This window comes from Arthrobacter sp. CAN_A212 (assembly GCF_015752345.1).
Lineage (GTDB): Bacteria > Actinomycetota > Actinomycetes > Actinomycetales > Micrococcaceae > Arthrobacter_D.
Genome location: NZ_JADOUT010000002.1, coordinates 115343 through 346028 on the forward strand (window position 1 = coordinate 115343; position 230686 = coordinate 346028).

The 230686-nt window shown below is 65.0% G+C and carries 218 protein-coding genes, 5 tRNA genes, 1 other RNA gene, 1 pseudogene and 1 riboswitch (2 of these 226 cut by a window edge); of the genes and pseudogenes, 138 read left to right on the forward strand and 87 right to left on the reverse strand.

Annotated features, from left to right (window positions below):
• The 7 genes from IWX64_RS03125 to IWX64_RS03155 form a co-directional block, all read left to right on the forward strand.
• On the forward strand, positions 1–133 hold the end of the coding sequence (locus IWX64_RS03125) for a type II secretion system F family protein (protein WP_196865710.1). It extends 725 nt beyond the left edge of the window; the window shows 133 of its 858 coding nt (coding positions 726–858); the start codon falls outside the window, past its left edge; its stop codon occupies positions 131–133.
• The gene (locus IWX64_RS03130) at positions 130–1071 is read left to right on the forward strand and encodes a type II secretion system F family protein (protein WP_442859024.1); all 942 of its coding nucleotides are present in this window, start codon (positions 130–132) and stop codon (positions 1069–1071) included. Before IWX64_RS03125 ends, IWX64_RS03130 begins: the two co-directional genes overlap by 4 nt.
• Positions 1072–1111: 40 nt before the next feature.
• On the forward strand, positions 1112–1354 hold the full coding sequence (locus IWX64_RS03135; RefSeq protein ID WP_196865712.1) for a hypothetical protein: 243 nt from the start codon (positions 1112–1114) through the stop codon (positions 1352–1354).
• A 21-nt stretch (positions 1355–1375) separates the two neighbouring features.
• The gene (locus tag IWX64_RS03140; RefSeq protein ID WP_196865713.1) at positions 1376–1810 is read left to right on the forward strand and encodes a TadE family protein; all 435 of its coding nucleotides are present in this window, start codon (positions 1376–1378) and stop codon (positions 1808–1810) included.
• A complete protein-coding gene (locus tag IWX64_RS03145) occupies positions 1776–2219 on the forward strand; it encodes a hypothetical protein (protein ID WP_196865714.1) in 444 nt (147 codons plus the stop codon). Before IWX64_RS03140 ends, IWX64_RS03145 begins: the two co-directional genes overlap by 35 nt.
• 62 nt (positions 2220–2281) lie before the next feature.
• Positions 2282–2692 carry a pilus assembly protein TadG-related protein gene (locus IWX64_RS03150; protein ID WP_196865715.1) on the forward strand — a complete coding sequence of 137 codons (411 nt, stop codon included), beginning with the start codon at positions 2282–2284 and terminating at the stop codon, positions 2690–2692.
• A 186-nt stretch (positions 2693–2878) separates the two neighbouring features.
• Positions 2879–4444, forward strand: a complete 1566-nt coding sequence (locus IWX64_RS03155; RefSeq protein WP_245345598.1) for an FG-GAP-like repeat-containing protein — start codon at positions 2879–2881, stop codon at positions 4442–4444.
• A gap of 15 nt (positions 4445–4459) precedes the next feature.
• Here IWX64_RS03155 and IWX64_RS03160 read toward each other — a convergent pair whose 3' ends face one another.
• Positions 4460–5524 (reverse strand): NAD(P)-binding domain-containing protein, encoded by a 1065-nt coding sequence (locus IWX64_RS03160; RefSeq protein WP_196865717.1) that lies wholly within the window; start codon positions 5522–5524, stop codon positions 4460–4462.
• 259 nt (positions 5525–5783) lie between these two features.
• Here IWX64_RS03160 and IWX64_RS03165 point away from each other — a divergent pair, with 259 nt between their 5' ends.
• The 12 genes from IWX64_RS03165 (at position 5784) to IWX64_RS03220 (ending at position 17682) form a co-directional block, all read left to right on the forward strand.
• The gene (locus IWX64_RS03165; protein WP_196865718.1) at positions 5784–6917 is read left to right on the forward strand and encodes a carboxylate-amine ligase; all 1134 of its coding nucleotides are present in this window, start codon (positions 5784–5786) and stop codon (positions 6915–6917) included.
• Between the two features lie 82 nt (positions 6918–6999).
• Positions 7000–8118, forward strand: a complete 1119-nt coding sequence (gene prfB / locus IWX64_RS03170) for a peptide chain release factor 2 (protein ID WP_196865719.1) — start codon at positions 7000–7002, stop codon at positions 8116–8118.
• A gap of 133 nt (positions 8119–8251) precedes the next feature.
• Entirely contained in the window at positions 8252–8956 is a 705-nt protein-coding gene (gene ftsE / locus IWX64_RS03175) for a cell division ATP-binding protein FtsE (protein WP_196865720.1), read from the forward strand.
• The gene (gene ftsX / locus IWX64_RS03180; protein WP_196865721.1) at positions 8953–9867 is read left to right on the forward strand and encodes a permease-like cell division protein FtsX; all 915 of its coding nucleotides are present in this window, start codon (positions 8953–8955) and stop codon (positions 9865–9867) included. Before ftsE ends, ftsX begins: the two co-directional genes overlap by 4 nt.
• 28 nt (positions 9868–9895) lie before the next feature.
• A complete protein-coding gene (locus IWX64_RS03185; RefSeq protein ID WP_196865722.1) occupies positions 9896–11407 on the forward strand; it encodes a peptidoglycan DD-metalloendopeptidase family protein in 1512 nt (503 codons plus the stop codon).
• Positions 11408–11492: 85 nt separating this feature from the next.
• The gene (gene smpB, locus IWX64_RS03190; protein ID WP_196865723.1) at positions 11493–11966 is read left to right on the forward strand and encodes an SsrA-binding protein SmpB; all 474 of its coding nucleotides are present in this window, start codon (positions 11493–11495) and stop codon (positions 11964–11966) included.
• 3 nt (positions 11967–11969) lie between these two features.
• Positions 11970–12341, forward strand: coding sequence for a hypothetical protein (locus IWX64_RS03195; protein ID WP_196865724.1), 372 nt, complete (start codon positions 11970–11972; stop codon positions 12339–12341).
• 81 nt (positions 12342–12422) lie between these two features.
• Positions 12423–12793: a transfer-messenger RNA gene (gene ssrA, locus IWX64_RS03200) on the forward strand.
• Between the two features lie 176 nt (positions 12794–12969).
• Positions 12970–13194, forward strand: a complete 225-nt coding sequence (locus tag IWX64_RS03205; RefSeq protein ID WP_196865725.1) for a hypothetical protein — start codon at positions 12970–12972, stop codon at positions 13192–13194.
• A 112-nt stretch (positions 13195–13306) separates the two neighbouring features.
• On the forward strand, positions 13307–15445 hold the full coding sequence (locus tag IWX64_RS03210; RefSeq protein WP_196865726.1) for an alpha-galactosidase: 2139 nt from the start codon (positions 13307–13309) through the stop codon (positions 15443–15445).
• Positions 15446–15458: 13 nt separating this feature from the next.
• On the forward strand, positions 15459–17168 hold the full coding sequence (locus tag IWX64_RS03215) for an alpha-glucosidase (protein WP_196865727.1): 1710 nt from the start codon (positions 15459–15461) through the stop codon (positions 17166–17168).
• Positions 17169–17190: 22 nt separating this feature from the next.
• Positions 17191–17682 (forward strand): YdeI/OmpD-associated family protein, encoded by a 492-nt coding sequence (locus IWX64_RS03220; RefSeq protein WP_196865728.1) that lies wholly within the window; start codon positions 17191–17193, stop codon positions 17680–17682.
• Here IWX64_RS03220 and IWX64_RS03225 read toward each other — a convergent pair.
• The gene (locus IWX64_RS03225; RefSeq protein WP_196865729.1) at positions 17679–18779 is read right to left on the reverse strand and encodes a carboxylate-amine ligase; all 1101 of its coding nucleotides are present in this window, start codon (positions 18777–18779) and stop codon (positions 17679–17681) included. The two genes, IWX64_RS03220 and IWX64_RS03225, sit on opposite strands and share 4 nt — an antisense overlap.
• 85 nt (positions 18780–18864) lie before the next feature.
• Positions 18865–18936: riboswitch (Fluoride riboswitch) on the forward strand.
• Between the two features lie 104 nt (positions 18937–19040).
• Here IWX64_RS03225 and IWX64_RS03230 point away from each other — a divergent pair.
• From IWX64_RS03230 to IWX64_RS03240, 3 genes are read left to right on the forward strand one after another with little or no spacing between them, the layout of a single operon-like run.
• Positions 19041–19250: a universal stress protein gene (locus IWX64_RS03230; RefSeq protein ID WP_196865730.1), complete on the forward strand. Its 210-nt coding sequence runs from the start codon at positions 19041–19043 to the stop codon at positions 19248–19250.
• A complete protein-coding gene (locus tag IWX64_RS03235; RefSeq protein WP_196865731.1) occupies positions 19250–19747 on the forward strand; it encodes a fluoride efflux transporter FluC in 498 nt (165 codons plus the stop codon). The genes IWX64_RS03230 and IWX64_RS03235 overlap by 1 nt, the downstream gene beginning before the upstream one ends.
• Complete coding sequence (locus tag IWX64_RS03240) at positions 19744–20130, forward strand: fluoride efflux transporter FluC (protein WP_196865732.1); 387 nt, start codon at positions 19744–19746, stop codon at positions 20128–20130. Before IWX64_RS03235 ends, IWX64_RS03240 begins: the two co-directional genes overlap by 4 nt.
• Before the next feature lie 15 nt (positions 20131–20145).
• Here the strand turns inward: IWX64_RS03240 and IWX64_RS03245 are convergent, their stop codons facing one another.
• The 10 genes from IWX64_RS03245 to IWX64_RS03290 form a co-directional block, all read right to left on the reverse strand.
• The gene (locus tag IWX64_RS03245) at positions 20146–20886 is read right to left on the reverse strand and encodes a metal-dependent transcriptional regulator (protein ID WP_196865733.1); all 741 of its coding nucleotides are present in this window, start codon (positions 20884–20886) and stop codon (positions 20146–20148) included.
• Between the two features lie 3 nt (positions 20887–20889).
• Complete coding sequence (locus tag IWX64_RS03250; protein ID WP_196865734.1) at positions 20890–21804, reverse strand: metal ABC transporter permease; 915 nt, start codon at positions 21802–21804, stop codon at positions 20890–20892.
• Positions 21804–22631, reverse strand: a complete 828-nt coding sequence (locus IWX64_RS03255) for a metal ABC transporter ATP-binding protein (protein ID WP_196865735.1) — start codon at positions 22629–22631, stop codon at positions 21804–21806. Before IWX64_RS03255 ends, IWX64_RS03250 begins: the two co-directional genes overlap by 1 nt.
• The gene (locus IWX64_RS03260) at positions 22628–23536 is read right to left on the reverse strand and encodes a metal ABC transporter substrate-binding protein (protein ID WP_196865736.1); all 909 of its coding nucleotides are present in this window, start codon (positions 23534–23536) and stop codon (positions 22628–22630) included. Before IWX64_RS03260 ends, IWX64_RS03255 begins: the two co-directional genes overlap by 4 nt.
• A gap of 48 nt (positions 23537–23584) precedes the next feature.
• On the reverse strand, positions 23585–24343 hold the full coding sequence (locus tag IWX64_RS03265; protein ID WP_196865737.1) for a class I SAM-dependent methyltransferase: 759 nt from the start codon (positions 24341–24343) through the stop codon (positions 23585–23587).
• A 79-nt stretch (positions 24344–24422) separates the two neighbouring features.
• Entirely contained in the window at positions 24423–25232 is an 810-nt protein-coding gene (gene hisN / locus IWX64_RS03270; RefSeq protein ID WP_196865738.1) for a histidinol-phosphatase, read from the reverse strand.
• 135 nt (positions 25233–25367) lie between these two features.
• Positions 25368–25571, reverse strand: a complete 204-nt coding sequence (locus tag IWX64_RS03275) for a cold-shock protein (protein ID WP_019483099.1) — start codon at positions 25569–25571, stop codon at positions 25368–25370.
• Positions 25572–25673: 102 nt separating this feature from the next.
• Positions 25674–26807 (reverse strand): ribosome small subunit-dependent GTPase A, encoded by a 1134-nt coding sequence (gene rsgA / locus IWX64_RS03280; protein WP_196865739.1) that lies wholly within the window; start codon positions 26805–26807, stop codon positions 25674–25676.
• A 1-nt stretch (position 26808) separates the two neighbouring features.
• Entirely contained in the window at positions 26809–28140 is a 1332-nt protein-coding gene (gene aroA, locus IWX64_RS03285) for a 3-phosphoshikimate 1-carboxyvinyltransferase (protein ID WP_196865740.1), read from the reverse strand.
• A 16-nt stretch (positions 28141–28156) separates the two neighbouring features.
• Positions 28157–28735 (reverse strand): DoxX family protein, encoded by a 579-nt coding sequence (locus IWX64_RS03290; RefSeq protein ID WP_196865741.1) that lies wholly within the window; start codon positions 28733–28735, stop codon positions 28157–28159.
• Positions 28736–29065: 330 nt separating this feature from the next.
• Between IWX64_RS03290 and IWX64_RS03295 the strand changes: the two genes are divergently transcribed.
• Together IWX64_RS03295 and rsrA are read left to right on the forward strand one after the other, a co-directional pair.
• Positions 29066–29743 (forward strand): sigma-70 family RNA polymerase sigma factor, encoded by a 678-nt coding sequence (locus IWX64_RS03295; RefSeq protein ID WP_245345599.1) that lies wholly within the window; start codon positions 29066–29068, stop codon positions 29741–29743.
• Positions 29740–30000, forward strand: coding sequence for a mycothiol system anti-sigma-R factor (rsrA, locus tag IWX64_RS03300; protein ID WP_019483104.1), 261 nt, complete (start codon positions 29740–29742; stop codon positions 29998–30000). The genes IWX64_RS03295 and rsrA overlap by 4 nt, the downstream gene beginning before the upstream one ends.
• A gap of 97 nt (positions 30001–30097) precedes the next feature.
• On the opposite strand, the gene IWX64_RS17230 is transcribed toward rsrA, so the two are convergent.
• On the reverse strand, positions 30098–30172 hold the full coding sequence (locus IWX64_RS17230) for a 50S ribosomal protein bL37 (protein WP_116778527.1): 75 nt from the start codon (positions 30170–30172) through the stop codon (positions 30098–30100).
• A gap of 140 nt (positions 30173–30312) precedes the next feature.
• On the opposite strand from IWX64_RS17230, the gene IWX64_RS03305 reads away from it, so the two are divergent.
• Positions 30313–31281 (forward strand): zinc-binding dehydrogenase, encoded by a 969-nt coding sequence (locus IWX64_RS03305; RefSeq protein WP_196865742.1) that lies wholly within the window; start codon positions 30313–30315, stop codon positions 31279–31281.
• 44 nt (positions 31282–31325) lie between these two features.
• On the opposite strand, the gene IWX64_RS03310 is transcribed toward IWX64_RS03305, so the two are convergent.
• The 3 genes from IWX64_RS03310 to IWX64_RS03320 form a co-directional block, all read right to left on the reverse strand.
• Positions 31326–31553 (reverse strand): hypothetical protein, encoded by a 228-nt coding sequence (locus tag IWX64_RS03310; RefSeq protein WP_196865743.1) that lies wholly within the window; start codon positions 31551–31553, stop codon positions 31326–31328.
• Between the two features lie 146 nt (positions 31554–31699).
• Positions 31700–32299: a GDSL-type esterase/lipase family protein gene (locus tag IWX64_RS03315; protein ID WP_196865744.1), complete on the reverse strand. Its 600-nt coding sequence runs from the start codon at positions 32297–32299 to the stop codon at positions 31700–31702.
• 145 nt (positions 32300–32444) lie between these two features.
• Positions 32445–36362, reverse strand: coding sequence for a multifunctional oxoglutarate decarboxylase/oxoglutarate dehydrogenase thiamine pyrophosphate-binding subunit/dihydrolipoyllysine-residue succinyltransferase subunit (locus tag IWX64_RS03320; RefSeq protein ID WP_196865745.1), 3918 nt, complete (start codon positions 36360–36362; stop codon positions 32445–32447).
• Between the two features lie 265 nt (positions 36363–36627).
• Here IWX64_RS03320 and IWX64_RS03325 point away from each other — a divergent pair, with 265 nt between their 5' ends.
• The 6 genes from IWX64_RS03325 (at position 36628) to IWX64_RS03350 (ending at position 43680) form a co-directional block, all read left to right on the forward strand.
• Positions 36628–38091 carry a GuaB1 family IMP dehydrogenase-related protein gene (locus tag IWX64_RS03325; RefSeq protein WP_196865746.1) on the forward strand — a complete coding sequence of 488 codons (1464 nt, stop codon included), beginning with the start codon at positions 36628–36630 and terminating at the stop codon, positions 38089–38091.
• 313 nt (positions 38092–38404) lie between these two features.
• On the forward strand, positions 38405–39751 hold the full coding sequence (locus tag IWX64_RS03330) for a hemolysin family protein (protein WP_196865747.1): 1347 nt from the start codon (positions 38405–38407) through the stop codon (positions 39749–39751).
• Positions 39748–40842, forward strand: a complete 1095-nt coding sequence (locus IWX64_RS03335; protein WP_196865748.1) for a hemolysin family protein — start codon at positions 39748–39750, stop codon at positions 40840–40842. Before IWX64_RS03330 ends, IWX64_RS03335 begins: the two co-directional genes overlap by 4 nt.
• Before the next feature lie 91 nt (positions 40843–40933).
• Positions 40934–41917 (forward strand): metal ABC transporter solute-binding protein, Zn/Mn family, encoded by a 984-nt coding sequence (locus tag IWX64_RS03340; protein WP_196865749.1) that lies wholly within the window; start codon positions 40934–40936, stop codon positions 41915–41917.
• Positions 41918–42007: 90 nt separating this feature from the next.
• Positions 42008–42790 carry a metal ABC transporter ATP-binding protein gene (locus IWX64_RS03345; protein WP_196865917.1) on the forward strand — a complete coding sequence of 261 codons (783 nt, stop codon included), beginning with the start codon at positions 42008–42010 and terminating at the stop codon, positions 42788–42790.
• 2 nt (positions 42791–42792) lie between these two features.
• Positions 42793–43680, forward strand: coding sequence for a metal ABC transporter permease (locus IWX64_RS03350; RefSeq protein WP_196865750.1), 888 nt, complete (start codon positions 42793–42795; stop codon positions 43678–43680).
• Here the strand turns inward: IWX64_RS03350 and IWX64_RS03355 are convergent.
• The gene (locus tag IWX64_RS03355) at positions 43677–44114 is read right to left on the reverse strand and encodes a Fur family transcriptional regulator (protein ID WP_196865751.1); all 438 of its coding nucleotides are present in this window, start codon (positions 44112–44114) and stop codon (positions 43677–43679) included. The two genes, IWX64_RS03350 and IWX64_RS03355, sit on opposite strands and share 4 nt — an antisense overlap.
• Before the next feature lie 110 nt (positions 44115–44224).
• On the opposite strand from IWX64_RS03355, the gene IWX64_RS03360 reads away from it, so the two are divergent.
• Positions 44225–44884, forward strand: coding sequence for an MBL fold metallo-hydrolase (locus IWX64_RS03360; RefSeq protein ID WP_196865752.1), 660 nt, complete (start codon positions 44225–44227; stop codon positions 44882–44884).
• Here IWX64_RS03360 and IWX64_RS03365 read toward each other — a convergent pair.
• Both IWX64_RS03365 and IWX64_RS03370 read right to left on the reverse strand, forming a co-directional pair.
• Positions 44881–46569 (reverse strand): alkaline phosphatase D family protein, encoded by a 1689-nt coding sequence (locus IWX64_RS03365; protein WP_196865753.1) that lies wholly within the window; start codon positions 46567–46569, stop codon positions 44881–44883. The genes IWX64_RS03360 and IWX64_RS03365 overlap by 4 nt on opposite strands.
• A gap of 46 nt (positions 46570–46615) precedes the next feature.
• Positions 46616–47698 (reverse strand): PLP-dependent cysteine synthase family protein, encoded by a 1083-nt coding sequence (locus IWX64_RS03370; RefSeq protein ID WP_196865754.1) that lies wholly within the window; start codon positions 47696–47698, stop codon positions 46616–46618.
• Positions 47699–47834: 136 nt separating this feature from the next.
• On the opposite strand from IWX64_RS03370, the gene IWX64_RS03375 reads away from it, so the two are divergent.
• Both IWX64_RS03375 and IWX64_RS03380 read left to right on the forward strand, forming a co-directional pair.
• The gene (locus tag IWX64_RS03375; protein ID WP_196865755.1) at positions 47835–48665 is read left to right on the forward strand and encodes a sulfurtransferase; all 831 of its coding nucleotides are present in this window, start codon (positions 47835–47837) and stop codon (positions 48663–48665) included.
• Between the two features lie 67 nt (positions 48666–48732).
• Positions 48733–49164: an HIT family protein gene (locus tag IWX64_RS03380; protein WP_196865756.1), complete on the forward strand. Its 432-nt coding sequence runs from the start codon at positions 48733–48735 to the stop codon at positions 49162–49164.
• 22 nt (positions 49165–49186) lie between these two features.
• On the opposite strand, the gene hrpA is transcribed toward IWX64_RS03380, so the two are convergent.
• From hrpA to IWX64_RS03400, 3 genes are all read right to left on the reverse strand, one after another.
• On the reverse strand, positions 49187–53158 hold the full coding sequence (gene hrpA, locus IWX64_RS03385; protein WP_196865757.1) for an ATP-dependent RNA helicase HrpA: 3972 nt from the start codon (positions 53156–53158) through the stop codon (positions 49187–49189).
• Positions 53159–53193: 35 nt separating this feature from the next.
• A complete protein-coding gene (locus tag IWX64_RS03390; RefSeq protein WP_196865758.1) occupies positions 53194–54150 on the reverse strand; it encodes a helix-turn-helix transcriptional regulator in 957 nt (318 codons plus the stop codon).
• A gap of 304 nt (positions 54151–54454) precedes the next feature.
• A tRNA-Arg gene (locus IWX64_RS03400) sits at positions 54455–54527 on the reverse strand.
• Positions 54528–54688: 161 nt separating this feature from the next.
• On the opposite strand from IWX64_RS03400, the gene argS reads away from it, so the two are divergent.
• The 9 genes from argS (at position 54689) to IWX64_RS03445 (ending at position 66775) form a co-directional block, all read left to right on the forward strand.
• Positions 54689–56338, forward strand: a complete 1650-nt coding sequence (gene argS / locus IWX64_RS03405) for an arginine--tRNA ligase (protein ID WP_196865759.1) — start codon at positions 54689–54691, stop codon at positions 56336–56338.
• A 2-nt stretch (positions 56339–56340) separates the two neighbouring features.
• Complete coding sequence (lysA, locus tag IWX64_RS03410; RefSeq protein ID WP_442859025.1) at positions 56341–57825, forward strand: diaminopimelate decarboxylase; 1485 nt, start codon at positions 56341–56343, stop codon at positions 57823–57825.
• 16 nt (positions 57826–57841) lie between these two features.
• Positions 57842–59194 (forward strand): homoserine dehydrogenase, encoded by a 1353-nt coding sequence (locus tag IWX64_RS03415; RefSeq protein WP_196865919.1) that lies wholly within the window; start codon positions 57842–57844, stop codon positions 59192–59194.
• Entirely contained in the window at positions 59195–60322 is a 1128-nt protein-coding gene (thrC, locus tag IWX64_RS03420) for a threonine synthase (protein WP_196865760.1), read from the forward strand. It begins immediately after the preceding gene.
• Entirely contained in the window at positions 60315–61331 is a 1017-nt protein-coding gene (gene thrB, locus IWX64_RS03425; RefSeq protein ID WP_395939816.1) for a homoserine kinase, read from the forward strand. The genes thrC and thrB overlap by 8 nt, the downstream gene beginning before the upstream one ends.
• A 308-nt stretch (positions 61332–61639) precedes the next feature.
• Positions 61640–63916 carry a transcription termination factor Rho gene (gene rho / locus IWX64_RS03430; RefSeq protein ID WP_196865761.1) on the forward strand — a complete coding sequence of 759 codons (2277 nt, stop codon included), beginning with the start codon at positions 61640–61642 and terminating at the stop codon, positions 63914–63916.
• Between the two features lie 150 nt (positions 63917–64066).
• Positions 64067–65143, forward strand: a complete 1077-nt coding sequence (gene prfA / locus IWX64_RS03435) for a peptide chain release factor 1 (RefSeq protein WP_196865762.1) — start codon at positions 64067–64069, stop codon at positions 65141–65143.
• A gap of 14 nt (positions 65144–65157) precedes the next feature.
• A complete protein-coding gene (gene prmC, locus IWX64_RS03440; protein WP_196865763.1) occupies positions 65158–66051 on the forward strand; it encodes a peptide chain release factor N(5)-glutamine methyltransferase in 894 nt (297 codons plus the stop codon).
• 4 nt (positions 66052–66055) lie between these two features.
• Entirely contained in the window at positions 66056–66775 is a 720-nt protein-coding gene (locus IWX64_RS03445; protein ID WP_196865764.1) for an L-threonylcarbamoyladenylate synthase, read from the forward strand.
• Here the strand turns inward: IWX64_RS03445 and IWX64_RS03450 are convergent.
• From IWX64_RS03450 to IWX64_RS03460, 3 genes are read right to left on the reverse strand one after another with little or no spacing between them, the layout of a single operon-like run.
• Positions 66684–67679, reverse strand: coding sequence for an NAD-dependent epimerase/dehydratase family protein (locus IWX64_RS03450; protein WP_196865765.1), 996 nt, complete (start codon positions 67677–67679; stop codon positions 66684–66686). The two genes, IWX64_RS03445 and IWX64_RS03450, sit on opposite strands and share 92 nt — an antisense overlap.
• Positions 67680–67681: 2 nt before the next feature.
• Complete coding sequence (locus IWX64_RS03455) at positions 67682–68668, reverse strand: glycosyltransferase (RefSeq protein WP_196865766.1); 987 nt, start codon at positions 68666–68668, stop codon at positions 67682–67684.
• Between the two features lies 1 nt (position 68669).
• Positions 68670–69569, reverse strand: a complete 900-nt coding sequence (locus IWX64_RS03460) for a glycosyltransferase (protein ID WP_196865767.1) — start codon at positions 69567–69569, stop codon at positions 68670–68672.
• A gap of 188 nt (positions 69570–69757) precedes the next feature.
• Between IWX64_RS03460 and IWX64_RS03465 the strand changes: the two genes are divergently transcribed.
• From IWX64_RS03465 to IWX64_RS03520, 13 genes are all read left to right on the forward strand, one after another.
• The gene (locus tag IWX64_RS03465; protein WP_196865768.1) at positions 69758–71587 is read left to right on the forward strand and encodes a polysaccharide biosynthesis protein; all 1830 of its coding nucleotides are present in this window, start codon (positions 69758–69760) and stop codon (positions 71585–71587) included.
• A complete protein-coding gene (locus tag IWX64_RS03470) occupies positions 71580–72602 on the forward strand; it encodes an MraY family glycosyltransferase (protein WP_196865769.1) in 1023 nt (340 codons plus the stop codon). Before IWX64_RS03465 ends, IWX64_RS03470 begins: the two co-directional genes overlap by 8 nt.
• Before the next feature lie 113 nt (positions 72603–72715).
• The gene (locus IWX64_RS03475; protein ID WP_196865770.1) at positions 72716–73219 is read left to right on the forward strand and encodes a hypothetical protein; all 504 of its coding nucleotides are present in this window, start codon (positions 72716–72718) and stop codon (positions 73217–73219) included.
• Entirely contained in the window at positions 73200–73541 is a 342-nt protein-coding gene (locus tag IWX64_RS16935; RefSeq protein WP_334683135.1) for a hypothetical protein, read from the forward strand. Before IWX64_RS03475 ends, IWX64_RS16935 begins: the two co-directional genes overlap by 20 nt.
• A gap of 85 nt (positions 73542–73626) precedes the next feature.
• Entirely contained in the window at positions 73627–74448 is an 822-nt protein-coding gene (gene atpB, locus IWX64_RS03480) for a F0F1 ATP synthase subunit A (RefSeq protein ID WP_196865771.1), read from the forward strand.
• Positions 74449–74534: 86 nt separating this feature from the next.
• Positions 74535–74750, forward strand: a complete 216-nt coding sequence (locus IWX64_RS03485) for an ATP synthase F0 subunit C (RefSeq protein ID WP_019481292.1) — start codon at positions 74535–74537, stop codon at positions 74748–74750.
• Between the two features lie 50 nt (positions 74751–74800).
• Positions 74801–75349, forward strand: a complete 549-nt coding sequence (locus IWX64_RS03490; protein WP_196865772.1) for a F0F1 ATP synthase subunit B — start codon at positions 74801–74803, stop codon at positions 75347–75349.
• A complete protein-coding gene (locus IWX64_RS03495; protein WP_196865773.1) occupies positions 75349–76164 on the forward strand; it encodes a F0F1 ATP synthase subunit delta in 816 nt (271 codons plus the stop codon). Before IWX64_RS03490 ends, IWX64_RS03495 begins: the two co-directional genes overlap by 1 nt.
• 100 nt (positions 76165–76264) lie before the next feature.
• The gene (gene atpA / locus IWX64_RS03500) at positions 76265–77899 is read left to right on the forward strand and encodes a F0F1 ATP synthase subunit alpha (RefSeq protein ID WP_019481289.1); all 1635 of its coding nucleotides are present in this window, start codon (positions 76265–76267) and stop codon (positions 77897–77899) included.
• Between the two features lie 89 nt (positions 77900–77988).
• Complete coding sequence (locus IWX64_RS03505) at positions 77989–78882, forward strand: F0F1 ATP synthase subunit gamma (protein WP_196865774.1); 894 nt, start codon at positions 77989–77991, stop codon at positions 78880–78882.
• A 78-nt stretch (positions 78883–78960) separates the two neighbouring features.
• The gene (gene atpD / locus IWX64_RS03510; RefSeq protein ID WP_196865775.1) at positions 78961–80424 is read left to right on the forward strand and encodes a F0F1 ATP synthase subunit beta; all 1464 of its coding nucleotides are present in this window, start codon (positions 78961–78963) and stop codon (positions 80422–80424) included.
• 5 nt (positions 80425–80429) lie between these two features.
• Positions 80430–80714, forward strand: coding sequence for a F0F1 ATP synthase subunit epsilon (locus IWX64_RS03515; RefSeq protein ID WP_196865776.1), 285 nt, complete (start codon positions 80430–80432; stop codon positions 80712–80714).
• Between the two features lie 11 nt (positions 80715–80725).
• Positions 80726–81157 (forward strand): DUF2550 domain-containing protein, encoded by a 432-nt coding sequence (locus IWX64_RS03520; RefSeq protein ID WP_196865777.1) that lies wholly within the window; start codon positions 80726–80728, stop codon positions 81155–81157.
• 88 nt (positions 81158–81245) lie between these two features.
• Here the strand turns inward: IWX64_RS03520 and IWX64_RS03525 are convergent, their stop codons facing one another.
• The 4 genes from IWX64_RS03525 to nucS all read right to left on the reverse strand — a co-directional run bounded on the left by IWX64_RS03525 (position 81246) and on the right by nucS (position 85642).
• Positions 81246–81449: a cold-shock protein gene (locus IWX64_RS03525; RefSeq protein ID WP_019481284.1), complete on the reverse strand. Its 204-nt coding sequence runs from the start codon at positions 81447–81449 to the stop codon at positions 81246–81248.
• A gap of 255 nt (positions 81450–81704) precedes the next feature.
• Positions 81705–82934: an N-acetylglucosamine-6-phosphate deacetylase gene (locus tag IWX64_RS03530; protein ID WP_196865778.1), complete on the reverse strand. Its 1230-nt coding sequence runs from the start codon at positions 82932–82934 to the stop codon at positions 81705–81707.
• An 86-nt stretch (positions 82935–83020) separates the two neighbouring features.
• Positions 83021–84793, reverse strand: coding sequence for a DUF222 domain-containing protein (locus IWX64_RS03535; protein ID WP_442859026.1), 1773 nt, complete (start codon positions 84791–84793; stop codon positions 83021–83023).
• Between the two features lie 153 nt (positions 84794–84946).
• On the reverse strand, positions 84947–85642 hold the full coding sequence (gene nucS, locus IWX64_RS03540; RefSeq protein ID WP_196865780.1) for an endonuclease NucS: 696 nt from the start codon (positions 85640–85642) through the stop codon (positions 84947–84949).
• Positions 85643–85941: 299 nt separating this feature from the next.
• Between nucS and IWX64_RS03545 the strand changes: the two genes are divergently transcribed.
• Both IWX64_RS03545 and IWX64_RS03550 read left to right on the forward strand, forming a co-directional pair.
• Complete coding sequence (locus IWX64_RS03545; protein ID WP_196865781.1) at positions 85942–86274, forward strand: hypothetical protein; 333 nt, start codon at positions 85942–85944, stop codon at positions 86272–86274.
• A gap of 66 nt (positions 86275–86340) precedes the next feature.
• On the forward strand, positions 86341–87132 hold the full coding sequence (locus IWX64_RS03550) for an alpha/beta hydrolase (RefSeq protein WP_196865782.1): 792 nt from the start codon (positions 86341–86343) through the stop codon (positions 87130–87132).
• A 24-nt stretch (positions 87133–87156) separates the two neighbouring features.
• Here the strand turns inward: IWX64_RS03550 and IWX64_RS03555 are convergent, their stop codons facing one another.
• A complete protein-coding gene (locus IWX64_RS03555; protein ID WP_442859027.1) occupies positions 87157–88470 on the reverse strand; it encodes an AI-2E family transporter in 1314 nt (437 codons plus the stop codon).
• A gap of 302 nt (positions 88471–88772) precedes the next feature.
• Between IWX64_RS03555 and IWX64_RS03560 the strand changes: the two genes are divergently transcribed.
• The 8 genes from IWX64_RS03560 (at position 88773) to IWX64_RS03595 (ending at position 98663) form a co-directional block, all read left to right on the forward strand.
• Complete coding sequence (locus tag IWX64_RS03560) at positions 88773–90551, forward strand: hypothetical protein (protein WP_196865784.1); 1779 nt, start codon at positions 88773–88775, stop codon at positions 90549–90551.
• A gap of 65 nt (positions 90552–90616) precedes the next feature.
• Positions 90617–91627: a tetratricopeptide repeat protein gene (locus IWX64_RS03565; RefSeq protein ID WP_196865785.1), complete on the forward strand. Its 1011-nt coding sequence runs from the start codon at positions 90617–90619 to the stop codon at positions 91625–91627.
• Positions 91628–91738: 111 nt separating this feature from the next.
• Positions 91739–92551 carry an ABC transporter ATP-binding protein gene (locus tag IWX64_RS03570; RefSeq protein ID WP_196865786.1) on the forward strand — a complete coding sequence of 271 codons (813 nt, stop codon included), beginning with the start codon at positions 91739–91741 and terminating at the stop codon, positions 92549–92551.
• Positions 92533–94104 carry a transporter gene (locus tag IWX64_RS03575; protein ID WP_196865787.1) on the forward strand — a complete coding sequence of 524 codons (1572 nt, stop codon included), beginning with the start codon at positions 92533–92535 and terminating at the stop codon, positions 94102–94104. Before IWX64_RS03570 ends, IWX64_RS03575 begins: the two co-directional genes overlap by 19 nt.
• A 40-nt stretch (positions 94105–94144) precedes the next feature.
• On the forward strand, positions 94145–94927 hold the full coding sequence (gene nagB / locus IWX64_RS03580; RefSeq protein WP_196865788.1) for a glucosamine-6-phosphate deaminase: 783 nt from the start codon (positions 94145–94147) through the stop codon (positions 94925–94927).
• Between the two features lie 50 nt (positions 94928–94977).
• Positions 94978–95292 carry a DUF3039 domain-containing protein gene (locus IWX64_RS03585; RefSeq protein ID WP_171584226.1) on the forward strand — a complete coding sequence of 105 codons (315 nt, stop codon included), beginning with the start codon at positions 94978–94980 and terminating at the stop codon, positions 95290–95292.
• A gap of 104 nt (positions 95293–95396) precedes the next feature.
• The gene (locus IWX64_RS03590) at positions 95397–96845 is read left to right on the forward strand and encodes an MFS transporter (protein WP_196865789.1); all 1449 of its coding nucleotides are present in this window, start codon (positions 95397–95399) and stop codon (positions 96843–96845) included.
• 36 nt (positions 96846–96881) lie between these two features.
• Positions 96882–98663 carry a DEAD/DEAH box helicase gene (locus IWX64_RS03595; protein WP_196865921.1) on the forward strand — a complete coding sequence of 594 codons (1782 nt, stop codon included), beginning with the start codon at positions 96882–96884 and terminating at the stop codon, positions 98661–98663.
• Between the two features lie 36 nt (positions 98664–98699).
• Here the strand turns inward: IWX64_RS03595 and IWX64_RS03600 are convergent, their stop codons facing one another.
• Positions 98700–99599 carry a hypothetical protein gene (locus IWX64_RS03600; protein WP_196865790.1) on the reverse strand — a complete coding sequence of 300 codons (900 nt, stop codon included), beginning with the start codon at positions 99597–99599 and terminating at the stop codon, positions 98700–98702.
• A 238-nt stretch (positions 99600–99837) separates the two neighbouring features.
• Between IWX64_RS03600 and IWX64_RS03605 the strand changes: the two genes are divergently transcribed.
• The gene (locus tag IWX64_RS03605; RefSeq protein WP_196865791.1) at positions 99838–100866 is read left to right on the forward strand and encodes a matrixin family metalloprotease; all 1029 of its coding nucleotides are present in this window, start codon (positions 99838–99840) and stop codon (positions 100864–100866) included.
• Positions 100867–100872: 6 nt separating this feature from the next.
• Here the strand turns inward: IWX64_RS03605 and IWX64_RS03610 are convergent, their stop codons facing one another.
• Together IWX64_RS03610 and IWX64_RS03615 are read right to left on the reverse strand one after the other, a co-directional pair.
• The gene (locus IWX64_RS03610; protein ID WP_196865792.1) at positions 100873–101496 is read right to left on the reverse strand and encodes a nicotinamidase; all 624 of its coding nucleotides are present in this window, start codon (positions 101494–101496) and stop codon (positions 100873–100875) included.
• Positions 101493–102809, reverse strand: a complete 1317-nt coding sequence (locus IWX64_RS03615; protein WP_196865922.1) for a nicotinate phosphoribosyltransferase — start codon at positions 102807–102809, stop codon at positions 101493–101495. Before IWX64_RS03615 ends, IWX64_RS03610 begins: the two co-directional genes overlap by 4 nt.
• 102 nt (positions 102810–102911) lie before the next feature.
• On the opposite strand from IWX64_RS03615, the gene clpS reads away from it, so the two are divergent.
• From clpS to IWX64_RS03670, 11 genes are all read left to right on the forward strand, one after another.
• Complete coding sequence (gene clpS, locus IWX64_RS03620; protein WP_196865793.1) at positions 102912–103220, forward strand: ATP-dependent Clp protease adapter ClpS; 309 nt, start codon at positions 102912–102914, stop codon at positions 103218–103220.
• 64 nt (positions 103221–103284) lie between these two features.
• Complete coding sequence (locus tag IWX64_RS03625; protein WP_196865794.1) at positions 103285–103845, forward strand: DUF2017 domain-containing protein; 561 nt, start codon at positions 103285–103287, stop codon at positions 103843–103845.
• Between the two features lie 90 nt (positions 103846–103935).
• Positions 103936–104871 (forward strand): glutamate racemase, encoded by a 936-nt coding sequence (murI, locus tag IWX64_RS03630; protein ID WP_196865795.1) that lies wholly within the window; start codon positions 103936–103938, stop codon positions 104869–104871.
• The gene (locus IWX64_RS03635; protein WP_196865796.1) at positions 104868–105671 is read left to right on the forward strand and encodes an MBL fold metallo-hydrolase; all 804 of its coding nucleotides are present in this window, start codon (positions 104868–104870) and stop codon (positions 105669–105671) included. The genes murI and IWX64_RS03635 overlap by 4 nt, the downstream gene beginning before the upstream one ends.
• A 49-nt stretch (positions 105672–105720) precedes the next feature.
• Positions 105721–106494, forward strand: a complete 774-nt coding sequence (gene rph / locus IWX64_RS03640) for a ribonuclease PH (RefSeq protein ID WP_196865797.1) — start codon at positions 105721–105723, stop codon at positions 106492–106494.
• Positions 106487–107134 carry an RdgB/HAM1 family non-canonical purine NTP pyrophosphatase gene (rdgB, locus tag IWX64_RS03645; protein WP_334683136.1) on the forward strand — a complete coding sequence of 216 codons (648 nt, stop codon included), beginning with the start codon at positions 106487–106489 and terminating at the stop codon, positions 107132–107134. Before rph ends, rdgB begins: the two co-directional genes overlap by 8 nt.
• A 47-nt stretch (positions 107135–107181) precedes the next feature.
• The gene (locus tag IWX64_RS03650; RefSeq protein WP_196865798.1) at positions 107182–107895 is read left to right on the forward strand and encodes a DedA family protein; all 714 of its coding nucleotides are present in this window, start codon (positions 107182–107184) and stop codon (positions 107893–107895) included.
• Positions 107882–108532, forward strand: coding sequence for a GNAT family N-acetyltransferase (locus tag IWX64_RS03655; protein WP_196865799.1), 651 nt, complete (start codon positions 107882–107884; stop codon positions 108530–108532). Before IWX64_RS03650 ends, IWX64_RS03655 begins: the two co-directional genes overlap by 14 nt.
• Before the next feature lie 124 nt (positions 108533–108656).
• Entirely contained in the window at positions 108657–109031 is a 375-nt protein-coding gene (locus IWX64_RS03660; RefSeq protein WP_196865800.1) for a GntR family transcriptional regulator, read from the forward strand.
• Complete coding sequence (locus IWX64_RS03665; RefSeq protein WP_196865801.1) at positions 109028–109948, forward strand: ABC transporter ATP-binding protein; 921 nt, start codon at positions 109028–109030, stop codon at positions 109946–109948. Before IWX64_RS03660 ends, IWX64_RS03665 begins: the two co-directional genes overlap by 4 nt.
• Positions 109945–110631 (forward strand): hypothetical protein, encoded by a 687-nt coding sequence (locus IWX64_RS03670; protein ID WP_196865802.1) that lies wholly within the window; start codon positions 109945–109947, stop codon positions 110629–110631. The genes IWX64_RS03665 and IWX64_RS03670 overlap by 4 nt, the downstream gene beginning before the upstream one ends.
• Here IWX64_RS03670 and IWX64_RS03675 read toward each other — a convergent pair.
• Positions 110628–111236 (reverse strand): HAD family hydrolase, encoded by a 609-nt coding sequence (locus IWX64_RS03675; protein WP_196865803.1) that lies wholly within the window; start codon positions 111234–111236, stop codon positions 110628–110630. The genes IWX64_RS03670 and IWX64_RS03675 overlap by 4 nt on opposite strands.
• 90 nt (positions 111237–111326) lie before the next feature.
• Here IWX64_RS03675 and IWX64_RS03680 point away from each other — a divergent pair, with 90 nt between their 5' ends.
• Positions 111327–112325 (forward strand): exonuclease domain-containing protein, encoded by a 999-nt coding sequence (locus IWX64_RS03680; RefSeq protein ID WP_196865804.1) that lies wholly within the window; start codon positions 111327–111329, stop codon positions 112323–112325.
• Positions 112326–112333: 8 nt separating this feature from the next.
• On the opposite strand, the gene IWX64_RS03685 is transcribed toward IWX64_RS03680, so the two are convergent.
• Both IWX64_RS03685 and IWX64_RS03690 read right to left on the reverse strand, forming a co-directional pair.
• Positions 112334–113254, reverse strand: coding sequence for an SDR family NAD(P)-dependent oxidoreductase (locus tag IWX64_RS03685; RefSeq protein WP_196865805.1), 921 nt, complete (start codon positions 113252–113254; stop codon positions 112334–112336).
• A gap of 67 nt (positions 113255–113321) precedes the next feature.
• Positions 113322–114392: an ADP-ribosylglycohydrolase family protein gene (locus IWX64_RS03690; RefSeq protein WP_196865806.1), complete on the reverse strand. Its 1071-nt coding sequence runs from the start codon at positions 114390–114392 to the stop codon at positions 113322–113324.
• A gap of 197 nt (positions 114393–114589) precedes the next feature.
• On the opposite strand from IWX64_RS03690, the gene IWX64_RS03695 reads away from it, so the two are divergent.
• The 4 genes from IWX64_RS03695 (at position 114590) to IWX64_RS03710 (ending at position 121340) form a co-directional block, all read left to right on the forward strand.
• A complete protein-coding gene (locus IWX64_RS03695) occupies positions 114590–115648 on the forward strand; it encodes an MIP/aquaporin family protein (protein ID WP_196865807.1) in 1059 nt (352 codons plus the stop codon).
• A 75-nt stretch (positions 115649–115723) separates the two neighbouring features.
• Positions 115724–116890 (forward strand): exonuclease SbcCD subunit D, encoded by a 1167-nt coding sequence (locus IWX64_RS03700; protein WP_196865808.1) that lies wholly within the window; start codon positions 115724–115726, stop codon positions 116888–116890.
• On the forward strand, positions 116887–119988 hold the full coding sequence (locus tag IWX64_RS03705) for an AAA family ATPase (protein WP_196865809.1): 3102 nt from the start codon (positions 116887–116889) through the stop codon (positions 119986–119988). The genes IWX64_RS03700 and IWX64_RS03705 overlap by 4 nt, the downstream gene beginning before the upstream one ends.
• A 77-nt stretch (positions 119989–120065) precedes the next feature.
• Positions 120066–121340, forward strand: a complete 1275-nt coding sequence (locus tag IWX64_RS03710) for an MFS transporter (protein WP_196865810.1) — start codon at positions 120066–120068, stop codon at positions 121338–121340.
• A 12-nt stretch (positions 121341–121352) separates the two neighbouring features.
• Here IWX64_RS03710 and IWX64_RS03715 read toward each other — a convergent pair whose 3' ends face one another.
• Positions 121353–122108, reverse strand: coding sequence for an IclR family transcriptional regulator (locus IWX64_RS03715; protein ID WP_196865924.1), 756 nt, complete (start codon positions 122106–122108; stop codon positions 121353–121355).
• Positions 122109–122212: 104 nt separating this feature from the next.
• Here IWX64_RS03715 and IWX64_RS03720 point away from each other — a divergent pair, with 104 nt between their 5' ends.
• The 4 genes from IWX64_RS03720 to IWX64_RS03735 all read left to right on the forward strand — a co-directional run bounded on the left by IWX64_RS03720 (position 122213) and on the right by IWX64_RS03735 (position 126747).
• Positions 122213–122764: a flavin reductase family protein gene (locus IWX64_RS03720; RefSeq protein WP_196865811.1), complete on the forward strand. Its 552-nt coding sequence runs from the start codon at positions 122213–122215 to the stop codon at positions 122762–122764.
• A gap of 54 nt (positions 122765–122818) precedes the next feature.
• A complete protein-coding gene (gene hpaB, locus IWX64_RS03725; RefSeq protein ID WP_196865812.1) occupies positions 122819–124273 on the forward strand; it encodes a 4-hydroxyphenylacetate 3-monooxygenase, oxygenase component in 1455 nt (484 codons plus the stop codon).
• Between the two features lie 152 nt (positions 124274–124425).
• Positions 124426–125757 (forward strand): MFS transporter, encoded by a 1332-nt coding sequence (locus tag IWX64_RS03730; RefSeq protein WP_196865813.1) that lies wholly within the window; start codon positions 124426–124428, stop codon positions 125755–125757.
• A gap of 93 nt (positions 125758–125850) precedes the next feature.
• The gene (locus tag IWX64_RS03735) at positions 125851–126747 is read left to right on the forward strand and encodes an Fpg/Nei family DNA glycosylase (protein ID WP_196865814.1); all 897 of its coding nucleotides are present in this window, start codon (positions 125851–125853) and stop codon (positions 126745–126747) included.
• Positions 126748–126782: 35 nt separating this feature from the next.
• On the opposite strand, the gene IWX64_RS03740 is transcribed toward IWX64_RS03735, so the two are convergent.
• On the reverse strand, positions 126783–127235 hold the full coding sequence (locus tag IWX64_RS03740) for a PGPGW domain-containing protein (protein ID WP_196865815.1): 453 nt from the start codon (positions 127233–127235) through the stop codon (positions 126783–126785).
• Positions 127236–127339: 104 nt separating this feature from the next.
• Between IWX64_RS03740 and IWX64_RS03745 the strand changes: the two genes are divergently transcribed.
• Both IWX64_RS03745 and IWX64_RS03750 read left to right on the forward strand, forming a co-directional pair.
• On the forward strand, positions 127340–127915 hold the full coding sequence (locus IWX64_RS03745; RefSeq protein WP_196865816.1) for a dihydrofolate reductase family protein: 576 nt from the start codon (positions 127340–127342) through the stop codon (positions 127913–127915).
• Positions 127916–127932: 17 nt separating this feature from the next.
• A complete protein-coding gene (locus IWX64_RS03750) occupies positions 127933–128088 on the forward strand; it encodes a hypothetical protein (RefSeq protein ID WP_196865817.1) in 156 nt (51 codons plus the stop codon).
• Here the strand turns inward: IWX64_RS03750 and IWX64_RS03755 are convergent.
• From IWX64_RS03755 to IWX64_RS03775, 5 genes are all read right to left on the reverse strand, one after another.
• Positions 128085–129107: a serine/threonine-protein kinase gene (locus tag IWX64_RS03755; protein ID WP_196865818.1), complete on the reverse strand. Its 1023-nt coding sequence runs from the start codon at positions 129105–129107 to the stop codon at positions 128085–128087. The genes IWX64_RS03750 and IWX64_RS03755 overlap by 4 nt on opposite strands.
• A gap of 170 nt (positions 129108–129277) precedes the next feature.
• Positions 129278–130078 (reverse strand): alpha/beta fold hydrolase, encoded by an 801-nt coding sequence (locus tag IWX64_RS03760; protein ID WP_196865819.1) that lies wholly within the window; start codon positions 130076–130078, stop codon positions 129278–129280.
• 26 nt (positions 130079–130104) lie between these two features.
• Complete coding sequence (locus tag IWX64_RS03765) at positions 130105–130434, reverse strand: biotin/lipoyl-containing protein (protein ID WP_196865820.1); 330 nt, start codon at positions 130432–130434, stop codon at positions 130105–130107.
• Positions 130427–131464: an alpha-ketoacid dehydrogenase subunit beta gene (locus IWX64_RS03770; RefSeq protein ID WP_196865821.1), complete on the reverse strand. Its 1038-nt coding sequence runs from the start codon at positions 131462–131464 to the stop codon at positions 130427–130429. The genes IWX64_RS03765 and IWX64_RS03770 overlap by 8 nt, the downstream gene beginning before the upstream one ends.
• Entirely contained in the window at positions 131457–132488 is a 1032-nt protein-coding gene (locus IWX64_RS03775; RefSeq protein ID WP_196865822.1) for a thiamine pyrophosphate-dependent enzyme, read from the reverse strand. The genes IWX64_RS03770 and IWX64_RS03775 overlap by 8 nt, the downstream gene beginning before the upstream one ends.
• Positions 132489–132785: 297 nt before the next feature.
• Between IWX64_RS03775 and IWX64_RS03780 the strand changes: the two genes are divergently transcribed.
• From IWX64_RS03780 to IWX64_RS03810, 7 genes are all read left to right on the forward strand, one after another.
• Positions 132786–133268 carry an Lrp/AsnC family transcriptional regulator gene (locus tag IWX64_RS03780; protein WP_196865823.1) on the forward strand — a complete coding sequence of 161 codons (483 nt, stop codon included), beginning with the start codon at positions 132786–132788 and terminating at the stop codon, positions 133266–133268.
• A 175-nt stretch (positions 133269–133443) separates the two neighbouring features.
• Positions 133444–134229, forward strand: coding sequence for an NUDIX hydrolase (locus IWX64_RS03785; RefSeq protein WP_312883959.1), 786 nt, complete (start codon positions 133444–133446; stop codon positions 134227–134229).
• Complete coding sequence (nadA, locus tag IWX64_RS03790) at positions 134226–135509, forward strand: quinolinate synthase NadA (RefSeq protein ID WP_196865825.1); 1284 nt, start codon at positions 134226–134228, stop codon at positions 135507–135509. Before IWX64_RS03785 ends, nadA begins: the two co-directional genes overlap by 4 nt.
• Positions 135506–137158 carry an L-aspartate oxidase gene (nadB, locus tag IWX64_RS03795; RefSeq protein WP_196865826.1) on the forward strand — a complete coding sequence of 551 codons (1653 nt, stop codon included), beginning with the start codon at positions 135506–135508 and terminating at the stop codon, positions 137156–137158. Before nadA ends, nadB begins: the two co-directional genes overlap by 4 nt.
• Complete coding sequence (gene nadC, locus IWX64_RS03800; RefSeq protein ID WP_196865827.1) at positions 137155–138039, forward strand: carboxylating nicotinate-nucleotide diphosphorylase; 885 nt, start codon at positions 137155–137157, stop codon at positions 138037–138039. The genes nadB and nadC overlap by 4 nt, the downstream gene beginning before the upstream one ends.
• Positions 138036–139184, forward strand: a complete 1149-nt coding sequence (locus IWX64_RS03805; protein ID WP_196865828.1) for a cysteine desulfurase family protein — start codon at positions 138036–138038, stop codon at positions 139182–139184. The genes nadC and IWX64_RS03805 overlap by 4 nt, the downstream gene beginning before the upstream one ends.
• 42 nt (positions 139185–139226) lie before the next feature.
• Entirely contained in the window at positions 139227–140201 is a 975-nt protein-coding gene (locus IWX64_RS03810; protein WP_334683137.1) for a DUF368 domain-containing protein, read from the forward strand.
• Here IWX64_RS03810 and IWX64_RS03815 read toward each other — a convergent pair.
• Positions 140198–141106 carry an alpha/beta fold hydrolase gene (locus tag IWX64_RS03815; protein ID WP_196865829.1) on the reverse strand — a complete coding sequence of 303 codons (909 nt, stop codon included), beginning with the start codon at positions 141104–141106 and terminating at the stop codon, positions 140198–140200. The two genes, IWX64_RS03810 and IWX64_RS03815, sit on opposite strands and share 4 nt — an antisense overlap.
• A gap of 120 nt (positions 141107–141226) precedes the next feature.
• Here IWX64_RS03815 and IWX64_RS03820 point away from each other — a divergent pair, with 120 nt between their 5' ends.
• Positions 141227–142012 carry a hypothetical protein gene (locus IWX64_RS03820; protein ID WP_196865830.1) on the forward strand — a complete coding sequence of 262 codons (786 nt, stop codon included), beginning with the start codon at positions 141227–141229 and terminating at the stop codon, positions 142010–142012.
• A gap of 10 nt (positions 142013–142022) precedes the next feature.
• Here IWX64_RS03820 and IWX64_RS03825 read toward each other — a convergent pair whose 3' ends face one another.
• Entirely contained in the window at positions 142023–142940 is a 918-nt protein-coding gene (locus IWX64_RS03825; protein ID WP_196865831.1) for an oxidoreductase, read from the reverse strand.
• A gap of 103 nt (positions 142941–143043) precedes the next feature.
• Here IWX64_RS03825 and IWX64_RS03830 point away from each other — a divergent pair, with 103 nt between their 5' ends.
• On the forward strand, positions 143044–143847 hold the full coding sequence (locus IWX64_RS03830) for a transglutaminase-like domain-containing protein (protein WP_196865832.1): 804 nt from the start codon (positions 143044–143046) through the stop codon (positions 143845–143847).
• On the opposite strand, the gene IWX64_RS03835 is transcribed toward IWX64_RS03830, so the two are convergent.
• From IWX64_RS03835 to bcp, 8 genes and pseudogenes are all read right to left on the reverse strand, one after another.
• On the reverse strand, positions 143841–144344 hold the full coding sequence (locus IWX64_RS03835) for a MarR family winged helix-turn-helix transcriptional regulator (RefSeq protein ID WP_312883961.1): 504 nt from the start codon (positions 144342–144344) through the stop codon (positions 143841–143843). The two genes, IWX64_RS03830 and IWX64_RS03835, sit on opposite strands and share 7 nt — an antisense overlap.
• 22 nt (positions 144345–144366) lie before the next feature.
• Positions 144367–144627, reverse strand: a pseudogene (locus tag IWX64_RS03840) (5,10-methylene tetrahydromethanopterin reductase); the annotation flags it as partial.
• 174 nt (positions 144628–144801) lie between these two features.
• Positions 144802–147954, reverse strand: a complete 3153-nt coding sequence (locus IWX64_RS03845; RefSeq protein ID WP_334683138.1) for an efflux RND transporter permease subunit — start codon at positions 147952–147954, stop codon at positions 144802–144804.
• 47 nt (positions 147955–148001) lie between these two features.
• A complete protein-coding gene (locus IWX64_RS03850; RefSeq protein WP_334683139.1) occupies positions 148002–149498 on the reverse strand; it encodes a malate:quinone oxidoreductase in 1497 nt (498 codons plus the stop codon).
• Positions 149499–149594: 96 nt separating this feature from the next.
• Complete coding sequence (locus IWX64_RS03855) at positions 149595–151319, reverse strand: ABC transporter substrate-binding protein (protein ID WP_196865834.1); 1725 nt, start codon at positions 151317–151319, stop codon at positions 149595–149597.
• Positions 151320–151513: 194 nt separating this feature from the next.
• On the reverse strand, positions 151514–152218 hold the full coding sequence (locus tag IWX64_RS03860) for a fasciclin domain-containing protein (protein ID WP_196865835.1): 705 nt from the start codon (positions 152216–152218) through the stop codon (positions 151514–151516).
• A gap of 333 nt (positions 152219–152551) precedes the next feature.
• Positions 152552–152633 (reverse strand) — tRNA-Leu (locus IWX64_RS03865).
• A gap of 56 nt (positions 152634–152689) precedes the next feature.
• Positions 152690–153160, reverse strand: a complete 471-nt coding sequence (gene bcp / locus IWX64_RS03870; protein ID WP_196865836.1) for a thioredoxin-dependent thiol peroxidase — start codon at positions 153158–153160, stop codon at positions 152690–152692.
• 176 nt (positions 153161–153336) lie between these two features.
• Here bcp and IWX64_RS03875 point away from each other — a divergent pair, with 176 nt between their 5' ends.
• The gene (locus IWX64_RS03875) at positions 153337–153852 is read left to right on the forward strand and encodes a MarR family winged helix-turn-helix transcriptional regulator (RefSeq protein ID WP_196865837.1); all 516 of its coding nucleotides are present in this window, start codon (positions 153337–153339) and stop codon (positions 153850–153852) included.
• A gap of 26 nt (positions 153853–153878) precedes the next feature.
• Here IWX64_RS03875 and IWX64_RS03880 read toward each other — a convergent pair whose 3' ends face one another.
• The 4 genes from IWX64_RS03880 to IWX64_RS03895 form a co-directional block, all read right to left on the reverse strand.
• Positions 153879–154307, reverse strand: coding sequence for a hypothetical protein (locus IWX64_RS03880; RefSeq protein ID WP_196865838.1), 429 nt, complete (start codon positions 154305–154307; stop codon positions 153879–153881).
• 118 nt (positions 154308–154425) lie between these two features.
• Positions 154426–154501 (reverse strand) — tRNA-Lys (locus IWX64_RS03885).
• Positions 154502–154583: 82 nt separating this feature from the next.
• Positions 154584–155711, reverse strand: a complete 1128-nt coding sequence (locus IWX64_RS03890; protein WP_196865839.1) for a PQQ-dependent sugar dehydrogenase — start codon at positions 155709–155711, stop codon at positions 154584–154586.
• 6 nt (positions 155712–155717) lie between these two features.
• On the reverse strand, positions 155718–156017 hold the full coding sequence (locus IWX64_RS03895) for a hypothetical protein (protein ID WP_196865840.1): 300 nt from the start codon (positions 156015–156017) through the stop codon (positions 155718–155720).
• Positions 156018–156135: 118 nt separating this feature from the next.
• Here IWX64_RS03895 and IWX64_RS03900 point away from each other — a divergent pair, with 118 nt between their 5' ends.
• Positions 156136–157086 (forward strand): 2-hydroxyacid dehydrogenase, encoded by a 951-nt coding sequence (locus tag IWX64_RS03900; RefSeq protein ID WP_196865841.1) that lies wholly within the window; start codon positions 156136–156138, stop codon positions 157084–157086.
• A gap of 69 nt (positions 157087–157155) precedes the next feature.
• Here IWX64_RS03900 and IWX64_RS03905 read toward each other — a convergent pair whose 3' ends face one another.
• Entirely contained in the window at positions 157156–157647 is a 492-nt protein-coding gene (locus tag IWX64_RS03905) for a hypothetical protein (protein WP_196865842.1), read from the reverse strand.
• A 104-nt stretch (positions 157648–157751) separates the two neighbouring features.
• Here IWX64_RS03905 and ilvD point away from each other — a divergent pair, with 104 nt between their 5' ends.
• The 6 genes from ilvD (at position 157752) to metG (ending at position 166844) form a co-directional block, all read left to right on the forward strand.
• Positions 157752–159455 (forward strand): dihydroxy-acid dehydratase, encoded by a 1704-nt coding sequence (ilvD, locus tag IWX64_RS03910; RefSeq protein ID WP_196865843.1) that lies wholly within the window; start codon positions 157752–157754, stop codon positions 159453–159455.
• A 381-nt stretch (positions 159456–159836) separates the two neighbouring features.
• The gene (locus IWX64_RS03915; RefSeq protein WP_196865844.1) at positions 159837–161726 is read left to right on the forward strand and encodes an acetolactate synthase large subunit; all 1890 of its coding nucleotides are present in this window, start codon (positions 159837–159839) and stop codon (positions 161724–161726) included.
• A gap of 1 nt (position 161727) precedes the next feature.
• A complete protein-coding gene (gene ilvN / locus IWX64_RS03920) occupies positions 161728–162240 on the forward strand; it encodes an acetolactate synthase small subunit (RefSeq protein ID WP_026553121.1) in 513 nt (170 codons plus the stop codon).
• Between the two features lie 82 nt (positions 162241–162322).
• Positions 162323–163348, forward strand: a complete 1026-nt coding sequence (gene ilvC, locus IWX64_RS03925) for a ketol-acid reductoisomerase (protein ID WP_196865845.1) — start codon at positions 162323–162325, stop codon at positions 163346–163348.
• A gap of 178 nt (positions 163349–163526) precedes the next feature.
• Entirely contained in the window at positions 163527–165119 is a 1593-nt protein-coding gene (serA, locus tag IWX64_RS03930) for a phosphoglycerate dehydrogenase (RefSeq protein WP_196865846.1), read from the forward strand.
• Positions 165120–165272: 153 nt separating this feature from the next.
• Complete coding sequence (gene metG / locus IWX64_RS03935; RefSeq protein ID WP_196865847.1) at positions 165273–166844, forward strand: methionine--tRNA ligase; 1572 nt, start codon at positions 165273–165275, stop codon at positions 166842–166844.
• Between the two features lie 14 nt (positions 166845–166858).
• Here the strand turns inward: metG and IWX64_RS03940 are convergent, their stop codons facing one another.
• From IWX64_RS03940 to IWX64_RS03960, 5 genes are all read right to left on the reverse strand, one after another.
• Entirely contained in the window at positions 166859–167392 is a 534-nt protein-coding gene (locus tag IWX64_RS03940) for a hypothetical protein (RefSeq protein ID WP_196865848.1), read from the reverse strand.
• Positions 167393–167469: 77 nt separating this feature from the next.
• Positions 167470–169989: an ABC transporter permease gene (locus IWX64_RS03945; RefSeq protein WP_196865849.1), complete on the reverse strand. Its 2520-nt coding sequence runs from the start codon at positions 169987–169989 to the stop codon at positions 167470–167472.
• A gap of 3 nt (positions 169990–169992) precedes the next feature.
• Entirely contained in the window at positions 169993–170784 is a 792-nt protein-coding gene (locus IWX64_RS03950; RefSeq protein WP_196865850.1) for an ABC transporter ATP-binding protein, read from the reverse strand.
• 138 nt (positions 170785–170922) lie between these two features.
• Positions 170923–171657: a response regulator gene (locus IWX64_RS03955; RefSeq protein WP_442859028.1), complete on the reverse strand. Its 735-nt coding sequence runs from the start codon at positions 171655–171657 to the stop codon at positions 170923–170925.
• Positions 171658–171659: 2 nt separating this feature from the next.
• Entirely contained in the window at positions 171660–172859 is a 1200-nt protein-coding gene (locus IWX64_RS03960) for a sensor histidine kinase (protein WP_196865851.1), read from the reverse strand.
• A 146-nt stretch (positions 172860–173005) separates the two neighbouring features.
• Here IWX64_RS03960 and IWX64_RS03965 point away from each other — a divergent pair, with 146 nt between their 5' ends.
• On the forward strand, positions 173006–174067 hold the full coding sequence (locus IWX64_RS03965; protein ID WP_196865852.1) for a 3-isopropylmalate dehydrogenase: 1062 nt from the start codon (positions 173006–173008) through the stop codon (positions 174065–174067).
• Between the two features lie 11 nt (positions 174068–174078).
• Positions 174079–175185: a branched-chain amino acid aminotransferase gene (locus tag IWX64_RS03970; RefSeq protein ID WP_196865853.1), complete on the forward strand. Its 1107-nt coding sequence runs from the start codon at positions 174079–174081 to the stop codon at positions 175183–175185.
• Positions 175186–175243: 58 nt separating this feature from the next.
• Here the strand turns inward: IWX64_RS03970 and IWX64_RS03975 are convergent, their stop codons facing one another.
• The 3 genes from IWX64_RS03975 to IWX64_RS03985 all read right to left on the reverse strand — a co-directional run bounded on the left by IWX64_RS03975 (position 175244) and on the right by IWX64_RS03985 (position 179528).
• Positions 175244–176782: a putative bifunctional diguanylate cyclase/phosphodiesterase gene (locus IWX64_RS03975; protein WP_196865854.1), complete on the reverse strand. Its 1539-nt coding sequence runs from the start codon at positions 176780–176782 to the stop codon at positions 175244–175246.
• Positions 176775–177122 (reverse strand): DUF7793 family protein, encoded by a 348-nt coding sequence (locus tag IWX64_RS03980; RefSeq protein WP_196865855.1) that lies wholly within the window; start codon positions 177120–177122, stop codon positions 176775–176777. The genes IWX64_RS03975 and IWX64_RS03980 overlap by 8 nt, the downstream gene beginning before the upstream one ends.
• An 81-nt stretch (positions 177123–177203) precedes the next feature.
• Entirely contained in the window at positions 177204–179528 is a 2325-nt protein-coding gene (locus IWX64_RS03985) for a glycosyltransferase family 2 protein (protein WP_196865856.1), read from the reverse strand.
• 257 nt (positions 179529–179785) lie between these two features.
• On the opposite strand from IWX64_RS03985, the gene IWX64_RS03990 reads away from it, so the two are divergent.
• The gene (locus IWX64_RS03990; protein ID WP_196865857.1) at positions 179786–181351 is read left to right on the forward strand and encodes a glycosyl hydrolase family 18; all 1566 of its coding nucleotides are present in this window, start codon (positions 179786–179788) and stop codon (positions 181349–181351) included.
• Here IWX64_RS03990 and IWX64_RS03995 read toward each other — a convergent pair.
• A complete protein-coding gene (locus IWX64_RS03995) occupies positions 181348–182412 on the reverse strand; it encodes a hypothetical protein (RefSeq protein ID WP_196865858.1) in 1065 nt (354 codons plus the stop codon). The genes IWX64_RS03990 and IWX64_RS03995 overlap by 4 nt on opposite strands.
• Before the next feature lie 525 nt (positions 182413–182937).
• Here IWX64_RS03995 and IWX64_RS04000 point away from each other — a divergent pair.
• From IWX64_RS04000 to IWX64_RS04035, 8 genes are all read left to right on the forward strand, one after another.
• Positions 182938–183711, forward strand: a complete 774-nt coding sequence (locus tag IWX64_RS04000) for a fumarylacetoacetate hydrolase family protein (RefSeq protein WP_196865859.1) — start codon at positions 182938–182940, stop codon at positions 183709–183711.
• 11 nt (positions 183712–183722) lie between these two features.
• On the forward strand, positions 183723–184010 hold the full coding sequence (locus IWX64_RS04005; protein ID WP_196865860.1) for a hypothetical protein: 288 nt from the start codon (positions 183723–183725) through the stop codon (positions 184008–184010).
• 117 nt (positions 184011–184127) lie between these two features.
• Positions 184128–185636, forward strand: coding sequence for a glutamate--tRNA ligase (gene gltX, locus IWX64_RS04010; protein WP_196865861.1), 1509 nt, complete (start codon positions 184128–184130; stop codon positions 185634–185636).
• A gap of 2 nt (positions 185637–185638) precedes the next feature.
• Positions 185639–186358: an HAD family hydrolase gene (locus tag IWX64_RS04015; RefSeq protein ID WP_196865862.1), complete on the forward strand. Its 720-nt coding sequence runs from the start codon at positions 185639–185641 to the stop codon at positions 186356–186358.
• Between the two features lie 71 nt (positions 186359–186429).
• A tRNA-Gln gene (locus tag IWX64_RS04020) sits at positions 186430–186501 on the forward strand.
• 135 nt (positions 186502–186636) lie between these two features.
• Positions 186637–186709 (forward strand) — tRNA-Glu (locus IWX64_RS04025).
• Positions 186710–186835: 126 nt separating this feature from the next.
• Positions 186836–188629 carry a dynamin family protein gene (locus IWX64_RS04030; protein WP_196865863.1) on the forward strand — a complete coding sequence of 598 codons (1794 nt, stop codon included), beginning with the start codon at positions 186836–186838 and terminating at the stop codon, positions 188627–188629.
• Positions 188626–190269 carry a GTPase gene (locus tag IWX64_RS04035; protein ID WP_196865864.1) on the forward strand — a complete coding sequence of 548 codons (1644 nt, stop codon included), beginning with the start codon at positions 188626–188628 and terminating at the stop codon, positions 190267–190269. The genes IWX64_RS04030 and IWX64_RS04035 overlap by 4 nt, the downstream gene beginning before the upstream one ends.
• A gap of 5 nt (positions 190270–190274) precedes the next feature.
• Here IWX64_RS04035 and IWX64_RS04040 read toward each other — a convergent pair whose 3' ends face one another.
• Positions 190275–190871, reverse strand: coding sequence for a DUF1697 domain-containing protein (locus IWX64_RS04040; protein WP_196865865.1), 597 nt, complete (start codon positions 190869–190871; stop codon positions 190275–190277).
• A gap of 26 nt (positions 190872–190897) precedes the next feature.
• Positions 190898–191617 (reverse strand): IclR family transcriptional regulator, encoded by a 720-nt coding sequence (locus IWX64_RS04045; protein ID WP_196865866.1) that lies wholly within the window; start codon positions 191615–191617, stop codon positions 190898–190900.
• A 77-nt stretch (positions 191618–191694) separates the two neighbouring features.
• Between IWX64_RS04045 and leuC the strand changes: the two genes are divergently transcribed.
• From leuC to IWX64_RS04075, 6 genes are all read left to right on the forward strand, one after another.
• Positions 191695–193176: a 3-isopropylmalate dehydratase large subunit gene (leuC, locus tag IWX64_RS04050; RefSeq protein WP_196865867.1), complete on the forward strand. Its 1482-nt coding sequence runs from the start codon at positions 191695–191697 to the stop codon at positions 193174–193176.
• 9 nt (positions 193177–193185) lie between these two features.
• The gene (leuD, locus tag IWX64_RS04055; RefSeq protein ID WP_196865868.1) at positions 193186–193785 is read left to right on the forward strand and encodes a 3-isopropylmalate dehydratase small subunit; all 600 of its coding nucleotides are present in this window, start codon (positions 193186–193188) and stop codon (positions 193783–193785) included.
• A gap of 220 nt (positions 193786–194005) precedes the next feature.
• Positions 194006–195358 carry a UDP-N-acetylglucosamine 1-carboxyvinyltransferase gene (murA, locus tag IWX64_RS04060; RefSeq protein ID WP_196865869.1) on the forward strand — a complete coding sequence of 451 codons (1353 nt, stop codon included), beginning with the start codon at positions 194006–194008 and terminating at the stop codon, positions 195356–195358.
• A 17-nt stretch (positions 195359–195375) separates the two neighbouring features.
• Positions 195376–196134 carry a lysophospholipid acyltransferase family protein gene (locus IWX64_RS04065; RefSeq protein WP_196865870.1) on the forward strand — a complete coding sequence of 253 codons (759 nt, stop codon included), beginning with the start codon at positions 195376–195378 and terminating at the stop codon, positions 196132–196134.
• Positions 196131–197162, forward strand: a complete 1032-nt coding sequence (locus tag IWX64_RS04070; protein ID WP_196865871.1) for an NAD(P)H-dependent glycerol-3-phosphate dehydrogenase — start codon at positions 196131–196133, stop codon at positions 197160–197162. Before IWX64_RS04065 ends, IWX64_RS04070 begins: the two co-directional genes overlap by 4 nt.
• Positions 197159–198322, forward strand: coding sequence for a D-alanine--D-alanine ligase family protein (locus IWX64_RS04075; RefSeq protein ID WP_196865872.1), 1164 nt, complete (start codon positions 197159–197161; stop codon positions 198320–198322). Before IWX64_RS04070 ends, IWX64_RS04075 begins: the two co-directional genes overlap by 4 nt.
• A 170-nt stretch (positions 198323–198492) precedes the next feature.
• On the opposite strand, the gene IWX64_RS04080 is transcribed toward IWX64_RS04075, so the two are convergent.
• From IWX64_RS04080 to IWX64_RS04100, 5 genes are all read right to left on the reverse strand, one after another.
• Positions 198493–199509, reverse strand: coding sequence for a YeiH family protein (locus tag IWX64_RS04080; protein ID WP_196865873.1), 1017 nt, complete (start codon positions 199507–199509; stop codon positions 198493–198495).
• 98 nt (positions 199510–199607) lie between these two features.
• On the reverse strand, positions 199608–200516 hold the full coding sequence (locus IWX64_RS04085; protein WP_245345608.1) for an ABC transporter substrate-binding protein: 909 nt from the start codon (positions 200514–200516) through the stop codon (positions 199608–199610).
• Positions 200517–200574: 58 nt separating this feature from the next.
• Complete coding sequence (locus IWX64_RS04090; protein WP_196865875.1) at positions 200575–201300, reverse strand: ABC transporter permease; 726 nt, start codon at positions 201298–201300, stop codon at positions 200575–200577.
• The gene (locus IWX64_RS04095; RefSeq protein ID WP_196865876.1) at positions 201300–201947 is read right to left on the reverse strand and encodes an ABC transporter permease; all 648 of its coding nucleotides are present in this window, start codon (positions 201945–201947) and stop codon (positions 201300–201302) included. Before IWX64_RS04095 ends, IWX64_RS04090 begins: the two co-directional genes overlap by 1 nt.
• Positions 201944–203005: an ABC transporter ATP-binding protein gene (locus IWX64_RS04100; RefSeq protein WP_196865877.1), complete on the reverse strand. Its 1062-nt coding sequence runs from the start codon at positions 203003–203005 to the stop codon at positions 201944–201946. The genes IWX64_RS04095 and IWX64_RS04100 overlap by 4 nt, the downstream gene beginning before the upstream one ends.
• 142 nt (positions 203006–203147) lie before the next feature.
• Here IWX64_RS04100 and IWX64_RS04105 point away from each other — a divergent pair, with 142 nt between their 5' ends.
• Complete coding sequence (locus IWX64_RS04105) at positions 203148–204653, forward strand: aromatic amino acid lyase (protein WP_196865878.1); 1506 nt, start codon at positions 203148–203150, stop codon at positions 204651–204653.
• Here IWX64_RS04105 and IWX64_RS04110 read toward each other — a convergent pair.
• The gene (locus IWX64_RS04110; protein WP_196865879.1) at positions 204628–205218 is read right to left on the reverse strand and encodes a cysteine dioxygenase; all 591 of its coding nucleotides are present in this window, start codon (positions 205216–205218) and stop codon (positions 204628–204630) included. The genes IWX64_RS04105 and IWX64_RS04110 overlap by 26 nt on opposite strands.
• Positions 205215–206108: an amidohydrolase family protein gene (locus IWX64_RS04115; protein ID WP_196865880.1), complete on the reverse strand. Its 894-nt coding sequence runs from the start codon at positions 206106–206108 to the stop codon at positions 205215–205217. Before IWX64_RS04115 ends, IWX64_RS04110 begins: the two co-directional genes overlap by 4 nt.
• Positions 206109–206295: 187 nt before the next feature.
• Between IWX64_RS04115 and IWX64_RS04120 the strand changes: the two genes are divergently transcribed.
• A complete protein-coding gene (locus IWX64_RS04120; RefSeq protein WP_196865881.1) occupies positions 206296–207315 on the forward strand; it encodes a LacI family DNA-binding transcriptional regulator in 1020 nt (339 codons plus the stop codon).
• Here the strand turns inward: IWX64_RS04120 and IWX64_RS04125 are convergent.
• Positions 207260–208879: an aromatic amino acid lyase gene (locus IWX64_RS04125; protein WP_196865882.1), complete on the reverse strand. Its 1620-nt coding sequence runs from the start codon at positions 208877–208879 to the stop codon at positions 207260–207262. The two genes, IWX64_RS04120 and IWX64_RS04125, sit on opposite strands and share 56 nt — an antisense overlap.
• A 6-nt stretch (positions 208880–208885) precedes the next feature.
• A complete protein-coding gene (locus IWX64_RS04130; RefSeq protein WP_196865883.1) occupies positions 208886–209911 on the reverse strand; it encodes an ornithine cyclodeaminase family protein in 1026 nt (341 codons plus the stop codon).
• Between the two features lie 111 nt (positions 209912–210022).
• On the opposite strand from IWX64_RS04130, the gene IWX64_RS04135 reads away from it, so the two are divergent.
• The 3 genes from IWX64_RS04135 (at position 210023) to heR (ending at position 213542) form a co-directional block, all read left to right on the forward strand.
• Entirely contained in the window at positions 210023–210874 is an 852-nt protein-coding gene (locus IWX64_RS04135; protein ID WP_196865884.1) for a MurR/RpiR family transcriptional regulator, read from the forward strand.
• Positions 210875–210969: 95 nt separating this feature from the next.
• Positions 210970–212358, forward strand: a complete 1389-nt coding sequence (locus tag IWX64_RS04140; protein WP_334683140.1) for a glycosyltransferase family 2 protein — start codon at positions 210970–210972, stop codon at positions 212356–212358.
• A 380-nt stretch (positions 212359–212738) separates the two neighbouring features.
• Positions 212739–213542 carry a heliorhodopsin HeR gene (gene heR / locus IWX64_RS04145; protein ID WP_196865886.1) on the forward strand — a complete coding sequence of 268 codons (804 nt, stop codon included), beginning with the start codon at positions 212739–212741 and terminating at the stop codon, positions 213540–213542.
• A 17-nt stretch (positions 213543–213559) separates the two neighbouring features.
• Here heR and IWX64_RS04150 read toward each other — a convergent pair whose 3' ends face one another.
• Positions 213560–213940, reverse strand: a complete 381-nt coding sequence (locus tag IWX64_RS04150; protein WP_196865887.1) for a hypothetical protein — start codon at positions 213938–213940, stop codon at positions 213560–213562.
• A gap of 295 nt (positions 213941–214235) precedes the next feature.
• Here IWX64_RS04150 and ribA point away from each other — a divergent pair, with 295 nt between their 5' ends.
• Positions 214236–215624 (forward strand): GTP cyclohydrolase II, encoded by a 1389-nt coding sequence (gene ribA / locus IWX64_RS04155; protein WP_196865888.1) that lies wholly within the window; start codon positions 214236–214238, stop codon positions 215622–215624.
• Here the strand turns inward: ribA and IWX64_RS04160 are convergent.
• The 5 genes from IWX64_RS04160 to IWX64_RS04180 form a co-directional block, all read right to left on the reverse strand.
• Positions 215526–216473 (reverse strand): lysylphosphatidylglycerol synthase transmembrane domain-containing protein, encoded by a 948-nt coding sequence (locus IWX64_RS04160; RefSeq protein ID WP_196865889.1) that lies wholly within the window; start codon positions 216471–216473, stop codon positions 215526–215528. The genes ribA and IWX64_RS04160 overlap by 99 nt on opposite strands.
• A gap of 43 nt (positions 216474–216516) precedes the next feature.
• Positions 216517–217458 (reverse strand): hypothetical protein, encoded by a 942-nt coding sequence (locus IWX64_RS04165; RefSeq protein WP_196865890.1) that lies wholly within the window; start codon positions 217456–217458, stop codon positions 216517–216519.
• Positions 217413–218510 (reverse strand): glycosyltransferase family 4 protein, encoded by a 1098-nt coding sequence (locus tag IWX64_RS04170; protein WP_196865891.1) that lies wholly within the window; start codon positions 218508–218510, stop codon positions 217413–217415. The genes IWX64_RS04165 and IWX64_RS04170 overlap by 46 nt, the downstream gene beginning before the upstream one ends.
• 5 nt (positions 218511–218515) lie before the next feature.
• On the reverse strand, positions 218516–218914 hold the full coding sequence (locus IWX64_RS04175) for a 6-pyruvoyl trahydropterin synthase family protein (protein WP_196865892.1): 399 nt from the start codon (positions 218912–218914) through the stop codon (positions 218516–218518).
• Between the two features lie 71 nt (positions 218915–218985).
• Entirely contained in the window at positions 218986–219990 is a 1005-nt protein-coding gene (locus IWX64_RS04180; protein ID WP_196865893.1) for a zinc-dependent alcohol dehydrogenase, read from the reverse strand.
• Positions 219991–220061: 71 nt separating this feature from the next.
• Between IWX64_RS04180 and IWX64_RS04185 the strand changes: the two genes are divergently transcribed.
• A complete protein-coding gene (locus tag IWX64_RS04185; protein WP_024476122.1) occupies positions 220062–220496 on the forward strand; it encodes an SRPBCC family protein in 435 nt (144 codons plus the stop codon).
• Positions 220497–220512: 16 nt separating this feature from the next.
• Complete coding sequence (locus IWX64_RS04190) at positions 220513–221232, forward strand: CDP-alcohol phosphatidyltransferase family protein (RefSeq protein WP_196865894.1); 720 nt, start codon at positions 220513–220515, stop codon at positions 221230–221232.
• A 22-nt stretch (positions 221233–221254) separates the two neighbouring features.
• On the opposite strand, the gene IWX64_RS04195 is transcribed toward IWX64_RS04190, so the two are convergent.
• The 3 genes from IWX64_RS04195 to IWX64_RS04205 form a co-directional block, all read right to left on the reverse strand.
• Positions 221255–222118 carry an SDR family oxidoreductase gene (locus IWX64_RS04195; protein WP_196865895.1) on the reverse strand — a complete coding sequence of 288 codons (864 nt, stop codon included), beginning with the start codon at positions 222116–222118 and terminating at the stop codon, positions 221255–221257.
• A 64-nt stretch (positions 222119–222182) separates the two neighbouring features.
• Positions 222183–223106 carry an aldose 1-epimerase family protein gene (locus IWX64_RS04200; protein WP_196865928.1) on the reverse strand — a complete coding sequence of 308 codons (924 nt, stop codon included), beginning with the start codon at positions 223104–223106 and terminating at the stop codon, positions 222183–222185.
• Entirely contained in the window at positions 223106–223585 is a 480-nt protein-coding gene (locus IWX64_RS04205; RefSeq protein WP_196865896.1) for a DUF3515 domain-containing protein, read from the reverse strand. The genes IWX64_RS04200 and IWX64_RS04205 overlap by 1 nt, the downstream gene beginning before the upstream one ends.
• 111 nt (positions 223586–223696) lie before the next feature.
• On the opposite strand from IWX64_RS04205, the gene IWX64_RS04210 reads away from it, so the two are divergent.
• From IWX64_RS04210 to IWX64_RS04240, 7 genes are all read left to right on the forward strand, one after another.
• Entirely contained in the window at positions 223697–224731 is a 1035-nt protein-coding gene (locus IWX64_RS04210) for an LCP family protein (protein WP_196865897.1), read from the forward strand.
• Positions 224732–224775: 44 nt separating this feature from the next.
• Positions 224776–225516: a hypothetical protein gene (locus tag IWX64_RS04215; protein ID WP_196865898.1), complete on the forward strand. Its 741-nt coding sequence runs from the start codon at positions 224776–224778 to the stop codon at positions 225514–225516.
• A 139-nt stretch (positions 225517–225655) separates the two neighbouring features.
• Positions 225656–226840 (forward strand): glycosyltransferase family 4 protein, encoded by a 1185-nt coding sequence (locus IWX64_RS04220; RefSeq protein ID WP_334683141.1) that lies wholly within the window; start codon positions 225656–225658, stop codon positions 226838–226840.
• 11 nt (positions 226841–226851) lie between these two features.
• Positions 226852–228588, forward strand: a complete 1737-nt coding sequence (locus tag IWX64_RS04225; RefSeq protein ID WP_196865900.1) for a glycosyltransferase family 4 protein — start codon at positions 226852–226854, stop codon at positions 228586–228588.
• A 35-nt stretch (positions 228589–228623) separates the two neighbouring features.
• On the forward strand, positions 228624–229472 hold the full coding sequence (locus IWX64_RS04230; protein WP_334683142.1) for an ABC transporter permease: 849 nt from the start codon (positions 228624–228626) through the stop codon (positions 229470–229472).
• Positions 229462–230343, forward strand: coding sequence for an ABC transporter ATP-binding protein (locus IWX64_RS04235; protein WP_334683143.1), 882 nt, complete (start codon positions 229462–229464; stop codon positions 230341–230343). The genes IWX64_RS04230 and IWX64_RS04235 overlap by 11 nt, the downstream gene beginning before the upstream one ends.
• Before the next feature lie 233 nt (positions 230344–230576).
• Positions 230577–230686: the 5' portion of a glycosyltransferase family protein gene (locus tag IWX64_RS04240; protein ID WP_334683144.1), read on the forward strand. 1567 nt of this gene lie beyond the right edge of the window; the window shows 110 of its 1677 coding nt (coding positions 1–110); it begins with the start codon at positions 230577–230579; its stop codon lies beyond the right edge, outside the window.

The window sequence follows — 230686 nt, forward strand, 5'->3', positions numbered from 1 at the left end:
CGAGGCGGTCATGGCCTATAACACTCCAACCGGCGCCGCCGTCCTGCTGGGAGGTCTGGTGATTTCAGTGGTGTGCTACCGGATCATGCTTCGCATTGGTGCGCTGCCCCAGGATGAGAGGGTCCTCCGGTGATGGATATTCAGGCGCTCCCAGCGCTCGCTGGTTGTGTGCTGGGCGTGGGGCTGTGGTTGGTCGTGGTGAGAGTGCCTCTGATGCGATCGACGCGGTTTGTCGACCGGGTAGCGCCCCAACTGAAGTCTGTTGATGTGCGTTCCCGGTTGTTGGATGGGTCTCCGGCGCTCTTGACTCCCTTCGGTCCTATCGAGCGCATTGCACGCCCGGTGGTGAACGACGTCGTCGGTTGGTTGGGCAGGTTCAATCCCGCATCGACCATGTTGGCCAAGCGGCTAGCCCAGGCCGGTAAGGACCAGAAGGTCGTCGACTTTCGGGCTGAACAGATTCTCTGGGCGGCGGTTGCTCTCAGCCTCTCCGCCGGGACGGCGGTGTTGATGACTTTGTCGGGCGCCATCGGCCCGTTCCCCGCTGCGCTCGCCGTCGCGGGATGTACAGCCGGCGGGTACCTGCTGAGGGACTACGTCCTGACTGCGCAGATCAAGCGGCGGGAGGCCAAGATGCTCGCCGAATTTCCGAGCCTGGCAGAGCTGATGGCCTTGGCAGTGAGCGCGGGGGAGAGTGCAACAGGGGCGCTGGAACGAATCTGCCGCACAGCTCACGGGGAGCTGGCGCTGGAGTTTGAGCGGGTCCTCGCGGAAACCCGGGCAGGGACACCTCTCATCGCGGCACTGCAGCAGTTCTCCGACCGGACCAGGCTCACGCCCCTGGTGCGGTTTGTCGATGGAGTGTCGGTAGCAGTCCAGCGGGGCACACCGCTGGCAGATGTGCTGAGGGCGCAGGCCCAGGATGTCCGCGATGTGTCTAAGCGGGAACTGATGGAGTCCGCCGGAAAGAAGGAGATCGCCATGATGATCCCCCTGGTGTTTGGCGTGCTTCCCCTGACGGTGCTATTTGCCGTTTACCCGGGCATTGCCCTGATCAGCCTGGGGCTGTGACCCACAGCAAACAATTGAAGTCGACCGGAAGAGGTACAGAATGAAACCGCACCCACCCATCCAACGGATCCTTCCGGCCCTTTACCTACTCGTGGCATTCACTCTGACCCGTGTGGTTCAGGGGGCGCGCGGCACCGCTAACGATCCGTCCGAGCGCGGTGACGTGCCGGGATGGGTCATGATCACGCTGATGTCAGCCGTGCTGGTGGCGGCATTGTTGGCCCTCGCCGGCCCAGCCCTGGAGAACCTGTTCAATGACGCGATCAGTCGCGTCAGTCCCTGAAGCAACCCAGGGACACGCCGGATGGAATCCAGGCCGGACTTGCGGCGCACCAACCATAAGGGTGCGGCTGAGGATCCCGAGCGTGGCGCAGCGGTGGTGGACTTCGCGTTGGTGGGAGGTCTCTTGACCGTCATCTTTATCGCGGTCTTGCAGCTGACGCTGGTTCTCCATGTCCGCAACACACTCATTGATGCCGCGTCCGCTGGGGCGCGCTACGGCACATTGGCCGACCGCTCAGCCACTGACGCGGCCGAGCGAACGAGGACGATCCTTTCCACCGCACTGAATGGCGCATACGCAGAGAACATCTCGGTGGAGGAGATCGATCGGGACGGTCTGTCGATGTTGGTCGTAACAGTGCGGGCACCGTTGCCGGTGATCGGGCTCATTGGTCCCGCCGGGATTCTCGAGGTGACAGGACATGCGGCGCTCTCGACCACCCCAGCGGATCAATAACGAGGAATCCGGAAGTGCCGTGGTGGAGTTCGTTTTCCTTGGGCTGCTGCTCCTGGTACCTGTCGTTTATTTCGTCCTGACACTCTCCCAGCTGCAGGCCGGGTCTTTCGCCGTCGTTGGTGCGGCAGACCAGGCCGCGAAAGTCTATGTGAGTAAGGAATCAGTGCCGGATGCAGCTGCGGGTGCGCAGCGGGCGGCCCTGCTGGTGCTGAATGACTTCGGGTTCGATGCAGCTGCAGCGGAGGTTCAGATCCGATGTTCAGGCGAGTGTCTGGCTCCCGGATCGGGTGTGACCGTCGAGGTTCGGCTTGGAGTTCAGCTGCCGCTGATGCCATCGGGGGCCGGCGTGAGTGGTTCGGCGATCTCTGTAGACGCGTCAGCAACCCAGCTAGTGGAGCGTTACCGGTGAGTGGCCGCCTGCTACAGCCCAGACCTAGCCGTGCATCGTCTGCCGCTGAGGAAGGGCAAATCATGGTGATGGTGATCGGCTACGTTCTGTTGTCCCTGCTGACACTCACGGTGGTCCTGGCAGCGTCTGCGGTTTACCTTGACCGGCAGAAGCTTTTATCGGTTGCCGACGGGGCGGCTTTGAGTGCGGCGGATACGTTCGGGCTGGCGGAGCCGGCGCCGGATGCCACGGCGCCGGTGCCGGAACTGGACTCGGGCACGGTGCGCTCGTCGGTGCAGAATTATTTGGTCCTGACCGGTGCCGGAGCACGGTTCAACGGACTGTCTGTCGATCCAGCGACCGGCGCACCGGATAGCCGGACGGCTCGGGTGGTGCTCACCGCCGTCGTTCATCCGCCAATGGTGAATTTCCTCGTCCCCGAAGGTATTCCGATTGTGGTGACAGCGGATGCCAGGTCCGAGCTGACCCGCTGAGACTGTTACGGATAAAGGCTTCCGCTCGGGCGGGTGTTGCGGACCGCTGGCAGTCCCTGAGAGGGCAGTAGGGGTGGACATGGCCCGAGATTGGTGCCGCTGAGCAGGCTCTTTATTCCTTCAGCGGCGGTAAACTGGTGCCGGTTGGATGAGGTGGTCTGCGTGATGATTCGCTCGCTCCGGCGGATGGCAATAGCTCTACTGACTTCACTGGCGCTCCTGCTCGGCTTCGTGACCGTCGCACCCCCTGCCCAGGCCGCGCCGCTGTACGGCCACGACATTTCCTGGCCCCAGTGCTCGACGGCGCAGGGCGGGTTCTCTCTGCCCATGCCGCCCACCTCCACCCAGTTCGTGATTATCGGACTGACCAGGGGGCTTCCCTTCACCGAGAACCCCTGTCTGGCCAGCCAGGTCAACTGGACCAAGACCAACAACAAAAAAGCACACGGTTATGCGATGGCGGGCTACCCGACTGCCGCCCAGCTGAGCACCTACGGCTCAAGGGGGCCGTGGACCAGCAACACCCGTGCAGGGCGACTCTCCAACGTGGGCTACTCCGAAGCGCAATACGCCGTCGCAAGCATGAACAGGATTGGGTTCCGGCCGCCGGTCGTCTGGATCGACGTCGAACCCCGCCCCGCCCAGCCCTGGCCCACCAGCACGGCAGCTCAACAACGGGACAACCGGCTCATCATCGAGGGGCTGATGCGGGGCCTGCGGGACGCGGGCTTCTCCTACGGTCTCTACTCCTATGCTGCAGGCTGGACCGGGATCACCGGCTCCTGGCGGTTGCCAGGGGTGCCCGTCTGGGCGACCGCCGGCAGGCTGGACTATCCCAATGAAGCACTGGACCGCTGCCGGCAACCGAGTTTCTCCGGTGGCCGCGTCTATATTTCCCAGTGGTACGACGAAACCCGCGACTACGACCTGACGTGCGAGCCATACGCCTTCACGCCCCTCGCAATCCCTGCATCAACGCTGTCCCTATCCACTGCGGAGTTCAACGGGGACTGGAACAATGACATCCTGGCCCGCGTCACGTCAACGGGTGACCTGCGGTTGTACCGGGGGAAGGGGAACGGCACCGTTTGGTCTGGTATCCGAATTGGGGTCAATTGGGGGTCAATGAACGCCCTCGAAACGCCTGGTGACTTCAACGGCGACGGCCCCTCTGACGTGCTCGCTCGTGAGGCAGCCACTGGCTACCTCTGGCTTTACCGGGGGAACGGCACGGGGGGATGGCTTCCCCGCGTTCGGGTCGGCCACGGGTGGAACGCGATCAACTCCATCGTCGGGCCGGGCGACTTCAACGGCGACCAGTTCGTCGACGTCCTAGCCCGTGAGAGGACCACTGGCTACCTCTGGCTCTACCCGGGAAACGGGTCCGGCGGGTGGTTGCCCCGGCAGCGGGTCGGCAGCGACTGGAACGCGTTCAGCGCGATTGTCGCGCCGGGCGATTTCAACGGGGATGGCCGTTCGGACATTCTCGCCCGAGAATCAGCGACCGGGTACCTGTGGCTGTATCCGGGCAACGGCGCCGGGCGGTGGCTTCCAAGAGTGCGGGTCGGGACCAGCTGGAACTCGATGACCGCCCTGATGGGTCCGGGTGACTTCAACGGCGACCGCACCGCGGACCTCCTCGCACGGGATTCCCGGGGCTACCTGTGGCTGTACCCGGGCAACGGCTCCGGAGGCTGGCTGCCGCGGGTGCAGGTGGGGACCGGATGGAATGGGCTGAACGCCATCTTCTAGACGGAGAGCCGCCCCTCAGGTGCTGGCTGTGACCTTGTCGAGGCGCTTCACGGCCGCAACCGCGGCAGCCCTCCCGGCGCGGGTGGCTCCCAGCGTGGAAGCGGAGGCACCGTAGCCCACCAAGAGCACCCGGGGATCCTTGATGACATGGACCCCATCCATCCGGATGCCGCCGCCAGGTTCCCGCAGTTTCAAGGGAGCCAGATGATCCAGCGCCGCCCTGAACCCGGTGGCCCACAGGATGGCGTCCGCCCGGATCTCTCTTCCGCTCTCAAGGAGAACCCCCTCGGGCGTGATCGAACGCATTCCACCAGCAGAGACCAGGATCCCGGCGTCAATCCCGTCCTGATACTGGCGGGTGAGCGGCAGCCCAGTCGTCGAGACCACGCTGGCCGGTGGAAGTCCCTCCGCTGTGCGTTCGTTGACAGTCGCTTCGACCTCCCTGCCCCATTCGGCGTTGAACTCGCGCCCGGTGAACGCCGGCGGGCGGCGCGTGACCCAGGTGGTGGTGGCACCGGCCGCGGTGAGCTGGAGAAGGAACTGGGCAGCGGACGTCCCGGCACCCACCACCACCACGTGTAGTCCTTTGAACTCCTCCGCCGACCGGAAGTCATGGGTGTGGAGCTGAGAGCCGAGGAACAGTTCGCGGCCCGGATAGTAGGGCCAGTAGGGGCGGTCCCAGGTGCCGGTGCCGTTGATGATCAGCTCGGTATCCCGGCTGGCCGATCCGGTGACGACCCGCAGCGGACCGTCGGTGGAGTCGGACACGACGTCCCGGACGACCTCCGGGCGGTGTACCGGTAGCTCGAACTTCCGCTCATAAGCGCCGTAGTAGCGGCTGACCACCTCCGACGCCGGCTCGGTGGGGTCGGGGACGCCGAGCGCAAGTCCCGGCAGGTCATGAATATTGTGGGCAGTCCCGAAGGTGAGCGATGGCCAGCGGTGCCGCCACGCGCCGCCCGGGCCGGGATTGGCATCCAGCACCACGAAGTCCTTCTCGGGTACGAGGCCCTGCCGTCGCAGGTGGTAGGCGGCCGAGAGACCGGCCTGGCCGGCCCCAATCACCACAGTCTTCAGCATGCTTCCCTCTCACCCGTCCCCGATTACCGGTACCCGATCCTTGCCTACCCATGGAACGGGTGAGCGGGGGGTGCTTATTCCACCGCTGCCGGCATTCCGGCTCGGGCCTTGGCCCCCACAGGTGGGGGTGCACTGGGGTCCGCCAACCTCAAGGGTCTCCGGCGACCCTTGACACCCTTCTTGGTTCTGAGGACGCTTCTTCCTAAGCCCTGGGTTATCCGCATCCATCCCCCTGGCACGAAGAAGAGGAGGGGAGGCAGTGTCCACAGGAGACGTCACCCCCACCGGTACCCGGGCGGGCAGGACGTTCGGCGTGGAGGAAGAACTCCTCCTGCTCGATGAGCACACCGGGCGCCCGGCGGCTCTCTCGCCGCTGGTTCTTTCCGAGGTGGCGCCCGACGACGACGACACCAGCGAGTTGTCCCTGGAACTGCAGCAGCAACAGCTGGGGGTAATCAGCCAGCCCTTCGCCGACCTGAGGGACCTGGCGGCGGCAATCCACGGCGGCCGTCGCCAGGCGGACCGTGCAGCTCGCCAGTATGGTGCCAGGGTGGCAGCGCTCGCCACCAGCGTCCACCCGGCGACGCTCAGGCTCGCGCCCGAGGGCAGGTATGAACGGATGCGGGATCTCTACGGGCTGGCGCTCGCCGAGCACCTCACCTGCGGGTTCCATGTGCACGTGTCAATCGAGTCCCCCGAGGAGGGCGTCGCCGTCCTGGACCGGATCCGTGTCTGGCTGCCCATCCTGCTGGCGCTCAGCGCCAATTCACCCTACTGGAACGGTGCGGACAGCGGATATGCCAGCTACCGCTATCCCCTGAACCTCCGCTGGCCCACCTCCGGTACCTACGAGCCGTTCGGCTCGGTGCAGGCGTATCAGAAGTTGATCCAGACGCGTCTCGACGACGGCGTGATCCTCGACGAAGGCATGTTCTATACCGATGCGCGGTTGGCGCGCAAACACCCGACAGTGGAGGTCCGAATCTGCGACGTCTGCCTCTACGCGGGCGACGCCGTCCTGATCGCAGCCTTGACCCGCGCGCTGGTCGAAGACGGGGCGAGGGCATGGCGGGCAGGAGAGCCGGCACCCGTCGCCACGGCTGCGGATCTCCGGGCCGCCAGCTGGACGGCCAGCAGATACGGGCTCGGAGGACCACTCGTCAACCCGGTGGATGGAGGGCTCTGCGACGCCGCTGACGCAATCAACCTGCTGATCACACGGGTACAACCAATCCTGCGGGAGTACGACGACGAGGCCACGGTGAACGGGTTGCTGCGAAGGATCGTGCAACACGGAACGGGGGCCGATCACCAGCGGCACCTGATGCGTGAAGGCCCGGCGGCCGTCGCCGCCGATGCCATGGAGCGCACCCATCTGGGCCCCCTGAGCTAGCCACCACGCACCAAGTCACCCGACCGATTACCCGCAGGGGTCACCACGTGAGTCCGGCGCCATGACGTAGGCTGGATCAATCATGGCAAACATCGATTTTCCCGCAGAAATCCGCGCGCTCCGCACCAAGTACGCCAACATCGAACAGGTCGCTGATGTGGAGGCGATCCGCACTGACATTGCTGAACTCAGCGAACAGGCGGGGGAGCCCAACCTGTGGGACGATCCTGCTGCCGCCCAGAAAATCACCTCCCGGCTGTCCCACCGCCAGTCTGCGCTGGAGCGCCTGGAAACCCTTCACTCACGCATCGAGGACCTCGAAGTCCTGGTGGAACTGGCCCAGGACGAGGACGACGAGGCCTCCCGGGAGGAATCCGTCAAGGAACTTACCTCGCTGAGCGCCTCACTGGATCGGCTTGAGGTGGTAACCCTGCTGGCGGGGGAGTACGACGAACGGGAAGCGGTGGTCAGCATCCGTTCGGGTGCTGGTGGAGTGGACGCTGCCGATTTCGCCGAGATGCTGCTCCGCATGTACCTGCGCTGGGCCGAACGCCACGGGTATCCCACCCAGGTGCTGGACACCTCCTATGCGGAGGAAGCCGGCCTGAAGTCCGCCACCTTCGAGGTGAAAGCGCCCTACGCCTTCGGCACCCTCTCTGTGGAAGCCGGAACGCACCGGCTCGTGCGAATCAGCCCTTTCGACAACCAGGGGCGCCGCCAGACCTCCTTCGCCGCCGTCGAAGTCATCCCGCTCATCGAACAAACCGACTCTGTGGAGATTCCCGACAACGAGATCAAGGTGGACGTGTTCAGGTCCTCCGGCCCCGGCGGCCAGTCGGTCAACACCACTGACTCGGCGGTCCGCCTGACCCACATCCCCACGGGCATCGTGGTGTCGATGCAGAATGAGAAATCCCAACTGCAAAACCGTGCCGCGGCACTGAGGGTGCTCCAGTCCCGTCTGCTGCTGCAGATGCAAGAAGCGGAAAACGCTGAAAAGAAGGCGATGGCCGGCGATGTGAAGGCGTCGTGGGGTGACCAGATGCGCTCGTACGTCCTCAACCCGTATCAAATGGTCAAGGACCTCCGGACCGAGCACGAGGTGGGCAACACCTCGGCGGTGTTTGACGGTGAGATCGACGACTTCATCGATGCCGGAATCCGGTGGCGGGCCAACAACCGCAGTGCTCCCGCGGAGTAGACCGACACCAAAGCGACACACCGCCGTGATGAGCAGTCAACGCACAAGGGCGTCGCTATAGTTCAGAGGCCGGTACTTCTTTCCCCCAGCAAATGCCCGTGCACTGGCAGCTTCCTATGGGCGCAAAGTAGTCATGATTAGATTCGACACTGTCACCAAGGTCTACGACAACAAGTCACGGCCAGCTCTCGACGCCGTCAGCCTCGAAGTGGACCGTGGGGAGTTCGTTTTCCTGGTCGGGGCCTCAGGGTCCGGCAAGTCCACGTTCATCCGCCTGGTCCTCAAGGAGGACCGGGTGTCGCGTGGAGCCGTGTACGTGGCAGGCCAGAACGTCGCCAACATTCCCAGCTGGCGCGTACCCAAGCTGCGCCGCGGGATCGGCGTGGTGTTCCAGGACTTCCGGCTGCTACCCAACAAGACCGTTTTCGCCAACGTCGCGTTCGCGATGCAGGTGATCGGGAAAAGCCGCGCCGTCATCAGGGAGACAGTGCCCGACGTGCTGCAGACGGTGGGCCTTGAGGGCAAGAACAACAGGATGCCCCATGAGCTCTCCGGTGGCGAGCAGCAGCGCGTCGCGATTGCCCGGGCCATCGTGAACCGGCCAGGCATCCTGCTGGCCGATGAGCCCACGGGTAACCTCGACCCCACCACGTCCATGGGCATCATGAAAGTGCTGGACAAGATCAACTCCAACGGCACCACCGTGGTGATGGCCACCCACGACGACGACATCGTGAATACGATGCGGAAGCGGGTGGTCGAGCTCCACAATGGGTCGGTGGTACGCGACGACGCCCAGGGCATCTATATCGGCGAGACCGGGGTATCAGCGCAATGAGGTTCGCTTTCGTCCTCGGCGAGCTAGGATCCGGCCTGCGCCGGAACCTGGCGATGGTCGTCTCGATTATTCTGGTCACCTTTATCTCCCTGACCTTCGTGGGTGCGGCGGGACTGCTGCAACTGCAGATCAACCAGATGAAGGGCTACTGGTACGACCGCGTTCAGGTTGCCGTGTTCCTCTGCGTGGATAATTCCACCTCGCCGAGCTGTGCCGCAGGCCCGGTTACCGACGACCAGCGCGACGACATCGAAGCGATCCTCGAATCGGACTCCTTCAGCGCGTACGTCTCAACGGTCGAGTACGAATCCCAGGAAGAAGCGCTCGGCCATTTCCAGGATCAGTTTGCCAATTCACCGATTGTTGATTCGGTAACAGCGGACCAACTGCCCGAATCGTTCAGGGTCAACTTGGTGGACCCCGAGAAGTATGAGGTCATCAACGAAGCCTTTTCCTCGACGCCCGGGGTTGACGTGGTCAGCGACCAGAGGGAATTGCTGGAACGGCTTTTCACCTACATGAATGTTGCGTCGGCGATCGCGTTGACCATAGCCGGCGTTATGCTGCTCTGCGCGGTGTTGCTGGTGGCAACTACTATTCGACTTTCGGCGTTCAGTAGACGCCGCGAGACCGGAATTATGCGTCTGGTGGGCGCCAGTAAGGCCGTCATCCAGCTCCCGTTCGTGCTGGAAGGGGTGATTGCCGCGGTGATTGGTGGGCTGTTGGCCACCGGCACACTCTGGGCTCTCGCCCACTTCGCCCTCAACGGTGTGCTCGCAGAGATGTATCCGGAAACCGCATTTATTTCCTCATCCGAGGTGCTTCTTTTGGCCCCACTGCTCATTTTGTTGGGTGGAGTTCTTGCCGGAGTGTCGTCACTTCTCACTCTCAGACGCTATTTGAGGGTTTAGAGTGATGTCCAGCAAAGAAAGAGAGCCTATGCCTGCCCTTAAATCTTGGCCGTTCTCGCCGGCCAATCAATCAGTCGCGACCAAAGCCGTTGTCGGCACATCGGTCGCGGTGATTGTGGCGTTGGCGTTTGGCTTCAGTGCACCAGTCTTTGCTGATGAACTGGATAACCGGCAGAGCGCTCTCGAGCAGGAAATCGAAGATGTTCAGCAGTCGATCGAGTACCTCGATGCCGACATTGCTAAAACCATCGCCCAGCTCCGGGTCTTCCAGGGACAATTGCCCGCAGCCCAGCAGGCCTTGGCGGATGCGCAGGGGCGCGTCGAATCGGCAACCAGCCAGGTAACCGCGCTGACCCAGCGGGTCGACCTTGCGCAGGAAACAAGGAACAAGATCAACGAGCAGATTGACCTCGACCAGGAGGCGATGGGCGAAACCCGGGAGATGATCGGGCAAATCGCTACCCAGGCCTACAAGAACGGGGGAGTGCCCTCGAACCTGTCACTGCTATTTGGTTCGGAAGGCTCGGAAAGCCTCACCAACTCAATCGACATGGTCGACCAGGCCCTGCGCAGCCAGAACGCCGCCCTGGATCAGCTCTCCCAGCAAAACGCGATCAACCTCAGCTCAGAGGCGCGTCTGATCGCCGTCGAGGCTGAGATCCTCGACCTTAAGGCGCAGGCGGAGGAGGCACTCGCCGCGGAACAGATAGCCCGCGACGAAGCAGCAACGCAAAAGAGTAAGGTCGATGCCCTCGTGGCGGACACCTCTGAATTGTCTGAGCAGCTCCAGGAACAGAAGCCAGTGATCGAGGCCCAGCTGGCCGAGGTGGAATCCGCACATCAGAAGGTCGCCGCTGACATCGCTGCGAGGCAGGCCCGGCTGATCGAGGAGGCGCGCAAACGCGAGGAAGCCCGGCTCCGCGCCGAGGCCGAGGAGCGGGCCCGGATCGAGACCGAACGCCGCGCCCAGGCTGCGGCTGAAAAGGCTGCCGCCGAGAACGCAGCGGCAGCCGCGGCCGCTGCTGCGGCACGGCGGCCGGCACCGGCACCCGTAGAGCCCGCCGCTGTTGTTCCTGCGACGGTAGGCCCCATCGCTCCCATCGAGTCTGGCGATCCCTCCGCCTTCGGACTGCGGGCACCGGTTAGCGGTCCCGTTTCCTCTGGCTTCGGGTGGCGTGCGACACCGGTGGGCACGATCGACTTTGACGGCTCCGGCGGTTACCGGCACACCGGGATCGACTACGGCGTGGGGTGTGGCACACCGCTGTACGCGGCGGCCGCCGGCGAGGTCTGGTATGCCGACTCCAACGCAGTAACCGGTGCTGGCAACCGGGTTGTCATTAACCATGGCGTACTGCAGGGGAACGCCCTGGCGACCAATTACTACCACCTGTCCAGCTTTAACGTGTCGGTAGGGCAGAAGGTCAGTGCCGGCCAACTGATAGGCCGCACGGGTACCACCGGCAACTCCAACGGCTGCCACCTGCACTTTGAAACGCAGCTCAACGGCAGCCTCGTCGACCCGCTGGGCCTGCTGTAGGACCCGACGCACTAGACTGGAGGGACCGTTCGTTGCCCCCCGGTGGTAAGCCGTGGAGCCGCCCACCTGCAAAAGGAGTTGTACCGTGCCCAAGGAAAGTGGCCGAAAAGTAGTGGCCACCAATCGGAAGGCCCGGCATGACTACGAGGTGCTGGACACGTATGAGGCTGGCCTTGCCCTGATGGGCACCGAGGTGAAGTCACTCCGCGCCGGGCGCGCCTCCCTGGTGGACGGGTTCGCCATCTTCTACAACGATGAACTCTGGCTCGAGGGCATCCACATTCCCGAGTACACGCAGGGTAGCTGGACCAATCACGCCGCCCGACGCCGTCGCAAATTGCTGCTGCACCGTGACGAGCTCACCCGTATTTCCCAGCGGATCCGCGAGAGCGGGTTCACCCTGGTGCCGCTGCAGTTGTACTTCCTCAACGGCCGCGCGAAGGTGGAAATCGCCGTCGCCCGCGGTAAGCGGGACTACGACAAGCGACAGACCCTGCGGGAGAAGCAGGACAATCGCGAGGCTCTGCGTGACATGCGTGAGAAAAACCGGGGCACCTGAGGTATGAGCGATGTTTTCTGGGAGGCCCAGGAACCTGTCGAGGATCCAGACGAGTCCGAGTTACGGTACCGCAGGCCCTGGTGGGTCACTGTCGTCGCCCTGATCGACCTGTTGCTCCTGCTCGCGATCGTCCCGGTGGGGATCTTCGCGCTGATTCCCTTCTTCTTCCTGATCTATCTGTACCTGGCACAGCTGATCATCTGGGTGGCACCGCTACTCGTCCTGATGAACGTGGTGGTGTTCTGGTGGAGCTTCAAGCGCAAGCAGGCGGCGACGACGGCACTGGCCGCCGTCGGCCTCGCATTCGTGGCGGTGTCATTTGTGGTGGTATCGCTGTGGCAGTCCCCGATTGTGATTTTTGGGATTACCTTCTAGCCGGGAATACCTCGTCCATGATGGTGCGTTATACTTGGATATCCGGGCAACCGGGATGCACCACAATTGATAACTACACACGGGGATGACAGGTTTCGACGATGTTAGTCGCGACAGGGGAAGCGGGCCGAGGATTTACAAGGCTATCTCGTAAACGCTCCTTGTAAAAATATAAGTGCCGAACAAAAACGCACTGACTTCGCTCTCGCTGCCTAAGCAGTAAGACCAAGTCCGTCAGCCCGGGAATGCTCTCGTCCCGGATCCTGGCGTCATTTAGAGGGCCACTGCTCCTGAAACTCGTTACAGGTTTCAGGGGGACACTTATGTAACTGAGCTTGGCAGCAGTCTGTTTGCAGAACTGCTGAAGCTGAGAAAAACCGACGCAAACTGCGCCCGGAGAAGCCCTGACTACACTGCATCGGACGCGGGTTCAATTCCCGCCATCTCCACACAAAAGTGCAACCTGGATTCACGGCCAAACGTCCTTACCCTTTGGGGGAGGGACGTTTGGTCGTTAAGGCGCCAGGCTTCGGTGCGGACGACACGGTGCAGAAGACACTGACCCCAAGATACGGTGCACACGACACTGTGGCGTCAACACCTGCCTGCCAGCCGTACACTGATCTGTATGAACTGGACGGATGATCCGCCACCGTGGCTTCCTCCGCTGCCGCCGCCCAATCGCGGCCGCGCCCTGGTCACCACTGGTTTGATCCTGGTGATCGGAACCTTCATCTTCATTTTTTACATGAGTTTCATCGGTGGCACCCATACGCTATACACCCTGATCCCGCTGGCCGTCGGACTGATATTCCTCATCATGGGAATGGTCAGGCGCAACGAGGGGCGTTAACCATCGGGCCGGGGATCCCAGCTCCACCGCTGCCTACCCAGGTCTCGCTGGCTTCCGAAGAGGGAAGTAGCCTGCCTTGACCCCCCAATTACTTTTACGATAAAAATAACTAATGAATTCCGCACCCGTCCTCCACCTCACCAACGGTGGCACCAGTGTCATCATCGACACCTCGACCGCCGACCTCCCCGCCATTCTGTACTGGGGCGAGGAACTGGGAGAGCAGGGCAACCTCGAGGACTTCGCCACCGCCTCCCAGCCGCAGCGGGTCTCGGGCGGTCTCGACACGCCGGCCCAGCTGACCCTCGTGCCGCAGGAGTCGCTCGGCTGGCAGGGCACCCCCGGCCTGACCGGTACCCGCGAAGGCCGGGTGTTGTTTCCCCGGCTCACCACCACCAACGTGTCCTCCACGGGGAGCGAGTTGCGGTTCACCGCGACGGATCCCCACGCCGGCCTTCGCCTCGACGGTACTGTCACTGTCACCGGGTCGGGCCTGCTCCGGCAGCGGCTCCACCTAACGAACGAAGGCCAGACCCCCTGTGAGGTAGGCTCGCTGCTCGCGGTGTTCCCGGTCCCGTCGTCGGCAGTGGACATTCTCGACACCACCGGCCGCCACCTGCGCGAGCGCAGCCCCCAGCGACATAACCTCACCACCGGCACCTATCGACGGGAGAGCCGTCGGGGCCGCCCCGGGCTCGACGCGACCCTCCTGCTAGCCGCCGGCGAGTCGGCCTTCGGCTTCGAATCGGGCGAGGTCCACGCCGTCCACTGCGCCTGGAGCGGCAACCACCAGCTGCTGGTGGAGAAGACTCCCACGGGTGCTGCGTTCATCGCCGCTGGAGAGTTGCTCCTGCCCGGGGAGATTCTGCTTCAGCCAGGTGAAACCTACGACGCACCGGATGCGCTCGGTTCCTGGGGATACGGGCTCAACCAGCTGGCTCAGCGGTTCCACCGGGAGCAGCGTGACCGGCCCTCCCATCCACGCCGGGCACGACCGGTCACGCTGAACACCTGGGAAGCCGTCTATTTCGATCATGACCTCACCCGGCTCACCCGGCTCGCGGACAAGGCAGCCGAGGTGGGTATTGAGCGGTTTGTGCTCGACGACGGCTGGTTCCGGGGGCGGCGCGACGACACGGCCGGTCTGGGGGACTGGTTTGTCGACGACGGCGTGTGGCCCGACGGGCTGGACCCCCTCATCGACCATGTGCGCTCGCTCGGCATGGAGTTCGGGTTGTGGTTCGAACCCGAGATGATCAACCCGGACTCCGACCTGGCGCGCGCGCACCCTGACTGGATCCTGCAGGCTGCGGGGCGGCTGCCGCCGTCGGCCCGCCAGCAGCAGGTGCTCAACCTGGCCATTCCCGAGGCCTGGGACTACATCCTGGAGCGGATGGACGCCATCCTGGCGGCCCACGATATTGCCTACATCAAGTGGGACCACAACCGGGACCTGATGGAAGCGGGCACCGCCGGATCGGGTGCCGCCGCAGTTCACCGCAACGTGCGGACACTGTACCGGTTGCTGGACGAGCTCAAACGTCGCCATCCCGCGCTGGAGATCGAAAGTTGCGCCTCGGGCGGTGGTCGGGTGGACCTGGGCGTCCTGGCCCGCACCGACCGGATCTGGACGAGTGACTGTATCGACCCGCTGGAGCGGTTGGTGATCCAGAAATACACCGGGCTGCTGGTCGCACCGGAACTCATGGGAATGCACATCGGCGGTCCGGTGTCCCACTCCACCCACCGCGCCCACTCGCTGGCGTTCAGGGCGGCTACTGCGGTGTTCGGGCACTACGGGGTTGAGTGGGACATTGCCGAGCTGGCCGAGGAGGAAACCGCCGACCTCGCGTCGTGGATTGCCCTGCACAAGCGATGGCGGGAACTGCTCCACACCGGACAGGTAGTCCATGCCGACCTCCCGGACCCTGCCATGGACCTGCGCGGAATCGTCGCTCCAGACCGCACCGCTGCACTGTATGCCTACACCCTCAGCGCATCCAGCTCCTCCTACCCGCCCGGGAGGATCCGGCTGCCGGGTCTTGACCCCGCGGCGAGGTATACGCTTGCCCCAGCCGCGGGCGCGCTGGAACATCCCGACGCCGGCCATTCACCCCTGGACTGGTCCGAGGCTGCGCGGAACGGAACGCCCCTGGTCCTCTCCGGACGCCTTCTGGGTTCCACTGGAGTCCAGGCACCGGTACTGTTCCCCGAACAATCCGTCCTGATCGAGGTCCGGCAGGTCCCGTGAGAGGATCGTCCCCATGAACACCGCCCCGATCCAGGACCAGCCCGCGTGGTGGACCCACGCCGTCGTCTATCAGGTCTATCCCCGCAGCTTCGCAGATTCCGACGGCGACGGCGTCGGGGACCTCGGCGGAATCATCGGCAAGCTTGATTATCTGGCGGAACTCGGGGTGGACGTGCTGTGGCTGTCTCCCGTCTACCAGTCGCCGCAGCACGACAACGGGTATGACATCAGTGATTACCGCAGGATCGACCCCGCGTTCGGCACCCTCGAGCAGTTCAGCGAGCTCCTGGCGGGAGCGCATCACCGGGGCATGAAACTGGTGATGGATCTGGTGGTCAACCACACCTCCAACGACCACGAGTGGTTCAGGGAGGCATCCTCCTCGATCGACTCGCCCAAACGGGACTGGTACTGGTGGCGGGATCCCCGGGAGGGGTTCACCGCCGGCGAGCCGGGTGCCGAACCGACCAACTGGGGATCGGCTTTCAGCGGACCTGCCTGGACGCTCGACCCGGCCTCCGGACAGTACTACCTGCACCTGTTTGCACCCCAGCAGCCGGACCTCAACTGGGAAAACGCTGAAGTCCGGTCGGCTGTCTACGACATGATGAACTGGTGGCTTGACCTGGGCGTCGACGGTTTCCGGATGGACGTCATCAACTACATTTCCAAGGATCCTGCCCTGCCCGACGGCGTGGTGCCCGCCGGTGGGCTCTGGGGCGACGGCGCCCCACACTTCATTTCCGGACCGCGGATTCACGACTACCTCCAGGAGATGCACCGCGAAGTGTTCAGCGGCAGGACTGCCGACCTGATGACGGTGGGCGAGATGCCCGGTGCAACCCTTGAAGAGGCACGGCTCTTCACCGATCCCGCCCGCCAGGAACTGGACATGATTTTCCAGTTCGAGCATGTGGGACTGGACTTCGGGCCGGGCGGCAAATGGGATTACCGGGGGCTGGACCTTCAGGACCTGAAAACGTCCTGGAACCGCTGGCAGAAGGGCCTTGCTGACACCGGTTGGAACAGTCTGTACCTGAACAACCACGACCAGCCGCGGCTGGTGTCCAGGTTTGGCGACGACACCCGCTACCGGTACGAATCAGCCACCCTGTGGGCTACGCTGCTCCACCTCCACCGGGGGACCCCCTACATCTACCAGGGGGAGGAACTGGGGATGACCAACGTCCCGTTCACCTCGATCGGGGACTTCCGGGACCTCGAGTCCATCAACTACTACAACGAAGCCACCACCGCGCTGGGCCGCGACCCCGAGGAGGTGCTGGGGATGATCCGCATCATGAGCCGGGACAACGCCCGGACACCGATGCAGTGGACCGCCGGCCAGCAGGCGGGATTCACCACGTGCGAACCGTGGCTGGCGGTCAACCCGAACTATCCGACCATCAACGCCGATACCGATCGATCGGCCGACCGGTCCATCTACGGGTACTACCAGCGGCTGATCAAGCTGCGCCACGACAGCGCTGTCGTGCGGCTCGGCACCTTCACCCTGATTGAGGAATCCCACCGCACGCTGTACGCCTTCACCCGCACCCACGACGGCGAGACGCTCACCGTGCTCGGCAACGTGTCGGGGGAGGAGCTCGCCCTGCCGCCGGGGCTTGGCGAGGGCGAAGTGGTGCTGGGAAACTACCCGGCCCAGGATCCGCTGCGCCTCCAACCGTGGGAGGCGCGCCTGTTGCGGACGGCCATTCGGTAGACGGGTTCGCTAAGCTTCTGAAATGGCCCAATTCCGAGATCCCGGCCCCATCGAGTTCGACGCGATTATTCAGCGCTCGGCTGTCGTCGGCTCGGCAGCGTACGTTGAGTTTCCGCACAGTGTGCCCGAAACCTTTGGCGCAAGCGGGCGCGTGCCGGTGATGGCAGCGTTCGACGGTGTTGGCTACCGCGGTTCACTGGTCACCTACGGCGACGCGCATCTGTTGCTGGTGCGCTCCGATGTGCAGGAAGAAATCGGGAAGGCCGCCGGTGACACGGTGCGGGTTTCCCTCACCCTCGACACCAGTGAACGGGTGGTGGCCCTCGCCGACGACGTGGTGGATGCCCTGGTCGCCGGGGGCGAAGTGGATGCGTTCAGGGCCCTGTCCTACTCCCGCCAGCGCGAATACGGCCTGTGGATCGCGGCGGCCAAGCGCCCGGCGACCCGGGAGGCTCGCATCAAACGGACGTTGCAGCGTCTTGCGGAGGGTAAGGCCAACCAGAAGCCGGGTTAGCGTTCAGCGGTGAGGGTTTCGCTGTACAGATCCAGTAGCGCGGCCATTCCGCCGCCCTCCATCGCCCGGCGCTGCCGTTCAGCGCCCGTCCCGCGCTCCCAGACCGTCGCCAGGCCAGCGGCGATCCAGTCGGCGTCGCCCTCTTTGTCGACTGCGTCAGACGTGTAGCCCAGCAACCGGTCCATCTGCTCGCGTGCCGGAATCAGATCGCCCGTGTGAAGGTCCACCAGGTCTCCGGCCAGTCCATGCCGGGCAGCCTGCCACATGGCCGCATCGAGCAGCTCAGGGTCCGGGTCCAGGAACGGCAGTCCTGCCTCCGCCTCGCGGATGGCGGTGGATACCAGCCCCCGGACCAGGGCCGCCTGCAGCACCGAATCCTGTGCCTCCAGCTGGGCGTCGCCAGCCCGTAACTCGAGGGTGGGATACGTATCGGAGAGCCGTGCCATCCAGGTGAGCACCCCGCGGTCAATGATGACGCCGGTGGCTACCAGCCGGTCAATCCGGCGTTCGTAGTCGGCGGCGTCGGCGAAAACCGGGGGGCAGCCCTGCACCGGCCACCGGCGGTAGTGCACCACCCGCCAACTGGCGAAGCCGCTGTCCCGGTCCAGCCAGAACGGCGAGTTGGTGCTCAGGGCGGTGATGACCGGGAGCCAGGGCCGGATCCGGTTCAAGGCCTGTACCCCGGTTTCCTTGTCCGGGATGCCCACGTGCACATGCAAGCCGTTCACGAACTGGTCCGCGACGATACCGCGGGCGCTCGCACGGAGTTCGTGGTAGCGCTGCTTGTCGGTCAACGTGGGATACGCGGACTCGATCCGTGGGGCTGTCGCCGACCCGGTGGCGCGCACCCCGGCCTTCCGTGCCGCCGCGGAGATCCGTCGCCTGAAGTGCAGCAACGATTCCTCGGCCTCGGTGAGGGTGGCGCAGACCGGCGTCGCGGTTTCCAGCTGGCAGCCCAGGAGCTCACGCTGGATGTCGTCCGCCTCGATCGTCGATGACTGTTCCAGTAACGCCTGCACCTCGTTGGCCTTATAGACAGGCAATCCCGACGTCGGGTCCAGCAGGAGGTACTCTTCTTCAATCCCCAGCGTTGTCATGTAGTGATCATTGCATTTGTTGGCCGGTCGATAATACTGTGACGCGCTGCGGCCCCATCGATCCGGCTGATCAGTCCGCTATAGTCGAGGCAACGGCGATGGATCCCGCCGGGGCACTGCCCGAACCGCCACAAGGGCTGATGGTTCCTGCCTTGACACTCGACAGAGGCAGGTACACCGTGAATTCCGTTCGAGGCCCCCTGCTGGTCGGGGTGATGCCGGGTCAGGACCGGGCGGTTCTCGAGACCGCAAAGCTACCGGTTGGTCCGCGGCGAGGCAGCGCATGAGCTTGCGCAGGCAGCTGAGACGGAGGGGGCGTTCATGATCGTGGTGGGAGCGCGCCGCCTGACCGTGGCACGCCGGATGGGGAATCTCCTCACAGGTTCGGTGGCTGCCCACCTCGCGCACCACCAGCCAACGCCGGTCCTGGTGGTTCCCGCTACCCCCTCCCATACGCAGGGTGGGCGCTGATGCACTCCCGTCCGACCGTGTCCCGCGCGGAGACGCCGGCGCCGCTGGAGCGCCATCCCCATTGGCGACCGGCGCTCCTTCTCCTCGTCTTCCTCGGAGGAATGGTCGGAACCCTGTGCAGATACTGGCTGGAGGGGGTTGTCCCCAGGCCGTTGGGCCTCCCGCTGCCCACCCTGGCCATCAACCTGGTCGGCGCTTTCCTGCTGGGTCTGTTGCTCGAAGCGCTCCTGCGGTCCGGACCGGATCGTGGAAAACGCCGGTCCGCCCGTCTGCTTCTCGGCACCGGGCTGCTCGGTGGTTTCACCACCTACAGTACGTTCGCCATCGAGGCCGTCGGTTTGGGAATCGACGGGGACCTCGGGTGGGCTGCCCTGTATGTCGGAATCAGCGTGATGGGTGGGATCCTGCTGAGCTTCGCGGGGATCGCCGCAGCGTCGGCGCTGCACCGACGCCGCGCCAGCCGGCCGCGCCCCCACCAGGGCGGAGCCAGGCCATGAGCGTGCTCCTGATACTTCTGGTCGGTGCGGCAGGCGGATGTGGCGCAGTGACCCGATTCATGCTGGACGGCGTGGTGAGATCCCGGTTCCGGACAGCCATTCCGTGGGGCACCGTGGCAATTAACGTGGTCGGGTCGGGGCTGCTTGGGATCCTGGCCGGGCTGGGCCTGCGCGGTGGCATGCCGCTCGACCCAGAAATGATTGCCGGCGTCGGATTCCTGGGCGGGTTCACTACGTTCAGCACCGCCAGCGTCGAAACCGTCAGACTGCTGCAGAGCGGACGGGTGGGTCGCGGCCTGATCAATGCGATGGGCACCGCCACCCTGGCTCTTCTCGCCGCGGGGGCCGGTCTGGCCGTCGGCTCTCTACTGGCGGGCGGCTGACGCAGCACCCGGGGGCTACACCCGTGCGGGTTCGGCGAGCCGGCAGCCAGTGTGGACTCCATCCGTCTCGATCCAGAGCGCCTGGGTCAGCTCCTCGCCGAAGTCGTACGTCCTGGCATCTGCTATCCCACCCACCGCAACCACCAGCGGACCACCGAAGGGTTTACGCTCCACCACGCGTACCGGTATGTCCAGGTCGATGGATTCCGAGGCGAGAAACCGCAGCAGGTCGGGGTTCGCGTCGCTGATCCGCGTAATCCGTCCAGGGTGGCCGTCGTCGAGATCCTTCAACAGATGAGCGGTCGGCAGGGTGATCCTTCCATCAGCGGTGGGGATGGGATCCCCGTGCGGGTCGCGGGTGGGGTGGGAAAGTTTCCGGTCCAGCCGTTCGATGAAGGTGTCGGAGACTGTATGTTCCAGCAGCTCTGCTTCGTCATGCACCTCGTCCCAGCTGTATCCCAGCTCGCTGACCAGAAAGGTCTCCAGGAGCCGGTGCCGGCGTACCATCGCCAGGGCCAGCTGCCGCCCGTCACCCGTCAGCTCCACCGCACCATACGGTTCATGGCGGGCAAGGCCCAGATCCCTCAGCTTGCGCACCATCTCGGAGACGGAGGAATTCGCCACCGACAACCGGGCGGCCAGCTGCGAGGCTGTGACAGGACGATCCTGCCATTCGGTGAACGAGTAAATGACCTTCACATAGTCCTGGACGCTCGATGATCCTGCGCTCAGTGTTGCGGCAGTGCGCTTGGCCATGGGTCAGGCCCTTCCTGTCGGTTGCAGCCGGGCCGGTTCTCCGACGTCGTCCGGCGTGGTGGGACGCCGCAACCGACGACGGTTGCCTGCCTGCCAGATGATTCCCGTCCGGCGGGCGAAGAGGTAGACGAGCACAAAGACGAGCGATTGGGACAGGACCACTGCAGCGCCCGTCGAGATGTCCAGGTAGTAGCTGGCGTAGATACCGGCCACCGACGCCACGGTGGTGATGCTCGCGGCGAGGATCAGCATCCGGTCGAAGCTGCGGGTCAGGAGGAACGCCGTTGCACCGGGGGTGATGAGCATGGCCACCACCAGGATGATGCCGACGGCCTGCAGCCCGACGACGACGCTCAACGCCATCAGGCCCAGCAGGAGGGTGGACAGAGCCTTGGTGTTCAGCCCGATCACATGGGCGTGAGTGCGGTCAAAGGCGAACAACGTCAGATCCCGGCGTTTGTACAACACGATGGCGAGGGTCAGGGCGCCGAGGATGACCACCTGCCAGAGCTCACCGTCGGTCACGCCCAGGACGTTGCCGAAGAGGATGTGCATCAGGTCCACCTGGGACGGCGTGCGGGACACGATCGCCAGCCCGACGGCGAACAGCCCGGTGAAGACGACGCCGATCACCGTGTCCGACTTCAGCTTGGTCGTCGATTTCACCACACCGATCAGGGCGACGGCTCCGGCGCCGAAGACGAACGCGCCGATCGAGAAGGGGATCCCGATGATGTAGGCCAGCGCAACCCCCGGCAAGACGGCGTGCGAGACGGCGTCGCCCATCAGCGACCAGCCCATCAGGATCAGCCAGCAGGAGAGCACCGACGCCACCACCGCTGCGCATACCGTGACCACCAGGGCCCGGGTCAGGAAACCATACTGCAACGGTTCGGTCAGGAAGGACAGGAATTCCATCACGAATCCTCGTTCTTTTCGATGGTCGGTGAGGGAGGGCGGGGGCCAGACGCGGCCCCGGGAAGCGGCCCGAACGCGAGCGCCAGCTTTTCATGCGTCAGCACCTCTGCGGGCAGGCCATGGGCAAGGACCCGGTTATGCAGGAGCACCGCCTCGTCGCAGAGTTCGGGGATCCCCGCGAGGTCGTGGGTGGAGATCAGCGCCGTCCGGCCCTCGTCCCTGAGCTCCTTCAGGAGGCTGATCAAGGTGGCTTCGCTGGACTTGTCCACCCCGGCAAAGGGCTCATCCAGGAGGAGGAGCTGGGCATCCTGGGCGATGCTCCGGGCAACGAAAGCGCGCTTCTTCTGCCCGCCGGAGAGTTCCCCGATCTGCCGGCTACGCTGCGCGGTCAGGCCCACCCGGTCAAGCGCTTCGTCTACAGCCTCCCGGTCGGCACGGCCGGCCCGGCGGGACGGCCCCATCCGCCCGTACCTGCCCATCAGGACCACATCTCCCACCGAGAGCGGGAAGGTCCAGTCGACATCCTCCGATTGGGGGACATAGGCCACCATATTGGTGCGCCGTGCGGTGCGGTGGTCCTTGCCGAACAGTGTCACCGTGCCCACCGAGGGCTGCACCAGGCCCATCAGGCATTTGAAGAGTGTCGACTTGCCCGATCCGTTGACGCCGATCAGGCCGCAGATCCGTGCCCGCTCGACGGTCAGGTCAACGTCAATCAGCGCCTGCACCTCGTTGTAGCTGACGTTGAGTCCCGAGACGGACAGCGCGGCCACCGGGTGGAGGTCGGCAGGGGAGGGCGCAGGGTGTGCGGGGGCGTACCAGCTCATGGGGCGAGTCCTTCGGTGATCAGTGCAATGTCGTAGCGCAGGAGGTCGAGGAAGGTGGGTACCGGGCCGTCCGGCCCCGAAAGCGAATCGACATACAGGGGTCCCGAGAGATTCGCACCAGTGGCTAGGGCCACCTGCTCCTGCGCCGAGGGGTTGACTGTCGATTCGCAGAACACCGTGGGCACCTCGTTGGCCTCGACGAACCCGATCACTTCCTTGATCTGCCGGGGTGTGCCCTCAGCGTCCGAATTGACCGGCCAGATGAACGACTCGTCGAGACCGGCATCCCGCGCCAGGTAGGAGAAGGCGCCCTCGCAGGTGACCAGGGCCGGGGTGCCGCCGTCGGCGAAGGCAGCTTGCAGGTCGTCGAGCATTCCCTGCAGTTCGGCCTTGATCAGCGCACCGTTCGCCTCGAAGTCCCTGGCGTGGGCGGGATCGAGGTCGGTGAGCGCCGCTACGATATTGTCCACGTAGGTCTGTGCGGCACGGGGGGACATCCAGGCGTGCGGGTTGGCCAGTCCACTGTAGTTGCCGGAGCGGATGTCGACCGGTTCCACACCCTCGGAGAGAACTGCGCGCGGAGCGTCGACGGCGATCAGGAATCGCTCGAACCACCGTTCAAGACCCAGGCCGTTGTCCAGGATCAGGTCGGCGTCCTGCGCGTTCACCAGGTCTGAGGGAGTGGGATCGTAACCGTGGATCTCCGCACCGACCTTCGTGATGGACTCGACCCGGACATGCCCTCCACCGACCTGGTCGGCGAGATCGGCGAGAACGGTGAAGGTCGTCAACACCATGGGACGATCATCGTCGTCGGCGGGCCTCGCCTGGGCTGCCGGACTGGCGCCACAACCGGCGACCGCAAGCAGCATCGCCAGGACCAGCGGAAGACAATATTTCGGCATACCTAAATCTTACTCATAGGCACACCTTAACAATAGGGACTGGTCGGGTCAGTTACGGTCAGCCCGCCAGGAATGGGTGAAGTAGGGGAGGTCCACCGCAGCCTCACCGTTGAACCCCAGATGCTCGTGGAGGTACCAGTCCAGGTTGGCCTCCACCTTCACCCGGATGGCTGGGCTGGCGCGGCGATAGTAGCTGCGGGATTTAGCCAGTTCGATGATGTCCGTGGTGCGCAGCTGCTGGTTCCACCGGGCGGTCAAATGCTGCGCCACCCCGAACCCGGGGCCGATCGCCGGCTGGTACTCGGGGGTGTAGACGTCCCCGGCATGCATGATGCGGCTCAGCCGGTGAACCCAGGGGACCGACACATCAAGCTGGTTCCAGAGGAGGGCGAGCCGTCCGCCGGGAACCAGGAGGCGTGCCACTTCCGCTGAAGCCGCGACCGGATCAAGCCAGTGCCAGGCTTGTGCGATGGTCACCAGGTCGGTGGAGGCGACGGCCAGGCCGGTCGATTCGGCGGTGCCGACCACCGTGGTGACCTGGGGGAGCTTCGCACTGAGCACGCCCAGCATGTCGCTGGAGGGGTCGACGGCGGTCACCTGCAGCCCGCGCTTCACCAGCTCGGCGGTAAAGAGGCCGGTACCCGCGCCCAGATCGACGGCTGCTCGCGCACCGTGCGGCACTGACCAGTCGACACTCTCCGACGGGTAGCCAGGTCTGACCCGGTCATACTGCTCGCCGCCGTCGAGATAGCCACCCGCGAGGTGGACTCGCCGGCTCTGGTGCAGGCGCGGGCCGCCGCGGGGCATGGTGGACTCGCTTTCGCAGGCTCGGATAGCTGTCGGGATATCCCCCTAGCGTAGCCCCGACCAGTTGGATGACGGATTCCTACAGCAGGTCATCCACATCGGGGTTCAGGATCTGGAGCACATCGTTGTGGAGGGTGCTGTTGGTGGCGAGGGCGTTGCCGCCGAAGGGCCCATCGGTGCCTTCGAGGGAGGTGAAGCGCCCGCCAGCCTCGGTGATGATCGGCACCAGGGCGGCCATGTCGTAGAGGTTCAACTCGGGTTCGCAGGCGATGTCGACAGCACCCTCAGCGACCATGCAGTAGGACCAGAAGTCGCCGTAGGCCCGGCTGCGCCAGACCTTCTCGGTCAGCGACATGAACTCGGGCAGGTTCCCCCGCTCCTTCCAGCCCGAGAGGCTCGAGTACGACAAAGAGGCGTCTTCCAGCCGGGAGACGTTCGAGACCTTCAGCCGGCTCGCCGCGGCGAGCGATTTGCCCATGTAGGCACCGGTTCCGGTGGCCGCCCACCAGCGTTTCCCCAGGGCCGGTGCGCTGACCAGGCCCACCACGGGCTGTCCCTCGTCGACGAGGGCGATCAGGGTGGCCCAGACAGGGACGCCGCGCACAAAGCTCTTGGTGCCGTCGATAGGGTCGATGATCCAGCGTCGTGATCCGGCGCCGGTGCTGCCGAATTCCTCACCCAGCACCGCGTCGCGGGGGCGTGCCCGGGAGAGCTGGCCCCGGATCGACTCTTCAGCGGCCTTGTCGGCGTCGGTCACGGGGGTAAGGTCCGGCTTGGTTTCCACCACCAGATCCAAAGCCTTGAATCGCGACATGGTCTGGTCGTCAACAGAATCGGCCATCACATGGGCAAGGCGCAGATCATCGTTATAACTTTGGCGGTGGTTCATACCTTCAACCTATCGCCTTACCCCGCAGAGTGCGGGAGGCCCTGCCGTTAAACACCACAGGACACCGCCGGCTCAAAGCCGTGTCAGTGTCCTGTGGAAGAACCGCCCAGTGGGGCGGCCTACGTATCTGGGTTACTAGATAACGGTGATGTTCTCGGCCTGCGGTCCCTTGGGGCCCTGCGTGGTCTCGAAGTTGACCTTCTGGTTCTCTTCGAGCGCGCGGAATCCGCTGGAGTTGATTGCCGAGAAGTGGGCGAATACATCCGCGCCGCCGTCGTCAGGAGCAATGAATCCAAAGCCCTTTTCAGCGTTGAACCATTTGACTGTACCTGTTGCCATTTTTTTCATATTCCTTGTGTGTGAGAATCCCCCCGTGCTTCGGGGTTCTCGTTGCAGTGCTACTACGTGCGCAACGCCACAACTGGTTTAAGCCTATCAGGTCTACTGTTCGCCGAGCTCTTTGGCTTCCTGGGTATTTCCTTTTGCTTCGGGAATGCTGGAGCCGAGCAACCGTCGCAGGGACGCGAGGCGCACCGGCCCCGAGCCGCCGGCCAGCCCGTCCCGGACCCAGGGGTCCAATCCGCACTTCACGGCCGTCCGGTCGTGGCGGCAGCCTCTGGCGCAGTCGGCCGTGCCGGGTTCGAGGTCGGGGAAGGCCTGCAGGATCCGGTCGGGGTCCACATGGGCCAGTCCGAACGAACGGATCCCGGGGGTGTCGATGATCCAGGTACCCGGCAGTGCGTCCCCGGCTTTCAGCGCGATTGCCGACGACGACGTGTGCCGGCCCCGGCCGGTCACGGCGTTCACTCCTCCGGTGGCCCGGTTGGAGCCGGTCAACGCATTGACCATCGTCGATTTACCGACCCCCGAGTGGCCCAGCAGCACGCTGACCCTGCCATCCAGATGAGCGCGCAGTTGGCCGACCGCGTCACCGAGGAGACGTGCAGAGAGGCCGTCGTCGGACGTGCTTGCCACTGCGTCGTCGTCGGTGGCGGTCCGACTGATGATCACCGGGAGGTCCAGGTGTCGGTAGTTATCCAGCAACTCGCTGGGGTCCTTCAGATCGGCCTTGGTGACACAGAGGATCGGCTGGATCCCGGCGTCGTACGCCGCCACCAGCGCCCGGTCAATGAAGCCCGTGCGCGGTTCCGGATTGGCCGCGGCCACCACAATGACCAGCTGGTCGGCGTTGGCGACGACGGCGCGCTCCACCGGGTCGGTGTCGTCGGCGCTGCGCCGGAGCAGCGTGCGCCGCTCCTGTACCCGGACCAGCCTGGCAAGGGCATCGGGTCCGCCGGTGAGGTCACCCACCAGGGCCACCAGGTCACCGGCAACGACGGGAGTGCGCCGCAGCTCGCGGGCCCGGGCGGCAATGACGATCCGCTCGTCGGCGCCATCCTCGTCGACGACGGCGGTGTAGCGTCCGCGGTCGACGGTGACGATCCGTCCGGTGACCGCGTCCTCGTAGGCTGGCCGGTCCTTGGTGCGGGGACGGGTGCCCTTCTTGTTGGGGCGGACCCTGATGTCGGATTCGTCCCACGATCGCGCGCCGCCACGGTTGCCGCCGGTAGCCACGTCAGCGCCCGCTGGTGGGGAGGGGCTCGCCGGCGGAGGGGCGCCCGGTCGCCGCAAGGTCCGCCCAGAGCTCGGGGAACTGGGGCATGGTCTTGGCTGTGGTGCCGATGTTCTCAACCTCGACACCTTCGGTGGCCAACCCGATAATCGCTCCGGCGGTCGCCATCCGGTGATCCTCATAGGTCCTGAACACGCCGCCATGGAGGGGGGCCGGACTGATGGACAGCCCGTCGGCGGTCTCGGTCACTTCTCCACCCAGACGGTTGATCTCGGTCGCCAGTGCCTTGAGGCGGTCGGTCTCGTGGCCACGCAGGTGGGCGATCCCGCTCAGGGTCGACGGCGAATCGGCCAGTGCGCAGAGTGCCGCGACGGTGGGGGCGAGTTCGCTGGTGTCGGCGAGGTGTGCTCCACGGATGCGGGCACCGCCGGTCACCGAAAGGGTCCCGTCGGAGAGGACCACCTCAGCACCGAGTTGCACCAGGATCTCACGCCACTGGTCACCGACCTGGGTGGTACCCAGGGGCCAGTTGGGAATCCGCACGGTGCCGGCGGTGACCAGGGCCGCCGCGAGGAATGGGCCGGCGTTGGAGAGGTCCTGTTCGATCCGGACGTCGAAGGCTCGGATCGTGCCGGGGGAGACCCGCCACTGGTTCGGAAGTGAATCGTCGACGTCGACACCCACCTCGCGCAGTACCCGCACCGTCATGGCAATGTGGTCAAGGCTGGGCACGGGCGGACCCACGTGTTCAAGGTGCAGGCCGTCGGTGAACCGGGCGCCGACCAGGAGTAACGCGGAGATGAACTGGGAGGAGGCGCTGGCGTCCACCACCAGTTTCCCCCCGGGGACGGAGCCGGTACCGGTGACCGTGAATGGGAGCTGCCCGTCGCCGTCGTCGTCGACCGTGATCCCGAGACCGCGCAGGGCCTGGATGACTGCACCCATCGGACGCTGGCGGGCGTGTGGATCACCATCGAACGAGGCGGTTCCGTGGCGCAATGCCGCGAGGGGTGGAACGAACCGCATCACGGTGCCGGCCAGCCCGCAGTCGATGGCAGGGTCGCCGGTCGCGGCAGGATCCAGCGGGGTGACGAGGAGGTCCGGACCAAAGGCGCCGTCTCCGTCCACCTCGGTAAACCCGGCACCCAGGGCGGTGAGCGCCTTCACCATCAGCGCGGAGTCGCGGGAGATCAGTGGTGCACGCAGCCGGGACGGGCCGTCAGCCAGCGCGGCGAGGACGAGGAACCGGTTGGTGAGTGATTTGGAGCCGGGAACCTGAACTGTCGCATTGACCGGCGAGGTGGCGAAGGGTGCCGGCCAATGCGACAGTTCCATGTGGGTCACGTCTTTGCTAGCTCACCAGATCGGTGGCGGTCTTGCGGACGGACTTGTTGGCCTTCTTCAGCTGCTTCTCGGTGTCCTTGGCAATGGACTTGGCGCTCTTGCGCGTGTCGTGGCTGAGGGCCTTCGCGTTGCGCTTGGCATCGGACGCGAAGTGCTCGGCGCGCCAGGCCAGACCTGGGCGACCGTTCGTGTCCACGGAAGCCAGCAGGACTGCGCCAAGCAGCGAGACGTTCTTCAGGAGCTGGTTGCGGCGGGCCTTCCGCGCCTCGGCGGTGGACGAGTCGGCCGACTTGTAGTCAACGAGGGTGTTCAGACCGGCGGTGCCGACGAGGACCAGCGCGGCAACCCGGGAGAACCGTCCGATGCCCAGCAGCGCGGCAGCGCCGACCTGCGCGGCGCCGAGGGCCTGTGCCACTACTTTTTCGTTGGCGGTGACCGACGAGGCGGAGGGGATGGCCTTGGTGATCCGGTCAAGGGTGGGACGGAGCTGTGTGCCGGCTGCTTCGGCGTTCCGCAGCCGGTCAATACCGGCCACCACGAACGAACTCGCAAGCATCGGACGGGCTACTACGCGAACAAGGGTCATGATTGCCTCCTGGCTGTGGACTGATTGGGCACTTGCGTTCTAGTTTTGCATTTTTAAAGTGGTAAGGCGATATGGGTATCCGTAAGTGGTGCTCAGAGGGACGACGGCGGCACTCATCGCCCATCGGGGGCGACCGATCGGTGAGGAATAACCACCCGGGGGTAGCGGTTATGTCCAGCAGAGATCAGATAGGTACGGCAGAACCAACTGCAAGCTCACGAGAGGCGGATCATGACGGCACAAGCCGCAATAGTCGGACAGACGCCCGACTTCCAGTTGACGGTTAACCCCGTGCGGCCAGCGAGGCCCGGGCGCGTAGACTTTTCCTCAATGAATACAACACCCGCGGCGGGCAGCGTCCCAGCCGAAGACGCTCAATTGGATGTGTCGACCGAATCGGATGCGGATCGGAAGATTCGCTTCGAGCGAGATGCCATGCAGTATGTGGATCAGCTGTACTCAGCTGCCATGCGAATGGCACGCAATCCCGCTGATGCCGAGGATTTGGTGCAGGAGGCCTACACGAAGGCTTTTTCAGCGTTCCACCAGTACAAACCCGGCACCAATCTGAAGGCCTGGCTGTACCGCATTCTGACGAACACGTACATCAACCTGTACCGGAAGCGCCAGCGGGAACCGTTGCAGTCCCACTCGGACACGATCGAGGACTGGCAGCTGGCGAAGGCCGCCGAGCATACTCCCACGGGTCTGCGGTCTGCCGAGGTGGAGGCGCTTGACCACCTGCCAGATTCAGACGTCAAGCAGGCGCTGCAGGCCATTCCGGAGGAGTTCCGGTTAGCCGTCTACTTCTCCGATGTGGAGGGGTACGCCTACAAGGAAATATCAGAAATCATGAATACGCCCATCGGCACCGTAATGTCGCGGCTGCACCGTGGGCGCAAGCTGTTGCGTGAATTGCTTGCCGAGTACGCGCACGATCGCGGCCTGGGGGCTGCGAAGGTAGCGGCGGGCAGCGGCACGGCAAAGACACAGGAGGGTGGAAAATGAGCGATTGTCAGAGCCTTGGCGACTGCGCCGATTCCCGGATTGAGCGCTTGTACGACTACCTCGATGGGGCTCTGTCCCACGATGATCTGGTGGAGATCAAGAACCATCTGGAGGACTGCCCTGAGTGTGCGGAAGAGCACGACCTCGAGTGCGTCATCCGCTCAGTGGTCAAGAGATCCTGCACCGAGGTGGCGCCCACCACCCTCAAGACCAGCATCCTGGACCGGATCAGCCAGATCAAGACCGCAGAGCACTAGCTCACTGGAGCAGGCAGCCTGCACCGGATAAAAAAAGAGAGCCCCCGCAACCGATGATCGGTGCGGGGGGCTCTCTTTTTGGTGCTAGCCCGACTGCTCAGGCGTTGGGGCGCTTACCGTGGTTAGCGCCGCCCTTCTTGCGGTCGCGCTTCTTGCGTGCTCGCTTGCTCATGGCTGCCTCCTTGCTTCTCAAGTATTTTGAACTACCATCCAGTCTCCCACACTTCGCAGAGCCCGACCGTCCAACCGGGTGGCCTCCCCGGGGGCCGGGGGTCCTAGGATGGAATAACAGTCGATCCGAAGGAGCATCACGTGACCCGCGCCGTATACGTTGACTCATTTTCCGCTGACGACCCGCTGGCTGGATTGGTGATCGGCGACTTGCCGGTCAGTGAGGCCCCGGAGGGGTATCGGAAGGTGACCGTTCGTGCCTCCGCGCTAAACCACCATGACCTCTGGTCCCTCCGTGGGGTGGGTTTGGGTGAGGACAAACTGCCGATGATTCTCGGGTGTGACGCTGCCGGCGTTGACGATGATGGCAACGAGGTGCTGGTGCACGGGGTCATTTCCTCGCCGGGCTGGGAAGGCGACGAAACCCTCGATCCACGCCGTACCCTGCTGTCCGAGAAGTTGCCCGGCGCCATGGCCGATGTGGTGTGGGTGCCAGCACGCAATCTGGTCCCCAAGCCTGCCGAGCTGAGTTTCGAGGAGGCAGCCTGCCTGCCCACGTCATGGCTGACCGCGTACCGGATGCTGTTCACCGTGTCCCCCGCCGCGCCCGGATCCACCATTCTGGTCCAGGGGGCCGGCGGCGGCGTCGCAACAGCACTCATCGCGATGGCAAGCGCGGCCGGGTTCAGGGTTTGGGCGACCAGCCGGAGCAAGGCGAAGCAGGAGCGAGCACTCGCGCTCGGGGCAGCGGCAGTGTTTGACGACGGCGCTCGCCTTCCCGAACGCGTGGACGTCGTCTTCGATTCGGTGGGCGAGGCCACCTGGGGTCACTCGCTCAAGGCATTGAAGCCCGGCGGCGCGGTAGTGACCTGCGGTGCCACCAGCGGGCCGGCGCCCAGCGCCGACCTGAACCGGGTGTTTTTCCTGCAGCTGCAGGTTCTGGGGTCCACCATGGGCACCCGCGAGGAACTGGTCCGGCTCACCCGGTTCCTGGTCGCGACAGGCGTCCGTCCGGAGATTGACGAGGTGTTACCGCTCGACGAGGCGGAGAAGGGCTTCCGCAAAATGGCCGACGGCGACGTCTTTGGAAAAATCGTCTTCAGGCACTAATCGCCCAGCAACCAGCAATCAGCAACGGGGCCCGGCATGATGCCCTAGTCGTCGTCGCCGCCGTCTGAATCGTCGTCGCTTTCGTCGTCCGAATCGTCACCGGAGTCGCCGTCGCCTGAAGTGTTGTCATTGTTGTTGAAGCCCGATCCGCTGTCTTCCTGCTGCTGTTCCTGGTCCTGGTTGTCACCGGTGGTGTCATCGCAACCCACGAGGAAAAGCGCAGCGAGGATGAAGGCTGCTGCCGAGGCTTTTTTCGAAAGGGAGGTCTTCATGGGAGATACGTCCGTTCCTGGTGGATCTGTCGTGGGTGATCGGTCAATCAATCAGTGCCCCACCGTACACAGGGAAAATGAGAGGCCGCGTACTGCCGGACCCACTGACTGATCGACTCCTCAGGGTTCAATGATGGCCGCGGGAGCTACTGCGGCGCAGGTACATCCAGCCACTGGAACCAGCCACGGTGGAGGACGAGCCAGGCCATCAGCCCGTAGCCGGCCTGGCCGGGTCCGCCGCCGTTCGCTACGAGATCGCTCCGCCACTGCTCATGGGCCTGCAACGGGGTAAAGGTATCAACGTAGACGTGTTTCCGGCGTGTGGTCACATCCGCGTACGCCGCGGACAGATCTGCCAGCCGGCGGTTCCGTTCGGGGTCGAGCCCCGGGGGAGGACCTACCACGAGCACCTTGACGCTCATCTGGGCTGCGCCATCCAGGATGTTGGCAAGATTGAGGCGGCTGCGCGCGGTGGACAGGTCCAGGTCCAGGTCCCGGTCGGACAGGCCGATCACCAGCCGGTTCTCGAATCCGTTGTCGAACCGCCGACCGGTCTCCTGCTGCCAACGGTTGGCGAGGGCTTCGGTGCCCTCCTCGGGCGCCGCAAGGGTAAACGCCTGAAGGGAGACGCCGTTGGGAGCTGTCCGGGCCAGCACTCGGCCGAACCAGCCGAGCGCACGAGGGTCGCCCAGGCCTGCGAGCAGTTCGTCACCTACGGCTGCGAGCCGGATTCTGCGTTGTTCCACTGGTTGGTTACCTTTGTCCACTCATCGATTGCGCTACTGCGGTCCGCGTTTCGAACCCAGTGTAAAGATCCAGTCTGAAACTGGAGTTGGGTGGGGTGCCCGGCACCCCACCCAACATCATACGTACCCGGCAGCTGGTCAGCTGCTAGTTGCGTTCGAACGCCTTCTTGACCAGAATCTCCTGCTCCACGGCGTGGCGCTTGGCCGAACCTGTCGCAGTCGATGCCGAGGCCGGACGGGATGCCAGCCGCAGGGGCCGGTCCAGGTGCTCAGGCAGGTTCAGGCCGATGAACGGCCATGGCCCCTGGTTCGCTGGTTCGTCCTGGGCCCACACCAGGTCGGCATTCGGGTACTCGCCGACAGCCGCCAGGATGTCATCCACCGGGAGCGGCGCCAGCTGCTCCACCCGGATGATTGCCGTCTTCTGGTCTTCGGTCTTCTGGCGGGCGGCCAGCAGATCGTAGTACAGGCGTCCGGAGACGAGGATGACGTGGTCGACGTCGTTGGCGTTGAGTTCCTGCTTGTCCGGGATGACCGGCAGGAAACCGCCGGTGGTGAAGTCCTCCACCGAGCTCGCGGCCGCCTTCAGCCGAAGCAGTTGCTTGGGGGTGAAGATGATCAACGGTTTGCGGGGCCGGGTGTAGGCCTGACGGCGCAGGAGGTGGAAGTGCGACGCGGCGGTGGTGGGGTTGGCCACCACCATGTTGTCCTCAGCGCACATCTGCAGGAACCGTTCAATGCGGGCCGACGAGTGGTCGGGGCCTTGGCCCTCGTACCCGTGAGGCAGCATCAGTACCAGGGACGAGCGCTGGCCCCACTTCTGTTCCGCGGAGCTGATGAACTCGTCGATGATCGTCTGGGCACCGTTGACGAAGTCACCGAACTGGGCCTCCCACAGGACGAGCGCGTCGGGGCGTTCCACCGAATAGCCGTATTCGAAGCCCATCGCCGCGTATTCCGACAGCAGCGAATCGTAGATCCAGAACTTCGCCTGGGCCTCACTCAGGTCATCGAGGGGCAACCATTCCTCGCCGGTCGCCCGGTCGTGGAAAACGGCATGCCGCTGGACGAACGTCCCGCGACGGGAGTCCTGCCCAGCCAGACGGACGGGGACGCCTTCCATCAGCAACGACCCGAAGGCGGCGAGCTCGCCGAAGCCCCAGTCGATGCCACCCTCACGCGACATCTGCTCGCGCTTGTCCAGCAGCGCCTTCAGCTTCGGGTGCACAGTGAAGTTCTCGGGAATTGCCGTATGAACCTTGCCGATGTGGGCGAGGGTCTCGGCGGTGATCGCGGTGCTGGCTGGCGCCCCGACCCCGGTATCGGACTGCTGGGCGATGGGCCGTTCGATATCCGACACAGCTGCAGCATCCTTGGTCACGATGGGGATCGGTGACGTCTGGGCCGCATGGGTCTCGGCGAACACCCGTTCCAGACGCTCCTGATAGTCCTTCAGAGCCTGCTCGGCCTCATCCTGGCTGATGTCGCCACGACCGATCAGAGCCTCGGTGTAGAGCTTGCGGACCGACCGCTTGGCTTCGATGAGGTTGTACATCATGGGCTGGGTCATCGACGGGTCGTCGCCCTCGTTGTGGCCACGGCGGCGGTAGCACACCATGTCGATGACCACGTCCTTGTTGAACTTCTGGCGGAACTGGTAGGCCAGCTGGCCTACGCGGACCACCGCTTCCGGATCATCTCCGTTGACGTGGAAGATCGGCGCCTGCACCATCTTCGCCACATCCGTCGAGTAGACCGAGGAACGCGACGAGGTGGGGGAGGTGGTGAAGCCGACCTGGTTGTTCACAATGATGTGGATGGTGCCACCGGTACGGTAACCGCGGAGCTGGGACAGGTTCAGGGTTTCAGCGACGACGCCCTGGCCAGCGAAGGCCGCGTCGCCGTGGATCTGGATGGGCAGCACGGGGAACGCGTTCCCCTGGTCGAGCCGGTCTTGCTTGGCCCGAACGATCCCCTCGAGGACCGAGTCCACCGCCTCAAGGTGGGACGGGTTCGCCGCCAGGTAGATCTTGGTCTCGTTGCCGCTCTCCGAGGTGAAGGTGCCCTCCGTGCCCAGGTGGTACTTCACGTCACCGGAGCCCTGTACCGACCGTGGATCCTGGGTGCCCTCGAATTCACGGAAGACCTGGCCATAGGTCTTGCCGGCGATGTTGGTCAGGACGTTCAGCCGGCCTCGGTGTGCCATGCCGATTGCCACCTCGTCGAGGCCGTCGTCGGCGGCGTTCGAAATCACGGAGTCCAGCAGCGGAATCAGTGACTCGCCACCCTCAAGGGAGAACCGCTTCTGGCCAACGAACTTCGTCTGCAGGAAGGTCTCAAAAGCCTCGGCGGCGTTGAGCTGGTGCAGCACGCGCATCTGCTCTTCACGGCTGGGCTTGGAGTAGGAGTGTTCCAGCTCATCCTGGAACCACTGACGCTCCTCCGGGTCCTGGATGTGCATGTACTCGATGCCGGTGGTGCGGCAGTACGCATCCCGGAGGACACCGAGGATGGTCCGGAACTTGAGCATCGGCTTGCCGCCGAAGCCGCCCGTGGGCCACTCCCGGTCCAGATCCCACAGGGTCAGGCCGTGGGTGCGCACGTCGAGGTCGGCGTGCTTGCGCTGGACGTACTCCAGCGGGTTGGTGTCGGCCATCAGATGACCGCGCACCCGGTAGGCGTGAATCAGCTGCTGGATGCGGGCAACCTTATTGATTTCATCCATCGGATCAACCTGGATGTCGGCGCTCCACCGGACCGGCTCGTACGGGATCCGCAGGGCCTCGAAGATCTCGTCGTAGAAGTTCTGCTCACCGAGCAGGAGCTGGTGGATGATCCGCAGGAACTCGCCGCTGCCCGCACCCTGGATCACGCGGTGATCGTAGGTGGACGTCAGGGTGATGGTTTTGCTGATTGCGTGCCGGGCGAGGGTTTTCTCACTGGAACCCTGGAACTCGGCCGGGTACTCCAGGGCGCCGGCACCGATGATGCAGGCCTGGCCCTTGGAGAGGCGGGGCACCGAATGGACGGTGCCGATCCCGCCCGGGTTGGTCAGGGATACGGTCGTCCCCGCGTAGTCGTCTGCACCCAGCTTGCCGCCACGGGCTTTCTTGACCAGGTCCTCGTAGGCGTGCCAAAAGTCCGAGAAGTTCATCGTCTCGGCCTTCTTGATGTTGGGAACCACCAACGAGCGCGTGCCATCCGGCTTGGGCATGTCGATGGCCAGGCCGAAGTTCACGTGCGCGGGCTGCACCGCCGAGGGCTTGCCGTCAACGACGTCGTAGTACACGTTCTGGGAGGGGAACTGGGCCAGCGCACGAATGATGGCGTAGCCGATGAGGTGGGTGAAGGAAACCTTGCCGCCGCGGGCGCGGGCGAGGTGGTTGTTGATGACCACCCGGTTGTCGATGAGCAGCTTCGCCGGGATGGCGCGGACGCTCGTCGCGGTCGGAACGGTCAGGCTGGCGTCCATGTTGGTCGCGATCGCCTTGGCCGGTCCGCGGAGGACCTTGACCGTGTCCTCGTCCATGTCGGTGCTGCGATCGGTCTTCGGTAACTGGGCGGGGATCGGCGTCGTCGCCGGCTTCTCGGCCTTTGCGCTCTCGGACTGCTTGGCCACGGGCTTCTCGGCTCGTTCCTTGGCTGCCGCCTCCATAGCCTGGTCAGCCTTGTCTTCGGCCTTGATCTCGGCCTTGCTGTGCGTCTCCTTTGGAACCGGCGGCTTTGCCGACTCCTCGAAGCTCGCGGGAGACTCGCCCGATGCCTTGGGGGTGCTGCCCTCTGCGTTCACCACGGGCAGTTCGCGGGTGGCTGGGTTGTGGCCGAGTTCACCGCTGCTGTTGTTGACGCCGCTCTTGACAGCACTGTCATTCGAGCCGCTGTTGGTCGAGGCTGGGCGCCCGTTTCCGGACTTGGAGTCATCGGCGGCAAAGGAGTCGAACAGTGTCCACCACTTCTTGTCCACCGAGTTCCGGTCCTTTTGGAACTGCTCGTATAACTCGTCGACAAGCCACTCGTTTCCGCCGAATTCTTCAGGTAGACGGTGGTTGGGTTGTTCTGGCACTAGTAATACGCCTCTTCCGTAAGTTTGCCCTGAGCCCGGTGGGAACAGCCTGCAGCCTTTTCTTGCTAGATAAAACTGTATACAGACCCTGTGTCAGTCTAATGACAGTCTGAGGCAACAAGCCAATCACCTGGGCAATCCTGCGGGGATCCTTCCGTGATGCTTCCGAGCGCTCCGGCGGTGACCGCCGGAGCGCCGACGAGAGTGCGTGCCCCTGGGCGTCAACCGCCTAGACTTTCAGGGAAGCCGAGCCAGGAGCAACACCATGCGTTTTATCAATCAGCCCGCCACTGACCTCACCTATTCAGACGTCTTTTTGGTCCCGTCAGCGTCCGAAGTGGTCTCCAGATTCGATGTGGACCTATCCAGTGATGATTCCTCGGGCACCACCATCCCCCTGGTCGTCGCCAACATGACCGCAGTGACAGGGCGGCGGATGGTGGAAACAGTGGCCCGCCGCGGCGGCCTCGCGGTGCTGCCGCAGGACATCCCGTCCGAGGTGATCGCGGAGGTCACCCAGTGGGTGAAGAGCCGCGATGCTGTCTACGAGACACCGCTGCGGCTGAAGCCGAACAACACCGTCATCGACGCACTGCACCTGATCAACAAGCGCTCCCACGGGGCAGTGATGGTGGTAAACGAGCAGAACCACTGTGTCGGAGTGGTCCGGTCCGCCGACTGCGAGGGCGTCGACCGGTTCGCGTCGCTGGAATCGGTGATGCGCACCAGCTTCATCAGCTTCGAGTCCACCCGGTTCGAGGGAGATCCCCTAGCGGGCCTGCAGCGGGCATTCGAGGAACTCGACGCGTCCAGCACCAGCCTGGCCCCCGTGCTGCGCGACGGCGAACTCCTGGGCGTGCTGACCCGCAAGGGCGCGCTCCGCTCCACGATCTACCGGCCGGCGCTCGACGCGAAGGGTGCCCTCCGGGTAGCGGCCGCCGTCGGCATCAACGGCGACGTTGAGGCCAAGGCCTCGGCGCTGCTCGACGCCGGTGTGGACGTCCTGGTGGTGGATACCGCCCACGGGCATCAGCGCAAGATGCTCGACGCCCTGAAGGTGGTCCGCAGTGTTGCCAACGGACTCGCGCGCCCGGTGCCGATCGTTGCCGGAAATGTGGTGAGCGCCGGGGGCGTCCGCGACCTGGTTGAGGCTGGCGCCAACATCGTCAAGGTGGGGGTGGGGCCAGGTGCCATGTGCACCACCCGGATGATGACCGCCGTCGGGCGTCCCCAGTTTTCGGCAGTCCAGGAGTGCGCCGCGGCGGCGCGCTCGCTGGGCGCCCAGGTATGGGCCGACGGCGGCGTGCGGTACCCCCGGGACGTCGCCCTGGCCCTGGCAGCCGGTGCCAGCCAGGTGATGATCGGTTCGTGGTTCGCTGGCACCTATGAGAGCCCGGGTGACCTGCAGACCGACAGCAGCGGCCGACAGTATAAGGAGAGCTTCGGCATGGCTTCGGCGCGGGCCGTCCAGAACCGGACCCAGCGCGACGACGTGTTCGCGCGGGCACGGAAGGGCCTCTTCGAAGAGGGGATCTCGACGTCGAAAATGTACCTCGACCCGGCGCGGCCCGGTGTGGAGGACCTGTTGGACATGATCACCGCCGGGTTGCGCAGCTCGATGACCTACGCTGGCGCACGCAGCCTCGCCGAGTTCCGGGAAAACGCAGTGGTGGGTGTTCAGTCGGCGGCTGGCTATGAAGAGGGCAGGCCGCTGCCACAGAGCTGGTAGGAGGGACTGGTGTGGCCCGGTCCCTGATGTAAACTGAAACTCTTATGGACAGTTCCTCTAGGGGCCGGCCCGCGATGCGTGCGCAGCGAATCTCCGCAGCACGATCGAGAAGCGCCGGCAGCCCCCGCACTTACCCCCATCACCACCTACCGGCACTTCTGAGCCCCACTGAGAGCGAGCCCAACAGGGCCGGTTTCTCGGCGGCAAGCTCCACCGAGCCGCTATCGGAGCCCTCTAGACCGGGGCTACCCGATCATCCACAGTGTTCCCTTAGCGATCAGGGCCATACCGCCCGGGCGGCGGTGACGGCACCATGGAGATCTATTTCCTCGTAGCAGGCCTGCTGCTCATCCTCGGCACCGGGTTCTTTGTCGCCGTGGAATTCTCCCTCGTCGCACTTGATCAGACCTACGTGCAGCGAGCCGTGGATAACGGGGACAAGGGCGCCGTGCCCCTCCTCAAGTGCCTGAAGTCACTCTCGACCCAGCTGTCCAGCTGTCAGCTGGGCATCACCCTCACCACCTTGCTGACCGGGTACGTGATGGAGCCCTCGGTTGGACGACTGATTCAGGGGCCCCTGACATCGATCGGGGTCCCCGACGCGATTCTGGCCACCGTTTCCCTGGTGATCGCAATGACCCTCGCCACCCTGTTATCGATGCTGATCGGCGAGCTGGTCCCGAAGAACCTCGCGATCGCGCTTCCCTTCAAGATCGGCAAACTCCTGGCACGGCCACAGCTGATCTTCACCGGTGTCTTCAAACCTGCGATCGTTGTCCTCAACGGCTTCTCGAACCGTGTCCTCAACCTCTTTGGACTGGAGGCGAAGGAGGAGATCTCCGGTGCCCGCACCCCCTCGGAGTTGTCCTCGTTGGTCCGCCGATCCGCCGAGATGGGCACCCTTGACGCCGGTACCGCAAATTTTCTGGCGCGCACGTTCAGTTTCTCGGAACGCACCGCCGCAGACGTGATGACGCCACGGATCCGGATGGAAACCATTGACTCTGATCAAACCGTGGCCGACGTCGTCGACCTCGCCCGCCGGACCGGGTTCTCCCGGTTCCCGCTGATTGCCGACTCTCCCGATGACATCCGGGGCGTGGTACACGTCAAGAAGGCAGTGGCCGTCCCCCGCAGCAAGCGGGCAGGTCTCCCCGCCGGAACCATCATGACCGAGGTGCTGCGGGTGCCTGAGACGGTCCACCTGGATTCGCTTCTCGCCGAGCTGCGGGAGGCGAACCTCCAACTCGCCGTAGTCCTGGACGAATACGGCGGCACCGCTGGCGTGGTCACCCTGGAGGACCTGGTTGAGGAAATCGTCGGCGAGGTCGCCGATGAACACGACAAGCTCAAGCCGGGAGTCCTGCAGAGCGCCTCAGGCAACTGGTTCTTTCCCGGGCTGATGCGTCCCGACGAGGTTACTGACCAAATCCCGCACCTTGCGGTGCCGGATGAGGCAGGGTACGAGACTGTCGCTGGGTACATCATGGCCGAGCTGGGGCGGATTGCAGTCCCCGGTGACCGGGTCGACGTCCGGGGTGGGCTCCTCGAAGTGGAACGCATGGATGGGCGCCGGATCGACCGGGTCAGCTTCATCCCCCGACAACCAGCAGATGACACCAGCGGAGCGACCGCCGCAGTAACGGAAGGCCGACGATGAGCGACTGGGCCGGAATCGTATGGCTAGTTGTCCTGCTGATTGGCAATGCCTTTTTCGTCGGCGCCGAGTTCGCCGTGATGTCTGCCCGTCGCAGCCAGATCGAACCGCTCGCAGACGCGGGCTCCAAGCGGGCGAAAACCACCCTGTGGGCAATGGAACACGTCTCGCTGATGCTGGCCTGTGCGCAGCTCGGTATCACCGTGTGCTCACTGCTCATCCTGCAGGTGGCTGAACCCGCAATCCACCACCTCTTGGTGGTTCCACTGGAGACGGTGGGAATCCCTGCGGGACCGGCCGACATTATCGCGTTTGCGATCGCCCTGCTCGTGGTGACCTTCCTGCATGTGACGTTCGGTGAGATGGTTCCGAAGAACATTTCGGTGTCGGTCGCCGACAAGGCGGCCCTGCTGCTGGCCCCGCCGCTGGTGATGATCGCACGCATCGTGAACCCGATCATCGGCTCGCTGAACTGGCTGGCCAACCACATCCTGCGGGCCATGAGAGTGGAGCCGAAGGACGAGGTGACCTCGTCCTTCACCCTGGAGGAGGTGCAATCAATCGTTCAGGAGTCCACCCGGCACGGACTGGTCGACGACGGCTCAGGGCTGATCTCCGGTGCGCTCGAGTTCTCTGGTCAGACAGCCGGCACCGTCATGGTCCCCCTGGAGGAACTGGTCAGCGTGCGGACCGATTCCACCCCTGCCGAGTTTGAGAAGACGGTCGGCAGGACAGGGTTCTCCCGGTTCGTATTGATGGACGAGAACGATGTCCTCACCGGCTACATGCACCTCAAGGACATCATGTCCATCTCGGAGGAGATGTACTCGAAGCCGATTACTGAGAACAAGGTGCGCACGCTGGCGAACCTGTCCCTGGATGACGAAATCGAGACCGCGCTGAGCACCATGCAGCGCACCGGGTCACACCTGGCACGGGTCCTCGGTCCCGACGGCGCAACCCACGGGGTGTTGTTCCTTGAGGACGTGATCGAGCAGTTGATCGGTGAGATCCGCGACGCCACCCAGAACCAGGGTCATCGGCGGACGGGGGAGAGCGTCGTCGAGCTGGGGGCGGATCGACGCCCTGTGTAGTCGCTTCGATATGCGAATGATTCGCGTTTGCGTTAGACTCGAATTCACCGGGTAATCATCCGAGGACCCGCCATACGAAGATCGAGGAACAATGCGACGTCTTTCCACATCGACAACTTTCGTCGGGGTAGCAGCGGCGGCTCTTGCCCTGACCGGGTGCGGCCAGTCGGGTAACCCGGCAGCCGCGGACCCATCCACCGAGGGCATCCAGGTGGTGTCCTCCACCAACGTGTATGGCGACATCGCCGAGACCATTGGCGGGGAGTTCGTTTCGGTGACCTCGATCGTGGACTCGCTGTCACAGGACCCGCACTCCTACGAAGCCACGGTGCAGGACAAACTGGCTGTGTCCGAGGCGGAGCTGCTGATCGAGAATGGTGGAGGGTATGACCCGTTCCTCCACCAGTTGGCAGACGAAGTGGAAATGGATCACGACTACATTGTCTCGGCGGTTTCCGTGTCCGGCTACGAAGAGTCTGAGGAGGAGCACGCCGAGCACGAGGGCGAGGAAGAGCATGCCGAGGACGACCATTCGGATCACGCTCATGGATCCGTGAACGAGCATGTCTGGTACGACCTGGACGCCATGGCAGCAGTGGCCGAAGATATCGGGACGAAGCTGTCCAGCCTCGACCCGGACAACGCCGCGACCTACGAGGGCAACGTTGAGGAGTTCACCACCGGGATCAACGCATTGACCGACCGGTTGGCGGAACTGAGCAGCACTGCCGACGGCCTGACGGTCGCGATCACCGAACCCGTCCCGGTCTACCTGCTGGAGGCGGCAGGACTGCAGAACGTCACCCCCGAAGGCTACAGCGAGGCAATCGAGGAAGGCTCTGATGTGTCAGTCGCCGTCCTCAACGACATGATGAACCTGATGGAGGACGAGTCGCTGGCCTTCCTTGCCTATAATGAGCAGACGGAAAGCCCCCAGACCCAGACCGTCCGCGACGCGGCGGACGAAGCCGGGGTGCCCATCGTGAACTTCACCGAAACTGTGCCTGAGGGGGACGACTTCCTGAGTTGGATGACCGCCAACGTGGACGGCATCGAAAGCATCCTCGCCCCCTGATCTGGCGCCACCTACCTTCTACTGGAGCTGAACCCACTGGCCTTGACCCATGACCACCCCTCGACTGATCACCGCACCGCGGAACCCGTCATCCAACTGCGGTCGGCGTCCCTTTCGTTCGGTGATCGCGTGCTCTGGCGGGACCTTGACCTTGACATCCATCCCGGCGAGTTTTTCGCCGTCCTGGGCCCGAACGGGTCGGGTAAAACCAGCCTGCTGAAGGTCCTGCTGGGGTTGCAGCAGCTGGACTCCGGGTCGGCCACGGTGAACGGGTCCAGGGTACGGCGGGGAAGCCGGGACATCGGGTATATCCCGCAGCAGAAATCGTTCCCTCCCGAAACTCCGTTGCGGGCACGGGATCTGGTGGGCCTTGGCGTCGATGGCCATCGCTGGGGCCTCCGCTGGCGGGGCAAGGATTACAACGCTGCAGTGGACGCCCTGCTGGACAAGGTGGGTGCATCGGACTACGCCGAAGCACCGGTCGGCAGGCTGTCCGGCGGCGAGCAGCAGCGGCTCCGCGCAGCGCAGGCACTCGCGACCAATCCTGAGGTGTTGCTCTGCGACGAGCCGCTCCTGTCACTGGACCTGCACCACCAGCAGGCGGTCAGTGGTTTGATCAACTCCCAGTGCCGGAACAACGACTCCGCGGTGGTCTTTGTCACCCATGAAATCAACCCCATCATCGACTATGTGGACCGGGTGCTCTACCTGGCGGGCGGGCAGTTCAGGGTGGGGCCGCCGCACGAGGTGATGACCAGCGAGGTGCTCTCGGAGCTCTACAACAGCAACGTCGAGGTCCTGCACAGCAAAGGGCGGATCATCGTCGTCGGGCTCCCCGATGACACCACCCACCACCATGCGGAAGGACACTGACAGTGGATCTGCAGGAGATCTTCACCGCTATCTTCAACTTCGAGAACTACGCCGACCTGTTGCCGCTGGTGCAGAATTCGCTCTGGGCGGGGGCAGTACTGGGGCTCCTGGGCGGACTGATCGGTACCTTCGTCATGATGAGGGATCTGGCGTTCGCGGTGCACGGGATCGCGGAGCTGTCCTTTGCCGGCGCCGCGTTCGCCCTGCTCATCGGCGCCAACGTCATCTATGGCTCCCTCGTCGGATCGGTGATGGCCGCCGTGTTGCTCGGGGTCATGGGGATCAGGGCGCGGGACCGCAACTCAATTATCGGCGTCATCATGCCGTTCGGGCTTGGCCTCGGGATCCTCTTCCTGGCACTCTACGAGGGCCGGGCGGCGAATAAGTTCGGTCTGCTGACCGGCCAGATTGTCTCGGTCGACGACGTGCAGCTATCCCTCCTCGTCGGCTGCGCCCTCGCAGTGATGGTGGCGCTGCTGGCGATCTGGCGTCCGCTGACCTTCGCCAGCGCCGACGCCGATCTCGCGGAGGCTCGCGGGGTACCCGTCCGCGGGCTGTCGATCATGTTCATGTTCCTGCTCGGCGTCTCGGTGGCTCTGTCCATCCAGGTGGTCGGAGCCCTGCTGGTCCTGGCCCTCCTGATCACACCGGCGGCGGCCGCGCTGAAGGTGACTTCATCGCCACGTCTGGTGGTGCTGCTCAGCGTCGTGTTCGCCTGCCTCTCGGTGGTCGGCGGCATCCTGCTGGCGCTCGGTGGCCGGATTCCGATCAGCCCCTATGTGACGACCATTTCCTTTGTCATCTACCTCATTTGCCGCGGCATCAGCTGGCAGCGGGGCCGGCGGACCAGCGCCAGTACCCGTCAACCCTCGCAGGTGCGCTCCGCCTAGACCGGCACCTGACCGGTTGAGCACAGCGGGCACAGACCATAGATTTCCACGGTGTGGGCCACCTCGGTGTAACCATGCTCCTCGGCAATGCGGGCGGCCCACTTCTCTACCGCTGGCGCTTCGATTTCCACCGCGCGGCCGCAGTTGCGGCACAGCAGATGGTGATGATGGTGGGGGGCTGCACACCTGCGGTAAACGGCCTCGTTTTCGCCGTTACGCAGCACATCGACCAGACCGTCCTCGGACATTGACTGCAGGATGCGGTAGGTGGTGGCCAGGGAGACCGGCTGGCCCGTCTCGTGCAACAGCCGATGCAACTCCTGGGTGCTGACAAAATCGTCCAGGTCATCGAGCGCTGCGCTCACTGCCAGGCGCTGTTTAGTGACCCGTTGTTCGGTCCCCTTACGGGCTGCCGGTTCTGCTGTTGGTGGCACTCGGAAATCGCCTCCTGGCGGCTCGTACGTTACTGACCCCGCGAACAAGGTTACCAGCGCTCCGCGGACAACCCTGTTGGCGGGCAGGGCCCTGACGGTAGGCTGACGCGATGAAGCTCACCAAATTCACCCACTCCTGTGTCCGGCTGGAAAAAGAGGGTGCGGTGCTGGTCCTCGACCCGGGATCGTTCTCCGAGGTGGAGACCGCCCTCGCCGGTGCGCACGCACTCCTGATTACCCACCAGCATCCCGACCACATCGATGAGGACCGGGTGGTGGCTGCACTCCACGACGACCCGTCGCTGGTGGTGTATGCGCCGGAGGTGGTCGCGAGCGCGCTGGCCGAACGCCTCGACGGGGACGCCGCCGGTAGAGTGCACACGGCCGCGCCGGAGCAACGCTACAGCGTTGCCGGGTTCGAGGTGCAGACCTTCGGCGGCCAGCACGCGATGATTCACCCGCAGATCCCGGTAGTCGCGAACATCGGCTACGTGATTGACGGCAACCTCTACCACCCGGGAGATTCCTTCATCGTCCCCCACGGCATCGACATCACCACGCTGCTGGTCCCGGTGCATGCCCCCTGGTCAAAGATCGCGGAGGTGATCGATTTTGTCACCTCGGTGCGCGCGCCGCGGGCCTATCAGATCCACGACGCACTGCTCAATGACACGGGACTGCAGATGGTCGAGGGCCACGTCGCCCGCCTCGGCGGGCTGTACGGCACCGAGTTCCGCCATCTTGCCCCGGGCGAGAATGTGATGATCTAGTGCTGGGAGGACCCGGCCCCCGCGGCTGAGGTCCGGGGGGAGACGGTCACCGTCGAGACCTGCTCGAGCTTCGGCGAGAGGTGGTCGCCGTCGACCACGATGCCGCGCTCCCACCAGAACCGGAGCCCGTCGGGGCCGTCCTGGAGGCCCGCGAGGTTGTTGTCGAACCAGGGCCCCTTCAGGCCTGACCACCGGAACGGCGGGTTCGGGACTTTGGCTGATCTGGCCACCAGCGCCCCCACCGGGCTCGCGACGCCGTAGGACAAGATCGCCGTCGCAAACCGCATTGCCCGGGGGAGCGGGTTGCGGATGGGTGAGCACACCGCCTGGATGATCCGGCTGCCCGAGGTGCGCTCCACCTCGGAAACGTACGAGAAGTGCACGTCCCCGGAGAGGAAGGTCACTGTCTCCGGCGCCGGCCCGCGCAACCCGTCGGCCACCTCGACCGCCATTCGTGCGACAGTCCTGAAGCTCCGCTGGAAAGCGCCCCAGTGTTCCAGGTCAACGGTGCGCCGCATCTTCTCACCGATTTTCGCGCCAAACCTGCCCCAGGCGCCGTCGGCCAGCGCCTCGTTCCAGGCTTCGATGTGGTGCAGGCCTGCGGGGAGCAGGAAGGGCAGCGAGGTGGCGACCAGCAGGTGACGGAAGCCGCCCTGCATCTGCCCATCCAGCCAGTCCATCTCCTGATCGTCGAGGATGGAGCGCTTGTCGGGGTCGAGCACCCGACCCGCGCGGGAGTCGACGACCACCAGGCGCACGTCGCCGATTTCCCGGGCAAAGCTCCAGCGGTAAGTGGCGGGTTGTCGGTTCGCCCGGTCGGCGAACCGGTCCAGCACATCACTGATGTCCAGTTCGTTTTCCCCGTGATGCGCAGCGATGACCTGCCAGATTTCGTCGTCGGCACGGTTCTGCGGGGAGAGGTTGCCCAGATGCTGGTGCACCCAGTAGGACCCGAGTCCCGAGACGATGCGCCCCTGCCACCAGGACGTCTCCTCCATTGACTGCTTCCATTTCAGGGAGGTGTTCCAGTCGTCCCGGATGTCGTGGTCGTCGAAAATCATGGCGCTGGGCAGGGTCGACAGCAGCCACCGGTTGGCATCGTCCGACCACGCCAGGTTGTACAGGTGCGCGTACTCCTCGTAATCCTTCAGTTCCTCGCCGGGTTCCTCGGTGATGTCCCGCCGGGTCTTGATGAACTCCTGCATCGCGTCGCTGGTCACATCCGCGTACACCTGGTCACCGAGGAAGACCACCAGATCGGGCCACGCGACGTCGTCGACGCCGTTCGCCATGTTGAGGGCGTAGGCCCGCATCGAGTCGACGCCGTGCTTGCCGTTTCCTGCCTCGTTGTGGGGGACGCTGGTCCGGCACGAGCCGAAGGCCATCTTGATCGGCTTGCCGGGTGCCAGAGTGGCGATCTTCGAGGGCGGGTACGTGGATCCTTCCTCCGGCCACACCAGCTCACCGTCAATCGACACCGTGTACTCGGAGACGGAGCCGGGTTCCAGCCCATCGACTTCGACGAGGGCGTAGTGGTGGCCGTGGACGCCGAAAGTCCGGGCGGTCCAGGTGCGCTGCCCTGCAGCGACCGTCACCTGGGCTGCGCGGCGGGTTTCCACCCAGATGCTGGCCGACGTCAGGTCGACATACCGCATCATGGGACCAAGCACCAGGGAATCAGTCATTACTCAGTTCTACCCGGTTCGCGTGGCCGCCGCTATCTGGCTTCTCTCAGTCGTGCCACGTCCCGGTGCTGAAGAACCGCTCCAACTGAGCCGTTGCGGGTGCCGGATCCAGGCCGCGGGCGGCCAGCCAGGCGTCGTCGTCGTACGACCCGGCATACCGGGTGCCGGCGTCACACATCAGCGACACCACGCTGCCCCGCCGTCCCTCGGCGACCATTTCGGCAATCAGGCACCAGACACCCCACAGGTTGGTCCCGGTGGACGGCCCGGCGTGGAGCCCGGTGAGGTCCCTCAGGTGCCGCATCGCGGCGACGGAGGCCGCATCAGGCACCTGAATCATGTGGTCAATCACTCCCGGCACAAAGCTGGGTTCCAGCCGGGGCCGTCCGATGCCCTCGATGCGGGAGGGGCTGCCCGCCGCGGAGGTGCCCCGGTTGAGCCATGCCGGGTAAAACGCCGAGTTCTCCGGGTCGACGACGGCCAGCCGGGTCCGGTGGCGCTGGTACCTGATGTACCGGCCGATGGTGGCACTGGTGCCACCGGTTCCGGCCCCCACCACGATCCAGTCGGGGATTGGGTGTTGTTCCAGCGCGAGCTGGCCGAAGATCGATTCGGCAATGTTGTTGTTGCCACGCCAGTCGGTGGCCCGCTCCGCATAGGTGAACTGGTCCATGTAGTGGCCACCCGTGGTGGCAGCGAGTTCAGCGGCCGCGTCATACACCTCTGAGGCGTGGTCCACGAAGTGGCAGGCCCCGCCGTACTGCTCGATCAGGTCGATCTTTTCCTTGCTGGTGGTCCGGGTCATCACGGCAATGAACGGCAGGTCGAGGAGCTGTGCGAAATAGGCCTCCGAGACGGCTGTCGAACCACTCGACGCTTCGACGATGGTGGTGTTCTCAGTAATCCAGCCGTTGACCAGGCCGAACAGAAACAGGGACCGTGCCAGGCGGTGCTTGAGGCTGCCGGTGCGGTGCGTGGACTCGTCCTTGAGGAACAGATCCACTCCCCAGTGCTCCGGCAGGGGGACCGCGTACAGGTGTGTATCGGCAGACCGGTTGTTCTCGGCCTCGATGCGGCGGATCGCTTCCGCAGCCCAGGACCTTTCGGAGAGGGGCGTCAGGATAGTCACGGGTTCAGCCTACCGGCCACAGCCCCGTCCGGTCCCTGAGCCGCCAGGCAATGGATTACAAAACCAGCACGGGCTGTGGTGGACTTGTGCACATAGGCCCGGCAGTGCTGCCGGTCACATTCAAAAGGAGATCTTGATGAAGACTCTGATGGACGTGCAGGCCCTGCGGGACCGGATGACCTCCGGTCTGCAGACGGTCCTGCTGGATGTCCGCTGGACGCTGGGCGATCCCCACGGTCACGGTCATTACCAATCAGCCCACATCCCCGGCGCCGTCTACGTTGACCTGGAGTCCACGCTCAGCGCCGAACCGTCAGCCCGCGAGGGCAGGCATCCGCTGCCGACTATCGATCGCTTGCAGGAAGCTGCCCGGCAGTGGGGCATCAACGACGGCGACGTCGTCGTCGCCTATGACAATTCCGGCAACACCTCGGCCGCACGTCTCTGGTGGCTGCTGCGCTGGGCAGGGCTCGAGACTGTGCACCTGCTCGACGGCGGACTCACCGCCTGGACTGCCGCCGGCTTCGAGACCGAGGGCGGCGAGGAACAACACTGTCTCGGCGAAGTCGACCTGACGCAGGGGGCCATGCCGGTGACCCCGATCGATGCCGTCTCGGACGTCGCACGGGACGGCGTCCTGCTGGACGCGCGCGCCGGTGAACGGTTCCGCGGCGAGGTGGAACCGCTGGATCCGAAGGCGGGCCATATTCCCGGGGCGATCAGCGCACCCACCACCGAAAACCTCGCCCCCGACCTGCGGTTCAAGACGCCGCAGGACCTCCGGGAAAGGTTCGAGGCCCTCGGTGTCAGCGACACGGTCGACGTCGCCGTGTACTGCGGGTCAGGGATCACCGCCGCCCACCAGATCGCTGCCCTGGAGATTGCCGGCTACCGTGCCGCACTGTACCCGGGATCATGGTCCCAGTGGTCGTCGCGGTCCGAGTTGCCGGTGGCAACCGGAGCCTAGCCGGCCCACCCGGCCCGGCACCGGCCACCTACCCACCCACCCCGACCAAGCATCCGAGGAGTTTCGCATGAGTACCCTGTTCACCAAGATTATCGACGGTGACATTCCGGGGCGCTTCGTCTGGAAGGACGACGACGTCGTCGCTTTTCTCACGATCGCACCCCTGACCGACGGGCACACCCTGGTGCTGCCCCGGCGGGAGGTGGCGCACTGGGTGGACGCGGAACCTGAGCTTCTGGGCAAGGTGATGGCCGTGGCGCAAACCATCGGCAAGGCGCAGGTGACCGCGTTCGCACCGAAGCGGGTGGGCGTGCTGGTGGAGGGGTTCGAGGTGCCGCACCTGCATGTCCACGTCTGGCCGACGCAGAGCGCGAAGGACTTCGACGTTCACGCGGTGGACCACAATCCGGACCCGGCGCGGCTCGACGCCAACGCCGCAGCGCTGCGGGATGCGCTCCGGGAGGCGGGCCACGGAGCGAACGTGGCCGGGGACAGCTAGCAGCGGGCTGGCCAGTGGGCTGCTAGCCGGCGGTGCCCACCCCGGCCCGCTGCGCCGCCATCGCCTCGCCGATCGCGGCGCGGATCCGCTTCTCCGAGACGGTGTAGGCGGTCCCGAGTTCTTGCGCGAACAGGCTGATCCGCAGTTCCTCGAGCATCCAGCGCACCCGCAACAGTGCGGGCGGGGTTTTCCGTCCGCCCGGCACGAGGGCAGCGACGGCGTCGTCGTACTCATCTTCCAGCCGCTGCACCACCGCCGTCCCGAGGGAATCGCGCTGGACATTGCCAGCCAGCTTGGCGATCCGGGTCTCGATGCCGGTCAGGTACCGGGGCAGATGGCTGAGCTGGGTGTAGCCCGTTTTCGCGACGAAGCCGGGGTACACCAGCTGTTCCAGCTGGCTCCGCACATCATTTAGTGCAGTGATCAGGGCGAGGCTGGTGGTCCCCTTGAGCTGTTTCTCGATCCGCCGGGTGCTGGAGAGGATCTTTTCCACGGTGGCCGTGACGGTGAAGACAGTGTCGATGAGTTCGGCCCTGACAGTCTCGTAGAGGGAACTGAATTCGGCCTCGGTCCAGGGCAGGGACTCCGGGGTGAGCTTGTCGACGGCCGCCAGGGTGCAGTCCCCGATCAGTCCCGCGACGCTGCCGTGGGGGTTCTGCGTGAACGTGAGCTTCTCCGCATTGCTGAGATGCTCCAGGACGTACTTGGCCGGGCTCGGGACGCGGACCGCGAGGAGGCGGATGACCCCGTCGCGCATCGATGCATCCTGCTCCGCGGGGTTGGGGAAGACCGACACCCCGACGGCGGTGCCCTCGTCGGACAGTGCCGGGTACCCGGTCACGGTGTGGCCATTCACCAACCGGGTGACCTGCCGGGGCATGTCACCGATGGTCCAGGCGGTAAGGCCGGACCGCTCGGTGATCCCAATGTCTGTGGGTGAGCTGTCTGTCGGTGAGCCGTTTGAGGGTGAGTTGTCTGTCGGTGAGCCGTTCACGGCGGCCCGCGCCTGAACCCGCGCTGGAGCCTTCGCTGGCCGGGTGGTGGACGGCGTGGCACCCAGGGACTCGGCGATCGCGCGGCGTGTCTGTGGTGCCAACCGTTCCTGCAGCGCGGTCAGGTCGGTGCCCTCGTCGAGGATTTTGCCCTGGCCGTCCACCACCTGGAAGGTCATCAGGAGGTGCTCAGGCAGGACGGCGCGGTTCCAGGAACCGGGTGCGATGATGTGTCCCTTCAACCGCCGCAACGCAAGTTCCAGCGACTGCTCCAGATCGTCCCGGTCGGGGTCAAAGTCGGTGTTGAGTGCTGCAACGGCACTCCGTGCCACATCGGGTGCGGGAATGAAGTTCTTGCGCACCTGTTTCGGCAGTGACTTGATCAGCGCGGTAACCAGTTCCACCCGCAGCCCCGGGATCTGCCAGTGGAATGGCCTCGCCTCGAGCTGGTTCAGGAACACCACGGGGATCTGGACCGTGACGCCGTCTGAGGCGCCCTGGACACCGGGGGAGAACTCGTAGCTCAGCGGCAGGTCGAACCCTCCCTGATGCCAGGTCTTGGGGAAGGCAGACTCGTCAAGGTCATCCTCGGCGAGCACATCGCCGGGAAGGAAGTCCAGGAGTTCCGGCTGACGGTGGCGGGTGTCCTTCCACCAGGAGTCGAAGTGCCGTTCGGAGACCACCTCGGGTCCCACCCGGGAGTCGTAGAACTCGAACAGGGTCTCGTCGTCGACCATCAGGTCACGACGGCGCAGCCTGTTCTCCAGCTCCTCGATTTCCGCGAGGCGTGCCTTGTTGCGGTGGAAGAACTTATGGTGGGTTTTCCAGTCACCTTCAACCAGGGCATGCCTGATAAACATCTCGCGGGCAACCTCGCGGTCGATCCGCCCATAGTTGACCCGGCGCTGAGGGACGATCGGAACGCCGTAGAGGGTCACCTTTTCATGGGCCATCACCGCGCCCATCTTGCGGGACCAGTGTGGCTCGCTGTAACTGCGCTTGACCAGGTGAGGCGCCACCTCTTCCGCCCACAGCGGGTCGAACTTCGCGGCGACCCGGGCCCAGAGACGGGAGGTTTCAACCAGTTCGGCAGCCATCACCCAGTCCGGCGACTTCTTGAAGAGGGCGCTGCCGGGGAAGACCGCGAACCGGGTACCCCGCGCACCGGCGTACTCGCGCTTGCGCTGGTCATAGAGTCCAATGTGGCTGAGCAGCCCGGCGAGCAGGCTGATGTGAATCGGGGTGTCGTTGCCCACCGGATCCACTGGGTCAGGAGACAGCGTGATCCCCAGCGGTTTCGCCAGCTGCCGGAGCTGGGCAAACAGGTCCTGCCACTCGCGCACCCGCAGGTAATTGATGAACTCGTTGCGGCACAGCTTGCGGAACTGGGTCGAGGAGAGTTCCTTCTGCTGCTCCTGCAGGTACCGCCAGAGGTTCAGGTAGCCGGTGAAGTCGGAGTTCTCATCCAGGAACCGCTTGTGCATCGCCGTGGCGGTTTGCAGCTTGGCGCCCTGGTCGGCCTGCGGGCGTTCCCGGGGGTCCTGGATGGTCAGGGCCGCGGCGAGCACCATCACTTCCTTGGCGCACCCCCGCTCGCCGGCCTCGACGATCATCCGGCCCAGGCGCGGATCCACCGGGAGCTGCGCGAGCTTCCGGCCGACCTTCGAAATGCTGCCGGACGGTTCGAGGGCACCGAGCTCCTTGAGCAGGGTCACGCCGTCGTTGATGGCCTTGGAGTCCGGTGGTTCGACGAAGGGGAAGTCGGCGACATCTTTGGGGCCGCGGGTGACGCCCATCGCGCTCATCTGCAGGATGACGGCCGCCAGGTTGGTGCGCAGGATCTCGGGATCGGTGAACGGGCGGCGGGCGTCGAAGTCTTCCTGGGAATACAACCGGATGGCGATGCCATCCGACACCCGGCCGCAGCGCCCGGAGCGCTGGTTCGCCGAGGCCTGCGACACTCGCTCGATCGGTAGCCGCTGCACCTTGGTGCGGTGCGAGTACCGGGAGATCCGGGCGGTACCGGTATCGATGACGTACTTGATGCCCGGGACGGTCAGCGAGGTCTCCGCGACGTTCGTGGCCAGGATGATGCGGCGGCCTGGACCGGAGGGACGGAAGACCCGGTGCTGTTCCTGCAGCGACAACCTGGCGAACAATGGCAGGATATCAGTGCCCTTGAGCCTGGGGTTGACCTGCACCCGGGCGCGAAGGGCGTCGGCGGCGTCCCGGATCTCGCGTTCGCCGGAGAAGAACACCAGGATGTCCCCGGGTGCTTCCGTGGCGAGTTCGTCGACGGCGTCACACACCGCATCGAGCGGGTCGCGGTCCTCCTCCTGGTCCCCGGGGTCGGCGCTGTCGTCTGCCTCGCCGGCCGGTTGGCTGAGCGGACGGTACCTGATCTCCACCGGGTAGGTGCGGCCCGAGACCTCAATGATGGGTGCAGGCTGCTTGACGCTCACGGCTTCATCGGCGGCGAAGTGCGCGGCGAAGCGCTCCGGATCGATGGTGGCGGAGGTGATGATGAGTTTCAGGTCGGGACGCTGGGGGAGGATCCGCTTCAGATACCCGAGGATGAAGTCGATGTTCAGGCTCCGCTCGTGGGCCTCATCGATGATGATCGTGCTGTATTTCTTCAGCAGCCGGTCGTGCTGGATCTCCGCGAGCAGGATGCCGTCAGTCATCAACTTGATCTTCGTGCGGCGGCTGACCTCCCCGGTGAACCGGACCTGGAAACCGACCTCCGCTCCCACCGTGACATCGAGTTCCTCGGCAATCCGTTCGGCGACGGTGCGGGCTGCCAGCCGGCGGGGCTGGGTGTGGCCGATCAGCCCATGCTCGGCGAGCCCCAGTTCCACGCACATCTTGGGGATCTGGGTGGTCTTGCCGGAGCCGGTCTCGCCAGCGATGATCGTCACCTGGTTCGCGGCGATCGCGGCCATGATGTCGGCGCGGCGCTCGGAAACCGGGAGTTCGGGGGGATAGGAGATTTTCAGTGCCATGGTTGGTACCAATTCTAGGCCTTGGGAGAACCGGATCAGTCCCCGGCTGCCCTACTCAGCCGGGCCGCTGCCAGCCGGGCGCGCTCACGCATCTGCGGCGGATCCAGGATCTCGAAGTCCAGTTCCAGCGCTACCATGTGCATCAGGGGCCAATCGAGCGAATCGAATCCAGCCCGCATGATCGTGTGGCCGTCCCCGTCGCTCTGGAGTTCAGCCGTGTCCGGTGAGATCTTCTGCGAGACGTCGGCGATGTTCCCGGCGAGCCGGACCACGACGTCGTACTTGTAGGGTGACCGGGTAATTGATTGCTGGACGTACAGTGCGAGGTCCCGGGCAGGCAGCGGCCGGGGGGCAAAGCGGTCCCGCTGGGCGGGGACGCTCTGACAGCGGTCCACCCGGAACGTCCGCCAGTCCTCACGGGTGGCGTCCCAGGCCACCAGATACCAGCGCCGACCGGTGTCCACCAGCCGGTAGGGTTCAACGATCCGACGCGACGATTCACCGTCCTGACGGGCATACCTGAACACGACCGTGCGACGTTCGGTGATCGCCGCGGAGAGTGCCGTGAGAATCTCGGGCCGCACCGGGGTGCTGACCGCGGCCATCCGGGTGACGGCGTTGCGCAGACCGGCGAACCGGGGGCGCAGCCGGCCCGGCAGGACCTGTTCCAGTTTGGTGAGCGCACGCACGGAGGCTTCGCCGATGCCCGCCACGGGGCTTGCGGTGACGGCGCTGAGGCCGAGGGCGACGGCCAGTGCTTCGTCGTCGTCGAGCAGTAGCGGGGGCAACTGGGCACCTGCCCCGAGCTGGTAGCCACCGGCGACACCGGGGGAGGCGTGAATGGGGTAACCCAGGGTGCGGAGCTTGCCGATATCGCGGCGAACCGTACGCTCGGTGACATCCATCCTGTCGGCCAGGGCGGAGCCCGTCCATTCACGGCGCAGCTGAAGCAGAGACAGTAATTTCAGCAGCCGGGCCGAGGTTTCCAACATGCACCCAAAATACTCCCCAACCAGGTCAGAAACTGTCCTCAATCGCTTTTACCCTGAATCCATGGACATCACGATGGAACTGACAGACCAGTTGCGGTGGTATTGGGAGCATCAGGCTCGCCCCCGGCTGGATGGGTTGAGCGATGAGGAGTATTCCTGAACCGGTGCCAGCGCCGGTCACCACAATTGCCTGGCGGATGGGGCACCTGATGGTGGGGGTGCTCAGGTCGCCCTCAACCCAGGCAGCCGACCGGCGTTAAAGCAGGCAACCCCCGGATTTCACTGAAATCCGGGGGTTGTTCTGTGCCCTCGATAGGATTCGAACCTACGACCTTCTGCGCCGGAGGCAGACGCTCTATCCCCTGAGCTACGAAGGCGTGGAGCCGGTCGTACCGGCCCCGTAATTGGGACTCATTGAGCTTAGCAGGGAAGCAGCCCCTGACGAAAACCCCTCTTGCGGGGCCTCCCGTTCGAGGGGAGGGGGCAGCGGAGGCGTCACAGAAATGGCCGCAGCGTTGCGCCCCGTTATGCTGGACGGGTGACTCCTGAAGAACTCTCTGCTGCCATCTCCTCATGCCTCAAAGACGCCGTCGTTGCTGGCGAATTCGACATCGAGCTTCCCTCTGAGGTCCGGGTGGAGCGACCCAGGAGCCGCGAGCACGGGGACTGGGCCACCAACATCGCCCTCCAGCTGTCCAAGCAGGCGGGAATGAACCCCCGGGAGTTCGCCCAGATCCTGAGCGGGCGCCTGGAGCAGATTGACGGCGTCAAGACCGTCGCGATCGCAGGTCCGGGCTTTCTCAACATCACCCTCGATGCCGCCGCCGCCGGTGAACTTGCCCGGTCAATCGTCGAAGCCGGCGACACCTACGGCAACAGCGGGCTGATGGCTGACACCAGGATCAACCTGGAGTTCGTCTCGGCGAACCCCACGGGTCCCATCCACCTGGGCGGCACCCGGTGGGCGGCCGTCGGCGATGCGCTGGCCCGGCTGTTCCAGTCCCAGGGTGCAGCGGTAACCCGTGAGTACTACTTCAACGATCATGGCGCCCAGGTGGAGCGCTTCGCCCGGTCCCTGTGGGCCAGCGCCAAGGGCGAGCCATCGCCGGAGGACGGCTACGGCGGCGCCTATATCGACGACATTGCAGCCCGCGTACTGGTTCTCGACCCTGCCATCCTTGACCTGCCGCAGGACGAGTCGGTCGAGCGGTTCCGGGAGCTGGGTGTCGATCTGATGTTCGGCGACATCAAGACATCGCTCCATGACTTCGGCGTCGACTTCGACGTGTACTTCCACGAACACTCGCTCTTCGAGGAGGGGTTCGTCGAGGGTTTGCTGGAGAAGTTGAAGACCTCGGGGAACCTGTACCTCGAGGACGGCGCCTGGTGGCTGCGGTCCACCGAGTTCGGCGACGACAAGGACCGGGTGGTCATCAAGTCCGACGGCGCTCCCGCCTACATCGCCGGCGACATCGGCTACTTCGTCAACAAGCGCCGCCGGGGCTTCGACCTGAACATCATCATGCTCGGTGCAGACCACCATGGCTACGTCGCCCGCCTCAAGGCTGCAGCGGCGGCCCTCGGCGATGACCCCGACACGGTCGAGGTGCTGATCGGCCAGATGGTCAACCTGATGAAGGACGGTGTCCCGGTCCGGATGTCCAAGCGGGCAGGCACCGTTGTCACCCTCGAAGACCTGGTCGATGCCGTCGGCGTGGATGCCGCCCGGTACACCCTGGCGCGCTTCTCGGCCGACTCGAACATCGACATCGACCTTGACCTGCTCACCCGGCGGACCAACGACAACCCGGTGTTCTACGTGCAGTACGCGCACGCCCGGACCCATGCCGTGGAGCGCAACGCCGTAGCCGCCGGAGTGGACACCAGTGCTTTCGACGCCTCCGAACTCAGCCACCCCACCGAGGGCGAGCTGCTGGCGGCGCTCGGCCAGTTCCCCGGCATGGTGGCGCAGGCCGCCGCGTTCAGGGAACCGCACCGGGTGGCCCGCCACATCGAGGTCATCGCCGGCACCTATCACCGCTGGTACGACGCGTGCCGGATCGCGCCGCTGGGCGAGGAACCGGTCACCGATCTGCACCGCACCCGGCTCTGGCTGAACAACGCCACGCAGCAGGTTCTCGCCAACGGTCTGGGCCTGCTCGGCGTCTCGGCACCGGAGCGGATGTGAGCATGGGACCCGAAGAGATGCGCCTGACCGCTGCCGTCCCATCCGTGGCCTCGCCGCTGGCCCCTCCATGGCTGAGCTATCCCGACGACGTCAACCGGCTCGACCCTGCCCTCTGGGCGCAGGACGTCGCCCGCCCGGGCGAGGAACTCTCCATCGGTGGGCTCACGGTCAGCGCCCTCGCCGAAGAGTTCGGCACCCCGCTGTTCGTCCTGTCCGAGGACGACTTCCGGGCACGGGCCCGCAGCTTCAAGGACGCGTTCGACGCCGCCTTCGCAGACCTGTGCGGGGGAGTGGATGTCTACTACGCTGGCAAATCGTTCCTCTGCACCGAGATTGCGCATTGGGGAGCCGAGGAAGGGTTGCGCCTGGACACCTGCTCGGCCGGCGAGCTGGCGATCGCTATGCGGGCCGGCATTCCCGGCGAGCACCTGAGCCTGCACGGGAACAACAAGTCCGACGCAGCCCTCCGCCGGGCGCTGGACCTGAACGTGGGCCGCATCGTGGTGGACAGCCTGCCCGAGCTGGAGCAGGTTGCCGCCCTCGCTACCTCCCTCGGCACCACCGCGAACGTGATGCTCCGGCTCACCCCGGGCGTGCACGCGTCCACGCACGAATTCATTGCCACCGCTCACGAGGACCAGAAGTTTGGCTTGTCCCTCGCCGGTGGGCCCGCGGGCCCGGGCACTGGCGACGTAGCCTCCTCCCCGGCAGCGCAGGCAGTCGCGGCGGCGCTGGGTCACGAGTCGGTCAACCTGCTGGGCGTCCACTGCCATATTGGTTCGCAGATCTTCGAGCCCGAGGGCTTTGAGCTCGCCGCCCGCAGGCTGCTTGCCTTCCTCGGAAAGGTCCGCGACCTGCATGGGCGGGAACTGCCCGAGCTGGATCTGGGCGGCGGCTACGGGATCGCGTACACCGAGGTTGACGCTCCCCGCCCGCCAGCCGAGATTGCCTCGGCGATGGCCGACGTCGTGCGCTCCACCTGCGCGGAACTCGGCCTGGCCGTGCCCAGGATCTCGATTGAGCCGGGCCGGGCGATCGTCGGGTCAACCACTTTTACCCTGTACACGGCCGGTATCACCAAAACGGTCAGGGTCGACGTCGACGGCGACACCCAGCCGCGGCGTTACGTTTCGGTGGATGGAGGGATGAGCGATAACCCCCGCCCGGTCCTCTACGACGCCAATTACTCGGCGGCCCTTGCGTCGCGGACATCCGGGGCGGCCCCCGTGCTGTCACGGGTGGTCGGGATGCACTGCGAAAGCGGCGACATCGTGGTCCGTGACGTCTATCTGCCGGAGGACACCGGTGCGGGCGACCTGCTGGCCGTCCCCGGGACGGGCGCCTACTGCTGGGCGCTGTCGAGTAACTACAACTGGGTCGGGAGACCTCCCGTCGTGGCCGTCCGGGATGGGCAGGCACGGCTGATCGTGCGCGGCGAGACCGAGAACGACATCCTGGCCCGTGACATCACTCGCACCACCAACTGATTGCAGGAGCGACACAATTTCACCCGTTACAGACTCGAATTCACCCGCCCTTTCGACACTGAAGGTTGCGCTGCTGGGCTGCGGCAACGTCGGCTCGCAGGTGGCGCGGATCCTTCTTGAAGATGCCGACGCGCTGGCCGCACGGACCGGTGCACGGCTGGAGCTGACCGGCATTGCGGTCCGGAATATCGACGCCCCGCGGGACGTCGACCTGCCGCGCGAACTCTTCACCACCGATGCCGAGGCGCTGGTGGAAGGCGCCGACATCGTGATTGAACTGATGGGGGGCATCGAGCCTGCGCGGTCCCTGATCTTGCGCTCCATTGAGCACGGCGCCACGGTGGTCAGCGGCAACAAGGCGCTGCTGGCGCTCGACGGGCCCACCCTCTATGAGAAGGCCGATGCGGCCAGGGTCCAACTGTCCTACGAGGCCGCGGTGGCTGGCGCCATCCCGATCCTGCGCCCCATCCGGGACAGCCTCTCCGGCGACCGCATCACCCGGGTGCTCGGAATCGTCAACGGCACCACCAACTTCATCCTCGACCAGATGGACACTACCGGCGCGCAGTTCGACGACGCCCTGGCCGAAGCCCAACGGCTCGGTTATGCCGAAGCGGACCCCACGGCGGACGTCGAGGGGCACGACGCCGCGGCGAAGGGTGCCATCCTGGCCTCGCTGTCCTTCCACACCCGGTTCGCCCTGGAAGATGTCTACTGCGAGGGCATCACAAAGGTGACCGCCGACGATATTGCGGCCGCCAAGGATGCCGGTTTTGTGATCAAGCTGCTGGCCATCGCCGAACTCCTGCCCCGGGACGACGCCGACGGCGCCGGCTCCCAGGGCGTCAGCGTCCGGGTGCACCCCACCCTGCTGCCCCGGGATCATCCGCTGGCTGCTGTCCATGGCGCGTTCAACGCCGTCTTCATCGAAGCTGAAAACGCTGGCGAACTGATGTTTTACGGCCAGGGGGCCGGTGGCACCCCTACCGCCTCGGCGGTGCTGGGCGACGTCGTCAGCGCGGCACGACGGATGGTGCTCGGCGGCCCCGGACGCACCGAAACCACCACCGGGCATGTGCCCTCGATGACTATCGACTCCGTGAAGACCAGCTACTCGATCGGCCTCGATGTCGCGGATCAGCCAGGTGTGCTGGCCCGGATCGCCCAACTGTTCGCCGAGCAGGGCGTCTCGATCGAGACCATGCGGCAGAATATCCATCCAACAGGCACGCCGGGGGAGGCCACCGCTGAACTGCGCATTGTCACCCACCGTGCCACCGAGGCGGCCCTCGCCACGACCGTTCAACATATCCAGGACCTCGCCGTGATCAACTCGGTGACGAGCGTCCTTCGAGTGGAAGGAGCCTAAGTGGCTCACCAATGGCGCGGCGTTATCCGCGAGTACGCCGACCGTCTGCCCGTCACCGAGTCCACTGAGGTCATCACCCTCGGTGAGGGCGGGACCCCTCTGGTTCCGGCCAAGGCGCTCTCCGAACTGACGGGCTCCCAGGTCTTCCTCAAGGTCGAGGGGATGAACCCGACCGGATCCTTCAAGGACCGGGGAATGACCATGGCGATCACCGCTGCGATCGAGGCCGGTGCCAAGGCAGTGGTGTGCGCCTCGACCGGAAACACCTCAGCCTCCGCCGCGGCGTACGCCACCCAGGCGGGCATCACCTGCGCCGTTCTGGTACCGGACGGCAAGATCTCAATGGGCAAACTGAGTCAGGCCATCGCTCACGGGGCAGAACTGCTACAGGTCAACGGCAACTTCGACAACTGCCTCGACGTCGCCCGCAAGCTCGCCGAGGCGTACCCGGTTTTCCTGGTGAACTCAGTCAATCCGGCGCGGATCGAAGGCCAGAAGACCGGGGCCTTCGAAGTTGTTGATGTCCTCGGCGACGCCCCCGACTATCACCTGCTCCCGGTCGGCAATGCCGGCAATATCACTGCGTACTGGAAGGGCTACAAGGAGTACTCGGAGCCCTACTCCAACCCCCACCTCATCGGCGACAGCACGGTGCTCGCGCCCGTCTCCACCAAACGGCCCATCATGTGGGGCTTCCAGGCGGAGGGCGCCTCGCCGCTGGTCAAGGGACACCCGGTGACCGAGCCCGATACCCTTGCCACGGCCATCCGGATTGGCAACCCTGCCTCCTGGGACCAGGCGATTGCCGCCCGGGACGAGTCCGGGGGCATCATCGAAGCAGTCACCGACGAGGAAATCCTCGACGCGCACCGCTGGTTGTCCGCACGCGAAGGTGTCTTCGTGGAGCCGGCCTCCGCAGCCGGAGTTGCCGGGTTGTTGAAAAAGCATGCGGCCGGAGAGGCACCGGTCGGCAAGACCATCGTCATCACTGTGACCGGCCACGGCCTCAAGGATCCGCAGTGGGCGCTGAAAGCCGCCGACGGATCGGACGTCGAGCCCACGAAGGTTGATTTCGACGTCGTCAGCGTCGCCACCGCGCTGGGACTCGAGGACGCTGCGGGTGAGTGAGCGGGTTCCCGTGTACTCTTCCGTGATCGACCCTTCGCTGGGGTCCCCGCGGATGGTCGCTGCTGGCCAGGACGCGACCATCCGGGTACCTGCGACCAGCGCAAACCTGGGACCGGGCTTCGACACGCTGGGACTCGCGGTGTCACTCTTTGACACGGTCAGGGTGCGGACCAACACCAGCGGCACCGTGTCGGTCCGGGTTACCGGCGAGGGGGCGGACAGCCTCCCCACCGATGGCAGCCACCTGGTGGCACGGACCCTGCTGGAAACGCTTGACCGGGCGGGATACGGCTGCCCCGGCCTCGAATTGGACACCGAAAATCTGATTCCTCATGGCCGGGGGCTCGGCTCCTCGGCGGCGGCCATCGTCACAGCCGTGCTGGGAGCGAACTTCCTGCTGCCGGACAACGCCCGGATGGAACCACCCGCGCTGCTGCAGTTGTGTTCAACCCTGGAGGGCCACCCCGACAATGTTGCGCCGGCACTGGCGGGTGCGCTTGCAATCTCCTGGGAAACAGGCAGGGTCTTTCGCAGCACCCGCGTCCCGGTGCATCCGTCGATCATTCCGATAGCCGCGGTCCCGTCAAGCAGCCTTTCGACCGAGAGCGCGAGGGCACTGCTGCCGACCTCTGTGTCCCACGCAAGTGCTGCGGCCAATGCTGGCCGCGCCGCGCTGCTGATTGACTCGCTGTCACGCGAGCCGCAGTTCATTCTGGATGCCACGCAGGACGAGCTGCATCAGGACTACCGGGCACAGGCGATGATTCCCAGCGCCACCCTGATGCGTCAACTCAGGGCCCAGGGATTCCCCGCAGTGATTTCCGGTGCGGGGCCAACGGTGATGACTCTCGCCGTCGGGGAAGCGCAGGCGACGGCAGCCGAGAAGGCGATCGTGGCATTGACTGGAGAGCCAAACAACGCAGATTCAGGCGTCCAATGGCGCGTCCTCAGGCTGACCGTTGCCCCCGAGGGTGCTAAACTAGTGGTGCACCAACGGAATGAATCGTGACCTGTCGGTTCGTTGTTCATCTGAGTGCTTCTGCTGATCTGGCCGTCATTTTCTTTTGACCGCCGCAAACTGCATGGTTTTCAGCAGTCGCATCACCTCCGGTGTAACCTCCCAGGAACGTACGAGCATCACCGGTTTGAACTTGAATCGAAAGCCTACTTACTTCCGAAGGTTTTTAGCACGCACGGCCAGGCCGGACTCTTCCGGCAGGACCGAACCCTATCCGCCAGTTCGTCTAACGGTGGCAGGGCTAACCAAACGCGGTCCACATCAGAGTTGGACCGCCCGACGAGGGGGAAGGATCCTTCGTGACTGAAACCACTGACCTGTTGTCAGGTGTGGACACATCAAACGCCGGCGCAGCCGACGCTCCCGCTTCCAAAAGCTCCGGCCTTGCCGGGCTGAAGCTCGCCCAGCTCCAGGCTCTTGCGGGCCAGTTGGGCATTACTGGCGGTTCCAGGATGCGCAAGGGCGACCTGGTCTCGGCCATCTCCGATCATCAGCGCGGCTCTGCGGTTGCAGACCGCCCCAAGGACTCCGCTCCCAGTGACGCCAGCGCACCAGAGTCTGAGGCCGGCCAGTCAAATGGCTCGACCCGTTCCTCGCGCCGTGCATCCAGCCGGACCGCGAGCACAGACAGCGACAGCCAGGACAGCGATGGTGCTGCACAGGAGCCGACCGAGCGTCCGTCGCGCACCCGCAACCGCAACCGACGTGCCGGATCAGACGGCGTCGTCAGCCTGCCTGCCTCTGAGGCTCCCCAGCCGGAAGCTACTGAGGCATCCGGTGACGACGCCCAGAACAGCGGCGGCGACACGAACGGCCGTGAGAACAATGGCCGGGACAATGGCGGCGAACGTGGCCGTGGCCGCGCTCCCCGCGAGAACCGGCGTGGACGCCGCGGCGAAGAGCGTGCCGACAACTCCGCGAACGAATCCCCGGAGACGACGTCGTCGGACGATTCCTCGCGCTCCGACCGGAACAGCGCCGACCGGAACAGCGCCGACCGGAACAGTCAGGGCTCCGGCGAGTCGAACGACTCCTCCGAGCAGAGTGATTCAAACGCGCGCAATGACCGTGGCGGACGGAACCGGAATGAGAACCGGACCGATTCCGGCGACAACCGGAACAACGAAAACCGGAACAACAGCAACGACAACCGGGGTAACGACAACCGGAACAACAGCAACGACAACCGCGACGACGATAGCCGTGGCCGTAGCCGGAACCGCCGTAATCGCAACTCCCGCGATGACAACGGCGGCGGCAACGACCGTGGAAATGACCGTGGCAACGACCGTGGAAACGATCGCGGGAATGACCGGGGCAACGACCGCAGCAGCCGGTTCCGCGACCGCAACGACCGGAATGACCGCCGTCGCAACCGCAACCAGAATCCCGAGGTCGACGACGTCGAGGTAACTGACGACGACGTCCTGCTGCCCGTAGCGGGCATCCTCGACGTCCTCGAGAACTACGCGTTCGTGCGGACCTCGGGCTACCTGCCCGGCCCCAACGACGTCTACGTTTCCCTGGCCCAGGTCAAGAAGCACAACCTGCGCAAGGGCGACGCAGTAGTGGGCGCCATCCGCGCCCCCCGCGACGGCGAGAACCAGAACAACACCCGCCAAAAGTTCAATGCGCTGATCCGCGTAACCTCGGTGAACGGCAAGCCAGCCGAGGACCTCAAGGACCGGGTCGAGTTCGCCAAGCTGGTTCCGCTGTACCCGACCGAACGCCTGCGCCTCGAGACCGAAGCGAAGAAGATCGGTCCCCGCGTCATCGACCTGGTAGCGCCGATCGGCAAGGGCCAGCGTGGCCTGATCGTTTCACCCCCCAAGGCGGGCAAGACGCTCATCCTGCAGGCGATCGCCAACGCGATCACCATCAATAATCCTGAGGTCCACCTCATGATGGTGCTGGTTGACGAACGCCCCGAGGAAGTCACTGACATGCAGCGCACGGTCAAGGGTGAGGTCATTGCCTCCACCTTCGACCGTCCGGCGGATGACCACACAACTGTCGCCGAACTTTCCATCGAGCGCGCCAAGCGTCTCGTGGAAATGGGGATGGACGTGGTGGTCCTGCTCGACTCGATGACCCGTCTGGGCCGTGCCTACAACCTCGCAGCCCCGGCATCCGGACGCATTCTGTCCGGTGGCGTCGACTCGGCAGCGCTCTACCCGCCGAAGCGTTTCTTCGGTGCGGCACGCAACATCGAGAACGGTGGCTCGCTCACCATTCTGGCCACCGCGCTCGTGGAGACCGGGTCCAAGATGGACGAGGTCATCTTCGAGGAGTTCAAGGGCACCGGCAACATGGAGCTGCGCCTCTCCCGGAACCTCGCGGACAAGCGCATCTTCCCGGCAGTCGACGTCAACGCGTCGGGTACCCGTCGTGAAGAGAAGCTGCTGTCCCCGGACGAGGTCAAGATCATGTGGAAGCTGCGGCGTGTCCTTTCCGGACTTGGCGAACAGCAGTCACTTGAGCTGCTGACCAACAAGATCCGGGAAACCCAGTCGAACGTCGAGTTCCTGATGCAGGTCCAGAAGACCACCTTGGGTTCCAAGAACGACGACGACTAGCAAGCCACCCGTCGCCCACGCTCGTCCGGTCCGCCGGATCGGGCGTGGGCGGCTCTGGTTAACCAAACGAGTCAACAGAAATGACGGGTTTCCGGGCCGGTTGAGGTTATGGCTGTTGAAAAGAAATTGTTCGAAAGAGGTATTTCCCAGATGTTTGAGTCGATCCAGAACCTGCTCGACGAGCACGCCGAGCTCCAGCTCAGGCTCTCCGACCCGGCAGTGCACTCTGACCAGGTGCTGGCCCGCAAGCTCGGCCGCAGGTACGCCGAGCTGAGCAGTATCGTCGACGCGCACACCAAATGGGAGGCGCTGAAGGACGATCTCGAAGCAGCACAGGAAATGGCCGACGACCCGGAGTTCGCTGCCGAGGTGCCGGTCCTGGAGGAGCAGCTCGCTGCCGCGCAGGAGCGGCTGCGCCGGTTGCTCATCCCGCGCGACCCCAACGACAGCCGGGACGTCATCATCGAGGTCAAGGGTGGCGAGGGCGGCGACGAAGCGGCCCTGTTCGCCGGCGACCTGCTCCGCATGTACACGCGGTATGCGGAGACCCGCGGCTGGAAGACCGAGATCATCTCGGCCAACGAGTCCGACCTGGGTGGGTACAAGGACGTCCAGATGGCAATCAAGGGCTCCTCCAACGAACCGGGGGAGGGCGTCTACGCCCGCCTGAAGTTCGAGGGTGGCGTGCACCGCGTGCAGCGGGTCCCCGTGACGGAGTCCCAGGGCCGTATCCACACCTCGGCTGCCGGTGTGCTGATCCTGCCCGAGGTGGATGAGCCGGAGGAAGTGGAGATCAGCCAGAACGATCTGAAGATCGACGTGTACCGGTCGTCCGGTCCGGGAGGCCAGTCGGTGAACACCACCGACTCCGCGGTCCGCATCACCCACCTTCCCACCGGAATTGTCGTGGCGATGCAGAACGAGAAGTCCCAGCTACAGAACCGTGAGGCGGGTATGCGGGTGCTCAGGTCCCGGATCCTGGCACACCAGCAGGCGCAGATCGACGCGGCGAACTCCGACATCCGGAAGTCGCAGATCCGCACCATGGACCGCTCCGAGCGGATCCGCACCTACAACTATCCCGAGAACCGCATCGCCGACCACCGCACCGGGTACAAGGCCTACAACCTTGACGCAGTCATGAATGGTGACCTCGAGGCCGTGGTCCAGGCGGGTATCGAAATGGACGAACAGTCCCGGCTTGACGCGATCGGCGAGGACGACTGAGCACCAACTGCCCGATGACCGAACAGATCTCCTCCCGAGAGACGCTTGAGGAAGCGCTGGCGCGAGCCACCGGTATCCTGACCGACGCCGGTGTGCCCAGTCCGCGGGTCGATGCCCACCTACTGGCAGCCCACCTGCTGGGCGAACCGGTGGGGCGGGTCAAAACCATGGCGCTCCTGGGTGCGGCAGCCCCGGCAGGCTTCTTCGAGCTGGTGGCGGAGCGTGCGCTCAGGGTCCCGCTCCAGCACATCACCGGCACAGCCCACTTCCGGCGGCTGGAGCTGGCAGTCGGCCCGGGAGCTTTCATACCCCGCCCGGAGACGGAGTCCGTGGCGCAGCTCGCGATTGATCACGCGCTGACGCTGATCAGACCCCGGGTGGTTGACCTGGGAACCGGAAGCGGCGCCATCGCGGCCGCCGTCGCCGACGAGGTGCCCGGCGCCGACGTCTACGCGGTCGAATTCAGCCCCCTAGCCCATGCGTGGGCCGAACGGAATCTTCAGCCCCGGTCAGTGACACTGATTCTTGGCGACCTGCGGGATGCGCTGGGGGAGGAGGACGGGACGTTCGACGTCGTCGTGTCCAACCCGCCCTATATTCCCTCCGAAGCAGTGCCCCGGGAGCCTGAGGTGGCGGAACATGACCCACAGATCGCGCTGTACGGTGGCGGCAGGGACGGGCTCGAACTGCCCTGGGCAGCGGCGCTCAGCGCGGCGCGGTTGCTGGTGCCCGGCGGTTATTTCGTGATGGAACATGCGGAGGTGCAGGCCCCCGCGATCGCAGCGCTGCTGCGGTCTGACCCCCGCTGGGAAACTGTGCTCACTCACCAGGACCTCACCGGGCGAGACCGCTCCACCTCAGCCCTCCGCACCGAATGCGCCAATCCGGGCGCACCAGTGAAAGGATAAATTCGTGACCACCAGTTATGACTGTTCCGAGCCGGCCCAGCGCGCCGACGGGTTGGCCCACGCCCAACGCGCCGTTGCAGCCAACCAGTGTGTGGTGCTCCCCACCGACACGGTGTACGGGATCGCCGCCGATGCTTTCTCGCCCCAGGCTGTCGCCACCCTGTTGGCATCCAAGGGTCGTGGGCGGAACATGCCGCCGCCCGTCCTGATACCCCGTGTCCAGACCATGGACGGACTGGCCACCGATGTCCACCCTGATGCGAGGAAGCTTGCCGAGGCCTTCTGGCCAGGAGGCCTGACCCTCATCTTCCGGGCCCAGCCCTCCCTGACCTGGGACCTCGGCGAGACCCTGGGGACGGTTGCGCTGCGGGTGCCCGACGACGCGTTGGCGCTCGACCTGCTGACCTTGACCGGACCCATGGCTGTCTCGTCGGCCAACCGCACGGGGTCGCCGGCCGCAACCACCGGCGCCGAGGCCTATGCCCAGCTGGCCGACTCGGTGGAGGTGTACCTTGAGGGTGGACCACGGAGTGGCACCGCCTCGACAATCGTCGACGCAACGGGGGAGGACCTCGTGCTGGTGCGCGCCGGTAGTATCAGCCTGACCCAGCTGCAGGAGGTTGTCCCCGGGGTCAGGGAACCTGGCGCTCCTGACGATTCTGACGGTTCCGCCCCGCTCGACCCTGACGACGCCGGGACCCCGCAGCCTCCAGCACACCACTGACCCGGTGCTCCACCCGGATGTTGTGGGCTTCAGCCCACCCCGGGTCCTGTGCCTGACCGAACCACATCAGTTCCACCCGGCGCAGGCTGCCATGCAGTCGTTCACTGAGCAGTGCTGACATCTGGTAGCCCGCGCGGAGGATGAAACGGCACAGGGACCGCGGCAGCACCATGGGGGTGCCTCCGGCTGCCTCCAGTACGGAGCGGACCGTCATTCCTTCGCTGGGCTGCAGGATGACAGCCGGAAGAGGTCCGGCAAAAGAACCCACCTGAACCACATAATCGGCCAGGGACTCCACCGACGTGACCGGGGTGCTTGCGGTTCCGGGTGCGGCTACCGAGGCCAGGGGTGATGCTGCCAGCCGCGCGAGTGCGGCGGTCGTCGGTCGATCGGCACCCTGCACCGACGTGGCGCGGACCACCACCGGGTGCGTTCCCTCAACCCCACCCCGTCCAACGGTGAGACGGAGTGCTTCCTCGCCCAGTGCCTTGCTCCGGGAGTAGGCCGAAAACGGCGCCAGGTCGAAGGACTCGTCCAGGACCTCCCGTTGACCCTGGACCGCTGCACTGCTCAGGTGGATCAGCCGGTCCACCCGCGCTGCCGAGCAGGCGTAGGCCAGGACAGCGGGGAGCAGCGCGTTTGCTCCGCGGAGTTCAGCCGTGTCAGCGCTTCGCGGCGCGGCGACACCAGCGGCGTTGACCACCACTGAAGCACCGGACAGCGCCGCGGCGAGCCCGGCGACCGACGGGTGGCGGGCTGCCTCATCGAGGATCTGTCCAGCGGACGTGGCATCGCTCGCCAGGCGGGGTGCCGCGATACCCGTCGCCTCCACACCCGCATCCTGCGCGGCACGTAACACGGCCGATCCGACAAACCCGGTAGCGCCAACAATCACCCAGGGCATCGTCAGTTCTTCTCCCTCAGCAGCTCGGACCCCTCAGGGCGTTTGGCAGGAGGTTCCAAGGGCGGCATGGGCTGCCACGAAGGATCCGTGAGGATCGCGCGTGACTCCCGCCAGCCCCGCCAGAGCGGTGCCAGCCCGGAGAGGGAGTGCTCGACGGCGACCAGCCGGAACACTTCCTTGGCAGCGGTCAGCAGGGTGCCCAGACCAAAGCCCCAGCGGTTGAACCTGCCGTTGATCCTGAGGTAGCGCGCCTGATGGCCCCGGTTCCGCATGCCGCAGTAGCGGCCCAGATCATTTGAATCGTTCAGGTGCCGCACTCCGAGGTCAATCTGTTTCTGGGGCCGGGCTTTTTTCAGCACGTACTCGTTGATGTACACCACCGGCTCGGACTGGGAGATCAGCCAGCCGTAGGTGGTGTCGTCCCCGTTGAGGAAGAACCGGGGATCGGGGAGACCCACGCGGCGCACCACATCGGCGTGGACCAGCATTCCTTCGAAGCAGCCCACATTGGTATGGAATACGCGGCTATGGCGAAACACGTTGCCGCGGACCGGGAAGTGTACGCCGAGAAAAGCGTTGAAGTGGTGCTGCCAGAAGAACGGTTTGCCCGAGTGGTCGTACCGGCGCCCGTGAAGGCAGCGATACGTCTGCAGCTGCGGCTGGAATGCGGCGATCGCGCCGGGAAGCACCTCGACGTCGTCGTCCATCAGCCAGAGCCACTCGGCGCCCTCGGCGAGTGCCCGCTCCGCCCCGGCCGAGAAACCGCCGGATCCGCCGACATTCTTCTTCAACCGGTGATGAATCAGCGGCACCGGGAGGTTCGCCTGCGCAATGACCTCGTCCGTGGCATCGGTACTCGCGTTGTTGACCACAATGACGTTCTGCGGTGCCGGATCCAGCTGCGCAATGGTTTCGAGCAGGACCCGGAGGTAGCCTGCCCGGTTGAAGGTGGTGACAACCACCGTCACGGCGGGGTCGGAGGCGGTCATCTCAGAATCCATGGTCCGAGGGGGGCCCAAAACCGCGTCCGCGCACGCCGGTGGAGTAGGCCCTGAACCAGTCGGCGAGTCCGCGCGGGTCGCGATGCGCCAGGTAATAGAGCGGGTAGCCCACGCCGTCCGCGATGAGAGATTTCACCCGGCCATACCGGCGCGTCAAATATCCGCGGTTACGGAAGTAGTAATAACGCTTGAACGCCGTCTCGGGGACGAGCACGTGCAGCCGGTCACCGAGGACCTGGTGTGTTTCCGCCCACCCCGGAGGATGGCTCAGGGCAACGGTGGTCACCGTGCCGAACGGAATGCCGGCACGCCGGAGCCGCAGCATGAAATCCGTTTCATCTCCGCGGATGAACAGGCGGAGATCGGGAAGTCCCACCCGGAAAAACACGTCGGTGCGGATCAACGCGCCGTTGAAGAATTGGCCAACGTCTCTGATGATCCCCAGCTTCTCGACTTCGGCACGGTCGTGCACCGAACGCCCAGCCAACCGGAAAGGAAAGGACAGCCGGGTCGGCTCTCCGGGGGCCACGATCAGGGGTACGACGGCGTCGAGTCCCTCCGCTTTCGCGGCTGCCAGCAGGGTAGCGAGGGCTTCCGGATCCTCCGGGTGGGCGTCGTCGTCCATGATCCAGACCCACTCGGCGCCGCTGGCCATCGCGGACAGGATGGCAAGGGAAAACCCGCCTGCACCGCCAAGATTGCTCAGGGAGCGGATGTAGTTCACCGGTGCGTCGGATTCGACGGCGATTGCCTCGATGTCCCGGGTTCCCGAGTCAACCAGCGCGACCGAGGTGAGCGGCGTGCTCTGTTGGGACAGTGCCAGCAGGAGGGTACGCAGGTCGTCAGGGCGGTCAAAAGTCACTGCCGCAACGGCCACGGTATCCTGCAAAACAGTCCTTTCCGGTCCGCTCACAACACGCCTCAAAAGCGGTCAGGGCCGGGTAGTGCGGTTAGTATTCTCGGGTAGGGAGAGTCTATTACACCAGCACGAGCTGATACTTTGCCGTGAGGACTTACCCCTCGCCGTGAGGACTCCTCTACACGATTGCCATGACCGCCGAGCCGTTGTTAGGAACCATGAAACTCGCTGACAGCGCGGATCCAGCCCGGGAAGGGCCAGATAACCGCAGCACGACGCGGTCGGAGAAGCCGACGCTCTGGCTCTGGTCGCAGTACATTTTCGATTCGGTGGCCTGGGTGGTCGCGATTGTGTTGGCCCTGGTACTCCGGTACGAGCTACTGATCAACCAGATCAACGTGACGGGGGTGGTGGTGTTCTGCGCGGCGGCCCTCGCCGCCCAGCTCGCAGTAGGTCTGAGCTTCGCCCTCTATCGCGGCCGTTATAGTTTCGGCAGCTTCCACGAGGCACGACTACTGGTGATCGTCACGGTCATCGTCTCGGTGATCCTCCTGCTGGTCAGTGTCGCCTTCTTCTCGATCATCGAAATTCCGCGCAGCATCGGCATCATCGCGTTCCCGTTTGCCTGCATGTTCATGGCCTCCACCAGGTACCTCAAACGCATGTTTGTTGAAAGCAAGGCAAAACCCGGTGAGGATGCACAGCGGACCCTCATCTACGGAGCCGGGTTCCTCGGTGGTTCGCTGGTGGGTCGGATGCTCCAGGACCGGGACTCACCGTACTTTCCGGTGGGCCTGATCGACGATGACCCCGCCAAGAAACACCTCCGCCTTGCCACCGTTCCAGTCCTGGGCCGGCTTGAGGACCTTCCGGGGATCATCGCGCGCACCCGGGCTTCGGTGCTGGTGATCGCGTTCGCCGACGTCGAAGCAGCCCAGGTGCGCCGGGTGTCCGATCTGGTGGCCGGAATGAACATCAGGGTCCTGGTCCTGCCACCCCTGCGGGATATGCTCGCGACCGAAGGGTCTGGCGCCGGTTTCTCCGACTTTCGCGAGGTTGCGGTCGAGGACCTCATTGGTCGCCGGCCCGTGGACATCCACGCCGACGAGGTCGCCGGGTACATCACCGGAAAGAAGGTGCTGGTCACCGGCGCCGGCGGATCCATCGGATCCGAGCTGTGCCGTCAGCTGGCGCAGTTCAACCCCGCCGAGCTCATCATGCTCGACCGCGACGAAACGGGACTGCAGACCACCCAGCTCTCCATGACGGGGCGTGGACTGCTGACCGGCAAGGACACCGTCCTGGCGGACATTCGCGATGCCGACACGCTGCAGGCGATCTTTGGGGAACGCAAACCCGAGGTGGTGTTCCACGCGGCAGCCCTCAAGCACGTGTCGTTGCTCGAGCAGTACCCGGAAGAAGCCTGGAAAACCAACGTCCTGGGCACCCAGAACGTGCTCAACGCCGCCAAGGCAGCAGGCGTGACCCATTTCGTGAACATTTCCACCGACAAGGCGGCGAACCCCACCAGCGTGCTGGGTCACTCGAAACGGGTCGCCGAGAAGCTCACCGCCTGGCAGGCTACTCAGACTGCGAACAGTTACGTCTCGGTCCGGTTCGGCAACGTCATCGGAAGCCGGGGCTCGATGCTGCCCCTCTTTACCGAGCAGATCAGGGTGGGCGGACCCATCACCGTGACCGACCCTGAGGTCACCCGGTTCTTCATGACCATTCCCGAGGCCTGCCAGTTGGTGATCCAGGCCGGGGCTATTGGACGCCCGGGTGAGGTGCTGATCCTGGACATGGGCGAGGCGGTGAAAATCCTCGACGTCGCGCAACGGATGATCACGATGTCGGGTAAGGACATTGAAATAGTTTTCACCGGTCTCAGGCCGGGGGAGAAGATGCATGAGGAACTGGTCGGATTCGGCGAAGACGGTTCCCGTCCGCTGCACCCGAAAATCTCGCACACCAACGTATCGATTCTCGACCCGGGACAGCTGAACCTGCTCGACTGGAAACGCAAGGGCGGGATTCTCGATGCTTGAACTCCAGCTCGCCCTCGTGGTCGGTACCTCCCTGGTCCTCAGCGCTCTTTTGCCTTTCGTCCTCAAGCCGGTGCTGGCGAAGCTCGGGGTGCTGGACATCCCCAATGAGCGGTCCTCTCACACAACGGTGGTGATCCGCGGAGTGGGGATCACCGTGGCGGTGGGCATCGCGGCGTCGCTGGTGCTTTCCCTTGCCATCGGGCTGGTGGCCGTGGATCGGTCGTTGATCGTGATTATTCTGTCCATGCTCTCCGTCGCGGCGTTGCTGGGCTGGATCGAGGACTATCGTGGAATCTCGATTAGGGTGCGTGCAGTTCTGCAACTGATGATCGGAGCGGTAGGTACCGCGGCGCTGGCGTGGACCATCGGGCAGAGCTTCTGGTGGGTTCCGGTGGGTGCGCTAGCCGTGGCTGCGTACATCAACGCGGCAAACTTCATGGATGGCATCAACGGTATCTCCGGTATGCATGGAGTGGCGGTAGGCGCCTTCTATGCGATCGCCGGGATGCTCAGCGACCAGCTCTGGCTCGTTGTTGCAGGCCTGGTGGTGGCGGCAGCCTTTGCGGGGTTCCTGCCCTGGAATCTGGGTAGGGGATTCGTGTTCCTCGGCGATGTGGGCAGTTACCTACTGGGCGCCTCCATCGCGGCGATAGCTGTCACCGGATTGCTCGCTGGGGTGTACCTCGAGTATCTGTTCTCACCGGTGCTGATTTACCTCGCCGACACCTTCACCACCTTCCTGCGCCGCGTCCGGGCCGGTGACCGCTGGTACGCCTCCCACCGTGAGCATGTCTACCAGCGCCTGACCGACGTGGGACTGACCCACGTCCAATCGGCGCTCCTGGTCACCGGCTGTTCGGTGCTCACCGGCGCTGCCGGATTTGTCGCGGCGACTGCCTCGCCATTCGTTGCGGTCGCGTTCTCTCTGCTGGCCGCCGGGGTAGTGGTGCTCTACCTCTACTCACCTCGGCTGTTGACCGGCCGCGTCAAGGCCTCCCGCACTCTGCCCGGGTGAGCGGGTCGAACCCCGATTTCTCTTTACTGTAGAATTGATACGCAGTCCGCGGCGTTCCTCCCGTGGCCTGAGTCGGGGACTTCCCTCACATCGAATCTACGGATGGATTCCCTATGAGCACACCTGACGCCCCAGGCGTCGGTGCCCGTCGAGGCACTACCCATCCCGCCGCTGATCCGTCAGGATCCCTCTGGCTGGGAATCCTTAAAAAATGCGTTCTGGTCACTACCTCAGCCATTGCCGTGACCGCTGCGGTCGCGATTTTCGTCACCGGTCCGGGCGCTGCCTTGAGCGCGTTGTTCGGGTTCGCGGTCGTCGTCGCTTTCTTCGGGATCAGCCTTGCTGTTGGACACTTCGCTGGACGCAATAACCCATCGGGTGCCATCGGGCTCTTCGCCGTAACGTATGCGATCAAGGTTGTTGGGTTCGCGGTTGTTCTCTTCGTGCTCGGGACTCCACCATGGCTCGAGCCGAACTGGTTCTTCGCCGGCGCTGTCGGAACGGTGATTCTTTGGCAAACGGTGGAACTCTATGTCTTCTCCAAGGCGCGGCACCAGCTTTACAACGACCCGGAGCCGGTCAAGCCAGCTCCAGGAAATGAGGGAGACCGTGGCTGATTCGCGCCCACAGGACCCCCGACAGTCGTCTACGGCAAACACTGATGGTGGGGCCGATCGGGGCCCCTACGGTGAGGGCGGATACAACGCTGGTATTGCCGTCTTTAGCTACATTATTGGCGGGATACTCGTCTGGAGTTTGATAGGGTGGGGGCTGGACAACCTCCTGGGAACACGATGGATAGTGCTCGTTGGAGGTCTCTTGGGTGCAGTCGGGGGTTTCTACCTCTCCCATATGCATAACCTCACCCGCACCATACAAGCTGAGCCCGGTTCGACGCCGCGGGACAGCAGCGGGAAGGCTGGGGAGAACCCTAAGTGAATGTCGAAAACTTAATGAGTCGGAGCAGTAAATCCATGCCCGATCAGAACCTGCCCAACGATGGACACTGCAGAGAGGAAACGCGTTGATCGCGCTTGCGCTCCCGGCCACTACAACGGATGAGGGTTTCGTAGCCCCCACAATTGACGACACCCACTACCGGGATATTTTCCCGTGGGGCGGTGAATACGGCGTCTGGTTCGAGGGTGGCTTCGGCAAGCAGATGCTGATGATTATCCTGTCAGTCATCTTTATTGCCATCTTCTTCATCATTGCCTCCCGCAAGGGAAAGCTGGTCCCCGGCAAAATGCAGTTCCTGGGGGAGTCCGCCTACGGATTCGTCAGGAACTCCATCGGTAAGGACATTATCGGTGGCAAGGACTTCATGAAGTATGTGCCGTGGCTTTTCACCGCATTCTTCTTCGTCCTCGTAAACAACATTTTCGGCGCGATTCCGTTCCTTCAGTTGCCGAGCTTCTCCCATCCAGGTAGCGCCTACGCCATTGCGGGGATTTTCTACCTACTCTGGGTTGGCATTGGCATCAAGAAGCACGGACTGCGTTACTTCAAACTGGCAGTTGTCCCGTCGGGGGTTCCCTGGTACATCCTGCCGATCGTGGTCCCCATCGAGATCATCTCGAACTTCCTCGTTCGTCCGGTGACCCACTCACTCCGACTCTTCGCCACTATGCTGGCAGGCCACCTGATCATCACCCTGGCCGGTTCGGCCATTGAATACATGGTGCTGACGGGAAACATCCTGCTACAGGGTACGAGCGTGCTGGTCCTGGTTGGAGCTGTCTCCATGTACATGCTTGAGGTGCTGATCATGATCCTCCAGGCGTACGTGTTCACACTGCTGGCAGCCATCTACATCGAAGGCGCACTCCACGCCGACGCTCACTAATTTTCACGACTAACTAATACAGACTTCCCCGTCGGGGATGATCCCAAACAACCTGTCGCAGCAAGCGGCATCTTGAAAGGAACACAATGGAAGTACAGGGTAGCCTCAACCTCGTTGGATACGGTCTCTCCGCAATTGGTGGTGGCATCGGTGTAGGACTCGTCTTCGCCGCATACATCAACGGTGTAGCGCGTCAGCCAGAAGCCCAGCGGGTCCTCCAGCCCATCGCCTTCCTCGGACTGGCTTTGACTGAAGCACTCGCCATCCTCGGCTTGGTCTTCGCGTTCGTTATCGGCGCGTAATTACGCGTCCGCCACGGTCCATAGACTAGCTAAAGAAAGACGGGTGAAACATGCTTAACGCAGCGATAATGGCGGCAGAAGAGGGCACAAGTCCTCTTATCCCGAATCTGTGGGAACTGCTCGTTACGTTGGTGGGCTTCGCGGTGCTGATGTTCATCGTCATCAAGTTCGTGATGCCGGCGTTTGAGAAGACGTTTGCGGAGCGGACTGCAGCCATCGAAGGCGGCATCGCCAAGGCTGAAGCAGCGCAGGCTGAAGCAAACGCAGCGCTTGACGAATACAAGCAGCAGTTGGTGGATGCACGCACGGAAGCCAACCGCATCCGTGAGGAAGCACGCGCCGAAGGTGCGCAGATCCTCGCGGAACTGAAGGAAAAGGCCGGAGCTGAGTCAGCTCGTATCACCGAGCAGGCACACGTCCAGATTGAAGCAGAACGTCAGGCAGCTGTTGTGTCACTGCGCGCCGAAGTTGGCACGCTGGCAACCGACCTCGCCAGCCGCATCGTTGGAGAGTCGCTTTCTGATGATCAGCGGTCCGCGCGGGTCGTCGACCGCTTCCTGGCCGACCTCGAAACTCAGAGCGCAGGTGCATCGAAGTAATGGCAGGTGTATCCAGCCAGTCCCTGGCAACGGCACTCAAAGATCTAGAAACCCGTCTGCCCGGCGCAACGCTGTCGTTGGCCGAGGAACTCTTCGGGGTCCTCGACATGCTCGATAGCAACGCCGGTCTCCGTCGCGCGCTGACCGATCCTTCCCGCGAAGGCAGGGACAAAGCCGCACTGGTTTCGACCCTGGTTGCGGGCAAGGTCTCAGAGCAGACAGCGACGGTGGTCGGGGAACTGGTTTCCATGCGATGGGCCGCGGCCCGGGACCTTGGAGACGCGCTGGAAACCCTTGGTGCCACCGCAGCGATTGCGGTGGCAGAAAATCGGGGCAACGGTGCAGCAAGTCTGGAGAGTCTTGAAAACGACCTCTTCGACTTCATCAGGACCGTTGACTCGAGCCACGAATTGCAGCGTGCTCTGTCCGAGCGGCAGGCCACTGACGACGCCCGGGTTGCCCTGGCGCTGAAGCTGGTTCCCAACGCCGGACCAGAAGCGCAGCTGTTGGTGCGTCAGGCAGTACAGGCACCCCGCGGCATCAAGCCCACTCACTTGGTGAAGCGGTTCGTTGAACTCGTGGCCAAACGGCATGACCGCTGGATTGCCAACGTCAGCGTTACCCGTCCGTTGACTGATGAGCAGTACGAGCGGTTGCAGCAGGGCCTCAACTCCCTGTTTGGACGCGAGCTCAGAACCGATGTCACCGTGGAGCCGTCGCTTATTGGCGGGGTCCGCGTCCAGGTTGGCGATGAAGTGGTTGATTCCACGGTTATCGCCAGGCTGTCTGAACTGCGGCGAAAGCTTGCGGTGTAGGACGGTACGCCGTCCTGGAGCCAGACACACAACAGACTGAATTACACACCGGTCGCCGCGAAGCAGTGGTGATCACAACACAGGAGAGCAGGGACTGCAGATGGCCGAATTGACCATCAACGCCGAAGACGTCCGTAATGCGTTGAACGAGTTTGCGGCATCCTACGAGCCCGGCAACGCAGAACGCGTTGAAGTCGGCCGCGTGAGCACTGCCAGCGATGGCATCGCCAAGGTAGAAGGATTGCCTTCGGTGATGGCCAATGAATTGTTGCGTTTCGAAGATGGCACCCTGGGCCTCGCCCAGAACCTCGACACCCGTGAAATCGGCGTCGTCGTGCTTGGTGACTTCACCGGTATCGAAGAAGGCCAGGAAGTTCACCGCACAGGAGAGATCCTCTCCGTGCCAGTGGGCGACGCCTTCCTCGGCCGCGTAGTTGACCCTCTGGGTCAGCCCATCGATGACCTTGGCGAGATCAAGGCGGAAGCGCGGCGCGCACTGGAGCTTCAGGCGCCGGGCGTTACCGAGCGTAAGTCGGTCCACGAGCCCATGCAGACCGGGCTTAAGGCCATCGACGCGATGATCCCGATCGGCCGTGGCCAGCGCCAGCTGATCATTGGTGATCGTCAGACCGGCAAGACGGCCATCGCCGTCGACACCATCATCAACCAGAAGGCCAACTGGGAGTCCGGCGATGTGAAGAAGCAGGTTCGCTGCATCTACGTCGCCATTGGACAGAAGGCCTCAACTATCGCTGCCGTACGCCAGACCCTTGAGGACAAGGGCGCCCTGGAGTACACCACGATCGTTGCATCACCTGCATCCGATCCCTCAGGCTTCAAGTACCTGGCACCCTACGCAGGTTCGGCCATCGGCCAGCACTGGATGTACGCCGGCAAACACGTCCTGGTGATCTTCGATGACCTTTCCAAGCAGGCTGAAGCCTACCGAGCGGTGTCGCTGCTGCTGCGTCGTCCACCAGGACGCGAAGCCTACCCGGGCGACGTGTTCTACTTGCACTCCCGTCTGCTGGAGCGTTGTGCGAAGCTCTCCGATGAGCTCGGTGCGGGTTCGATGACCGGTCTGCCGATCGTCGAGACCAAAGCCAACGACGTCTCGGCGTTCATTCCGACCAACGTTATCTCGATCACCGATGGGCAGATCTTCCTGCAGTCGGACCTCTTCAACGCCAACCAGCGTCCAGCAGTCGATGTCGGCGTCTCGGTGTCACGCGTGGGTGGTTCAGCACAGGTCAAGGCCATGAAGAAGGTCTCGGGCACGTTGAAGCTGGACCTCGCGCAGTACCGGGACATGCAGGCGTTCGCAATGTTCGCCTCGGACCTGGATGCAGCATCGCGTCAGCAGCTGACCCGCGGTGCGCGCCTGATGGAACTGCTCAAGCAGGGCCAGTATGCACCGTTCCCCGTAGAGGATCAGGTCGTTTCGATCTGGGCCGGCACCAACGGCTACCTCGACGACGTACCGGTTGAGGACGTTCGCAAGTTCGAGGGCCAGTTCCTCGAGCACCTGCGGCACAAGTCGTCAGTCCTCACCACCCTGGCCGAGACCAACCTCCTTGAGGACTCCACCGTCGACGAGCTGAAGAAGCAGATCGACGACTTCAAGCAGGGCTTCTTCGGCGAAGGCCACGATGGACTGGTAGCCGGACACGAAGAGTACAGCGCCCTCTCCGAGGACGAGGTCGACCAGGAGAAGATCGTCAAGCAGAAGCGCTAGGGAATGAGGTACCGGGGTGACTCAGTCACCCCGGTACCACCCCGGCCTTAGCCGTAATCCCCAGGTGGACTACGAAGGAAAGGACATGTATGGGAGCCCAGATCCGGGTCTACCGCCAGAAGATCACGTCGACCACGTCGATGAGGAAGATCTTCAAGGCGATGGAGCTGATCGCGACTTCTCGCATCGGCAAGGCAAGGGCACGAGTATCCTCGTCCCTGCCCTACGCCAATGCGATCACCCGTGCCGTCTCAGCAGTGGCATCGCAGTCAGAGATCGATCACCCGCTCACCACCGAGCCGGAGCAGATTCGGCGATCGGCGGTTCTCGTGATGACCTCAGACCGCGGACTCGCGGGATCCTACTCAGCGAGCGTGCTGAAGCAGGCCGAATCACTGATCGAGCTGCTTCGGGAAGAAGGCAAGGAAGTCAAAACCTACCTTGTCGGTCGGAAGGCGCAGGCCTACTTCGACTTCCGGGACCGCGCGTTCGAGAACGTGTGGATCGGCGGGACTGACGCGCCAGATTTTGAAACCGCACGCGAGATCGGCAAAGCACTCCTGGCCGAGTTCAATACGGACTTCGAAGACGGCGGCGTCGACGAAATCCATGTTGTTTACACCCGCTTCAGGTCAATGGTGTTGCAGGAACCAACGGTAATCCGCCTGCTTCCACTCGAGGTCGTCGAAGAGGAAGCAGCATCTGAATCAGATCTGTTGCCGCTCTACGAGTATGAGCCGGAGCCCGAAATGGTTCTGGACGCACTGCTCCCCCGCTACATCGAGTCGCGGATCTTCGCGGCCCTGTTGCAGGCAGCAGCGAGCGAACTCGCCGCCCGTCAGCGGGCAATGAAGTCCGCAGGCGACAACGCAACTGATCTGATCAAGAAGTACACCCGGCTCCGCAACACTGCGCGCCAGGCGGAGATCACCCAGGAACTTTCGGAGATTGTGGCAGGTGCGGACGCGCTCAGCGCATCCTAGCTTCCCCGCAAATTCTTGAACCTGCTCCACCCTAGTTAGACTTAGCCCCACGCCATCTACGTAAGTGAAGTGAGAGAGATGACTGCCCAGACTATTGAGCACGGTAGTGACTCAGTTGCATCCGGCGGCACAGGTCGAATCGCCCGTGTCATTGGCCCGGTTGTCGACGTCGAGTTCCCGGCTGACGCCATTCCCGCAATCTACAACGCGCTGACCACTGAGATCACTCTCAATGGTGAGACGCACATGATCACCTTCGAGACCTCACAGCACCTCGGTGACAACCTGGTGCGTGCAATCTCGCTCCAGGCCACTGACGGCCTGGTCCGCGGAACCGTTGTCCACGACACCGGCAGCGCCATTTCGGTGCCCGTCGGCGACGTCGTCAAGGGTCACATCTTCAACGTCCTGGGTAAGCCCCTCGACGTCGAAGAGTCCTCGCTGGAGATCACTGAGCGGTGGCCAATCCACCGCAAGCCACCGGCATTCGCCCAGCTCGAAGGCTCCACCGAGATGCTGGAGACCGGCATCAAGAGCATCGACCTTCTCACCCCGTACATCAAGGGTGGAAAGATCGGGTTGTTCGGCGGTGCAGGCGTTGGCAAGACCGTGCTGATCCAGGAAATGATCACCCGTGTTGCCCGTAACTTCGGTGGTACCTCGGTATTCGCCGGTGTTGGCGAGCGGACCCGTGAAGGAAACGACCTCTGGGTTGAAATGGAAGAGGCGGGCGTCCTGAAGGACACCGCGTTGGTGTTCGGCCAGATGGATGAGCCACCAGGAACGCGCCTCCGGGTTGCCCTGTCGGCCCTGACCATGGCCGAGTACTTCAGGGATGTCCAGAAGCAGGACGTGCTGTTGTTCGTTGACAACATCTTCCGCTTCACCCAGGCAGGTTCCGAGGTATCGACCCTCCTCGGCCGGATGCCTTCGGCAGTGGGCTACCAGCCGAACCTTGCCGATGAGATGGGACTCCTCCAGGAGCGCATCACCTCGACCAAGGGCCACTCGATCACGTCAATGCAGGCCGTCTACGTACCTGCTGATGACTACACCGACCCGGCACCGGCAGCAACCTTCGCCCACCTTGATGCCACCACCGAGCTGTCGCGTGAAATTGCTTCACGTGGTCTGTACCCGGCGATCGACCCGCTGACTTCGACGTCGCGAATTCTCGATCCCCAGTACATCGGACACGATCACTACAACACTGCAGTGCGTGTCAAGCAGATCCTCCAGAAGAACAAGGAACTGCAGGACATCATCGCCATCCTCGGTGTTGACGAGCTCTCCGAAGAAGACAAGATTGTTGTTTCGCGGGCACGCCGTATCCAGCAGTTCCTGTCGCAGAACACCTACACGGCTAAGCAGTTCACCGGAGTCGAAGGCTCCACCGTGAGCATCAAGGACACCATCGAGGGCTTCAACGCCATCGCCAACGGCGACCTTGACCATATTGCTGAGCAGGCGTTCTTCAACATTGGCGGACTCGACGACGTCGAGCGCCAGTGGGCCAAGATCCAAGAGCAGACCGGAAAGTAACGTTCATGGCTGAACTCGAAGTAGAAATCGTCGCGGCGGACCATTTTGTCTGGTCCGGCGCGGCGACCATGGTCAGGGCTCGCACCAGCGACGGCGAAATCGGTATCCTGCCCGGGCATGCTCCGATGCTCGCCATCCTGGCTGAAGGCGAAATGGCCATTGAGCCCGTCTCCGGTGAACGGCTATTGGTAACGGTTGACGGAGGGTTCTTCTCTGTCGACAGCAACCGGGTAGTCATTGTCGCTGACAACGCGAAGATCGGCGGCAATGTGTCCGCGGAGACTCGCTGACAGCACCGGTGATGGACGGTCTAGGTATAGCCTTCATCACGCTCGCAGCGATCTTTCTGCTGCTGGTGCTTGCCATCATGGCTTTCGGTCTTCGCCGGCTTCAGCTGCGCGGAGCGCTCGGAACCTTTGACGCCTCCATCTGCTTCCCTCCCCAGGGATGGCAGATGGGGGTTTGTCGTTATACGGACCTGCATCTTGAATGGCTTCAGATGGCATCCTTGAGTCCTCGTCCCCGCTACCGTTATCTACGCAGTTCGCTGGAGCTTAAGGGATGGCGTCAGCCCACTGAGGCTGAGAAACGCCGGATCCAGCCCGGCGCGATAGTGGTCACGCTGGACTACGAGGGCCAGGAAGTGTTGCTGGCGATGAAGTTCGACGTCTACGCGGGCCTGTCCTCGTGGCTGGAGGCGGGACCGGTTGTCGGGATAGGTACCTGGCGCTGAGATCCACATATAGGTAGGGCCCCCACGGTGATCCGTGGGGGCCCTACCTATAAAGAACCGGTCGACTGCTGAGACGACCGATCGGACGCTACAGGGCGGTGACGCCGGTAGCCTGGGGGCCCTTGGCGCCCTGACCGATTTCGAACTGAACGCGCTGGTTTTCGTCAAGAGTCTTGAATCCACCGGTCTGGATCTCAGAGTAATGTACAAAAACATCGCCGTCGGAGTCGTCCGGGGTGATGAAGCCGAAGCCCTTTTCAGCGTTAAACCATTTCACAGTGCCCTGTGCCATTTGTTTCTCCTCCATAATGAAATGTTCAGTCCTACACACTGCATGTAGTCCCGGGGTCACTCCACGGAAACAACCTATCGGCACCTCTTGTATTTCGGTTCCGGTGGGAAGTCACACGCTCGCAACATCGTCTTGCGAGCATGCTTCACACGTACACAAAGACTGAAATAAGCATCACATAATGGCCTGTGCTGGTCAACGGAGATTTCGTGCAAATTCTGGGAAATTAGCAAAAGGTAACGGGTAGGCATGCTGTTAGAACGGTTCCAGCCAGACGCCTTCCCGGAGCACGGCCAGCAATGCAAGGTCGGCGGTCACCACCACGGCATCGGCGCGCAGGCCCAGCCGGAGGCTGCCGATTTCATCGGCGAGTCCGAGGACGTTGGCGGGGACCGCGGTCGCGGAGGCCACCGCATCTTTGAGGGGTACACCGGCGTCAACGGTGCGGCGCACCACATCAAGCAGAACTGCCGTACCGCCGGCGAGGGATCCGGTGCGGTCAAGGGTAGCTACGCCATTGGCGACTGTCACAGCGGAGGAGCCCAGATGGTAGTTGCCGTCGGGGAGACCCGCCGCGGCCATTGAATCGGTCACCAACGTGATGTTCTCCGACCCCACGAGGTCGAAAACAGTCAGGACCGTTTGGGGATCCAGGTGAGCGTTGTCAGCGATCAGTTCGACGACGGCAGTCCCCGCTTTCGCTGCCCTGAGGCAGGCGGCTACCGGCCCGGGGGAGCGGTGGTGCAGTGGCGGCATCCCATTGAAGAGGTGTGTGACGGTGGGTCGCATGCTGTAGCCGTCGAACCCGGATGACTCCATTTCCTCCCAGGCGAGTGACAGCGACGCTGCAGCGGTGTCGGCGTCGGCATCGGTGTGGCCGAGGGACGGGGTGATCCCGTGGGTGGTCAGGATATCGACCAGTGCATCCGCTCCAGGCAGCTCCGGCGCGTAGGTCATGGTCTTGAGCCTGCCCTGTGCCGCTTCGATCAGGTCTGCCACATAGTCGGGTTCAGGGTCGGAAATGTAGTCGGGGTTTTGGGCGCCGCAGCGTGCGACCGAGACAAACGGTCCTTCCGCGTGGATGCCCGCGATGACCCCTTCCTCTGCCAGCCCGGCCAGGACCGCAAGCGCATTGATCAAGTCTTGCCGCGGAGCGGTCATGGTGCTCGCCAGGACGGTGGTGGTGCCGCTGCGGTGGAGGAAGTCGACCGCCCGGCGCGCGGCACTTACATCAGCATTGGCGAAGTCCCCGCCGTTGGCTCCGTGACAGTGGGTGTCCACGAGTCCGGGTAGGAGGATACTGCCCGGCGGGAATTCCCGATCCGCCGGTGCGGATCCGCCATCGAATGCGGCAGCTGGGCCGGCGAACGAAATGCGATCGCCGTCGACAGCCAGCACCCCGTCATCAATGATTCCGGCCTCGGTGATGATGCGTCCACGAATGTAACGCACAGTGGAGCGTCCAGGAATCTCGTTGCTGACCATAGCCTGATTCTATGCGCAGCTCGCGGGTTGGTCGCGTGGATGACCTTGTGCTGTGGCTTTCCGAGCGCAAGGTCCTTTCTCGGTGCTTAGGGTCGCGACCTGTCCTGCTTCACAGTCCTGACCTGTTCCATAGTCCTGAAAATTTCCATAGTCCTGAAGATTCCCGCAGCCCTGACCTGTTGACGTTCGATTATCGCGTTGCCGGGTAGGGGTGGTGCGGTGGAGTGGTAGGTGTGGCCGGTGGGGGTGGTGGATTTGAGCTGATGTCTCGGTCCGGGTGCGGGGGCTACAGTCCAGCCGGGGTGTTCTTTGGTGTGGTTGCACGCTTCGCAGAGTCCAGCCCCATTCGTGATCGATGTCGGCCCGCCCCGATGCCACGGGATGATGTGGTCGATGTGGCGGATCGGTGCGTCGCAGTACGGGGTCCGGCAGGTGTCATCCCGGGCAGTAATAAACCGGCGTTGCGCTTTCGTGAAGAGCCGGGCCGTGGAATCCATCGCCACCAAATCCCCGCTCGATGGGGCCGTGTAAAGACGACGTAACCAGACGTCGAAAGCACGGTGTGCGGCGGAGTCGCTTGGATCCTTCCGGCCAGTGCCAGTGCCAGTGCCGCCAGCTGGCCCTGCCCCGGCCGAATCTGCCCGACCGATTGCTGGGCTGGTTGGACCGCCCTGGCTGATTGCTGGCTCAGCACCCGGTTCGGTTGTGGTGGGACGCTGGCCTGTTGGTGTGCCTGAGCCTTCTAGAATGCCCGGGCCTGTTGGTGTCCGTGGGCTGGTCGGTGTCTCTGCCTGAAGGAGGTTGCGTGCCCAGCTGGAGGGGACGATGCCGTAGCCGGGGATCCGTGCTGGTTCGCTGTCGCCCTGGAAGAGGGCACGGTCGGTCATGATGAGCTGCAACTCGACCCGGCTGATACCCCCGGGGACCCCGGTGACGCGTTCGACGAGGGTATCGGCCATCACCTGACCCCGGGACCTGGGGTCACCAGCACCCCGGACCGTGTCAGCGTGACGAGTCAACACGGCGTAGGTGGCGACGGCTTCCTTCACCGGGAGCAACGCTGTCAGGTAGGCCATGGTGTCTGGTGCTGGCCGGATACTCACACACCGCTCCGTCGCAGCGTGGGCGGCACGGTTCACCACCGACCGGGGATCCCGGCGGTACGCGGCTGCCTTCGCCGCGGCGACGACCGCCTTATCCCCACACCCGGTGAACCTACCCGTATCAGCTGATAGCTCTTCATCCACGGCAGCACGGTCAACACTGCTGAGGCACGCGGTCTCTTTCACTAACAGGGTGGCCCGCCACTCATTCAACTGCCCCGTGTGGAGGGCGGCTAGTGTGTGGGGCATCTCCGTCACCAGCGCCCGAGCCAAGCCGAGGAGCCGGCTGCCGCGGGACGGGGATTCACGCCGCGCCAACGCGACCTGCGCCCCCACCCCTTTGCCCTGTTCGGCGGCGGGTACCCCGGCGAGGGTTTGGGTGTCGCGTTCAGCGACGTCGATCGCAACCGTGATCCGGGCCTGTACCCCAGCAATCGCCGACTTCAGATCCTCCAACTCCCGCAACTGATCAATCAACCCCACCGCATCCACCGCCGGTTTCAGGGAGTTCAGCGCTTCGACCAGGGCCCGGGTGGAACGCTTACGGCCAGCCCCGGCAAGGGTGCTCACAGGAGTGTTGCTCGTCGGAGCAGCACCGGCAGACGTAGCAGAAGAAGAATCGACAGGAATGCCGTCCGCAGCACCAGAGAGTCGGCCGCGCTCAGGTTCACGACAAGCACCCGAGGCTCCCCGCGCAGCCGTCACCCGGGAGGGGATTCCCCTCCGTTTCGGTGATGGAGCTGCGCTGCCGTCCATACCTCTATTGTCCCAAACACCACCGACATTCCTGCGGAACAAAGGGCTATGTGGACAAACCTCTCGAACAAAGTTTCGAACGAAAGGTTGGCACCCGATATCCGGTTATCTACACCCGATCATCGGCATCTGATAGCCGCCTCAAGGGTCAGGCTAGAAGAGGCGTGACTCGACGTCGTCTACCCCACGCATCATGTCGTAATCCAACGTCAGGCAGTCGATACCCCGATCCAGGGCCAGCACGCGTGCCTGTGGTTTGATCTGCTGTGCCGCAAAGATTCCCCTGACCGGAGACATCAGGGGATCCCGATTAAGGAGTTCGAGGTACCTGGTCAGCTGTTCAACACCATCGATGTCGCCCCGGCGCTTGAGCTCAATGGCCACAGTGGCTCCTGAGGCATCACGGGCAAGGATATCCACGGGCCCGATGGCGGTCATGTACTCACGGCGAATCAGCGTAAAACCGGCGCCAGCGAGATGGATCTGCTCAGCCAGAAGGCGCTGCAGATCTGCCTCAACGCCGTCCTTGACCAGGCCGGGATCCACTCCCAGATCATGCGAAGTCTCGTGAATGAGCTCATGAATATTGATTACCAGGCGGTCGTCGGTCTTGGCATGCTGCACGTTCCACACTTCGGTGACACCCAGCTCGGTGTCCGCCTCGTCGGGAGTGACAATGCGCAGGGTGGCTGGCGGGCTCATCCAGTTGAGGGGCTTGTAAGAGCCGCCGTCGGAGTGGACCAATACTGACCCGTCGGCCTTGACCATCAGCAGTCGGGTGGCCAAGGGCAGGTGGGCCCGGAGGCGGCCGATGTAATCGACTGAGCACTGGGCTACAACTAAACGCACGTATTGCCATCCAATTCGCTGAGTGGTTTGGGGGTACCTAAATCGTCCCACAATGCGCAGAGAACCCCTGCCCCCGAAACTAAGGCAGGGAGTGCCGGAAGGTGGCTGGTGCTCGGCGGCTACTGCGGCCTGTCGGGCCGCGAGCACTATTCAGACGATGTAGGCAAGCAGCCCCAGACCCAGCCGCTCGTCGTGATGTCGGCAGTTTCGGAAGGTTCGGAGACCGTCGCGGGCGCGTCGCTGAGGTGGGTCAGAATATCTCGTCTTATTCGATCCGATTCATCGGGCAGACTAGGTCTATGCCGCGTTCCAACCGTCCCCGTCGTCCCGGGAAGCCAACAGCTCAGCCCGGGCGCAAGACCGGCCCGGTGCCCGAGATCGATCTTGAGCGGGCGCGGGCTGGCATTCCGACCCACGAAAGCGCGCCCGACGGCGAGTGGTCGGTGCGCCGGATCACCGAGCGCAACGCTGCCAAGGACTATGTATGTCCGGGCTGCCACCGGGTGATTCCATCCGGCCTCGCACACCTGGTGGTCTGGCAGGAAGACTCACTGTTCGGCGCTGCCGCGGGGCTGGCTGGCCGGCGCCACTGGCACGTGAACTGTTGGCGGACCCGAAGCTACAAGTACTGAGCCGACGACGGCGCAGGGCCGCTCCGGATACCGCGGGGCTATCCCGTGTTCCCCTAGACTGAAACGATGACTTCGACGCCTTCCAGCTATGACTTCACCGATTCTGACTCTCCGATGGACATCAGGGCATCCACGGTGCTCCCCGCAATCCGCACGGACATTGAATTGCGGACTTCCGACGGGTTGACGCTGGTGGGCGAGTTCGCCGAACCGGTGGACCGGCCGCCGCTGGCCACACTGGTGACCATGCATCCGCTGCCCACCGCTGGCGGATTCATGGACTCGCACGTGTTCCGGAAGGCATCTTTCAGGCTTCCGGCGCTGGCGGACATCGCAGTACTTCGCTTCAATACCCGCGGCACCAGTTCGCCGCGTGGCCGCAGCGAAGGCGAGTTCGATGGCGGCGCAGCGGAACAAGCAGACATTGAGGCGGCTGTCGCCTGGGCCGCCGAACGCCACCCGGAAAACATCTGGCTGGTCGGCTGGTCCTTCGGCACCGAACTGTGCCTGAAGTACGGCGCCTCCGAGCCGATAGCGTCCGCCATTCAGGGTGCAATCCTGTTGTCCCCGCCGCTCCACCGAGCTGGGAATGAGGATCTCGATGCGTGGGCCGCCTCCGGTCTGACCCTGAAGGTCCTGGTACCCGAACACGACGATTATCTTCAGCCAGCAGCGGCCACCACCCGGTTCTCCCGGGTACCCCAGGCCGAGGTCATTGGGGTGGATGGGGCCAAGCACCTCTGGGTGGGGGAGAAGTATGCGGCGCGTGTCCTCGATGAAATCGCCGACACCGTCCTGCCCGGCAGCTCCGATTCGCTGCCGACCACCTGGACCGGAGAAGCCGCCACCGCGTCCTAAAGCGGTGGCATCCAGCACACCGGGCTACTGCCCGTCCTGACGGGCGATGAACACTTCCTTGAGCAGCAACATCACGGCGGCGGCGGTCGGAATGGCGATGAGCGCCCCCAGCACGCCCAGCAGACTGCCGCCAGCAATCACGGCGATCACTGCCACCGAGCCGGGAACCGCGACCGCCCGCTGCATGATGCGGGGTGAGATGAAGTACGCCTCAACCTGCAGGTAGGCGAGGTAGAGCACGGCGAAGAGCAGTGCGGTCTGCCACCCGGCGGTCAACGCAACTAAGGTGACGATGACCGCGGCGATCAGCGCCCCCACCAGTGGAATGAAGGCCAGCAGTACCACGACGAAGGCCAGCAGAACCGAGAACGGGACCTGGGCGATGGTCATGAAGATGAAGGCAAAGATCGCGTTCAGCAGGGCGACACACGCCTGGCCGATCACGTAGTTGCCGACGCTGCTGGTGATCTCCTCGGCCAGCGACTTGACCCGTGGTCGGCGTGAGCGTGGTGCCAGGCGGTAGGCCCATTCCTTCATCGCGGGCAGCGACGCCAGGAAGTACAGGATCAGCACCAGCACGATCAGGGTGCCGAACAGGCTGTTGAGGATGACCGTTCCCACTCCCAGAACGCCACCGAAGATCCCGCCTACCGCCTCCGAGTTGTCGAAGAAGTTATTGACCTCATCGGTTACCCGCTCCCTCACCTGGAACTGCTGGTCGACCGTACGGAAGAAGTCCGAGTTCAGAAAGTCATCAACAAACCCGGGCGCCCGGTCCACGAACTGGCTCGTCTGGTTCGCGATGGTGGGGATCAGGGTGGCGAAGAAGCCTGCAATGAGGCTCGCAAGCAACAACAGCGCGACGGCGATACCGGCCGGGCGTGGTACCCCCTTTTTCTCCAGCCAGCGGACTATGGGATCCAGCCCGAGCGCAATGAACATGGCAGCGCCGATCCACAGCAGCAACTGGCCCACGTTGGTGATCATGAAATAGGCCAGCAGGGCCAGGCCGACACCCACGGTACCCATGAATCCGAAGTGGATGGGGTGGTGGCGCATGGACCGGGGCTGCGGGTTGCCGAACTTCAGGCGCTCGTCGGCGAGGGTCACCTCCTCGTCGAAGGGCACCTGATCAGGAGCGCGCTCGGGGGGGAACTCAAACCGCAGCCGGGGCTGCGCCCCGGGGATGGGCTTGCGCAACCGGTGCAGGATCGCGGCCAGCAGGCCCGGCTGGGAGGCTTCATCGGGGGAGCCCGCCGTGTGCCCGTTCGCCACGCGGGGTGGGGCAGTGGGCCGGGGGAGCGGCTCGCCGACCGGAACTTCCTGATTATCGCTCACGCTTGTTTTCTGCTTTCCCAGTGGTGCCTGCGAGGGGTGGCCGTCATCCAGGGCCATTGCACGTTAGCGAAACACTAACAGGCAAGCTGGACGGCGCCCTGCACCCTGACCGGTCCGCCGTCGTGCCCGGGACCAGCGTGGTTCCAGCCGATAGTGACGCCCTCCACAAAATCCTGCCGTGTAGGTGAAGTTAGTTACGATGGGAGGTGAGATCAAGCTTTTGCACAGACAATCGCGCCGCCGGGGACCTGTCGGCGCATGATGCGTGGCCGTGCTGCGCGCGAGCAACGATAGGTATCTGAGTGCGTTTCAAGATTGCAGTTCCCGCCCTGGTGATCGGAGTGCTGTTGATGCTCGTGGGCATCGCACAGCTCACCTTTTTGTCCCCTTCCGAGACAGTGACCGCTTCGGTGCCAGCCGGAACCGAGAGCGGGCCGGTGACTGTGATCGACGCTGGTGCCAAGGAGCCCGGAGCCGACGACGTCGACATCACGGTCCGCTCTGAGGGGACCTTCACTCTCGCTGTCGGCCGGGCCAGCGACGTCGACGCCTGGGTGGGCGACGCGGCCCACCTCCGGGTGACCGGAATTGAAGAGGACGGCCTCCAGACCACGTTCACTGACGGCGAGCAGACAGTTCCGGATCCCAGCGGATCCGATCTTTGGACCAGCGAGGAAACCGCCGAAGGTAGCGTCACCCACCGCTGGCTGGACCCGGCCGACGGCGACTGGTCCATTTTGCTTGCGTCCGACGGCGAAAACCCCGCCCCTACCAATGTCTCGATCACATGGCCCAACGACGAGACCACGGTCTGGGCTGTTCCCCTCATCGTGATCGGAGCCCTCATCGTTCTGATCGGGATCGCACTGTTCTTCCGCAAGCCCAAGCGCGAACGACGTCCGACCGTTGAGGGGTCGCGAGCCCATCAGCGCGCCCTTGAAGCCCGCAACAAGCAGGGCAGGAAGGGCGGAGCACAGTTCAGCGTGGCAGTCGTTGTCATGGGACTCACCGCTTCCGGACTCAGTGCGGCGCACGCCACGACGTCGGAGCCATCCCCCTCGCCTGCGACGTCGGAGCCATCCCCCTCGCCTGCGACGTCGGAGCCATCCCCCTCGCCTGCGACGTCGGAGCCATCCCCCTCGCCTGCGACGTCGGAGCCATCCCCCTCGCCCGCGGCGGAGGAGACCGGGGACCAGCCGCCGGTGGTGCTCGAAAGCCAGTTGGAGCGAATTCTCGCTTCGGTTGCCACCGTCGTCGCGGAGGGTGACGCGGCCGCCGACGCCGATCTGCTTGCGCCTCGGACCGCAGAGGCCGCACTGGCGCTGCGGACCGCCAATTACGCTGTGCGTGCCGACGCCTCGGAGATCCCGGAGCCCACGCCGGTGGCCGCGGAACCGATCCTGACCACCATGATCTCCTCCGATCCCAGCTGGCCCCGCACGGTGGTGGCCCTCACCCAGTCCGAGGACAACCCAGTGCCGCAGGCGCTGGTGCTGGTACAGGCAGACCCCCGGTCCAATTACCAGCTCAGCGCGGCTATCCAGATGCTGCCCGGCACGACCTTTCCCAGCTCCGAGGGCTCAGCCGGGGTGGCACAGGTCCCGCTCGACAACGCACCAGGACTCGCCTACGCGCCGCAGACGGCGATGAACGCCATTGCGGATTTCCTCTCCGAACCCGACGGCGACAACGCCGACACTTTCGAGGAGAACTCCTTTGCGGAGGCCATCACGTCTTTCCAGTCGGATGTCGTGGCGGATCCGGACAACGACTCGGCGGACATCACCTTTGTCCACGCTTCGGAGCCCGACTACACGCATGCCCTCGCCACCGGCGACGGCGGCGCGATGGTCTTCGGGTACCTGAACCACACCTACTCCAGCGTGCCCCGGGGCTCCCGTGACTCCATCGATCTCGACGGCACCGTCTACGAGTCGCTCACGGGCGAGACGTCGACCGACGAGGGCATTGACGTGCGCTACGGCGAAGCGGTCATGATGTACATACCCACCGAGGAAAGCGGCGAACGCGTCCGGGTCGTCGGCGCCGCCCAGCAATTGTTGTCCGCCGAGCTGAGATAGTTCCGGCGAGCATCACCACTTGTCTACCCACGATCAAATGACTTCCAACGAATAAAGGCGGAACCATGAGCATTCCGAACAACCGCGGGCCCCTCCCGCCGTCGTCAATGAACCTGCACGGAGCCGTTGACCTTTCGGCGCTGAAGGCTCGTGCCGAAGCAGCACGCACAGCGCCCCAGGGCGGCGCGCCGGCGGCTGGCAACGGCCAGCAGGCGGAAGCCCAACCCGCCAGCGGAGCCGGCGCCGCCGGGAGCCCCTACGTGGTCGAGGTCACCGAGCAGAGCTTCCCCCAGCTGGTACAGCTCTCCTCCCAGGTCCCCGTGGTCGTTGACCTGCGGGCCGGATGGAGCGAGGAATCCTCCCGCGTCACTGCCGTGCTGGAAGCCATCGCCGTCGAACACGATGGCAAGGTCCTGCTGGCGAAGGTCGATGTCGAAACGCAGCCGCAGATTGCCCAGGCATTTCAGGCCCAGACCGTACCGACCGTCGTCGCCGTTCTCAAGGGGCAGCCCGTGCCTCTGTTCGAGGGTGCCGTCCCCGAACAGCAGATCCGTTCCTTCATCGATGAACTGCTGAAGGTGGCAGGCGCCAACGGGGTCGCCGGATCGCTGCGGGAGGGCGCTGACGCCGAGGGTGCCGAGGCCGCGGCCGAGGAGCCACCCCTGCCCCCGCACCACCGGGCCGCCTTTGACGCGATCGAGGCGGGGGACTATCTGGCCGCCGCGGCATCCTACCGCCAGGCCCTGGCCGAACAGCCCGCGGACGCCGAGGCCAAGGCTGGACTCGCCCAGGTGGAACTGATGCAGCGGCTGAAGGACGTTGATGCGGCAACCATCCGCCAGCGCGCAGCCGACGAGCCAGACATTCTTGAAAGCCAGCTGGCCGTGGCGGACCTGGATGTGTCAGGAGGACACGTCGAGGACGGGTTCGCCCGGATCGTGGCCTTCATTTCCCGCACCGCCGGTGAACCGCGTGAAGCGGCACGGGTGCGGCTGCTGGAACTGTTCGACGTCGTCGGTATCGCCGATCCACGGGTCACCAAGGCCCGTGGAGCACTCGCCCGAGCCCTGTTCTAGAGCAGGACCCCGGTTCGGGGACACAGGTCATCCGGGTGGCGGAAGATCTTGGGCGGTAATTCGTCCCTTTGGATGACGAGGAGCAGCCTCCCACGTTGTTAGCGTTGGGGGATGAGTTCACCCACCCTTCCCCTGTCTCCCGATACTGCCGGCGAACCTACCCTTCCGGGGAGCCCTGCACTCGTCATCCGCGGGCTCGCCAAGCGGTTCGGCGAGAAGATCGCCGTCAACGGTGTCGACCTGGATGTCCCGGCCGGATCCTTCTACGGACTGGTGGGACCCAACGGGGCGGGCAAGACCACCACGCTATCGATGGCGACCGGACTCCTCCGGCCCGATCATGGGCATGCCTGGGTGCATGGCGTCGACGTCTGGGACCATCCCCTCGAAGCGAAGAAGCTGATGGGAATCCTTCCGGACGGGGTAAGGCTGTTCGACCGGTTGACCGGCGAGCAGCTGGTGACCTACGCCGGGCTGCTGCGTGGCATGGACCGGGACACCGTTGCCGAACGGGTTGCGGACCTGCTCCGGGCCCTGGACCTCACCAACGACGCGGGCACCCTGGTGGTCGACTATTCGGCCGGTATGACCAAGAAGATTGCGCTGGCGTCCGCGCTGATCCATGCGCCGTCGCTGCTGGTGCTCGACGAGCCCTTCGAATCGGTGGATCCGGTGTCAGCGGCGAACATCCGTGACATCCTCGCCAGCTATGTCGGCTCCGGTGGAACCGTCATCGTTTCCAGCCACGTGATGGACCTGGTGCAGCGGATGTGCGACCACGTGGCAGTGATCGCCGCCGGTACCGTGCTCGCTGCCGGCACCGTGGACGAGGTGCGCGGGGAATCCAGCCTGGAGGACCGGTTCGTGGAACTCGTGGGTGGCCGGAACACTGCGGAGGGCCTCACATGGTTGCGCACCTCCTAAGACTCAAACTCACCCTCCTCCGGAACTCCCTGAAGCGCAGCACTTGGGCGCTGGTTGGGGTCATCCTGGGTGGCCTGTACGGGCTCGGGATGCTGGGCCTGTTGATCGTTGGTCTGGTCTTCCTGGGGAACGCAGACCCTACAGTGATCCGCAATGTGTTGGTCATTGGCGGGTCGGTGGTGGTCCTCGGCTGGATCGTGGTGCCAATGGTTTCTTCCGGTATCGATATGACCCTCGACCCGGCCCGGTTTGTCACCTTCGCGGTACCAATGCGGCAGATGATCGCCGGGTTGGCGCTTGGAGCGGTGATCGGGATTCCCGGGATCATCACCCTGCTGGCCTCCCTGGCCCAGGTGGGCACCTGGATCCGGTACCCGGCCGCTGCTGTGGCGGCCCTCATCTGCGCGGTGCTCGCCGTGCTGCTCTGCGTGGTCGCTTCCCGGTTGGCGACCACAGCGGTCATTTCCCTCACCTCCTCCCGCCGGTTCAAGGACGTCAGCTCGATGGTGATCCTGGTGCCGCTGATCCTGGTGGGTCCGATCATCGCCGCTGTCGCGACCGGTTTTGAGCAGTCGCCGGGCTTCGCCAACGAACTCGCGGCCATCCTGGGGTGGACCCCGCTCGGGGTTTTCTGGGCGGTGCCCGCGGACGTGGCCGACGGCGCCTACCTCACCGCTACGCTCCGGTTCGTCCTCGGCGTCGTTGTGCTCGCGGTGCTTGCCTGGCTCTGGCAACTGAACCTGGCGAGGGCGCTGGTCACCCCCGCCTACAACGCGGTCACCCGGAAGGGCGCCGGCAATCTGGGATTTTTCCGCCGCTTCCCGGCCACACCCACCGGCGCGGTGGCAGCCCGGGCACTGACCTACTGGGCCCGGGACCCACGGTATCTGGGGTCGATCGTGATCGTTCCGTTGGTACCGCTGCTGATGCTGTTCTTCGCAGCACAGTCGGGGGACTACACGCTGCTGAATTTCGTGGGACCGATTATCGCTTTCCTGCTCGCGTGGTCCATTTCAGCCGACATCTCCTACGACAACACTGCTTTCTGGTTACACCTGTCCACGGGTGTGAGCGGTCGGTCCGACCGGGCCGGACGCGCCCTGGCCGTCGCGGTAATCTCGGCCCCAGCGGTGCTGGTATTCACCATTGCACCGCTGTGGATTTCCGGCAGCCTCGAGGACCTCCCGATGATGCTCGGACTGTCCATCGGCGTCCTGCTGACCGGCATTGGGTTCTCCAGCGTGGTTTCCGCACGGTATACCTACAACGTGCCGTTGCCGGGGGAGAGCCCGCTGAAGACCCCACCGGGCACCGGGTTCTCGATGTTTGCCGTCCAGATGATTGGCTGGCTGGTCCTGCTGGTGCTGGTCATCCCGGAACTGGGGCTCGCGATTGCCTATCTGGTCACCGGAAACAGTGCCTTCGGTTGGCTCACCCTGCTGGTGGGATGCGTGTTGGGTGCCGTCCTGCTTCTCGTCGGGTTGAAGCTGGGCGGACAATGGTACGACCGTAGGGCGCCGGAACTGCTGCAGGCGGTGTCAGTCAACAAGTAGGCAGGTTCTGAACAGCCTGACCACAACAGAAGGACAGTGGATGGAAGTTGTTATCCTGCCCGATCCGTCAGCCATCGCCACGCTCGCAGCGGATGCGATCGAGGCGCTGGTGCGGCGCAAACCCGACGCTGTGCTGGGTCTGGCGACCGGTTCGTCGCCGCTCGGCGTCTATGACGAACTGGCGACCCGGCACCAGCGGGACGGTCTGAGCTTCGCGGCCGCCCACGGCTTCGCGCTGGATGAGTATGTGGGACTTCCCGCCGGGCACCCCGAGTCCTACCGGGAGGTGATCCGTAGGGAGTTCACCGACCGGATCGATATCCGCCCGGAAAACGTGCACGGTCCCGACGGCGCCGCAACGGATATTCCCGCAGCCTGCGCGGCCTATGAGGAGGCCATCCGGCTGGCGGGCGGCGTTGACCTGCAGCTGTTGGGGGTGGGGACCGACGGCCACATTGGCTTCAATGAACCGGGTAGCTCACTGGTCTCACGCACCCGGATCAAGTCGCTCATCATGCAGACCCGCAAGGACAATGCCAGGTTCTTCGGCAGCGTCGACGAGGTGCCACATCACGTGGTGACCCAGGGCCTCGGGACCATCATGGACGCCCGGCACGTGGTGCTGATTGCAACGGGCGCCCAAAAGGCGCGGGCAGTTCACGATTTCGTCGAGGGCCCGGTGGCGGCGGTGTGCGCGGCATCCATTCTGCAGATGCACCCACACGCCACCATCCTCATCGATGATGCGGCGGCCTCGGGCTTGAAACTGGCAGATTATTATCGCCACACTTACGCCAACAAACCCTCCTGGCAGGGAATCTAGGTTGCTATCCGCCCGGCAGTATGGTCACGAAGCAAGGATAGGATGGACGCATGAGTACGCCTGCAGACCCTTTTGACAATGATCCCGGCAACGACCCACGCACTGATCCCCAGCGCTCAGGCTCCACCGCCACGCTGGAGCGCGAGGAGCTTCGGGAAGAGCTGGAACCAGGGGATCGCGAACGCCTCGCCCACTACGTCCGCAAAGAGAAGATCATGGAGTCCGCCCTGTCAGGCGAGCCAGTGATCGCTTTGTGCGGCAAGGTGTGGACGCCGGGCCGCGACCCGCAGAAGTTCCCGGTATGCCCGGAGTGCAAAGACATCTACAACGGCATGCGCCCTGGCAAGGACGACAAGGACAAATAGCACCACCCCTCAGAGGAAACGTCCCCGGATACGGGTTTGTCCGGGGATAGTGGTGGTCGGTATTCCTGCGTGCCCCTCCGTCGTCGTCGGTTGACTAAGGATTCATGACTGATCACTCCGCCCGGCCCACCACGGGGCCCGAAGTCGTAGGCGAAACGGCGAACCTGCGCCCGCTGACCATCGGGATCATCGCCATCATCACCTGTGCCGCCTTCGAGGCGATGGCGGTGACGACGGCGATGCCTGCGGTGGTCGCTGACCTGGACGGGGTCTCCGGGTACGGTCTGGCCTTTTCGATGTACCTCACGGCGTCGCTGCTGGGCACGGTGATCGCCGGTACCTGGTGTGACCGGGCGGGTGCGCGTCCGGCACTCGCCGTCGGCATGTTCGTCATGATCGCAGGGCTGCTGGTCTCGGGTGCCGCGGGTGAGTTCTGGATGGTCACGGCTGGTCGGGCCGTCTCGGGACTGGGCGGTGGCTTCATGGTGGTAGCCGTTTATGTGATCATCGGGGGAGCATACCCCCAGCACCGCCAACCGGTGATCTTCGGCTGGTTATCCGCGGCCTGGGTGCTGCCCTCGCTGATCGGTCCAGCGGTAGCTGGCTATCTGGCGGGAGAAGTCTCCTGGCGCCTGGTCTTCCTCGGGGTGGCACCGATCGTCCTCGCGGCCTTCGCCCTGGTCTGGCCGAGAACCGCCGCACTGGCGCCACCAGAGCCCGGCGCAGGGAACCGGCACGACGGACGACGGCGTGCCCTCACCGGGCTGGGTCTTGCCGGGGGAGTCCTGGCAGCCCAGATTGCGGTGAACCGGCTCGCAGCCCAGGGCGTGGCCGGTGACGCCGGGTCGGTGCTGCTGGTGACGCTCGCCATCGCCGGCGTGATCGTTGCGGCGGTGACCTTCCCCCGCCTCCTGCCGAAAGGGACAGTACGCCTGGCTCCCGGACTGCCCAGTATTATCGCCACCCGCGGCCTGGTGACAGCCGCGTTCTTCGGCGCGGAGGCCTTCCTGCCGCTGATGCTGGTCACCTCCCGGGGAATGGATGAGGCGACCGCCGGGCTGAGCCTCAGCGCAGGTGCCCTGGGCTGGAGCGCTGGGGCTTTTGTGCAGGCGCGGGTCACGTTCCGCAGGCAATGGTTGTTGGTGATCGGGGCGTCGGTGCTGTCGATGAGCATTGGCCTGCTGGCCCTTGCCTCGGACCCGGTAGTGCCGTTCTGGGTTCTGGTGCTGGTCTGGACGCTGGCTGGCTTTGCCATGGGAATGACCCTGTCCAGCACCTCGGTGCTGGTGCTGAAGCTCTCACCGGCCCAGGAGCGGGGAAAGAACTCGTCGTCGCTACAGCTCAGCGACCAGCTGGGCGGGGTGGTCGGAACCACTATCGCTGGCGGGCTTTTCGCCCTGCTGCGTGACCCGTCCAACCCGGGACAGGTGGGCGTGTTTGTTGCGATTTGGCTGGCTCTGTGCCTCTTCGCGGTTGCCGGTATAGTTGCCGGTTTGAGGGGGGCACTGGGGTCCTCTGATGATCCCAGCGCACTTGCACCCAGGCACCCGTAGGCATGGAAAGGTTTCTTCTTAAGCGTGAGTAATAACATGCTCTTTGGCGTTGCCCCTGCCGCAGGTGCGTCGCTGCCGCCGGCCTACCCGGAACGGGCAGCGTGGGGCACCGCCCCCAAGCTGCGCCAGTGGCAGGAACAGGCGCTCGCCAAGTACTTCAGTACTGGTCCCCAGGACTTTCTCGCCGTTGCTACCCCGGGTGCAGGTAAAACCACCTTCGCACTGCGGGTGGCCACCGAGCTGGTGGAGCGCGGCACCATCAACCGGATCACCATCGTCGCCCCGACCGACCACCTGAAGCGTCAGTGGGCTGACGCTGCCGCGCGGATCGGTCTGGCCATCGACCCCAACTTCCGGAATGCCGACGGACGCCACGGCCAGGGTTTTATCGGTGTGGCTGTGACTTACGCGCAGGTGGCCAGCAAACCGATGCTGCATCGCGCGAAGACCGAGGCCGCACGGACCCTGGTTATTCTGGACGAAATTCACCACGGCGGCGACGCCCTGTCCTGGGGCGACGGTATCCGGGAAGCATTTGAGCCCGCGACCCGGCGGCTGGCGCTGACCGGTACCCCGTTCCGTTCAGACACCGCCGCCATCCCGTTTGTGGAGTACGCAGCGGACGACGACGGCATCCGGCGTTCGAAGTCCGACTACACCTACGGGTATGGAGAAGCGCTCCGGGACCATGTGGTGCGTCCGGTCATCTTCATGGCCTACTCGGGGCAGATGCGCTGGCGCACCAGCGCCGGTGAGGAGATGGCAGCCTCACTCGGTGAGGCAGCCGTCACCAAGGACATCACCGCGCATGCCTGGCGGACCGCGCTGAACCCGACCGGCGAGTGGATCCCGGCGGTCCTCGCCGCTGCCGACAAACGACTTTCCGAGGTGCGGCGCACAGTGGCCGACGCCGGCGGAATGGTCATCGCCACCGATCACGACGACGCCCGCGCCTACGCTGGTCTCCTGAAGCGAATCACCGGTGAGTCCCCGATTGTGATTCTCTCGGATGACGCGAAGGCCTCCGAGAAGATCGAGGAATACTCGGCCGGCGAGCAACGCTGGATGGTGGCCGTCCGCATGGTGTCCGAAGGCGTGGACGTGCCACGGCTCGCCGTCGGCGTCTACGCGACGTCCACGGCGACGCCCCTGTTCTTCGCCCAGGCGGTCGGCCGCTTTGTGCGTGCGCGACGCCGGGGGGAGACCGCATCGGTCTTCCTGCCCTCGGTTCCCAACCTGATGATCCTCGCCAACCAGCTGGAACTGGAGCGGGACCACGCCCTGGACCGGCCAAAGACCGACGAGGACGGGTTTGCCCCCGAGGAAGCGCTGATGGAGGAGGCGAACCGTTCCGAGAAGGCCTCCGACGAGCTGACCAAGCAGAAGTTCGAGGCCCTCGAGTCACAGGCGTCCTTTGACCGGGTGCTTTTCGACGGCGGCGAGTTCGGTACCGGCGGGGAGATGGGGAGTGAGGATGAACAGGACTTCCTGGGCATCCCCGGACTGCTCGACGCCGACCAGGTGGGAGTGCTGCTGCGGCAACGTCAGCAGGAGCAGCAGACCCGGCGAGGACGCAAGGGCGGAGCCGTTGCGCCAGCGCCGGAGCCGCTGGTCGTGGATCACCGGATGCTGACCGAGCTGCGTGGCGAGCTCGCGAAGAACGTTTCGGCGTGGTCGGCGCGCTCCGGCATGCCGCACGGCGTGGTGCACACCGAGTTGCGGAAGGCCTGCGGTGGCCCCGCAGTGGCCCAGGCCAACGAGGATCAGTTGCAGCGTCGGTTGAAGAAGCTGCAGGACTGGTTTATCGGCCGCAAATAGGGGCCGACGTTCCCGGTGCCCGAGGCACCGAAAGTGCTAGTCGACCGAGACTATCGGCACGCCCAGGTAGTTGGCTGACCCATCGCTGAAGTTCAGCTGCGCGTGGGAGCCGCCACCCCTGGCATAGACGTACAGCGACGCGGTCACCCGCAGGTAGGCCTGGTCCGCACCGAGCAGCTGCGCGTAGTACATGGTCCGCCAGCCATCAAAACGATCATTGATATTGATGTTGTCGTCCGAAATGCTCAGCACATTTGTCGTTGCCGATGCCTTGTAATTGTATTGGTAGCCAATTGTCGTCAGGTCGATTTTGACCTTCGCTTCCTTGGAATCCCAGAACCCGTCGTCAGCCCTCACAATATGGAACCCGTTGAAGGGAACATAGACGGTGTGCGAGTAGTTGCGGTTTAGCGGTGCCAAATAGGTGAACCACCAGTCCATATACACGGTGAACGATCCCGCACCCGTGCCGAACAGACCGGATCCCGCGCCGCTGGCAAACGTCGAGGCGTCAATGGTTCCCGGGTTGTACCCCTGCCAGTACACTGCCCCGTTTGAACCGTGCAGCGTTCCATAGTAGGGATAGACCCAGCCGACGGCGCTCGCCTCAGCGGCGAGGCTGCCCCGCACCAGCCCGGGATGGGCGGCGGCCGAGACTTCGGGGGCTACCTCATAGCCGGACATTTTCTGGACGATGGACTCGGTGTCCTTGACCGTGTCGGCTGCGAGGTCCTGATGGGTCTTGTCCTGTGCGACGAGGGCCTTGGAAAGCTCGTCAGGCAGTTCCTTCTGCAACTGGCTCAGCCGGGCACCGCCGCTTTTCTCCAGCTGCTCCAGCCGGTTCGCTTCAGTTTTCTGCAGGTCGACCACCTCTTCCCGCCGTTCGGCGACGAGTTGCTCGAGTACCTGGTCCACCTCGGTGGTAATCCGTGTCATGGTGTTCATCCTCAATCAATTGTTGAAGGTCAGTTATTGGGTATTGCGTGAGAAATTAAACTGTACAAAGACTGCGTTATCCGAGTGTTATTTTTTCGCACCGTATTTGGTGCTTATGGAACAAATGAATAACACGCGAGTAACGCCCGGGATGGTGTGATCGAGTGTGCTGCTTCGGCTGGCGTGACGATCGTCCGGCCGAGAACCCAGTCGACCACCGGCGCCCAAGGAGCCAGACATGTCAGAGAATCAACCGCGACCGCACTGCAATCCCAAGCCCCGCATCCCGATCGCCCTACCCGCTGGAATTTCGGACCCGCGGATGAGGCTCATCGTGTTGCTGAGAACCAAATGGGTCAACGGCACGGTGCTGCACTATCACTTCCTGGGTGGCCCCGCGGCCCAGCAGGAGGCCGTCCGGAGTGCCTTCGTGGAGTGGAAAGCGCTCGGGATCGGACTGGATTTCGCAGAGGTTGCGGATCCTGGCGAGGCCGAAATCCGGATCGCCTTCGACCAGGGCGACGGGTCCTGGTCCTACCTGGGAAAGGATGTTCTGGGCATCGGGGCCACCGAGCCCACCATGAACTTCGGCTGGGACCTCACCACTGATTACGGCAGGACGACGGCCCTGCACGAGATCGGGCATACCCTCGGCCTGCCGCACGAACACCAGAACCCCTTCGCGGGGATTGTCTGGGACGAACAGAAGGTCTATCAGTACTTCACCGGCGCGCCCAACGGCTGGACCCGGGACCAGACCTTCCACAACGTCCTCCGGAAGATCAATACGCACGAGGTCGAAGGGTCCAACTGGGATCCGGATTCGGTGATGGAGTACTGGTTCCCTGCCGGGCTGATCACTGAGCCAGCGGAGTTCAAGGACGGGCTGACACCCCCGGGTGGGCTCTCGGCAGCGGACCAGGAGTGGGTACGGCGAACCTATCCCGGTCTCAACGGGTCCACTCCCACGCTCAAGCCATTCGAGTCCGTGGCGTTGTCACTTGTCGCCGGGGCGCAGGCCGACTTCGTGATCGACCCGCCGTCGTCCCGGTCCTACCAGCTGGGGACCTTTGGCACGGCAGATACGGTGCTCGTGTTGTTCGAGGAGATCGACGGTGAGCCCCGGTTCCTCGCCGGAGACGACGACAGTGGTGAGGACCGCAACGCCCTGTTCAGCGCGAAACTGATCCAGGGCCGGAGGTATGTGCTCAGGGTCCGGTTGTACTGGGCGGGGCAGTCGGGTCAGACGGCCGCCATGTACTGGTGAGCGGGCCTAGTCCACTAACTCGACGCCGGCGTCCTCGAGCTCCTCGAGGGCGGTCTCGACGCCGTCGGGGTGGACTCCGCGGGTATAGCTGAGCAGTACCGCGGTGGTGTAACCGGCCGCAACGGCGTCCAGTGCCGTTGCCCGGACACAGAAATCAGTGGCAAGGCCAACCACCGCAACCTCGTCGACCTCGCGCTCGCGGAGCCAGTCGTCGAGTGTGATGGGTTCGTCAGGCGTCAGGTCGTCAAGGGCGCCGAGCTTCTGCTCTCCGGTCGGCACTTCGTCTTCCGGCGCGAGGACGCCTTCGAAGCCCGAATACGCAGCCTCAAACTGGCCCTTGCGGAACACCGCCTGAATATTCTCGGTGTCCAGCTCCGGATGGAACTGGGACCCCCGGGTGTCGGCCACGCAGTGCACCGGCCAGGAGTGACGGTAGTCGGGGGTGTCCGAGAAGTGCGCGCCGGGATCGATGTGCCAGTCCTGGGTGGCGACGATGTGGTCGAACTCGCTCCCTTCCGCGTCGATGAAATCGCTCAGTCGTGCGGCGACGTCGGCGCCTCCGTCGACCGCAAGGGAACCTCCCTCACAGAAGTCATTCTGGACGTCGACAATGATCAGGGCCCGGGTCATGGCTCCTCCTCAAATTCGGTGGGAATGGCAGGTTCTCCGCGTTGCAGGCGCATGACCGAGCCAGGCAATTCGCTCATTGACGCGCTGTGGTGGGCCACGGCCCGCCGTACTCCGTCAACGCCGGTCCAGCCGGGCAGGATGTCGCCATTGCTGACGAACTGCTGCAGCAGGGGACGGTCGTTGCCGTCGTCGTGCGGGGACCGGCCAATGCCCACTACCTCGGCCGTGGCAGCGCCCGTGTCGTCGAGTCGACGGAGCGCGTACTTGCGCCCGCCCCGCGAAGCCTTGTTCAGTGCGGACTTTGCGACCGAGACGAACTCGCCGTCGTCGTCGGTCCGGCTTACCAGTTTGTAGACGAGACCCGCGGTGGGGGCTCCCGACCCGGTGACGAGGGAGGTGCCGACGCCGTAGGAATCCACGGGCGCGGAGGCGAGCGACGCGATCGCGAACTCGTCGAGGTCGGAGGTGACCACGATGCGTGTGGTGTGGTTGCCAAGGTCGTCCAGGAGCTGGCGGACCCAGCGGGCCTGGGCCACGAGGTCGCCGGAATCGAGCCTGACCGCTCCCAGCGCGGGGCCGGCCACCTCGACCGCCGTCCGGACACCCTGTTCGACGTCGTAGGTATCGACGAGCAGCGAGGTGCCGGCGCCGAGCGCGGCGACCTGCGCTGTGAAGGCGTCCCGCTCGGAGTCGTGAAGCAGGGTGAAGGAGTGGGCAGCCGTGCCAACCGTCTGCACGCCATACCGCCGGCCCGCCTCCAGGTTGGAGGTGCTGGCAAAGCCGCCGATCACCGCTGCCCGTGCGGCCGCGACCGCCGACTCTTCCTGGGTGCGGCGCGATCCCATCTCGATGCAGGGCCGTTGGCCCGCGGCGCCTGTCATCCGGGACGCAGCCGAGGCGATCGCACTGTCGTGGTTGAGGATCGAGAGCACCAGGGTTTCCAGGATGCAGGCTTCGGCGAAGGTGCCCTCGACTATCAGGATGGGGGAGTGCGGGAAGTAGGCTTCGCCCTCGGCGTAGCCCCAGATGTTTCCGCTGAAGCGGAAATCGGCCAGCCAGTCCAGCGTCAGGCTGTCCACCACTCCGGCGGAGGACAGATGGTCGAGCTCCTCGGCGCCGAAGCGGAAGTTCTCGAGGCTGTCAAGGAGCCGTCCGGTCCCGGCGACCACCCCGTAGCGGCGTCCTTCCGGGAGTCTCCTGGGGAAGGCCTCGAAAACTGACTTCCGGTGGGCTGCTCCGGAGTGCAGGGCGGCCTGCAGCATGGTCAGCTCATAGTGGTCCGTATAGAGGGCGGTACTGGCCCGGGTGCTCATGACCGGGGCGGCGTCGGTGGGGCTCACATGCAAAACTCTAGCCCCTCAGCAGTGCCGAGGACCCGGACTCCTATCGTCGGTGCCCGGTCCTACAATGGTTCTATGACAGTTGGCACCGCTCCGGACACCGAACGCCTCGAGGAAACGGACACCGAGCAGCTGACGGCCAGCGACATCCCCTGGGTGGTGATCGTCTGGAACGACCCCGTGAACCTGATGAGCTACGTCAGCTACGTGTTCCAGACCTATTTCGGCTACAGCGAGGCCAAGGCGCACAAGCTCATGATGGAAGTCCATGAGGCGGGCAGATCGGTGGTGGCCGGTGGAAGTCGTGAGGAAGCTGAACGCGACACGCTCGCCATGCACTCCTACGGGCTGTGGGCGACGTTCCAGAAGTCGGATGCACCCTAGGATCTGTCCCAGCTAGCCCGAGCGATCACTATTTTCGATGGTGACTGCGCGATAAGGAGAATTTTTGGCCAAGGCATTCAAGGCAACCCGCCGCGGAATCATCGGCACCCTGGACCCGGGGGAGCGGCAGTTGCTGCGCAAACTGTTCGAGGACATCATCGAACTGCTCGAGCCCGCCGAACCCGCCGACGCCGACCCCCTGGCGGCGATGGTGGGGGTGGACAGTGTCGCCGTCGCCCCCTCCGACAGTGCCGTCCGGCGGCTGCTGCCTGATGCGGTCCGCGACGACGACGACGAGGCGCTGGAGTTCCGCCGCCTGACCGAGCGGTCCCTGCGGGAAGACAAGATCGGCACCCTGCGCGGCAGCGCCGTGCTGCTCGAATCCAGCCCGATGACCCTGAGCGCCGACCAGGCGCGGCTCATGGCGCGTGCCCTCAACGACGTGCGGCTGGTCCTCGCGGACCGGCTGAAGATCGAATCCGACGAGGACGCCGCGCGCCTCCACGAGATTGACGACGTCGCCGACGCTGACGACGTCGAGACCTATCTGGCACTCGTCTACAACTTCACGAGCTGGCTCCAGGAGTCACTGATCCAGGCCCTGTTTGGGCTCAAGGACAAGTGAATTTCCTGCCCCCGCGCTCCATCGCTGTGACTAATTACACTGGCGGCTGGTTCGTCTAATGCCTGTCGCAGGTCTTATGGTCGGTAGATTATGACCAACGTCCCGGGTGAGATTTCATCGCTGAAACGAACCGAGGCCCCGATCGGTATCTTCGATTCGGGCGTCGGCGGGCTGACCGTCGCCCGCGCCATCATTGACCAGCTGCCGCAGGAGTCGATCCTGTACGTCGGCGACACCGCTCACGGCCCCTATGGGCCGCTCCCGATCGCCAAGGTGCGTGCCCACGCGCTCGGCGTCATGGATGAACTGGTCGATTCCGGAGTGAAACTCCTGGTCATCGCGTGCAACTCCGCCTCTGCCGCGGTGCTCCGTGACGCCCGCGAACGCTACACCGCCCGGTACGGCATCCCGGTGATCGAAGTGATCCAGCCAGCCGTCCGGCGTGCCGTTGCGTCCACCCGCAGCGGAAAGATCGGTGTCATCGGGACGTCCGCGACGGTGGGTTCCCGTGCCTACGAGGACACGTTTGCTGCCGCGCCGCACCTGTCCATCACGTCGGCCGCCTGCCCCGATTTCGTCAAGTTCGTCGAGGCGGGGATCACCTCCGGCCCCGAGCTTCTCTCCACCGCCCAGCAGTACCTGCAACCGCTCAAGCGTGCCGGGGTCGACACCCTGGTGCTGGGATGCACGCATTATCCGCTGCTGACCGGGGCAATCTCCTACGTCATGGGGGACGCGGTCACGCTGGTCTCCAGCGCCGAAGAGACCGCCAAAGATGTGTACCGGGCCCTAATCTCCCATGACCTGGAACGGGTGGGGGAATCGGCACCGAAGCACCATTTCGTGGCTACCGGCGACGCCCAGCGTTTCGGTGAACTGGCCCGTCGCTTCCTCGGCCCCGAGGTGCTCAGCGTCGAACACGTGGACCACGTGGCGGCGCAGTACCCGACGGGGAGCATGGCGCGGATCACCCCGGAGATGATCGCCACCGCCCGCGCCGATGCCATCGGGAACTCCCGCCCATGAAGTTGACCATTGTGGGTTGCAGCGGCTCCTTCCCCGGACCCCAGTCACCGGCGTCGTGCTACCTGGTCACCGCCACCGTTCCCGACGGCGACGGCACCAGGACGTGGCGAATCCTCCTGGACCTGGGCAACGGCGCCCTCGGCGCGCTGCAGCGCTACATGGACCTCCGGGACATCGACGCCGTCTTCCTCAGCCACCTCCACCCCGACCACTGTATGGACCTCTGCGGCCTTCACGTCGCGGTGCACTGGGACCCCAACGGCTGGAACCGGCCGCGCATCCCGGTGTGGGGACCCGAGGGCACCGCCGACAGGATGGCGACCGCCTATGGCCTGGAACTGGATCCGGGCATGCACGAGGACTTCGACTTCCACAAGTGGAGCCCACGCGGCTCCGTCACCCTGGGCCCGTTCACCATCACCCCGTACCCGGTCCTGCACCCGGTTGAGGAGGCCTACGCCCTGCGCGTCGAGGTGGCGGGGGAGGATCCGGGGGATCCGCCCCGGGTGCTGACGTACTCGGGTGACACCGACGCCTGCGACAACCTGATCGAGGCTGCCGCCGGATCCAACGTCTTCCTGTGTGAAGCCGCGTTTCATGAGGGCCGCGACGATGCGATCGAGGGTGTGCACCTCACTGGCAGACGCGCCGGGCAGGTGGCGGCAGCAGCGTCGTCGGACCGGTTGCTGCTGACCCACATCCCGGTCTGGAATGACGCCAACCGGACCGTCGAGGAAGCCCGGACCAGTTACCGGGGCGACCTCGCAGTGGCTGTGGCGGGCGTGTCCTACGAGATCTGAGCGTAGCTCGCCCTCAACCCCCGCGGCCATGCCCCGTAGACTTGACCCCATGAATCCCGCAAACACTTCCTCCACTACCGCTGCCCCGCTCCGGGCCGACGGTCGGACCGCAGACCAGCTCAGGCCAATCACCATCACCCGCGGGTGGTCCACCCAGGCCGAGGGCTCGGCCCTCATCGAGTTCGGTAACACCCGCGTCCTCTGTACCGCCTCGCTGACGCAGGGCGTGCCCCGCTGGCTCAAAGGTGAAGGCAAGGGCTGGGTGACTGCGGAGTACGCCATGCTGCCGCGGGCCACCAACACCAGGTCGGACCGTGAGTCCGTCAAGGGCAAGATCGGCGGCCGGACCCACGAGATTTCCCGCCTGATCGGGCGGTCCCTGCGTTCGATTATCGATACCAAGGCGCTGGGCGAGACGACCATTGTGCTGGACTGCGACGTACTCCAGGCCGACGGCGGCACCCGGACCGCTGCAATCACTGGCGCCTACGTGGCGCTGGCCGAGGCGATCCGCTATGCCAAGGAAAACAAGCTCATTGCGGCCTCTGCCCGTCCCCTCATCGACACGGTCGCAGCTGTCAGCGTCGGAATCATCGATGGCGTCCCCATGCTGGATTTGCCCTACGTCGAGGACGTCCGCGCCGAAACAGACATGAACGTGGTGGTGACCGGGAGCGGCAAGTTCGTCGAGGTGCAGGGCACCGCTGAGGGTGCACCCTTCGACCGGGACGAGTTGGACGCGCTCCTGGATCTGGCGCTGCTTGGCACCTCCCAGCTGACCCAGATCCAGCTCGACATCCTTGCTGAGGGCGCAGGTGCCTGACACCCCCGAGGTGGCTCCGTACCCGGAGGGAGCCCGACTGGTCCTGGCGACCCGCAATGCGGGCAAGCTCCGCGAGCTGAGGGAGCTGCTGCGCGGTAAGGTCCCCGGCCTCGACGTGGATACCCAGGTAATAGACGCGCAGGCAGCGGGCGCGCCCGACGTCGTCGAGAGCGGCACCACTTTCGAAGCGAACTCGCTGTTGAAGGCACGGGAGGTGGCCGCCGTGACCGGGCTTGTCGCCGTCGCCGACGATTCCGGTCTCGCGGTCGATGTGTTGGGTGGGGCGCCGGGAATCTTCTCGGCACGCTGGTCCGGGCGCCACGGCGACGACGAAGCCAACCTGCACCTGCTGCTTGCCCAGCTCGCCGATATTCCCGCTGAGCACCGTGGCGCGTCCTTTGTCTGCGCGGCAGCGGTGGCGCTGCCCGATGGCACCGCCCACGTCACCCGGGGTGCGCTGGAAGGTTCGCTCCTGACGGCGCCGCGCGGTACCGGAGGGTTTGGCTATGACCCGATCCTGCAGCCAAGCGGCATGCAGGTGAGTTGCGCTGAGCTGACTCCCGCGGAGAAGAACGCGATCAGCCATCGGGCCCAGGCCTTCGCCGCTCTGGTGCCGCACCTTGTCGATGCCCTGAGGTAGCGCGGTAGAGGTTATCGCCAGAATCGTAGGGCACACTTGATCGGGATATGACTACTCTCCTGCATCCGACGTCGCTCCCCGCGGCTTCCATCCACGCAACACTCGGCGCACCCTCCGGCGGGGGATCGTGGCTGGATTCCATTTCTGACTGGGCCGTCTCCATGATGGAAACCATTGGCGCGCCAGGCGCGGGGCTGGCGATTGCCCTGGAAAATTTGTTTCCACCTTTGCCCAGCGAGGTCATCCTGCCGCTGGCCGGCTTCACCGCGAGCCGTGGCAGCTTCACCCTGTTCGAAGCGATTTTCTGGACGACCGCTGGATCAGTCATCGGCGCCCTCGCCCTGTACCTGCTGGGCGCCTGGCTGGGACGCAACCGGATGCGGGCCATTGTTTCCCGGGTGCCGCTGGTGGACCTGCAGGACGTTGACCGGGTCGAGGCCTGGTTCAGCCGCCACGGGTACAAGGCGGTGTTCTTTGGCCGGATGATTCCCCTCTTCAGAAGCCTGGTTTCCATTCCCGCGGGCATCGAACGAATGCCGGTCTGGAAATTCCTCGGGCTGACCACCGCGGGAAGCCTCATCTGGAACTGTATTTTCGTCATGGCCGGCTTCTATTTAGGGGAGAACTGGCATGTGGTCGAAGCCTACGCGGATGTTTTCCAGAGGATCGTCATCGTGTCGGTCATCCTGCTGGTCGGCTACTTCGTCATCAGCCGGATCATGAAGATTCGCCGCAACCGTGCAACCCATGAAACGCCTTGAGGACGTCTGGCCGCTTTTCGGCCTGCAGCTCTCCACGCCCCGGCTCACGCTGAACCCTGTTCGCGACGAGCAGCTACCCGGCCTGGTCGACGCGGTCCTGGCCGGGATCCACGATCCGGCGGTGATGACCTTCAGCGTGCCCTGGACCGACGCGCCCCGCGACGAGCTCATCAAGGGAACGGTGCAGCACCAGTGGCGGCAGCGCTGCACGGTCGGGCCGGAGAATTGGACCATCAACCTGGCGGTGTGCCTCGGGGGACGGGTGATCGGCGTGCAGGATCTCTCGGCACGCAACCTAAGCATCGAACGCACGGTGCATACCGGTTCGTGGCTTACACAGGCCGAGCAGGGGAAGGGTCTGGGCACCGAGATGCGGTCGGCCGTCCTGCAGTTCGCCTTCGATCATCTGGGCGCCCAATGGGCCGTCTCCGACGCTGCCTCCTGGAACGCGGCGTCCCTGACGGTTTCCAGAAACCTCGGCTACGGCCACAACGGCGTCAGCAGGACAGAGGTACGTCCCGGCGAAGCCGCCACCATTCACCACGTCCGGCTACCCGCCGAGTCATTTAACCGGCCCGGATGGGCTATCTCGGTGACGGGTTTCGAGGCGGCGCGAGGCTCGCTGCTCGCCCGCTAGCCTTACCCCACGCGTCCGAACCTCCGGTCCGCAAAGCATTGCCGCCTCCTCCCTCGGGTTGTATGGTTAGTTACATCAGTAACTAACCAACTGGCCAAGTGTAACCGGTCAACGGAGGGCCGAAATGATCGACGACAGCAGGCCCATCTTCTTGCAGATTGCCGAGGAGATTGAAAACGAGATCGTCGAGGGGATACTCGCCGAAGAGGCGCAGGTCCCATCCACCAACGAGTTTGCCGCTTTCCACCGCATTAACCCGGCCACCGCCGCCAAAGGGGTCAACCGGCTTGTGGATGAGGGCATCCTGTACAAGCAACGGGGAATAGGAATGTTTGTAGCCACCGGAGCCCGAGCCGCGCTCCTGCAGCGCCGGCGGGACCAGTTTTTCGATCAGTATGTTCGCCCGTTGGCCGTCGAAGCCCGGAAGCTGGGAATCAGCCCCCACGAACTGGCCGAGATGGTCCGGAGCAGTGAATCAGTTACGGGAGGTACGCCATGACCAGCGTCATTGAGACCCACGATTTGATCAAGACCTATCGGAACTCCATTGCTTTGGATGGGGTGAACCTTTCCCTTGCGCCAGGGAAAATCTACGGCCTGCTCGGACGAAATGGGGCGGGCAAGACAACCCTGATGTCAATGCTGACGGCGCAGGGTTTCCAGACCTCGGGAAGTGTTGAGGTGTTCGGCGAAAGCCCCTACGAAAACGAACGTGTCCTGAGCCGGATCTGCTTCATCCGGGAATCGCAGAAGTATCCAGACGCCTTCACCCCGAAGCACGCCTTCCGTTCTGCGGCCCTGTTTTTCAGGAACTGGGACCAGACTCTCGCGGACCGGCTGGTGGATGACTTCCAATTGCCGCTCAAACGCTCGATCAAGAAACTCTCCCGGGGTCAGTTATCCGCGGTGGGTGTGATCATCGGATTGGCCTCACGGGCTGAGCTCACCTTTTTTGACGAGCCCTATCTTGGCCTGGACGCCGTCGCCCGTCAGCTGTTCTACGATCGGCTGGTCGAGGACTATGCGTTGCACCCCCGCACAATAGTGCTTTCATCGCACCTGATCGATGAGGTGGCGAATCTCCTGGAGCACGTGATCCTGATCGACAAGGGTCGGATCATCATGAACGACGATGCCGGGAGCATCAGGGGATCAGCCTTCACCGTGGTCGGATCGGCCACCGTGGTGAGGTCCTTCCTCGCGGGCCGGGAGATCCTGCACACCGACAACTTTGCCTCGCTCGCCTCGGTTACTGCCCTCGGCGTCCTGACACCAGCGGAAAAGCGTGAGGCCGTCGAGCTGGGCCTGGAGCTGGCTCCGGTCTCGCTGCAGCAACTGGTGATCCGTCGAACCCTCGCGGCAACCACCGGGGACCTGGACGCCGTGAACAACCATTCACTGGAGGTGTCACAATGAACCGCATCGTCAACGTCATGCGGATGCAGCTGATCAACCGGTGGACCTTCATCGGCATTCCCGCGGTGATCCTCGTTGCCTCGTTCGCGTTGAGCTGGGCCATCTGGTCCTTCATCCCCTACGAGGGAGCCAAGTACTCGGGTGGGTCACAGGCGATCATGTGGTATTTCCTGGCCCTGGGAATCCAGTCGCTGACCATGACCTTCCCCTTTTCGCAGGGTCTGAGTATCAGCCGCAAGGCCTTCTTCCTTGGAACCCTCGGACTGTTCTCGATCATTGCGGTCGTGACGACGGCGCTCTACTACGTGCTGGGCCTGATCGAGATAGCGACGAACGGCTGGGGACTCAATGGCCGGTTCTTCGCTCTCGAGTGGATTGCCGAAGGATCCGGACTGCCGACGATGGTCTTCTATTTCACGGCGATGATGGTGCTGTTCCTGATCGGGTTCTGGTCCGCAACCATCTACAAGCGGTGGCAGACCACGGGCCTTCTCATCACGGGGATCGGTGCCGCACTTATCCTGGTGGGCCTCGTCTTCTACATCGCCCGGGCCGAACTTTGGGGACAGGTGGGGCAGTTCCTGGGCAGCCAGTCGCAGCTGAGCGTCGCAGGATGGCTCGCCGTCGCCGGCGTCGCCCTGGCAGGAGGGTCCTACCTCACCCTGAGGCGGGCGGTACCCTAGGCGGCAGGTCGGGGGTTGGCGACCAGCTCCCGCTGCAGGTCAATACCTGGCTGGTGAAGACGGGCGTCAATGCCCAAACCCTGGGCCGCGGCAACATTGGCTGGATTGTCGTCAACGAAGGTGACCATCCCAGGCTCCACCGCAAGATCCCGCAGGACATGCTCAAAGATTTCGCGCTGCGGCTTCACCAGCGACAGGGCCGAACTGAAATACCTGCGCTGGAAGTAGCCGGTCCAGGCAGCCTGTTCGAACCGCGACACCATCGGGGCCGGCATGTTCGAGAGCAGCGCCAACCGGGCACCCTGGCCGCTGAGTTCCTCCAGCGTATCGAGCGTGTCCAGATTGAAGTGGGACCATTGGTTGGCGTCCAGGGTGTCGAGCAGGTCCGTCCGGGACGGGAGGACCTCCCTGCCGGTCACCAGCGACCAGTATTCGACAGAGGTGTGCCGGCCGGCGTCGAACTCCAGCCGGTGCTGCCAGTAGGGCGAGCCAGGATCCATGAGGGGGACGCCCGCAGCATCCTCAAGGTTCAACCAGTCCTCAGGAGTGGGGGCATTGGTGATCACCATGCCGTAGTCAAAGAGGTACCACCGTGTGTTTCCCATACCTCAGGGTAGGGGAATGTGGCAGGTATCTCCCGGCGCGCGGGTGAACGTTGGGTAAAATTCAGGGTTGCGCCCCGTAGCGTTGACCGGGTGGGAATTGAGTTCACGGCCATCGACTTCGAGACAGCAAACGGGTTCCGTGGTTCGCCCTGCGCCGTGGGCCTGAGCAAGGTCCGGGACGGCAGGATTGTTGACGAGGCGCACTGGCTGATGCGGCCTCCCGCAGGCCACGACCATTTCGACTGGCGGAACGTCCGGATCCACGGCATCTCCGAAGAGATGGTGTCTGCGCAGCCCCGCTTCGGTGACCTCTTCCCTGAAATCGGTGCGTTCATCGGCGACGACGTGCTGGTGGCCCACAACGCGGCGTTCGATATGGGCGTGATCAGGTCGGGTCAGGAAGTCTCAGGGATTGCCGGTCCCGCCTACAACTATTCCTGCACAGTGGTGCTGTCCCGGCGGAACTATTCGCTGCCGTCCTACTCGCTACCGTTCGTTGCTGAAGCCGCCGGCGTCCCGCTGGTCAACCACCACGATGCAGTGGAGGACGCCCGGGCGTGCGCCGGAATCATGATCGACATCGCCCGGATGAACAACGCTGGCAGCCTCGAGGAGTTGGCCTCGATCCAGCGGCTCCCGTTCTCCACCCAGGACGCATATGTGCCAGGCATCAATGAGGTCTCGAAGGCGACCCGTGGCGCGCTGGCCCGTGGGGCAGCCGTCGTCCGTACCGGGCCATCAGGATGGCCTGACGAGGGGCTGAACCCGCCGGCGAACGGCGCAGCCGACCCCGCCAACCCGCTGTACGGCCAGACGGTGGTCTTCACGGGAACGCTCGGCATGCCCCGCCCGCAAGCCAAGGAGCGGGCGGCATGGCTGGGGGCGCAGCCGGCGAGCACGGTCACCCAGCGCACCACCGTGCTGGTAGTGGGGGACGGGTTTGTGGCGTCCGATCTGCGGAACGGCCGGGTCACCGGGAAGGTGCGGCGGGTGCTGGACCTGCACGAGCGGGGCCAGCGGATTGAGGTACTTTCGGAGGCGGAGTTCCTGCAGATGACGGAGGGCCGCTGGCCGGTCGACAGCCCGTAGCCAGCGCCCTACAGGTTCAGCTGGACGCCGGTGAGTTCCTGGGAGGCGTCGATCAGCCGTGACGCCGTGTTGCGCTCGCGGGCGTGGGGTTGCGCCGGAACCACTGCCGGATTGCCCCGCAGCTGGAACCACCCGCGTGGTCCGCAGTAGGACCCATTGACGACGGCGGGATCGGCCACCGCGCGCACCAGGGGCCACGCCCCGGTGTCCTTTCCCTGGGAAACGGGCGCGAGGATGCGGCGTTGCGGGGCGGGCGAGGTGTTGTTCAGCCCAATGCCCGGACGCAGGGGCGTGAGCATGTCCAGAGCCAGACCCGGGTGGGCGACAATGCTCTGCACCGGGCTCCCCACCAGACGCAGCCGGGCAGCGAGTTCGAAACCGAAGGTCATGACAGCAAGTTTCGACGTCGCGTAGGCCCGGGGGTTGTTGTACCGCGCGGGCATCAAATTGGCGGTATCCAGCCGGACCCACCGGTGGCTGATGCTGCCCAGATGAACTACCCGCCCGCGTGCAGCGGTGAGGGCGGGCAACAGGCCTGCGGTCAGCGCGAAATGGCCCAGATGGTTGGTCCCGAACTGCAACTCGAACCCTTCGGCGGTGTGCTGGCGGCCAGCGGCCCCCACCACTCCGGCGTTGGCCAGCAGCGCATCGATGGGCCCCCTCGCAGACAGCAGGTCCACCGCCTGTCGGACGGACTTCAGCCGGGCCAGATCGAGTTCCTGGAACTCGACCCGTGCCTCCGGGACCTGCTGCCGGATCGCCGCAATCGCCGCCCTGGCTTTCTCCTCGTTGCGCGAGGCCATCACGACGGTCGCACCGGCGGCGGCGAGCTGCTCGCAGGCAAAATAGCCGAGGCCGGCGTTTCCGCCGGTGACAACGACCGTGCGGCCGCTCAGATCAGACAGGTCGGTGGGGTTCCAGTTATCCATTCCCCAAGACTAGGTGCTGTGACGACGAGGTACCCGGTAGCCGAAGGCGCGCATCGCTGGATCGCGCTCATCCGGTCGAAGTGGTGTCCACCAGCAGGCTGGCCATGGTGCCGACGACGTCGGCACCCTCCAGCACTGCGGACCAGCTCGCCGGTAGACCGTCCCGACCGTACAGCGCACCCAGGATGTTGCCGGTCAGCGACCCGGTGGTGTCGCTGTCGCCGTCGTGATTGATCGCCAGGGCGATCGCGGTGCGGAAATGCTGCTCTGGACCGGTGGCAGACCCAGCTGGCCCGGCGCCGGCCTCGCTGGCCAGGACCGCGTAGATGGCGATCGCCACCGCCTCGTCAGCTGTCCAACCGCCGCCGAGGGCTGCGCTCATCTGTTCAGGCGACCCGCCGTCGTCGGCCAGCTGAACCGCCGTCTCGAGGAGCTGAGCCAGTTCGGGGACACTGGAGCTGTGCGCCCGGGCGACGGCCGCGGAAACGGCCTCCCGCAGCGACATTTCGTCCCGGACGATGCCATGGATCAGGACCGCCATCACTGCCGCTCCGTGCAGGGCGGCCGGGTGGCCATGGGTGAGGGCCGCAGCGTTCATGGCCAGCCGATCGGCCACCTCAACCGGAATGTGCGGCACCAGCCCGAAGGGCGCGGAGCGCATTACCGTACCCGATCCTTTGGCCTCGGGGTTCACCGGCCGGGATTGGGTTCCCATCTCCCCACTGCGCAGGCCGCTCAGACAGGCGGTGCCGGGTCGTCGACGGTGCTGCAGCACCTCCTGGGCATCGATCCAGCGGGGTGGGGCTACGGGAGCCGACGACGGCGGTGTCTCGCCCTGCGTCGCGAGCCACCGGAGGTAGGCCAGCCAGAGGCATGCCGTCTCGTCGGCGGCAACTCCGTCGTTGGCCCACTGGATAGCATCCACCAGGCCGTCGACCGTGTAGAGCGACAGCTGGGTGTCGTCCGAGAACCGAAAGACTTCCGGCAACTGGGTGGGGGAGGTCAGCCCAGCCGGGCCGTAGGCTGCCCTGATTGCCTCAAGATCGAGATTTTCGACGGCGAAGCCGAGCGCATCGCCGAGCGCGCCGCCCAGCAGACAGCCATGGACACGGTCCGAGAAAGAGGGATTGGTCAGCACCACAACAGTCTAGTGTCGGGTAGTGTTCTACTGCCGCGACCACCTTGACGCCCGTTCTCAGCGGGCATTCAGCAACAGGTGGAAGGCTTGACAGGTTTGCCCGACCCCACACGACGGTCCCGGCAGCCAGCACGGTCCCGACCATAGCGTCGGCCACAACTTCAGCTCTTCCAACAGCTCAAAGGATTTCGTCCACCATGACGCAGACATCACTGCCCACCGCTGAACAGCACGCAAACCCGGAACCGTCCGGCCGCTCGTCCTCGATCAGCGACTTCTCCCTGGTGGCCCGGTCACTGGCCGAAGCCGCCGGCTCATTCCTCCTGGTCCTGGCCGGACTCGGGGTCACCATCCTGAACACCCAGACGGGAGTGCAGCCCACCCTTGCGTTCGGCCTGGCCCTGATCGGAGCGATTGTTGCGTTCGGTTATGTCTCTGGTGGTCACTTCAACCCGGCGGTCACGCTCGGCTCAGCCATCGCCGGCAAGACCTCATGGATCTCGGTGCTGCCCTACATCGTGGCGCAGGTTGTGGGCGGCGTTATCGCTGCAGTCTTCATCTGGTTGCTCCTGAGCGCCAACCAGCAGTTCGCAGGGAGTGTCCAGGCGCTGTTCGCCGTCTCGGCCAACGGTTACGCGGAACATTCCCCCACCCAGTTCGCGCTGAGCAGCACCTTCCTGGCCGAAGTGGTCGGGACGGCCATCTTTGTCGCGGTGGTCCTGGGTGCGATGTCCCGGACCGCCACCGGCTCGCTGCGCAACGCTGGCGGCCCCTTTGCTATCGGCCTGGTGTACGCGGCGCTGCTGACCTTCCTGCTGCCGATCAGCAACGGATCTCTGAACCCGGCCCGTTCCACTGCCGCAGCAATCTTCTCCGAAAGCTGGGCCATCGAGCAGCTCTGGCTGTTCTGGGTGGCCCCCGTTCTGGGCGCGGCAATCGCCGGACTGATCTACCGCAGCTCCGAGTTGTTCGGTGGACGCACCACGGGTGCAAAGCCTGTCCAGGTCACTGACGCGCCCGACCCCAGCGCGACGTCCAGTGGGCCGGCCACCGCCACCGCGGACACCGCCACCCAGGCCACCGCCACACCAGCTACGTCCACGACGCCCACTTCTCGGCCAGCCACGGACCGGTACCCCGCCGACCATGCGCGCACCGGCGACAACGCCGATGAGGGGCAGGTGGACCGCCCGGCCGGCACCGACGACGCACGGACGTTCTTCGACGAATCAGACGAACGCCGCGACGGAAAATAGGTCGCCCAGCGGGCAAAGTCCGCACCGCCGGGTGCGCTCCGCAGGAATGTCAGTGGGGGCCGGTAGCTTGGAAGTATGAGGCTACTGCACACATCCGATTGGCACCTGGGACGGTCGTTCCACGGTGTGGGCACCCTACAGGCGCAGCGGCTCTTCATCGATCACCTCGAGAAGTCCGTCCGCGAGTTTGAGGTGGACGTGGTACTGATCGCCGGCGACGTCTACGACCGTGCACTGCCCGGCGTGGACGTCGTCGGACTCTTTGACGAGGCGCTGGAACGCCTGACCGCTGCCGGCGCGCAAGTGGTTGTCTCCAGCGGAAACCATGACTCTGCCACCCGGCTGGGCTTCGGCGGCCGCATCCTGGAACGCGGGGGAGTGCACCTGCGCACCCGGCTCGAGGATATCGCCCGGCCGGTCTTGTTCCCTCTGGATGAGGACGGCGCCGAGCTCGCTGTGTACGGCCTGCCGTACCTCGAACCACGGTTGGTAGCGGAAACGCTCGGCGCCGAGGCCCCCACCCACACTGCTGTCACCCGGGCGGCGCTGGACCTGGTCCGGTCCGACCTGGCGCATCGCCGGACCGCGGGCACCGTCCGGTCGCTGGTGATGGCCCACACCTTTGCCAGCGGCGGCATCACCTCGGACAGCGAACGCGATCTCAGCGTGGGAGGGGTGGGAGCCGTCCCCCTGGATCTCCTTGAAACCTTCGACTATGCGGCACTGGGCCACCTGCACGGTCAGCAGCAGCTCTCCCCGAATGTGCGCTACTCCGGTTCGCCCCTGCCGTACTCCTTCTCCGAAGCACGTCAGTCGAAGGGCGCGTGGCTGGTGGAGATCGGCCCAGCGGGCCTGGGTAACGTCCGTGCCGTCGAATGGCCCGGCTATCGTGAGCTCGCCGTCCTGACCGGTGAACTGGAAGAGCTACTGTCGGATCCACGCCATGAGTGGGCCGAGACTGCCTACTGCCACATCACCCTCGTGGATCCGGACCGGCCCACCCAGGCCATGGAGCGGTTGCGTAGCCGCTTCCCCTCGACCCTCGTCCTGGTTTTCGAACCTGCGGGGGATCGTCAGCGCGCCGCCCAGACGTACAGTCAGCGGATCGCCCAGGCCACCGATGATGTGGACGTGTGCTGCGGCTTCCTTGACCACGTGCGGTCCCGACCAGCGAGCGAGAGCGAACGCACAGTGCTGACAGCTGTCCTGGAAACCGTTCGCTCGGCAGAGGTGGAACGGTGAGGATCCACCGCCTTGAACTGCAGGCCTTCGGCCCCTTTGCGCATCGCCAGGAGGTCGACTTCGACCGCCTGGGCGCCCACGGACTGTTCCTTCTGAACGGCCCAACAGGGGCGGGCAAGTCGAGCGTCCTCGATGCGATCTGCTACGCCCTGTATGGGTCGGTTACGGGTGCCCGCCAGGGCGCAAAGAGGCTCCGCAGTGACCACGCACCGGAGTCCCTCGCCCCTGAGGTGGCCTGCGAGTTCAGCGTGGGCGGCCGCCGGCTGGAAGTGATTCGCAACCCCCAGTGGAATCGCCCTGCCAAGCGGGGCACCGGCACTACGTCCGAGCCCGCGCGGACCCTGCTGAGGGAAAAAATTGACGGCGAATGGGTACAGAAATCTGCCCGCAATGATGAGGCTGGCGGTGAAATCCAGGCCCTGCTGGGCATGGACCGCGAACAGTTCACCCGCGTGGTCATGTTGCCCCAGGGCGAGTTCGCGGCCTTCCTGCGCTCTGACGCCAAATCAAGGCGGGACCTGCTACAGAAACTCTTCGCCACGGACCGGTTCGAGAAGGTGGAGCAGGTCCTCACCGAACGCGCCCGGACGATGGCGGGCCGGGTGGCGGAGGCCGAAGCGGGGCTGAGCCACATCCACCGTCGAGCGGTGGACGAGGTGCAACGCTATGAGTCGGCCGACGATGCGGTACCGGACGCGACGGGTGATGCCGGGGCTCCCCTCACCCTGACCGATCTTCGCGCACGGCTCGCAACCGTGCTGGAGAGCGCCCGGCGGACCTCGGACGCGGACTCACGGAATCGAAGCCTGCTCACGCAGCAGCAGCAGGACACCCTGGCTGCCTACACCCGTCGGCAAGCCCTGGCAGCCTTCCGTGCCGTTGAAGAGGCGCATGCGGCACAGCGGGAAGAAGCGGCGGACTTCCAGACGGCGGTCGACCGGGACCGGAAGGCACGCATCCTGGAGAGCGGACTGCGTGCCCTGGATCTGGCGGAGGATGCACTGCGGCAGACAACCGAGCGGGCGCAGTCAGCAACGCGAATGGTGGCCGGTTCGCCAGTTGCCACCTCCCTCCTCCCGGACCTCGAGAGCACCGGTCAGGAGAAGGCCCTCCCCGGGACGGCAGACACCATCGCGATGCTGGACGCAGCGTGCACCGCAGCGACGTCGGAACTCGGCGTCCTCCGCGCCGCACTGCCGGAGGAACAGCGGCTGCAGAGCCTGGAGGAACGTCTCACGGAGTCGGCGACCGAGCTGCAGCGGATTGATGCTGCCCTGCGGGAGTGTGCGGAAGCACTGGCCGAGGTTCGTGCCGAGACAGCATTGGTCGGCGGGGAGCGGGTCGAGCTGGAACGAACGGTCAACGGGACATCGGCGCTCGACGAGCGGGTGGCGGAAGGAAAACGGCTCCTGGCGACCATCGCTGCGCTGGACACCGCGCGGACGAGGATGACCAGCGAAGAAGACAGATACTCAGCTGCCGAACGGCGCTTCCTGGAGCTCAAGAGCATCTGGCTGGAGACCCTCCGGCAACGCCTGGAGCAGGCGGCAGCAGAACTGGCGGCTGGCCTCACCGAGGACAGCGACTGCCCCGTCTGCGGCAGTCGGTCCCATCCACACCCCGCGTCGGCGGACGGGGCGAGCCTGGTTACCCACGAGCAGGAGCAGGCGGCACGGCAGGACCAGCTTGCCGCGGAACAGGTCGTGGAGCGTCTACGGCGGGTGCGCGACGACGCCGTCCTCGACGCTGCACGGCTGCAGGCCCAGGGCGGGGACCGCGAGGTCGGTGCCGTCCGGGAAGCCCTTGAGGCAGATACCGCGCTCCTGGCGGAGGCCGTCGCGGCCGGTAAGGCGCTGGAGCGGGCGACCGAGCGGCTGACAGCGCTGGCCGGCCGGGAAGAGACCCTGACCGCCCAGCACAACGGGTTGGCCACGGCCCAGGCCGAGACCCGGGCCTCCATCACGGGACTGCAGGAGCAAATGGATGAGATGCAGGAGCGGCTGGCTACGCTGCGCGGCGGGTACGAAACCCTCGCCGAACGGACCGGTGACCTGGCGGCAGCCCACGAGACGATGGCCGACTGCCGGGACGCTCTCCAGGATCTGGCGCGGGCCGGTTCCAGCCGGGAACTGGCATTCGCCACCTTATCCGAGGCGCTCGTGGGTTCAGCCTTCGATCACCCCGACGAGGTGCGTTCTGCACTGTTGTCGCCGGTGGAACTCGACCATGCGGAACTTTTCCTTGCCACCCACCACCGGGCGGGAGACCGGCTGGAGGCCGACCGGGCTCTCCCCGACATTGCCGGGGCACTCAGGGACGAAGCGGCGGGCCTGCCGATCGTCACCAGTGTGCAGGTCGACGACGCCGCCGCGTCCGAGGCAGAAGCCGCTGAGCGGGCAACTGCGAGCCTGCTCAGGCTCCGGATGGTCCAGGAGTCAGTGCTGCAGCTTGACCGGTACGCGACCGAACTGACGCGTCAGGAGCAGGTGGTGCTGCCCCTGCTGCAGGAGCGTGACCTGATCAAGTCGCTCGCCGACACCGCGGCCGGGGGCGGAGAGAACTCGTTCAAGATGTCCCTGGGCACCTACGTGCTGGCCGCCCGCCTCGAGCAGGTGGCCGATGCCGCCACCGAGCGACTGCTGGCGATGTCCGACGGGCGCTACGCCCTGGTGCACAGTGATGCACTCTCCGGAAACAGGAAGTCCGGCCTGGGCCTGAACGTGATCGATGGATGGACCGGGAACCGGCGGGACACCGCGACCCTGTCGGGCGGTGAGTCCTTCATGGCCGCACTGGCGCTGGCCCTCGGCCTGGCCGACGTCGTCCAGGCCGAGTCGGGCGGCATCGAGATTGAGACCCTCTTTGTCGACGAAGGGTTCGGCAGTCTGGACGAGCAGTCGCTGGAGCAGGTCATGGACGCGCTGGAGGGGCTCCGGGACGGGGGCCGGATGGTGGGACTGGTCAGCCATGTTGCGGAGCTGAAGCAGCGAATCGGCGCCCAGTTGCAGGTGGTGAAGGAACGCGACGGCTCCACCCTGCATATTGTCGATCAGGTCCCGGCCCAGGCGGATCCCTCGGTCGTGCTGCAGACAGTGTAAATTAGGCTTGTTCACCGGGTTGGGCGCATCGGGAGGGGGGACGATGCGCACTCAGCTGTATCCGGAAAGACTCGATCATGACACCACCCCTTGTAGCCGGCAGCCGGCTGGGACGCTTTGGCCGTCTCCCCGCACTGGCCGGACCATCCTTCCTCACCATAGGTTTCTTCGCCCGGCTCCCGCTGGCCATGCTGACCGTCGGAGCCCTCACCCTGGTCACCGCGGCGAGCGGATCCGTGGCGACCGGCGGGTTCGCCGCCGGAGCGGTTGGTGTGGGCTCGGCGTTGGGCGCACCGATCCTCGGGTACCTCGCGGACCGTACCGGCCAGCGGCCCGTGCTGCTCATCTCGGCAGCACTGAACACCGCAGCCATCATCTGGGTGATCGCTGCGAGCTATCTCGTTCCGGACTTCTCCGGACCATCAACGGCAATGATCCTCGCCGCGGCATTCGGCATGGGTCTGACCTCCCCCCAGATCGGGCCCTTGGCGCGGGTGCGCTGGATCGCGCTGACCCGACGCACCCAACCCGGTGACCTGGACACGGCGCTGTCCTATGAAAGCACCGCGGATGAGCTGACCTTCGTCCTTGGACCAGCACTGGTGGGACTTCTGGCGAGCCTGATCACCCCCTGGCTGCCGTTGGCCCTCGCCGCCGTGCTCACCGTCGTGATGGTGAGCGCCTTTGCCGTTCACAGCACGGTCCAGGCGGTCGTGCCGCTCAACCGCCGGCCCCGACGCGCCGCCGCGGGGGAGGCGCCGCCCCGGCGGGGCGCCCCCGGCAGCCGACGGTTCTGGTTCCTGGTTCCCCTGCCCGTGTTCGGGATGGTCGCGATGGGGACCTTCTTCGGATCGACACAGACTGCGCTCATCGCGTTCGCGGGAGAGTTCGGTGCGGCGACCTCGGCCGGCCTGCTGTACGCGGTGATGGGTCTGAGCTCGGCGGCAGCCGCCCTGTCGGTGGCGTACTGGCCGGCACGGTTCTCGGCGTCGTGGCGCTGGATTCTCTCAGCGGGTGGAATGAGCCTGCTGACCCTGTTCCTCTTTATTCCGCAGGAGGTCCCCCTGATGCTGTTGGTTCTGTTCGTGCTCGGCATCCCGGTGGGACCCACTATGGTCACCATCTTCAGCATCGGTTCCCTGGTGGCCCCGAAGGAACTCATGGGCACCGTCATGACCCTGCTGGCCAGTGGGATTGTCGCGGGCACCGCGATCGGAGCTTCGGTAGCCGGGACCGTCGCGGAAGCTGAGGGATTCAGCGCGGCCTTCATCGTTCCCGTTGCCGCTGCCGGTGCCTTGCTCCTCCTGGGCATCGTCTCCCTCGCGGTTCCCCGGCAGCAGCCAGAGGAGTAGCTCCAAGGGAGGTCAGCGCAGCTGGTCCTCGATGGTCCGCGCGCAGTCGATCAGCTGGGCGCCGAGTTCGGAGGGGGTGTGCAGCGAGCGGATGTAGACCAGCGCCACCGCGGCCGGCAGCTGGCCTGGAATCCGCACCGGCACTGCCACCGACGAGACCCCGTCAATCACCTCATCATGGCTCACCGCATAGCCGGTGCGCTGAGCGGTGCAGGCATCGGCCCGGTACGGCTGCCCGGGGGCACGGCGCTCCCACGCCTGTTCGGTGAGGGCCGACTGGATGGCGATTCCCGGCGCCCCGGCGCTTACCGGGTGGCGGGTGCCGGGCCGCTGGGCCACGGTGGCCCCTGTGTGGCGGGGCTCCACCGCCACCAGCGTCACACAATCCTGCTGGTCCAGAACGACCACGAAGGCGGTCATGCCCAGCGTGTTGGCCAGCTGGGTCAGTTCGGGGAGGGCAGCGGACTGCAGATCACTCGCAACACCCCGGGCCAGCGCGGCCAGGCCCGGTCCGGCCTGCACCCCGCCCGCCGCATCACGGACTACCAACGAATGATCCTCCAGCGTCCGCAGGATTCGGTAGGCGATGGAGCGGTGGACGTCGAGACGCACTGCCAGCTCGGCTATCGACAGTGGCGAGCTGGCCTCGGCCAGGATCTCCAGGGCGCGGATACCACGGGAGAGGGTCTGCGAGTGGGCTGATGGCGCGATCGCAGTACCGCTCTGGGCACTTACCACGGCTGTTCCTCCTGGCTGGTCGACTGTCATCTCGGTCACTTCTGGTCACTATTTCATTATCTGAATGAAATGTTCAACTATAGAACAGCTAGGCTGGAAAGGAGCCAACAGGAACCCATCGAAGGAGTCCCGCAATGATTGCGTCACCGCAGAACCGGGATGCGGCGGGCGATGGTTTTGCCGCCCGCCGCCGCTCGCTGAACGCCCCCCGCGCGCACCACTTCAGGGGGAGCCTTGGCCGGTTCGCCACCGGGGTGGGCATTGTGACGTTCGATGGCGCCACCAAGCGCCACGGGATTACCGTCAACTCCTTCACCTCGGTGTCCATGGAACCGCCGCTGGTTCTGGTGAGTATTGCGCGCAGCACCAAGGCACACGATGAACTGGCCGGGTGCCCCTTCGCCGTCAACATTCTTGGTGCCGAGCAGCGTTCGCTGGCCATGCATTTCGCGGGCCGGCCCACCAACGAGCCGACCTGGCTCGAAGGCTCCACGGCACCTCGTCTGGCCAATGTCCTGGCCTTCTTTGAATGCACGCCGTGGGCGGCGTACGACGGCGGTGATCACACCCTGTATCTGGGTGAAGTGCAGGACTTCAACTACCGCAAGGGAGACGCCCTTGCGTACGCCAACAGTACCTTCACCACCATTCCGGAGAACCAGTTGGGAATGGAAGACCTGTTCTAGCGGGTTGCACACCAGGCAGTACAAACGACAGCCACCTCACGCGAGTGGAGCACAATGGGAATCCGATCCGGCACGCAGTACCTGGACAAACTGAACTCCATGCGGCCGCACGTGGTCATCAACGGCGAAACGGTCAGCGAGAACGTCGCCGAGCACCCGGCGTTTCGGAACGTCGCACGCACCTACGCCCGGCTCTACGACCTGCAACACGATCCCGATTACACGGACCGGCTCACCTACGTCTCGCCCACGAGCGGCGACCTGGTGAACGCCTCCTTCCTGGTGCCCCGGAGTGTTGGCGATCTGGAAAGGCGACGCGCCGCAACCTCCTGCTGGGCCGAGTACTCGCACGGGTTCCTGGGCCGGACGGGCGACTACATGAACGGCTGCCTGACGGCGCTGAGCACCGCGGAAAAGTGGTTCGCGCAGGCGGATCCGATGTTCGGCGAGAATATCCGCAGGTTTTACGAGCACTGCCGGGAGAATGATCTCCTCACCACCCACACCCTGATCCCGCCGCAGGTCAACCGCTCAGTAGCCGGGTCGGAACAGCTGGGTGGCCAGCTCTCCGCCCGGATCACTGAGGAGCGCGACGACGGAATCATTATCAATGGGGCACGGATGCTCGCCACCATCGCCCCGATCGCCGACGAACTGCTGGTGTTCCCCTCCACCCTGCTGCGGGGAACCCCCGAGGACGCTCCGTACTCCTACGCGTTTGCGCTGCCGAGCGACACCGAGGGGGTGAGGTACCTCTGCCGCACCCCGCTGTACAACGGGGGATCGACTCACGACGAGCCCCTGGCGTCCCGCTTTGAGGAGATGGACGCCGTCGTCGTCTTCGACAACGTGTTTGTGCCCAATGAGCGAATCTTCATGCTGGGCCACCCGGACCTGTGCAACAGTTTCTACTCCGACACAGGCGCCGGAGCGCTGATGACCCACCAGGTGGTCAGCCGGACCATCGCCAAGAGCGAGTTCTTCCTGGGTCTGGCATCCGAACTGTCGGAATCGATCGGCATTGATGGCTTCCAGCACATTCAGGAGGATCTGGCCGAGTTGATCCAGACGGTCGAGATCGGCAAGGCCCTGATGCGGGCGTCGGAAGTGGATGCGCAACCGAACGACGACGGCGTCATGCTGCCGAGATGGACCACCCTGAACGCCGCACGGAACTGGTATCCGAAGGTGGCGCAGCGATTCCCCGAGATCATCAGGAAGTTCGCCGCCAGTGGCCTGATGGCCCTGCCGGGGGAAGCCGACCTGGCGAGCGCGGCGTTACCGGACATCGAGCTGTATCTGCAGGCGAAGACCCTCACCGGGCCGGAGCGGGTGCGGCTGTTCAAGCTGGCGCACGACGCCTCGATCTCCGGGTTCTCCGGGCGCCAGGCCCTGTACGAGTATTTCTTTTTTGGCGACCCGGTACGGATGGCTGGAGCGCTGGTCAAAAGCTACAACACGGCGCCGGTTCAGGCACGGGTCCGCGAGTTCCTGAACCGTTCCGACTGACTCCGCCGGGCTGCGTTACCCGACGGGGATTCTGACATGTAACGACGGTTCCTGTTGGGTGCGCTGGTTAAAGTGACAAAGGGTAGTATGATCAGCGTCACAATTACCGAACGTTCTGTCAGTAAATAGCCCGTCCCACCCTGGAGTACACAATGACGTCTTCTTCAACCAGTGTTGGCCAGTCCAACCAGCGCGTGACCCGCGAGGAACGCAAGGTTCTCGCGGGGACCCTGGTCGGTACCACCATCGAGTGGTACGACTTCTTTATTTTCGCCCAGCTGACCGCAACAGTCCTGGCAGGGCTCTTCCTGACCCCCCTCGCGGAATCCAACGCGGGCCTGGCCCAGATTCTCTCCTTCGCCCTGATCGGTATCAGCTTCCTGTTCCGACCGCTGGGCGCTATCGTCGCCGGCCACCTGGGCGACCGGATCGGCCGCAAGGCGGTCCTGGTGATGACCCTGCTCCTGATGGGCGGCGCCACCGCGCTGATCGGCCTGCTGCCGACCTACGCTCAGATCGGCATCTGGGCCCCCATCCTGCTCATCCTCTTCCGCATCATCCAGGGCTTCTCGGCGGGCGGCGAGTGGGGTGGTGCCGCACTGATGGCCGTGGAGCACGCGCCAGTGCACAGGCGCGGTCTCTTCGGTGCCTACCCGCAGATCGGTGTCCCGATCGGCATGATCCTGGCGACCAGCCTCCTCCTGCTACTGCGCACGGTCCTCTCCGAAGACGAGTTCCTGGCCTGGGGCTGGCGGATTCCCTTCCTCCTCTCGGTGGTCCTCATCGTGGTGGGCTACCTGATCCGACGCTCCGTCGCAGAGAGCCCCGTGTTCAAGGAAATGGCCCAGCGCAAGGCAGAGAGCAAGGCGCCACTGCGCGAACTGTTCAAGAACCACACCAGGAACGTGCTTCTGTCCGCCGCTATCTTCATCGGCAACAACGCGGCCGGCTACCTCCTGATCGCCTTCTTCATCTCCTACGCGACCGGGCGACTGGGCCTTCCCATCACGGACGTGCTGCTCGCGACGGTGCTCGCCTCATTCGGCTGGCTCATCTTCACCATGGTGGGTGGCTGGCTCTCCGACAAGATCGGCAGGGTGCGGACCTTCCAGATTGGCTACGCCTGGGTCTTTGTCTGGATGATCCCCATGTTCCTGCTGATCGACACCGGTGACATTGTGCTCTACGGCATTGCACTGTTCGTCCTGACCATCGGGCTGGGGCTGTCCTACGGGCCGATGTCCGCCATGTACGCCGAGATGTTCCCCGCCCAGGTACGGTACTCGGGCATCTCCATCGGGTACGCTCTCGGCGCGATCCTCGGCGGTGCTTTCGCCGCGACAGTGGCGCAGGCCCTGCTTGAGGCGTACGAGTGGTCCGGCTCTGTCGCGATCTACATCATGGTGCTCTGCGTGATCTCCTTCATCGGCGTCAGCCTAGTCAAGGAGACCAAGGGCGCGCCCCTGGGAGTGTCACACCACTAGCAGGACCAGCCATCCCTCGGGAGGCCGGAGACGGCGGGAAGATTCCCGCCGTTTCCGGCCTCTTCGGTTACCGGGCAGTGTTAACCTAGGTCCATGCCAGAGATGCCTGAGGTGCAGGGGCTCGTTGATTTCCTGCGTCGGAAGTTGATTCCCGACGACGGACCGCCCGCCGTCGTCGTCGACGTTGAAGTGGCGTCCTTCTCGGTGCTGAAGACGGCGCAGGTGCCGGTGCAGGCGCTCACCGGCACGTCGGTGCAGTCAGTCCAGCGGCGCGGGAAGTTCCTGGTGCTTCAGATCGGCGGGAAGTACCTCGTGATGCATCTGGCACGCGCCGGGTGGCTCAGGTGGTCCGATAGTCTCGGCACGGTGCGGCTGAAACCCGGGAAGGGGCCAATCGCCTTGCGGGTCCGGTTCGCCCACGGTGGGAAAGACGCCGGGACGGGCGACCAGCCCGGTTTCGACCTCACCGAGGCGGGCACCCGGAAGTCGCTGGCAGCCTATCTGGTGGAGGAGCCCGACGAGGTTCCCGGGATCGCCCGTCTGGGGCCGGACGCCCTGGAGATGGACCTGGACTCCTTCGCGGGGTTACTGAAGTCCCATACCGGCCAGATCAAGGGACTCCTGCGTGATCAGTCGAAGGTCGCCGGAATCGGGAACGCGTATAGCGACGAGATTCTCCACGCCGCCCGGCTTTCACCTTTTGTCCACGCGAACAGGCTGGACGACGACGCCGTCGCCATCCTGCACGCCACCATGCGCCAGATGCTGCAGACGGCCATCACGGCGGCGTCGGGCAAGCCCGCCAAGGAGCTCAAGGACACCAAACGGGAGGCGCTCCGGGTCCATGCCCGCACCGGGGAGCCCTGTCCGGTCTGCGGGGACACGGTGCGTGAGGTCTCCTTCGCGGATTCCTCACTGCAGTATTGCCCCACCTGTCAGACCGGCGGAAAGCCCCTCGCCGACCGCAGAACCTCCAAGTTCCTGAAGTAGCTCCCCTCGCGGGCCCTGGGGCGGCACCGGACGGACTATTGCTCGACGCGGGAGGGCCTGAACCGCCGGTAGCTATAGACGATCAGAACAAGCGCAATGATTCCCGAGCCGATGAGGGTCCCGCCGGTGACCCAACCGCCAGGAAGCCACCACCGCTCTTCCAGCGGCCACCAGCCAGGAATCGGCGGCTGGATTCCCCAGATGACTCCCATGGTCATCAGACCAAAGGCGCCCAGCACGCTGCAGAGGATGCGGGGCCAGGTCAGCATACCCAACTCGGCCGCCTGCATGGCGCGTGCCATGACCGGGCGCAGCAGCCTTCCTGCCCAGGCGTAACGAAACGACAGGACTGCCAACCCCGACGCCAGCAAGAGGAGGCCGGGGCCGGGTAACACCAGCCCCGCGATGCCGAGTACCACCAGGGTCCACCCGCCGACTTCGATGGCGACCCGCCGTATCCACGGGTGAACCCGGTCCGACTTCATCATTGAATCAGCTTCCCATATTCGGCTTGCGAGCGTGGAGCCACGACCGGCACAGCCCAACCGGCCCGATGCTGGACACGGGACGGCGCGGAGCGGAAGATGACCCCATGGGCCGACTGATCTACTCCATCATGAGCTCGCTTGACGGCTATATCGCCGACGAGGCGGGCACCTTCGATTGGGCTGTGCCCGACGAGGAGGTGCTTGACTTCATTAACGACCAGGAGCTGAAGGTCGGCACCTATCTCTATGGGCGCACCATGTACGAGATGATGACGGGTTGGGAAACCGAGGACAGCTACGCCGCCCAGTCGCCGCAGTCGGCGCGTTTCGCAGGCATCTGGCAGGCGGCCGAGAAGATCGTCTACTCCACCACCCTTGCCGATGTGTCGACCAGGCACACTGGTCTGCGCCGGGCTTTCGACGCCGAGGAGATCAGGCAGCTGCTTGATGGTGCCACCGCCGATGTCAACATTGCGGGGCCCACCCTGGCCGCCCATGCGTTCACCGCTGGCCTGGTCGACGAGATCCAGGTGATCGTGGCGCCGGTGATCGTGGGCGGGGGAACTGCGTTCTATCCGAAGGCCCGCGTCCCCCTGGTGCTGCGCGACACCCGGACCTTCGGAAACTCGATGGTCTGGCTCCGCTATGGGGTCGTTAGGATGGCAGAACGAGCCGAATAGCAACCAGAAGGAGCACCATGACTGAGCAGCCTGACCACGAGGACACGAACGCCGACGAGAAGTCGAAAGGCCCCGACGGTACTATCCCGGAGTCTGAGGATGGGGTAGGCGCGGGAGTCACCAAGGAGCCGTCGAGTTTTGAGCCTGAGGAACCCGCCGACGAAGAGAACTAGCCCAGGCGTGGGGCGTGGGGCGGCGGCGCGGGGATATGCACCTTGCCGGTGATGGTATTGCCGGTAAGGACCCCACCGGTCATGATCCCATTGGTCATCACGCCGCCGGTCACCGGCTCCGGCGGGTCAGCAGGCTCGTCGGTGCCGGTGCCGGTGCCGGTGCCGTGCAGGGGCCTGAGCGCACGGCTCTCGTCCGTGTCGAGTGCGTAGTCCCGCAGCACCAGGGCCACCTCGTGGGCATCTGGACGTTGCTGGGGGTCGCGGGCAGTCATGCCGGTGAGCAGGGTGCCCCATACAGGTCCCAGCGAGTCGGGGACCTCCGGGTCGCGCAGCAGCCTGGCCACCGCGGCTTCAACCACCGCGCCAGGAAAAGCCTTCTGGCCGGTGAGGCTCTCCAGCAGGACCAGGCCGAGGGAGTAGATGTCCGAGGCGGTATCGACGACTGACCCGTGCGCCTGCTCCGGGCTGAGGTAGTTGGCGGTGCCAAGGGTGGCTCCCGTGGCGGTAGCCATGGTGGCATTGATCATCCGGGCAATCCCGAAATCGGTGAGTTTGGAATACAGCCGGGTGTCCTGCTCCCCAGTCCGGTAGAGCAGGATATTGGCGGGTTTCACGTCGCGGTGAATAACCCCCTGCGAGTGGATGTAGGCCAGCGCATCAGCCAGGTCCGCGCCCAGCTGCGCCACCTCAAGCGGTCCGAGGCGTTCGGCCTTCAACAGCTTCCGCAGGTCCCTGCCGTCCACGATTTCCATCACCAGGAAGCTGGTGGTGCGACCTGATTCATCCTCGTGCAGGCCCGCGTCATGCAGGGTGACCAGGCCCGGGTGATTCAGGGTCACCAGCAGGAGGGTTTCGGTGTGCTGGCGACGGTAGTCATCGTCATCCGAGGTGCTGGGATTGAACACCTTGACGGCTACATCTCGCCCCAGGTTCTCATCGGTCGCCCGGTACACCGAGGAGGCACCGCCCGTCCCGAGCAACTCAGCGGTCGTGTACCGCTGCCCTAACAGTTGGTTCACGGGTTCCTTAGATAACGAATGGTCGGCGGGAATCAGCACCTACAAAGCTAAGCCCGCTGACTATGCCACGCTATCGTACGCGCGGGGTGTAAAGTGCCACGCCACACGCACGCCCCCGGAACCCGGTTCTCCCGTTGCTTTTCTTGAACGGGTCGCCTCCCCGGCAGGGCCTACGCGTTGAGGAAATCGATTGCGGCCTTCTTGAAGGCGCGGGAGGTGATGGCGTTGGTGTGGGTGCGTCCCGGGAGCCACACCGTCTCCGCCTGATTGCTGAGGGCAGCGAGGTCCGGCATGGTGGCCGCCCTGTCGTCGTTTTCGCCAGCGACCAGCAGCAGCGGCATGCGCGGCACGGCCTCCGCGGCAGTGAAGGGCTCACCCTTGATGGCCTCCACCATGGTCAGCAACGCGAACACATCGTGGGACGGTACCATCCGTGCCATCCGGAGCAGGTCGGCTGTTGAGGCGTCCTCGACCGGGGTGCCGTCGGTCAGGTGCTGCTGCGCGGCGGTGAGGTCAAAGTCGGCCAGCGGATCGGCCGAACCGGGACCACCCAGCACCATGCGGTGCACCAGCTCGGGCTGGGTGGCACCGAATTCCCAGGCCAGCCGTGAGCCGAGAGAGTAGCCGATGATGTCCACCCCGCTGCCCGGCGTGGCGTCATCTAGCGGGATGACGTGCGAGTCCTGCAGGAGTTGCAGAAGATCGGCCCGGATGCGGCTCGGTGCGTAGGCGTCGCGCTCTTCGGGGGAGGCGCTGTTGCCGTGACCGGGGAGGTCGACGGTAATCACCCGGCGTCCGGCGTCGGTCAGTGCCCGAATCCAGCCCGTGTCCTGCCAGTTCAGTTTCGTTGAGGAGGCGAACCCGTGCAGCAGCAGCACCGGCCGGGTATCGGACTCCTGCGCCGGGCTGTGTTCCTCGACGAACAAATGCGGGTCGATGCCCTCTACCAAGTGGTCCCGGTGCCGTCCCATGTCAATCTCCCTCGGGTTAGATGCGTCTAGTCGTCGTCGGCAATGGGGCTCAGGCGCACCCGCCGTTTGGGTGCGTGCTCCTGCGGAACCGTTCCGACGATGCCTGCCGTGTTGTCGGGCACCTCAAACACGATGAGGGGGTCGCCGACCTTCACCACCTGGCCCGGCTCACCGTGAACCCGCACCACGACGCCGGCCTGCGGTGAGGGGAGCTCCACCGCGGACTTGGTGGTCTCCACCTCCACCAGGGGCTGGTTGCGCTCGACGGTGTCGCCGACGGCCACCAGCCATTCCAGCACCGTTGCCTCGATGAGGCCTTCACCCAGGTCGGGTAACGGGAAGGACAGTTCAGCCACGGCGGTGCTCCAATACTCGTTGAATACCGAACAGGATCCGGTCGATGTTCGGTACGTACTCGTCTTCCAGATCGCCGGAGGGGTACGGAACATCGAATCCTGTCACCCGTTCCACCGGTGCCTTGAGAACATTGAAGCACTGCTCGGTGACCAGCGCAGCAATTTCGGCGCCCAATCCACTGGTGCGGGGCGCTTCATGCACGACGACGGCTCGCTTGGTTTTGGCCACCGAGGCGGCCAGCCCCGCAGTGTCGATGGGCTTCAGCCAGCGCAGGTCGAGCACCTCAACGTCAATCCCGTCCTCGGCGGCGAGTTCGGCGACCTGCAGGCAGCGAGCCACCATGGCGCCCCACGCGATGAGCGTAACGTGCCGCCCGGGACGGGCCACCCGCGCACCCTCGAGCGTGCCGCCGTCTGCCGTGTCAACCGGATCCTTCTGCCAGTACCGTGCTTTCGGTTCCATGAAGATCACCGGGTCGGGCCTCCGGGCAGCGTGCTTGAGCAGGTGGTAGGCCTGGTGCGGATCTGCCGGTGAAAGAACCTTCAACCCGGGAACGTGCGCGAAAAGGCTCTCTAGGCTTTCCCCGTGGTGTTCGGGAGCGCGGATTCCGCCAAAGCTGGGAACGCGCAAGGTGATGGGCATTGGGAGGGTGCCGCGGCTGCGGTAGTTCATCCGGCCGATCTGGCAGACAATCTGGTTGACGGCAGGGTAGGCGAATCCATCGAACTGCACCTCGGGGATGGGGTGGAATCCCGCCATTGCCAGTCCTACGGACATGCCCAGGATGCCCGACTCGGCCAGGGGCGTGTCGAACACCCGGTCCGCGCCGAATCGCTGCTGCAGTCCGTCGGTGATCCGGAAGACGCCGCCCAGCTGACCAACGTCCTCCCCGAAGATGAGGGTTTTGGCGTTCTCTTCAAGCGATTCGGCCAGCGCCCGGTTCAGGGCCTGCTGCATGGAGAGGTGTTCCAGGTGGGGTCCAGCCTCATCCAGATCCGGCGCCGTGATTTCTGCCGTCTGCTCAGACATGCTCTGATTCCTCTCGCCAGGTGGTTTCCTGCTGCTGGAGCGCTGGGGTGGTCTCTTGGAAGACGTACTTGAACATGTCGGCGCCGGGCCGCGGTGCCAGGGATTCCACGCCTTCGCGGACGCGCTCGGTCTCCGCCTCGGCATCGGCGAAGACCGAGTCGAAGTAGTCGGTACCGGCACCGTAGGCGGTGCGCAGCAGGTCCGCGCATCGCTGCACGGGATCGAGACTGCGCGCCGTCTGCTCATCTTTGAGGGATCGGTATCGGCCTGGATCGTCGCTGGTGGAATGAGGTCCGAGGCGATACGTGTTGGCTTCGATCAGCATGGGCCCGTTGCCTGCGCGGCAATGCGCGATGGCTTGCCGGGTGGCAGCGAGGACGCTGACGACGTCGTTCCCGTCCACGGTGAGCGACGGCATCCCGTAACCCGCGGCGCGGGCGGCAACAGTGCCCCCGGCAACCTGCGCGGCGGTGGGGACGGAGATCGCCCAGCCATTGTTCTGCACGAAGAAGACCACCGGTGCCTTCATCACTGCCGCGAAGTTCATCGCCTCATGGACGTCACCCTGGGAGCTGGCGCCGTCGCCGAAGTAGGTGAGGGCGACGCCGCTCCCGTCGCCGGCAGCCTGCTCATGCTGGGCCAGGGTCTGTCCGTGGGCCCAGCCGACCGCATGCAGCACCGAGCCGGCGACGACGGCCTGGATCGGGGCCAGGCGAGTGGCGGCGGGGTCGTAGAGGCCGCCGTGCCAGGTTGCCTTGTGGGTGGCCATGTAGTGAACCATGTCGACGTTCATTGCCCGGGCGACGCCCATCTCCCGATAGGTGGGGAAGACAAAGTCACGGGTGGTGTCGACGGCGTAGCCGCTGCCCACCTGGGCAGCCTCCTGGCCAAGCAGCGGAGCGTAACCGGGAATGATTCCCTGCCGCTGCCAGCGGACGGCCGCAATGTCCAGCTGACGTACTCGGACCAGTAACTGGTAGAGCTTCGTCAGTTCCTCCTCGGGAGGGGTGGGCGTGGGATTCATTGCCGTCCTTATGATGGGGATCACTCTGCTGCAGTGACGGTACGTCCTCGGGGCCGGTACTGCAATCTGTGCAGGCGAGCCTGCGCACTGTGTAGATAATTGGTGGAATTTTCAGCTCACAACTACACAAAGTGTTCGTTAGACTGGATATTGATCGACATAAAAAAAGCGACAGGAGCGCGTGCGCCGTCGAACCCACCCCTGCCGCTTGGTCGCTAGACCAACGACTGTGACAGTAGTCACTAATTCGCTGTGACACAACATGGGCCGGTGCCCGGCGTGTCCGAGAGGTAACACATGGCCATCGACCCGCTCGATTCCCGCATCGCCGAACTGTTCACCGATGATCCGCGGATGAGCGTACTTGAGGCGTCGCGGCGCCTGTCCGTAGCCCGGGCCACCATTCAGGCGCGCCTCGACCGGATGCAGCGCGACGGCGTGATTGCCGGCTGGGGCCCGCGGATCGAGCCACGCAGTCTGGGGTACCCGGTGGTGGCGTACTGCTCCCTGATCATCCACCAGGACTCCGGGCATGACGCCGTCTCATCGGCGCTCGCGAAGATCCCCGAAATTCAGGAAGTGCACACCGTGTCGGGGGAGAGCGACCTCCTCGCCAAGGTGGCCGCGCGGTCCAATCCTGACCTCCAACGCGTGATCGATGCGATTATTGCCACCCGGACGGTGGTGCGCTCGTCGACGGTCATCGTGCTCAACACGCACTTCGAGGGGCGCACCCTGCCGCTGATGCGGGCTGCCGCGGACCACGACACCTCTGGTTAGCCACCGCGGGTGTACTCCCGCCCTGCGCCCCCAAGTCGAGGGCGGGTTGGAGAACCGGACTCCTCCCGCTAGAATTAGTTATAGTCAATCTGACATTAACTCGGATTGGACATCATTCGCTGGCACACTGTGCCACGCTCCAGGCGCGGAATCGAGGGAACGAATGTACAGAGGTGTGAGCCATCCGGAGGCGGCGAACGTCTCCGAGCGGCAGCTGCAGCCGCCCGCACTGGCCATTTCCACGGTGATTTTCGCCCTCCGCCCCAGTGCGACGTCAGGACGCCCCACCCTCTGGCTGCCGCTCGTCCGTAGGATCAGGCAGCCACACCTGGGTAAGTGGGCGCTGCCGGGCGGCCCGCTCGCCCAGATCGAGTCACTTCAGGATGCGGCGTCCCGCAATCTGAGGGAAACCACCGGGCTGGTCCCCAACTACCTGGAACAGCTGTACGCGTTTGGCGGGCTTGACCGGGCGGCCACTCAGCGCCTCGTCTCGATCGTTTATTGGGCGCTGGTCCAGCCGGACGAGGCAGCGCTGACGCAGGAGTCCGAGAACGTCAGGTGGTTCCGGGCTGACAAGCTTGAGGACCTCGCGTTCGACCACAACTCGATCGTTGACTACGCGCTCTGGCGGCTGCGCAGCAAGATGGAATACGGGTCGATCGCCTACCACTTCCTCGGCGAGACGTTCACGCTGGCGCAGGTCCGGGAGGTCTACGAGGCGGTGCTTGACCGGCAGCTGGACCCGGCGAACTTCCGCCGCCAACTCCGCACCACCCCGGACATCACACCCACGGACGAGTACCTGCAGGGCGTCCGCCACCGCCCGCCCCGGCTGTACCGGTACACGGGAACCGCAGGCACCCTCGGCGCCCACGCCACCCCGACTCCTGCCTCCACTTCCTCCAGCACCTCTTCCTCCAGCACCGCCCCCACTGACCAGATTTCCAGGAGCCTCCCATGACCAGTGTCGCCACCGCCATTGAGCTTGTGACCCGTGAACAAGCACTGACCAGGCGCGTTACCACCTGCTCGCCAGCCCTCGCCAAGGACCCGTGGACGGTTGACCGGGAGGTGGCACCCACCTATGGGCCCGGCGCCTCGATGGGTGACAGTGCTCCTGCCACGACGCCGCGGCAGGGCGAACTGCCCGAGGAGTACCGCCTCGCCTCCGACGCGGAGCTGGACGCGCGCATCCTGGCCGCCAAGGCGACGCTGGGGGACCGGGCGGTCATTCTGGGCCACTTCTACCAGCGCGACGAGGTGGTCAGGTACGCCGATTTCGTGGGCGACTCCTACCAGCTGGCGCGCGCCGCCACCGAGAAGACAGCGGCGGAAGCAATCATCTTCTGCGGTGTCCACTTCATGGCCGAGACCGCCGACATGCTCTCCCGGCCCGACCAGGCGGTGATCCTCCCCAATCTCGCTGCCGGCTGCTCGATGGCCGATATGGCCGATATCGACTCCGTGACGGACTGCTGGGAAGACCTGGCGGAACTGTTCGGGACCGAGCCCGACGACGACGGCCGGGTCCCGGTCATCCCCGTCACCTACATGAACTCCTCGGCCGCGCTCAAGGGGTTCTGCGGTGAAAATGGCGGCATTGTGTGCACCTCCTCGAACGCGGCTGCAGTCCTTGAGTGGGCCTTCCAGCGCGGGCAGCGGGTCCTGTTCTTCCCCGACCAGCACCTCGGCCGGAACACGGCCAAAGCCATGGGTGTGCCGCTGGAGCAGATGCCCCTGTGGAACCCGCGTAAGCCGCTCGGCGGCAACCAGGAAGCCACCCTGCAGGACGCGAAAGTCATCCTGTGGCACGGTTTCTGCTCGGTACACAAGCGGTTCTCGGTGAACCAGATCGAGAAGGCACGGGCCGATTTCCCGGGCGTCCGGGTGATCGTGCACCCCGAATGCCCCATGGAGGTGGTGGACGCAGCCGACGAGTCCGGCTCCACCGACTACATCCGCAAGGCGATCGACGCCGCCGCGCCCGGCAGCACCTTCGCCGTCGGTACCGAGATCAACATGGTCAACCGGCTCGCGGCCGAGCACCCCGAACACACCATCTTCTGTCTGGACCCGGTGATCTGTCCCTGCTCCACCATGTACCGGATCCACCCCGGCTATCTGGCATGGGTCCTGGAGGCGCTGGTCGACGGGACCGTCCTGAACCAGATCACCGTCGACGAGTCGGTGACGGTCCCGTCCCGGGTGGCGCTCGAGCGCATGCTCGCCGTCCAGCCATGACCGGGGCACCGCTGGGGCAGGTCCTCGTGGTGGGCAGCGGCATTGCCGGGCTGTACGCCGCGCTCTGCCTGCGCCGGTCCAGCCCCCGTACCGCGGTCATCCTTGCCACCAAGGGACGCCTGGAAAACAGCAACACCTGGCACGCGCAGGGCGGGATCGCGGCCGTACTCCCGGACCGGATAGACCCTGACACAACCGCCCCTGACACAGCAGACACTGCCACGGCAGACCCCGACACTGTTGCCCACCACGTTGCCGATACCCTGGCCGCTGGCGCAGGGGCCTGCGTGCCGGAGGCGGTTCAGGCCCTGTGCTCCGGGGCAGCCCGCCATATTGCGGCGCTTCTGGACCTCGGGACCCCCTTCGACCGCACCGCTGCCGGTGGGCTGGCCCTCGGCCGGGAGGCCGCCCATTCAGCGTCGCGGATCCTGCACGCCGGCGGTGACGCTACCGGGGCCGCTCTCGCCCGGGCGCTCATTGCGGCGGTGTTGCGCGACCCCGGAATCGAGGTGCTGGAACACTCATTCCTCGCCGACCTGCTCCTTGAGGGGGCAGTGAGGCAGTCGGTGCGTGGCGCTCTCATCCTCCGGGACGGTATACCCCACACCGTCGACGCCGACGCGGTGGTGCTTGCCACCGGGGGTGCGGGCCAGCTGTTCGCCCACAACACCAACCCCCTGGTGGCCACCGGCGATGGGCTGGCCGCTGCGTGGCGAGCCGGCGCCGTCGTCAAGGACCTTGAGTTCTTCCAGTTCCATCCCACCGCCCTTGACGTCCCGGGCAACCTGCTGATCTCGGAAGCAGTCCGCGGAGAAGGCGCAGTCCTGCGGGATGAGTCGGGGAACCGCTTCATGAGCGCCTATCACCCGGCGGGGGAACTTGCGCCGCGGGATGTCATCTCCCGGAGCATCGCCCTGCACCTGAGGGACCGCGGTGAGGACCGGGTATACCTCGACGCCACCGGGCTGGGGGCCGGCTTCCTCTCCACCCGGTTCCCGTCCCTGCACCGGCACACCGCCGCCCACGGCTTTGACTGGTCGGTTGATCCGCTGCCGGTGGTCCCTGCTGCCCACTACTGGATGGGCGGAATCCAGACCGACCTCGCCGGGAGAACCTCCCTTCCGGGGCTCTACGCCATCGGCGAGACCGCCTGTACGGGAGTCCACGGCGCCAACCGGCTGGCGTCCAACTCACTGCTGGAGGGGCTCGTCTTCGCAGGCCGGGCTGTCGACGCGATCACTTCCGGCACCGGCACCTCCCACGCCACGAACGCCCATGCCATGACCGCCCATGACCTGGCCTCTGGTTGGCCAGGGTTCGCTGCGACCGAGCTCGAGTTTCCCGACGGCGTCCGGACGGAGATCTGCGACCGCCGCACCCTGCAGCAGCTGATGAGCGACCATGCAGCGGTGACGCGCAGCGCGGCCGGCCTGCAGGTGGCCGCCAAACAACTCGACCAGTTCGCCGGTGCCTCCGGTTCCCCTGACGAGCGCGAGACCGGCAACCTGCTGACGTCCGCCCGGTTGCTGGTCCATGCCGCTGCCGCGCGGGAGGAGTCCCTCGGCGCCCACTACCGCACCGATTTCCCGGGCCGCGCCACCCCCGGTAGCGTTCCGCACTCCACTGCCTACCGAAGGTCACACCCATGAGCCAGCCGACCGGTCAGCCGGCAACGCCCGACGTCGACCGCATCGTGGCCGCGGCGCTCGCCGAAGACGCGCCCTGGGGCGACATCACGTCGGAGACCCTGATCCCCGCGTCTGCCTCCGCGGAAGCCTCGATCGTGGCCCGGGAGGCGGGAGTCTTCTGTGGCCAGCAGGTCATTGAAGCGGCGCTACGACTGACCGACCAGCGCACCAGCGTGCGGTTCCTCCTCGCGGATGGGGAGACCTTTGACGTCGGCGCCGTCCTCGCTGTCCTGTCGGGACCCGCACGGTCTCTGCTGCGGGCCGAACGGGTGGCGCTGAACCTGGCGCAGCGGCTCAGCGGGATTGCCACTCTCACCGCCCGGTTCGTCGAAGCGGTGGAAGGTACACGCGCCAGGATCGTCGATACCCGCAAAACCACGCCCGGACTGCGGGTGCTGGAACGGTATGCGGTTCGCTGCGGGGGAGGCTTCAACCACCGGTTCAGCCTGTCGGACGCCGTGATGGCCAAGGACAACCACCTGGCCCTCCTCACCCGCGGCGGCGCCCTCGGGTTGACTGAGGCGCTCACCGCAGCAAAGGCCCGGCTTCCCCACACGGTTCATTTCGAGGTGGAGGTGGACCGGATCGACCAGATCGAGCCCGTGCTCGCCGCAGGGGTGGATACGATCATGCTCGACAACTTCTCGCTGGCCGAGCTGGCCGAGGGTGTGCTGCTGGTGGCGGGGCGTGCGCTGGTCGAAGCCAGCGGGAACGTCCGGCTCGACACCGTGGGCGCGATAGCCGGCACCGGGGTGGACATCATTTCCTCCGGGGCGCTGACCCACAGCGTCCACGCCCTTGACCTGGGACTCGACCTCACCGTCCGGGGAACAGCCCGGTGATCTATCTGGATGCCGCCGCCACCGCACCGGTCCGCCAGGAGGTCCTGGAGGCAATGTGGCCGCTGTTGACCTCTGAGTTCGGTAACCCCTCCAGCCACCACGGTCCGGGCGAGACTGCTGCCGCTGCGCTGGCCACAGCGCGGAAGGGCGCCGCGCGGGTCCTGGGGTGCCGACCGGCTGAACTCACCTTCACCTCGGGTGGGACTGAAGCCAACAACCTTGCCCTGAAGGGCATTGCGCTCGCCTCGCCCCGCGACCGGCACATCATCACCAGTGCCATTGAGCATCCCGCTGTCCTGGAAGCCCTTGACTACCTGCACCGCCTCCATGGCTTCCGGATCACGGTGCTCCCGGTCTCCTCCACCGGACTCGTCGACGCCGACAGCCTGAGCGACGCACTGACACCCGGCACCACCTGCTGCTCCATCATGTACGCGAACAACGAGGTGGGCACGGTCCAGAACATCAGAGCGCTCGCCGACCGGTGCGCGGCGGCCGGCGTGCCGTTCCACACGGACGCGGTCCAGGCCGGAAGCTGGCTGCCGCTCAGCGTCGCGGACCTGGGCGTCGACGCGCTCACGCTGTCCGGTCACAAGCTGGGAGCACCCAACGGGACCGGCCTGCTGTATGTCAGGTCCCGGATTCCGTTGGAACCTCTGATTCACGGTGGCGGGCAGGAGCGCGGACGCCGGTCCGGGACCGAGAATGTCGCCGGAGCCGTGGGGTTCGCCATCGCGCTCGGCCAGGCGCAGGGGGAACGGAACGCGGCCGTCGCTGCCGCCACGACACAGCGGGACTACCTGATCAATCACGTGCTGGACACGGTGCCGGGAGCACTCCTGACGGGGGACCCGGGCCAGCGCCTGCCCAACCTCGCATCGTTCTGCTTCCCCGGGACCAGCGGGGAGTCGGTGCTCCTGGAATTGGAACGTCGAGGCGTCGTGTGTTCCAGCGGGTCGGCCTGCGCGGCGGGCAGCGACGAACCGTCGTCGGTCCTGCTGGCGCTGGGTATTGACCGGGAAACCGCCCAGACGGCGGTGCGTTTCTCCTGGACGTCCGCCACCACCGAACGCGACATCGCCCTCACTGCGCGGGCCGTGACCGCGGCCGTGACGACGGTCAGGGGCTTGGGGCGCCCGGCGTAATCTGGCACGGCCCATCAGCGCCGGCACACTACAGTTAAAAGGGTGACTTCCCCATCCCCCACCCCAGTGAAGCCCGCACCCACCGTCCGATCCAGCCTTGCCCACGTGATCCGTGGCGCGCTGATCGGGATCGTCGAACTTGTGCCGGGAGTCTCCGGCGGCACCGTCGCACTGGTCCTGGGCATCTTTGACCGGCTGATTTCCTCGGCCAACCACCTGATCAGAGGCGTCGTCCGATTCACCGTCAAGCGTCAGGGTCGCAGCGTCTCCCATCACCTCACCGGTGTGGAATGGGCGCTCGTGGTGCCGTTGGTGATCGGCATGTTCCTCGCCCTGTTTACCCTCTCCGGCCCGCTGCACGCCTTCGTCGAGGGCCAGCCGACCATTTCGAGCGCCCTGTTCCTCGGGATGGTCACGGCCAGCCTGCTGGTGCCCATTTCGATGGCCCTTGAGGCGGGACCGGTCACCCGGTCCACCCTGGTGGGCGGGCCCGTGGTGGTGCTGCTCGTGGCCGGTGCCGCGTTCCTGCTGCTGGGTCTGCCCGCCCTGCAGGTACAGGATCCCGCCTGGTGGGTGCTGGTGCTGAGCGGTGCGGCCGCGGTATGTGCCCTGGCCCTGCCGGGTCTTTCCGGCTCCTTCATCCTGCTGACCTTTGGCATGTACGAACCCACCCTGGAGGCAGTGAGCGAGCGGGACTTCGGGTACCTGGCCCTTTTCGCCGGTGGTGCCGTCCTGGGACTGGCCTCCATCGTCCAGCTCCTTGCGTACCTCCTGCGGGTGCACCGCCGGGCTGTCCTGCTGGTGGCCACCGGCCTGATCCTCGGCTCGCTCCGGGCGCTGTGGCCCTGGCAGGAGAACAGTGCACTCCTGGCGCCCGACGGCGACTGGCTGGCTCCACTGCTGGCCGCCCTCGGTGGCGCAGCGGTGGTCCTGCTCCTCTGGTCACGGGAACGCCGTGGGAACGCTGTCGCCGCGTCCCTTCAGGGACCGCGCCCCTCCAAGGGGGAGACCTTCTAGTCCCCGGCACGGGGGTCCGCGGCGCCTGACGTGTCAGCCAGGATCCGCGCCACGGCTTCCGGATCCTCGATGTGGGCGAAATGTCCGGTACCCGCCAGCACGTGGGCCTGCACGTGGGGGAGCAGCGCCGCGAGTTCGGCCAGCTCCGCGGCCGGGGTGAAAACATCCCGTTCACCCCGCAGCAGCACCTGGATTCCTCCGGCCGCCTTCCAATGAGAGAAGTCGAAGTGCTTCAAAGCGTCCGCCGCGAGCGCAAACGCGGCCGGTCGGGCGTCGACGGCGAGGGCGGTGACCACCGGCTCGGTCAGGGCTGCGGGCCTGACCACGAACGGCCGCAGCACGAGCCTGAACAGTCGAAGCCGGCGCGCCACAGCCACCAGACGCGGCCCCAGCACTCCGGTGAGGTCAAGAAACCCCATGATGGTCTTCATTCCGAGCAGCGGAAACATTCGGTGAAGGTTCCGCCAGGGGTGGCGGAAGGCTTGTGCGGCGACCACCGCGGTGGGGGAGAGCACCACCACCGCGAGTGTCCTCTCCGGCTCAACGGTCGCGATCTCCAGCGCCGGAACAGCGCCCATCGAGTGCCCGAAGAGCCGCCACTGCCGGTATCCCGCCTGGACCAGGACCTCCACCACTGCGGCGGCTTGCGCCTCGATGGTGAATCCTCCGATGCCCGGAGAGTCGCCCCACCCGGGAAGGTCGATCACCACGGTGTCGACGTCGGTGGGGAAATGATGGGCTGCCTGTAGCTCCCTGAACGTCCGCCAGGAACCTGCCGCGCCGTGCAGCAGAACCCACGGCGCCGCGCCCACGCCGGCAGACCTCGAGATTCGGACCCACACGGGACCCAGCGCGGTAGGGAAAGCTACCGAGGTAACCATGGTGTGGGACAGGTCAGGGGTCATAGGGGTAATTCTCCACGGCGGCCGGTGTGGATGACCCTGGGTGGGGTGCCTCACCCAAGTGGGACAACTGAGTAGACTCGGACCACAGGCCCTGACCTCCGACACCAAAGGACACCACAGATGAGTCGATCACGGTCAACCACGCGGGTTGTGTCAGCGGGTGCATTGCTGTTGGCCGCCTCGCTGACGGTCTCCGGCTGCACCGGTGTCGAGATCGGGGACCGGCCCGTGCAATCCGCGGCGCCGTCGTCGGACGCCAGCTCTGCTGCCCCGGAAGCGACCACCATGCAGGAGCCGGCGCCCACAGTCGCCGCCCGTCCCGCGCCCGACGACGACTGGCAGGTTTTCACCGACCCGGCAGCCCTCGTGAGCTTCGAGCTACCGCCGGACTGGACCGTCGAGCCAATCGAGGATCCCGGTGACGGGTTTGAGCCTGAATCGATCCACTTCGCCGTCGAGAACGCCGACGGCGAATCGATGGCGGAGCTGCACACGGGAATCACCCCGGTGGAGCAGGACTGTGACCCGGACAACGCCAGTCCCTACACGGTGATCCTCAGCCAGCCGGTGGACTTGCCGTCCACCGCCGAGTCCGAGCAGTCCATCGACCCGCGGCTGGTGGTCCGGCTGATCGAGGGCTACCGGTTCTTCAGCTCGTACGGGGTAACCGACGTGGTGGGAGGCGCCGACGGTGCAGCCTGCGAGTTGTACAACACCCTCCAGGGCCCCGAGCACGTTGGGCTCTACTCCTTCGGGGACGCTATCTCCTTCACGGCGTTGACGCCCGAACAGGTGGGATCCCGGACGGCGTCGTTCGACACAATCGCGGACGCCGAGGAGTTCTTCGACTCCGACCAGTTCGGGGCGGTGCGCCGGATGGTTGCGTCTCTGCAGGTGGCCCGGTAGCGCCGGGTTCTCAGGCCGCCGGCAGACGGGGGAACGTGACGCCGGTCATCGCGGCGCTCACCTCCCACAGCCTGCCCCCCACCTCGGGGTCAAGCACCTTGGGTTCCGGCGCCACGAGGACAGCGTTGCCCCTGGTTTCCCCGGGCCCATCCGGTCCCGAGTAGTCGCCGCCGCTGGCCAGTGGAGCGGTGGCTGCCCGGAGAATCGGCAACGCACCAGCAACGTCGGACTGACCGAACAGCTTGAAGAAACCGCCCAGCACATCGAGCACCGGTGTGGTTCCCATGCCGGCGGTGAGGTTGGTGTTGGAGAGGCCGGGATGCGCGGCGACCGCCAGCAGTTGCTCCCCGGTTGCCCTTACCCGGCGGTCCAGCTCCATGGTGAAGTACAGGTTGGCGATCTTGCTCTGGCTGTAGGCTGTCCACCGGCGATACCTGATGGTCGAGTTCAAATCGTCGAAATTGATGGCGCCGCGCTTGTGGGCGAGGCTGGAGACCGACACCACCCGCGGCGACTCGGCCGCCCGCAACCGCTCCAGCAGGAGCCCGGTGAGGGCAAAGTGACCCAGGTGGTTGATACCGAGTTGCTGCTCAAAGCCATCCTCGGTGACGGCCCGTGGTGTCGCCATCACTCCGGCGTTGTTGATCAGCAGATCCAGAGGCTCGGTCCAGTCCTCGGCGAAGCGGCGCACCGAGGCCAGCGATGCCAGGTCAAGGATTCTCAGTTCGGCGGCCGCCCCGGGAACCCGGGAGCGCAGCGTCTCCAGTGCCAGCGAACCACGGGACTCGCTGCGGCAGGCCAGGGTGACCCGGGCGCCACGGCGGGCCAGGGCGATGGCGGTCTGCAGGCCGAGGCCACTGTTGGCTCCAGTGATCACCACCGTGCGACCGTCGAGGTCGTGGGTCTGGAGCTGGGGAGTGGAATTCACTAAGGGGCCTTCCTTGTTCTACGGTGGTGATAGCTTTCAGCATAGAGTCCGTATCCGGCCTTCCCATGCACTGGCATCCCCACCCTTGATCAGGAGTACCCTCATGCAGCGATCCGTGACTGCCCGTTTGACCGCCCAGACCCGCTCGGCGTCCTCCCTTGTCTTCGCCCTGGCTGCGGTCCGCAACGAGGGGTACACCAGCTTTGAGGAGGACCTGTCGATCACGGTCAATGACCAGTTGGTCATCCCCGGGGAGCTTGCGGACATTCATGGGGGCCGCCTGCACACCCTCACAGTGGAGGGCGAGGCGAATATCGTGCTGGAGTACCGTTTGGCGGTCACGGGGTTGGCCACACCCGAGGAGGTCTCGGAAGCTGACCTGATTCGCTATGTCCGCCCCAGCCGCTACTGCGAGTCTGACCGGTTGCTGCCGACGTCGTACGCCGAGTTCGGATCCCTGAGCGGCACCGACCTGCTGGAGGCCGTGCGGCAATGGGTGGGCAAGGAACTGGCGTACGTCTCCGGCTCCTCACGGCCCACCGACGGCGCAGTGGAAACGCTGCTGGGCCGGCGCGGCGTGTGCCGCGACTACGCTCACCTGGTGATCTCCCTGCTGCGCGCAAAGGACGTCCCAGCGCGCCTGGCCGCCGTGTACGCACCGGGGCTCAGTCCCATGGATTTCCACGCCGTGGCGGAAGCGTGGGTGGACGGTGCGTGGCACGTGGTGGACGCGACCGGTCTGGCGCCTCGCGAATCGCTGCTGCGCATCGCCACCGGCCGGGACGCCTCGGACACGGCGTTCCTCTCCACAGTCGGCGGAAGCCTTCAACTCTCCTCGATGGAAGTGACCGCTGTGGTGGATTCCCTTCCGGTCGATCAGCCGGAGAAGCTCGTCCGGCTTCAGTAGTCGGCGCGCTCTGGATCGTCGACACCGTCGCGGATCCGCCGGGTCAGGGTCAGTAGCTGTTCCAGCTCCTCGGTCGCCAGAACCGGGCCGAGGAGCGAGTAAATCACCCTGACATGAGCCGCACCGATTTCGCGCTGCAGTTCCCTGCCCGAATCCGTCAAACCCACCATCACACCGCGCTGGTCATCGGGTGCCGGTTTCCGCTGGATCAGGCCCTTGGCCTCGAGCCGCTCCGCCATGCGGCTGAGGCTGGGCTGGGAGATGAGCAGATGGCGGTTGAGTTCGTTGAGCCGGGTCCAACCGGTGGGGCAGCGGCTGAGGTTGAACAGTACGTCATACTCACCGATGGCCAGCTTCTTGAACGACGGATCATTGCGAAGCCTCCGCATCACGGCGACCTGGGCCCGGAACAGCGACTCCCAGGCTTCGGCCGTCAGCCGGATGGCAGGTCCGGGTGTCTCGGGCACTGTGGTTTCGGGAACTGTTGCTTCGGGCACTGTGCTTTCCGTCCCGGTTGACTCAGGCACTGTGGGCCTCCGACAGCGACTGGAGCCGGTTCTGGAAGGTCGGAGGGGCGGGGATGTTCTCGGGGGTGCGCTGGGCGAACTCCTGGCGAAGGACGGGGAGCACCTCTGAACCCAGCAGGTCCAGTTGCTCCAGCACGGTTTTCAGCGGCAGCCCGGCGTGGTCCACCAGGAACAGCTGTCGCTGGTAGTCGACGAAGAACTCCCTGAACGTGAGGGTCTTTTCGATGACTTCCTGGGGACTGCCGGTGGTCACCATCGCCTTGATTCGCTCGAGCTCGGCGGGTGCCGTCCCAGTCGTGGGGTCGAGAGTCACATCTCCAACCGAGAAAATACCGATCTGCATGGTTCCTCCTCCAAGTAGATGCATGTGCATCTACTATACCGTCAACCGGGGTATCCAACCGTTTGTTCCCTCACCCGTGCCTGGCTACTGGGGGAGTGCGTGCCGCCCGGTCCGGGGAGGCTCGCTGGGCTGCTCGGGCCGCCGCGAGTGCTCGCGCGCCTCCCGACGCCCTTCCACCAGCCGGTAGATTACCGGGACCAGGATCAGCGTCAGCGCCGTTGACGAGACCAGACCGCCCACCACCACCACGGCCAGGGGCTGCGAAATGAACCCGCCCTCACCGGTGAAGCCGAGCGCCATCGGGGTCAGCGCGAAGATCGTTGCCAACGCGGTCATCAGGATCGGGCGGAGCCGTTGCCGGGCTCCCTGGATGATCGCTTCCTCAACCCCCATGCCGGGGGAGCCGTCGTGCGGGCGCCGGTACTGATTGATGAGGTCGATCAGCACGACGGCGTTGGTCACCACGATCCCCACCAGCATCAGCATGCCCACCAGGGACGGCAGGCCCAGCGGAATCTGGGTGATCACGAGCAGGGCGATGGCCCCGGTGGCGGCGAACGGCACCGAGACCAGCAGGATCAGCGGCTGGATCAGAGATTTGAAGGTAGCGACCATGATCACGTACACGATGGCGACAGCTGCCCAGAGCGCCAGGAACAGCTGGGCGAAGGACTCCGCCTGCTCGGCTGATGCGCCACCCAGGGTTGCGGTGGTCCCGGCGGGTAGTTCCACGCCGTCCAGCCGCTCGGTGACGGCCGTGGTGAGGGCCCCGAGGTTCTGTTCCGACGGTGTAATGGATACCTGGGCCGTCCGTTCGCCGTTGGCGCTGGTGATGGACAGCGGCACCTCGACCTCGACGGCGGAAGCCACCGAGGTGAGCGGGATTGGCCCCGCGGGGGTGGGCAAGACCAGATCCTGCAGCTGTTCAAGGCTGGTCACCTCGGTACCCTCGCCGATGAGAACCGGGTAGTCGGTGGTTTCCAGTCGTACCTGACCGCCGGGAATCGGGCTGATGCTCCCGCCCAGCAGTCCCGCGATCTGTCCCTCGCTGAGGCCGGCGGCGACTGCCTCAGCCCGGTCGACGCTGATCTGTACCTGCGGCTGTGCTGCGGCCAGGTTGCTGGTGACGTCCCGGGCGCCGTCGAGACCCTGCATGGCAGCCAGGACGGCGTCGCTGGCGGCCTGCAGCTCATCGGGCCCTGGAGCGGTGATGTCCACGTCAATCGTGCTTGAGGTGCCCAGGCCCCCCTGCTGGGCGGACAGGGCGAAGTCGCCGACGCCGGTCAGCGACTCCAGTTCCTCCCTGACGTCGTTCTGCAGCTGCTCCTGGTCAGCGTCCTCGGCGGTGATTACCGTGAAGGACGCCACCGAGGTGCCTCCGGACAGCCGGGCGGCGAAGCCGCTGGAGGCGTTGCCGACGGTCACCTGTACCTGTTCCACCCCGGGGAAGCCGGTCAGTACTTCCTCGGTCTGGCCAGCCGCTGCCACGGTGGTGTCGAGACTGGACCCCGGTTCGAGGGTCTGGTTGATGCTGAAGCTGTTCTGCCCGGTGTTTCCGAGCAGGTTGGTCTGCAGGAGGGGGATCATCGCGGCCGTGCCGGCCAGGACCAGCACTCCTGCCGAGAGGGTCCACACCGGGTGCCGCTGGGTGGTGCCGAGGATCGGCAGATAGCCGCGCTGCAGCCAGGATTTGCGCTCCGCCTCGTGGGCGTCCTCCCGGACCTGGTCGGGGTCCACTCCGGGGGTCGCAGCGGGCAGGAACCAGTACGCCAGCACCGGCACAATGGTCAGCGAAACCGCCAGCGAGGCCAGCAGCGCGATCGTCGTGGTGAGTGCGAAGGGCCTGAAGAGTTCACCGGCGAGGTCGCCGACAAACGCAATCGGCGCGAACACCGCGACCGTGATCAGCGTCGATGCGGTGATGGCCCCGGCGACCTCCCGCACCGCGGTCAGGATGGCCTCGCGTTTATCATCGCCGTAGCTGAGGTGCCGTTTGATGTTCTCGATGACGACGATCGAGTCGTCCACCACCCGGCCGATGGCGATGGTCAGCGCGCCCAGGGTCAGAATGTTCAGGGAGTATCCGGTCACCCACAGACCGATGAACGTGATCAAGAGGGACAGGGGAATGCTGATCGCAGTCACCAGGGTGGACCGCACTGACAGGAGGAACACCAGGATGACGACGACGGCGAAACCGAGACCGAGGATCCCCTCGGTGGTGAGGTCGCTGATCGAGCGTTCGATGAAGGGGGCCTGGTCGAAGATCACGGTGATCTCGGCGTTGTTCCCCAGCTCTGCCTCCAGCTGCGGCAGCAGTTCCTCCACGAGGTTGGAGATGGCGACGGTGTCGCCGTCGGGAATCTTCGTGACGGTCAGGGCCAGGGTCTCGGTGCCGTTGGTGCGGGTGACACTGGTGGCGTCGTCGTCGGCGACGGCTACCTCAGCGACCGAGCCGATGGTCGGTGGGGTCTGGCCCGCTTCGGGGGTCCCGCCGTCGGGCAGGAGGGGGAGAGCACGGATGTCATCCAGCGAGGCAATCGGGCTGCCGGCCTGGATGGTGAGGGAACGGTCGCCGTCCTCGAGGGTGCCGACCGGGATGAGGTCGCCGTTGTTTTCGAGCGCCGTGGTGATGTCGGCGACCGTGAGGTCGTTGGCGGCGAGGTCCCGCTGGTCGGGCAGGATCGAGATGTACTGGTTGGCCCCGCCACTGACTTCCGCCGCCCGGACGCCCTCCAGCTGTTGTAGCCGGGGCACGGTGAGCCGGGTGAGGTCACTGTTGAGTTCGCTGAGCGGTGAGTCGGATGAGACTGCCATGAAGACGATCGGCAGGTCGGCGATGCTGCCGGCCAGCGATTGTGGGGTGACGTCCTCGGGCAGCAGCGGGCTGACCGTTGAGATTGCCCGGTCCACCTGGCCGCGGGCGCGGTCAAGGTCGGTCCCGTAGGCGAACATCAGGTTGATGGTCGATACCCCGGTCCGGGAGGTGGCCGACGACGATTCCAGTCCCTCCACACCGCTCAGAGCGGTCTCGAGCGGTTCACTTACCTGGCGGTCGAGGTACTCGGGTGAGGCCCCCGGTACCGACGACAGGACGGTGATCTGCGGGAACTCGAGCGACGGTATGAGTTCCTGTTTGAGGGAGCCCATCGTGATCACACCGAACACCGAGGCCAGTATGGTGATCAGTGCAATCAGCGCACGGTTTCGCAGGGAGAGCTGAGCCAGACGGAACATGTGCCGTGCCTTCTACTTCTGCCGGCCGGTCAGGGCTCAGGCGGTGGTTACTGGAGCTTCAACACCCGGTCGGTGCGGGCCAGGATGTCTGCGGCGAGGGAGCTGTTCTCGTTGAGCTTCGCGCCGTAGCCGGGGATCATGTCCTTGAGCTTCGGTTCCCAGGCAGGCAGCTGCGCAGGGAAGCACCGTTTGAGGATTTCGAGCATGATCGGCGCCGCCGTCGAAGCCCCGGGGGAGGCCCCGAGCAGTGCGCCGACCGAACCGTCAGCAGCGGTGATGACCTCGGTGCCGAACTGCAGCACCCCGCCCTTGCCGGGTGCCTTCTTGATGATCTGCACGCGCTGCCCCGCCGTGATCAGGTCCCACTGGTCGCCGTCGGCGTCGGGGATGAACTCATTGAGGTAGGTGTTCTTGGCATCGCGGTTCTTCAACACCTCGGAGATCAGGTACTTAGTCAGCGGCACGTTGTCCTTGGCGACCGCCAGCATGGGTACCAGGTTTGAGGACCGGATGGAACCCGGCAGATCGAAGAATGAACCGCGCTTGAGGAACTTGGTCGAGAATCCGGCGTAGGGGCCGAACAACAGGGACCGCTCACCGTTGACGTACCGGGTGTCCAGGTGCGGCACGGACATGGGGGGTGCGCCGACCGACGCCTGTCCGTACACCTTGGCGTTGTGCTGATTCACGATCTCGGGGTTGCCACACTTGAGGAACTGACCGGAGACGGGGAAGCCAGCGAAGCCCTTGCCCTCAGGGATGCCGGTCCGCTGCAGCAGGTGGAGGGCGCCGCCACCGGCGCCAATGAACACGAAGCGGGCGTTGACAGTCCGTGCCTGGCCGGTGGCCCGGTTGCGGACCTTGACTTCCCAGCGGCCGTGGGAGCCACGGGACAGGTCGGCGACGTCGTGGTTGTAGTTCAGGTCGACACCGTTGGCGTCCAGGTAGCTGGTGAGTCCGCGGGTGAGGGAACCGAAATCGACATCGGTTCCGCCAGCCACCCGTGAGGCGGCAACAGGCTGGCCTTCAGCCCGTCCGCTCATCAGCAGCGGAGCCCAGTCCGCGATAGCTGACGGGTCCTCGGCGTGCTCAATCGTTTCGAAGAGGGGCTGGGACCGCAGGGCTTCGTAGCGTTTGCGCAGGTAGGAAGTGTTCTTTTCGCCCCAAACAAAGCTCATGTGGGGCACGGGGTTGATGAATCCTGAAGGATCGCCCAGGTGCCCGCTCTCCACCATGTGCGCCCAGAACTGCCGGGACACCTGGAACTGCTCGTTGATGGCGACAGCCTTGGCGGGGTCAACGGTACCGTCGGGACCGGCAGGGGTGTAGTTCAGCTCGCACAGGGCCGCATGCCCGGTTCCCGCGTTGTTCCATGGGTCGGAGCTTTCAAGGCCAGCACGGTCGAGGCGCTCGAACAGTGAAATGCTCCAGTCGGGCTGGAGTTGTTTGAGGAATGCGCCCAGCGTGGCGCTCATGATCCCTCCGCCGATCAGGACGACGTCGGTGTTCTCTGCGGGCATTCCCGCCGGGCTCTTAGCAGTCAACTTCATCTCCAGTGGCAAGGGCGCTTAGCTTTGAAGCGTAGCGTCTGGTGGGTTCCTTGGGTAATTGGCCCCGCAGGCAGGACGGGGTAGCGGTCATCAGGTGCTCCCTGTGGGTTCCAGGTCGACGTCGGCCAGATCGATCAGGTTGAACACCTCGTTCATCACGGGGCTGACCGGGTAGCTGGCGACCCGTTCCGACACTGCCAGAACCGAGATGGGGAAAGCCAGTGGGACAGCGGGCAAGCGGCGGGCGATCTGATCGCTGATGTCCTGGTAGGCGGCGACCCGGTCCTCCCCGTTGGGCAGGGTGCGGGCCCGGTCGATCTTGCTGAACAGCTGGTTGTCCTCGAAGGCGAACTCGTTGGTGGCCGCCCCGAACAGCTGGCCGACAAAGTTGTCGGGGTCCTGATAGGTTCCGCTCCAGCCCAGCAGATGGAAAGCGCGGTCGTCGTCGTTCTGCACTGTCTCGAGGTACCCGTCGGCCCAGGCGGTGGGGACCGGATCGATGGTGAATCCGGCGTCCTCCAGCTGCTCCTGCAGGACAGCGAAGACGCCCTCGGGTGCAGGAAGGTAGGGACGCGACACATCGGTGGGGTAGTGGAAGGGCAGTGGCTCGCCGTCGTAGCCTGACTCTTCGAGCAGTTCCCGGGCCAGTTCGACGTCGTAGTCGTAGGTGGTGATCTCGTCGTTCGTAACAGCCAGCTTGGGTGGCGTGAACTGGTCGGCGGGCGCGGTGCCGTCCAGGAACAGGCCGGTGATGACGGCCCGTTCGTCGATGGCGTGCGCAACTGCCTGGCGGAACAGGAGGCTGTCGACGCCGGGGAAGTCCTGGTTCATGCCGAGGTACAGGATGGAGTAGGGGTCGCGTTGCAGCAGTTGCTGACCCTCCCGGACCAGGTCTCCGGCGTTGTCGACAGTGACAAAGTCGTAGCCGTCGATCTGCCCGGAGTTCAGCGCCTCGAGCCGATCATCGGCCAGGGGGAGTGTGGTGAACACCACCGTGCCGATCTCGCCGCGGGCACCCCAGTATCCCTCGAAGGAGGTGAGGCGGACCTCACCGTCTGCCCAGCTTTCGAAGGTGTAGGGCCCGGTGCCCACCGGGTTCAGTGCATACTGCGACATGGCAGTCCCGTTGAATTCCTCGGACAGGTCATCGGCGGAGAGTTCCTCCAGCGCCTTAGGCGAGGACATCGCGAAGGACGGCATGGCCAGGGCCGGGATGAACCCGGTGAGCCGACTGTTGAGCGAAATGAGGACCTCATATTCGCCGAGCGGCTGGCACGACGAGTAGATGGATAGCTCAGGCTGGTCCGAGTAGGCGTTGAACACCGAGCCGAAGGTGATGGTGCTGTCGAAGATCCGGGTCTCCTCGGGCAACGAATACCACCGCTCGAAGTTGGCGCAGACCGCTTCGGCGTTGAACGGCTCACCGTCGTGGAACGTGACATCCTCACGGAGGCTGAACGCATGGGCCCGGCCGTCGTCCCGCTCGTCCCAGGAGGTGGCGAGGAGGGGGACGGGTTCCGACGTGAGCGGGTCGATGCCGACCAGGCCTTCCAGTACCTGCCGGGTGACCCGGTAGGACTCGGTATCGGCTACCAGTGCCGGGTCCAGGCCGGTCGGGTCGGCGGCGGTGCCGAAGGTGAAGACTGCTTCGGGATCCTCGGCGGGGACCGTGGCTGGGGGAGTGGTGGTGGGCGAGCTGGTCGGCGATGGCAATGGGGTCGCCCCGGTGCACCCGGCGAGGGTGAGGGATAGAACCAGCGCAACTGCGGCGCGGACCGGGCGGGCCCGTCGGGCGGGTTGGCCAGCAGCGGTCATTGCCGTCGTCTCCTCACGCCGTAGCCGCGCACGGCGGAAAGTTGATTAGGTTCCTCAGTCTAGGTGATGTTCCTGGGCCATCCGGTCCCGGGTCGCCACGACGAAAGGCTGGGACCCTGAGCACCGTCACGGTGTTCAGGATCCCAGCCTATTTCGCCCTGAAGCGAGGTAGAGGGTTCGCCCCAGGGAGTCGATTACTCGCTAGGAGGCATCAGAACGGTGTCAACCATGTACACGGTTGCGTTCTGGGTCATGACTCCACCACAGACCACTGCTGATCCGTCTTCCCCGACAGTGATTTCGTCGCCCATGCCCTCAACGGTCAGTTCTGCACCGTTGACGGTCGTGTGGGTTCCGGCGACCTCATCCGGGGACAGCTGGCCGGGAACCACGTGGTAGGTCAGGATGCCGCTGAGGAGGTCAGCGTCGGTTCCGAGGGTTTCGAGGGTGGCTTCGTCGATCTTGGCGAAGGCATCGTCGGTCGGAGCGAAGACGGTGAACTCGTCACCGTTCAGGGTGTCAACGAGGTCAACGTCCGGGTTCAGTTCACCGGAGACTGCCGCGGTGAGCGTGGTGAGGATCGGGTTGTTTGAGGCAGCGGTTGCTACGGGGTCCAGGGCCATGCCGGCAACTGAGCCGTCGCCTTCTGGGACCTGCTCGGCGTAGCCCTCGCAGCCTGGGCCAACCAGGTTGGCGGCTGGGTCCATGTCCTCGCCCATTTCCTCTTCCATTGCCGACTCAGTTGCTTCGGGAGCAGCTTCGGTGGTGGTCATTTCCTCGCTGGTCATCTCACCTGTGGACTCGGATGCGGTGTCGCCGCCGCCGCATGCTGCGAGGCCGAACATGGCCACAGCAGCAACACCGAGGATGGAGAGCTTACGGCTCTTGATATTTCCCATTGGATTTTCTCCTTCATTGGTGTGACCGGGCGAACTTTGCCGATCAGCTAACTAACTTGTCGAACACATCCTGTCGATGTCTCATAGGTACTTCGCTCGTGTTCGAACGGAGGATGGGTGGCAATTCCTGAAATCTTCAGATTGGTCGCAGATCAGCGTGAATCCGCGGATTTAGTGGGTCAAATGTGACCTACAACGCACCCGCGGGGACCCCTATCCGGGTAACGAAATGGTCACGTCGATGCTGTTAAACAACAACACCCCCAGCCGAAGCTGGGGGTGTTGTCTATCCCGCGACTCATATGTAGTTCATGTCGCGACCCATAACAAAGGTGCGCAAGAAGGGACTTGAACCCTCACGTCCGAAGACACTGGATCCTAAATCCAGCGCGTCTGCCAATTCCGCCACTCGCGCGTTCGACGTTCAGGACAGCCAGGCTGCCAAAACGTCAGCCTCCAGTGTACGCGAATCTATTCGACGCCCAGGTCCTTGCGGAGTTTGGCCACATGTCCTGTCGCCCGGACGTTGTACTGGGCCAACTGCACCAGACCATCGGGCCCGACGACGACGGTTGAGCGGATCAGCCCCTCATAGACCTTCCCGTAGTTCTTTTTCTCTCCCCAGGCACCCCACGCCTCGGCTACCGCGTGGTCTTCATCGGACAACAGCGGGAAGGTGAGCTCTTCGGCGTCGGCGAAGTTGCGGAGTTTGGATACGCCGTCGGGGGAAATCCCCAGTACCGTGTAGCCTGCCCCCGCAAGGGAGGCGAGGTTGTCCCGGAAATCGCAGGCCTGGGTGGTGCAGCCGGGTGTTGACGCCGCCGGGTAGAAGTACACCACTACGCTCGCATCGGCGTAATCCTTCAGGGAGACGGTGGAACCGTCAACGGAGGGCAGAGTGAACCCCGGTGCAGTGTCGCCTGACAATAGTCGTTCAGCCATTTTCGGTATTCCTTCAGCTATTCATTTCAGTTGCCGTGCACGCGGTTGCGCTGACACTTTTTCCAAATCGGTAGCTATCATAAGCAAATAGGGTCGTTACGTTCGAAACTACACCCCGTCAGCGGGACCAAGATCAACGCTATGCTGCTGCATGGCGAGAGGAAGTGCTTTCTTTTATGTCGGACCTGGAGCAATGGCCCACCGGTCGGCTGCTGACAACCGCGGCTCGCCTGGTTGAACATGCCTGGAATGAACGACTGGTAACGCTGGGCGTAACCCATGCCGGTGTGATCGCGCTGGGCGTCCTCGCCACACAGGGACCGATGACGCAGGCATCGCTCGCGCAGATCGTCAGGGTCCAGGCACAAACGATGGGCAAAACTTTGTCCCGGCTCGAGACGAGGGGCCACGTCTCACGTACGCGAAATGATCTGGACCGTCGCAGCCATATGGTTTCCATAACGGATGCTGGCCGCAGTGTCCTGGTTCAGGCAAAGGATATTGAACGCACGCTGGTGACAGGTGAGGGGCTGGTCTCGGACGAGCTGCGCGACCACCTGCAGGGCCTGATCCGTGAGCTGGGCGCACCCCGCTGGAACACCAGCCTCCCGGTGGCTCCCAACCCCGACGGCTCACTCCCCACCGTCGGTTTGTCCGACGGGCCGAACGTCGTGGTTGCGGGCGAGTTGTAGGGCAGCTTCACCACACCAGATCCAGCTCACCACACCAGGTCCAGGTCGCTGTGCGCTGCGTACGACAGGCGATCCGGATCATCAAGGACGTCGACGGGCCGGTCTCCGCCGAGATAGCCGTTCGGCGAGCAGAACCATTGCAGCAGGTGCCTGTCCTTCCATCCTCCAGCGAGGCCGATCGCGGCCACCCTCGCAACCATGGGACGGGCCTGACCAGTGACGGGATCGAACTGGAATCCCGGATAGAGGACGCGACCTGCACGGGTGACCACCCCGAGGATCTGCCGTTTCGCTGCAAGGCACCCCGCAGGAGGGGAGCCCGGGCCAACCAACTCGTCTACCTCGGACCCGGTCAGCATTCCGAATTCGGAGGCAATCGACGCCCAGCGACCGCGGGCCACCCTCCGACTGATCTCACCGGTTCGTAGGTCCCGCAAGACAGGGATGCCCTCCATGCGGCAAACGTACTGCGGTTTACGGTTCCCGGGAAGGGCCGGAAGTAACTGCAACCAAACCGGTACCGGGGCAAAAAAACCGCCTGACCGATCATGCGACGGTCAGGCGGTTTTTGTTTGGTGCACCCCCCGGGACTTGAACCCGGAACCCTCTGATTAAGAGTCAGATGCTCTGCCAATTGAGCTAGAGGTGCGTGTTGTTTTCGGCCCATCGGGCCAACCGCAACAGCATGAGACTCTACCAGCACCTTTGCGGAAACCTGAAATTGGACCTGCCTACTCAGCAGCAACGCGGAGGATTCGGGACCCCGAGCCCTCATTGGTTGCGATCCACAGCGCGCCATCCCCGCCGTCAATCACATCGCGCAGCCTCCCCTGTTCGCCGTCGAAGTGGCTGACGGGTGTGCCGGCCGTCCCGGAGTTCAGTGGCACCTGCCAAAGCCGCTCGCCGCGAAGACCGCCGAGGTAGGCGACGTCGTCGACGATCGCCATCCCGCTCGGTGAGGAGGATGCTGTGGAGGGCCACACCACCTGGGCATCGATGAAACCGTCCCTGCCCGGTGCGCCGGTGACCTCGGGCCACCCGTAGTTCCCGCCGGGAGCGATCAGGTTCAGCTCGTCGTCCACCTCTGGACCGAATTCAGTCGCCCAGAGCTGCCCGGCCGAATCCCAGGCGAGACCCTGCACGTTCCGGTGCCCCAGGCTGTAAACAGGTGTTCCCTCCACCGGATTGCCGGGGGCCGGATCGCCGTCCGCCGTGATGCGCAGGATCTTTCCGGCGAGGCTGTCTGGATCCTGAGCCAGGGGACCGTCGGCGGCGTCTCCGGTTCCCACATAGAGGTAACCGTCCGGCCCGAACTTGATGCGACCCCCGTTATGGATGTTGGCCTTCGGGAGGCCCGTGAGTACGTCCTCGGGATCACCCAATCCGTCGTCGCCGTAGCTGAGGCTGACGATCCGGTTATCGGTCGGGCTGGTCAAGTAGGCGAATACTTCCGGAGTGGTAGCGAAGTCCGGGCCGACCGCCAGGCCAAGCAACCCACCCTCGCCCGCAGCGGCAATCGAGCCAGCAAGGGAACCCACGTCCGAGACCTGGCCGTCGGCCACACGTTTGATCTCCCCGGATTCCCGCTCCGAGACCAGCACCGATCCGTCGGGCAATGCGGCCATGCCCCAGGGCACCTCGAAACCTCCGGCAAGCGTGTCAGCGGCGGATAGCGCCGGCAAGGCTGTCGCTGATGCGGAAGATGGCGGAGTGGAATTGGGTCCTGCCGTCGATCCGGCGGAAGACGTCGGACTCCCGACGACGAGCGGTGCGGGCTCGGGCCCGGCGCAGGCCGAGATCCCCGCCACCGTCAGCACCGTGACCACCGCAAGGCCCCAGCGCGCCGGGTCAGAAGACAAAACGGGCTAGTCCTCGGTCCGGCGTGCCGGCGGCTCGGGGCCATCGGCGGGCGGTGGGGTCCCGGCTGTCGGATCGTCGGTGGGATCGGGCTCGGCCGGTGGGCGGTTAAGTCCCGATTCCGGGGCTGAATTCATTACGAGCGGCGGCTGCGGCACGGCGTCGGTGAGGCCTTGGGTCATGGTGGGGGCCTCGTGCTCGAACTCGCCACGCCCGGCGGTTTCGGATGTTCCCGACCGGCGCGCCCGGAACCACCAGAGAGCTCCGATGACGACGACGATCAGCACTACCCAGAGAGCTACATCCATGACACAAACCCGCTTCCTGCTGGACAACCGGACTTCTCGACCGTACGACCAACATTCCCAGGTGTCCACCAAACCCGCCGAAGTTGTCCCGCAGAGGCAGGACGCTAGGCTTTTGAAAATGAACACCATCAGGACGGTCTCCGTGCCCAGCGAGGAAATGCTCGATGCGCTTCAACCAGCGCCGGAGGGGATCCAGCTGGTGCTGTGGGATTTCACCGGAGAGCCGGTCGGGGCGGCCCTGACCGAGATTGATGCGGCGGTCCTGCCCTACCTGTCCTCGCCAGACCAGTTCGGTGAAGCGGTGAAGAGCGCGCCGAACCTGCGGCTGTTGCAAACGCAGTCCACCGGGTACGAGGGCATTCCGGAGTTGGTGGGCGAGGACGTCGCCGTCGTGAGTGCCGCGGGTGTCCACGCCGCTGCCACTGCTGAACTCGCCCTCGGTCTCATGATCGCTTCCCTGCGCGGCATCGACGACGCCGTCCGCAGCCAGACCCTGGGCCAGTGGCAGCCGGCACGCTATCCCGGCCTCGCGGACCGCAGGGTGCTCCTCGTGGGTGTCGGGGGCATCGGCGTCGAAATCGCCCGGCGGCTCGCTCCGTTTGAGGTCGAACTGACCCGGGTGGGCAGCTCGGCCCGCGACGACGAGTGGGGACACGTCCATGGGACTGATGAACTGGTGGGGCTGGCCGCGCAGGCAGAGGTGCTGGTGATCATCACTCCGCTGACGGACTCGACGCGTTCCCTGATCAACGCCGACGTGCTGGCTGCGATGCCGGACGGCGCGCTGGTTGTCAACGTTGCCCGTGGTGCCGTGGTGGACAGCGAGGCGCTGACCTCCGAGGTGGTGTCCGGTCGCCTGAAAGCGGCCGTGGACGTGTTCGACCCCGAACCCGTCCCCGAGGGCCATCCGCTGTGGTCGGCAACCGGTGCACTGATCACCCCTCACAGCGGAGGCAACACCGGCGCGTTCTGGCCACGGATGATCAAGCTGCTGCAACGCCAGCTGGACAGCTTCGCGGCCGGCCGGGAGCCGGAGAACCTGGTGCAGCGCGGATCGCTCTTCAGCTGAGCCCACGGGCTAAGGTGCCTGGCATCAGGCAGGGCCGCGCCAGACGGTAACGCTCCAGGCAGGGCCGCGCTACGCCATGTCGACGAAGGCGGTCATGAACGCGTCAAAATCGGTGTGATCCTCCCGCTGGTCGATGACCAGCCGGGCGTGGGGTCCCGAGCTGAAGCGGGCCTCCGGCTGGACGCCGAACCGGAAGGTCTTGCCGGTGCTGGTGCCCACCTCAAAGCGGCCATTGGCGAGGCGGTAGGCGTGTGACAGGTTGGTCATGTTGATTTCCACCGGGATGCCGGTGGCGTTGAGCGTATGCGGGTCCACGGGCGCGATCATGATCTCGGTGGGTTTCCACCGGTAGCCGACCACGTAGTATCTGGGCGTCACGACACGGGCGCCGTCGGACTCCCGCTGCTGGAAGTGTTCGTTGGCCCCGAAGACCAGGTTGTAGTCGCCGTAGTTGGGGATCTGTGAATCGAAGACCCGGCGGAGGTCGTCTTTGAGCTGGTTGCTGTCGGGTGCCTTCTCAGGCGGGTCCGGCTGGGAAGTGTCCGATGGAGGCGTCGACATACCGCCAAGTTTACGTGCCGGTCGTCCTTCGGCAGGGTGAGGTTCCCGTAACAGGCCGGTCATATGGCGAACAGGTGAAACCGCTTACGCCTAGACTTTCACCCATGAGCGTGGAAAATACCCCTGATATCAAGCCGCGAAGCCGGGCCGTCACCGATGGATTTGAGCGGGCTCCGGCCCGCGGAATGCTTCGTGCCGTCGGGATGGGCGACGACGATTTTGCCAAGCCGCAGATCGGCGTCGCGAGTTCGTGGAACGAAATTACCCCCTGCAACCTGTCCCTGAACCGCCTCGCGCAGAGCGCCAAGGAAGGTGTGCACGCGGGCGGCGGGTTTCCCATGCAGTTCGGCACCATCTCCGTCTCCGACGGCATCTCGATGGGGCACTCCGGGATGCATTTCTCGCTGGTCTCGCGTGAAGTGATCGCCGATTCGGTGGAAACGGTCATGGAGGCCGAAAGGATCGACGGGTCAGTGCTGCTCGCAGGGTGCGACAAGTCGCTGCCCGGCATGCTGATGGCCGCAGCACGTTTGAACCTCGCGAGTGTCTTTCTCTACGGCGGCTCGACCATGCCGGGCTGGGTGAAGCTTGAGGATGGCACCGAACGGGAAGTCACCCTGATTGACGCCTTCGAGGCGGTGGGCGCCTGCGCCGCCGGCAAGATGAGCGAGGAAGACCTCACCCGCATCGAGAAAGCTATCTGCCCGGGTGAAGGCGCCTGTGGTGGCATGTACACGGCCAACACAATGGCCTGCATCGGCGAAGCGCTCGGCATGTCACTGCCCGGCTCCGCCGCACCGCCGTCGGCCGACCGCCGCCGCGACGAGTTCGCCCGCAAATCCGGTGAGGCGGTCGTCAACCTGCTGCGCCTGGGCATCACCGCGCGGGACATCATGACCCGCAAGGCGTTCGAGAACGCGATCGCCGTCACCATGGCCTTCGGCGGCTCGACCAACGCCGTGCTGCACCTGCTGGCGATCGCCCGCGAAGCCGAGGTGGACCTGACCCTCGACGATTTCAACCGCATCGGCGACAAGATCCCGCACCTCGGGGACCTGAAGCCCTTCGGTCGCTACGTCATGACCGACGTCGACAAGGTCGGCGGCGTGCCGGTCATCATGCGTGCACTGCTCGACGCCGGCCTGCTGCACGGCGATGTCCTGACGGTCACGGGTAAAACCCTCGCCGAGAACCTGGCCTCGATCAACCCGCCGGATCTTGACGGCAAGATCCTGCGAGCGCTGGACAACCCCATCCACGCCAGCGGCGGCATCACCATCGTCAAGGGCTCGCTGGCCCCTGAGGGCGCCGTCGTCAAGACCGCCGGCTTCGACGCCGAGGTGTTCGAAGGAACCGCCCGCGTGTTCGAGCGGGAGCAGGGAGCCCTGAAGGCGCTCGCCGACGGTGAGGTCAAGGCCGGCGACGTCGTCGTCATCCGTTACGAAGGTCCCAAGGGTGGCCCGGGGATGCGCGAGATGCTCGCCATCACGGGTGCGATCAAGGGTGCGGGCCTTGGCAGGGATGTGCTGCTGCTGACCGATGGCCGCTTCTCCGGCGGCACCACCGGCCTGTGTATTGGGCACGTGGCACCTGAAGCCGTCGACGGCGGACCGATCGCCTTCGTGAAGAACGGCGACCGGATCCGGGTCGACATCCCCAACAAGAGCTTCGACCTGCTGGTCGACGAGTCCGAGATGGAAAGCCGCAAGGTGGGTTGGGAGCCCCTGCCAGCGATCTACACCAAGGGTGTGCTGGCCAAGTACGCGAAGCTGGTGCACTCGGCCTCCGAGGGCGCGTACTGCGGCTAACCCACCGAACCATGACCTCTGGTGGGTTCAGGACCCCCGAACCCACCAGAGGTCTCTTGTCGCCGAGGCAAATCCAGGCCCTGAAGGTTCACCGCCAACATCAGTTAGTGTCCACTAACTGGACGGTGTGTCCAGATAGTGAGACGGTGGTGGGTGTCGTTTGACACCCCCTGAGGGTGAGGGGAAACTACAGATATGCATCTCGATTCCGTAGTAGTCCTTCTTACCAAGCGCGTGGCCTAAAGCCCGACTGGTAGTACTACGTCACGCGCAACCCCTCACGGAGCCAACCAGGCTGAGGGGTTTTTTTGTTCCCACCGGACACAAGGCGCACGACACCCGAAGTACACGAGCAGTACCGATTCATCAAGGAAGTCACCAATGTCCAAGGGATCGCCCTCCAGCCCCTCGCTGATGGCCAAACCAACCGCTCCGGCGGCCCCGGCGCGCAACCAGCCCCGTGACGCAGTGCAGGCCGTCCAGCCGACTGCCGTCCGTGGGCTCAACACTGTTGTTCCCCCCACTGAAATGCTCGGATCCGCTGCGATCGTGCGTTCACTCGAGGAACTCGGCGTCGACGACATCTTCGGTCTTCCAGGCGGTGCCATCCTCCCGACCTACGATCCGCTGCTGGCCTCCAAGAAGCTCAGGCACATCCTGGTGCGGCACGAACAGGGCGCAGGGCACGCAGCTCAGGGGTATGCCATGGTGACCGGCCGGCCAGGTGTCTGCATCGTCACCTCCGGCCCCGGAGCGACCAACCTCGTGACGGCGATCGCCGACGCACACATGGACTCGGTACCGATGGTGATCATCACCGGTCAGGTCAACAGCGCAGTGATCGGATCGGATGCCTTCCAGGAGGCGGACATCGTGGGCATCACCATGCCTATCACCAAGCACTCCTACCTGGTCACCAAGGCCGCCGATATCCCCCGGATCATCGCCGAGGCATTCCACATTGCGTCCACCGGCCGGCCAGGCCCGGTCCTGGTGGATATTTCCAAGGATGCCCAGCAAGCCACCACCATGTTCTCCTGGCCACCACGGATCGACCTTCCCGGCTACAAGACGGTGGTCCGTGGACACTCCAAGCAGGTCCGCGAAGCCGCACGGCTGATCGGTGAGTCCCAGCGGCCCGTGCTGTACGTCGGTGGCGGAGTCATCAAGGCCCACGCGGCCGCCGAGCTGAAGGAACTGGCCGAACTGGTGGGAGCACCGGTGGTCACCACCCTGATGGCGCGCGGCGTGTTCCCCGACTCGCATGAACAACACGTGGGCATGCCCGGAATGCACGGCTCGGTGTCAGCGGTAACGGCACTGCAGCAGTCCGATCTGCTCATCACCCTTGGCGCCCGGTTTGACGACCGCGTCACCGGTGTCCTGTCCACCTTCGCCCCCGGTGCCAAGGTGATCCACGCGGACATTGATCCTGCTGAAATCTCCAAGAACCGCACCGCCGATGTCCCCATCGTGGGGTCAGTGAAAGAGATCATACCCGAGCTCACCAACGCCCTGCGGGAGCAGTTCGCGGCCACCGGCGCCCCGAACATCGAGGCGTGGTGGACCATGATCAACCGGCTCCGTGAGACCTACCCGATGGGCTACACCCAGCCCGACGACGGCCTCTCGGCACCGCAGCACGTGATCAAGCGGATCGGCGAAATGACCGGACCCGAAGGCGTCTACGCCGCTGGCGTCGGCCAGCACCAGATGTGGGCGGCCCAGTTCATCAAGTATGAGCGCCCCCACGCCTGGCTGAACTCCGGGGGACTGGGCACCATGGGGTACGCGGTCCCCGCCGCCATGGGCGCCAAGGTGGGCAACCCTGACCGGGTGGTTTGGGCGATCGACGGCGACGGCTGCTTCCAGATGACCAACCAGGAACTGGCCACCTGCGTGATCAACAACATCCCCATCAAGGTGGCAGTCATCAACAACTCCTCCCTCGGGATGGTCCGCCAGTGGCAGACCCTGTTCTACGAGGGCCGGTACTCCAACACCGACCTGAACACCGGGCACGACACCGTCAGGGTGCCCGATTTCGTCAAGCTCGCCGACGCCTATGGGTGTGCCGGCCTGCGGTGCGAACGCGACGAGGACATCGACTCGACCATCGCGCAGGCGCTGGAGATCAACGACCGCCCCGTCGTCATCGACTTCGTGGTCAGCCGCGACTCGATGGTGTGGCCGATGGTCCCCTCAGGGGTCAGCAATGACCTCATCCAGATTGCCCGCAACATGACCCCGGACTGGGAGCAGGAGGATTAACATGGCCCGCCACACGCTTTCAGTTCTGGTCGAGGACGTCCCAGGCGTCCTGACCCGCGTCGCCAGCCTCTTTGCGCGCCGCGCTTTCAACATCAACTCTTTGGCGGTCGGCCCCACGGAGGTCCAGGGTATGTCCCGGATCACGGTGGTGGTTGAAGCCGAAGGTGACCTGCTCGAACAGGTCACCAAGCAACTGAACAAGCTCATCAACGTCATCAAGATTGTTGAGCTGATTCCCGATTCCTCCGTGCAACGTGACCACATCCTGGTCAAGGTGCGGGCGGACGCCGCAACCCGGCTGCAGGTAACCCAGGCAGCCGATTTGTTCAGGGCCTCGGTGGTGGACGTCTCGACCGACGCCCTCATCATTGAAGCCACGGGCACCGCCGAGAAGCTCACAGCGCTTCTGTCAGTGCTCGAGCCCTTCGGGATTCGCGAAATTGTTCAGTCCGGAACCCTTGCCGTGGGCCGCGGAGCGAAGTCCATGAGCGACCGCGCCCTCCGCAGCGCCTAGAAAGACAGCGCCCAGGACCACCCGGCAGTTCCACCAAGACCACAGCTGCACTCCAGCAAGAAAACACACAGGAGATAAACAAGTGACTGAGTTGTTCTACGACGACGATGCCGACCTTTCGATCATCCAGGGCCGCACCGTGGCCGTCATCGGCTACGGCAGCCAGGGCCACGCGCACGCGCTGAGCCTCCGCGATTCCGGCGTCGATGTCCGCATTGGCCTGAAGGAGGGCTCGAAGTCCCGCGCCAAGGCCGAGGCCGAGGGCCTGCGCGTCCTGAACGTCGCCGACGCCACCGCCGAGGCCGACCTCATCATGTTGCTCGCACCGGACCAGGTGCAGCGCCACGTGTACGCGGAGGACATTGCCCCGAACCTTCAGGCCGGCGACGCCCTGTTCTTCGGCCACGGCTTCAACGTCCGCTACGGCTACATCAAGGCACCCGCCGACGTCGACGTCGCCCTGGTGGCACCCAAGGGCCCGGGCCACATCGTGCGCCGCGAGTTCGAGGCAGGCCGGGGCGTTCCCGACCTGATCGCCGTCGAGCAGAACCCCTCCGGCAAGGCGCGCGAGCTTGCGCTGTCCTACGCCAAGGCGATCGGCGGCACCCGCGCCGGAGTCATCGAGACTACCTTCACCGAGGAAACCGAGACCGACCTCTTCGGCGAGCAGGCAGTCCTCTGCGGTGGCGCATCACAGCTCATCCAGTACGGCTTCGAGACCCTGACCGAAGCGGGCTACAAGCCGGAGGTTGCCTACTTCGAGGTGCTCCACGAGCTGAAGCTGATCGTCGACCTGATGGTGGAGGGTGGCATCGCCAAGCAGCGCTGGAGCGTCTCCGACACCGCCGAGTACGGCGACTACGTCTCGGGCCCCCGGGTCATCGACGCGTCAGTGAAAGAAAACATGAAGGCCGTCCTCGCGGATATCCAGAACGGTGCCTTCGCGAAGCGCTTCATCGACGACCAGGACAACGGCGGCAAGGAATTCGCCGAACTGCGCAAGAAGGGCGAGGACCACCCGATCGAGGCCACCGGCCGCGAACTGCGGAAGCTCTTCTCCTGGATCAAGACGAACGACGACTACAACGAGGGTTCGGTAGCCCGCTAGGCCACCCCCGCTGGAGACCCGGCATCAGTACTCGGCCAGGGCGCTCACGCGTCCTGGCCGAGTGCTGTCCGGGCAGAGCCGGTAACAAAAGCGGCCCAAAGGCAGTGCCCATTTAGACTTGCCACACCGCCACGAATTCCCTCATTCACACACAGCACAGCAGCGAAGGATCACACCCGTGACCAGCAAACCCGTAGTTCTCCTCGCCGAGGAGCTTTCTCCTGCCACAATCGAGGCACTCGGTCCCGATTTTGAGATCCGGCAGACCGACGGCTCGGACCGTGGCCAGCTGCTCGCCGCGATTGCCGACGTCGACGCCATCCTGGTGCGTTCCGCCACCCAGGTCGATGCTGAGGCGATCGCCGCCGCGCCGCAGCTGAAGGTCATTGCCCGCGCCGGCGTGGGCCTGGACAACGTGGACATTAAGGCCGCCACCCAGGCTGGCGTCATGGTGGTCAATGCTCCGACCTCCAACATCATCTCGGCCGCCGAACTGACCGTCGGCCACATCCTCAGCCTCGCCCGCCACATCCCGCAGGCCAGCGCCGCACTCAAGGGCGGCGAATGGAAGCGTTCCAAGTACTCGGGCATCGAACTGTACGAAAAGAAGGTCGGCATCATCGGCCTCGGCCGGATCGGAGCCCTCGTCGCCGCCCGCCTGCAGGGCTTCGACACCGAAATCCTCGCCTACGACCCGTACATCACCTCGGCACGCGCCGCCCAGCTGGGAGTCCAGCTGGTCACCCTTGATGAACTGCTCGAACAGTCTGACTTCATCACCATCCACATGCCCAAGACACCCGAAACGCTCGGCATGCTCGGCGAGGCGGCCTTCAGGAGGATGAAACCCTCTGCCTACGTGGTCAACGTGGCACGCGGGGGACTGGTCGATGAGGCGGCGCTGTTCGCAGCCCTCCAGGCGAACGAGATCGCGGGCGCCGGCGTCGACGTGTTCGTCACCGAGCCCAGCACCGATCTCCCGTTCTTCACCCTCGACAACGTGGTGGTCACCCCCCACCTCGGGGCTTCAACCGATGAGGCCCAGGAAAAGGCAGGCGTATCCGTCGCCAAATCGGTGCGCCTTGCCCTCGCCGGTGAGCTGGTGCCCGACGCCGTCAACGTCGCTGGCGGCGTCATCGATCCCCAGGTGCGCCCCGGCATCCCGCTGATCGAGAAGCTGGGTCGGATCTTCACCGCGCTGACCCACGATTCACTGACCCAGATCGAGGTGGAAGTGGCTGGCGAGATCGCGTCCCTCGACGTGAAGGCGCTGGAGCTTGCCGCTCTCAAGGGGGTCTTCACCGACATTGTCTCCGAGCAGGTGTCCTACGTGAACGCACCGGTCCTCGCCGAACAGCGCGGCATCAACACCCGGCTGGTCACCACCCCCGAATCGGAGGAGTACCGCAATGTGCTCACCATCCGCGGCGCGCTCTCGGACGGATCGCAGATCTCCGTCGCCGGTACCCTGACCGGGCCGAAGCAGATCGAAAAGCTGGTAGGCGTCAACGGGTATGACCTCGAGATCCCGATCAGCGAACACCTGCTGGTGCTGCTGTACCAGGACCGTCCCGGTGTCATTGGCACGCTGGGCCGGTTGCTCGGCGAGCGGGACATCAACATCGCGGGAATGCAGGTGGCCCGCAACACCGAGGGCGGCCAGGCCCTGTCCCTGTTGACGGTCGACAGTTCGGTGCCGCAGGAGGTCCTAGACGCCGTGAAGGAAGCGATCGGCGCCACGGTGGCCCGCGAAGTGGACCTGCAGAGCTAACCACCCAGGTGTTTCAGGGCCTCTCGCCGCGACAGCGGTGGGAGGCCCTTGTCGTTGCGCTGGCCCCTGGGCAGGGGCCAGGCCAGGGACGCTACCGGTGGGCGGCCCGGTCACGAAGCGACAAGCGGGCCGGAAACAGGGTAATTTCTTTAGGTGACATCCACAGAGCAGCTGCCCGCGTATTACCTCACCACAGCCATCTCGTACCCCAACGGGACCCCGCACATCGGCCATGCCTATGAGGCGATCGCCACCGACGCGCTGGCCCGGTTCAAGCGGCTCGATGGCTACGACGTCATGTTCCTGACCGGAACGGACGAGCACGGACTGAAGATGCAGCAGACCGCCGACAAGGAGGGCATCCCCGTCCGCGACCTGGCCACCCGCAACGCGCAGGCGTTCCAGGCCATGAACGACGACGTCGGCAGCTCCTACAACCGGTTCATCCGCACCACAGACGCGGACCACTACGAGGCTGCATCCGCCATCTGGAAGCTGATGGAAGCCCGTGGCGACATCTACCTGGATAAGTACGCCGGCTGGTACTCGGTGCGGGACGAGGCGTTCCACAGCGAGGACGACACCGACGTCCGCGAGGACGGCATCCGCTACGCCACGGAGACTGACACCGAGGTGACCTGGACCGAGGAGGAGAGCTACTTCTTCCGGCTCTCCGCCTACCAGGACAAACTCCTCGCCCTGTACTCCGACCAGCCCGAGTTTGGCGCGCCCCAGTCACGGTTCAACGAGGTGATCAGCTTCGTCAAGCGCGGCCTCGAGGACCTGTCGATCAGCCGGACCACCTTCGACTGGGGAGTGCCCGTCCCCGGCAACAAGGACCACGTGATGTATGTGTGGGTGGATGCCCTCACCAACTACCTCACCGGCGTCGGCTTCCCCGATGTTCAGTCGGAGCGCTTCAAAAAGTTCTGGCCAGCCGACGTCCATGTCATCGGCAAGGACATCTCACGGTTCCACGCCATCTACTGGCCCGCGTTCCTGATGTCAGCCGGACTCGAACTGCCACAGCGGATCATGATTCACGGTTTCCTGTTCAACAAGGGCGTCAAGATGTCCAAGTCGTTGGGCAACACGGTGGCGCCCAAGGACTGGGTGAACCAGTACGGCCTCGACCAGATCCGGTTCTTCCTGCTGCGCGAAGTGCCGTTCGGAGCCGACGGATCCTACAGCCACGAGGCAATCGTGGGCCGGATGAACTCCGACCTCGCCAACAACCTGGGCAACCTCGCCCAGCGGTCGCTGTCAATGGTGGCCAAGAACTGTGACGCGCAGGTGCCAGCGCCGTCGTCGCTCGCGCCAGCCGACGAGGCCATCCTGGCGCAGGCCAACGGACTCCTTGAGGCGTCCCGGGCCGCGTTTGACCGCCAGGAGTTCTCCCGGGCACTCGAACTCATCTGGGGCGTACTGGGCGACACCAACGCCTACTTCGCCGACCAGCAGCCCTGGGTGCTCCGGAAAACCGATACCGAGCGCATGAAAACGGTGCTGTACGTGACGCTGGAGGTGCTCCGGATCGTCTCGATCCTGGCGCAGCCGGTGATGCCTGAGGGCGCCGGACGGCTGCTCACCGCGCTGGGGCAGGGCACCGGGCCCGACGACGTCGAGCGGCAGTTCAGCGCCATCGAGACTCCGCTGGTCGCTGGGACGGCACTGCCGGCGCCGTCGCCCATCTTCCCGAAGTACGAAGAGCCAGCCGAGGGCTAGCGGTCCGCCCGGTGCTAGTGGTCGCCCGAGAGGAACCGCTCGGGTGCTGTCTGACGCATGATGTGCGTCAACTGCTCCTGCTGTTTGCGGGCCCGGTCGGTGAGGCGCCGGAGCTGTTCGGAGTCCAGCGCGGTCGACCCTGCCTCGGTTAGTGCGTCAAGGGTCTCCCACATGCATTCCTTGCCACGGACCGCGCTTTGCAGGGCCTCCAGTTCCAGCTGGGCACCGCTGCCCTTGTCTGAACGGCGGAGGTTGAGCGGGTTGACCTTGCTGAGCTGCGCGCCGATCTGGGCAATGACCATTTTGACCTTGCTCGGGGTGTAGCCGAGGGAACTGATGATCTGAGCCAATTCTTTCCGGTCGGCGGCGATCTCCTCGGTGAGTGTTGCGAAGGTTTGCTCGTGCTTGGTGCCGCGCCACGCCTCCTGGGCGGTGGAGAAGAGTTTTACTCCCGACGCGGCGGCCACCAGGTGGTCATCCAGGTACGCCGAAAGCCTGCTGGAATCCGTCGGGTTTGAGTTGCTGCGCGGCGTCGGTGGATGTTCCATTGATAAACCTTTCGAGCGGAACCTGCGAGTTGGAAAATTCCATCTTCGCAGGTTCCGCGTCGATTGTGGTCGCTAGGTTACGCCGTGGCGAGCCCCTCCACCGGCGACAGCCGGGCCGCACGTCGGGCCGGCAGCACCGACGCCAACAGGGCGGCGATAACAGCCACCGCGAGCACACCCAGCAACTGGAGCCAGGGGATTGATGGGGTGACCGGCGCGATCGCTCCCAGGGCCGACTGCACGCCAAGCCACCCGTACACCACGCCCAGCAGGCACCCGAAGGCGGCGGCGACGCCGGCAATGAGCACCGCCTCCACGGCGAGCATCCCGCGCAGTTGCGCCCGGGTGAGCCCGAGGGCCCGCAGCAGGGACGACTCCCGGGTCCGTTCAAGCACCGACAGGGAGAGCGTATTGGCCACACCGATCAACGCAATGAGCACGGCGACGGCGAGGAGAGCCGTCACCACCAGCAGGATGACGTCGATGATCTGGTTGAAGGACACCCGTTCAATGGCTGCGCCGTTGACCTGGTACTCCGAGACGCCGAGCGCCTCGACAATGTCTGACCGAAGTCCGTTCACCCCCGCAGCATCGAGCGAGTCATCGAGCTTCAGCCACAGGATGCCAGTCCCGTCGCCGAGTGCTGCGACACCGGGCAGGGGCGCCGTCCCCAGCTCTGCAGCCGTCGCGGTGGTAATCGTTGGAACGAAGATCTGGGTCTGCACCTCCTGAACCGGCAGGGTCACCGGACCGTCCGCACCCGCCAACGTCACCTCGGTGAGCCGTGAGTCCTGGGGCATGAACACCACGTCGTCCACCAGTTCGAGGTCCTCACTGCGCAGGACCGCCTCGGCCTCGTCGGGTGAGATCGCGTAGACCGGCAGGGCACCGGCTGCGTCGTCGGAGACAGCGGCGACTGACAGGGCCAGCGCCGCATCAACACCGTCGAGACGTTCAACCGTCGTCACAGCCGCGTCAGCCGCGGCTGCGCTTCCGACCTCCTGCACCGCAAGGTCCACCGGATAGTTGGCTCCCAGCTCGGCTTCGAACGCTGTCCGCGAGGTTTGCGCGCCGGCCATCATCATGGTGACCAGGGTGACTCCCACCAGCAGTGCGCTGGCAGTGGCAGTGGTCCTGGCGGGATTGCGGACTGCGTTGATCGCCGCGAGCCGACCGGGCACGCCCAGGGGGGTGGCAAGCTTCCCGACGGCGGTCACCAGCGCGGGGAGGAACAGTGACGCGCACAGGAGCACGCCCACGAAGGACAAGACTCCACCCGGCAGCGCGACCAGCAGCGCCGACGAGGCAGCGCCCACCCCGAGCAGCCCGGCCCCCAGCAGAACCAGCATCAGTCCGAGGAACAGCCGCGCCTTGCCCCTGCGGGTCTTAGTCGTGGCATCCTCAGCCGGGCGCAGCGCCTCGAGCGGTGCGACGGCGGTGGCAGCACGGGCCGGCACAAACGCGGCCACCAAAGTCATCACGACGCCGACGATGAGCCCGGCCAGGACCGACGACGGTGGAATGGCCAGGGTGGCGAACTCGGTGCCATCCTGCGCGGCGGCAAGACTGACCAGTGCCCACATCACGCCAGCGGCCAACAGCACGCCGAGGACTGACGACACCAGGCCCACAATGCCCGCCTCGATCAGGACCGAGCGACGAATCTGTGCCCGGGATGCACCGATGCAGCGCAGCAACGCCAGGTCACGGGTCCGCTGGGCCACGAGCACCGAGAAGGTGTTGGCGATGACCAGCACGGTGACCAGGATGGCGACGACGGCGAACGCCAGCAGGATGACTGTCAGCTGGTCGGTGCCTCCCGAGAGGGCCGCGACGTCGGCCGTCACCTGTTCGGCGCTGGTGCGGACCTCGGCGGACACTCCCGATGCCGAAAGGGCTGACGCCGTAGCTGTGCGGACGTCCGCCACGGTGGCTGATCCGTCGACGGCCAGTTGGGCAGTGGTGGCCTGGGGTGGAGCCTCCCCGGGGGCGAAGATGCTGAGCGACTCCACCAGGTCCGGTGCGGCGTACACCTGCGGCAACCCGGCGAGATAGGGATCGGCAGAATTCTCGGTGATCCCCGTCAGCGTGACAGTCAGGCTCTTCGGGGGCAGCGGCTCGCCGTCGGGGGAATACTGGGTCTGCTCCAGCGCGAAGCTGTCACCGACGCCCAGTCCCAGTTGGGAAGCCGCCGTCTTGTCGATGGTGATTCCAGTGCCATCGACTGGTAGGCGACCGTCAGCTAGGGTCGAGGACTGAAGCTCATCGGGGGCGGTGCTCAGGACAAAGACGTCCGCCGGCCCCGTCGGGAGACTCAGGGTAGAGATGGTTCGTTGTGCGGCATGTACGGCTGATACGCCGTCGATACCTGAGAGGAGTTGCTCGGTTTCCACCGCCGATCCGGCACCCTCCCCGAGGGAGACCACCAGGTCGGCTTTGGCGTAGGTGGCGCCGAGGCTTTGCTGAAGGGACGCCTGGGTGGTTCCTGAGACCATCAGGGTCGCTGAGAGGAATCCGACGCCGAGCATGACGGCCAGCCCCACCGCGATGAAGCGTCGGCCGTACGCCCGGACCTGGGCGAGTGCAACCTGCAGCACGGCTTACGCCCCCAGTCCGGCGAGAGCCTTGGAGATGACGTCAGGTGTGCTGCGGTCCAGCTGGCCCACCAGTTCGCCGTCGTTCATCAACAGGATACGGTCCGCATAGGACGCGGCGACGGGGTCGTGGGTCACCATGATGATGCTCTGACCCATTTCCCGGGTACTGCGCCGCAGCAGGGAAAGCACCTCCGCGCCGGAGCGCGAGTCGAGGTTACCGGTGGGCTCATCACCGAAGAGGACATCTGGGCGGGTCAGCAGCGCACGGGCCACAGCCACGCGCTGCTGCTGGCCACCGGAAAGCTCATGTGGCCGGTGGGTGAGCCGGTCCGCCAGACCGAGGGTGGTGCAGATCTGTGACAGCCAGTCGGCGTCGACAGTACCGCCGGCGAGCGCCACCGGCAGGGTGATGTTCTGCTCGGCGGTGAGTGTGGGAATCAGGTTGTAGGCCTGGAAGACGAAACCGATCCGGTCACGCCGCAGGCGGGTCAGCTCATTGTCCGATAATCCGGTGATCTCGGTCCCGCCGATCCAGACGCGGCCGGAGTCGGCGGTGTCCAGGCCTGCCAGGCAATGCATCAGGGTGGATTTGCCCGATCCGGACGGGCCCATGATGGCGGTGAACGTGGCCCGCTCGAAGGTGACGTTGACCTCCTTCAGCGCGTGCACTCGGGTATCCGCGCGCCCGTAGGTCTTGGAGAGTGAGTCGGCGGACGCCGCGGGTCCTGTTCCGGAGGGTTCAGGGGTGGCGGACGACGACGACAAGTGGTCGGCAGTGTTTGCAGAAGTTCTCATGCTTCAACGCTAGGGTTGCGGGCTCCGCAGCGAATCAGCCTAGGGGCCGGTCTTCCCGCGGGGCCTTCTCATCCCGCGGGATGAGGCAGCGGGAACGGCGGGATGAGCGCTGCTAGATCGGGGCCAGCTAAACCAGGGCTAGGGCTGCACCACTGACGTTTCGTAGGCAATCAGGACCGCCTGCACTCGGTCCCTGGCGCGGAGCTTCGCAAGGATATGGCCCACATGGGTCTTCACTGTCGCTTCAGAAAGGTAGAGGCTGCCCGCAATCTCCGGGTTGGACAGTCCCCGGGCGATCAGTTCAAAGACCTCCCGCTCCCGCGCGGTCAACGACTTCACCGCGTCGGCATTGGCCCCCGTCGCGGGGGAGGAACGGCGCAGCATCGGGGCGACATGGTCCAGCAGCCTCCGGGTGGTGGACGGCGCGATGACGGCATCCCCCCGATACACTGTGCGGATGGCCTCGAGCAGTTCCTCCGGTGGTGCGTCCTTGAGCAAAAACCCGCTGGCGCCGGCCTGGATGGCCGCCAGCGCATATTCATCCAGATCAAAGGTGGTCAGCACCACGATCTTCGGGCCGCTCCGTTCCCCGGGCCCGGGTGCGGCGGATGCCTGCGCGAGGATGCGTCGGGTTGCTTCGATGCCGTCCATTCCCGGCATCCTGACATCCATCAGCACGACGTCGGCACGGGTCGCCTGCAACGCCGCGACAGCGTCGGCGCCGTTGCCCGCCTCGCACACCACGTGCAGATCGGGCTGGGAGTTGATCAGCATGGTGAAGCCGCTGCGAACCAGCCGCTGATCATCCACGAGGGCCACCCGGATGGTGGGGCTTTCGGGAGCGGGGTTGATGGGCGCGGGGTTGATGGGCACTGTCAGGCTTCCGTGTAGGGGATGAATGCTGTAATGCGGTACCCGCCGCCGGCTTGCGCTGCGGCGGCCAGGTCCCCATCGTAAAGTCTGAGTCTCTCGCGCATCCCCTTGATGCCCTGCTCCGCCCCGGTGGAGGAGGGGTCGGCACCAGCGCCGCGGCCGTCGTCGTCGATGGTCAGGCTCAGGCCGCGGGGCGTCCATACCAGCTCGACGACGGCGCAGGCGTCCGGGCCAGCATGCTTCAGCACGTTGGTGAGGGATTCCTGCACCACCCGGTAGGCGGTGAGCTCGGCACCGGCGGGAAGCTCCCGGCGGCCGGTGCCCTTGACCGTGTAGCCGGTGCTGAGCCCGGCGTGCTGAACGGTCTCAATCAGCGTGGGGATGTCGGCGAGTACCGGGAGCGGACGGGTGGAGGCTTCCTCATCCCCGCGCAGGACGCCCAGCAGGCGGCGCATTTCGCGCAGCGATGCCCTGCCGGTTTCAGCGATCGTGCCGAGCGTCGCGGGAGCCACCGCGGCGTCGTGGGCGCTCGCGTACCTGGCGCCGTCGGCCTGGGTGATGATGACCGACAGGGAGTGGGCCACGATGTCGTGCATTTCCCGGGCGATGTGGCTGCGTTCGTCAGCGGCTGCGAGATCCCTTTCCTGTTGGCGTTCCACCTCCAAGCGCCGGGTCCGGTCTTCAAGGGCCTGGAGGGTGAGCCGACGGTTGCGGGCCAGGTCGCCAAACGTCCAGCACAACAGGATCAGAGCCTGAACCAGGACAGCGATGACAACGAACAACGGCAGCGAGGCGTCCCGCATCTCGAGCGGACTGATGCCATATTCGCGGCTGTACCTCAGCAGGCCGGCGAAACACCCAACCGAAGCGACCGCAAGCCCGCCAAGACTGGCCCACCGGGGCGCATACGCAGCCAGGGCATACAGGGCAATCAGCACCGCCACCTGGCCGGGTAACGGCCACACATAGAAAATGATTTGTAGGACGGAGACGGTTGCGATCAGTCCTGCAGCGAGAACGGTCCGTGATCGCCGCCAGGCGAGCGGAAGAATCAGCCCGACGGCCGCCAGCAGTTCAAGGGGGCCGACACCCGAGAGGGCCGTGGGGGTCACCAGCAGCAGAAACAGCACCACCATGATCACGAAGTCCACGCGGCCCGGGTGGGCACGCAGCAATCGTGCGAGGCGATGATGGAGGTCCATGAAACCCCACTCTAGGGCCGGAAAGCGGCAGGAACATCAACCCGCGGGTGGAGATCCGGGTCGGATGCAGACCACCCCATGGTGGCGTCGTCTCAAAAAGTGAGACACGTTGTCCATCATGTGGTCTCAATCCATAGCCTGTTCCTATGAGCGAATCCTCTTCACCAATCCAGCTGGCAGTCATCCCCGGGGACGGAATCGGACCGGAGGTCATCGCCGAGGCGGTGAAGGTGCTTCGCAGCGTCACCGCCAACCTTGACACCTCCTTCGCCCTGACCGAATACCAGCTCGGAGCGGAGCACTGGCTGGCCACCGGAGAGACCCTTCCCGAAGAGACCCTCGAAAAGCTCAGGCAGCATGACGCGATCCTCTTCGGGGCCGTCGGCGCAGCTCCGGGAGACACGCGCATCCCCTCGGGGCTGATCGAGCGGGAAATGCTGCTGAAGCTCCGGTTCGCGCTGGACCACTTCGTGAACCTGCGACCCTCCCGGCTGTATCCCGGCATCGCGAGTCCGCTGGCAGCCCCCGGGGACATCGACTTCATTGTGGTCCGCGAAGGCACCGAGGGGCCCTACGTCGGCAACGGCGGATCGCTGCGCACGGGTACTGTCCACGAGATTGCCACCGAGGTTTCCCTGAACACGGCGCACGGTGTGGAGCGGGTGGTTCGTGACGCTTTCCGGCGGGCCAACGACCGGCCGCGCCGGCACCTCACGCTGGTCCACAAACACAATGTACTGGTCTACGCGGGTCACCTCTGGAAGCGGACGGTCGAGGCCGTCGCCGCCGAGTTCCCCGAGGTCACCCACGACTACCTCCATGTGGACGCCGCGATGATCTTCCTGGTGACTGATCCTGCCCGATTCGACGTCATCGTCACCGACAACCTGTTCGGCGATATCATCACCGACCTCGCCGCGGCGGTCACGGGCGGGATTGGCCTCGCGGCGTCGGGCAACATCAACATGGACCGCACCGCACCCTCCATGTTCGAACCGGTCCATGGGTCAGCCCCCGACATCGCCGGGCAGCAGGTGGCCGACCCGACGGCTGCCATCCTCTCCGTCGCCTTGCTGCTGCATCACCTCGGGTTCGACGACGCAGCAGCCCGGGTGGAGCGTGCCGTGGACGACGACGTCGCCTCCCGCACCGGTGGGGGCCGGACTACAGCCCAAATCGGCGATGCGATCGCCGCCTTGGTGTCCTAAGCTGGTTAACCATGACAGCCACCGACCTGGAATTTAGCCAGCACCCCTCCGCCAACCCCACCTCCGATCAGGAACGCGCCGAGATTCTCGCCGAGCCAGGGTTCGGAAACCACTTCACTGATCACACCGTTGTGGTCGACTACAAGGCTGACAACACCGGTGCCGGCGGGTGGGGCAACGCCCGCCTCGAAGCCTACGGACCCATCGCGCTCGACCCGGCTGCAGCAGTACTGCACTACGGCCAGGAAATCTTCGAGGGCATGAAGGCCTACCGTCACGAGGACGGCTCGGTGTGGACGTTCCGTGCCGATCAGAACGCCGCCCGCCTGAACCGTTCAGCGGCACGCCTCGCGTTGCCGCAGCTGCCCGAGGCCATTTTCCTGGAGTCTCTCCGCCAGTTGGTGGCCGCGGACCAGAACTGGATCCCCACCCGCGAGGGCGAAAGCCTCTACCTGCGGCCGTTCATGATCGCCACCGAGGCGTTCCTCGGTGTGCGCCCGGCCCGCGAAGTGTCCTTCAGGGTCATCGCATCGCCAGCAGGTAACTACTTCGGTGGGGAACTGGCACCCGTGGACATCTGGGTATCCCGCAACTACGCCCGCGCCGGGCGTGGGGGTACCGGCAACGCAAAATGTGGAGGCAACTATGCCGCTTCCCTCGCCGCGCAGCTGGAGGCCGAGGCACAGGGCTGCAAGCAGGTCCTCTTCCTCGACCAGTTCAACGACAACGCCGTCGAGGAACTCGGCGGAATGAACGTCTTCTTCGTCTTCAAGGACGGGTCACTGGTGACCCCCGCCCTCTCCGGCACCATCCTGGAGGGCGTTACCCGCTCATCGGTGATTCAGCTGGGCAAGGACCGGGGCCTGACAGTCACCGAACGGAAGATCACCCTCGACGAGTGGCGTGACGGGGTGGCCTCCGGCGACATCACCGAGGTATTCGCCTGCGGCACCGCCGCGGTCATTACCCCGATCGGTCAGCTGAAGGATGGCTCCGAGGTCATCGGCGCCCCCGATTCCAAGGCGGGCGAGGTCACCATGTCCATCCGCGAACAGCTGCTCGGCATCCAGACCGGCACCTCGGAGGACACCCACGGTTGGCTGACCCGCCTGGTCTGATCAGGCGTCAACTTTCGATGACCGACGCGCCTGCAGAAATCTGTGGGCGCGCCGGTCTTTAAGAGGCGAGGGGCAGGGTGGCCGCGGAACGCAGCAGGGCCGTGGTTTCCTCGACCGGCAAGGGCCGGCTGAAGTAGTAGCCCTGGCCGCCGATGCAGCCCATCTCCTGCAGCTTCTGCACCTGGTCGTACGTTTCGATGCCTTCGAAGACGGCCTCCAGCCCCGCTGCGCGAATCAGCTGGAGGATTGCAGAAATGAAGTCGAACTGGATGGATCCGGTCGACAGTTCATTGAGTAGGGACCGGTCCACCTTCACCATGCTGACGGGTAGCTTTCGCAGGTAGCTGATGGAGGAGTACCCGGTGCCGAAATCGTCGATCTCGATGCACACGCCCAGCTGCTTCAGGCTCAGCAGCGAATAGGTTTCCACCTCGCCACCGGTCACCAGCGCGGTTTCGGTGATTTCCAGCACCAGCGCCGCCGGCGGGATATCGAACCTTCGCAGGAGTCCACGCACGTAGTCCACCAGGTCCAGCTGCTGCAGTTCCACGGCCGAGAGGTTAAGCCGAAGCTGGAAGTCGTCGTCGAGCTGCAGTTCAGTTCGCCACAGTGAATATTGGCGGATGGCTGCCGCCATTACCCATCGGTCGAGCTCAACCACTGCACCGATCTCCTCGGCCAGTGGGATGAACTCGTCGGGCATGATGAAACCCCGGGTGGGGTGATTCCAGCGGACCAGCACCTCAAGCCCGAGGACCCGCCCGTCGCGCAGGTCCACCACGGGCTGGTAGTTGAGGGAGAGCTGGTTCGTGGAGATGGCGTCCCGGAGCTCGGACGCGATCTGGCTCCGCAGCTGGCGCTGGTACAGCATGACCGGTTCGAAGACCTTGATGGTGCTGCGGCCCTCGCGTTTGGCGGCGTACATGGCGGTATCGGCGTCCAGCAGGATGCTTTCGGCTTCCTGGCGCGGATCGGCCAACCGCACACCGATGCTGGCGCGGGAGAAGACGTGAAGCTCGGCGAGCGTGATCCGGTCTCCCAGAGCGGCGAGCGCCCGGTTGGCGATCCGGAGCGCGATCTCAAGGGTGGCCTCGGGAACCAGGATTGCGAACTCGTCGCCGCCGAGCCGCGCGACGGTATCGGTGTCGCGGACCGCCCCGAGCAGGCGGCGGGCTACCTCCTGGAGCACGCGGTCGCCGGCGTCGTGCCCGAAACTGTCGTTGACGTCCTTGAAGGAATCGAGGTCCAGCAGGATGATGGCGGGCGGGGGAGTGCCCTCTTCCGTTTCCAGCTGTTCCTGAAGTTTGCCCAGTAGTGCGCTCCGGTTGTCCAGACCGGTCAGTGCGTCGGTCATGGCCATCGTCCGCATCTCCAGGTGTGCCTGGTGGAGCATCGCTGTGCGGTTTTCCACCCGCTCTTCGAAGTCGCGGTGGACCAGTTCCAGCTCTTCAGCGAGGAGGTTGAAGCCGGTGATGACGGCGTCGACGTCGTCGCGTGCCGCTGAGGGTTCCATCCGGCTGCTGAGGTCACCGCGGGAGAGCCGGACGATCCCGTCGACCAGCATGGCCAGGCGCGGGTCTGCCTCTTTCCTAGGCATCCGGGCCGCTTCCCAACCAGGCCATTGCCTCGGACTCGGTGGTGAAGAACCGGGTGGGGCACGGCGGCGGTTCGCCACCGAGTAAAAAGTTCGCGATCACGCGGTCCACCGGGGACTCGCCCAGGACGGCGATCGCCGAGGAGGTGCGTGAGGAGGCGAGGACGGCGCGGGCTTCACGGCTGATCGCGCTGACGCCCGAAATTACCAGCAGGACCGGGCGCAGATCGTCTCCAGCCAGGGCCCTCGCCCTCGCCGCGTGTGCCTCAGCAATTTCACCGGTGACCTCCACGCCCTGGGGCATGACCAGCCTGATTACCCAATCCGGCTGATCCTCCCGCACGCGATCATCTTGTGTAGTTATAGCCGACATGGTGCCTTTCACTCCGACTGCGTCTCTGCCCGGTTGTTGGCAAACCCATCCCTACCGCGAGGAGATCCTGCGACGACGGTCGTTGGAGCCCCGGAGATCACGGTTGAGCCGACGGTCACCGTGGTACAGGATCGATGACCAGTCAGCTTCTTCGGGGGTTTTCTCAATCACCCGCGACTTTGCTTCAGGCTTCTTGCGGGGCGGTACGTAGAGCCAGTTTAGGACTCCAAGAACCATGTCCACAATTGAATTGTTAACCCCAATGTAGGCGCGGATTGCCCCCGCCGCCAGTATTGCATTGAATCCTGCGAACGCGGCGTTACCCCAGTTTCCCTGAGAGACATCGCGCCACAGGGTCAGGACCGAGAAGGCGACAATCGCATACGGGATAAAGACGTACAGGGCTGGTGCCGCCGTCCGGTCCTTGACCTTGGGGGTACGCACGAAGGGAATCTTCTCGCCGGTGAAGGCCTGCTGGATGGATTTCAGCACGCCCGCCAGGTTCACCGGTAGCAGCACGATGTTGAACCCGTAGATCCTGAAAATGTCGCTGAACCGGTGTCCGCAGTCCCTCAGGTCGCTTCCCATGGCCAGGAAGTAGGGCAGCGCCGTCAGGAAGACCAGCGGACTCAGGAGCCGGCTGTCATACGGGTACATCAGCAGGAAGAGCAGCCCGAAGCTCGCCCAGGCGATCGAGGCCATGTAGTTGACCCGGAGCAGCACTTCCCGCATCAGGATCCGGTCCCGGCGGTGGCGTCGCTCGGACAGCTGGTTCCACAGCTTCGGCAGGATCAGCAGGCCACCGTTGGCCCACCGGCGGCGCTGCACCACGAGGGATCCGAAGTCAGGGGGAGTGGCGCTGTAGCTGAGCCGCTCGGGATAGTTGACCAGCGTCCACCCGTGGGCTCCGAGGTCCACGCTCGACTCGGTGTCCTCGATGACCGTCCGGTCCTGGATGTAGGTGTGGATCTCGAACCCACCAACATCCTCGACCTCGAGGATGTCCATCAGGGCCTCTTTGCGGATGACCGCGTTGGCGCCCACCCAGAAGGTGGCCCCGTAATAGGACATGCCCTGGTGCAGAATGTGCTGGATGTCGGTCGTGGCTCCGGCCACCCGCTCAATCCGGGTGGGTGCCCCACGGAAGGAGGAGTACGGCGTCTGGGTGACCGCCACCCGTTCATTGCCGGGGGATTCCAGAAGGTAGACCAGGCGAAGGCAGTAGTCGCGGAGCAGGAGCGAATCGGCGTCGAGCGTAAGCAAGTAGGTGGTGTCGGGCACATCGAGGTCCACCTGGGCTGGACCCTCGGCGGGACGCAGGATGGTGCCGTTGGGGGATTCTTCCCGGTGCCAGCGCTTCCCCATCAGGGAAATGTAGGAGTTCAGGTTCATCGCCTTGTTGGCTTCGTGTGACAGGGAAGCGAACATCTTGCGCTCGAACGTTTCCAGCCGCACCGTGAAGATGCGGCAGAGCCGCAGGTACAGCTCGTCCAGGCGGTCCGCGGCCGGTTGTCGGCCCTGGGCGCGGGCCGCGGTGAGGCCCAGCACTGTGAGCCGGAGCTCCCGGGCCAATCCCATCAGCACCAGGTCAACGAAGAACTCGTCCACGTGATCCTCGATGCTTTCCGCGGCGGCCATGTCCTCGAGCCAGGTTGCGGCGGCGACGTATTCGGTGGTGAGCAGTTCCAGCTCGTCGATGCCGTCTTCGATGGGTGCCGTGAGACGTTCGCGGAAGGCGGTGAGGGAGTCGTTGAACCGGGTGGAGGGTTCGAGCAGCTGTGCTTCGATGCCCTCCGTCAGTTCCCGGGTAATCCGGAGCCTCTCGGCTACTGCCGCGTCGGAAGGCGCGGGAGGGTCATCGAGGAGGAGAACCACTTTCAAGTCCGGGAACTCCTGAAGGGCTGCCGACCAGAGGGTGGCACGAACCACCTGGGGCTCCTCGGCGTAGGAGGGCACCAGGACGGTGATGCCGTCTTCATAGTGCGCGAAGTGCCGGTCCAGCTCACCACGGGGTACCCGTTTGTGGTCCCTGAAGCGGTACAGGGCGCCCTGCCGCGCCACCAGATACAGCAGCGCCGAGAAGGTGAGGAACGTGACCACAATGAGGTAGGAGACAGCCTCGAACTGGAACCGGAAACCCGCAGTCGGGTTCTCGATAAGCTGCCGAAGGATCGTGGTGACCACGTAGGAGGCCCAGCCGACCATGGTCGCCACGATAGCCAGCCGGCCAAGAGCAATCTTCCGGCGCGACGGCGTCGGGTGGACAATCGATAGAGGTTCGGAGCGCTTCTCGGCGCCCCATTGCCGCTTGCGGGCCGCCGGGGGTACATCCTTGTTTTTCCGGACGGGCGCTGCAGCCACTTTGTGATTCTTCATCTCGCTCCCCAGCGACTCGATTGCAGGATTAATTCCTGCCTATCCCTGCGCAGCCGGCACGCGCCGTACCACCGTGGGGGGTGGATTTTATCTGCGATCACGTCCAACACTGAGACCTGGCACATGACCGTTACAGCGGTTCGATGACGCTGTAACGATAACACTTGCGGTCAAGACTTATAGTGAGTACGTAACATTAAAGTTTAGTGTTCAAGTAACCCTGGCTCAGCAGGGGTGAATATTTCTTGGAGTACACAGTGGCAAGACATTTTCCGGGCCGGAAACTCTCGTTTGTCCGGCTCGTTCTTGTGGTGGGGGTTCTTGCCGCAGTAGTGGGCGCTTCATTTACCGGGTGGAACCGTTTCGAGGACGCCAGGGCAGCGGAAGGCACCGGATCCTGGTTCACCGGGTACGTCGACGCCACCGCTACTCCGTTCTACGCGTTCGAGCGTCCGAGGACCGACGAGGGCAGCAGCGTCATGCTGTCCTTCATCGTCGCGGACCCGGAGAATCCCTGCGAGCCGTCCTGGGGTGCGGCCTACAGCTTTGACGAAGCCGAGTCCACCATGGATCTGGATCGCCGGATCGCCAGGCTCGTTCAGGGCGGTGGCGAGGTGGCTGTGTCCTTTGGAGGTCTCCTCAACGACGAGCTCGCCACGTCCTGCGCTGACGTTGACGACTTGAAGGATGCCTACGCCTCGGTCGTGGAGCGGTACAACCTCACCACCATCGATCTGGACGTCGAGGGCGAGAACCTTCTGGACACCGAGGCCGGCGAGCGCAGGGCCGAGGCCCTGTCGCTGCTGCAGGAAGAGCGGCTGGCAGCTGACGAACCGTTGAACATCTGGCTCACGCTCCCGGTGGCGCCCTCGGGCCTGACCGAGCCGGGCACCACAGCCGTCACGCAGATGCTTGAGGGTGGGGTTGATCTTGCGGGAGTCAACATCATGACCATGGACTTTGGGGGTAGCAAGCCCCAGTCGATGAGCATGTTGGACGCGTCGATCGCCGCAGCAGAGGCCACCCATTCGCAGCTGTCCACTCTTTACAGCCGGGCCAACATGGCGCTTGGTCCGCAGGCGCTCTGGACGAAACTGGGGTTGACCCCGATGGTGGGGCAGAACGACGTCGTCAGCGAGGTGTTCTCCCTGGACGACGCCGCGGGCCTCAACGCCTTCGCCGTCGAGCACGGAGTCGGTCGGATGTCCATGTGGTCACTGAACCGGGATGTCACCTGCAGTGACAACTACGCCGATGTGTCGGTAGTCTCCGTGGGCTGCAGCGGAATTGACCAGAACGGGCTGAGCTTTGCCCAGCTTCTGGGGCAGGGGTTTGAGGGCAGCTCCGAGAGCATCCCGACGGCGTCAGCGACGCCCGAGCCCACCCCCGAGCTGGTCGAGGACAACCCCGAAACCAGCCCGTACCCCATCTGGTCGGAGGACGCCACCTACGTTGCTGAGCAGCGTGTGGTCTGGCATGGCAACGTCTATGTCGCCAAATGGTGGAACGAGGAGGCAACTCCCGACAACCCGGTACTGCAGGCCGACGAGACGCCGTGGACCCTGATCGGGCCGGTGCTGCCGGGCGAGAAACCAGTCAGCGCGCCTACCATTCCCGCTGGAGTCATCGACGAGTGGGATCCCGAAGAGGTCTACGAGAGCGGCGACCGGATCCGGCTCGATGACCACGTGTTCGTCGCCAAATGGTGGAGCCAGGGGGACAGCCCCGAGGCCGCACTTCAGGGATCGGCCGGATCGCCGTGGAACCGGCTCAGCAACGACGACGTCGTCAAACTCCTTGAGGATCTGGAGAACGACGACTAGGAAGCATCTTCCTCGGGCTGTGTTAGCGAGTCGATAAGGACGGCCACATGCTCAGCACGGTCGTGCGCTCCAGCTTGAACGAAAAGGATCCTGGACGTATCAAGGTAGTTCAGTGCTTCGATGTCGTCCCCTCGGCCCGCTAGTGCCCGCCCCAGGAGAAGATTCGCTTCACCAGCGGTTTGCGAGGCGAGAATCGTTCCCTCAGCGCAGATAGGCCTGAGCCGTTTCACCGCGGCGTTGAGCTGGCCGGTGAGGACCAGCCAGTGGGCGCGGGTCAGTGAAAGCTCCAGCTGGTCGCGCTCGTTGCCTCCGACAATCGAACTCGCGGTCTCTGCTCGTTCGATGCACTCGAGGGTCTCGGCGTCGACAACACCTGCGGCCAGCCGGAGCGCCGCTGATGCACGGTTGAACCGGGCCCATAAATCCAGATCATTGTTGGGCGACAGATTGCGCGCCGCAAGGGAATGGAATCTGGTTCCATCAGCTACCTCATGACGCATGAAGGCAACGTTTCCTATTGCCCAGTACGCTTTACCGGCGGCCTGTGTGTGAACCTCGGGCGTGATGAAGGTCGAAAGGACGAGGCACTCATCCCAGGCTTCGTCTAATTTGTCGCTGTCTGCCAGGGCCGCAATGAGAGCAAGTTGTCCGCTGATATTCAGGTCAGTGGGGCTTCCATCGGTATTCGCGATTTTCACCGCAGCCGAAGCTTCTTCGACGGCGTCGCGGAGCTGACCAAGTCCATGAAGTCCTACGGATAGCAGTGTCCGAACGCGTGCAGCGAGTGCAGGAGAGTGCTTGGTCAAGGGGTGAACTTTCAGAGAATGAGCAAGCTTGACCGATTCCTCGACCAAGCCTTCCTCCCGCAGGCACTCAGCTTGCAGAAAAGTCATATTCCACCACGCGGCGTCGTTCTCTTCAGCAAGCGCGAGCTCAACTGCCTGCCCAGAAATTATTCGTCCCTGGGTGTAGTCGCGTTGGCTCCATGCCTCCCTTGCCCGCAGCTCAAACAGTAGCTGGTCACCGGGCTGATTTGTTGCCATGGGTGGTAGCCCTTTCATGCAGATGGATGTGGACCTCGGGCAGTGCTCGCCAGGTTCTGCCAATTATCTACAGAAACCAGCACCTAGTACAGGGGGTCTTCGCACAGGGGTTCCTGAATGTTCATTCTTCCTACCGTATGGTTTTTCCAGTTTAGTTCGTATACTAATCGAACTCGTGAGGTTCGGTTCCTCACGTTTATCAAGCGATCAAAGGACTCTCGTAATGAAAAAAATAGCTGCCTCTATGCTGCTCGCTGCAGTATTCGCAATCGGTGGGGTTACCACCGCTACCGCGGCCGATGCGTCAATCGGGTTTCAAAGCCCGACCGTTGACCGAATCCTCAAAATGGGTAACTGGCCACACTAGTCACTAACCAATCTCATTCAGCACTTATTCGTGCTGAATGTTTGCTGATGGTCGTGAACTTGCCCGCTGGGGACAGGTTCACGACCATCTGCATGTTCGGGACCAAATAGATCGCCCAATTACCGGATCCTTCGAAATTACCGCGTAAGTTCGCAGGTCACGGTAACCTGAGGATCATGCGTATAGCTCGATTTGTCGTTGACAGTGACCCAGCATTCGGAGTGGTAGAGGGCGAGGAAGGCCAGGAAGAGATAGCCGTTATGGCTGGCGACCCCTTCTACTCAGGGGTGCAATTGACCGGTGTCCGCCATCAGCTAGCTGATGTCAGGCTGCTCGCGCCGGTCATTCCCCGGAGTAAGGTCGTCGGTATCGGGCGGAACTACGCCGAGCATGCCAAGGAACTTGGCAATGAGGTGCCTCCGGCACCACTGATGTTCTTCAAGCCCAACACTTCAGTCATCGGTCCTGGCGATCCGATTGTTCTTCCCGCGTTCTCCGACGAGATTTCCTTTGAGTCCGAGCTCGCCGTCGTCATCGGCCGGATCTGCAAGGACGTTCCGCTGGACCGCGTGGACGAGGTGGTCTTCGGCTACACCTGCGCGAATGACCTCACTGCCAGGGACGCCCAAAAAACCGATAACCAGTGGGCCCGGGCCAAAGGATTCGATACCTCCTGCCCCGTGGGGCCGTGGATCGAAACGGAACTCGACACCGAGAATCTCAGCATCAAGGGCCGGCTGGATGATGAATTGAAGCAGGACGGGTCCACCAGCCAGATGATCTGGGGAGTGAGGGAACTCGTCTCGTACGTGTCGCAGGCGTTCACGCTGCTTCCGGGAGACCTCATCCTCACCGGCACGCCGGCCGGCGTCGGGCTGATCAGCGAGGGCCAACGCTACGAAGTGGAAATTGAAGGCATCGGGCGGCTGTCCAACCCTGCGCGCCGCTAATCATGCGCAGGGTGCCCAGCGGACCGGTACGAAAAGGCAACCCGGGCGCTGAACGACGACGGCTCGGCCGGTTGATTGCCATTGCTGCGGTTGCGCTGCCGCTGGTGCTGGCACGGGCCGCCTCCCTGGGTGGGGCCGACCAGCTCTGGGTGTCACTTCTCGCGGCGCTGGGCTTTGGCGCTGCGGCGGTGCTGCCGGTGCGCTACTTCCGCCCGAAGACCGCCCTCGTGGCGCAGCTTGCCGTCGGAGTGGTGGTCGCGGGGCTGATTTTCGGCGCCTGGTGGCACTTCGCCGGGTAGCTCCGCTCGTCTGCCTCTGCTGCGGGTCGGGGACCAAAGCCCCGTAGCGTCTCCGGGGCTCCCAAGCCCTCGCTTCGCTCGGGGTCGGGGCCCTCGCCCCGTAGACTTAGGGCCATCATGACTATTGCTGCTGAGATACCCCTTGTCACCGCCGAGACCCCCGTCCGGGTGAGGTTCTGTCCCTCTCCCACCGGGACGCCGCACGTCGGCCTGATCCGGACCGCCCTGTTCAACTGGGCCTATGCCCGCCACACCGGCGGCACCATGGTCTTCAGGATCGAGGACACCGACGCAGCGCGCGACAGCGAGGAAAGCTATCGCCAGCTGCTCGATGCCCTCACCTGGCTCGGCATCGGCTGGGACGAGGGAGTGGAAGTGGGAGGCCCCCACGCGCCCTACCGCCAGTCGCAGCGCGGAGAGCTCTACCAGGACGTCATCGCGAAGCTCCGCGCTGCCGGCCACCTCTACGAGTCGTTTTCCACCCCCGAGGAGGTCGAGGAGCGTCACCGTGCCGCCGGTCGGGACATCAAACTGGGGTACGACAACCACGACCGGGACCTCACCGAGGACCAGCGGGAGACCTTCCGCAGCGAGGGACGCGCGGCAGTGCTGCGGCTTCGGATGCCCGACGACGACATCACCTTCACCGACCTGGTGCGCGGCGAGATCACCTTCCGGGCCGGGAGCATTCCCGACTTCGCGGTGGTCCGCGCCAACGGCGCACCGCTCTACACACTGGTCAACCCGGTCGACGACGCCCTGATGGGGATCACCCACGTGCTCCGCGGTGAAGACCTGTTGTCCTCCACCCCGCGCCAGATCGCGCTCTACCGGGCACTGATCGACATCGGGGTGGCCAGGTACATGCCACTGTTCGGCCACCTGCCCTACGTGATGGGCCAGGGAAACAAGAAGCTCTCCAAGCGTGATCCGGAGTCCAACCTCTTCCTCCACCGGGAACGCGGGTTCGTCCCCGAGGGCCTCCTCAATTACCTGTCGCTGCTCGGCTGGAGCCTTTCAGCCGACGAAGACATCTTCACTGTGGACACCCTCGTGGAGAAATTCGACATCCACGATGTGCTGGGCAACCCGGCCCGTTTCGACCTGAAGAAGGCCGAGGCAATCAACGGCACGCACGTGCGGTTGCTCGAGCCGGAGGACTTCCGCGAGCGGGTCATTCCCTACCTGCAGAGCGCAGGCCTGGTGGGCACCAGCCTGAGCGAGCGTGAAGCGCAGATCCTCACCGAGGCCGCTCCGCTGATCCAGGAGCGCATCACGCTGCTCGGTGAAGCCCCCGATATGCTCGGGTTCCTGTTCACCGACGACGCCGGCATCGAGATCGCCGACGACGCCCGGAAAGGTCTGCCCGCCAACCTCGGCGAGGTCCTCGACGCCGCGCACGCAGCCTTGCTGCCGATCGCCGAGTGGACCACCGAGAACATCCAGGACGCCCTCCGCAAAGCACTCGTCGAGGACCTGGGAATGAAACCCCGCCTTGCATTCGGCCCCGTCCGCACCGCCGTCTCAGGGAAGAGGATCTCCCCACCCTTGTTCGAGTCGATGGTGATTCTGGGGAAGGAGTCCTCGCTGGCGAGGATCAGCGCTTTCCGCAGCACGGCCAGCTGACCGTGGGTGCGCTACCGGAAATCGCCGGGGTCCTGTTCGACATCGACGACACCCTGGTTGACCTGGAGACAGCGATGGGCCGGACCCTGCATCATGTGGGCGCCGATACCCTGGCGCACCTCAGCGAAGCCGACTGGACCGAGTACAAGCGGTTGTACGTTCATGATCCGCTGGGTTCCTATGACCGGTTCCTGGCGGGGGAGCTGACGTTCACCGAGCAAAGGCTGCACCGGGCCGGACACGCCCAGGCCGCCTTCGTCGAGGAACCGCTTGAGGGTGAGGCCGCCCACCGTTGGAACACGGCCTACGAGGCGACCCTGCCGTTGCATTTCGCGCCGTACGACGACGTCGTGCCCCTGCTCGACGCGCTCGATGCCGCAGGGGTGCCCTACGGGGCCGTGAGCAACAATGTGCATGATTATCAGCGTGCCAAACTCGACCGCTCAGGACTCTCCCGGTTTGGCGTGCTCGTCGGAATCGACACGGTCTCAGCGGCGAAACCGGACCCCGCCATCTACCGTGAGGGCGCGCGGCTGCTCGGCACCGATCCGGCGTGCACCCTCTATGTGGGGGACAACCGAATCATCGATGCCGAGGGTGCCGACGCAGCCGGACTGATCGGGGTGTGGCTGGATCGACGCAACGCCGGACCGGCGGACTTCCGGGGCCATCGGATCACCTCCCTGGCGGGCGTTTTGCAGTTCCTGCCGAATGTCCGGTAAAGTGATCTCTCGGCGCAGAGCGGTTTGAAGCGGCCCGGAAGCTCTTTACAGAGCGCTTCGGGATGTGCCATTGGGGTATGGTGTAATTGGCAACACACTGGTTTCTGGTACCAACATTCTAGGTTCGAGTCCTGGTACCCCAGCGTTAGATGCAGCCTTGATCAGGCGGTTTGGTTGAAAGACTTCGGTCCGGATGTGAGCCGACAGATTTGGTAGCAACTAGCAGATGTGAAACAATCATCTAGCTCGTTTGGTCCAACCAGACAGCACACAGTACTGGCCCCATCGTATAGCGGCCTAGTACGCTGCCCTCTCACGGCGGTAACGCGGGTTCGAATCCCGCTGGGGTCACAACTGCCCCCGGAACCTTTCGGTTCCGGGGGCTTTTTCTTGCCCTCAACCAGTCCACCACCGGCATTTCCTGCCGCGGCGGCACCCTTCCGGCCGGGATCCGGGGGTGTACGGCACAATGGGGTGGTGACTGACACCCTTCCCACCGCCGGCGCGCAGCCGTTGCTCGCGACGCTGCACCACACCGGCGAAGCCCTGCGGGCCTTGACCTTCCCCCTGGCGGTGCATGGCGCCGAGGGCGCCCGAAGCAACGCCGCCACGGCCGCAGCCCAACTCGATGACTACGTGGTTCCCCGCGTCCGTAGCCTGGATGCGCCGCTGCTCGCCGTCGTCGGCGGATCCACCGGGGCCGGGAAGTCGACTCTGGTCAATGCGATTGTCGGGCACCCCGTGACCCGGTCGGGTGCCATCCGCCCCACCACCCGGCAACCGGTCCTGCTGCATCATCCCGCCGACGACCGGTGGTTCTCCGACCAACGGATCCTCCCCACCCTCAGCCGGGTACGCGCCGCCGACCCCGGCAGCCCGGTCCCCGCGGTGGACGCTTCTCACACCGCGGAGCCTGGTGCGGGCACGCTGTTGCTGCGCCCCGACCCGATGATTCCCCTGGGCCTCGCCCTGCTTGATGCCCCCGACCTTGACTCGATCGCCGACGAGAACCGTCGCCTGTCCAACCAACTCCTCGCCGCCGCCGATCTCTGGGTCTTTGTCACAACAGCCAACCGGTACGCGGATGCGGTGCCCTGGAAACTCCTCGCGGACGCTGCGGCCCGGGACATCCTGCTCGCCGTCGTGCTGGACCGGGTTCCACCGGGCGTAGAGGAGGAGATCCGCGGGGACCTGCACACGCTGCTCGCCGCCGCCGAGCTGGGCCATGCGCCAATCTTCACCGTCCCCGAACTGCCGTTGGACCCGCAGGGGATGCTCCCCGCGGACGCGGTGGACCCCATCCGGCGCTGGCTGCAGGCGCTGGCCGCCGACGCCGCCGGGCGGCAGGAGATCGCCCGTCGCACCCTGTACGGGGCGGTGAAGTCCCTGGCCGGACGGATTCACGCCGCAGCCGACGCGCAGGATGATCAGCTGGCGGAGCAGCGGCGCCTCCAGGCAATGGCGACCGGGGCCTACGACGACGCTCTCGCCGGCATCCTCGACTCCACGCAGGACGGCACCCTGCTCCGCGGTGAGGTCCTCGCCCGCTGGCAGGACTTCGTGGGGACGGGGGAGTTCATGAGGGGCCTCGAATCCCGGGTGGGCCGGGCCCGCGATGCCCTTGGTTCGTTCTTCACCGGCCGCCCCACCCGGGCAGTCACGGTGGAGTCGGCCATCGAAACCGGTCTGCATGCCGTCATCGTGGAACAGGCGGCGCAGGCGGCCGAGAAAGCCGAGCGCGCCTGGCGGGACGCGGACGCCGGCCGGGACCTGCTGGCCGGGCTGCCGCCGCGTGAGGGCGACTTCTCCGCTGAGGTGGCCCGGGAAATCCGGGCCTGGCAGAAGGACCTTCTCGACCTGGTGAGTGCTGAGGGCGCCAACAAGCGGTTCACCGCCCGGATGCTGTCCTTCGGGGTGAACGGCGTGGCGGTGGCCCTGATGGTCGTGGTGTTCGCATCCACCGCTGGCCTCAGTGGACTGGAGATCGGTGTCGCCGGCGGGTCCGCCGTCGTCGGGCAGAAGCTGCTCGAAGCGGTATTCGGAGAAGACGCGGTGCGGCGGCTGGCCAAAACGGCACGCGATAATCTGCGGCGCCGGTGTGTTGCACTCCTCCTCGCGGAGCAGCAGCGATACCTGGTTTTGTTTGAGCCGCTCACCCGGCAACCCGAGCCGGCAAACCTGCGCACCCTAGCCAGCGAACTGGTGTCGCATCGGGCCGAACAGGACCACGCCGACGACGGCGCCCCCGCCGCAGGCCGGCAGGAGCGGTGAGCCGGCATCAGGGCAAGGCCGCCGATTCGGCCGTGCAGAACCAGCTCGTCGCCCTGGCCACCGCCCATGACCTGGCGTCCGGACGCCTCCCCGACGAGGAGCTGCAGGCGGCCCACGACGTGCTCGACCGGGCCAGCACCCGCCGGTCCCTGTCCGCAGCCCACACGGTGGTGGGCATCTTCGGTCCTACCGGCAGCGGTAAATCCTCGCTGCTGAATGCGCTTACCGGCACCGGGGTGGCGCGGGTAGCGGCCCGCCGCCCCACCACTTCCGAGCCGCTGGCGGTGCTCTGGAAGACCGAGGGCAGCGGGCCGCTGCTCGACTGGCTCCAGGTGGACCAGCGCCACGAGCTGCCCGCCCACTCGCGGCTGGCCGCCGAGGGACGCACATCCCAGGACGCCCTCGGCGGGCTAATCCTGCTGGATCTCCCGGACTTCGACTCGACGGCAGCCAGCCACCGCGCCGTCGTGGAGCGGCTGGCGGGGCAGGTCGACGTCCTGCTCTGGGCGGTCGACCCCCAGAAGTACGCCGACGCCGCCCTCCACCACGGCTTCCTCCAACGGATGTCTGCCCACGGCGCCGTCACCCTGGTAGCGCTCAACCAGATCGACCGGCTGGTGGGGGACGAACCCGCCCAGGTGGCAGCGTCTCTGCGTGGCATCCTGGCCAGCGACGGTCTCGGGTCGGTGGCGGTGCATCAGGTGTCGGCTGCGACCGGCGCCGGGCTGGACGGGCTGGTGAAGGACATCGGGGCGATCGTCAAACGCCAGAGCGCCGTAACGGCGCGACTTACCGCCGACGTGAGGGCGGCAGCCGCCCACCTCGCCGGGCATGCCGGGTCTACCGATGCCGCCCCACCCGCCAAGGCCGACCGGTCGCGGCTGGTGGACCGATTGGCCGGGGCAGCGGGCACCGAGACGGTGGTCGCCGCGGTGGTCGGGTCCTATCGGCGGGACGCCCACGCGGCCACCGGCTGGCCGGTGACCCGCTGGCTCGGGAAGCTCCGACCCGATCCGCTCCGTCGCCTGAACCTGCGCCGCCCCGACGTCGACGCCGCAGTCAACCGGACGTCGCTGCCCACCCCCGGGCCGGCACAACGTGCCGCCATGGACGGTGCCCTGCGGGAGTATGCCGACGCGGCCGCCACGTCGGTAGAGGGTCCATGGCGGGAGCAGCTCCGCAGCGCCGCCCAGGCCACCGGGGGCCCGCTGGCTGACGGTCTGGACCAGGCCATCGCCCGGACGGACCTGCGGTGGGGCCGCCGGTCGTGGTGGTGGCCGGTGGTGGGAGTTCTCCAATGGCTCCTGTTCGCTGCCGCGGTGGCTGGCCTGGCCTGGTTGGGAGTACTCGCGGCGCTGGGCTTCCTGCAGATCCCGGCACCGGCGACCCCGCTCATCGAGGGGTTCCCGCTCCCGACCCTGCTGGCACTCGGGGGAGCGGTCCTCGGCATTGCCGTGTCGATCCTCGCCGCGCTTGCCGCACGGATCTCGGCCGGATCGCGGGGCCGCCGCGCCCGACGACGCCTGCACGCGGCGGTCGCCGAGGTTGCGATGCGCGACGTCGTCGCACCCGTCGATGCGGAGATTGACCGGTACAACGGGTTCAGGAAAGCCATCATGGCAGCGCGTGGGGGTAGCTAGGCAGGCTACTGTTCGAGCACTCCCAGCACCTTGTGCAGGGTTCGCAGATTCCGGGTGGTGCTCGAGTTCTTGAAGTGGGGCTTGCCTAAAATCTTGTTCAACGGTGAGTCAAGGGTGCCCCCACGTGGGGCCAACCAGGCTGCAGCGTCAGGTCCAAGTACGCGGAAGTCGCCGAATGCTGCGGTGGATTCACTATCACTCGAACCTGCCTTGTTACTGGCCACCGCCTTACTACTCGTTACTGTCTTGTCGATCGCCTCGACCAGGTCGGTGAGCGCTGCGGGGTTGGAAAACAGTGTGATGTAGGTGTGGGTGGTGGGGTCATCCGCGGGAAACGGGCAGGCGTCCACCAGTTCGCGCAGCCGGCCCGCGTCGAGGATCACCACCCAGGCGTCATAGCCGAAGGCGGAACGCAGGAGCGTTTCCACCGCGTCCTTGAGGTCCTGGGTGGTCAGGTCCGAGCTGCACGTGAGGTTACCGGACGCCAGCTGGGTGGCCACCCGGGTGACGGGAAGCGTTCCGATGGCTGTCCGCAGCTCAGCCATCTTCAGGGTGATACCGCCGACGTTGACGCCCCGGAGGAACACCGCATAGTCAGTCATGGCGCCACCTCAGTCATGGTGAGACCCTAGTCCGTGCTCTTGCTGACCGCGAGAGTCAGCTGCTGGGCGGCGTTGAGCACCACTTCGGCGTGGATGCGTCCCGGCTGGCGGGTCAGCCGCTCCATCGGGCCGGAGATCGAGACCGCGGCAATCACGCGGCCGGACGGCCCCCGCACCGGCGCGGACACCGAGGCGACGCCCGCTTCCCGTTCGCCCAGGCTTTGGGCCCAGCCCCGGCGTCGGACCCCGGCGAGCACGGTCGGGGTGAAGCGTGCCTCCTGCAGGCCCTTCAGGAGGCGGTCGTGGTCCTCCCACGCCAGGAGGCACTGTGCCGCGGACCCTGCTTTCATGGAGAGCTGGGTTCCGACGGGAATGGTGTCGCGCAACCCGATCGGGCGCTCCGCCGACGCCACGCAGACCCGCCACTCGCCTTGCCGGCGGAACAGCTGTGCGCTCTCCCCGGTGGCGTCCCGGAGATTTAGCAGGACCGGGGACGCCGAGGCGATCAACCGGTCTTCGCCAGCAGCCGCGGCCAGCTCCACCAGCCGGCTGCCCAGCACAAAGCGGCCCTGGATGTCCTTGCTGACCAGGCGGTGGTGGACCAGCGCCTGCGCGAGGCGGTGCACGGTGGGACGGGACAGCCCGGTGGCAGCCACCAGCTGCGCCAGCGTGGTGGGGCCCGCCTCCAGCGCGTCCAGTACCGTCGCCGCTTTGTCTATGACCCCTACACCGCTAATATTGTCCATAGGATGATATTGCCGTCTCAGCATTTGAGATGCAACTACTTGAGATGTACCACGAACAGCACCGAAGGGAACCGGTCATGGGCAACACGCTCGCAGAGAAGGTCTGGGACGCACACGTTGTGCGCAAAGGAGAGGTCCAGGGTGCCGAATCGCAGCCCGATCTGCTCTACATCGACCTTCACCTGGTCCATGAAGTCACCTCGCCGCAGGCCTTCGAGGGGCTCAGGCTGGCCGGCCGGCCGCTGCGCCGACCGGACCTCACCATCGCCACCGAGGACCACAACACCCCCACCTGGGACATCGACAAGCCGATCGCCGATCTCACCAGCCGTACCCAGATCGAGACCCTCCGCGCGAACTGCAAGGAGTTCGGCGTGCGGTTGCACTCGCTGGGGGACGCCGAACAGGGGATTGTCCACATCATCGGCCCACAGCTGGGTCTGACCCAGCCCGGCCTGACCGTGGTCTGCGGCGACTCGCACACGTCGACCCACGGCGCGTTCGGCGCCCTCGCGCTCGGCATCGGGACCTCGGAGGTGGAGCACGTCATGGCCACCCAGACCCTCTCGCTGAAGCCCTTCAAGACCATGGCGATCACCGTCGAGGGCACCTTAAAGCCCGGTGTGACGTCGAAGGACATCATCCTGGCGGTCATCGCCAAGATCGGCACCGGCGGTGGCCAGGGCTACGTGCTGGAATACCGCGGATCGGCGATCCGTGCGCTGTCGATGGAAGCGCGGATGACCATCTGCAACATGTCCATCGAGGCCGGAGCCCGTGCAGGGATGGTGGCACCCGACGAGACCACCTTCGAGTATCTCAAGGACAAGCCCCACGCACCGCAGGGCGAGGACTGGGACGCCGCCGTCGAGAACTGGAAGACCCTGATCACCGACGACGACGCCGTCTTCGACGCAGAGGTATTCCTGGACGCCAACGAGCTGGAGCCCTTCGTCACCTGGGGCACCAACCCTGGGCAGGGTGTCTCCCTGTCGCAAGCGGTGCCGTCTCCCGACGACTTCGCCGACGAGAATGACAAGGCTGCCTGCGAGAGGGCCCTGGAGTACATGGCCCTCGGCGCCGGGACTCCGATGAAGGAGATCCGGGTGGACACCGTGTTCCTGGGCTCCTGCACGAATAGCCGGATCGAGGACCTGCGCATCGCCGCCGATATCATCCGCGGCCGGGTCAAGGATCCGGACATCCGCATGATGGTGGTTCCCGGCTCGGCGAGGGTCCGCCTCGAGGCGGAGGCGGAGGGCCTGGACCAGGTGTTCAAGGACTTCGGCGCGGAGTGGCGGTTCGCCGGCTGCTCGATGTGCCTGGGCATGAACCCGGACCAGCTGGCGCCGGGGGAGCGCTGCGCGTCCACCTCGAACCGCAACTTCGAGGGCCGCCAGGGCAAGGGTGGCCGCACCCACCTGGTATCGCCCGTGGTTGCCGCGGCGACCGCCGTCCGCGGGACGCTCAGTTCGCCGTCGGACCTTGAGCCCCTGCCGCCCGCCGCCACCGGCCAGCACGACGACGTCGTCGTCCCCTCCGCTTCGAACGCCGCCTAGGAGAACCTCATGGAGAAGATCATCACGCACACCGGCATTGGAGTGCCGCTGCGCCAGAGCAACATCGACACCGACCAGATCATCCCGGCGGTGTTCCTGAAGCGCATCACCCGGACGGGATTCGAGGACGCCCTGTTTTCCGAGTGGCGCAGGGACCCGAACTTCATCCTGAACCAGTCGCCGTTCAACGCCGGCTCCGTCCTGGTGGCGGGTCCCGATTTCGGCACCGGCTCATCCCGTGAACACGCGGTCTGGGCGCTGAAGGACTACGGGTTCAAGGCCGTGCTCGCGTCGCGGTTCGCGGATATCTTCCGCGGCAACTCCGGCAAGCAAGGCCTGGTCGCGGCGCAGGTGGCGCAGGACGACATCGAGCTGATCTGGAAGGTGCTGGAGAACCACCCGGGCACCGAGGTGACTGTTGACCTGGTGGAGCGCACAGTGGTCTGCGGAAGCGTCACGGCGCCCTTCCAGATCGACGACTACACCCGCTGGCGTCTGCTGGAAGGGCTGGACGACATCGCGCTGACCCTCACCCACGAGGAGTCGATTACCGAGTACGAACGCTCCCGCCCCAGTTTCAAGCCGAAGACTCTTCCCGCCCGGACCTGAGACGGCTACGCCGGGGGAAACCCCTGGGGTGGGCAAACTCATTCGGCCCGCGTGGTTTCCGCGCTCCAGCAGGGAATGAATCGGGGTTCACGGCAGTTTTCGCCAGTATCCCCGGGGAGCCTATTTCAGTCTTGTTGGACATGCTCCTATGCTTAGCGGGAGGCAAAAGCTGCTCTGGGGGCAATCTCTGTTGTGTGCAAATCGTAGAAAATAGGTGTTCATGGGAAGCGTGCTGACCATTCGTGGTGGAGTCCCTCTGACCGGCAAGGTCTTCGTTCGCGGAGCCAAAAACTTGGTGCCCAAAGCGATGGTCGCCACACTGTTGGGCAATGCCCCCTCAATCCTGCGGAATGTCCCCGAGATCAAGGACGTCGAGGTTGTCACCAGCCTCCTGAAGCTCCACGGCGTAGAGGTGACCAAGGACCCCGTCACCGGGGACCTGAGCATGGACCCCAAGGGTGCAAAGATGGCCCAGTCCAAGGACATTGATGCGCACGCCGGTGATTCGCGGATTCCCATCCTCTTCTGCGGCCCCCTGATGCACAGCATCGGCGAAGCCTTCATCCCCGACCTCGGTGGCTGCAAGATCGGTGACCGGCCGATCGACTACCACATGCAGGTACTGCGCAACTTCGGCGCCGTCGTCGACAAGCGTCCCGGCGGAATCTCCATTTCCGCGCCCAAGGGACTGCACGGCGCGAAGCTGGAGCTGCCCTACCCTAGCGTCGGAGCCACCGAGCAGGTACTCCTGACTGCCACCCGGGCGGAGGGCATCACCGAGCTCAAGGGTGCCGCCGTCGAGCCCGAAATCATGGACCTGATCGCCGTCCTGCAGAAAATGGGCGCGATTATCGCGGTGCAGACCGACCGGACCATCCGGATCGAGGGCGTGCAGGAGCTCACGGGCTTCAACCACAAGGCCATCTCGGACCGCAACGAGACAGCATCCTGGGCGTCGGCCGCACTGGTCACCCAGGGGGACATCTACGTCGAGGGCGCACGCCAGCTGGACCTGACCGCCTTCCTGAACACGTACCGGAAGATCGGTGGTGCTTTCGACGTCGACGACGACGGCATCCGTTTCTATCACCCGGGCGGCAAGCTCTCCCCCCTGGTGCTCGAAACCGATGTGCACCCCGGCTTCATGACCGACTGGCAGCAGCCCCTCGTCGTCGCGCTGACGCAGGCCGAGGGAGTGTCGATCGTGCACGAGACCGTGTACGAGAACCGGTTCGGCTTCACCGACGCCCTCATCCGGATGGGCGCCAACATCCAGGTTCACCGCGAATGCCTGGGCAGTGTCCCCTGCCGCTTCGGCCAGCGGAACTTCCTGCACTCGGCAGTCATCTCGGGACCGGCGCAGCTGCACGGCGCCGATATCGACATCCCGGACCTGCGGGGCGGCTTCAGCCACCTGATCGCGGCCCTCGCCGCGAAGGGCACCTCCCGGGTGACCGGCATCGAGCTGATCAACCGCGGATACGAGCGGTTCCAGGACAAGCTCGAGGGGCTCGGGGCGGACTTCGACGTCACCCCCGCTGCCGAGGCGACGCCCGAGGGGGTTAGCCGCTAGCTCTGCGGCACTCACTGATGGCTGAATCGAGGAAATCCCGGGTGACGTTTGGCGTGCTCGCCATCACCGTGCGTCCGATCATGAACGCGCTGATGGCGAAGCGGTGGTCGGGGTCGGAGAAACTGCCGAAGGACACCGGCTTCATCGTCTGCCCCAACCACATCACCGAGATTGACCCCGTGGTGATCGGCCATTTCCTGTTCAACCACCAGGTGACACCGCATTTCCTCGCGAAGGCGTCTCTGTTCAACGTGCCCATCATGGGGTGGATCCTCAAGGCCACGGGCCAGGTGCCGGTGGACCGGACCACTGCTGGCGCCAACCGCTCCCTCGAGGCCGCCCGGGACGCGATCAGCGCCGGTGGCGGCATCGTAGTGTACCCAGAGGGCACCCTGACCAGGGATCCCGATCTGTGGCCCATGAAGGGCCGCACGGGCGCCGCGCGTCTGGCCCTCCAGACCGGAGCGCCAGTGGTTCCGATCGCGCACTGGGGTGCCCATGAGGTGTTTCCGCGCTATGCCAAGCGGCTCTACCTCTTCCCCCGGAAAACCTCGAGGGTAGTGGTCGGCGACCCGATCGACTTCGCCGACCTCGCCGGGAAACCCATCACCAAAACCGTCCTGGACACGGCCACCGAACGGATCCTCGATGCGCTGACGGCGCTCGTGGCGGACCTGCGCCAGGAAACCCCACCCGCTGAACGCTGGAACCCGGCCGACAAACACCAGAAGAGCAGCGGCAGGGACTACGACAACCCGCCGGAAGGAACCCCGTGACGCGCACCCCACCCGCCGTGGTCGCCGTCCTGGGCGCTGGCAGCTGGGGAACCACGTTTGCGAAGATCCTCGCCGATGCCGGCGCCGCCCACGGTACCCGGGTGAAACTGTGGGCCCGACGGGACGACGTGGCCACGGAGATCAACACCACCCGGCGTAACAGCAGGTACCTCCCGGACACGGTGCTGCCCGGGAACATTGAGTGTTCCAGCGACATAGCCGAGGTGCTCGACGGCGCCGAACTCGTCGCCGTCGCCGTCCCCGCGCAGTCCCTCCGGCCCCAGCTGGCTAGCTGGAAGCAGTTCCTCAGCGAGGACGCAGTGGTGGTCTCGCTCATGAAGGGCCTTGAGGTTGGCTCCGATGCGCGGATGAGCCAGGTGATCGCGGCCGAACTGGACCTCCCCGCGGATCGCATTGCGGTGGTGTCCGGGCCCAACCTGGCGCTTGAGATCGCCCGCCAGGAACCCACCGCCTCGGTGGTGGCGTGCCCGGACGAGGACGTGGCCGCGTGGATTGCCGCCGCCTGCACCGCGAAGTACTTCAGGCCCTATACCAACCCCGATGTGGTGGGCGTCGAAATCGGCGGGATCGTCAAGAACGTCATCGCCCTCGCCGTCGGGATCTGCGAGGGGAAGCAGATGGGCGACAACACCAAGGCCTCGGTCATTACCCGTGGCCTTGCGGAGACCACCCGGCTTGCCGTTGCCCTGGGCGGGGAAGCCGAAACCATGGCCGGCCTCGCGGGGATGGGCGACCTGATCGCCACCTGCTCGTCGGCGCTGTCCCGCAACCACACGGCAGGCAGGTTGCTGGGCCAGGGGCTGACACTTGACGAGGTCACCGGGAAGATGAACCAGACCGCCGAGGGCATCAAGTCTGCCCAGGCTGTCCTGGACCTGGCCGGACAATTGGGCGTTGATATGCCCATCACCGAGAACGTGGTGGCAGTGCTTCAGGGCACCGTCTCCGTCCATGATCTGGGGCCGCGACTGTTGTCCCGCGACCTGAAATCCGAAGGCAAACTGTGACTGTAGTTCCACCCGAGACGCCCGACCCAGACCGTACGCCCAAGCCGCGGGTGCTGGTCCTCTTCGGCGGACGGTCCAGCGAGCACGCGGTCAGCTGCATCACCGCGGCTGGCGTGCTTGAGGCAATCGACCGGGACAAGTACGAGGTCATCCCCGTCGGGATCGCGAAAAACGGCCAATGGGTGCAGGTCCCGGGGGATCCGTCCCAGTGGTCGCTGCGCTCCGCCACCCTTCCAGAGGTCCCGGCGTCGGACGAGTCGCTGGTCCTCGCCGCGGCCGGCGTAGGGATGGATCTCGCGGCCACCGAACTCATGGTGACAGCCGCGGAACAGATGCCGCGCAGCCTGGGCGGGGTCGACGTCGTCGTGCCGCTGCTGCACGGCCCGTTCGGCGAGGACGGCACGCTGCAGGGGCTGCTGGAGATGGCCGACATCCGGTACGTCGGCGCCGGGGTGCTGGCGTCGGCCGTGGGCATGGACAAGCACTACATGAAGGTGGTCTTTGCCGCCGCCGGTCTCACGGTGGGGCCGTACGAGGTCATTACCGACCGCCAATGGGCCAACGACCGCGACGGGTGCCTTGCCCGCGCGGCCGCCCTGGGATTCCCCTCCTTCGTGAAGCCTGCCCGCGCCGGCTCGTCGATGGGGATCACCCGGGTGGCGTCGCAGGCGGACCTGGCTGCCGCCGTCGAGGTGGCCCGGGAATTTGATCCAAAGGTGTTGGTCGAGGCGGGCATCGTTGGCCGGGAGATTGAGGTGGCCGTTCTGCAGGGCCGTGGCACCAACGAACCGCGGGCCTCTCTGCCCGGTGAGATCGCCGTTCAGCCGGGCGACCATGACTGGTACGACTTCGAAGCCAAGTACGTCGACGGCGCCGCCGCCGAGCTGAGCTGCCCGGCCGACCTGCCGCCCACGGTCAGCGACCGGGTACGTGCCCTCGCGGCCGAGGCGTTCGACGCTGTTGGCGCGGAGGGCCTGTCCCGGGTCGACTTCTTCTACACCCCGGCGGGCGGGCTGATCATCAACGAGATCAACACCATGCCTGGGTTCACCCCGATCAGCATGTACCCGCAAATGTGGGCCAAGTCCGGACTCACCTACACGGAGCTCATCGATGAGCTGATCAGCCTGGCACTGAACCGGAAGACCGGCCTCCGCTAGCTCGCATTGCTCCGGGTGGGCGTGGCCTGTGCAGCTTTCCCCGCCTTCAGGGTGTCGACCGCGTGTTGGACCGCGACACGCCGCCCATTCACGAAAGCGCCGGTCAGTACCAGGGGAAACCTGCACAGCATGGGTCCCGCGGCGACGCCAGACCGGGACGGGCCGGGGCGCTAGGCGGTGACCAGCACCGCTCCGGCGAGGGTGATCCCGCCGAGGAACACCGTCGAGATACCGCCGAGCACCAGGTTCTTCCCACCGGTGCGGGCCAGATGCGGGATGTCGATCCCGGTACCCAGGCCAAACATCGCCGCAGCCAGCAGCAGCGTGGCGGTGAGGGAGGCGGCAGCCAGGACGGGCTCGGGGACCACTCCGGTGGACCGGAGCAGCACCAGTGCCAGGAAACCGACCACGAACAGCGGCACAATCGGCGCCACCCGCCCGGAAACGGACCGTTGGGCACCCTCGGTGCGACGGATACCGACGGAGACGAACGCCGCCACGGGGGCCAGAAGCACCACGCGGCCCAGTTTCACCACGGTCGCCACCGCGAGGGCGACGGCGCCAGCGGTACTTGCGGTCGCCACCACCTGCGCCACCTCGTGGACGGCAAGCCCGGACCAGATGCCAAAGGTTTCGGGGGAAAGCCCGAGCAGGTTCCCGATCAGCGGCAGCCCCAGAATCACCGCCGAACCGTACAGGGTCACCATGGCAATGGCGCTGGCGACCTCGTCGTCGTCGGCGTTGACGATGCTCTGCATGCCGGCGATGGCTGAGGCGCCGCAGATCGAGAACCCGGCAGCCATCAGGGTCGACGCCGCACGGCTGAGGCCCAGCCGCTCGCCGACGTAGCGGGTGAACAGGAAGCTGACGAAGACCGAGACGATGATCAGGGCCAGCACGGGGTAGCCGAGGCCGAGGATCTCGGGAAGGGAAAGCTGCAGGCCCAGGACGACGACGCCGAGCCGCAGGAAGCGTTTGGTGGCCCGCTGGATGCCGGGCCGGATGCGGGGGTGGAACAATCCCGTGTTACGGACCAGGAGGCCGAGAGCGAGTGCCACGACCAGGGCTCCGACAAATCCCTGGAGGCTGGCAACGAAGAGTGAGATGGCGACGGCGGCTGCCATGACCAGTACTCCGGGGAGCAGGTTGATGACTACCGCGGTGGCGGCCGAGCGCTGTGTGGTCACTGGGTTTCTTTCAGGGCGCTCAGGTGAAACGGGTGCCGGGGTGGGGGAATGGGCGTTGTCCATCCCGACGGCGGACCGTCGGGATGGGCAGGGTGCGCTTAGAGGAGGTCGTATTCCTCAAGGAACGCGGTGGCCACGGTGGCGCTGGACTCTTTGTCCACCTGCACGCGTGCGAGGTACTCGGTGAGGTTCTCGGTGGTCAGAGCCGCCGAGACTGCGTTGAGTGACTCGGTGACGGTGTCGTCCACCTTGGATTCGCGGATGATCGGCACGATGTTCTCCGACAGGAACAGGTTCTGGGTGTCCTCAAGGACCACCAGAGACTCGGTTTCAATCGTCGAGTCGGTGCTGAAGATGTTGGCAACATCGACCTCGCCGCTGAGCAGTGCTTCGCGGGTCAGCGGTCCTCCAGCGTCCAGGGGACGGAACTCGGAGAACACAATTCCGTACACCTCTTCGAGCCCGATCAGGCCCTGGAAACGCTCGACAAACTCGGGGCCCGCCGCCAGGGTGAGCTCACCGGCGATGTCGGTCAGGTCATCCATGGTTTCGAGGTTGTACTCTTCGGCTGTTTCAGGCAGGACGGCAAGCGTGTCCTTGTCTTCGGCCTCAGACTGCTCAAGGGCAACGATGCCCTCGGGGAGCACCTCGACCATTGCGTCATATACCTCGTCGGGTTCGGTGACGCCTTCAGGGGCACCACCCTCCACGAGCGAGGAGTAGAGTGCTCCGTTGTATTCAGGCAGCAGGTCGATTGACCCGTCCTCGAGAGCCGCCAGGTACAGGTCGCGAGCGCCGATGTTGAAGTTGCGCTCCACGTCGATGCCCTCGGATTCCAGGACCTGCGCGTACATCTCGGCGAGCAGTTCGCTCTCCGGGAAGTTGGCTGAGCCAATCGCGATGGTCTCGGCGGCGACTGACTCCCCACCGGCGTCGGATTCCAGCGGATCACCGCCGCATGCGGAAAGGGCCAGGGTGGCTGCTCCGAAGAGCGCAACACTGCTCATCAGTCTGGTTGAGCGTTTTCTTATCATGGGTCTTGCCTTTCGGTCAGGTTTCTCAAGCTTAGCCCGCGGCTGCCGGTGCTGCCTCGGGGGCGGATCGTGCGGGCTTGTTGGATGTCCGGGTGAGTGCGCGCCCGGACACGCCGGGGGAGACCACCAACCGCTGCAGGCCGGAAGCGATCAGGTCCAGCACGATGGCCAGGAGGGCGACGACGACGGCCCCGGCGATCACCCGGTCGTACTGATTCAATGCGAGACCGTCGACGAGCAGCCTGCCCAGGCCGCCGAGGCCCACGTAGGAAGCCACAGTGGCGGTCGAGACGACCTGCAGGGTGGCACTGCGCAGACCGCTCAGGATCAACGGCAAAGCGATGGGAATTTCCACCCGGAACAGGATCTGGAGGGGACGCATGCCCATCCCCTTCGCCGCATCGACGGATGCGGGATTGATTGCCCTGAGCCCTGCGTAGGTCGAGGTGAGGATGGGTGGAATGGCGAGGATCACCAGGGCGATCACGACAGGCAGCAGCCCAAATCCAATCACTGTCACTAGTAGGATGATCAGTCCCAGGGTCGGCAGCGACCGCCCGGCGTTGCCGGCGTTGATTGCCACAAAGGAAAACCGGCCGGTGTGGCCGATGTACAGCCCCACGGGGATGGCAATCAGCGAGGCGATGAGCAGGGTGATCACCGTGTAGTACAGGTGGTCGACGATGAGCGAGGGGATGTTGCCGTTCACGGCCAAATCCCAGTGCTCGGGGTCCAGAAGATACTCGAGATAGTCCATCAGGCCCGTCCTCCCGCACGCACCCAGGGCGTGAATCGTCGTTGAACAAGCACAATGATGATGTCGCAGGTCGCTGCCAGCAGGACCGACAGGATAATTCCCACAAGAATCGGCGCCAGGTAATCAAGCTGCAGGCCCCTGAGGAAGAGGGCTCCCAGACCGCCGACGCCGATCAACGCCCCCACGCTCACGATGCTCACGTTGGCGACCGTGGCCACGCGCAGCCCAGCAAGCATGACCGGCAGGGCGATGGGCAGTTCCACCGAGAAAAGTCGCCGGACCCGCCGGTAGCCCATCGCAGTCGCCGCCTGGGTGATCGCGGGGTCAACCGAGTTCAAGCCGTCAGCTACCACCCTGACCATCAGTGCAACGCTGTAGACGGTCAGCGCGATGATGATGTTCAGGGGGGATAGCACTCCGGTCCCAATGATCGGTGGCAGCAGCAGGAACAGCGCCAGGGACGGGATTGCGTAGAGGATGCTGCTGATGTTGACCAGCGGGTAGTAGAGCTTCTTGTAGCGGACCGCGATGTAGCCCAGCGGCAGGGAAATGATGATTGCCAGGATGACCGGAATCAACGCCAGATAGAGGTGCTCCTGGAACGCCCTCAGGATGATGTCGCGGTTGCCGTTGATGTAGTCGATCATGAGGGGTTCCCCGCGCGCTGCCGGCGTCGCTCATCCAGCTGGCGGACCAGGCTCGGGTGCCTGATGATGCCGTCTGCAGCGCCGGTGTTGTTGACCCGGACGGCGATCCCGACGGGGGAGCTGATCGCGAGATCGGTAACCACCCGCAGGGAGTCCGAAGCGGTGAACGTGCCCGCCACCGAGAGCGGTGAGCGTTCGTCGGCAATCCCCGGTCCGGCCCAACCGAGCGGGCGGCCGGCGTCGTCGAGCATCAGGATCTCGCTGCCGGAACGCACCGACTCGACGGTGTCCAGGACCAGCACCTCGGAAGAATCGAAGGAAAGGCTGCGGAAGCCGCGGTCGCGGCCGACGAAGTCGGCGACGAAATCGTTGGCGGGGTTCTCGAGAAGTTCCTGCGGTGACGCGTACTGGGCCAGGTGCCCGCCTTCCCGGAACACCGCCACCATGTCGCCGAGCTTGATGGCCTCGTCGATGTCGTGGGTGACGAAGGCGATGGTCTTGCCCAATTCGCCCTGCAGCCTCAGGAACTCGGTCTGCAGTCCCGCACGGACGATGGGGTCGACGGCGCTGAACGGCTCGTCCATCAGCATGACCGGGGGATCGGCGGCCAGAGCCCGGGCCACTCCCACGCGCTGTTCCTGGCCTCCCGAGAGCTGCACCGGGTACTTGTCGGCCATGCTCTCGGTCAAACCCACCCGGAGCAGCAGCTCCATGGCGCTTGCCCGCGACTTCTTCTTGTCGGTCCCGATGAGGTTGGGCACGGTCATGACGTTCTCAATGACCGTGCGGTGCGGGAAAAGTCCGGCGTGCTGAATGACGTACCCGATTGAGCGGCGCAGCAGGGCGGCATCCTGGCTCATGACGTCCTTGCCGTCGATCAGGATCCGGCCGCCCGTTGGTTCGATCATCCGGTTGATCATCCGCAGCGAGGTGGTCTTGCCACAGCCTGAGGGGCCCACAAATACGGTGATCTTGCCGGTCGGCAATTCAAAGTCGAGGTTCTCGACGGCAAGGGTGCCATCCGGAAAAGTCTTGCTTACCTTGTCAAACGTGATCACGGTGGCTCTCCAGGTTCCTTTGCACCAGCCCTAATAACCGGCAGTGAATAAGTTGATTCATAGTTTCAGCGAATGAATAGACAGTCGGCCTAATCTGTGAGATTACTTACATAGACGACATACAAAGGACAACGGTGCACCCATGACTTCCGAGCACAACATCAATCGGGTGGTGCTCGACGGCGCCTCGCTGACACTTGACGATCTTATTACTATTTCCACGGGATCCGCCCGTATTCACGTGCCCGACGGCGTGCTGGCCGCACTGAAGACGTCGAATGACGTGCTAATTCGGGCCCGCGAATCGGGGCGGGTATACGGCGCGAATACCGGCGTCGGGGCCAACCGGGCGTTGAACGTGGAGGTTAGCGGGTCGCCGGAGGAAATCCGGGCGGCCCACGCGAGACGTTTGCTGCTGAGCCATTGTGCCGGGGCGGGCCGGGTCGATGAGGAGACCACCGTCCGCGCCGCGATGGCCGTCCGGCTGAACCAGTTCCTGGCCGGTGGTTCCGGTATCAGCACCGGTGTGGTCGTCGGCCTGCTGGAAGCGCTCAACAACGGGGCAGTCGCCAGTATCCATAGCCTCGGTGGGCTGGGCACCGGCGATCTGGCGGCCATGGCGGAACTGGCTCTCACCCTGAGTGGGGACCGCCCCTGGCAGGTGGGCGGGATTGCCCCAGTCCACTTCGAGGACACCGATTCGCTGCCCTTCATGAGCTCGAGCGCCCTCACGCTGGCCACCGCAGCGCAGGGGGCCGTTGCAATGGAGGAACTGCTCAAGAGTGCCCTAGTGGTGTCCTCGCTGACCCTGCTGGCTCTCGAGGGGTCGCCAGAGCCCTATGCCCCCGCCGTACATCAGGGCAGGAACCATCCGCACCAGACGGCGGTAGCGTCGTCGGTGCGCCAGTTGACGGGACCGGATACCCCGGCGGTGCCAGCCCGGTTGCAGGATCCGTTCGCCCTGCGTGCCCTGCCCCAAGTACATGCCCCGGCGCTCGACGCCCTTGAACGGCTGCGCTCGGTCATCGAAACCGAGTGTAATGGCGCCGCCGAGAACCCCCTGATGACGTCGGAGGGGGTGTTCCACCACGGCCAGTTCCACCTCGCGATGCTGTCGGCGGCGCTGGACGGAACCCGGTCCGCCGTCTACCCGGTGATCTCCCTCTCGGCGGCGAGACTGTCCCACCTCTTCCGCCCCGAACTGAGCGGCTTGCCATCCTTCCTGTCGGCCGGACCGCGTGGCAGCTCGGGGCTCATGATCGCCGAGTACGTGGCGCAGGATGTGCTCTCGGTCCTGCGCACCCTGGTGACGCCGGCCAACGGGCCGGGTATCAGCGTTTCCCTCGGCCTTGAGGAGCATGCGGGGTTCGCCACCCAGGGGGCCCGGCAATTGCGTCAGTTAGCGGCGGAGGCGCCGGCCGTCGTCGCGCTCGAAGCCGTCGCGGCCGTGCGGGCGCTGCGCATGGCGCCCCACCGGCTGGGAAGCGCCCCAGTGCGGGATGCGTTCGAGTACCTGGCGGCAGGGCTGGACCCCGAAACGGATGACCGTCCCCTGGGGGATGACCTGGCGGCAGCACTAGCGCTGCTGCCGGGCCTCGTCCGGTTCTCCAGTCAGTACGGCTCTAGCGTCCAGCCAGTTCGTCGGTGACCGACTGGAGCTGTTTGTATTTCTCGATGACGCTCTCGTCATCCATGGGGCGCAGCTCATCGGCGTAGCTGACCGACATGCGGCGGATCACGCCGTTGCGGCCAATCGCGTACTGGCCCATCCGCCACAGCGGCGGGGAGTATGCGTGGATCGAGACTGATCCGTCGACGGAGCCGCCCATCCGATGCACGTGGTCCGGTCCGAAGGAGAAGGACCTGCCGGCCTCCACGACCCGGCGGACGGGTTCGCCGTTCATCCGCGGATTCGCTTCGGTCACTGCGCCATGGGTGACGACGACGGCGCCCGAGGAAATGTCGTGGTCATGCCAGCCGGTATCGTCTTGCGTGTTCCAGCAGAGCAGCCAGACGTCGATGGTGGAGTCCCGGTAGACGGAGGCGTAATGGCGTTCGCCGCCCTCGTGGTTGATGTGGTGTTCCCACAGGTCGGGCCGGGCCGCGAGGGTGGTCACCCAGTCCTGCAGTTCTTTCTGGCTGAGCGTGCGCCCGGGCAGGGCAGGAACGTCTGATTCTGTGAGGGCGTGGCCCTGCGGAGGTGCCGTGGTCATCGTGGTGTTCCTTTCAGGAGATGTTGAGGGTTGGCAGAGAAGAGCGCGTGGGTGAAGGCGTGGCCGAGGCCGGGGTCGCGGGGTTCGGCGTAGGGTCGGTCGGAGCCGTGGATGATCGGGTCGACACCGACCACCCGGATGGTGGCGTCGATCGCCCGGGTGTCGTAGGAGGAGGTCTCGTAGTACACGAGCGGGTCCACGGCCCCGAAGCTGCCGCCGCGGGCTGCCAGCCGTTCGTGGTGGAGCGGTGCGAGTCCGGCGAGGGCCACGAAGGCCACCCGCAGCGTGGGGTGTTGAGCCCGTCCCACCGTGTGCCACGCCAGCCAGGAGGCGTGCAGCTGGGAGACGTAGGGGACCAGGGCCGGCCACCAGGAGGGTGTTCCGGCGGTAACGGGTGCCGGGCCGGGGTGAATCAGTACCGGCTTGTCGGCGGCCTGCACCACGTCAAGGACAGGCTGCAGGCGGCGGATCGCGTCCGGGTCCGCCAGCGCGGTGGCAGGCAATTGCAGCCCCACCACCCGGTCGTGTTCCAGGATGCGGGTCAGGCTGTCGAGATCGAATTCGCTCACCGGCGTCGCCGCCCACACCAGGAAGGGGTCGCCGAGCTCCAGCGCCGAGGTGTGCCACACCTCGATCAATTCGCGCGATTCCTCGAACGGCAGGTGTTCGATCCCCAGGGGGCTCGACAGGGACAGCAGCACCTGGTCCTTGCCCTCGCGGGTTTCGCGGCCGCGGCGGATCGCTGGGTCATGGGCCAGCGGGTCGACGGCGTAGGGCGCTTCACCGTCGATAAGGAGCTCCCACCCGTTCAGGCGGGGAGTCTGCGATCGGTTGCGGAGCGCATCGACAAACGCGGCGGGCCACAGGTGCTGGTGGCAATCCGTGCGCATGATGCCCTTTCGCTGAGCGGGAGTAGGAGGAACCGACTGGGGGGTTCGGGAAGCGGAAGATACAAAGCAGGCTGCTGTTGTGAACCGGTTCACTTACTATCAATTGAACCGGTTCACACATCGGTTTGTCAACCGCCATTCCCCACCGCTGGGGCAGTCGGTAACGCTCCGGACGTATGCTGGTCTGATGACCGGGGCCCAACGTAAGACACTCCAGGACATCGCTGACGCTGCGGGATTGTCGAAGGCCGCCACCTCCTATGCGCTGCGGGGCCTGAAGGGTTCCGAAGCCACCCAGACCCGGGTGCGCGCCATCGCCGACGAACTGGGGTACTCGGCCGACCCGATCGCCCGGGCCCTCGCCAGCGGGCGCAGCGGCAACGTCGCGATCGTGGGTTCCCTCCGCGACCTATGGCGGCAGGGCCTGGCCGTGATGCTGTCCGAGGAGCTTCGGGCGCAGGAACTGTCCTCCATCATTGCCGACGTCGACGGCTCGCCCGAGCGCGAGGCGGCGGTCCTGCGCTCACTGGCGGCCCAGCGGGTGGACGGCATTATCGCGCTCCCGGTCGATCCCTCGGCCGGGTACTGGGCAGAGGTGCCGGAGCAGACGCGCATCGTCTCCATCGGGGATGCGCTGACGGCGCGCCCGGAATCGGAGAGCGTCCTGTTCGACAACGAGTACGGAGTCGGCACCGCGCTGCAGCATCTTGCTGACCTGGGCCACCGCACCGTCGGGTTGCTGGCGCCCACGCTGCCCACCACCCCGGGTCGGCCGGCGGAACTGCTGGCCCGGAGTCTGGGGGAGTCGATGGGGCTGACGGTTACGGTGTCGTCGTCGCCGTCGTCAGTGCACGGGGCTGCTCACGCCGCATCCCGGCTGCTCGCCGGTCGCAGGCGGCCCACAGCGCTGTTCTGCCTGGGGGACTCGATTGCGTTCGGCGCCTACCGTGCCGCGCGGGACCTGGGGCTGCGGGTACCGGCGGACCTGTCGATCCTCGGCTTCGACGACAGCGAGCTGGCATCGCTGGTCAGCCCCGAGCTGACCACTTTCGGCTGGGACGAACAGGCCATCGTCGATGCGGCCGTCAGTGCCCTCACCATGCCCGAGGGCATGGGGACTGCCAGTGGCCGGGTGATGTTCCGCCCGATCTTCATTGCGCGGGAATCGACAGCTCCTCCGTCGCCACCCAGCGGCCCCAGCCACTAGCGAGCAGCTCGTTGAGCAGGGAAATATCTTTACCGAACGCGCGGTCATCGGTGCCTGCGGGCAACAGGGCGGACGCGTCGTCCACCAGCGTCCCGAGCCGTTGGTCCACGTGTTCCAGTGGGTCCTGGGCCAGCCGGACTCCCTGGATCACCGTGAGCAGTTCGCATGCGAAGACGTCCCGTAGGCCGACTGCCGCGTGACCGCATGCCTCGGCGGCCTCCGCGGAGAAACTCTGCACGTCCTCCTGCCCGAAGGATGTTTCGATAGCGCCGACGCTGGAGGGTCGCGCCGCGGCCACCAGTTCATGCACGACGCCTACGGTCCGCTTGTGCACGGCGACCATCCCCGCGTGCAGGCCCGGCTGGCCGGACAGCTGCCGGGGGAGGCCGGTGAACCGCTCGTCCAGCAGCCGGTGCACGCGGGCCGCCGACGTCTCCGCGACGTGGATCAGGGATAGCCGCAGCCCATCGAGGGACGCGGCCAGATCGAACCCGTCGAACCCCGCGGTTCCAATAAACCGCCCAGCCAGGTAGGCCGGCGAATCGGTGACACCGTTCAGGGCGCGTCCGACGGCGGCATCCACCGTCGCAATCGACCGAAGCAGTTGGGCGACGGCCGGGCCCAGCACCCGGAAGGAGAGAGGCGACTGCAGGGTGCGGGGAGCGGGGTCGGAACCGGCGAGCTGGCGGATCGCCCCCAGCACCGTGCCCAGCTCCGCGTCGGCGCGGGCCAGTGCGGGATCAAACGGGTCCCGGCTCGCCCCCACCAGGGCGATCTCAGCCGACGTGAGAGCAACAGCCTGGGCGGCCAGCAGCCGGGCATCATTGGCCAGCAGGATGGCAAGCGCCGTGGCGACCGGAACCCCCTCGATCAGCGCCACGCCCTCCTTGGTGCCATAGGAATAGGGCGCCATCTGTGCCGCCTCGAGCACTCCGGCGGCGTCGACGGCGGCGTCGCCCGTGATATGACCGGCGGTATGACCGGTGACCTGGACAGTCGTGCCGCCGGCAGCGTGACCGGTCGAGCGTGCCGCGCCCCCGTCGGCCAGGAACGCGCCGGAACCGGTGAGGGCTCCGCCGAGGTGGGCGAGGGGGATGATTTCGCCGGCAGCGCCAATGCGGGTGCGGGGGATGGCCGGGAGCAGATCCATGCTGAGCAGCTCCGCCAACCTGACACACAACTCTGCCGAAACGCCGGCATCACCGGAAAGGAAGGTCCTCAACCGGACCGCGATGACCGCACGGGTCTCCGGACGGTTCAGCCAGGGCGCCGATCCCACCGCCCGGGCAAGCATGAGGTTGTCCTGGTGCCGGGACTGCGCGATGACATCGAGCGGAACCTCGCTGGCGGCGCCCATCCCGGTGTTCACTCCGTAGACGGGGTTGCCGTCGTCGAGCAGCTCCAGCACCTCCAGACGCTGTGCCGAGATGGCGTCAAGGAGGCTCTTTTCCAGCCGCAGCGGCCGGCCTCCGGCAATCTCGGCGATCGCGGGGGCGTCCAGCTGGTGGGGGTCGGAGATGCGCAGCACGGTGAGGTGGTCAACCGGGGCGTGGGTGTGATGCATTCGGCGCTACCGGTACCTGAGCATGGTTCCGGTATCGGTCTGCTCCGCCTTGGTGAGGATCAGGTGGGCTACCGCGACATCGAGGATTGACAGTCCGCGGTGCCAGAGCAGGATCCGCTCGTCGTCGTTTTCCCGGCCAGGCTTCTGCCCACTGACAATCTCGCCAAGCTGCGCGTACAGCGTCTCGGGGGACAGCCGTCCGGTGTCCACGTGCGGGCGGAGTGCCCCGAACCGGCCCGACTGCGCCTCACGCCAGTCATCCACCACCACCTTGTCCATCACGTCCAGGAGATCCAGTTCGACGGCGCTGACCGTGCCGTAGGGCACCACAAACGCGCCGGGCTTGACCACGCCGGTCCGCAACAGCGGGGCGGGCTCGTTCAGGCGGGACGCCTCGACCAGAATGTCTGCGTTGTCGAACGCTTCCTCGGCGGTGTCCACCACGCGTACCGGGGTGCTGATCTCGGCGCGCAGCTGCTCGGCGAAGGCCTCACGGGATTCGGGGCGCTTGCTGGTCACCCGGATTTCGTCGAAGTCGAACATGCTGTCCAGCATGGTGACGTTGGAGAAGGCGGTGCCTCGGGCCCCCACGTGGCCCAGGATCTTCGAGTCCTTCCGGGCCAGGTGCTTGGCGCCGACGGCGGTCATGGCGCCGGTGCGAACCTCGGTGACCAGGGTGGCATCCATGACGCAGAGCGGGACTCCGGTGGTCGGGTCGTACAGGGTGGCCATCGCGAGTTCGCTGGGCAGCCCCTGCAGGTAGTTGGGGACAAAGTCACCCACCACCTTGACGCCGCTGATGCCATTGGCGCCCAGATTCGAGACATGGCCGCGCAGAACGTTGAAGTGCCCTACCCCGCCATTGTTGGGCATCAGGTGCATGCGGGGTTCGAAGACCGTCTCGCCGCGGCCATGGGAGGCGACGACGTCGTCGACAGCCTTGATGATCTCGGGACGGGTGAGTTCCAGTGAGTCAATATCCGGGCCGCTGAGGAATCGAAGCCAAATTTCGCGGTGTCCCTGATCTGACAAAAGAACCTCCGAAGGTGAATTTTTTCATGCACGTGGTGTAGCTGTGTATCATGCTATTCATAGTGAGCGGGATCACCAAACGATGATGTTACCGAAACCGGGGGACCGACTGTGCTGAGCGACCAATCATCAGCCGACCGCGCGCATGACTGGCTGGTGGACCTGGCGCACCGCCACCGGGTCTCGCCCACCCAGCGCCGCGTGATCCAATACATGCTCGCCTCCCTCCCGGACGTGGCCTTCGCCTCGACCATCGATGTGGCCGAGGCGGCAGGGGTCAGCCAGCCCACCGTCACCCGGTTGGCGACCGCGCTGGGGTACCCCGGCTATCCCGAATTCCGCAGCGCCATCCGCGACGTGGTGCGCGGCAAAACGGCCGCGCTCAACGGCGCTGGTGCGGAACGGCCGACCATCCTCGAGTTCGAGCAGCAGAACATCGGCGCCCTCGAGCGCACCGTTGCCAGCGAACAGATGCAGCGGGCCATCGACCTGCTCGCCGGTACCCAGCCGCTTGGCATCATCGGCCTCAGGGTTTCGGCCGCGCTTGCCGAGTACCTCGGGTACTTCGCCCGCCGGGTACTGCCAGACGTGCATGTACTCTCCGATGCCGCCTCCATGGATGACGCGATCCTGCAACTGCACCGCAATGGCGCCACAGCGGTCGTGGCTTTTGTGATGCCCCGGTACCCGGCGGTCACGGTCCGGGCACTGGCGCAGGCCCGGTCGCTCGGCATGGCCACGGTGGCCATCGTCGACAGCCCCCTGGTGCCCTTTGCGAACGACGTCGACGCCCTCCTGGTCGCGCCCGTCGGCACCGACCTGGTATTCGATTCCCACGCCGCCGCCGTCGTCCTGGCTATCTCGTTGCTGGATGCGCTCGCCGCCCTGGACCCGCACCGCACCCAGGAACTGCTGGAGGCGCATGAGGAACTCGTGGAGCGCTGGGCACATACCCAGCGATAAGCACCAGGGTCAGTTCGCCTGAGCGACCCTTGTGTTAGCTTTCACTCATGGGGGCTAATTGGTTTCAGCGGTGGGTCGGCATTTTCATAGCGGTTTTGGCAGGCGGCGCAGCGGCGCTTCTCTGGTTTGCCGTCGCCAGCGGAGACCCGCAGGTACGTGACGAACCGACCGAGGGTTACCTCCTGGGTTTCTGGCGTGTCCTCTACGATTCCGAGGCGCCCACGCTACGAGTGATCCTGACGGCAGTGGCTATGGCCCTGTTGCTCGCGGTGGGTGTTGCGTTGTTGGAACGGCGCATCGCATCGAGGTCACGACGCTCAAATGATGCGTCAGCGAGTCCGCTCGCGCCGAAGATTGTCATGGCGGCCACCCGTGGGGTGTATGCGGGTCCGGTTACGGTGACGGTTCTGATTCCCTCCCACAACGAGGAAGTTTCGTTGCCCGCTACTATTGCTTCGCTGCTGGCACAGTCTCATCCCCCCGACCGGGTGATCGTGGTGGCCGACAACTGCACCGACTCCACTCCCGACGTCGCCCGAAGGGCTGGTGTTGAGGTGTTCATTTCTGTCGATAATGAGCACAAGAAGGGGGGAGCGCTCAACCAGGCGCTGGCCCAACTCCTTCCGGGCCAGCGGGACAACGACGTCGTCATGGTGATGGATGCCGACACCAGGCTGGACGACGGCTTTCTTGAGGCAGCGATCCAGCGGTTCACCGCGGACAGGGCGTTGATGGCCATTGGCGGCCTCTTCTACGGTGAGGAGGGCCACGGGTTGCTGGGCCAATTCCAGCGCAACGAATACATCAGGTATGCACGTGAAATCCGCCGACGCCGGGGTCGAGTGTTCGTGCTGACCGGTACAGCGTCGATGTTTCGCCCCCTCGCCCTCCGGACCGTGGCGGAGAGCCGCGGAGTGCTGATCCCGGGCGAGCCGGGCAAGGTCTATGACACTGCTGCATTGACTGAGGACAATGAGTTGACGATTGCGCTGAAGTCGCTGGGCGCCCAGATGGTGTCGCCCGCCCAGTGCACTGTGGTCACCGAGTTGATGCCAGGGTGGGGAACCCTGTGGGCGCAGCGGCTGAGGTGGCAGCGTGGCGCTCTGGAGAATCTGGGCGCCTACGGCGTCAGGTCTCAGACCATGCGGTACTGGGCTCAGCAGCTGGGTATTGGCTATGGGGTTATCGCCCTCGGCTCTTTCCTGCTACTGATTCTGGTGACGTTACTGTCGCTGGAGGAATGGATCTGGTTCCCTTTCTGGCTGAGCCTGGGGGTGCTCTTCATGATCGAACGGGTTGTCACGGTCTGGAAGGGTGGATGGCGCGCACGCGTGTTGGCGGCCACCCTGTTTCCTGAATTGTGCTTCGACATGGTCCTGAACGTTGTGTACGTCAAGGGGATCCTTGATATCGCCTTCCGTCGGCAGGCGACCTGGAAGCACGTCACCCACGAGGGACAACACCTACCCCAGGAAGTGGGCTAACCGATGTCGGTTCTCTCCGTTGTGCCCGCCGGGGTCCTGTTTCCGGAATCAGTTCTGCACTCCGAGTTGTTCGCAGTTCTGGCGGCTTTCGTCGCTATCAACACCGTCATGTATGCAGCGCTCGCGGCCGCCAAAGTACTGCCCAAAATTTATCCGTCAGATTGGACTCGGGGGCGGAACCGCCGGACGGAAACGCGCAGTATCTACCCAGCCGACTTCCAATGATGCATCGGTCGCCAGGGGATTTACACAAACTGTCAGCTGCTGCAAGATGACAGGGACGGTCACCAGGAGGTCCCAGGGAGCACGCGCGGTAGGTATCCGCAGGTGTTACCGTGAGGATCACACAGGGAGAACGTCCACTGCCCAAGGAGATTCCCATGGCGCGCGCAACCCGTACACCCGACGAGAACATCCGTCGTCTCCGCCCCTACAACCTTGTGGCCGGGTCCTTGCATCTGGTGCAGGCCGTCGTCTTTGGGGTCATCCTGGCAATGCTCGATACGCAGGTCACTTTCGGTGTGACCGCGGACTATTTGTCGGGTCCACCCGGGTTCCCGTTGCCCCCCGAGCGGGTGGATCTATTCGCAGTTAATGTGGGCGCTGGAGTTGTCCTCTTCCTCGCGATCTCCGCGCTGTTCCATTTTGCCGTCGCATCGCCGCTCTTCTTCCCGCGCTACGGGACCGGGCTGCGGGCAAACCGCAACTACTTCCGCTGGGTCGAGTACTCGATCAGTTCGTCAGTGATGATTTGGTTGATTGCCCAGACCACCGGGATTACCGACGTCGCCGCACTGGTTTCCCTGTTCGCCGCCAACGCAGCGATGATTGGTTTTGGCGCCCTGCAGGAAAAATACGAGACACCCGGCAGCGGAAACTTTCTGCCTTTCATCCTCGGGTCATTGGTCGGATTGGTGCCGTGGATCGTCATCCTGATCTATTTCATTTCCCCCGGGTCGACCAGCGCTGCGGAGCCGCCCGCTTTCGTGTACGGCATCATCATCTCGCTGTTCATTTTCTTCAACACGTTCGCGATCAACCAGCTGCTCCAATACCGTCAGGTGGGGCCGTGGCGGGACTACCTCTTCGGCGAACGCGTCTACATCACGCTGAGCCTCATTGCCAAGACCGCGCTCGCGTGGCAGGTATTCTCAGGCGCCATCATCCCCGCGCTGACCGGCTGACCTGCTCCTCCAGAGCGTTAGCCCCGGAGGCGTGCCTCATGGAGCCGGTCGTCGAGTTCCTCAAGATCCTTGACGGCTGCGCAGACCAACAGTTGTCCGAAGGTAGGGGTGCCGGAGACTGGCGCGCTGCCATCGGCAGGTGAGGCTTCGGGGCCGAGCGGAATCTCCGAGGTTCGTTCGCAGAGTTCGCGGGCGTCCAGGACGGCCTGCACCAGCGGGCGGCGAAGGGCTTCCAGCCCAGAAAGGCGCTGTTCAGCGCTTTCCGTGCTACGGCGGCGAATGCGGGAAGTAATGGGAAATTCGGGAGAGTTGATGAGGACCGCCAGATTGCCGTCCTGGGCTGTATATGAGCTCGCCAGTCGGCGTCCGGTGTCGGATGATGGCCGTTTCGATTCCATGCTGCCCTATGCTCGGATGTCGGCAGCACCCCAGCGGGCTGCCCGTGCTCTGTAACCGGCTTACGTATTGTCCGCCGGTTGGCTAGCTATTTGGGTCAACGTCCCGAATGCCCGGCCAGTTCCTCCCCTCAACGGTAGTAAGCCTGAAAAGCCCCGGCTATGGTCAGCATGCTTTCTTTATGCGACTGTGGCTGACGCTGCACAACCGTGACGACATTGTGATCGGCTCGCCGGGAAACAATGCCCCACGGTGACCGCGGACCGCAGACCCGGGCCGGTCGCCTATTGTGAGATTATGTCCATCAATTCGGCCCCCGGCTGGGGCGCCTCACAGGTAGAACGTGTTGTCGAGACAGTGTTGCCGACACGCTATGGCGTGTTCCGGATGGTGGGATACCGCGATTCCGGGAACAACGAGCACGTGGCGCTGGTGAGGGGCGATATCAGCAACGGGGCGGTCCCGCTGGTGCGCGTGCATTCCGAATGCCTCACGGGGGATGCCCTCGGGTCCTACCGGTGCGACTGCGGCGAGCAGCTTGCGGCCTCCCTGCAACGGATCAGTGAGGAGGGCACCGGCGTCGTCATCTATGTCCGCGGGCACGAGGGACGGGGAATTGGCCTCCTGGAGAAGCTGCGTGCCTACGCGTTGCAGGACCAGGGCGCCGACACCGTTGACGCCAACACCTCGCTGGGACTGCCGGTCGATGCACGCGACTACGTGCAGAGCACCGAGATCCTGCGCGATCTCGGGGTCACCCGCATCCGCCTGCTCTCCTCCAACCCCGCCAAGCAGGAGGCCCTGGAGAGCGGCGGCATCACCGTCGCGGGACGCAGCGGGCTGAACATTGCACAGCGGCCCGAGAACGCCGACTACATTGCCACGAAGCGAGCCCGGATGAGGCACGACGGCGAACCAGTCCAGGATGTCTGGCGCCAGCTCACCGAGGGCACCGTCCCCCAGAGGTCGGTGCTCGGCCTCGCCGCCGAGCTCATTACCCGCTACGGCCCCCTGGTGCAGGCCATCCGGCCCGACGGCCGACTGGTCATTGGCCAACTCGGCCAGAGCCTGGACGGGTTCATCGCGTCGCGGACCGGCGATGCACGCTTCGTGACCGGCAGCGAGGACCGCGAACACCTGCACAGGCTGCGCGCTCTCGTGGATGCGGTGGTGATCGGTGCGTCGACGGTGACCGCGGATAACTGCCAGCTCACGGTACGGGCGGTCGAGGGGCCCAACCCGCTCCGGGTGGTGCTGGATCCTCACGCCCGGATACCCGCCAGCTCCCTGGTCCTCACCGACGGCGCGGCTCACACCCTCTGGCTGGTAGGCACCGACGTAATGCTTCCCACTGATCTGGCCGACAATGTCAGCGTCCGTCGGCTGGCAGCCAATGACTTCGCACCGGACCGCCTGCTGAACCTGCTGACAGACCTCGGATACCCCCGCGTACTCGTTGAAGGCGGCGGGCAGACAATTTCTCGCTTCCTGGAGGCAGGGGCGCTGGACCGGCTGTACCTGACCTGCGCGCCGATCCTGGTGGGCGACGGTGTGCCCGGGATCCGGTTCGTGGGTAGTGATGCGCTCTCAGGTGCCCTCTCCGCGCCCGTGCGGCGTTTCGACTTCGGCAGGGATGTCTGCACCGAGTTCGACTTCTCGGCGATCCTCCCCGTGCCCGTTCCCTAGCAGGCCACGGACAAACAGGACCAGCAGGAGGGCTGCGCCGGGCAGGACCGAGACCAAAGCCAGCAGCCCATAGCCGACCGACACCTCGATTCCAGATGCGCCCGCGTAGCCGAACATCATGAACGCGACGGCGGTGACGCCCTCCCGGGGCCCCCAACCGCCCAGGCTCAGGGGGATTGACATCCCGGCCAGGCAGATGGCGGCGAGCCCGACGACGTCCGCCGGGTCCAGCTCCGGTGCGGTCAGGGCCGCCGAGACTGCAAACAGTGCCGCATACGATCCCCAGCCCAGCACTGACAGAGCCCACACGGCTGCGACCGTCCGGTGGGGCAGCCGTCGCAGTGAGGGGCGTGCGGCCAACAGGACCAGCATGGTGCCGGCGGCAACCGCGGCCGAGACACGCCAGTCCACCGCCAGGAGGGCTGCTGCCGCCGTGAGCAGCACGATCACTGTCCCGGCCAGGCGCTCACCCAGCACGGAGCCGATACTGCTGAGCCAGCTCGATTGGTAGGCCGAGCGCTGCCGGGCGGTGCGAATGGCATCACCCGCCAGGCCACCCGGAAGGACCGCATTCAGGAAGGACGCCTCGTAGCACTGGGCCAGGGCACCGCCAGCGGGAAGCTGCATCCGGAAGCCTCCGGAGACCAGCCGCCAGCGCTGGGCCTGGGCAGCCGTCCCGAGCAGTCCAAGCATTAGGGCTGCGGTAATTGACGGGAACGTCAGCGCCTCCAGTCCGGCGGCGAACGGGCCGGTGCCGAACACCCGGACCAGCAGGTAGATCAGGGCGGTCGCGCACACAGCCTGGAGAACCCCCAGCCAGTGGCGGCGGGCCTGCGCGGAGAGGCTCATTGGGTAGTAGTTGTCATTGCGATAGTTGGAGGGGGATGAGCTGTCACCGTTGCGGTGGGAGGGCCAGGAGGTCCCGGTGGCCGATCGTCAACCGGAGAGTGCCAGCCGCTGCCTGGTCTGCCCGCCGGGCCAGCCAGTCGCCCGCCTCCGCGGCAAGGGTGGGGTCTTCCTCGAGGACGGCGTCCACCCGGTCGCTGAGGAACCGGTCGATCAGCCGGGCGTGGTCACCGGTCAATTCCCATGGCGTCTGAACGGTCGTGACGGTGAAGCCGGCGTCGGCAAGGAAACCCGCAGTCAGGTCCACTGCCTCGGCGCCGGCCCGGTCCCCACGGTTCTGGTGTCGGTTGAAGGCGTCGTTGAGGCGGACGTCCAGGGGGTCGGCTGGGTCAATCTCCATCACTCCGGTGACGCTGAGGCTGAACAGGGCGGCGGTCCCCGTCGAGGCCAGGGTCACGCAGTGAGCCTCGAGCTGGGCGGGGGTCAGGAGATCCAGGAGCGCCGAGCAGGTCACAAACCGGTTCCGGTTCGAGGCATCGCCGTCAGCGGCGGCCGGATCACCGCTGGCGGCGGGATCAGTGTCAGCCTCAAGAATCTGCCCCAGGTCTTCGATCCCGGCGACCACTGCGGCCGTGCCGGTGACGCCGTCGACCGGTGGCGCACTCAGGGTGTGGTCCAACAGGTCAGCGTCATGGTCAATCAGGGTCCACTGCTGGGCCAGGGCTAGCTGCGGGGCGAGCCAGGCCTGGTTGGCACCCGTCCCGGCCCCCAGATCGAAGATCCTCACCGGCCCGCGGCTGTCGGCACCGCCGGTTTCGGCGAGGAAATCCAGCAGCGCGGCGAGGAGGGGCTTGCTTGCCTGTCGGGCGGCTTCGTCGGCGGGGCGGCGGAGGGAGAGCCAGTCGCTGCTGATCGGTCGGGGTGCGTCGGGGTCCGCAGCGGTCACGGATCGATGATCTTCAGCAGCGTGGTCGCGGTAGTGGCCCATGTCGGCAGTGTACCGCGGCGGAGCAGCGCGGCGGCCCGCCACGACTCCCGCAGTGGCGCGTCGGTGAGCCACGCCCGCAGCAGTTCGCTGAGATGTTCAGGGTTGGAGGGGTCGACGACGGCGCCCGCCAGGTCCCCGCCAGCGTTCTCCGGGGTGCCGCCCGTGAGGGCTTCCACCGCGCCGGTGCCGCGGCCAACCACACCGGGGATGCCACGTGCCAGTGCCTCGGTCACCACCATCCCAAACGTCTCCGCCACGGAGGGCAGGAGCAGCAGGTCGGTCCGCGCCCATTCGGCGTCGAGCGCAGACCCGCGCAGCACGCCGGGGAAGGCCACCCGCCCCGGCGGGAGCTGCCCGGCCAGCTCCATCAGCCTGGTGGCGTGCGGACTGTCGAGTGGTCCGCCCACCAGGGAGGCGGTCCAGGGCAGGTCGACGATGTCGGCGAGCGCGGCGAGCAGCACGGAATGGTTCTTTCGGGGCGTTAGCGACCCGACCATCAACAGGTGCGGCGTGTTGTTCCCCGCGGGACTGCCGGCGTTGCTTCCTGTGTTGCCCCCGCTGCTGTCCCCCATGGCGATCTCCGCCGGTTCGGTGCCGGGCGGCACGGCGTACACCCGGTCCAGCCGGTAGCGGCGCTGCAGATCCTCCCGGGCCCAGTTACTGGTGCAAATCACTCCGGTGGCGTGCCGCAACGCCGTCTCCTCCGACGCCGCAAAGGCCGCCTGCTGCGCCTCGCTGAGGCCGGTCTCCGCGGGAAGCGGCAGGTGAAGCAACACCCAGACGGTGGTGCCGGCGTCGACCGCTGCCCGCACCGCCTCGGGAGCGGCGGACGCCATGAGCCCATCGACCAGGACCACGGAGCCAGTGGGGCCCTCCCGCAGCGCAGCGGCCAGCACCCGGTGGTGGTGCGGAGAGGCGTTCGGCCAGTTGCCGCGTACCGGGATCATTTTCACGCGGTGTCCGGCGTCGCCCAGCGCCGTGGCCAGCCGGTCGTTGTAGATGCTCCCGCCGCTGGGTCCGGGTGCGCCGGGATCCACCAGGGTCAGGTCCATAGGAGCTAGCCCGGCACGTCTGCCGGGTCGAACTCCACCGAATAGCCGGCCCAGGCGTCCGGGTGCTCACGGAGCACCACGTCGAGTCCGGCGAAGGGTGAGGTGTCGAACCGGTCCTGCAGGCGGTCGGCAATGTACCGGGCCACTGCCTCGGTAGTGGAGAGGACCCCCGCGAAGTCGGGATGCTCGTCAAGGTTCCGGTACCGGAGTCCGTCCAGGACCTCGCCGAGCATGGCCGTGGCTTCGCCGATGTCGATCACCACCGCGTGTTCGGTCAACTCACGACGCCGCCAGGTCACCTCCACCACCAGCGTCGCGCCATGCAGGCCCTGCGCCGGGCCGAAGAACGGGTCGGGAAGGCTGTGGGCGATCATCACGTGGTCGCGGACGGTCAGGCGGTACATGGATCTCCTGTGGTCAGTGGATACAGCGGGTGACGCGGGACTCCGAGACTATCGCGGGCTCGGCACCGGAACTACGCGGTGGTGTCGGCGCCCGGGTAGGCGATGACGTGGCAGAGGGCGGAGAGGGTGCCGCTGGACAGATCGCGCATCACGTTCGGCAGGTCCTCGAAGGGAGAGGATCCGCTGAGCAGCGCATCGAACGCCGGATCCTTCAACGCTTCGAGGGCGGTGGTGAGGCGGTCCTGATGGGTGCGGCGGGCCCGGCGCGGAGCGGCAATGGTGCCCACCTGGCTTGCCCGGATGCTGAGCCGGCGGGCATGGAAGTCTGCCCCCAGCGGCACTTCGGGGGAGTGGGTGCCGTACCAGGACAGCTCGATCACCTCGCCCTCATCACCGAGTAGGCCCAGGCCCAGCGACAGGCCGGCGGCTGTGGAGGAGCAGTGGAAGACCAGGTCGCAGTCGCCTGCCGCGTCGTCCGGGTGCACCCAGTCCACGCCCAGTTGCTCGGCGAGCGCAGCGCGGGTGGGGTCCAGATCCACCAGCTGGAGGCGCGCCAGGGGGAAACGGCGGAGCAGCGTCGCGATGGCGGCTCCGATCATGCCACCGCCGACGACGGCGATCCGGTCGCCGATGCACGGCCGGGAATCCCACAGGGCGTTCACTGCCGTTTCGACGGCGCCGGCCAGTACGGCGCGCTCGCTGGGGACGTCGTCGGGAATCAGGGTCAGCGCGTCCACCGGAACCACGTAGCGGTCTTGGTGGGGGTAGAGGCAGAAAACCCGCCGGCCCACCAGGGATGCGGGGCCGTCCTCAACCAACCCCACAGAGAGGTACCCGTACTTCACCGGACCATCAAAGGAGCCCTCTTGGAAGGGTGCCTCCATCAGTGTGGCGATCTCCGGGGGAATGCGCCCATCGTGGACCAGCGTCTCGGTTCCCCTGCTGATCCCCGAATACAGGGTGCGGACCAGTGCCTGGCCGGGCTCCAGCGGAGGCAGGGGAGCGGTGCGGAGTTCGCCGTGCCCGGGGCTGGTGGTCCAGTACGACTGGCTGTGATGCGGGGAAGTGCGAGACATAACTCGATTATGCCCTGCACGCTCGGTGGCGCCCCCAGCCTTTTGGCAGATGTGATCAGTAGACTGGGTAGATGATTACAGTCAAGGGAACCATCAGCACACCCCTTTCTCCCGCGCAGGCTTTCGCTTTCCTGAAAGAGTTCGAGAACACCAGCGAATGGGATCCGGGCACACCGGTGGTCGAGAAGCGTTCCATCGGCCCCGTTGCCGTGGGCCACAAGTACCACGCGGAGGCGGAATTCCGCGGGAAGCGTCAGCCGATCGAGTACGAAGTGACCGAGCTGCGCGAGGGTCACATCAAGTTGCGGGGGGCGAACAAGACCCTCGTATCGTTCGACTCGATCGACGTCGTCCCCTCGGCGACGGGAAGCGACGTCACCTACACGGCCGAGTTCTCGCTGAACGGGTTCCGGCGGATTGCCCAGCCATTCCTGAAACCAGTGTTCAACTCGCTGCGTGACCCCGCGCTGAACGGCCTGCGGGACAAGCTCAACTCACTCGTCTAGCCGGAAAGAGAAGCCGGTGGCGCGGGTCAGTAAACGGGCGCTCTTCGATGCGTCGATCGCAGTGCTGGGGTCTGCAGGGATTGGCATCACCCTGCTGGCGTTGAACGATTCCCACAACGTCACCAACCTGGCCGCCGTCGTCGCCGGGCTGACGCTGGTGACCGTCGCGGCGTTGAGTGTGGTGCGACGCCGACCGTCCTACTCGGGACCTGCCGATCGGGTCACACTGCTGCGGGCGGTGCTCGCGGGGGGTTGCGCCACGATCGTGGTCCTGTCCCTCTGGGGGGACGTGCCCACCCGGTCGTGGTGGCTGGTTCTGCTGGCTGCACCGGCGGTGCTGCTCGACGCGGTCGACGGCGCGGTGGCCCGGCGGACGGGCACCGCGTCCACTGCGGGTGCCCGCCTCGACATGGAAACCGATGCCATCCTGCTGCTGGTGCTCTCAATACCGGTGGCACTGACCGTCGGCTGGTGGGCGCTGCTGATCGGCCTGATGCGTTACCTGTACGTGGCGGCGTCCTGGTTCCGCCCGGTACTGCGGGGCGACCTGGAGTTCAGCCAGTTCCGGCGGGTGGTCGCCGCCACCCAGGGGGTGGTGCTGGTGGTGATCCTGGTCCCGCTGACGCCGGTAGCGCTCGCGGTCCCCGTGGCGGCTGCTTCCCTGTTGTTGCTGGCAGCGTCGTTCGGCCGGGATGTGGTGGCGCTGGAGCGCTCGGCCCGCGCTCTCAGTTCCTGACCGGCTGCTCCTTGTGGAGGAGCTACCCGGTGGGCATGATCAGCTTGCCCACCGACTGCCGGAGCGTCGTCGTCGCGCGTCCGATCACGCGGGAGAGGGTTCCATCGCTTTCCGCGAGGAGACCCGCCGCGATGTTCGCGTCGAGTGCAGAGACAAATCCGGCGGTTCCATCGTCCAGACCGAAGCCCTTCAGCGCTGCGCTGTGCTCGTCGGTGGTGAGCTGGTTGACCGTTACGTGGTTCCCGGAGATTGCCGAGATGGTGGCGGCCAGCTCCTCGACGTCCCACGGCGCGTCGCCGCCCAGTTCCAGGATTTCGCCGTCGTACGCGCTCGATAGCAGGACGACGGCGGCTGCCTCGGCGTAGTCGGTGCGGGCGGCGCTGGCGACCTTGCCGCTGCCGGCGCTGGTCATGATGCTCCCGGTGGAGACCGCCTGCCGGATGGTGTCGGAGTAGTTTTCGGTGTACCAGTTGTTGCGCAGCACCGTGAGGGTTAAACCGGACTTTTCGAGGAGCTCCTCCGTCGCCTTATGGTCGGGTGCGAGGACCAGGGCAGAGGTCGAGGCCTGGGGGGCGCTGGTGTAGATGAGGGAGGCGCCGGCCCGCCCGGCAGCGTCAATCACTGCCTGGTGCTGCGTCACGCGCTGGCCCACGTCGGTGCCGGAGATGAGGAGCACCCTCTCGGCCCCCACGAAGGCGGCGTCGAGGGAAGCATGGTCCTCATAGTCCAGGCGCGCCGTCCTCACTCCCAGGGACGCCAGCGATGCCAAGGCGTCGCCGTTGCGTCCGCCGGCAACGATGGTTGACGGATCGACGTTGCGCGCCAGCAGGTGCTCGACCACCTTGCGGCCCAGATGGCCTGTGGCTCCGGTGATGACGATTGACATGTGGTTCCTCCCGTTGGGCACTGAAAGTGGTGCGTCTACAGGAGGTAACCGAGGGGAACCTGTTTCACTTCCCGAGGGCGTGGATCCGCCAGCTCACCGAGTGGCTGTTACCGGGCGCCAGGACCAAAAGGTTGGTTCCGGAGTTGAACGCGTCCGGTGGGCAGGTCATCGGCTCGACGGCGAGGCTTCCGCGGCTTTCCGGCGGATTGCCCGGCAGATCGCCGGTATGGACCTGGACCCAGGGAAGGTCACGGCCGAAGGAGACGGCCGCGCCCGTTCCGTCGGCGCCGGTGACGCTGACCGTCGCGAGGTCGTCGGCGTACCCGACGTCGGTGAACGCGTGGTCGAGGAAGGCCGTGCCGATGCGGGTGGGCGAGCGGAAGTCGAAGTCCCCGGTGACAGCGGCCAGCGAGGTGGGAATGAGCCGGTCCTCGGTCACTTCCAACACGGTGTCGGCGGGCAAGGTGAGGGTCCACTCGTCCACGGGGCCGTCGCTGGCGACCAGGTAGGGGTGGGGTCCCACGCCGTAGGGTGCGGCGTCGGGCCCGGTGTTGACGCTGGTCACGGTGGTGGTGAGGCCGTCGTCGTCGAGTGAGTACTGCACCTCGACGGAGAGCCGGAACGGGTAGCCCTTCTGCGGCACGACGGTCGCCCGGAGCCGGACCGAAGCCTCGCTGTGCTCCACCGTTTCCCACTCGTCCCAGGCGAGGAGCCCGTGCAGGGCGTGGCCCCGCTCGGGTTCGGTCAGGCTGAGCTGATGGGTGGTCCCGTCGAAGTCGTAGGTGCCGTCCACTACCCGGTTGGGCCACGGAACCAGGAGTGCGCCGCGGTACTGGGGGCGGATTTCGTCGGCGTCGTAGTGCCGGGTGAGGTGGTGTCCGGCGTAGCGGAGTTCACGCAGCGAGGCGCCCACGCTGGCGACGACGGCGGTGTAATCGCCGTGCCGCAGGAGGTGCTGCCGTCCGGACAGGGGAGTGGTGTGGTCCATCATGACCCTTCGGTGGGGAGTTCGAGCTCTTCGTTGAGGCTCAGGCATTCGGAGTCCTGTGCCACCACCGACACCGCGGTGCCCAGATCCACCAGGATGGTGCTTGAGGCCACCTCGTTCGGGTCAAACAGGATTTCCACCGCCGGGTCGCGTCCGTAGGTGGTGGCGCGCCACACCTCTGCCTCTTCCTGGATGATCCAGTCGATGCCGTTCACGGAGGCGCAGGCGTCGGTGGTGGGACCGGGAACGGCGACGCCGCAGCGCAGCACCACCTGGGACGGGTCGCCCCACGCGGCGGTCGCCTGGCTGTTGGTTTCCCGCAGCTCGTTCTCGGCGACGACGTCCGGCAGGGACACCATCACCGAGGCGCATTCGGGGTTCGCGGCATCCGGGGCTGCCTCCACCCCAACGATCGGCGAGCAGGCGGCTATGCCCAGAACGACGACGGCAAGCGGGGGCAGGAGTAAGGAGGCACGCATGTTGCCAGCTTAGTAGCCGTGGGGAGGTGAATCGGTGGCAACGGTTCCCAGCGTCCTCCCACGGTTGAAGGTTAGGATAGGAAGCTGTCTCATGTCAGGGGAAAATCCGTCGTGTCAAATTATCTTGAAGACCCCGTCGAACCGAAGGCCCGAAAGAGGCGCCCGGGTCGCCTTGTTCTCTTTTCGGCGCTCGCGCTGGTGCTGGTGGCCTGCCTCGTTGCTGGTGGATACCTGTTCAATCTCGCGAACACGTATAACTCGCAGACCGACACCATTGCCGAGGTGTTCCCGGAAGGCACCGACCGTCCCACCCGGGCCGCTGAAGCCGAGGGAGCACTGAATATCCTCCTGCTGGGCAGCGACGAGAACGGGGGCAGCGGCGAGACCGAGAACCTGCCCGGGGTCCCCAACGAGGGACGCTCCGACACCATGATGCTCATGCACCTTCCCGCTGACCGGGAGGGTGTGTACGTCATGTCGATCATGAGGGACACCTGGACCGAGATTCCTGGCTACGGCGAGCATAAGATCAATGCCGCCACCGCGTTTGGGGGCGTGCCGCTGCTGGTTCAGACGGTCGAAGGGTTGTTTGACGCACCGATCGACCACGTCGCCATCATCGACTTCGAGGGTTTCACCGGTCTCACTGACGCGCTGGGGGGAGTGGAAGTGGACAACGAGATCGCGTTCCAGTCACGCGGTGCCGACGGTGAATTCTTCGCGGAGGGGCCCATCACCCTGCAGGGCGAATCGGCGTTGAAGTTTGTCCGGGAACGGTACGCCTTCACGGACGGTGACTATCAGCGGGTGAAGAACCAGCAGCTTTTCATCAAGGCGATCATGGGTAAGTTCCTCACCGCCGAGACCCTGTCGAACCCGCTGAAGATCAACGAGATTGTCGGCCAGGTTTCGCCGTATCTCAGCGTCGACGAAGGTCTTGACGCCTCCGCTGCCGGCAGCCTGGCGCTGTCACTGCGGAATGTCCGCAGCAATGACGTGGAGTTCTTCACCCTGCCAAACCAGGGCATCGGCACGTCTGCTGATGGGCAATCCATCATCGTGAAGGACGACGCCGCCATCGCCGAGATCGCTGAAGCGCTGGATGCCGACACGCTGAGCGACTACGTCGAAACCGCTGCCCCGTAGTACTGCCTGCTCTTGCAAGGCCCGCCGAAGTAGAATAAGGACCCATGGAATTATTGATGCGCCGCGCTCTTGCCGGCCTGACGGTCGGCGCGCTGTGCGTGGGCCTCGGCGCGGGAGTGGCTTCGGCTACCGAAACGCCAACGCCTGGCCCATCGCTCAGCCCTTCTCCGACGCCGGCGCCGCAGCCTCAGCCAGGTCCGGTTCCCGCCCCGCCGCCTGCACCGGCCCCCGCTCCGGCGCCGCCGCCCGCCCCGGAACCGGAACCTGAACCTGCCCAGCAGGGGCCCGCCATTGACCCGGCGACCGGATTCGAGGTTGACCCGGTCACGGGGTACCCCATCCACCCGCCCACGGGTTTCCTGATCGAACCCGGGACCGGCAATCTGATCGACCGGGCGACCTTTTTCTACACCGACTTCCGGTGGATCGCCGTCACGGGTGGAGTAGTCGATCTCACTGACACCTTCGAGGCCGAGGAAACCCCGGAGCCGGAGGAAACTGAGACGCCGGAGCCGGAAGCGACCGAGTCAGCGGAGCCCGAGGAGACCAAAACACCCGAGCCCACCGCCACAGAGACCAACACGGCGACGCCTACCCCTTCCGCCACGCCGGAGCCCACTGAAACCGCAACGGATGTCAGCGAGGCGAGCTCAACCGAGGAAGCCTCAGCTGGCTCAAGTCCACTGACGCGTGGGCTGGTCATTGCAGGTTTGGTCGGTCTGGGAGTGCTCTACTACGCGAAGCTCCGGGGAGGCAATTCGCCGCGGCCAAAGCCCGAGAAATAGACCCGGGCGACGGCGGGATAACTGATGTTCGAGCGCGCTAAAACGACCGTTAGGTGACCTTCGGTCTACACTTGAACCTGATCCTGCTCGACACGAAGCAACCGAGACACTTTGGGGGTGTACGTTGCGTATTTTACTCTTGACGCATTCATATGCCCCGGAGCATAGCCCGCCCCAGCGTCGTTGGACGCAGTTCATCCGATCCTTTCGCGCGGCTGGTTGGGACGTCGACGTCGTCGCACCAGTCGCCCACGCTCCCTTTGGTAAGCGGACACTGCCTCGCAGGCAAGCCGGTCGGCCATTCATGTGCATGGCCGGCCAACACGGGGAGCGCATTCGGCGGGTCCCTTTTCTCTGGCACCGGAACACCCGGTTAGGTCGACTCAGCAACCACCTTTTTTCGGCGGCCTGCAGTATCCCTGCTGCTTTCCTGTCGAAACGACCCGACGTCATCATCGTCACTGTGCCTAGCCTGCCCATCCTTGGCGCAGGGTTTGTGGTTTCGCGACTGATGCGTCGGCCCCTTGTCGTTGACATGCGCGACGCTTGGCCGGACATCGCCCGGGATGCCAAATTGGTGCGCAGCGGTGCCAAGGGGTTAGTTGAACGAATTATTATGGCCATCCAGGAGCGAGCCGAGCTGGTGGTGACTGTGACCCATGGATTCGCCCGGACGCTCCGCCAACGTGGCTTGAAAAATGTTGCAACGGTCAGCAACGGTGTTGATCTGCGGGGGCTGGATAAGTTGGCTCCTCCACCCCTGGAAGCGGATCGGCTCGAGGTGCTGTACCTCGGGAATCACGGGGAAAGCCAGATGCTCGACGTGCCCATCCGGGCGGCAGCGCTAGTAGGGGAGCGGATGCGCCTCACTATGGTGGGTAATGGAGTTCAGCGTCCTGAGCTGGTCCGTTTGGCTCACGAGCTGAACGCCCCGGTGGAATTCCACCAGTCCGTTTATGGACCTGCGGTCAGGGAGTACTACAACCGCACCGATAGCTGCATCGTCTCGCTGCGGGATGACTGGAAGTCTTTTGAGACCACCATCCCGTCCAAGACCTACGAAGTGCTGTCTCTGGGGCGGCACGTCACCGGCATTGTGTTGGGGGAGGCGCAGAAAATTCTTCAGGATGCCGAGTCCGGGCACATTGTCGCCTGTTCGCCGGAAGACGTTGCGGAGCTCTGGCGGAAGCTGGCCGCTGACCGTTCGCTGCTCCAGGTCAATGGGGCAGGACGCGCCTGGGTGAAGAACAATGCCGACGTTGAGGCGTTGGCCCAAAGCTACATCGATCTTCTGGCTGAGGTTGCTGGGGGCCCGCACCGGTGAAGGTTGGGGCTTTGCTGCGCAATGCGCGATTGTTGGGCGTCACAGCCCTCCGCCATCTGGGCGATGACCGGTTCTTGCTGTTGCTTCAGGTGTCTCGCCGGTTGCCCAGCGGTGTTGTGCACCGGGCGGCGGGAGCGGCGTCGCTTATTAATCGTGGCCCGGTGACGCAGGCTGTAGCCGCATATCTCCGCGGGGAAAGCGGCCGTACCCAGGAAGTGTTGCAGTCGGCATTGGACGCCGGCGGACGGGCTTCAACGGCCATCCGACTGGCCGAGGTGTCGCTCGCCGCCGGGTATCCGACGATGGCGGACGGATTCCTCATTCGTGCCCTGGCGCCGGGCGCGCCGGATGCCAGCCGGACGGTGGCGCGACGGCGCTGGTACGACGGCGACATGAGTGGCGCTGTGGAGGTGCTGGAAGCGGCGGGACGGCGACGCTCGGCGGAGAGGCTTGAGTCGGAACGTCGGGTCTTTGCCGGCTGGACACCCAGTGTGGCGCCGGTAAAGGGCTATGTGCCCCGGGACCGCACGGTGCTGCACGTCCTGACGAACTCACTGCCCCACACCGGTAGCGGCTACGCCCAGCGGTCCCATTCCATCCTGAAAGCCCAGCACGACGCAGGATGGAACGTGCATGCGGCAACCCGCGTGGGTTATCCCGTGCAGGTGGGAAAACTCTTTGCTGCCGACCTCGATGTGCTGGAGGGTGTCTCCTATCATCGGCTGTTGCCTTCGACTCTGGCCGAAGGATTTGATGGCAGGCTGCAGCAGCAAGCTGAGGAACTCCTGGCCCTGGCGCTGCAGGTCCGGCCAACCGTTCTGCACACCACCACCCACTTTGTGAATGGCCTGGTGGTGTGCGAAGTTGCCCGCGTGTTGGGCATCCCCTGGGTATATGAGGTACGCGGCCAATTGGCTGACACTTGGGCATCAAGTCGTAGCGATGCCGCAAAGAAGAGCGAACGCTATAGGCTCTTCACTGAAAGTGAAGCGCAGGTTATGCACAGTGCCAACCTGGTGGTGACGTTGGGTGAGGCTATGAAGCAGGACATCGTGGGCAAGGGAGTAGACCCGCGCAAGATTCTGTTGTGCCCGAACGCTGTGGGCGATGAGTACCTCGACGAACCGATGGACTCACGGAGCGCCCGTCAGTCACTCGGACTGCCCAGCGACGGCGTGTATGTCGGCACTGTCAGTAGCATCGTCGACTACGAGGGTCTGGATGACCTTCTGCGGGCGTTCGCCGTATTGGTGGCAGACCTTCCTGGTTTGCGGTGCCTGATCGTGGGGGATGGGGTGGCTCTACCCTCGCTGAAGACTCTGGCCGAACAACTTGGCGTGAGGGCCCTCGTGACGTTTACCGGCCGAGTGCCTCGTGAGGAAGCTCGGCTTCATCATCAAGCCATAGATATTTTTGTTGTGCCGCGGAAGGACCTGGAAGTGACCCGAGCGGTGACGCCGTTGAAGCCAGTCGAGGCGATGGCGTGTGCGCGGACGGTGGTGGCGAGTGACCTTCCCGCCCTTCGCGAGATCGTTTCGGCTGACACCGGGGTGCTGACCGTGGCCGGGGACACAGCGTCCCTGGTGTCCGGTATCCGTGGGCTCATTGCCGACGGTGGTGCGCGTCTCAAGTCTGAGGCCGCTGCAATGGGTGCCGAAGGTCGCCGACAGGTGCTGTCGAATCGGACCTGGGTCGGGAACTCGGCTGCTCTGCTGGACGCTTACCCCGCACTGAGGTGTTCCGCCTGATGGCAGATTCGAAAGGGAAGAGTCGCGCTAACGTTGTGCCGACCTCTGTCAACCTTCGCGGTCTGACCAGGGTCGGGGCAAAACCTCCGTTCCTGGACTACCTGGTTGCGCTGTGGGACTACCGACATTTCGTCTTCTTTGACGCGAAGGCGAACGTTCAGTCGGGCAATAGTCGAGACCGATTGGGCAGCATCTGGCTGATCCTGAACCCGGTGCTCAGCGGGTTGACGTATTACCTGATTTTCGGCGTACTCCTCCAGGCCAGCCGCGGCGTAGAGAACTTCATCGGCTACCTCATTATTGGAGTGTTCCTCTTCCAGATGAGCAGCCGCGCCATTTCCAATGGCGCCAAAGCCATACGGTCCAACCTCAAAGTTGTCCAGGCATTCAACTTTCCCCGGGCCACCCTGTTGTTATCGGTGAACATGCGCGAACTACTCGGCAGTGTGCCGGTTGTTCTAGCGATGTTCCTGCTGATCCTCCTTTTCCCACCCGAGGAACAAATTTCCTGGCTCTGGCTCCTGATTGTTCCCGCCCTCCTGTTGCAGACAGTGCTCAACCTGGGTGTCGGACTGGTTCTGGCGCGGGTGGTCTCGAAGGTCAACGACATCTCGAACCTGTTGTCGGTTGCCCTCAGGTTCCTGATGTACGGCTCCTGTGTGATTTTCCCGATAACGCTCTTTGATCAGTTTCCGACCATCAGGGCGATCATCGAGTGGAACCCGATTTATCAGATGCTCACCATTGTTCGCCAGGCCGTTCTCTACAACGAACTACCCGCATGGGAGTCATGGGCGATTCTGGCTGCCTGGGCATTGGGCTTCTTGGCCGTGGGACTTGTCTATTTCTGGAACGCAGAGGAAACGTACGGCCGTGACCAGTGAGATCGAATTCGTAGCCGAGCAGCCTGCTGTCGTGGTGGACAAGGTAAGCATGGTCTACCAGGTCCAAAGCAAAGAGCAGGCAGCCCAGAAGGGGCCCCGTCTGCTACGGCCCGTTCGACGGGCTATCGGGCGGGACACCTCCGTAAAGCTCCAGGCGCTGAAAGAGGTCTCCGTGGTGGTGCACCACGGGGAGTCCGTCGGAATTATTGGGCGCAATGGTTCAGGCAAGAGCACTCTGATGAAGCTCATCAACGGGCGCGTGCCGCCGTCGTCGGGCGCAGTCTACGCGTCCGCCAGGCCAACGTTACTAGGAGTAAGCGCCGCGTTGGTCCCGGACATCTCAGGGGAACAGAACATCATGCTGGGGTGCCTGGCCATGGGCATGTCAAAGGCAGATATTGCCAGCAAATACCAGAGCATCGTGGAACTATCCGGACTGGAGGATTCCATTCATTTACCCATGAAGACATACTCCTCCGGGATGGGGTCTCGGCTACAGTTCGCCATTGCCACCGCAGTGGATACGGAGATCCTCCTGATCGATGAGGCGCTGAACACCGGAGATGACCAGTTCAAGGGCCGAACCAAGCAGAGGATGAATGAACTTCTCACCAACGCCGGTTGTGTGTTTCTCGTGAGCCATAGCCTAGGCACCATCAAGGATATGTGTAGCAGGGTGATCTGGCTCGACGAGGGCGAGTTGGTCATGGATGGCAACCCCGATGAAGTGATCAAGTGGTATCGCACCTTCGTCAAACACCTCACGGCACGAGATCGGGTGGCTGCCATGAAGACCAAGCGACGTGTGATGTATGACCTGGTAGTGCCCGAGGTGGTTGTCCGGGAAACCGGCCGAAGGAGCACTGAATGATCCGGTCGGGAGTCCGTAGGGGTCGAGCAATGCTGTGGCATTTCCGCCGGGGAGGAATCCCTGCTGTCCGCGTCTGGCATCAAAGGAATCAGGCTGAGAAAGGCGTCTTCACAGTAGACAACGCCCGTGGGGCAGAGGGTGCGTGGACGGGGCGTCGCAGATCCAAACGCTTGGTTTTCGCCGAAGCAGAGCCGATACGCACAGAGGCGCCGAGACGGTCTGTTCGCGCGGCGGTGATCCTCGACGAGTTCTCTGCATCGGCATTTGCCTATGAGTGGGAAATGATCCGATTGACCCCCGAGAATTGGCCGTCGGTGGTTGCCAATGACCGGATCGACTTGCT

Excerpts from the sequence above, each read along its gene's own strand:
- nadA (WP_196865825.1), top strand. The coding sequence starts at position 134,226 with ATGACCAGTGTCGCCACCGCCATTGAGCTTGTGACCCGTGAACAAGCA.
- IWX64_RS03575 (WP_196865787.1), top strand. The coding sequence starts at position 92,533 with ATGGTTGCGCACCTCCTAAGACTCAAACTCACCCTCCTCCGGAACTCC.
- IWX64_RS03330 (WP_196865747.1), top strand. The coding sequence starts at position 38,405 with ATGGAGATCTATTTCCTCGTAGCAGGCCTGCTGCTCATCCTCGGCACC.
- IWX64_RS03505 (WP_196865774.1), top strand. The coding sequence starts at position 77,989 with ATGGGAGCCCAGATCCGGGTCTACCGCCAGAAGATCACGTCGACCACG.
- IWX64_RS03695 (WP_196865807.1), top strand. The coding sequence starts at position 114,590 with ATGACGCAGACATCACTGCCCACCGCTGAACAGCACGCAAACCCGGAA.
- IWX64_RS03615 (WP_196865922.1), bottom strand. The coding sequence starts at position 102,809 with ATGAGCACCCGGGCCAGTACCGCCCTCTATACGGACCACTATGAGCTG.
- IWX64_RS03675 (WP_196865803.1), bottom strand. The coding sequence starts at position 111,236 with ATGGGAAACACACGGTGGTACCTCTTTGACTACGGCATGGTGATCACC.
- IWX64_RS03340 (WP_196865749.1), top strand. The coding sequence starts at position 40,934 with ATGCGACGTCTTTCCACATCGACAACTTTCGTCGGGGTAGCAGCGGCG.
- IWX64_RS04125 (WP_196865882.1), bottom strand. The coding sequence starts at position 208,879 with ATGCATCACACCCACGCCCCGGTTGACCACCTCACCGTGCTGCGCATC.
- IWX64_RS03275 (WP_019483099.1), bottom strand. The coding sequence starts at position 25,571 with ATGGCAACAGGTACAGTCAAATGGTTCAACGCTGAAAAGGGCTTTGGA.
- IWX64_RS03905 (WP_196865842.1), bottom strand. The coding sequence starts at position 157,647 with ATGTCGACGCCTCCATCGGACACTTCCCAGCCGGACCCGCCTGAGAAG.
- IWX64_RS03375 (WP_196865755.1), top strand. The coding sequence starts at position 47,835 with ATGAAGACTCTGATGGACGTGCAGGCCCTGCGGGACCGGATGACCTCC.
- IWX64_RS04045 (WP_196865866.1), bottom strand. The coding sequence starts at position 191,617 with ATGGACAATATTAGCGGTGTAGGGGTCATAGACAAAGCGGCGACGGTA.
- rph (WP_196865797.1), top strand. The coding sequence starts at position 105,721 with ATGAATCCCGCAAACACTTCCTCCACTACCGCTGCCCCGCTCCGGGCC.
- IWX64_RS03720 (WP_196865811.1), top strand. The coding sequence starts at position 122,213 with ATGATTGCGTCACCGCAGAACCGGGATGCGGCGGGCGATGGTTTTGCC.
- IWX64_RS04175 (WP_196865892.1), bottom strand. The coding sequence starts at position 218,914 with ATGTACCGCCTGACCGTCCGCGACCACGTGATGATCGCCCACAGCCTT.
- murA (WP_196865869.1), top strand. The coding sequence starts at position 194,006 with ATGGGAAGCGTGCTGACCATTCGTGGTGGAGTCCCTCTGACCGGCAAG.
- IWX64_RS03940 (WP_196865848.1), bottom strand. The coding sequence starts at position 167,392 with ATGGAACATCCACCGACGCCGCGCAGCAACTCAAACCCGACGGATTCC.
- IWX64_RS03915 (WP_196865844.1), top strand. The coding sequence starts at position 159,837 with ATGTCCAAGGGATCGCCCTCCAGCCCCTCGCTGATGGCCAAACCAACC.
- prfB (WP_196865719.1), top strand. The coding sequence starts at position 7,000 with ATGGCAAACATCGATTTTCCCGCAGAAATCCGCGCGCTCCGCACCAAG.
- IWX64_RS03380 (WP_196865756.1), top strand. The coding sequence starts at position 48,733 with ATGAGTACCCTGTTCACCAAGATTATCGACGGTGACATTCCGGGGCGC.
- IWX64_RS04000 (WP_196865859.1), top strand. The coding sequence starts at position 182,938 with ATGCGTATAGCTCGATTTGTCGTTGACAGTGACCCAGCATTCGGAGTG.
- IWX64_RS04110 (WP_196865879.1), bottom strand. The coding sequence starts at position 205,218 with ATGACCACGGCACCTCCGCAGGGCCACGCCCTCACAGAATCAGACGTT.
- IWX64_RS03995 (WP_196865858.1), bottom strand. The coding sequence starts at position 182,412 with ATGAAAGGGCTACCACCCATGGCAACAAATCAGCCCGGTGACCAGCTA.
- atpD (WP_196865775.1), top strand. The coding sequence starts at position 78,961 with ATGACTGCCCAGACTATTGAGCACGGTAGTGACTCAGTTGCATCCGGC.
- IWX64_RS04200 (WP_196865928.1), bottom strand. The coding sequence starts at position 223,106 with ATGGACCACACCACTCCCCTGTCCGGACGGCAGCACCTCCTGCGGCAC.
- nadC (WP_196865827.1), top strand. The coding sequence starts at position 137,155 with ATGAGCCAGCCGACCGGTCAGCCGGCAACGCCCGACGTCGACCGCATC.
- IWX64_RS03520 (WP_196865777.1), top strand. The coding sequence starts at position 80,726 with ATGGACGGTCTAGGTATAGCCTTCATCACGCTCGCAGCGATCTTTCTG.
- hrpA (WP_196865757.1), bottom strand. The coding sequence starts at position 53,158 with ATGGCACTGAAAATCTCCTATCCCCCCGAACTCCCGGTTTCCGAGCGC.
- IWX64_RS03490 (WP_196865772.1), top strand. The coding sequence starts at position 74,801 with ATGCTTAACGCAGCGATAATGGCGGCAGAAGAGGGCACAAGTCCTCTT.
- IWX64_RS03770 (WP_196865821.1), bottom strand. The coding sequence starts at position 131,464 with ATGTCTGAGCAGACGGCAGAAATCACGGCGCCGGATCTGGATGAGGCT.
- IWX64_RS03880 (WP_196865838.1), bottom strand. The coding sequence starts at position 154,307 with ATGGAGGGCATCCCTGTCTTGCGGGACCTACGAACCGGTGAGATCAGT.
- IWX64_RS03525 (WP_019481284.1), bottom strand. The coding sequence starts at position 81,449 with ATGGCACAGGGCACTGTGAAATGGTTTAACGCTGAAAAGGGCTTCGGC.
- IWX64_RS03255 (WP_196865735.1), bottom strand. The coding sequence starts at position 22,631 with ATGAGCTGGTACGCCCCCGCACACCCTGCGCCCTCCCCTGCCGACCTC.
- IWX64_RS03855 (WP_196865834.1), bottom strand. The coding sequence starts at position 151,319 with ATGACCGCTGCTGGCCAACCCGCCCGACGGGCCCGCCCGGTCCGCGCC.
- IWX64_RS03735 (WP_196865814.1), top strand. The coding sequence starts at position 125,851 with ATGCCAGAGATGCCTGAGGTGCAGGGGCTCGTTGATTTCCTGCGTCGG.
- IWX64_RS04095 (WP_196865876.1), bottom strand. The coding sequence starts at position 201,947 with ATGATCGACTACATCAACGGCAACCGCGACATCATCCTGAGGGCGTTC.
- IWX64_RS03455 (WP_196865766.1), bottom strand. The coding sequence starts at position 68,668 with ATGACCGCCTCCGACCCCGCCGTGACGGTGGTTGTCACCACCTTCAAC.
- IWX64_RS03140 (WP_196865713.1), top strand. The coding sequence starts at position 1,376 with ATGGAATCCAGGCCGGACTTGCGGCGCACCAACCATAAGGGTGCGGCT.
- IWX64_RS03310 (WP_196865743.1), bottom strand. The coding sequence starts at position 31,553 with ATGAAGACCTCCCTTTCGAAAAAAGCCTCGGCAGCAGCCTTCATCCTC.
- IWX64_RS03710 (WP_196865810.1), top strand. The coding sequence starts at position 120,066 with ATGACACCACCCCTTGTAGCCGGCAGCCGGCTGGGACGCTTTGGCCGT.
- clpS (WP_196865793.1), top strand. The coding sequence starts at position 102,912 with ATGACAGTTGGCACCGCTCCGGACACCGAACGCCTCGAGGAAACGGAC.
- prmC (WP_196865763.1), top strand. The coding sequence starts at position 65,158 with ATGACCGAACAGATCTCCTCCCGAGAGACGCTTGAGGAAGCGCTGGCG.
- IWX64_RS04105 (WP_196865878.1), top strand. The coding sequence starts at position 203,148 with ATGACTTCCGAGCACAACATCAATCGGGTGGTGCTCGACGGCGCCTCG.
- IWX64_RS03585 (WP_171584226.1), top strand. The coding sequence starts at position 94,978 with ATGAGTACGCCTGCAGACCCTTTTGACAATGATCCCGGCAACGACCCA.
- IWX64_RS03965 (WP_196865852.1), top strand. The coding sequence starts at position 173,006 with ATGAGCGAATCCTCTTCACCAATCCAGCTGGCAGTCATCCCCGGGGAC.
- IWX64_RS03665 (WP_196865801.1), top strand. The coding sequence starts at position 109,028 with ATGACCAGCGTCATTGAGACCCACGATTTGATCAAGACCTATCGGAAC.
- IWX64_RS03595 (WP_196865921.1), top strand. The coding sequence starts at position 96,882 with ATGCTCTTTGGCGTTGCCCCTGCCGCAGGTGCGTCGCTGCCGCCGGCC.
- IWX64_RS04215 (WP_196865898.1), top strand. The coding sequence starts at position 224,776 with ATGGAATTATTGATGCGCCGCGCTCTTGCCGGCCTGACGGTCGGCGCG.
- hisN (WP_196865738.1), bottom strand. The coding sequence starts at position 25,232 with ATGAACCACCGCCAAAGTTATAACGATGATCTGCGCCTTGCCCATGTG.
- IWX64_RS04170 (WP_196865891.1), bottom strand. The coding sequence starts at position 218,510 with ATGGACCTGACCCTGGTGGATCCCGGCGCACCCGGACCCAGCGGCGGG.
- IWX64_RS03745 (WP_196865816.1), top strand. The coding sequence starts at position 127,340 with ATGGGCCGACTGATCTACTCCATCATGAGCTCGCTTGACGGCTATATC.
- IWX64_RS03660 (WP_196865800.1), top strand. The coding sequence starts at position 108,657 with ATGATCGACGACAGCAGGCCCATCTTCTTGCAGATTGCCGAGGAGATT.
- IWX64_RS03900 (WP_196865841.1), top strand. The coding sequence starts at position 156,136 with ATGAACACCATCAGGACGGTCTCCGTGCCCAGCGAGGAAATGCTCGAT.
- IWX64_RS04160 (WP_196865889.1), bottom strand. The coding sequence starts at position 216,473 with ATGAGCCTCTCCGCGCAGGCCCGCCGCCACTGGCTGGGGGTTCTCCAG.
- IWX64_RS03565 (WP_196865785.1), top strand. The coding sequence starts at position 90,617 with ATGAGCATTCCGAACAACCGCGGGCCCCTCCCGCCGTCGTCAATGAAC.
- IWX64_RS03775 (WP_196865822.1), bottom strand. The coding sequence starts at position 132,488 with ATGAATCCCACGCCCACCCCTCCCGAGGAGGAACTGACGAAGCTCTAC.
- IWX64_RS03715 (WP_196865924.1), bottom strand. The coding sequence starts at position 122,108 with ATGACAGTCGACCAGCCAGGAGGAACAGCCGTGGTAAGTGCCCAGAGC.
- IWX64_RS04195 (WP_196865895.1), bottom strand. The coding sequence starts at position 222,118 with ATGTCAATCGTCATCACCGGAGCCACAGGCCATCTGGGCCGCAAGGTG.
- IWX64_RS03875 (WP_196865837.1), top strand. The coding sequence starts at position 153,337 with ATGTCGGACCTGGAGCAATGGCCCACCGGTCGGCTGCTGACAACCGCG.
- IWX64_RS04165 (WP_196865890.1), bottom strand. The coding sequence starts at position 217,458 with ATGGGCCACTACCGCGACCACGCTGCTGAAGATCATCGATCCGTGACC.
- IWX64_RS04150 (WP_196865887.1), bottom strand. The coding sequence starts at position 213,940 with ATGGAATCGAAACGGCCATCATCCGACACCGGACGCCGACTGGCGAGC.
- IWX64_RS03470 (WP_196865769.1), top strand. The coding sequence starts at position 71,580 with ATGCTTGAACTCCAGCTCGCCCTCGTGGTCGGTACCTCCCTGGTCCTC.
- IWX64_RS03475 (WP_196865770.1), top strand. The coding sequence starts at position 72,716 with ATGAGCACACCTGACGCCCCAGGCGTCGGTGCCCGTCGAGGCACTACC.
- IWX64_RS03650 (WP_196865798.1), top strand. The coding sequence starts at position 107,182 with ATGACTACTCTCCTGCATCCGACGTCGCTCCCCGCGGCTTCCATCCAC.
- IWX64_RS03750 (WP_196865817.1), top strand. The coding sequence starts at position 127,933 with ATGACTGAGCAGCCTGACCACGAGGACACGAACGCCGACGAGAAGTCG.
- ribA (WP_196865888.1), top strand. The coding sequence starts at position 214,236 with ATGTCCATCAATTCGGCCCCCGGCTGGGGCGCCTCACAGGTAGAACGT.
- leuC (WP_196865867.1), top strand. The coding sequence starts at position 191,695 with ATGGGCAACACGCTCGCAGAGAAGGTCTGGGACGCACACGTTGTGCGC.
- atpA (WP_019481289.1), top strand. The coding sequence starts at position 76,265 with ATGGCCGAATTGACCATCAACGCCGAAGACGTCCGTAATGCGTTGAAC.
- heR (WP_196865886.1), top strand. The coding sequence starts at position 212,739 with ATGGCGCGCGCAACCCGTACACCCGACGAGAACATCCGTCGTCTCCGC.
- IWX64_RS03325 (WP_196865746.1), top strand. The coding sequence starts at position 36,628 with ATGCGTTTTATCAATCAGCCCGCCACTGACCTCACCTATTCAGACGTC.
- IWX64_RS03145 (WP_196865714.1), top strand. The coding sequence starts at position 1,776 with ATGCGGCGCTCTCGACCACCCCAGCGGATCAATAACGAGGAATCCGGA.
- IWX64_RS03295 (WP_245345599.1), top strand. The coding sequence starts at position 29,066 with ATGAATACAACACCCGCGGCGGGCAGCGTCCCAGCCGAAGACGCTCAA.
- IWX64_RS04120 (WP_196865881.1), top strand. The coding sequence starts at position 206,296 with ATGACCGGGGCCCAACGTAAGACACTCCAGGACATCGCTGACGCTGCG.
- IWX64_RS03265 (WP_196865737.1), bottom strand. The coding sequence starts at position 24,343 with ATGCCCCGCGGCGGCCCGCGCCTGCACCAGAGCCGGCGAGTCCACCTC.
- IWX64_RS03235 (WP_196865731.1), top strand. The coding sequence starts at position 19,250 with ATGCACTCCCGTCCGACCGTGTCCCGCGCGGAGACGCCGGCGCCGCTG.
- IWX64_RS03670 (WP_196865802.1), top strand. The coding sequence starts at position 109,945 with ATGAACCGCATCGTCAACGTCATGCGGATGCAGCTGATCAACCGGTGG.
- IWX64_RS04085 (WP_245345608.1), bottom strand. The coding sequence starts at position 200,516 with ATGAGCAGTGTTGCGCTCTTCGGAGCAGCCACCCTGGCCCTTTCCGCA.
- IWX64_RS03610 (WP_196865792.1), bottom strand. The coding sequence starts at position 101,496 with ATGACCCGGGCCCTGATCATTGTCGACGTCCAGAATGACTTCTGTGAG.
- IWX64_RS03970 (WP_196865853.1), top strand. The coding sequence starts at position 174,079 with ATGACAGCCACCGACCTGGAATTTAGCCAGCACCCCTCCGCCAACCCC.
- IWX64_RS04185 (WP_024476122.1), top strand. The coding sequence starts at position 220,062 with ATGATTACAGTCAAGGGAACCATCAGCACACCCCTTTCTCCCGCGCAG.
- IWX64_RS04090 (WP_196865875.1), bottom strand. The coding sequence starts at position 201,300 with ATGGACTATCTCGAGTATCTTCTGGACCCCGAGCACTGGGATTTGGCC.
- rsrA (WP_019483104.1), top strand. The coding sequence starts at position 29,740 with ATGAGCGATTGTCAGAGCCTTGGCGACTGCGCCGATTCCCGGATTGAG.
- IWX64_RS03700 (WP_196865808.1), top strand. The coding sequence starts at position 115,724 with ATGAGGCTACTGCACACATCCGATTGGCACCTGGGACGGTCGTTCCAC.
- IWX64_RS03185 (WP_196865722.1), top strand. The coding sequence starts at position 9,896 with ATGCCTGCCCTTAAATCTTGGCCGTTCTCGCCGGCCAATCAATCAGTC.
- IWX64_RS03815 (WP_196865829.1), bottom strand. The coding sequence starts at position 141,106 with ATGACCCCTGACCTGTCCCACACCATGGTTACCTCGGTAGCTTTCCCT.
- IWX64_RS03655 (WP_196865799.1), top strand. The coding sequence starts at position 107,882 with ATGAAACGCCTTGAGGACGTCTGGCCGCTTTTCGGCCTGCAGCTCTCC.
- IWX64_RS03245 (WP_196865733.1), bottom strand. The coding sequence starts at position 20,886 with ATGGCCAAGCGCACTGCCGCAACACTGAGCGCAGGATCATCGAGCGTC.
- IWX64_RS03450 (WP_196865765.1), bottom strand. The coding sequence starts at position 67,679 with ATGCCCTGGGTGATTGTTGGCGCTACCGGGTTTGTCGGATCGGCCGTG.
- IWX64_RS04065 (WP_196865870.1), top strand. The coding sequence starts at position 195,376 with ATGGCTGAATCGAGGAAATCCCGGGTGACGTTTGGCGTGCTCGCCATC.
- IWX64_RS03590 (WP_196865789.1), top strand. The coding sequence starts at position 95,397 with ATGACTGATCACTCCGCCCGGCCCACCACGGGGCCCGAAGTCGTAGGC.
- IWX64_RS03150 (WP_196865715.1), top strand. The coding sequence starts at position 2,282 with ATGGTGATGGTGATCGGCTACGTTCTGTTGTCCCTGCTGACACTCACG.
- IWX64_RS03535 (WP_442859026.1), bottom strand. The coding sequence starts at position 84,793 with ATGGACGGCAGCGCAGCTCCATCACCGAAACGGAGGGGAATCCCCTCC.
- IWX64_RS03160 (WP_196865717.1), bottom strand. The coding sequence starts at position 5,524 with ATGCTGAAGACTGTGGTGATTGGGGCCGGCCAGGCCGGTCTCTCGGCC.
- IWX64_RS04180 (WP_196865893.1), bottom strand. The coding sequence starts at position 219,990 with ATGTCTCGCACTTCCCCGCATCACAGCCAGTCGTACTGGACCACCAGC.
- IWX64_RS03550 (WP_196865782.1), top strand. The coding sequence starts at position 86,341 with ATGACTTCGACGCCTTCCAGCTATGACTTCACCGATTCTGACTCTCCG.
- IWX64_RS03260 (WP_196865736.1), bottom strand. The coding sequence starts at position 23,536 with ATGCCGAAATATTGTCTTCCGCTGGTCCTGGCGATGCTGCTTGCGGTC.
- IWX64_RS03960 (WP_196865851.1), bottom strand. The coding sequence starts at position 172,859 with ATGGACCTCCATCATCGCCTCGCACGATTGCTGCGTGCCCACCCGGGC.
- IWX64_RS03845 (WP_334683138.1), bottom strand. The coding sequence starts at position 147,954 with ATGTTCCGTCTGGCTCAGCTCTCCCTGCGAAACCGTGCGCTGATTGCA.
- gltX (WP_196865861.1), top strand. The coding sequence starts at position 184,128 with ATGACTATTGCTGCTGAGATACCCCTTGTCACCGCCGAGACCCCCGTC.
- IWX64_RS03605 (WP_196865791.1), top strand. The coding sequence starts at position 99,838 with ATGTCAGAGAATCAACCGCGACCGCACTGCAATCCCAAGCCCCGCATC.
- IWX64_RS03205 (WP_196865725.1), top strand. The coding sequence starts at position 12,970 with ATGAACTGGACGGATGATCCGCCACCGTGGCTTCCTCCGCTGCCGCCG.
- aroA (WP_196865740.1), bottom strand. The coding sequence starts at position 28,140 with ATGGAACTGTCGCATTGGCCGGCACCCTTCGCCACCTCGCCGGTCAAT.
- IWX64_RS03895 (WP_196865840.1), bottom strand. The coding sequence starts at position 156,017 with ATGGATGTAGCTCTCTGGGTAGTGCTGATCGTCGTCGTCATCGGAGCT.
- IWX64_RS03975 (WP_196865854.1), bottom strand. The coding sequence starts at position 176,782 with ATGCCTAGGAAAGAGGCAGACCCGCGCCTGGCCATGCTGGTCGACGGG.
- hpaB (WP_196865812.1), top strand. The coding sequence starts at position 122,819 with ATGGGAATCCGATCCGGCACGCAGTACCTGGACAAACTGAACTCCATG.
- IWX64_RS03465 (WP_196865768.1), top strand. The coding sequence starts at position 69,758 with ATGAAACTCGCTGACAGCGCGGATCCAGCCCGGGAAGGGCCAGATAAC.
- IWX64_RS04205 (WP_196865896.1), bottom strand. The coding sequence starts at position 223,585 with ATGCGTGCCTCCTTACTCCTGCCCCCGCTTGCCGTCGTCGTTCTGGGC.
- IWX64_RS03250 (WP_196865734.1), bottom strand. The coding sequence starts at position 21,804 with ATGGAATTCCTGTCCTTCCTGACCGAACCGTTGCAGTATGGTTTCCTG.
- IWX64_RS03570 (WP_196865786.1), top strand. The coding sequence starts at position 91,739 with ATGAGTTCACCCACCCTTCCCCTGTCTCCCGATACTGCCGGCGAACCT.
- nadB (WP_196865826.1), top strand. The coding sequence starts at position 135,506 with ATGACCGGGGCACCGCTGGGGCAGGTCCTCGTGGTGGGCAGCGGCATT.
- IWX64_RS04115 (WP_196865880.1), bottom strand. The coding sequence starts at position 206,108 with ATGCGCACGGATTGCCACCAGCACCTGTGGCCCGCCGCGTTTGTCGAT.
- IWX64_RS03135 (WP_196865712.1), top strand. The coding sequence starts at position 1,112 with ATGAAACCGCACCCACCCATCCAACGGATCCTTCCGGCCCTTTACCTA.
- IWX64_RS03495 (WP_196865773.1), top strand. The coding sequence starts at position 75,349 with ATGGCAGGTGTATCCAGCCAGTCCCTGGCAACGGCACTCAAAGATCTA.
- nagB (WP_196865788.1), top strand. The coding sequence starts at position 94,145 with ATGGAAGTTGTTATCCTGCCCGATCCGTCAGCCATCGCCACGCTCGCA.
- IWX64_RS03155 (WP_245345598.1), top strand. The coding sequence starts at position 2,879 with ATGGCAATAGCTCTACTGACTTCACTGGCGCTCCTGCTCGGCTTCGTG.
- IWX64_RS03530 (WP_196865778.1), bottom strand. The coding sequence starts at position 82,934 with ATGGTCAGCAACGAGATTCCTGGACGCTCCACTGTGCGTTACATTCGT.
- bcp (WP_196865836.1), bottom strand. The coding sequence starts at position 153,160 with ATGGCTGAACGACTATTGTCAGGCGACACTGCACCGGGGTTCACTCTG.
- IWX64_RS03740 (WP_196865815.1), bottom strand. The coding sequence starts at position 127,235 with ATGATGAAGTCGGACCGGGTTCACCCGTGGATACGGCGGGTCGCCATC.
- murI (WP_196865795.1), top strand. The coding sequence starts at position 103,936 with ATGACCAACGTCCCGGGTGAGATTTCATCGCTGAAACGAACCGAGGCC.
- IWX64_RS03780 (WP_196865823.1), top strand. The coding sequence starts at position 132,786 with ATGGCCATCGACCCGCTCGATTCCCGCATCGCCGAACTGTTCACCGAT.
- prfA (WP_196865762.1), top strand. The coding sequence starts at position 64,067 with ATGTTTGAGTCGATCCAGAACCTGCTCGACGAGCACGCCGAGCTCCAG.
- IWX64_RS03360 (WP_196865752.1), top strand. The coding sequence starts at position 44,225 with ATGAAGCTCACCAAATTCACCCACTCCTGTGTCCGGCTGGAAAAAGAG.
- IWX64_RS03760 (WP_196865819.1), bottom strand. The coding sequence starts at position 130,078 with ATGGGACGGCACCGGGACCACTTGGTAGAGGGCATCGACCCGCATTTG.
- ilvD (WP_196865843.1), top strand. The coding sequence starts at position 157,752 with ATGAGCGTGGAAAATACCCCTGATATCAAGCCGCGAAGCCGGGCCGTC.
- IWX64_RS03685 (WP_196865805.1), bottom strand. The coding sequence starts at position 113,254 with ATGGATAACTGGAACCCCACCGACCTGTCTGATCTGAGCGGCCGCACG.
- ftsE (WP_196865720.1), top strand. The coding sequence starts at position 8,252 with ATGATTAGATTCGACACTGTCACCAAGGTCTACGACAACAAGTCACGG.
- IWX64_RS03225 (WP_196865729.1), bottom strand. The coding sequence starts at position 18,779 with ATGACAACGCTGGGGATTGAAGAAGAGTACCTCCTGCTGGACCCGACG.
- IWX64_RS03195 (WP_196865724.1), top strand. The coding sequence starts at position 11,970 with ATGAGCGATGTTTTCTGGGAGGCCCAGGAACCTGTCGAGGATCCAGAC.
- IWX64_RS03635 (WP_196865796.1), top strand. The coding sequence starts at position 104,868 with ATGAAGTTGACCATTGTGGGTTGCAGCGGCTCCTTCCCCGGACCCCAG.
- IWX64_RS03240 (WP_196865732.1), top strand. The coding sequence starts at position 19,744 with ATGAGCGTGCTCCTGATACTTCTGGTCGGTGCGGCAGGCGGATGTGGC.
- lysA (WP_442859025.1), top strand. The coding sequence starts at position 56,341 with ATGGGACCCGAAGAGATGCGCCTGACCGCTGCCGTCCCATCCGTGGCC.
- IWX64_RS03820 (WP_196865830.1), top strand. The coding sequence starts at position 141,227 with ATGAGTCGATCACGGTCAACCACGCGGGTTGTGTCAGCGGGTGCATTG.
- IWX64_RS03600 (WP_196865790.1), bottom strand. The coding sequence starts at position 99,599 with ATGACACGGATTACCACCGAGGTGGACCAGGTACTCGAGCAACTCGTC.
- IWX64_RS03290 (WP_196865741.1), bottom strand. The coding sequence starts at position 28,735 with ATGACCCTTGTTCGCGTAGTAGCCCGTCCGATGCTTGCGAGTTCGTTC.
- IWX64_RS03860 (WP_196865835.1), bottom strand. The coding sequence starts at position 152,218 with ATGGGAAATATCAAGAGCCGTAAGCTCTCCATCCTCGGTGTTGCTGCT.
- IWX64_RS03220 (WP_196865728.1), top strand. The coding sequence starts at position 17,191 with ATGGCCCAATTCCGAGATCCCGGCCCCATCGAGTTCGACGCGATTATT.
- leuD (WP_196865868.1), top strand. The coding sequence starts at position 193,186 with ATGGAGAAGATCATCACGCACACCGGCATTGGAGTGCCGCTGCGCCAG.
- IWX64_RS03390 (WP_196865758.1), bottom strand. The coding sequence starts at position 54,150 with ATGTTGGAAACCTCGGCCCGGCTGCTGAAATTACTGTCTCTGCTTCAG.
- ilvN (WP_026553121.1), top strand. The coding sequence starts at position 161,728 with ATGGCCCGCCACACGCTTTCAGTTCTGGTCGAGGACGTCCCAGGCGTC.
- IWX64_RS03985 (WP_196865856.1), bottom strand. The coding sequence starts at position 179,528 with ATGAAGAATCACAAAGTGGCTGCAGCGCCCGTCCGGAAAAACAAGGAT.
- IWX64_RS04040 (WP_196865865.1), bottom strand. The coding sequence starts at position 190,871 with ATGACTGACTATGCGGTGTTCCTCCGGGGCGTCAACGTCGGCGGTATC.
- IWX64_RS03950 (WP_196865850.1), bottom strand. The coding sequence starts at position 170,784 with ATGAGAACTTCTGCAAACACTGCCGACCACTTGTCGTCGTCGTCCGCC.
- IWX64_RS03485 (WP_019481292.1), top strand. The coding sequence starts at position 74,535 with ATGGAAGTACAGGGTAGCCTCAACCTCGTTGGATACGGTCTCTCCGCA.
- IWX64_RS03335 (WP_196865748.1), top strand. The coding sequence starts at position 39,748 with ATGAGCGACTGGGCCGGAATCGTATGGCTAGTTGTCCTGCTGATTGGC.
- ftsX (WP_196865721.1), top strand. The coding sequence starts at position 8,953 with ATGAGGTTCGCTTTCGTCCTCGGCGAGCTAGGATCCGGCCTGCGCCGG.
- IWX64_RS03515 (WP_196865776.1), top strand. The coding sequence starts at position 80,430 with ATGGCTGAACTCGAAGTAGAAATCGTCGCGGCGGACCATTTTGTCTGG.
- IWX64_RS03545 (WP_196865781.1), top strand. The coding sequence starts at position 85,942 with ATGCCGCGTTCCAACCGTCCCCGTCGTCCCGGGAAGCCAACAGCTCAG.
- IWX64_RS03215 (WP_196865727.1), top strand. The coding sequence starts at position 15,459 with ATGAACACCGCCCCGATCCAGGACCAGCCCGCGTGGTGGACCCACGCC.
- IWX64_RS03830 (WP_196865832.1), top strand. The coding sequence starts at position 143,044 with ATGCAGCGATCCGTGACTGCCCGTTTGACCGCCCAGACCCGCTCGGCG.
- IWX64_RS03210 (WP_196865726.1), top strand. The coding sequence starts at position 13,307 with ATGAATTCCGCACCCGTCCTCCACCTCACCAACGGTGGCACCAGTGTC.
- IWX64_RS03730 (WP_196865813.1), top strand. The coding sequence starts at position 124,426 with ATGACGTCTTCTTCAACCAGTGTTGGCCAGTCCAACCAGCGCGTGACC.
- IWX64_RS03365 (WP_196865753.1), bottom strand. The coding sequence starts at position 46,569 with ATGACTGATTCCCTGGTGCTTGGTCCCATGATGCGGTATGTCGACCTG.
- IWX64_RS16935 (WP_334683135.1), top strand. The coding sequence starts at position 73,200 with ATGAGGGAGACCGTGGCTGATTCGCGCCCACAGGACCCCCGACAGTCG.